Annotated in this window: 173 protein-coding genes, 1 tRNA gene and 3 pseudogenes; 84 read left to right on the top strand and 93 right to left on the bottom strand. The window is 72.4% G+C overall.

The window, feature by feature from the left end; all coding sequences use genetic code 11:
- Nucleotides 1–533 (top strand): sugar phosphate isomerase/epimerase family protein (locus FHS37_RS28510; protein ID WP_184826419.1); only part of this gene is annotated, 533 nt, incomplete at its 5' end.
- 317 nt (nt 534–850) lie between these two features.
- Nucleotides 851–935: transfer RNA gene (locus FHS37_RS28515), tRNA-Leu, on the top strand.
- Nucleotides 936–1,207: 272 nt separating this feature from the next.
- On the opposite strand, the gene FHS37_RS39950 is transcribed toward FHS37_RS28515, so the two are convergent.
- From FHS37_RS39950 to FHS37_RS28590, 16 genes are all read right to left on the bottom strand, one after another.
- Nucleotides 1,208–1,423, bottom strand: coding sequence for an integrase core domain-containing protein (locus tag FHS37_RS39950; protein ID WP_229890169.1), 216 nt, complete (start codon nt 1,421–1,423; stop codon nt 1,208–1,210).
- Nucleotides 1,424–1,525: 102 nt separating this feature from the next.
- Nucleotides 1,526–2,194 carry an IS3 family transposase gene (locus tag FHS37_RS28520; RefSeq protein ID WP_229890170.1) on the bottom strand — a complete coding sequence of 223 codons (669 nt, stop codon included), beginning with the start codon at nt 2,192–2,194 and terminating at the stop codon, nt 1,526–1,528.
- A 182-nt stretch (nt 2,195–2,376) separates the two neighbouring features.
- On the bottom strand, nt 2,377–2,961 hold the full coding sequence (locus FHS37_RS28525; protein ID WP_221500441.1) for a VUT family protein: 585 nt from the start codon (nt 2,959–2,961) through the stop codon (nt 2,377–2,379).
- A 125-nt stretch (nt 2,962–3,086) separates the two neighbouring features.
- Nucleotides 3,087–5,123: a protein DpdD gene (gene dpdD / locus FHS37_RS28530; protein ID WP_184826421.1), complete on the bottom strand. Its 2,037-nt coding sequence runs from the start codon at nt 5,121–5,123 to the stop codon at nt 3,087–3,089.
- Nucleotides 5,113–5,640 (bottom strand): phospholipase D-like domain-containing protein DpdK, encoded by a 528-nt coding sequence (dpdK, locus tag FHS37_RS40600; RefSeq protein ID WP_184826423.1) that lies wholly within the window; start codon nt 5,638–5,640, stop codon nt 5,113–5,115. The genes dpdD and dpdK overlap by 11 nt, the downstream gene beginning before the upstream one ends.
- Nucleotides 5,637–10,130: a protein DpdJ gene (gene dpdJ, locus FHS37_RS28540; RefSeq protein WP_268254608.1), complete on the bottom strand. Its 4,494-nt coding sequence runs from the start codon at nt 10,128–10,130 to the stop codon at nt 5,637–5,639. The genes dpdK and dpdJ overlap by 4 nt, the downstream gene beginning before the upstream one ends.
- A 6-nt stretch (nt 10,131–10,136) precedes the next feature.
- Nucleotides 10,137–10,820, bottom strand: coding sequence for a hypothetical protein (locus FHS37_RS28545; protein WP_184826425.1), 684 nt, complete (start codon nt 10,818–10,820; stop codon nt 10,137–10,139).
- Entirely contained in the window at nt 10,817–13,879 is a 3,063-nt protein-coding gene (dpdH, locus tag FHS37_RS28550) for a protein DpdH (protein WP_184826427.1), read from the bottom strand. The genes FHS37_RS28545 and dpdH overlap by 4 nt, the downstream gene beginning before the upstream one ends.
- Nucleotides 13,872–14,738 (bottom strand): protein DpdG, encoded by an 867-nt coding sequence (dpdG, locus tag FHS37_RS28555; RefSeq protein WP_184826429.1) that lies wholly within the window; start codon nt 14,736–14,738, stop codon nt 13,872–13,874. Before dpdG ends, dpdH begins: the two co-directional genes overlap by 8 nt.
- Nucleotides 14,738–17,329, bottom strand: coding sequence for a protein DpdF (dpdF, locus tag FHS37_RS28560; protein WP_184826431.1), 2,592 nt, complete (start codon nt 17,327–17,329; stop codon nt 14,738–14,740). Before dpdF ends, dpdG begins: the two co-directional genes overlap by 1 nt.
- Nucleotides 17,329–20,670 carry a protein DpdE gene (gene dpdE / locus FHS37_RS28565; RefSeq protein ID WP_268254609.1) on the bottom strand — a complete coding sequence of 1,114 codons (3,342 nt, stop codon included), beginning with the start codon at nt 20,668–20,670 and terminating at the stop codon, nt 17,329–17,331. Before dpdE ends, dpdF begins: the two co-directional genes overlap by 1 nt.
- Before the next feature lie 263 nt (nt 20,671–20,933).
- The gene (locus tag FHS37_RS28570; RefSeq protein ID WP_184826435.1) at nt 20,934–21,143 is read right to left on the bottom strand and encodes a hypothetical protein; all 210 of its coding nucleotides are present in this window, start codon (nt 21,141–21,143) and stop codon (nt 20,934–20,936) included.
- Nucleotides 21,144–21,782: 639 nt separating this feature from the next.
- Nucleotides 21,783–22,886 (bottom strand): DGQHR domain-containing protein DpdB, encoded by a 1,104-nt coding sequence (gene dbpB / locus FHS37_RS28575; RefSeq protein WP_184826436.1) that lies wholly within the window; start codon nt 22,884–22,886, stop codon nt 21,783–21,785.
- A gap of 42 nt (nt 22,887–22,928) precedes the next feature.
- A complete protein-coding gene (gene dpdA, locus FHS37_RS28580) occupies nt 22,929–24,155 on the bottom strand; it encodes a tRNA-guanine transglycosylase DpdA (RefSeq protein WP_184826437.1) in 1,227 nt (408 codons plus the stop codon).
- A complete protein-coding gene (dbpB, locus tag FHS37_RS28585; protein ID WP_184826438.1) occupies nt 24,152–25,285 on the bottom strand; it encodes a DGQHR domain-containing protein DpdB in 1,134 nt (377 codons plus the stop codon). Before dbpB (FHS37_RS28585) ends, dpdA begins: the two co-directional genes overlap by 4 nt.
- A complete protein-coding gene (locus tag FHS37_RS28590) occupies nt 25,282–26,169 on the bottom strand; it encodes a hypothetical protein (RefSeq protein WP_184826440.1) in 888 nt (295 codons plus the stop codon). The genes dbpB (FHS37_RS28585) and FHS37_RS28590 overlap by 4 nt, the downstream gene beginning before the upstream one ends.
- Before the next feature lie 114 nt (nt 26,170–26,283).
- On the opposite strand from FHS37_RS28590, the gene queC reads away from it, so the two are divergent.
- The 5 genes from queC to FHS37_RS28615 all read left to right on the top strand — a co-directional run bounded on the left by queC (nt 26,284) and on the right by FHS37_RS28615 (nt 30,275).
- The gene (queC, locus tag FHS37_RS28595) at nt 26,284–26,976 is read left to right on the top strand and encodes a 7-cyano-7-deazaguanine synthase QueC (RefSeq protein WP_184826442.1); all 693 of its coding nucleotides are present in this window, start codon (nt 26,284–26,286) and stop codon (nt 26,974–26,976) included.
- Between the two features lie 3 nt (nt 26,977–26,979).
- The gene (queE, locus tag FHS37_RS28600) at nt 26,980–27,615 is read left to right on the top strand and encodes a 7-carboxy-7-deazaguanine synthase (RefSeq protein WP_184826444.1); all 636 of its coding nucleotides are present in this window, start codon (nt 26,980–26,982) and stop codon (nt 27,613–27,615) included.
- Complete coding sequence (gene queD / locus FHS37_RS28605) at nt 27,615–27,971, top strand: 6-carboxytetrahydropterin synthase QueD (protein ID WP_184826446.1); 357 nt, start codon at nt 27,615–27,617, stop codon at nt 27,969–27,971. Before queE ends, queD begins: the two co-directional genes overlap by 1 nt.
- A 1-nt stretch (nt 27,972) precedes the next feature.
- Nucleotides 27,973–28,740 carry a GTP cyclohydrolase I FolE2 gene (locus FHS37_RS28610; RefSeq protein ID WP_184826448.1) on the top strand — a complete coding sequence of 256 codons (768 nt, stop codon included), beginning with the start codon at nt 27,973–27,975 and terminating at the stop codon, nt 28,738–28,740.
- Nucleotides 28,741–29,651: 911 nt separating this feature from the next.
- Nucleotides 29,652–30,275 (top strand): DUF6461 domain-containing protein, encoded by a 624-nt coding sequence (locus tag FHS37_RS28615; RefSeq protein ID WP_308439519.1) that lies wholly within the window; start codon nt 29,652–29,654, stop codon nt 30,273–30,275.
- A gap of 52 nt (nt 30,276–30,327) precedes the next feature.
- Here the strand turns inward: FHS37_RS28615 and FHS37_RS28620 are convergent, their stop codons facing one another.
- The 3 genes from FHS37_RS28620 to FHS37_RS28630 all read right to left on the bottom strand — a co-directional run bounded on the left by FHS37_RS28620 (nt 30,328) and on the right by FHS37_RS28630 (nt 34,946).
- Nucleotides 30,328–31,707: an SMI1/KNR4 family protein gene (locus tag FHS37_RS28620; RefSeq protein WP_184826450.1), complete on the bottom strand. Its 1,380-nt coding sequence runs from the start codon at nt 31,705–31,707 to the stop codon at nt 30,328–30,330.
- Nucleotides 31,708–32,064: 357 nt separating this feature from the next.
- Nucleotides 32,065–33,171 (bottom strand): vWA domain-containing protein, encoded by a 1,107-nt coding sequence (locus tag FHS37_RS28625; protein WP_184826717.1) that lies wholly within the window; start codon nt 33,169–33,171, stop codon nt 32,065–32,067.
- 362 nt (nt 33,172–33,533) lie between these two features.
- Nucleotides 33,534–34,946 (bottom strand): MFS transporter, encoded by a 1,413-nt coding sequence (locus FHS37_RS28630; RefSeq protein ID WP_184826452.1) that lies wholly within the window; start codon nt 34,944–34,946, stop codon nt 33,534–33,536.
- A 487-nt stretch (nt 34,947–35,433) separates the two neighbouring features.
- Between FHS37_RS28630 and fusA the strand changes: the two genes are divergently transcribed.
- Entirely contained in the window at nt 35,434–37,494 is a 2,061-nt protein-coding gene (fusA, locus tag FHS37_RS28635; protein ID WP_184826454.1) for an elongation factor G, read from the top strand.
- 121 nt (nt 37,495–37,615) lie between these two features.
- Here fusA and FHS37_RS28640 read toward each other — a convergent pair whose 3' ends face one another.
- The gene (locus FHS37_RS28640; protein ID WP_184826456.1) at nt 37,616–39,403 is read right to left on the bottom strand and encodes a pectate lyase-like domain-containing protein; all 1,788 of its coding nucleotides are present in this window, start codon (nt 39,401–39,403) and stop codon (nt 37,616–37,618) included.
- Between the two features lie 245 nt (nt 39,404–39,648).
- On the opposite strand from FHS37_RS28640, the gene FHS37_RS28645 reads away from it, so the two are divergent.
- From FHS37_RS28645 to FHS37_RS28660, 4 genes are read left to right on the top strand one after another with little or no spacing between them, the layout of a single operon-like run.
- Complete coding sequence (locus FHS37_RS28645; protein WP_184826458.1) at nt 39,649–40,965, top strand: ABC transporter substrate-binding protein; 1,317 nt, start codon at nt 39,649–39,651, stop codon at nt 40,963–40,965.
- Between the two features lie 14 nt (nt 40,966–40,979).
- A complete protein-coding gene (locus FHS37_RS28650; RefSeq protein WP_184826460.1) occupies nt 40,980–41,969 on the top strand; it encodes a carbohydrate ABC transporter permease in 990 nt (329 codons plus the stop codon).
- A gap of 17 nt (nt 41,970–41,986) precedes the next feature.
- Entirely contained in the window at nt 41,987–42,826 is an 840-nt protein-coding gene (locus tag FHS37_RS28655) for a carbohydrate ABC transporter permease (RefSeq protein WP_184826719.1), read from the top strand.
- Nucleotides 42,827–42,855: 29 nt separating this feature from the next.
- Nucleotides 42,856–44,214, top strand: coding sequence for a GH1 family beta-glucosidase (locus FHS37_RS28660; RefSeq protein ID WP_184826462.1), 1,359 nt, complete (start codon nt 42,856–42,858; stop codon nt 44,212–44,214).
- Between the two features lie 58 nt (nt 44,215–44,272).
- Here FHS37_RS28660 and FHS37_RS28665 read toward each other — a convergent pair whose 3' ends face one another.
- Both FHS37_RS28665 and FHS37_RS28670 read right to left on the bottom strand, forming a co-directional pair.
- On the bottom strand, nt 44,273–44,482 hold the full coding sequence (locus tag FHS37_RS28665) for a tautomerase family protein (protein WP_184826464.1): 210 nt from the start codon (nt 44,480–44,482) through the stop codon (nt 44,273–44,275).
- A gap of 99 nt (nt 44,483–44,581) precedes the next feature.
- On the bottom strand, nt 44,582–45,343 hold the full coding sequence (locus tag FHS37_RS28670) for an SDR family oxidoreductase (RefSeq protein ID WP_184826466.1): 762 nt from the start codon (nt 45,341–45,343) through the stop codon (nt 44,582–44,584).
- Nucleotides 45,344–45,430: 87 nt separating this feature from the next.
- Between FHS37_RS28670 and FHS37_RS28675 the strand changes: the two genes are divergently transcribed.
- Nucleotides 45,431–46,291, top strand: coding sequence for a helix-turn-helix transcriptional regulator (locus FHS37_RS28675; RefSeq protein ID WP_221500442.1), 861 nt, complete (start codon nt 45,431–45,433; stop codon nt 46,289–46,291).
- Nucleotides 46,292–46,415: 124 nt separating this feature from the next.
- Here the strand turns inward: FHS37_RS28675 and FHS37_RS28680 are convergent, their stop codons facing one another.
- Nucleotides 46,416–46,694 (bottom strand): GlsB/YeaQ/YmgE family stress response membrane protein, encoded by a 279-nt coding sequence (locus tag FHS37_RS28680; protein WP_184826470.1) that lies wholly within the window; start codon nt 46,692–46,694, stop codon nt 46,416–46,418.
- A gap of 697 nt (nt 46,695–47,391) precedes the next feature.
- Between FHS37_RS28680 and FHS37_RS28685 the strand changes: the two genes are divergently transcribed.
- Complete coding sequence (locus tag FHS37_RS28685) at nt 47,392–48,363, top strand: ABC transporter ATP-binding protein (protein WP_184826472.1); 972 nt, start codon at nt 47,392–47,394, stop codon at nt 48,361–48,363.
- Nucleotides 48,360–49,211, top strand: coding sequence for an ABC transporter permease (locus tag FHS37_RS28690; protein WP_184826474.1), 852 nt, complete (start codon nt 48,360–48,362; stop codon nt 49,209–49,211). The genes FHS37_RS28685 and FHS37_RS28690 overlap by 4 nt, the downstream gene beginning before the upstream one ends.
- A gap of 238 nt (nt 49,212–49,449) precedes the next feature.
- On the opposite strand, the gene FHS37_RS28695 is transcribed toward FHS37_RS28690, so the two are convergent.
- Entirely contained in the window at nt 49,450–49,845 is a 396-nt protein-coding gene (locus FHS37_RS28695; RefSeq protein ID WP_184826476.1) for a hypothetical protein, read from the bottom strand.
- A gap of 11 nt (nt 49,846–49,856) precedes the next feature.
- Between FHS37_RS28695 and FHS37_RS28700 the strand changes: the two genes are divergently transcribed.
- The 4 genes from FHS37_RS28700 to FHS37_RS28715 all read left to right on the top strand — a co-directional run bounded on the left by FHS37_RS28700 (nt 49,857) and on the right by FHS37_RS28715 (nt 54,630).
- Nucleotides 49,857–50,120: a hypothetical protein gene (locus FHS37_RS28700; protein WP_184826477.1), complete on the top strand. Its 264-nt coding sequence runs from the start codon at nt 49,857–49,859 to the stop codon at nt 50,118–50,120.
- A gap of 772 nt (nt 50,121–50,892) precedes the next feature.
- Nucleotides 50,893–53,688: a competence protein CoiA family protein gene (locus tag FHS37_RS28705; RefSeq protein WP_184826479.1), complete on the top strand. Its 2,796-nt coding sequence runs from the start codon at nt 50,893–50,895 to the stop codon at nt 53,686–53,688.
- Between the two features lie 45 nt (nt 53,689–53,733).
- On the top strand, nt 53,734–54,150 hold the full coding sequence (locus tag FHS37_RS39960; protein WP_229890172.1) for a hypothetical protein: 417 nt from the start codon (nt 53,734–53,736) through the stop codon (nt 54,148–54,150).
- A 315-nt stretch (nt 54,151–54,465) separates the two neighbouring features.
- Nucleotides 54,466–54,630: a hypothetical protein gene (locus FHS37_RS28715; protein ID WP_184826481.1), complete on the top strand. Its 165-nt coding sequence runs from the start codon at nt 54,466–54,468 to the stop codon at nt 54,628–54,630.
- Nucleotides 54,631–54,750: 120 nt separating this feature from the next.
- On the opposite strand, the gene FHS37_RS28720 is transcribed toward FHS37_RS28715, so the two are convergent.
- From FHS37_RS28720 to FHS37_RS28740, 5 genes are read right to left on the bottom strand one after another with little or no spacing between them, the layout of a single operon-like run.
- Nucleotides 54,751–57,678, bottom strand: a complete 2,928-nt coding sequence (locus tag FHS37_RS28720) for a DUF5682 family protein (RefSeq protein WP_375372324.1) — start codon at nt 57,676–57,678, stop codon at nt 54,751–54,753.
- Between the two features lie 14 nt (nt 57,679–57,692).
- The gene (locus FHS37_RS28725) at nt 57,693–58,817 is read right to left on the bottom strand and encodes an ATP-binding protein (protein ID WP_184826485.1); all 1,125 of its coding nucleotides are present in this window, start codon (nt 58,815–58,817) and stop codon (nt 57,693–57,695) included.
- 53 nt (nt 58,818–58,870) lie between these two features.
- Nucleotides 58,871–60,283 carry a vWA domain-containing protein gene (locus FHS37_RS28730; protein WP_184826487.1) on the bottom strand — a complete coding sequence of 471 codons (1,413 nt, stop codon included), beginning with the start codon at nt 60,281–60,283 and terminating at the stop codon, nt 58,871–58,873.
- Nucleotides 60,280–61,704 carry a hypothetical protein gene (locus FHS37_RS28735; RefSeq protein ID WP_229890173.1) on the bottom strand — a complete coding sequence of 475 codons (1,425 nt, stop codon included), beginning with the start codon at nt 61,702–61,704 and terminating at the stop codon, nt 60,280–60,282. Before FHS37_RS28735 ends, FHS37_RS28730 begins: the two co-directional genes overlap by 4 nt.
- On the bottom strand, nt 61,674–62,177 hold the full coding sequence (locus FHS37_RS28740; RefSeq protein WP_184826489.1) for a hypothetical protein: 504 nt from the start codon (nt 62,175–62,177) through the stop codon (nt 61,674–61,676). Before FHS37_RS28740 ends, FHS37_RS28735 begins: the two co-directional genes overlap by 31 nt.
- Nucleotides 62,178–62,694: 517 nt before the next feature.
- Here FHS37_RS28740 and FHS37_RS28745 point away from each other — a divergent pair.
- The 7 genes from FHS37_RS28745 to FHS37_RS28775 all read left to right on the top strand — a co-directional run bounded on the left by FHS37_RS28745 (nt 62,695) and on the right by FHS37_RS28775 (nt 70,817).
- On the top strand, nt 62,695–63,456 hold the full coding sequence (locus FHS37_RS28745; RefSeq protein ID WP_221500443.1) for a Rossmann-fold NAD(P)-binding domain-containing protein: 762 nt from the start codon (nt 62,695–62,697) through the stop codon (nt 63,454–63,456).
- Between the two features lie 139 nt (nt 63,457–63,595).
- On the top strand, nt 63,596–64,030 hold the full coding sequence (locus tag FHS37_RS28750) for a hypothetical protein (RefSeq protein ID WP_184826491.1): 435 nt from the start codon (nt 63,596–63,598) through the stop codon (nt 64,028–64,030).
- 234 nt (nt 64,031–64,264) lie between these two features.
- Nucleotides 64,265–65,911, top strand: coding sequence for a phosphodiester glycosidase family protein (locus FHS37_RS28755; protein ID WP_184826493.1), 1,647 nt, complete (start codon nt 64,265–64,267; stop codon nt 65,909–65,911).
- A gap of 24 nt (nt 65,912–65,935) precedes the next feature.
- Nucleotides 65,936–66,991, top strand: coding sequence for an alpha/beta hydrolase (locus FHS37_RS28760; RefSeq protein ID WP_184826494.1), 1,056 nt, complete (start codon nt 65,936–65,938; stop codon nt 66,989–66,991).
- Between the two features lie 313 nt (nt 66,992–67,304).
- The gene (locus FHS37_RS28765; RefSeq protein ID WP_229890174.1) at nt 67,305–68,963 is read left to right on the top strand and encodes an N-6 DNA methylase; all 1,659 of its coding nucleotides are present in this window, start codon (nt 67,305–67,307) and stop codon (nt 68,961–68,963) included.
- A gap of 161 nt (nt 68,964–69,124) precedes the next feature.
- Nucleotides 69,125–69,523, top strand: a complete 399-nt coding sequence (locus tag FHS37_RS28770) for an EVE domain-containing protein (protein WP_184826498.1) — start codon at nt 69,125–69,127, stop codon at nt 69,521–69,523.
- Between the two features lie 181 nt (nt 69,524–69,704).
- Nucleotides 69,705–70,817, top strand: a complete 1,113-nt coding sequence (locus FHS37_RS28775; protein ID WP_229890175.1) for an ADP-ribosylglycohydrolase family protein — start codon at nt 69,705–69,707, stop codon at nt 70,815–70,817.
- 96 nt (nt 70,818–70,913) lie between these two features.
- Here the strand turns inward: FHS37_RS28775 and FHS37_RS28780 are convergent, their stop codons facing one another.
- From FHS37_RS28780 to FHS37_RS28790, 3 genes are all read right to left on the bottom strand, one after another.
- A complete protein-coding gene (locus FHS37_RS28780) occupies nt 70,914–71,147 on the bottom strand; it encodes a hypothetical protein (protein WP_184826502.1) in 234 nt (77 codons plus the stop codon).
- Between the two features lie 216 nt (nt 71,148–71,363).
- Nucleotides 71,364–72,290: a hypothetical protein gene (locus tag FHS37_RS28785; RefSeq protein WP_184826504.1), complete on the bottom strand. Its 927-nt coding sequence runs from the start codon at nt 72,288–72,290 to the stop codon at nt 71,364–71,366.
- A 10-nt stretch (nt 72,291–72,300) separates the two neighbouring features.
- Nucleotides 72,301–72,696 (bottom strand): hypothetical protein, encoded by a 396-nt coding sequence (locus FHS37_RS28790; RefSeq protein WP_184826506.1) that lies wholly within the window; start codon nt 72,694–72,696, stop codon nt 72,301–72,303.
- A gap of 83 nt (nt 72,697–72,779) precedes the next feature.
- Between FHS37_RS28790 and FHS37_RS28795 the strand changes: the two genes are divergently transcribed.
- Nucleotides 72,780–76,550, top strand: a complete 3,771-nt coding sequence (locus FHS37_RS28795; RefSeq protein WP_184826508.1) for a CHAT domain-containing tetratricopeptide repeat protein — start codon at nt 72,780–72,782, stop codon at nt 76,548–76,550.
- Nucleotides 76,551–76,726: 176 nt separating this feature from the next.
- Here FHS37_RS28795 and FHS37_RS39965 read toward each other — a convergent pair whose 3' ends face one another.
- From FHS37_RS39965 to FHS37_RS28820, 5 genes are all read right to left on the bottom strand, one after another.
- The gene (locus FHS37_RS39965; RefSeq protein ID WP_373304302.1) at nt 76,727–76,978 is read right to left on the bottom strand and encodes an ATP-binding protein; all 252 of its coding nucleotides are present in this window, start codon (nt 76,976–76,978) and stop codon (nt 76,727–76,729) included.
- 212 nt (nt 76,979–77,190) lie between these two features.
- A complete protein-coding gene (locus tag FHS37_RS28805; protein WP_184826510.1) occupies nt 77,191–77,658 on the bottom strand; it encodes a hypothetical protein in 468 nt (155 codons plus the stop codon).
- A gap of 283 nt (nt 77,659–77,941) precedes the next feature.
- The gene (locus tag FHS37_RS28810) at nt 77,942–78,547 is read right to left on the bottom strand and encodes a LysE family translocator (RefSeq protein WP_184826725.1); all 606 of its coding nucleotides are present in this window, start codon (nt 78,545–78,547) and stop codon (nt 77,942–77,944) included.
- Between the two features lie 124 nt (nt 78,548–78,671).
- Nucleotides 78,672–79,139, bottom strand: coding sequence for a hypothetical protein (locus FHS37_RS28815; protein WP_184826512.1), 468 nt, complete (start codon nt 79,137–79,139; stop codon nt 78,672–78,674).
- A gap of 199 nt (nt 79,140–79,338) precedes the next feature.
- On the bottom strand, nt 79,339–79,947 hold the full coding sequence (locus FHS37_RS28820) for a helix-turn-helix domain-containing protein (RefSeq protein WP_184826515.1): 609 nt from the start codon (nt 79,945–79,947) through the stop codon (nt 79,339–79,341).
- Nucleotides 79,948–80,035: 88 nt separating this feature from the next.
- On the opposite strand from FHS37_RS28820, the gene FHS37_RS28825 reads away from it, so the two are divergent.
- Together FHS37_RS28825 and FHS37_RS28830 are read left to right on the top strand one after the other, a co-directional pair.
- Entirely contained in the window at nt 80,036–80,662 is a 627-nt protein-coding gene (locus FHS37_RS28825; protein ID WP_184826517.1) for a class I SAM-dependent methyltransferase, read from the top strand.
- A 134-nt stretch (nt 80,663–80,796) separates the two neighbouring features.
- A complete protein-coding gene (locus FHS37_RS28830) occupies nt 80,797–81,237 on the top strand; it encodes a hypothetical protein (protein ID WP_184826519.1) in 441 nt (146 codons plus the stop codon).
- Between the two features lie 393 nt (nt 81,238–81,630).
- On the opposite strand, the gene FHS37_RS28835 is transcribed toward FHS37_RS28830, so the two are convergent.
- The 3 genes from FHS37_RS28835 to FHS37_RS28845 form a co-directional block, all read right to left on the bottom strand.
- The gene (locus FHS37_RS28835) at nt 81,631–82,230 is read right to left on the bottom strand and encodes an HD domain-containing protein (RefSeq protein WP_184826521.1); all 600 of its coding nucleotides are present in this window, start codon (nt 82,228–82,230) and stop codon (nt 81,631–81,633) included.
- A gap of 74 nt (nt 82,231–82,304) precedes the next feature.
- The gene (locus tag FHS37_RS28840) at nt 82,305–83,597 is read right to left on the bottom strand and encodes a HEAT repeat domain-containing protein (protein ID WP_184826524.1); all 1,293 of its coding nucleotides are present in this window, start codon (nt 83,595–83,597) and stop codon (nt 82,305–82,307) included.
- A 37-nt stretch (nt 83,598–83,634) separates the two neighbouring features.
- On the bottom strand, nt 83,635–86,487 hold the full coding sequence (locus FHS37_RS28845; RefSeq protein WP_184826526.1) for an ABC transporter substrate-binding protein: 2,853 nt from the start codon (nt 86,485–86,487) through the stop codon (nt 83,635–83,637).
- A 325-nt stretch (nt 86,488–86,812) separates the two neighbouring features.
- Here FHS37_RS28845 and FHS37_RS28850 point away from each other — a divergent pair, with 325 nt between their 5' ends.
- Complete coding sequence (locus FHS37_RS28850; protein ID WP_184826528.1) at nt 86,813–87,355, top strand: hypothetical protein; 543 nt, start codon at nt 86,813–86,815, stop codon at nt 87,353–87,355.
- A 241-nt stretch (nt 87,356–87,596) separates the two neighbouring features.
- On the opposite strand, the gene FHS37_RS28855 is transcribed toward FHS37_RS28850, so the two are convergent.
- Nucleotides 87,597–88,361, bottom strand: coding sequence for a CDP-alcohol phosphatidyltransferase family protein (locus tag FHS37_RS28855; RefSeq protein WP_184826530.1), 765 nt, complete (start codon nt 88,359–88,361; stop codon nt 87,597–87,599).
- A 108-nt stretch (nt 88,362–88,469) separates the two neighbouring features.
- On the opposite strand from FHS37_RS28855, the gene FHS37_RS28860 reads away from it, so the two are divergent.
- The 5 genes and pseudogenes from FHS37_RS28860 to FHS37_RS39970 form a co-directional block, all read left to right on the top strand.
- Nucleotides 88,470–89,465 (top strand): zinc-dependent alcohol dehydrogenase, encoded by a 996-nt coding sequence (locus FHS37_RS28860; RefSeq protein ID WP_184826532.1) that lies wholly within the window; start codon nt 88,470–88,472, stop codon nt 89,463–89,465.
- Between the two features lie 115 nt (nt 89,466–89,580).
- Entirely contained in the window at nt 89,581–89,979 is a 399-nt protein-coding gene (locus tag FHS37_RS28865; RefSeq protein ID WP_184826534.1) for a 6-pyruvoyl trahydropterin synthase family protein, read from the top strand.
- On the top strand, nt 89,976–91,166 hold the full coding sequence (locus FHS37_RS28870; protein ID WP_184826535.1) for a glycosyltransferase family 4 protein: 1,191 nt from the start codon (nt 89,976–89,978) through the stop codon (nt 91,164–91,166). The genes FHS37_RS28865 and FHS37_RS28870 overlap by 4 nt, the downstream gene beginning before the upstream one ends.
- On the top strand, nt 91,163–92,134 hold the full coding sequence (locus tag FHS37_RS28875; protein ID WP_184826536.1) for a class I SAM-dependent methyltransferase: 972 nt from the start codon (nt 91,163–91,165) through the stop codon (nt 92,132–92,134). Before FHS37_RS28870 ends, FHS37_RS28875 begins: the two co-directional genes overlap by 4 nt.
- Nucleotides 92,131–93,036, top strand: a pseudogene (locus FHS37_RS39970) (lysylphosphatidylglycerol synthase transmembrane domain-containing protein); the annotation flags it as partial. The gene FHS37_RS28875 and the pseudogene FHS37_RS39970, both read left to right, overlap by 4 nt.
- 146 nt (nt 93,037–93,182) lie before the next feature.
- Here the strand turns inward: FHS37_RS39970 and FHS37_RS28880 are convergent.
- Nucleotides 93,183–94,013: a creatininase family protein gene (locus tag FHS37_RS28880; RefSeq protein ID WP_184826537.1), complete on the bottom strand. Its 831-nt coding sequence runs from the start codon at nt 94,011–94,013 to the stop codon at nt 93,183–93,185.
- A 48-nt stretch (nt 94,014–94,061) separates the two neighbouring features.
- On the opposite strand from FHS37_RS28880, the gene ribA reads away from it, so the two are divergent.
- Complete coding sequence (gene ribA / locus FHS37_RS28885) at nt 94,062–94,721, top strand: GTP cyclohydrolase II (RefSeq protein ID WP_184826538.1); 660 nt, start codon at nt 94,062–94,064, stop codon at nt 94,719–94,721.
- 25 nt (nt 94,722–94,746) lie between these two features.
- Here the strand turns inward: ribA and FHS37_RS28890 are convergent, their stop codons facing one another.
- Entirely contained in the window at nt 94,747–95,976 is a 1,230-nt protein-coding gene (locus FHS37_RS28890) for a serine hydrolase domain-containing protein (RefSeq protein ID WP_184826539.1), read from the bottom strand.
- Between the two features lie 94 nt (nt 95,977–96,070).
- Here FHS37_RS28890 and FHS37_RS28895 point away from each other — a divergent pair, with 94 nt between their 5' ends.
- Nucleotides 96,071–96,517: a PPOX class F420-dependent oxidoreductase gene (locus FHS37_RS28895; protein ID WP_184826540.1), complete on the top strand. Its 447-nt coding sequence runs from the start codon at nt 96,071–96,073 to the stop codon at nt 96,515–96,517.
- A 32-nt stretch (nt 96,518–96,549) separates the two neighbouring features.
- Here FHS37_RS28895 and FHS37_RS28900 read toward each other — a convergent pair whose 3' ends face one another.
- The 8 genes from FHS37_RS28900 to FHS37_RS28935 form a co-directional block, all read right to left on the bottom strand.
- Nucleotides 96,550–97,134: a histidine phosphatase family protein gene (locus FHS37_RS28900; protein ID WP_184826541.1), complete on the bottom strand. Its 585-nt coding sequence runs from the start codon at nt 97,132–97,134 to the stop codon at nt 96,550–96,552.
- A 5-nt stretch (nt 97,135–97,139) separates the two neighbouring features.
- Nucleotides 97,140–98,024: a phosphogluconate dehydrogenase (NAD(+)-dependent, decarboxylating) gene (gene gnd / locus FHS37_RS28905; RefSeq protein WP_184826543.1), complete on the bottom strand. Its 885-nt coding sequence runs from the start codon at nt 98,022–98,024 to the stop codon at nt 97,140–97,142.
- A gap of 6 nt (nt 98,025–98,030) precedes the next feature.
- Nucleotides 98,031–99,674: a glucose-6-phosphate isomerase gene (pgi, locus tag FHS37_RS28910; protein WP_184826545.1), complete on the bottom strand. Its 1,644-nt coding sequence runs from the start codon at nt 99,672–99,674 to the stop codon at nt 98,031–98,033.
- On the bottom strand, nt 99,667–100,602 hold the full coding sequence (opcA, locus tag FHS37_RS28915; RefSeq protein ID WP_184826547.1) for a glucose-6-phosphate dehydrogenase assembly protein OpcA: 936 nt from the start codon (nt 100,600–100,602) through the stop codon (nt 99,667–99,669). The genes pgi and opcA overlap by 8 nt, the downstream gene beginning before the upstream one ends.
- Complete coding sequence (gene zwf / locus FHS37_RS28920; RefSeq protein ID WP_184826549.1) at nt 100,599–102,215, bottom strand: glucose-6-phosphate dehydrogenase; 1,617 nt, start codon at nt 102,213–102,215, stop codon at nt 100,599–100,601. Before zwf ends, opcA begins: the two co-directional genes overlap by 4 nt.
- Nucleotides 102,212–102,487, bottom strand: a complete 276-nt coding sequence (locus FHS37_RS28925; protein ID WP_184826551.1) for a hypothetical protein — start codon at nt 102,485–102,487, stop codon at nt 102,212–102,214. The genes zwf and FHS37_RS28925 overlap by 4 nt, the downstream gene beginning before the upstream one ends.
- Before the next feature lie 474 nt (nt 102,488–102,961).
- Nucleotides 102,962–104,362 carry a glycoside hydrolase family 16 protein gene (locus FHS37_RS28930; protein WP_184826553.1) on the bottom strand — a complete coding sequence of 467 codons (1,401 nt, stop codon included), beginning with the start codon at nt 104,360–104,362 and terminating at the stop codon, nt 102,962–102,964.
- 431 nt (nt 104,363–104,793) lie between these two features.
- Nucleotides 104,794–105,582 carry an IclR family transcriptional regulator gene (locus FHS37_RS28935; RefSeq protein ID WP_184826555.1) on the bottom strand — a complete coding sequence of 263 codons (789 nt, stop codon included), beginning with the start codon at nt 105,580–105,582 and terminating at the stop codon, nt 104,794–104,796.
- Nucleotides 105,583–106,191: 609 nt separating this feature from the next.
- Here FHS37_RS28935 and FHS37_RS28940 point away from each other — a divergent pair.
- A complete protein-coding gene (locus tag FHS37_RS28940; protein WP_184826557.1) occupies nt 106,192–107,529 on the top strand; it encodes a 6-phospho-beta-glucosidase in 1,338 nt (445 codons plus the stop codon).
- Nucleotides 107,530–107,792: 263 nt separating this feature from the next.
- Here FHS37_RS28940 and FHS37_RS28945 read toward each other — a convergent pair whose 3' ends face one another.
- Complete coding sequence (locus FHS37_RS28945) at nt 107,793–108,956, bottom strand: ATP-grasp domain-containing protein (RefSeq protein WP_184826559.1); 1,164 nt, start codon at nt 108,954–108,956, stop codon at nt 107,793–107,795.
- A 303-nt stretch (nt 108,957–109,259) separates the two neighbouring features.
- Here FHS37_RS28945 and FHS37_RS28950 point away from each other — a divergent pair, with 303 nt between their 5' ends.
- Both FHS37_RS28950 and FHS37_RS28955 read left to right on the top strand, forming a co-directional pair.
- Nucleotides 109,260–110,120 carry a metallophosphoesterase family protein gene (locus FHS37_RS28950; RefSeq protein ID WP_184826561.1) on the top strand — a complete coding sequence of 287 codons (861 nt, stop codon included), beginning with the start codon at nt 109,260–109,262 and terminating at the stop codon, nt 110,118–110,120.
- Entirely contained in the window at nt 110,117–110,794 is a 678-nt protein-coding gene (locus FHS37_RS28955; protein ID WP_184826563.1) for a 4'-phosphopantetheinyl transferase family protein, read from the top strand. The genes FHS37_RS28950 and FHS37_RS28955 overlap by 4 nt, the downstream gene beginning before the upstream one ends.
- Nucleotides 110,795–110,971: 177 nt before the next feature.
- Here FHS37_RS28955 and FHS37_RS28960 read toward each other — a convergent pair whose 3' ends face one another.
- The 3 genes from FHS37_RS28960 to FHS37_RS28970 all read right to left on the bottom strand — a co-directional run bounded on the left by FHS37_RS28960 (nt 110,972) and on the right by FHS37_RS28970 (nt 112,658).
- Nucleotides 110,972–111,208 carry a hypothetical protein gene (locus tag FHS37_RS28960; RefSeq protein WP_184826565.1) on the bottom strand — a complete coding sequence of 79 codons (237 nt, stop codon included), beginning with the start codon at nt 111,206–111,208 and terminating at the stop codon, nt 110,972–110,974.
- A gap of 222 nt (nt 111,209–111,430) precedes the next feature.
- Nucleotides 111,431–111,970, bottom strand: coding sequence for a toxin-antitoxin system, toxin component (locus FHS37_RS28965; RefSeq protein ID WP_184826727.1), 540 nt, complete (start codon nt 111,968–111,970; stop codon nt 111,431–111,433).
- Between the two features lie 31 nt (nt 111,971–112,001).
- Nucleotides 112,002–112,658 (bottom strand): helix-turn-helix domain-containing protein, encoded by a 657-nt coding sequence (locus FHS37_RS28970; protein ID WP_184826567.1) that lies wholly within the window; start codon nt 112,656–112,658, stop codon nt 112,002–112,004.
- Between the two features lie 223 nt (nt 112,659–112,881).
- Here FHS37_RS28970 and FHS37_RS28975 point away from each other — a divergent pair, with 223 nt between their 5' ends.
- The 7 genes from FHS37_RS28975 (at nt 112,882) to FHS37_RS29005 (ending at nt 119,133) form a co-directional block, all read left to right on the top strand.
- Complete coding sequence (locus FHS37_RS28975; protein ID WP_184826569.1) at nt 112,882–113,541, top strand: MmyB family transcriptional regulator; 660 nt, start codon at nt 112,882–112,884, stop codon at nt 113,539–113,541.
- Nucleotides 113,542–113,635: 94 nt separating this feature from the next.
- On the top strand, nt 113,636–114,799 hold the full coding sequence (locus FHS37_RS28980) for an NAD(P)/FAD-dependent oxidoreductase (RefSeq protein ID WP_184826571.1): 1,164 nt from the start codon (nt 113,636–113,638) through the stop codon (nt 114,797–114,799).
- Entirely contained in the window at nt 114,796–115,095 is a 300-nt protein-coding gene (locus FHS37_RS28985) for a (2Fe-2S)-binding protein (protein ID WP_184826573.1), read from the top strand. The genes FHS37_RS28980 and FHS37_RS28985 overlap by 4 nt, the downstream gene beginning before the upstream one ends.
- Complete coding sequence (locus FHS37_RS28990) at nt 115,085–116,554, top strand: FAD-dependent oxidoreductase (RefSeq protein WP_184826575.1); 1,470 nt, start codon at nt 115,085–115,087, stop codon at nt 116,552–116,554. Before FHS37_RS28985 ends, FHS37_RS28990 begins: the two co-directional genes overlap by 11 nt.
- The gene (locus FHS37_RS28995) at nt 116,551–117,441 is read left to right on the top strand and encodes a dihydrodipicolinate synthase family protein (RefSeq protein ID WP_184826577.1); all 891 of its coding nucleotides are present in this window, start codon (nt 116,551–116,553) and stop codon (nt 117,439–117,441) included. Before FHS37_RS28990 ends, FHS37_RS28995 begins: the two co-directional genes overlap by 4 nt.
- Before the next feature lie 13 nt (nt 117,442–117,454).
- Nucleotides 117,455–118,456 (top strand): proline racemase family protein, encoded by a 1,002-nt coding sequence (locus tag FHS37_RS29000; RefSeq protein WP_184826579.1) that lies wholly within the window; start codon nt 117,455–117,457, stop codon nt 118,454–118,456.
- Nucleotides 118,453–119,133 (top strand): GntR family transcriptional regulator, encoded by a 681-nt coding sequence (locus FHS37_RS29005; protein WP_184826581.1) that lies wholly within the window; start codon nt 118,453–118,455, stop codon nt 119,131–119,133. Before FHS37_RS29000 ends, FHS37_RS29005 begins: the two co-directional genes overlap by 4 nt.
- 43 nt (nt 119,134–119,176) lie before the next feature.
- Here FHS37_RS29005 and FHS37_RS29010 read toward each other — a convergent pair whose 3' ends face one another.
- From FHS37_RS29010 to FHS37_RS29025, 4 genes are read right to left on the bottom strand one after another with little or no spacing between them, the layout of a single operon-like run.
- Nucleotides 119,177–119,986 carry an ABC transporter ATP-binding protein gene (locus FHS37_RS29010; protein ID WP_184826583.1) on the bottom strand — a complete coding sequence of 270 codons (810 nt, stop codon included), beginning with the start codon at nt 119,984–119,986 and terminating at the stop codon, nt 119,177–119,179.
- Nucleotides 119,987–120,014: 28 nt separating this feature from the next.
- Complete coding sequence (locus FHS37_RS29015; protein WP_229890162.1) at nt 120,015–120,827, bottom strand: ABC transporter permease; 813 nt, start codon at nt 120,825–120,827, stop codon at nt 120,015–120,017.
- Nucleotides 120,824–121,597, bottom strand: a complete 774-nt coding sequence (locus FHS37_RS29020; protein WP_184826585.1) for an ABC transporter permease — start codon at nt 121,595–121,597, stop codon at nt 120,824–120,826. Before FHS37_RS29020 ends, FHS37_RS29015 begins: the two co-directional genes overlap by 4 nt.
- Nucleotides 121,594–122,568, bottom strand: coding sequence for an ABC transporter substrate-binding protein (locus tag FHS37_RS29025; protein ID WP_184826587.1), 975 nt, complete (start codon nt 122,566–122,568; stop codon nt 121,594–121,596). Before FHS37_RS29025 ends, FHS37_RS29020 begins: the two co-directional genes overlap by 4 nt.
- A 236-nt stretch (nt 122,569–122,804) precedes the next feature.
- Here FHS37_RS29025 and FHS37_RS29030 point away from each other — a divergent pair, with 236 nt between their 5' ends.
- On the top strand, nt 122,805–123,620 hold the full coding sequence (locus FHS37_RS29030) for an IclR family transcriptional regulator domain-containing protein (RefSeq protein WP_184826589.1): 816 nt from the start codon (nt 122,805–122,807) through the stop codon (nt 123,618–123,620).
- On the opposite strand, the gene FHS37_RS29035 is transcribed toward FHS37_RS29030, so the two are convergent.
- Genes FHS37_RS29035 through FHS37_RS29045 form a run of 3 tightly spaced genes read right to left on the bottom strand, consistent with a single transcriptional unit; the run spans nt 123,571 to nt 125,740 of the window.
- The gene (locus FHS37_RS29035) at nt 123,571–124,506 is read right to left on the bottom strand and encodes a PDR/VanB family oxidoreductase (RefSeq protein WP_184826591.1); all 936 of its coding nucleotides are present in this window, start codon (nt 124,504–124,506) and stop codon (nt 123,571–123,573) included. The genes FHS37_RS29030 and FHS37_RS29035 overlap by 50 nt on opposite strands.
- Nucleotides 124,503–124,673, bottom strand: a complete 171-nt coding sequence (locus FHS37_RS29040) for a hypothetical protein (protein ID WP_184826593.1) — start codon at nt 124,671–124,673, stop codon at nt 124,503–124,505. The genes FHS37_RS29035 and FHS37_RS29040 overlap by 4 nt, the downstream gene beginning before the upstream one ends.
- Nucleotides 124,670–125,740, bottom strand: coding sequence for a Rieske 2Fe-2S domain-containing protein (locus FHS37_RS29045; protein WP_184826595.1), 1,071 nt, complete (start codon nt 125,738–125,740; stop codon nt 124,670–124,672). Before FHS37_RS29045 ends, FHS37_RS29040 begins: the two co-directional genes overlap by 4 nt.
- 1,149 nt (nt 125,741–126,889) lie before the next feature.
- Between FHS37_RS29045 and FHS37_RS29050 the strand changes: the two genes are divergently transcribed.
- Nucleotides 126,890–128,944 carry a phosphocholine-specific phospholipase C gene (locus FHS37_RS29050; protein WP_184826597.1) on the top strand — a complete coding sequence of 685 codons (2,055 nt, stop codon included), beginning with the start codon at nt 126,890–126,892 and terminating at the stop codon, nt 128,942–128,944.
- Nucleotides 128,945–129,070: 126 nt separating this feature from the next.
- Here the strand turns inward: FHS37_RS29050 and FHS37_RS29055 are convergent, their stop codons facing one another.
- Together FHS37_RS29055 and FHS37_RS29060 are read right to left on the bottom strand one after the other, a co-directional pair.
- The gene (locus FHS37_RS29055; protein ID WP_229890163.1) at nt 129,071–130,261 is read right to left on the bottom strand and encodes a DMT family protein; all 1,191 of its coding nucleotides are present in this window, start codon (nt 130,259–130,261) and stop codon (nt 129,071–129,073) included.
- The gene (locus FHS37_RS29060) at nt 130,258–131,067 is read right to left on the bottom strand and encodes a phosphatase PAP2 family protein (protein WP_184826599.1); all 810 of its coding nucleotides are present in this window, start codon (nt 131,065–131,067) and stop codon (nt 130,258–130,260) included. The genes FHS37_RS29055 and FHS37_RS29060 overlap by 4 nt, the downstream gene beginning before the upstream one ends.
- Nucleotides 131,068–131,310: 243 nt before the next feature.
- Here FHS37_RS29060 and FHS37_RS29065 point away from each other — a divergent pair, with 243 nt between their 5' ends.
- On the top strand, nt 131,311–131,925 hold the full coding sequence (locus tag FHS37_RS29065; RefSeq protein WP_184826601.1) for a TetR/AcrR family transcriptional regulator: 615 nt from the start codon (nt 131,311–131,313) through the stop codon (nt 131,923–131,925).
- Between the two features lie 141 nt (nt 131,926–132,066).
- Here FHS37_RS29065 and FHS37_RS29070 read toward each other — a convergent pair whose 3' ends face one another.
- Nucleotides 132,067–133,050, bottom strand: coding sequence for a DUF2510 domain-containing protein (locus FHS37_RS29070; protein WP_184826603.1), 984 nt, complete (start codon nt 133,048–133,050; stop codon nt 132,067–132,069).
- A gap of 509 nt (nt 133,051–133,559) precedes the next feature.
- Here FHS37_RS29070 and FHS37_RS29075 point away from each other — a divergent pair.
- On the top strand, nt 133,560–136,247 hold the full coding sequence (locus FHS37_RS29075) for an ATP-binding protein (protein ID WP_184826605.1): 2,688 nt from the start codon (nt 133,560–133,562) through the stop codon (nt 136,245–136,247).
- A 69-nt stretch (nt 136,248–136,316) separates the two neighbouring features.
- Here the strand turns inward: FHS37_RS29075 and pcaDC are convergent, their stop codons facing one another.
- From pcaDC to FHS37_RS29105, 6 genes are read right to left on the bottom strand one after another with little or no spacing between them, the layout of a single operon-like run.
- Nucleotides 136,317–137,456, bottom strand: coding sequence for a bifunctional 3-oxoadipate enol-lactonase/4-carboxymuconolactone decarboxylase PcaDC (pcaDC, locus tag FHS37_RS29080; protein ID WP_184826607.1), 1,140 nt, complete (start codon nt 137,454–137,456; stop codon nt 136,317–136,319).
- A complete protein-coding gene (gene pcaB / locus FHS37_RS29085; RefSeq protein WP_184826609.1) occupies nt 137,453–138,787 on the bottom strand; it encodes a 3-carboxy-cis,cis-muconate cycloisomerase in 1,335 nt (444 codons plus the stop codon). The genes pcaDC and pcaB overlap by 4 nt, the downstream gene beginning before the upstream one ends.
- Nucleotides 138,784–139,389, bottom strand: coding sequence for a protocatechuate 3,4-dioxygenase subunit alpha (pcaG, locus tag FHS37_RS29090; RefSeq protein WP_184826611.1), 606 nt, complete (start codon nt 139,387–139,389; stop codon nt 138,784–138,786). Before pcaG ends, pcaB begins: the two co-directional genes overlap by 4 nt.
- Before the next feature lie 5 nt (nt 139,390–139,394).
- On the bottom strand, nt 139,395–140,174 hold the full coding sequence (gene pcaH, locus FHS37_RS29095; RefSeq protein ID WP_184826613.1) for a protocatechuate 3,4-dioxygenase subunit beta: 780 nt from the start codon (nt 140,172–140,174) through the stop codon (nt 139,395–139,397).
- Entirely contained in the window at nt 140,171–140,815 is a 645-nt protein-coding gene (locus FHS37_RS29100) for a CoA transferase subunit B (RefSeq protein ID WP_184826615.1), read from the bottom strand. The genes pcaH and FHS37_RS29100 overlap by 4 nt, the downstream gene beginning before the upstream one ends.
- Nucleotides 140,815–141,570 (bottom strand): CoA transferase subunit A, encoded by a 756-nt coding sequence (locus FHS37_RS29105; RefSeq protein ID WP_184826617.1) that lies wholly within the window; start codon nt 141,568–141,570, stop codon nt 140,815–140,817. The genes FHS37_RS29100 and FHS37_RS29105 overlap by 1 nt, the downstream gene beginning before the upstream one ends.
- 222 nt (nt 141,571–141,792) lie before the next feature.
- Here FHS37_RS29105 and FHS37_RS29110 point away from each other — a divergent pair, with 222 nt between their 5' ends.
- Nucleotides 141,793–142,275 carry a MarR family winged helix-turn-helix transcriptional regulator gene (locus FHS37_RS29110; protein ID WP_184826731.1) on the top strand — a complete coding sequence of 161 codons (483 nt, stop codon included), beginning with the start codon at nt 141,793–141,795 and terminating at the stop codon, nt 142,273–142,275.
- A 7-nt stretch (nt 142,276–142,282) separates the two neighbouring features.
- Here the strand turns inward: FHS37_RS29110 and FHS37_RS29115 are convergent, their stop codons facing one another.
- Entirely contained in the window at nt 142,283–143,281 is a 999-nt protein-coding gene (locus FHS37_RS29115) for a DUF3048 domain-containing protein (protein WP_184826619.1), read from the bottom strand.
- A 196-nt stretch (nt 143,282–143,477) separates the two neighbouring features.
- On the opposite strand from FHS37_RS29115, the gene FHS37_RS29120 reads away from it, so the two are divergent.
- Nucleotides 143,478–144,668, top strand: a complete 1,191-nt coding sequence (locus FHS37_RS29120; RefSeq protein WP_184826621.1) for a zinc-dependent alcohol dehydrogenase — start codon at nt 143,478–143,480, stop codon at nt 144,666–144,668.
- Between the two features lie 78 nt (nt 144,669–144,746).
- Here the strand turns inward: FHS37_RS29120 and FHS37_RS29125 are convergent, their stop codons facing one another.
- Together FHS37_RS29125 and FHS37_RS29130 are read right to left on the bottom strand one after the other, a co-directional pair.
- Nucleotides 144,747–146,939 carry an OmpL47-type beta-barrel domain-containing protein gene (locus tag FHS37_RS29125; RefSeq protein WP_184826623.1) on the bottom strand — a complete coding sequence of 731 codons (2,193 nt, stop codon included), beginning with the start codon at nt 146,937–146,939 and terminating at the stop codon, nt 144,747–144,749.
- A 23-nt stretch (nt 146,940–146,962) separates the two neighbouring features.
- Nucleotides 146,963–149,473: a ThuA domain-containing protein gene (locus tag FHS37_RS29130; protein ID WP_184826624.1), complete on the bottom strand. Its 2,511-nt coding sequence runs from the start codon at nt 149,471–149,473 to the stop codon at nt 146,963–146,965.
- Between the two features lie 201 nt (nt 149,474–149,674).
- On the opposite strand from FHS37_RS29130, the gene FHS37_RS29135 reads away from it, so the two are divergent.
- The 4 genes from FHS37_RS29135 to FHS37_RS29150 all read left to right on the top strand — a co-directional run bounded on the left by FHS37_RS29135 (nt 149,675) and on the right by FHS37_RS29150 (nt 153,954).
- Nucleotides 149,675–150,673 carry a multicopper oxidase domain-containing protein gene (locus FHS37_RS29135; protein ID WP_184826626.1) on the top strand — a complete coding sequence of 333 codons (999 nt, stop codon included), beginning with the start codon at nt 149,675–149,677 and terminating at the stop codon, nt 150,671–150,673.
- An 893-nt stretch (nt 150,674–151,566) separates the two neighbouring features.
- Entirely contained in the window at nt 151,567–152,607 is a 1,041-nt protein-coding gene (locus tag FHS37_RS29140; RefSeq protein WP_184826628.1) for a LacI family DNA-binding transcriptional regulator, read from the top strand.
- 143 nt (nt 152,608–152,750) lie between these two features.
- A complete protein-coding gene (locus FHS37_RS29145) occupies nt 152,751–153,545 on the top strand; it encodes a VOC family protein (protein ID WP_184826630.1) in 795 nt (264 codons plus the stop codon).
- A gap of 163 nt (nt 153,546–153,708) precedes the next feature.
- Nucleotides 153,709–153,954, top strand: coding sequence for a WhiB family transcriptional regulator (locus FHS37_RS29150; protein ID WP_184826632.1), 246 nt, complete (start codon nt 153,709–153,711; stop codon nt 153,952–153,954).
- Nucleotides 153,955–154,021: 67 nt separating this feature from the next.
- On the opposite strand, the gene FHS37_RS29155 is transcribed toward FHS37_RS29150, so the two are convergent.
- From FHS37_RS29155 to FHS37_RS29170, 4 genes are all read right to left on the bottom strand, one after another.
- Nucleotides 154,022–154,996 (bottom strand): acyl-ACP desaturase, encoded by a 975-nt coding sequence (locus FHS37_RS29155; RefSeq protein ID WP_184826634.1) that lies wholly within the window; start codon nt 154,994–154,996, stop codon nt 154,022–154,024.
- Between the two features lie 212 nt (nt 154,997–155,208).
- Nucleotides 155,209–155,985 carry a dimethylargininase gene (gene ddaH, locus FHS37_RS29160; protein ID WP_184826635.1) on the bottom strand — a complete coding sequence of 259 codons (777 nt, stop codon included), beginning with the start codon at nt 155,983–155,985 and terminating at the stop codon, nt 155,209–155,211.
- 204 nt (nt 155,986–156,189) lie between these two features.
- A complete protein-coding gene (locus tag FHS37_RS29165; protein WP_184826637.1) occupies nt 156,190–158,478 on the bottom strand; it encodes an ATP-binding cassette domain-containing protein in 2,289 nt (762 codons plus the stop codon).
- Between the two features lie 10 nt (nt 158,479–158,488).
- Nucleotides 158,489–160,114 carry an ABC-F family ATP-binding cassette domain-containing protein gene (locus FHS37_RS29170; RefSeq protein ID WP_184826639.1) on the bottom strand — a complete coding sequence of 542 codons (1,626 nt, stop codon included), beginning with the start codon at nt 160,112–160,114 and terminating at the stop codon, nt 158,489–158,491.
- Nucleotides 160,115–160,437: 323 nt separating this feature from the next.
- Between FHS37_RS29170 and FHS37_RS29175 the strand changes: the two genes are divergently transcribed.
- Nucleotides 160,438–161,136 carry a GOLPH3/VPS74 family protein gene (locus FHS37_RS29175; RefSeq protein ID WP_229890164.1) on the top strand — a complete coding sequence of 233 codons (699 nt, stop codon included), beginning with the start codon at nt 160,438–160,440 and terminating at the stop codon, nt 161,134–161,136.
- A 468-nt stretch (nt 161,137–161,604) separates the two neighbouring features.
- On the opposite strand, the gene ssgD is transcribed toward FHS37_RS29175, so the two are convergent.
- Complete coding sequence (ssgD, locus tag FHS37_RS29180; protein WP_184826641.1) at nt 161,605–162,018, bottom strand: spore wall synthesis regulator SsgD; 414 nt, start codon at nt 162,016–162,018, stop codon at nt 161,605–161,607.
- 345 nt (nt 162,019–162,363) lie between these two features.
- On the opposite strand from ssgD, the gene FHS37_RS29185 reads away from it, so the two are divergent.
- Together FHS37_RS29185 and FHS37_RS29190 are read left to right on the top strand one after the other, a co-directional pair.
- Nucleotides 162,364–163,416: a WD40/YVTN/BNR-like repeat-containing protein gene (locus FHS37_RS29185; protein WP_184826643.1), complete on the top strand. Its 1,053-nt coding sequence runs from the start codon at nt 162,364–162,366 to the stop codon at nt 163,414–163,416.
- 71 nt (nt 163,417–163,487) lie between these two features.
- Nucleotides 163,488–163,814 (top strand): plasmid stabilization protein, encoded by a 327-nt coding sequence (locus tag FHS37_RS29190; protein WP_184826645.1) that lies wholly within the window; start codon nt 163,488–163,490, stop codon nt 163,812–163,814.
- Between the two features lie 18 nt (nt 163,815–163,832).
- On the opposite strand, the gene FHS37_RS29195 is transcribed toward FHS37_RS29190, so the two are convergent.
- Nucleotides 163,833–164,129 carry a YciI family protein gene (locus FHS37_RS29195; protein ID WP_184826735.1) on the bottom strand — a complete coding sequence of 99 codons (297 nt, stop codon included), beginning with the start codon at nt 164,127–164,129 and terminating at the stop codon, nt 163,833–163,835.
- A gap of 58 nt (nt 164,130–164,187) precedes the next feature.
- Between FHS37_RS29195 and FHS37_RS29200 the strand changes: the two genes are divergently transcribed.
- Nucleotides 164,188–164,940, top strand: a complete 753-nt coding sequence (locus tag FHS37_RS29200; protein ID WP_229890165.1) for an endonuclease V — start codon at nt 164,188–164,190, stop codon at nt 164,938–164,940.
- Between the two features lie 87 nt (nt 164,941–165,027).
- A complete protein-coding gene (locus FHS37_RS29205; protein WP_184826647.1) occupies nt 165,028–165,837 on the top strand; it encodes an alpha/beta hydrolase family protein in 810 nt (269 codons plus the stop codon).
- Between the two features lie 49 nt (nt 165,838–165,886).
- Here the strand turns inward: FHS37_RS29205 and FHS37_RS29210 are convergent, their stop codons facing one another.
- Nucleotides 165,887–166,096, bottom strand: a complete 210-nt coding sequence (locus FHS37_RS29210) for a hypothetical protein (protein WP_184826649.1) — start codon at nt 166,094–166,096, stop codon at nt 165,887–165,889.
- A gap of 264 nt (nt 166,097–166,360) precedes the next feature.
- Here FHS37_RS29210 and mmpA point away from each other — a divergent pair, with 264 nt between their 5' ends.
- Both mmpA and FHS37_RS29220 read left to right on the top strand, forming a co-directional pair.
- Nucleotides 166,361–166,510 (top strand): morphogenic membrane protein MmpA, encoded by a 150-nt coding sequence (gene mmpA, locus FHS37_RS29215; protein WP_184826651.1) that lies wholly within the window; start codon nt 166,361–166,363, stop codon nt 166,508–166,510.
- 381 nt (nt 166,511–166,891) lie between these two features.
- The gene (locus FHS37_RS29220; protein WP_184826653.1) at nt 166,892–167,998 is read left to right on the top strand and encodes a class I mannose-6-phosphate isomerase; all 1,107 of its coding nucleotides are present in this window, start codon (nt 166,892–166,894) and stop codon (nt 167,996–167,998) included.
- Between the two features lie 106 nt (nt 167,999–168,104).
- On the opposite strand, the gene FHS37_RS29225 is transcribed toward FHS37_RS29220, so the two are convergent.
- Complete coding sequence (locus FHS37_RS29225) at nt 168,105–169,283, bottom strand: saccharopine dehydrogenase family protein (protein ID WP_184826655.1); 1,179 nt, start codon at nt 169,281–169,283, stop codon at nt 168,105–168,107.
- Between the two features lie 277 nt (nt 169,284–169,560).
- Here FHS37_RS29225 and FHS37_RS29230 point away from each other — a divergent pair, with 277 nt between their 5' ends.
- The 3 genes from FHS37_RS29230 to FHS37_RS29240 are packed head-to-tail and all read left to right on the top strand — an operon-like array spanning nt 169,561 to nt 174,157.
- Complete coding sequence (locus tag FHS37_RS29230; RefSeq protein ID WP_184826657.1) at nt 169,561–170,721, top strand: CaiB/BaiF CoA transferase family protein; 1,161 nt, start codon at nt 169,561–169,563, stop codon at nt 170,719–170,721.
- Nucleotides 170,718–171,932 (top strand): acetyl-CoA C-acetyltransferase, encoded by a 1,215-nt coding sequence (locus tag FHS37_RS29235; RefSeq protein ID WP_184826659.1) that lies wholly within the window; start codon nt 170,718–170,720, stop codon nt 171,930–171,932. Before FHS37_RS29230 ends, FHS37_RS29235 begins: the two co-directional genes overlap by 4 nt.
- 47 nt (nt 171,933–171,979) lie before the next feature.
- A complete protein-coding gene (locus FHS37_RS29240) occupies nt 171,980–174,157 on the top strand; it encodes a 3-hydroxyacyl-CoA dehydrogenase NAD-binding domain-containing protein (protein ID WP_184826661.1) in 2,178 nt (725 codons plus the stop codon).
- Between the two features lie 80 nt (nt 174,158–174,237).
- Here FHS37_RS29240 and FHS37_RS29245 read toward each other — a convergent pair whose 3' ends face one another.
- A complete protein-coding gene (locus FHS37_RS29245; RefSeq protein WP_184826663.1) occupies nt 174,238–174,990 on the bottom strand; it encodes a MerR family transcriptional regulator in 753 nt (250 codons plus the stop codon).
- Nucleotides 174,991–175,205: 215 nt separating this feature from the next.
- On the opposite strand from FHS37_RS29245, the gene FHS37_RS29250 reads away from it, so the two are divergent.
- Both FHS37_RS29250 and FHS37_RS29255 read left to right on the top strand, forming a co-directional pair.
- A complete protein-coding gene (locus FHS37_RS29250; RefSeq protein WP_184826665.1) occupies nt 175,206–176,672 on the top strand; it encodes an amino acid permease in 1,467 nt (488 codons plus the stop codon).
- A 42-nt stretch (nt 176,673–176,714) separates the two neighbouring features.
- Entirely contained in the window at nt 176,715–177,194 is a 480-nt protein-coding gene (locus FHS37_RS29255) for a macro domain-containing protein (RefSeq protein ID WP_184826667.1), read from the top strand.
- A gap of 15 nt (nt 177,195–177,209) precedes the next feature.
- On the opposite strand, the gene FHS37_RS29260 is transcribed toward FHS37_RS29255, so the two are convergent.
- Nucleotides 177,210–178,091, bottom strand: coding sequence for an arginase family protein (locus FHS37_RS29260; RefSeq protein ID WP_184826669.1), 882 nt, complete (start codon nt 178,089–178,091; stop codon nt 177,210–177,212).
- A gap of 97 nt (nt 178,092–178,188) precedes the next feature.
- Nucleotides 178,189–179,709, bottom strand: coding sequence for a M1 family metallopeptidase (locus FHS37_RS29265; protein ID WP_184826671.1), 1,521 nt, complete (start codon nt 179,707–179,709; stop codon nt 178,189–178,191).
- A gap of 206 nt (nt 179,710–179,915) precedes the next feature.
- On the opposite strand from FHS37_RS29265, the gene FHS37_RS29270 reads away from it, so the two are divergent.
- The 3 genes from FHS37_RS29270 (at nt 179,916) to FHS37_RS29280 (ending at nt 184,942) form a co-directional block, all read left to right on the top strand.
- Entirely contained in the window at nt 179,916–181,871 is a 1,956-nt protein-coding gene (locus FHS37_RS29270) for a Xaa-Pro dipeptidyl-peptidase (RefSeq protein ID WP_184826672.1), read from the top strand.
- Nucleotides 181,868–183,136 (top strand): M14 family metallopeptidase, encoded by a 1,269-nt coding sequence (locus tag FHS37_RS29275; protein WP_184826674.1) that lies wholly within the window; start codon nt 181,868–181,870, stop codon nt 183,134–183,136. Before FHS37_RS29270 ends, FHS37_RS29275 begins: the two co-directional genes overlap by 4 nt.
- Nucleotides 183,137–183,220: 84 nt before the next feature.
- Nucleotides 183,221–184,942: a BCCT family transporter gene (locus tag FHS37_RS29280; protein ID WP_184826675.1), complete on the top strand. Its 1,722-nt coding sequence runs from the start codon at nt 183,221–183,223 to the stop codon at nt 184,940–184,942.
- Nucleotides 184,943–185,408: 466 nt separating this feature from the next.
- Here the strand turns inward: FHS37_RS29280 and FHS37_RS29285 are convergent, their stop codons facing one another.
- Nucleotides 185,409–186,362, bottom strand: a complete 954-nt coding sequence (locus FHS37_RS29285; protein WP_184826677.1) for an FAD-dependent oxidoreductase — start codon at nt 186,360–186,362, stop codon at nt 185,409–185,411.
- 67 nt (nt 186,363–186,429) lie between these two features.
- Here FHS37_RS29285 and FHS37_RS29290 point away from each other — a divergent pair, with 67 nt between their 5' ends.
- Both FHS37_RS29290 and FHS37_RS29295 read left to right on the top strand, forming a co-directional pair.
- A complete protein-coding gene (locus FHS37_RS29290; RefSeq protein WP_184826680.1) occupies nt 186,430–187,467 on the top strand; it encodes an oxidoreductase in 1,038 nt (345 codons plus the stop codon).
- Between the two features lie 49 nt (nt 187,468–187,516).
- Nucleotides 187,517–189,157 (top strand): ABC-F family ATP-binding cassette domain-containing protein, encoded by a 1,641-nt coding sequence (locus tag FHS37_RS29295; protein ID WP_184826682.1) that lies wholly within the window; start codon nt 187,517–187,519, stop codon nt 189,155–189,157.
- Here FHS37_RS29295 and FHS37_RS39975 read toward each other — a convergent pair.
- The 3 genes from FHS37_RS39975 to FHS37_RS40605 form a co-directional block, all read right to left on the bottom strand.
- Entirely contained in the window at nt 189,052–189,459 is a 408-nt protein-coding gene (locus FHS37_RS39975) for a putative glycolipid-binding domain-containing protein (protein WP_229890167.1), read from the bottom strand. The two genes, FHS37_RS29295 and FHS37_RS39975, sit on opposite strands and share 106 nt — an antisense overlap.
- Nucleotides 189,460–189,603: 144 nt before the next feature.
- Nucleotides 189,604–191,982 (bottom strand): Tex family protein, encoded by a 2,379-nt coding sequence (locus FHS37_RS29305; protein ID WP_184826684.1) that lies wholly within the window; start codon nt 191,980–191,982, stop codon nt 189,604–189,606.
- Between the two features lie 105 nt (nt 191,983–192,087).
- A complete protein-coding gene (locus FHS37_RS40605) occupies nt 192,088–192,219 on the bottom strand; it encodes an LPFR motif small protein (RefSeq protein WP_268254607.1) in 132 nt (43 codons plus the stop codon).
- 177 nt (nt 192,220–192,396) lie between these two features.
- Here FHS37_RS40605 and FHS37_RS29310 point away from each other — a divergent pair, with 177 nt between their 5' ends.
- Both FHS37_RS29310 and FHS37_RS29315 read left to right on the top strand, forming a co-directional pair.
- Nucleotides 192,397–193,377 carry a GlxA family transcriptional regulator gene (locus FHS37_RS29310; protein ID WP_184826686.1) on the top strand — a complete coding sequence of 327 codons (981 nt, stop codon included), beginning with the start codon at nt 192,397–192,399 and terminating at the stop codon, nt 193,375–193,377.
- Nucleotides 193,378–193,387: 10 nt separating this feature from the next.
- Nucleotides 193,388–194,023 (top strand): DJ-1/PfpI family protein, encoded by a 636-nt coding sequence (locus FHS37_RS29315; RefSeq protein WP_184826688.1) that lies wholly within the window; start codon nt 193,388–193,390, stop codon nt 194,021–194,023.
- Here the strand turns inward: FHS37_RS29315 and FHS37_RS29320 are convergent.
- Nucleotides 194,010–194,765, bottom strand: a complete 756-nt coding sequence (locus FHS37_RS29320) for an enoyl-CoA hydratase/isomerase family protein (RefSeq protein ID WP_184826690.1) — start codon at nt 194,763–194,765, stop codon at nt 194,010–194,012. The two genes, FHS37_RS29315 and FHS37_RS29320, sit on opposite strands and share 14 nt — an antisense overlap.
- Before the next feature lie 113 nt (nt 194,766–194,878).
- Here FHS37_RS29320 and FHS37_RS29325 point away from each other — a divergent pair, with 113 nt between their 5' ends.
- Nucleotides 194,879–195,538, top strand: coding sequence for an HdeD family acid-resistance protein (locus FHS37_RS29325; RefSeq protein ID WP_184826693.1), 660 nt, complete (start codon nt 194,879–194,881; stop codon nt 195,536–195,538).
- 174 nt (nt 195,539–195,712) lie between these two features.
- Nucleotides 195,713–196,210: pseudogene (locus FHS37_RS29330) on the top strand (ATP-binding protein); the annotation flags it as partial.
- Nucleotides 196,211–196,235: 25 nt separating this feature from the next.
- Here the strand turns inward: FHS37_RS29330 and idi are convergent.
- The 3 genes from idi to galE all read right to left on the bottom strand — a co-directional run bounded on the left by idi (nt 196,236) and on the right by galE (nt 199,096).
- Nucleotides 196,236–196,829 (bottom strand): isopentenyl-diphosphate Delta-isomerase, encoded by a 594-nt coding sequence (gene idi / locus FHS37_RS29335; protein ID WP_184826695.1) that lies wholly within the window; start codon nt 196,827–196,829, stop codon nt 196,236–196,238.
- Nucleotides 196,830–197,039: 210 nt separating this feature from the next.
- Nucleotides 197,040–197,978, bottom strand: a complete 939-nt coding sequence (locus FHS37_RS29340; protein ID WP_184826697.1) for a cation diffusion facilitator family transporter — start codon at nt 197,976–197,978, stop codon at nt 197,040–197,042.
- Between the two features lie 119 nt (nt 197,979–198,097).
- Entirely contained in the window at nt 198,098–199,096 is a 999-nt protein-coding gene (gene galE / locus FHS37_RS29345) for a UDP-glucose 4-epimerase GalE (RefSeq protein ID WP_184826699.1), read from the bottom strand.
- 285 nt (nt 199,097–199,381) lie between these two features.
- On the opposite strand from galE, the gene FHS37_RS29350 reads away from it, so the two are divergent.
- From FHS37_RS29350 to FHS37_RS29375, 6 genes and pseudogenes are all read left to right on the top strand, one after another.
- Complete coding sequence (locus FHS37_RS29350) at nt 199,382–201,196, top strand: DUF5941 domain-containing protein (protein WP_184826701.1); 1,815 nt, start codon at nt 199,382–199,384, stop codon at nt 201,194–201,196.
- Nucleotides 201,193–201,945, top strand: coding sequence for a phosphocholine cytidylyltransferase family protein (locus tag FHS37_RS29355; protein ID WP_184826702.1), 753 nt, complete (start codon nt 201,193–201,195; stop codon nt 201,943–201,945). The genes FHS37_RS29350 and FHS37_RS29355 overlap by 4 nt, the downstream gene beginning before the upstream one ends.
- Nucleotides 201,933–202,994, top strand: a complete 1,062-nt coding sequence (locus FHS37_RS29360) for an iron-containing alcohol dehydrogenase family protein (protein ID WP_184826704.1) — start codon at nt 201,933–201,935, stop codon at nt 202,992–202,994. The genes FHS37_RS29355 and FHS37_RS29360 overlap by 13 nt, the downstream gene beginning before the upstream one ends.
- Nucleotides 202,972–203,751 carry a CDP-alcohol phosphatidyltransferase family protein gene (locus FHS37_RS29365; protein WP_184826706.1) on the top strand — a complete coding sequence of 260 codons (780 nt, stop codon included), beginning with the start codon at nt 202,972–202,974 and terminating at the stop codon, nt 203,749–203,751. The genes FHS37_RS29360 and FHS37_RS29365 overlap by 23 nt, the downstream gene beginning before the upstream one ends.
- Complete coding sequence (locus FHS37_RS29370; RefSeq protein WP_184826708.1) at nt 203,748–204,632, top strand: glycosyltransferase family 2 protein; 885 nt, start codon at nt 203,748–203,750, stop codon at nt 204,630–204,632. Before FHS37_RS29365 ends, FHS37_RS29370 begins: the two co-directional genes overlap by 4 nt.
- A 98-nt stretch (nt 204,633–204,730) precedes the next feature.
- Nucleotides 204,731–204,924 (top strand): annotated as a pseudogene (locus FHS37_RS29375) (ABC transporter permease); the annotation flags it as partial.

Below are 204,924 nucleotides of genomic sequence, written 5' to 3' on the forward strand. Positions count from 1 at the left end.
CCCGCCGCGAGGGCATCAAGCTCTACACCCACAACCACGACAGCGCCTACGGCTTCCTGCTCGACGGCGGCCCGCTCGACGACCAGGGCCGCCCCACCCGCAGCTCCGGCATCCGGAAGCTGGAGTACTTCCTGAAGATCACCGATCCCCGGCTCGTCTGGCTGGAGATGGACATCTTCTGGGCGCACGTGGCCCAGTACAAGTTCCACACCTACACCGCCCACGACGGCTCCACCCGCAAGAGCGTCTTCGACCCGGCCGGCCTGGTCGCCCGCCACAACAAGCGCTACCCGCTGTTCCACGCCAAGGACGGCGTCGTCAGCACGACCAACGGCATGGGCTGGGACATGGTGCCGTTCGGCACCGGGGACATCGACTACACGACGTTCTTCTCCCGGGTCGGACAGCGGAACTACCACAACCCCATGGTCGAGGACGACAACTCCCCGAGCGCCACCGACCCCGCGCAGTCGCTGCGGGAGGCGAAGATCAGCTACGACAACATGGCGGCCCTGCGCAAGCGGCGCTGCTGACCGCCGGCGGAAGCTCCGGGCGGCCCCTCCCGCACCCCGTGGGAGGGGCCGCCCGGCCCGTGGACCCGGGGACCGGCGGGGGAGCGGCCGCCCGGTTCCCCGCAGTGCCGGCTCGCTCCGTGGGAAGCCGGACGGACCGCCACTCGCGCACCGGGGGTGACCGTTCGATCGCACACGGTGCGCCTCCGGGTGTCCTGGGAACCCGGGTGCCGGACCGTCGCCCGGGGGACGGAAACGCAGGTGAAAGGCACTGCGAAACCTTGGTATGGTTGTCCGTGTCGCCGCGGGGAACACCCCGGCAAGGCGGCAGACACCTGGTCCGGGTGGCGGAATGGCAGACGCGCTAGCTTGAGGTGCTAGTGCCCTTTATCGGGCGTGGGGGTTCAAGTCCCCCCTCGGACACGCACTCCAACGATACGCATGCGAGGGCTTCGACCTGACGGTCGCGGTCCTCGTTGTGTTTTCGTAGCGGACAGTGATGCCTAGGGCTTCGTATAGAGCTGCTTTGGCCTTGACCTCGGCGCTCTGTAGCCGTTGTGCGACGTCTCCGAGATTTTTCGCGATCTCGACGGTCTCTTTCTCCGTGAGCGGCTTCTCGACCCTCAGGTTCTTGTTGGCCCCCGTACCGATCCATTATTGCTTCACCCGGCTTGGCCAGCAGCTTCGCTGAGCGATCAGCCTGCCGGGCGATACTCGTTGACGAGGCCGCTGACGGCTTGTCTGCGCTGAATCTGGCGCGCGAGTAGAGGTATGACGTTCGGGTCGTCGAGTGGTGCGAGCTGGCCGCGGTCATAGAGCAGCAGCCGGTTGGTGCACTCCTCGCGTACTGAGCGCACGAACCGTTCGGCGTGTGGGTTGCAGTTCGGGCTGCGCGGCGGGATCTTGGTCACGGTGATGTCCTCGCTGGTGAAGACGGCGTCGAACGCGGCCGTGAACTTCGTGTCCCTGTCCCGGATCAGGTAGGTAAATCGGGCGGCCCGGTCGGTGAGTTGCTACATGCGTTGTCGGGCCTGCTGAGCGGTCCAGGCGGCGGTGGGATGGGCGGTGACGCCGAGGATGTGAACGGTGCGAGTGTGGACCTCCATGACGAACAGGGCGTACAGGCGCTGCAGTCCGATGGTGTCGATGTGGAAGATGTCCGTCGCGAGCAGGCCGCTGGCCTGGGCCTTGAGGAACTGGCTCCACTTGCGACGGACGGGATGACGGCGTGGTGCGGGGTCGAGACCGGCGTCACGCAGGACCCGGCGGACAGTTGTTGGGCTGACCGTGTGCCCGAGGCGACACACCTCGCCATGGACGTGGCGTGCGCCCCAGCGAGGGTTCTCGCTGCCGAGCCGGATGATGAGGTTTCGGAGCTCATCGGAGATGGGCGGGCGCCCTGGCATGACCGGCTGCGTCCACTTCTTCCTGACCAGGCGTTGGTACCAGGCGAGCAGGGTGCGCGGGGAGACGATGCGATGGCCGCGCAGTACCCGAGGCAGCAGTCGGGCGAGTGCGGAGAGGAGGGCCCGTTCCGGCCAGGTCGGCTTCGGGACCGTGACCTGTCGGCGCAGCAGCGCGACCTCGTGCCGAAGGATCAGGATCTCCGCGTTCTTCGCGGCCGAGGACCGGCACATGAGGGCCAGCCACGCGAGGACACGGGTGGCAAGCAGGTAGACCATGCGTACGAGCACAGGACCCGATCATGCCGGACGCTGGACGCGCTCATTGCTCGAGGTCAGCCCTGGTGAAGGAGTTTTGAAGCACTACGGGACGAGGTTCGTCGGCTTCGCGGCCACGACAGCATAAGGGGGGCCGACCTTTGGTCGGTCCCCCCTTGGATCCGGTAGCGTCGCCGGGAGGCTCAGGCTGTTGCCTGCTTCCGGCGTCGGAGTGCGGCCAGGACGACAAACGCCGCAACGGTCATCCATGCCTTGCCGAGGATCTGCCCGGGCAGGAAGGCGAACGAGTCGAAGGCCAGCTTGAGGAACAGGAAGCTGTCCGCCAAAAGGCCCACAGCGTTCGAAGCGAGCATCGCGACCAGGAGACCGCGCTTCCGGAGCGGCTCGTACACGACGAAGTCCATCGTCTCCGCGACGGCAAAGGCCGCGGCGGAAGCTAGGGCAAGCGCAGGATCCGCCAGGAAGTACGACAGGACGGTGCCGACGGCTATGGCCCCGAGCACGGCTCCTCGACCGGCCGTTTCACGCGCAAGGTCCCGAAGAACCAGCGCCAAACCGACGATGTAGACCCCGGCGGGGGCGACGTAGCCGAAGCCCACAGGCACCGCACCGAAGTGGGTGACGGCAAGGTTCGCGGCGGGGATGGTGAGGATGTAGGCAGCGAGGGTCACGATGCCGGCAGGAGCGGGGGCCTTCACGATCTTCTTTCTCTCTCGGTGCGGATCTTGCGCCCGATTCCAGGCCGTGATGGACAGCGAGGCGAGCATCCAGACAGTACAGCCCATCCCACTGACAACGGACGCTGCCCTCGTTCCGGGCGACTGGAAGTCGGACCGGGGTACGAGCGAAGGCGCCCTGTGCCGGAGCCGACCGGCTCCGGCACAGGGTGTTCTCACCGCTTCCCGGCGGAAGCGTCCTGTCGATCGACGGCGTGCTCATAGAGGGCTGTGATGGCGGCGTGCGTCACGGAGGCCGAGCCGGCGCCTCGGGGATACACGACCTCCTTGGCGTACTGAGCGATGCAGTTGGTTGCCGCGTGGGCGGCGCACTGCGTGATCATCACTGTGAAGTCGGAGTTTCGTGCCGCCTCCTTCAACTGCTTGGTGGCAACCTTCTCCGCCGAGAGCACCACCTTCACGCTGGGGTGCTGCTGGGTGAGGTGCTTCTGTACTCGCTGCAGAACACGCTCGTCCAAGCCGTAGACGAGGATCTGGGCGGGGCCGACAACGGAGGTTTCCCTGTCCTTCTGCGCCGGTGGTTTCTCCGGCCATTCCAGCCCGAGAGCGAGTTCCTTGGTGAGGGAGCGGGCCGTGGAGAGATAGGCCGAGTCCAGGCGCTGCGACTGGGAGAAGAGCGGTCCGAGAAGCAATTGAGCCGTCTGGACGCGGGCTTCCGGCACGGGCGACGCGAAGGCCGCCAGGCGGTCGACGAAGTCGAGAGCCTGACCCGCGGTCTCCGGAGCCACCCACTGGTCGACCCCGACGCTCATCTGCTCCAGGAACTCGCTGTACTCCTCCGCAGTGGGAGCAGTGCGGAGGAACAATTCCAGGAGGAGATCCAGAACGGCGAGGTTCGCCGGATCGCAGCGCTGGCTCACGATGCTGCGCATGACCGTGGTCAGCGTCTGCCGGTAGTACAGCTCCGAGCGTGTGAGCTCCTGGAGGAAGGGGCCGAGCGCGTACTGCCACACGGCTTCGTATTCGGCGTCGGAGAGGTCTTTGAAGATCCCGGCCAGCTCGGAGTCGGACGTCATCTCCAGCTGGACAGGGGCGTCGCCTCGACGGACGTCCAGCTTGCGGCAAAGATCGAAGGCAACCTTCTCGCCCTGGGCGACTGCCCTGATGACTTCTCCCCAAGTGGCCAGGGAAACCTTCGTTGGACCGCCTTCAGGATCAGCAGGCTCTTCCACGGCCGCCGACGCAGGGTCGACACCATCCGACGGCGCGGACTCGGTTTCCACCAGTTGGCGGTAGGAGGCCAACGCGTCGGGGACGGCCTCACCGCGACCCTCGGCATCGAGGCGGGCGATGCTCCGGGAGAGCTCTTCCGCCTCGCCACGGGCGTGCATTCCCACCAGTAGCACCGTGACGGCCTGATCGCTGTACGCCAGCAGATTTCCGTCGGACAGCAACGAGAAGTTGCTGTCCGACGCCGTCAGCGCTTCCACGGCGCCGGTCAGATTGCCAGTGGTGAGCGCCGGCTCGATACGCGCGGCGAAGAGAGCCGACAGCACCATGTCCTTGACGAGAAGCGGTGGATCTTGGAGCAGCACCTCTCGGAGTCCCGGCAGGGACAGGAGATCGTTCGCCCTTCCCTGAGCGGCGAGAAGCCTGATCTTCAAGTGCTTCACGTTGGCTGGTGACAAACCGCCCTGGAGATCGAGCTGCTGAAGGATCGCCGCCGAGACCTGCGGTGCGCCGCTGAGAAGTGCCGCCTCGAAGTCCGCCAGAAGACGCCCCAGGGGCTTGGGCGCCGTCCAAGCCCGTACAGGGCTTCGCTCGACGACATCAACCATACGCTCAAGGGCCGCCCGCAGACGCCGCCTTTCTGCCCTGTCGGAGGTCGCGGCAACCACGAAGACGTTTCCCGAGCCGTACCGCTGCCGGACTGGGGCCTCGTGAGGCTTGTCGAGCGTGGAGGGCACGTCGTAGCCGTACTTGGCAAGGGACGGCCCGACAAATGCCACCAGGAGATCACGCACCGACGTCAACTGGTCACGTCGCCGGGGGATCACGTAGTACGCCAGCTGATTGGACTGCTCGTTCAGCCAGGGCAGTACCAGCGGCGACTTGTGGTGGATCACGGCCGCGTCCCTGAGCCGCTTGACGCCGCCTGGGTACTTGCCGGCGTCGTTGCGCTCAGAGGCGAGGAAGTGGTCGACGAACTGCTGGAGGTCGGCGTCCTGCTTCGCCGGGTCTTCAGACGCCACTTGCCGTCCATTCATGCTGGTAGTCCATTACTGCCTGCGCCGCAGCCTGCTCGTCCAGGGTGTAGGTGATGGACTCCTTGTTGCGGGCGAGGCCGTTACGGGTGAAGTTCATGGAGCCGCTGAACATCCAACCCGGACCGACCAGGCTCTTCTCATGGATGTTCTCATCGAGGAACACCTGCAGATCCATCCCTGTGCTCTCTGCGAGAGCGAGGCGTTCGAGGAAGACCGCGTTCGCCGGGACCTTCTGTGTCACCACACGAACCGCCGTACCGTTTCTGGCCAACCGGATGAGCAAGTCGGACAAGCGGCATCGCGGGGGAGTGTCTTCCCCCAGGAGGAAGTCGAACGAGCCGTCCGAGTTGTCCACGAGGTCCACATCGCTGATCCACGCGGACACCAGCCAGACCTCACCGCCCGGGTCGGCCAGCTGGGCCAAGAGCGCTGTCCGGATCAGTGAGTCCGCGCGCAAAGCGCTGCGGGCATTCGTACGGAGGGTACGACGAAGCACGGTCACTGCTCAGCCTCCTTGATGTCGACCTTGACGACCACCTCGCGGCTGTCCCTGCGCACCTGAGTCACCTCGCCGTAGAGCTTGAGGGCGCCTCGGTCCACACGCAGGACCGGGACGGCAAGCATGACTTCGCGGAGCAACTCGGGGCGATCCAGAGGCACGACCACTTCGGCCGCGGGGTGCGAGGAGAGAAGCTCCGTGTAGGCGCTTCGCCAGTCCGGCGAGGTCGCGTCGAGACGCGGCCATGCTTCGGTGTGGACGGTAGCAGCCAGAAGCCGGTCGAGCACCTGTGGGTTGTCCACCGGACGGTACGGCTGGTAGGAGTCCAAGTGGTAGTTCCGCGCCTGCTCCCCTCGCGGCCACAGAATGCTGAAAGCCTGATCAGGACTGGTCGGGCGGGGCAGTCGGATCTTGCCGGCGCCGACCGCGTAGGCGATGACGCGGGAGTCAACCTCGATCCCCGTGGCCTCCTCCAACCGGTCCCAGGCGTTGACGAGTTCGAGGGCCGTAGCATCCGTGAGCGTGTCGGAGCCTCGGCGGAGCAGACGCGTGGCGAGGGACGCCACATCACTGTGCCGCGGCGCACCGTCCAGTTCGGTCCAGGCGGCCAAGAGGTGCTCCAGAGCCTCCTGGCTCTCCTCGGCCGACGACGCTATGCGCATCTCATGCATTGCCTGAGCCAGGTCACCGTCCGGCTCTGCTTCCACCACGTGACGGAGCAAGCGCGCGAGACGGGAGTCGGTCTGCTCGAAGCTGTTTGGCCGCAGGGCAGTGCCCACCAGGCTCCAAAAACGGGCAGGATCGCTGCCGTAGGTCTCCGCGAGGCTCTCCAGGACGCCGAGGCCACCTTCCGAGGTCTCGCTGATCCAGATCTGATCCGGAACGGAGTCCGTTCCCGGAATCACATCGAGCGTCAGGTCCTGATCCTGGGCATCCGGACAGGCTCGGGTAACCGCTTCCAGTACCGCCGAGGCCAAGGTGTCGAGGTAGGCACGCCTGGCCAGCCCAGCGGTGTGCTCGTGGAGATTCTCGGCGAACAGCAGCGAACCGGCGTCGTCCAGGACCGCGACGACATCCGGATTCTGGCTGAGCTCCTGCAGGTCGCTGATCACGCGGTCGGCAGGGGTGCCGCCACTGGTAGCGGAGGCAGAAGGGTCCTGTCTGTAGAGCAGAGGAATTACGTCGGTGATGCTGTTGCGCCAGGCGCCGTGAGAGAGGCTGGCGTGGATCGCCTCGGGCTCCTTCCCGTCCAGACCTTGGATGGCGAAAGAGGCGAGATATACCAGGGAGAGCCAGCCTCGCTGGAAGGAACTCGTCTCCTCGGCGAGCCGCTGGTCCTCCATGACGGTGTGAGTGAACGCCTTGGAACGCCACTGAGGGGAGTTGAGGTGAGCAACCACCCGCGGCAGGGAAAGGTCCAGGGGCTTCACCTGGATACGGACCGCGTCGACGGAGGAAGCGAAGCCCATGGCGGCGCGTTCACCCTGGTGGACATAGCTGACCGCCACCTTGTGGCGCTTCGCCGGCTTGCCCTTGAGGACCTCGGCCCGGGCGCCGTAGGTCATACGACGAATTTCGGTGGGGTTGCTCGCGGCGTGAGTCGCGAACCCGACCGAGAGGACCCGACCCCGCCACTCGGGAACCTTGGGCACATCGGCGGGAATCGGCGGTCCGGCCGGGTTGTCCACGAACTGGGTGGCCCACAGAGGGAATCCCTGTGAAGACGTCCCGATCTCCAGGTCCGGTTGGGCGAGCTTGATCCGGCGAGGACGCGTCACCGCTACCTTGGGCACGTCCTCGCGGCCGGTCTCCCAGCGTCCCTGAGGCTCCTCGAACTCAAGAACATGACTCAGGTCGATCACATGCTCACCGACATCCGTGGGCACCTCCAACCAGGTGCGATGACGGTCGTCCCGGTAGCCGAACCGTCGGCTGACCCGGCCGGGCACGGCCTCCCGGAGAGCACGGCCTACAGGCAGCCGATCCTCGTCGTTGTCGGACGTCTCGAAGGGCAGCGCGAAGCTCACCTCCGGCAGGTTCAGCGGTGCGAAGAGCGAGGTCGTCACAAACTCGGGCAGGAACGCCCGCGGCTCCGCGCCGGGGTCCTTGTGTATCGGCGAAGCGCCGGCGCAGAGACGTCGCAGGAGGGTGGGGGCGACTCCGAGCATGAGGGATCGAGGCTGCTCCCAGAGGAGGGCCTGAACCTCGTCGTCGTCGGTGCCAAGGCCGAGCGCGCCGCGCAAATGGGCGGTCAGGGAATGCTGGACGGTTTGGTCGCCGTCGAGGAGTTGCTCCAGGTCGTGGATGATCGCGCGCCGAGCATCCGGAGCCTGGGGACCGGCGAAGTCGGACTCGGTGTTTCCTGCGAGCAGCAGGCGGGTGTTGACCATCAGGCCGCGGTGACGAAGACGGACACTGAGCCAGTCGACGAACGCCTGCGCACCCTGAATCTTGATGATGTGGCGGTTGCCGACAGGCAACGTGCGAGGGGTCACTTCAGGAGCGAAGAGAGACTCGTAACCCTGGTATGCCAGCCGGTCCCGGCCGAAGTCCGACAGCGCGACGATCGTGAGTGGCCGAGTACCCCTCTCACGACCAGCACGTCCCCGACGCTGCAGGAACGAAGCAGGATCACGGGGCGCCTTGTGCTGCACTACCAAGCCGACATTGGGGTCGTTGAAGCCGACCTCGAGTGAAGCGGTCGCGATGATGAGATCGGCGTCCGCGTCGACACCCGCGTCCTGGGAGGAGGTACGACCGATCCGCAGAGGCCGCTCGCTGCAGTCGCCACTGAGGTTGTGCCCGATGTGTTCGGGGAGGACCCAGGACTGGCCTGCGAGAAAGCGAGCGTCTGAATCGCCGAGTTCGATCTCGCTGGACCGCAGGGCTGCCAGGACTGGAGCCCCACGCTTTCTGCGGTTTTTGCCGTACTGGCCCCCTTCCGCATCCCGTAGGTCGTCGTAGAGGCGGTTGGTGACGTCCAGGTCGTCCGTGAAGAGGAACCCCTTGGTCCCGTGGAGAGTGGTCCCGGGCTGCGGGTTTCTGTCGAGCAGTCGTCCGTGCAGCATGGCCGTCTGGATGGTCGTGGAAAGGAGGCTCGTACCAGACAATGGGTCCCCACGCAGTGCGAGGTGGTACTCGCGTCCTTCCGCTTCCATGTCTTCGTGGCGGGGCTCAATGAGGGTGACGTTCTCCGTAGGCAGTCCCGTCAGTTCAGCCATGAAGCGGTCAGCCTGACGCAGCGTGGCGCTGAGGCCCACGAAGGTGACCGCTCCGCGACGGGCGTGACGCCAGCGCCGGAGCAGCAGCGCGGTCTGTGCCCCCGTGGAGCCCGAATAAGTGTGGACTTCATCAAGCAGGACGACCCGTGGCCCGCTCGCTGCCCAGCCCAGGGTCCGGCTCAGCCGAGTGGATCCCCCGCTGTTGCGGTTGAGCATTTCCGTGGTCGTGAAGAGCAGTTTGGGCGGCTTCTCCTGTATCGACTCGCGGGTGAGGGCCAGAAGACCGTCAGGTATCTGGCGCGGGCACACAGAACACCGCAGTGTTTCGGAGCCCTTCGCCCGGTCAGCGTCGCTCCAGAGCATGAGGCCGCCGTCGCCGGTGGGACACGACAGGTACGGGCACACACGGGACTGCCCGTGAGCTGTCCACTCATAGATTCCTTGGACGACGGAGCCCGCCTTCGGAGGCGTGCGGCCGTAGAGTACGCCGATACGCGGGCTGGGCAGACTGCGTCGCCTGAGCTCGAGGGCATTCTTGATGGCATCGCGCAACTGATCGCGCAGAAGCTCGATCCGAGGGTAGAGAGCCAGCGTGTGAACGCCGTCATGCCTGTCGTTGGCCATCGCTGCGAAGGCCGGGAGGTAGAACGCGAGCGTCTTACCGCTACCGGTACCGGCGCCGACGACGACGCCGCGGGAATCGCCATGAGTAAGGGAACCGGTGACCGTCTTGGTGGCGTCGACCTGGAATCGGGAGAGTTCGTAGGAACCGATCAGCGCGTCCGCGACCTGGGAGTGCGTCTGCGACCAGCCAGGAGTTGCAGACATCTCGGCAATCGCCGCGGCGGCAGTGATGTCACGCTTCGGGTAGTGGCGTGGGGAGACGTGCAGCCGGTAGTCGGCCACCAGCGGCTTTCCCTGCTCCCACCAGTCCGCCGGCAGTTGCTTGCCAGGCCAAGGGGCAAAGATCTGGCGCAGGGAGGCAGTCAGCCGAACGCCCTCTGCGAACCTGGTCCGGTAAGGTCCGGATCCGCCAGCGCCCAAGGGGAAGAGGAGTTGTTGGCTCACCAACGCGTCCCTGAGCTGATCGGCCCCGGCGAACAGCGATGCCGCGTCTTCGCTCTTGCCGATCACTGACCAGAGGACATCGTCCACTTCCCCTTCGGAGAGGGTGCCATCCGTGATCCCCCAGGAGAGCAGAGGGAGCTCTCGGTCCTCCAGGGCGTTGAGAGCCGCGCCCAGGACAGTGCGGCGCAATGTTGTTGATGCCACGGTCCGTCAGTCCGCCTTTCGCGTGACGGTGAACCAGATGTCCTGGTCGTACTTTCGCAGGAGGGCGATGTCGGCGTCTGAGAGTTCGCGGAGGGTCACTCCGCCGGCCTCAAGTCGGTGGATGAGTTCCAGAAGGTCCTCAGGGGCGTCGTCCGGAGCACTCTCCAGGATCTTGAGTAGAGCGTCACGGCTGCTGCAGAACGTGACGATGCTCGCGCTGTCGACCTTGGGTCGGCTGGCGTTCGCCTTCATCGACTCGTAGAGCTGTGTTGCTTCCAGACGCTCGTCGGGGCCAAGCGCCACGAATTGAGCTGGAGCGACTTCCTGGATCCGTGCGCTGGCCCACTCCTTCCAACTTTGCTTGATCGAGGTGCTCAGCTCATTAGTAAAAGCCTCCAGGGCGCGCTTGGCGTCGAGGAAGGCCCGGTCACTGGGCAGGCCGCCCCTCGACTTTGACTCGAGCTTCGATCTCGCGGCATCGAATCCGGAGGTGTCCAAAGTCACGCCGGTCCGGTTGGCCAGAAGAATGGCAGTCTGCTGCTGGACCTTGGCGCCCTGCAAGGCGGTGCGTACCTCATCGATACGTCGCAGTACCCGTTCTTGATCAGCCCTCTCCTTCTGTCCCTCGGAGATGCTGCGAGCGATGTTCTGCAGTTCCTCTGCCTTTGCCAGAACGGTTGCGCTGCTCACTTGCCCTCCTCTTCGGTGCGGGCCTCAGTCGTGGCCTGCTTCCACTCTTTGAGTAGACCTGCCAGTTGGTCTGCGGCGTTACTGACTGTGTTCTGAGTCTGCATCCGGCCAGCAGTCAGAGCTGCGTCCAACAGCGAATCGGCGGTCATGAGGTACTCGTGCATCTCTCGAAGGTGTGGAGATCGAACGGGGGCAGTAACAGCCAGGATGCTGTCCAACGATTCGCCCGGGGTGTCGATGGCGACGCGCGACAGGTCCCGCTCCAATTGCGACAGGCTGCTCCAGTCCGCGCCTGCTACTGCCGCAGCACGAACCTGGAGTTCCGTTCCCTGCATTCCTGTGATGCCCTCAGCCTTGGCCATCTGCATCGCCGTGGATACCTGCTGCACGAGTCGTTCGCCGGCGACGTTCGACTTGGGGAAGCGCTGACGAATCTCAGTGACGAGAGCGGTCAACTCTTCCAACTGGCCCCGCACTACGACATCGAGACCTGTACGCCAGGGAAGCGCAGCCTCCCTGGCCCACCTCGGGAGCTCTACGGATGCCAGACCCCACTCTGTCGCAGCCCTCTTCACGAGGGGGATAGCACGGGCAGCGTCGACCACGTGCACCGCGCCTGTGGCGCCCTGCCCCAGTCCAAGGGAGTTCACCAACGTCTCCACCAGACTGCTCCGGTGCTGCATATGAGCCTCAAGCCGCTTCATCCACGACTCTGTACGCGACGAAGTGTCCGGTCGTGTCCAGGTCTGGCCCTTGTTGAAGGCTGCCGCATACATCGCATCGATCGGCATACCAGGAACGACCTGTCCAGCCATCGCAGCCCCCAGCAGTGACACGCGCAGCCCAGCAACCAGATCCTCGTCGGTGCGCTCGGCGTTCACTGCCACCCGGTCCCGCAACGCAGCCCGGTGTTTCTCGGCGGTCGAGGCGAGACGGACCACATCCTGGCCTCGTACTTCGTCGGTCTCCTGAGCGTTGAGTCTGACCAAGCTCTTGAAGAACTCGCCGTTCGACGGATTCCGCTTCAGGACAACCACCGCTGTCTTGCTCAGCGCTTCGGCGCTGGCGTCCTCGATCGACACGGTGTTGGCCTTGGTGGTCCACCCAGCCTTCTCGATGTCCGTGCCGCCGATGGGCCTGATAGGAGGCATCAACCAATCCTCCCGGTACTGAACGGATCGGGAGACCATGGTGCGGATGGTGGCAGCCACTTCCGTGGTGAGACGAGACCCGCTCGCCGCCCAGTCTTCGATCACTTCGAGTTTGCGCTGAAGCGCTGGAGATACGGCAGGAGTCACCGCTTGCTTGGCGACGACACTCGTGGAGGTCGGTGCAGCAGTTGGCGATGCGGTAGAACTGGCCAATTCGGCCTTGAGGGTCTCCACATCCAACGCGGGCAGAGAGAAGGCCTTGCCGATGCCCTCGGGGAGGTTCACCAATTGGGAGGGCGCATCTGCCCAGAACTCCAGGGCCTTGCGCCGACGAGTGCCGTTCAACGGGTCGCGCGCATCGACCTCCTCGCTGACACTGTTGGGCAGGGCCCGGTCGACCCCCTTGACGGCCTTGAAGTTCTCTCGGAAGGAAGCGCTGGGGAACTCGCCCTTTTCGATGGCTTCGCGTGCGTCGGTCAGGATGGGGATGATTCCGTTACCGAGCACGTTCCGCGGCACGAAGGCGTATGGGTTCTCCTTCGGGGCCAGGCTGTGAACGACGCGGTTCAGAGCCGGCCGGTTGAAGGGATACAGGCCGAATCCGTCCGCGGCGGTGCCGAACGACTCGTGACACACGGTTCTCACCGGACAGTCGTCACACTTGTTGGGTACCGATCCGCTGGGTGCATTCTCAAGCGCGGTACGCCCCACTCGGGCAGCGTTGAGGTACCTGGCGACGAACGATGCGATCTCTTCCGTTCCTGTCTCGCCTTCTCCGAGGACGATGTCCAGGTTGTAGACGAATCCCCCCGTCGAACTACTGATCCTCGTGGCTGCGGTCTCGGGAAGGTCGTGGAAATAACCACTGGTGATCGCCATGAGCGTCCGCATAGGCGCCAGAGCGACTCGACCCTCGCGCTGAGACGTCTCGGTAATGGCGTCCAGGAGGTCGCGCTGAACCCCCTGGATCAGGGCGAAGTCCTCCACCAGGAGGATGATCTCCTTGCCCTGGCGGGCGTAGATGGCTCGCACCTTCTGCATTGCTCCAAGGAGACGACCGCCTCCGAGCGCAGAAAGGTCCCGTACAGCCTTGTCCCAGTGCTCATTGAGCAACTCCACGGTCAGTCCCTGAAGTTCAGGCCTGGACATGAGGATGCCGAAGATCTGCCGTGTGGGAGCAGCCATGTCGCCGGTGATGGCGTCCGCGCTGAGCGGAAGGTCGTCGAGGGAAAAGCGAGGAGGACGCTCCTTGCCGGACTCCCGGTCGTTCAAAAAGTGTTGGGCGAACTGAGGAATGAACTTTCCGGGCTCCAGCATCTGCTCCTGCAGAAGCGGGTCCTGGAGAAGCAGCGAGATGCCTCGCGGCCCGACGAGTTGGCGCTTCTTGCCAGTCACCGAGTCTCTGCTGAGATCCGCCAAGGCGACGCTCAACTGGGTGATGAGCCGACGCGCCAGTGAAGTCACGTCGAAGGTGCCGGTGACCTGGCGGATGTCCTTGCGGATCTGATCGATCTCGTCGTCCTCAACGCCGTCGAGGAGCGATTCGATGACGTGCCGCAGGCTGGTCTTGGACTTCTCCAGGTAGATGATCTTGCGGCTGTCGGACGACTTGATGTTTTCCCTGATCCAGCGCACCAGGTGTGACTTGCCTGAGCCGGACTCGCCGACCACTGGGAGCAGCAACGTTCCGGTGTTCGTTCGCCGGTTCAGGAAGTCGTCCAGAACATCCTGCTCTGTGACACTCTCGCCCGTGTTGCTGAAAGACCGGCCGTCGATCCGGGATCGCTGGATACTCAGCGGAGTGTGAGTCGAGAGAAACACGGCGGGCGAGGCGACAACAGCCTCCGTCTGGATCGTGGAGATCACATTCTCCACGTCCCAGCACACGAATCGCTTGAATTCAGACATTGTCGGCCTCCCGCCGCGTGATGGAGGAGCAGAGACGCACGGCCAGTCGCTCGGGGTCCTGCAACTTGATCGGCTGCTTGGCGTCCGAGTCGCTGCTCATCACGAGCCACTTCTCGTGTTCGCCTCGCATCAGAGCGAAGGAGAGTGAGGTGCCGACGGTTCGCTCGTCCGGAAGTCCGTAGCCCAGATTTTCCGAGATCACACCGCCAGGAACGACGGGAAGGTGCTCGCGCAGGAGGCGTAGAACGTCGAGCGCGTCCGAAGGCGCTCCCGACGGCAGGTGCTCTTCCAACACCTGCTGAACGGCGCGAGTGCAATCCGGAACGAAGCGCTGGGCCGTGTGCGGAGCAGGGGCGCCCAGGCCGAGAGCCGTAGCCCAAGCCGTGAAGGGCGACCACCGGGTGTCGTTCACAAAAACGAGCTCTCCGTCCGGCGCGTCCTTCTGGTGCCGATTGTCCACAGTTGCCCAGTTGAAAGATTCGGAGAACGGATCCCTGGTCAGGCTCCAGGCGAGGGCGCGGCGCAAGTCGTCGGCGGTTTCGGCCGGCTCGTGCCCGCGAAGGCCCAGTACCGCTGACCGCATCGCACGCTGGAAGGCTGCGTAGTCGTCGGAGCGTGCCCCCGCCAGGTCACCTGTCAGCGTCCATGCCGACCCACCGCCGGTCTCCTCGGCAAGTCCCAGAGATCGAAGCGCGGAGAGGGCGTAGTGAGCGGTGGTGAGCTTCTTCGATTCGGGGATATGAGGTTCGAGAAAGATTCGTACTGTCTCATATGGGACCGGCTCGGATCGTGAGGCCAGGAAACGTACGACAACCCAGATTTCGCCCGGATACGGCACGGGTGTGTTGAGCAATGCCATTACCTGAACTCACTTCTTGCTTGCTGGATCTTCAACGATGGGTGGGTGGTCCTGAAGGGCACTCCAGGACGAGTGGGGTCCTCGACCTGCTGAGGAATCAGGAGGTACAGAGGCTCCCCGTCCTCAAGACGGTCCAAGAGGTCGTCTTCGAGTCGCGTCACTGTGTCGTCGGCGACCCACACGACCGTGGCCGTGGTACCGCTTCGGAGCAGGCTGCCGTCCTGGTCGACGATCACCGGACGACCCGACGCTTGTTCCTGTACCTGGCGGGCCAGCCCGTGTACTCCAGGGCCGGCGAAGTGGGTCGCCCCTGACCGGGCCAGCTTCACGAGGACAGGAAGCAACTGTTCCTTGCGCTCTGAAGCGTCATCCCAGTAGATGCTGAAGTGCGAGGTTTGCGGGTGCAGGTGAGCGAGAGGGCTCTGACTCTCCGGCCACTCGATGAGCGCGGGATCCGGCGCCAGCGGCCTGCGGTAATAAGACGTCGCCCCGCCAGGAGGCAAGCCTTGACGCCTGCAAGCAGGGCAACCCCGGCAGGCCGCCATTGTGTAGTGACGTCCCCCGCGTGAGCCCCGGACTGAGTAGTACTCAGCCAGCGTCTTCGCGATGCACTGCTTCGTCTGCAAGATGTCCAGCATCTTGAGCAAGGAACTCTTCTGAGCATCCTTGATGCTGGAACGAATCCCCTTGTAGGCGGCGCGGAACTGTTCTGGCTCGTTGGTCCGGTCGTCCACCAACTCGACCTCAATGCGATCCCGGGCTGTCTCGTAGAACGCCGTCAAGCGCGCCTGCCAGTCGGCAGAGTCTTCCTGAGGATCGCGGACGGGGTGGGTGGGCGGAAACGTCCTGACAAGGCCAAGGCGGTCCATCAAATTCAGCAGCCGTACGTTCCAGTCCCTGTGGGTGGCGTAGCCCACGGACATCCGCGGCGGCCGTACCGTCAAGTCGAGCAGATACCGGTCTCCGCGGAGGTGATGCCCATGACGGAACATCGCCTGCCAGCGCTCCCAGGCCTTCTCCGGCATGAGAATCTTCTGCTCGTTCAGCGACTGCGCAGTCTGTCGGTCACCGGGCCCCGAGGCGAGGTAGGCAAGCGAGGGACTTCCGTCGCGACCGCCGCGTCCCACCTCCTGGTAGTAGCGGTCCACGGTCTCGGGGACGCAAGCATGCACGACGCTTCGGACATCGTCGAGGTCAACCCCGAGGCCGAAGGCCGACGTGCCGATGACCACGTCGTACTCGGTCGACACGGCACCGTTGCTCGTCCGTCCGGACCAGCCCTCAAGGGCGTGACGACGTGCGGCCCCCTTGACGTTCCCGTGCACCACGGTGACCCGTCGCATGCCCGCCGAACGCAGTGTCTTGGCCCACTCGTCGGCGTGCTCCCTCTGCGAGGTGTACAGCACCATCGGTTTCGGCAGCCGTGCGACAGCCTGGAGGACAGCCATCGTCCGTTCCTTTTCGGAACCGAAGGTGTCCAGGAAGTAGGCAGGCTCGCTGCGCAACTCGGACGCCCAGACCATGCTGGTGGCATCGCCTGAGCCGAACAGGGCGCGCAGGGTCGTCACCTGCTGCTCCGTCAGTGTGGCGCTCATGGCCACCGTCCGGGGCGCCCGATCCGGAGGCGCGACCTCACGCCATGACCGAAGCGGGGCCGCCAGGCTCTGGAATTCGGACCGGAACTCGTTGCCCCACTGCTCGACGAGGTGCGCCTCGTCAAGGATGACGTAGTTCAGGTGCCCATCCTCGGCAGCGTCACGAAGCGCCTTGCTGAGCCCGGAGACGACAGCCTCCGGTGAAGCGATGACGAGCGCCTGCAGCCCCGCGGAGATGTTGGAACGCATCTGCTCTTTGTCTGCGTCGTCCAGTTCACCGACGTACGCGTACCGCCTGTGAAGAGCGTCGGGATCGCGTCGGCTCAGCAACTCGCGGACGCGTCGCTCCATGTCGATGGCCAGGACCACGGTGGGTACGACCATCAAAGACACGCCACCACGTCGCCCGGACAGCATGGCACCAGCCAGCGCCACCGGCGTCTTTCCATGGCCGGTGGGCAGGCACACCAAGAGCGTCTCGCCCGGCGGCATGAGAACCACCGAACGCGCTGCCTGCCGCTGTCCCTTCGACAGGTAGTGGTCGTATCCGAGGACTTCCGTCCAGAACGGGTCGGCCGGAGTTGAGTCCATGGCACGACGCAGTTCCGAGTCCTTGCCGAGGATCGCCTCCCGGACCTGTGCCAGCCCTGCCTCGTCCGCAGCCGGGTCCCCGTTGCCAGGGGCCCACTCGAGGCCTCGAAGCAGAACCCGTTTTCCGTCGACGACTACGTCGCAGCCCCCCTGGCGCCACTGATCTGCGCTGGGTAGACCTTCGCGCAGGGGCACCGACAGTCGGCCGCCGCGCCCCAACGCCTGGTGCTGCAGCATCAGTTGACGCGTCAGGGAAACAATGTCCAGGCAGCCGGCGGCACCGAAGCTCAACCCGACCAAGGCGTCGCCCAGACGGCGAAGTGTTCCCTTTGCCAGGAGGCTCGGCCTTACGTCGGGCCATTCACTCAGCAGCTGCTGCGCGCTCACCCATGCGTCTTCCGACATCAGTAGGCTCGTTCCAATCCGCGACGGACCAGGCAGACAGCGGCCACAACCTTGACGACCGGCTGCGACAGCCCGTTGGCAAGAGAGGACAGCACCTCCGCGTCGGTGACCAGGCTCTCTGTGTCTCCAAGAAGTCGGCCAGCCGCCTGGCGAGCCTTCGCCTGGGAGTGCAGAACTGCCGAGACCTCTAGTGCCTTCTGCTGGGCATCCTTACAGACTGCCGCCAGGTCGGTGTGCTTGCGCAGGAAGCTCAGCGCAGCCTGCTGTGCGTCCGCGGTGTACGTCGCAGCGTGCTCCTGCCCACCAAACACCCTGAACAGTTCCGTAGCGCGCTGGTTGTTGTAGTTGCGGTCTCCTTTGCTCTTGTCGTAGGGCCGGTTGAGGAAGGCCAACTGCGCTTCGTTGGTCACGGGCCGGTTGGTACCCGACTCGATCCAGACACGCTTGATCACGGGCGGGAAGATTCGGTCCGCCTGGCGCCGGAGTGCCCGTTCCGCGTCAGGGCTGTCCTTCACATGCCGCAGCGCGTCAGCGGTGTCCGCCTCGATGAGGAAGTCGAAGCCGAAGTACGGCTGCGGTTCCTGGCCGGGGCGCATGCCGCGGTCGATCCGCCAGAACGCAGCGCTCTGGCCGAGGCTGTCGGTGAGTACGGCTTCCGACAGCATGTCGATCAACGGGTTACCCACCCGGAAGAGCCGCGCGTCGCCGCTCCGGAGAGCACGGGAACGGTTGAACATTCCGTGAGCGAGTTCGTCGTCCGGGACGCGGTCCTTGACCCGCTTCCAGTGACGGGGAGCGAGGAGCGGGCGAGTCCCGCTGTCGTTGACGAGGAAACGACGAGCCGGCGATCCGTGGATGGACCGTTCAATGTGACGGAGTTTGATGCCGCCGTTGTTGGTGTCCGTGTACGTCAGGAGCGCTTCTTCCATCTCCCGCCAACCGAACTCGACGTCCGTCAGCGCGGCCGGAATGCTGCGCAGGCGTTGCGTGGACACGTGGATCGACTCCAGGAGATCCATCTTCCGGATCTCATCGCGCTCCTTGGCCAGCCGGGTCTTCACCGCTTCCTGCTGTCCGACGAGCCCTTCAGGTCCCTCTTCGGCGGCAAGCGCCCACACTCCGGGCAGCGACTCGGCGATAGCGTCCTGCAGAGTGGACTTTGAGCCGTCGAACAGTGTGTAGCCGTCGGCCAGGAGAGCAGCCCAAGCCTCGGTAAACGAGCCGTCGGAACCGTTCTCCTCGGCGAGCCGGTACTGGAGTGCCGGACCACTTTCCGCGGATTGAGCCGTTCCCGGGTAGCGGTCAACACGTCCGAGTCGTTGTTCCAACTGATTTGGCGACCAGGGAAGCCTCACGTGAACGACACAGTCGGTAGCCTGCAGATTCAGACCGTCCTCTGCCGTGTCGTCGACAAAGAGCACGGCCTGCCCCGGTGCGTGATCCGACCAGCGGGCAAGGTCGGCAGCCGCCTCAGCGGCATCCCGAGCCAGAGTGTGCTCGGCGATCATGGCCTTCGGGACGTCAGCGCGGAACTGACCCGCGAGCATGCTGGCCAGTCGGCCAGGACCGCAGAAGACGACAGTGCGCTTCGCTGCCTGAATGGCGGGGGAGAGCGCGCGGGTGACGTCCTTGAGGGGCTGGCTGGCCGATTCCTCATCGGCGGGCCAGCCGTTCTCGGCCTCGGCGAGTACATCGTGTTCGCAGGGAACCACCGGCACCGCCGACAGCACTCGCTTCTCCTGCTCGGAGAGACCAGCCCGCTCGGCGGCCCCGGAATCAGCGGTAACCCGCCAGCGGAGGACGTCGATGGCGTCGTACGGAAGCGCAGGAGCGCGAGAGGTGAGCACCGCTAGCGGCATGGCGTACGAAGCCATGTCGTGGCTGAGGCCCTCGTTCTCCAGGTGCTCGCGTACGGCGCTCCACCAGCACATCACGAAGGTTGCGCCGGCGTCCAAGACGGAGGAAGAGGAGCGGATGGCTCGAGGACGCTGCCGCCCGCGGACCTCGTAGGGGAGCATTTCGGCATCCGGGCCGCGGTGGTCCTGCAGCACCGTTTCCCGTCGGTTGCGAATCACTCGACGGTGGATCCGATAGGTCTCGCTGATGTGAGCGCGCAGCTCAGTGACCTTACGGGCGAATTCCTCCTGTTGATCCTGGTCCTTGAGTTCGTCCTCGTCGTCCAGCATGTCCAGGACCTGGTCGGCGAGCTCGCGCAGGCGGACGTCGCCGGCCGGGACCTGCGAACGGATCTCCTCGATGCTGTCGCGGATGACGTAGGTGTACTCCGGGTCGAGCGAGTAGACGGAGTTCGCCAACTCCTCGCGCATGCGATACCGGGCTTCGAACTCCTCCCGCTTCTCCCAGGAGTAGAGCTCCGGGTCGAGCAAATGGAGGAGACCCAGGTTCGTCAGGTACCCCGACGTCACAGGCGTGGCGGAGAGGAGAAGCAGACGCTCCGCCGAGTGCGCGAGCTCGCGCAGCTCCACGTACGGTGTGGCTGCCGGGTCGTCATGCACGAGAGCATGCGCCTCGTCGACCACGACGAGGTCGAAGTAGTGGTAGTCGGCCCACTTGCCCGGCGTCTCGTGCTTGGTGACCACGACGGTGGCCGCCGGGAAGTCCTCGATGTGGAACTTGCTCCTGAGCTCGGACAGCCACTGCCTCCGCAAGGGGGACGGTGACACGACGACCACGCGGGCGCGCGGGTTGTCGATGAGAGTCTGACGGACGACGTACCCCGCCTCGATCGTCTTGCCCAGGCCGACCTCATCGGCTAGCAGGTACCGCTGCACGGGGTCGGACAGGACCGTGAGCGCAGCGTTCACCTGGTGAGGAAAGATCTCCACCGTCGACGACAGGAACGTGCTCATGTCGGCGCATGCGCCGCGTTGCTGCACCAGGTTTCTGAGCATGGGAAGCCGGGCGTCCCGGTACGGGGTTGTGCTGCCACCACGCACGGTCAGGTCCGCCGCAGGGTCCTGCACCGGACGGTCCCACCGAACGAAGAGTTCCTCCTCGGGGATCGGCAGGTCGAACTCGACGTTCGGGATGCGCACGATGTACGAGCGCCGTGCCGGCTCGGCAAGTTTCACGCGCGCCGTGTTCCACAGTCCCTCGGAGTTGCGCCACCACACGCGCTCCTCCGGTTCGAGCACCTCGCGGCGCACCTTCGACGCCGGCACCCACTCCGACTCCGCGACAACGTGCGCGGGCGACTCGAAGTAGTCGACCCGGACCCTGCTCCCCTCTACCGCTCCGACGACCCCAATGCCGAAACCCCCACCAATCGAGACGAATGTCCCGACCTCATAACTTGCCAAAGTTGCTTCCCCCAACTTCATGCGATCTGCAACCACTCTAGACCCGGCCACCGACAACGCTCCCCCTCGGGGAATCCTCCGGGAGGTGCCGTCGGCGGTGGGACGAACTCGTCCCACCGCCGAACGATCACCCCCTGCCCCGGGGCACGTCTCTTCTTCTCTTCCTCAGGGCTCGCTTTTCCGTGCGCTCGACGCACGGATGTCTCCGGCCTAGTCGAAGCCTTCGGCGAATTTTCACCCAGCTATTCGCGGGTGATGGATTGCTCCCCTCGTGTATTAGAGTTTCAGTGCCGCCAGGGAATTCCGTGAGCCGTGAGGAGGTTCGCGAGGATGTTCACCAAGACACCGAAGGAAATGGCCGTGAAGAAGTTGGCGAAGCGGCGCAGGGGCTTGACGAAAGCATGGGAGACCGAGATGGAAACAGCGAAACGCCTCCCGCCGACGGAAGCCTGAAAGGTATCCGGGTTCGACTCCGGGTCGAGCGAGTGATTCATTAACTACCCCCTGAGTGCCTTAAAGAGTGGCCGCTTAGCCTGTTTGCTGAGCAAATTTCCACTTGGCCAGTTTGTCGTGATTTGCGCACGCCAGTTGAACAGATGACACCCCGACGCGGCCGTCGCGGGGCGCATCAAGGCGCATCTTGGCGCCACCGCAAACTCCCCGAATAGCGGTCACGCCGTTGATGTTAAGAGCATCTCATGTTGGCACCAGAATCAACAACATGTCCTGGAAATCTCATAGTTGAATAGCCGTCAGTGTGTGCTGACCTGGTGTTATGTCGACGGATCCCTTGCCGGCCTCGTGAGTTACATATGGGCGGTTTCGCGTCTATTTGAGCCTATTCTAACCCTAATGTTCAACGCCACCTCCCCTGTAGGACGACCCCGTGCCGGGGTGGCATGTTCGGGGGGAGGGATGGGTCCTCAGAGATGTTTGCATAAGGGAAGTTAGGGCGGGTCTTCGATCTTGGGTGATCTGATTGAGGGTGTGGCCGCCGCGTTGGGAAGTGGCGGGGATTTGCTCTGCTTAGGCCTTCGAAGGTTTGGAGGAGGGGGTAACTCTTCTCTTCAATGCAAAACGGGGCGGTTCTCGCTTGGAGAACCGCCCCGAAGGGGGAATTAAAATCCGTACGTTTATCCCCGAATGGTTCGCATGAGCAGGTCGGTAAGCAGGCGTACGTCATTGGGGGTGTTCTGGAGGCCATTCCACCGACGCTCCTCGCCGCTGGGGAATCGCCACATGCCGGAGGTCCAGGCCGTCACCGGCATCAAATTCAGGACGGCCGCGCGGATCTCGTCGGAGTCCACCTCCTCCGCCGGCATGCCCTCCGTGAGCGCGTCCATGACGAAGCCCATCGCCTGGATGCCGACGCCGTGGGTCAGGCGGGACTGGCGCGGGGGGAGCAGCCAGGCGTTGGAGAACGTCTCCCGGACGATGTTCCAGAACGAGCGAAGGTGGAGAACCATGCGGTCCACGTCGCCCGAGCCGTCCTCCGGGTTCCGGTACTGGTAGAGCGCGCCCTCGAAGAGGCTGTGCTCCAGCATCTTCAGGATGCTGTTGTCCTTGATGTTGCCCAGGGGAGAGGTCGGGCTGGACACCCGCCCGTAGAAGGCGCCCGCTCCATCGGTGTTCAGCCGCGTCATCAGCAGGGCAGGCAGGCGGCGCTTGGCGTACGCGGGAGGCAACTGGCCGACGGTGTCCGGGAGAAGCTCGTGGATCAGGCCCTTGGGGAGCGGCTTGGTGGAGTTCACCAGGATGAACTGGGACCGCTGGTCCTCCTGGCTGTCGGCGATGAAGCCGACCGCGGCGACGGGGAACTCCGCGAGATCGGCGTCACGGATCGCGGCGCTGCGCTGCTGACCGTCGACAAGCCACGCCGGCTTCTCGTGCTCGTCCATCGTCTCGGAGTAGCGGATCTCCAACTCGCCCGGAATGGAGGGAGCGTCGGGGGAGGAGCCGCGCTGGCTCGGAATGAACTTCACCGACTGGTCGAAGGCAAGCACGAGCGCGTTGGGCAGCATGGCGCCGTCCGACTCCAGGTAGCGCCGGATGGAGCGGATGTGGCTCAGAACCTCCGGGCGCTGGTAGCCCTGGAGGGTGGCGTCCTCGTCCCGGTGGACACGTGAGACCGCCGCGAAATGGTGAATCTTCTTACCGTCCACGGCAAAGCAGTAGATCCGGCGGTCCCCCTGCCGCAGTTCAAGGGCGGGAAGTCGCAGGGTGTGGTGGTCGGCCACCGATTCTCCTCGTGCAGGTTCGGACACTGTCCATGGGGTTGATCAAGCGAAGGTGAGCGAGCGCATCTTCGCTTCGAGTATCGAGAGGTTATGGAATCCGCGGCGCTTGTTGCGTTCGGTTCCACGAAAAATTGCAATTTCGATTCCATGCTTGCGGCAGAGTGCGCACGGGCACTCCCGCCAAGGCGCATTCTTGAGCGTGCGTTCGTACGCGGGGAGGTAGCTCTTCTTCTTGGGCCCGAGCACGAGAGCCTCGTATTCGCCGAGGATCTGCAGGACGTCCGCAACGGTGACGGCGTCCTGGTCCTCGTCGTGCTCGCGCAGGGCGCGGAGGCATGCGCGTTCACAGGCGATCGCGTCGGCCTGGGAGACTTGCCCGGAAAGGATCAGACGCTTCAGTGCGGGGTTGCCGTCGACCTGAGGAACGCGGATGGCGGTGAAGGAGTCCGTAGCCGTGTGGTAGTTGTTCCGGTCGTCCATGAAGGCCTGGCGGAATGCCGATGTGCTGTCGAAACTCTTGACCCCGAGTTGAGCGAAACGCTCCATGCTGTCCACGCGATTGATGCCGAGCAGATGGAGTTCCACGTCCGGCCTGCGGACCTCGTCGATGGCCTCCAAGCACGCCAGGATCTCGTGGGACTTGAGAGGCACCATGCCTCCGAGGGCGATGCGCTGGTAGCCCATCTCCTGCAACTTCGCGACACTGTGGGCGTAGCTCTCGGGCCCCCAGCCCTGCGCGGCACCCACCGGCTGAAACTTCTCCCCACGCCGTCGGGCCTCCTTCAGGAAGTCCTCGGCGAGCTTGAGCGAGATTTCCTGCCGCTCGATCCAGGCGGGGTCGGGCTCTTGCGAGGAGCCCGTGGGAATGTAGCCGAAAATGACGTGGTCGATGCTGACGCCGGCGTCGAATCCGCATGACTCGTAGAAGCTGACCACCTCATCGACGGTGTAAGGCGGAATATCCTCATTGATGTAGTTGAAGGCTCCGCAGTCGCCGAGGGTGTGCATGTCCTTGTCGAGCCGGAAAAAGGCGCGCACGCCGAGCCGATACAGGCGCTCCCGTTGGGGGGTCGAGTACTTCCCTGCGCCCTTGACCGAACCGTCGATGATGGCCTTGCTGACGAGTATCCCGTCATAGGGGACGGGGGTGACCACCTCGTGGGCGTACTTGTCGTCGCGCTGTCGCACCCGGTACGGCGAGTACTCGTCGTTGAGGAAGTCGTATGTCGGACTTACCAGGTCCTGACTGTCCGGGAAATAGAATTTCACGCGACCTTGACCTTTTCGTGCACGTAGGTACGGAGGAGGAAGTTGGAAAGAGTACTGATGTGGCGAGGGTTGTTCTGGAGTTCATTCCAAGGAATGTTGAGGTCAGGCCACCGGCCACTCGTCCACCGGCAGTACGGCTGAATGAGTTCCAACTCCGCCCTGGCTTCCTTGATCGCGATGGGAGAGGACGGGGGGATGTTCATCATCACCCGGTCCATCAGGCGTCCCATGGACCTGATGCCCACACCGTGCATCAGGCGACTCTTGGTGGCCGGCAAACCCCATGCGTCGGGGAACGTCTCACGAACCGCTGTCCAGTACGTCACCAGGATCGAGCGGATGGTGGCGGTGTCCACCGTTCCGTTCGAGAGGTTCTTGTAGGGGGAGAAGACCCCGGTCGGCAGGTTCAGCGATTCCTGGATCGCCAGCATCAGACTGTTGTCCGCGACGACGGTGCTGCTCTTCTCCTTGGCGGTCGTCGACGCCCGACGCACCAGGCCGCGGAAAGGTGAGTCCTTGTCCTGGTTGAGCGCCTCGACCAGTGCCGAAGGCAGTTTGCGCGCGGAGAGCTTCGTGGGCAGGGCGGTGCCCACCTCGGGGAGCAGTTCCGAGACCAGGTTCGTCGGGAGCGGGGAGACGGTGTTGACCCGCAGGAACTGGTCCCGCTGAGTTTCGAGGTCCTCCGACACGAAGCCGGCCACCGTCACCGCCAGCCCCGAGTTCCGTGTGCGGGCGAGGGCGAGACTCCGCTGCTGACCGTCGACGATCCACGCCGGCCGTGGGGCGTCCGGGGAATCCGGGAGGGGAATCTCCAATGTGCCACTGGTGCAGAGGCCGTCGAAACTGCTGGGCCCAGGACTCGAGCGGAAGCGGACGGTGGAGGGGAGAGCCAGAATCAGCCCGTTGGGGAAGAGGACCTCGCCTCCGTCCAGGTACTCCAGGATCTGCCGGACATGCTGCTTCTTCTCGGGCCGCTGGTAGCCGATGAGCCGACCGGCCTCGTCACGCGAGATGCGTGCCACATCGGCGACCTGGCTGACCTCGTCTGCGGCGAGGGCGAACATGTACAGAGGAATGGTCGGGTGCTGCTCGACGCGCAGAGCGCGGCGCTTGATCACATGGGGGGTCATCGGTTCTCCACCGTGGCGTAGAGCTCAGCGAAGCGCTTCTGCTCGCAGGCCAGCCCTTGGTCCCGCAGCATGCGGAGCAGGCGGGTACGTGAATAGGACGGGTTCTGGGCCAGGCTTTCCCGTATGAAGGCGATGACGTTCTCGTCCGTCATCGGTGTGCGCTGATAGCGCTCCTTCTTCGAGACCTCGGACACCCACTTGTTCAGCTTGTCCCATGTCTCAGGGGCGGTGAGTCGGGAGTCCGAGCAGTGCTCCAGCCACCAGGCGGCCATCCGTGCGTTCAGGCTGGTGAGAGTCCCCCCTAGAGAGTTGCGGAGGGATGCGTCGGCCGGTACCCGCGGCAGGTGAGGAAGATCACGGGCGCCGCCGATGAGGAGTGCCTCCGCCTTCATCGAGGAGAGAGCCTCGAGGTCGTCCTGCATCGCGGCGGCGTACACCTCGGAGAGGACGAGAAGTACGGGGCCCCTGTTGGCGAGTTCCGTCAAGGTGGCTGCCCCGCGTTCCCTCTGGAGTAGGCGCCACCAAGCGCTGCGGTCCTCGAAGGAGTGACCGACCGAATCCTCGTGCCGAGGCGTGAAAGTGGCTCCGTAGGCAGAAGCGAACGCCGATACTGGTTGCAGACCCAGTCCGGCTGAGGCAACCCACAGATCGGCAGTGAAGCCGGCCTGTGCCGCGACGGAGGGGAGTCGCTGAGCGCGAACCCAGTGATCCCCCTTGTAGAGCTGCTCCAGAGGGCGAGGATCCGAGGCGGAGCCGATCCTGCGGCACCATTCGGCGACACGCCCGTCCACCTGGCCCGCAGGCAGTTCCCGCACTCGCAGTTCAACCGCTGGGGCTGCGGCTTTGCGGTCGGTGCACGTCACCACGATGGAAAGCTGGCTCATCGTGGGGGGCTCCCGGGGCTCAGTAACTGGAACGAGGTCAGGGTTACTGTACCGTCTAGTTCCCGACCTTTTGATCAAGCGCGGATTGGCGCTAACCCAGCAGGGAGTGAGAGTATGGATCGTCCCGCGATTGTGCTGTTGAGCGGGGGGCTGGACTCCACCACCGTGCTCGCCATCGCCAAGGACCAGGGATTCACCCCGTACGCCTTGAGCTTTCGGTACGGCCAGCGGCACAGCATCGAGCTGGAAGCGGCCAAGCGCGTGGCCGAGGCTCAGGGTGTGGCGCGCCATGTGATCGCGGACATCGATCTTCGAGTGTTCGGCGGATCGGCCTTGACTTCCGACATCGAGGTTCCCAAGCACGAGAGCGTCGATCAGGTCGAGGAATCCATCCCGGTCACCTACGTGCCCGCTCGGAACACGATCTTTCTGTCGTTCGCGCTCGCCTACGCAGAGGTCGTGGGCGCCAGCGACATCTTCACCGGTGTGACGGCTGTCGATTACAGCGGGTACCCAGACTGTCGCCCTGAGTACATGGACGCCTACGCCAAGATGGCCAACCTTGCCACCCGGGCCGGCGTTGAGGGCACCCAGGAACTCAAGTTGCACTCGCCTCTTATCGCGATGTCGAAGGCGGACATCGTGCGGGAAGGGCTGCGACTGGGGGTCGACTACTCGCTCACGTCGAGTTGCTACGACCCCGACGAGCAGGGGCGTGCCTGTGGCAAGTGTGACACCTGCCTGCTCCGCCTCAAGGGCTTCGCCGAGGCCGGTGTGACCGACCCGGTCCAGTACCAGAAAGCGTAAGACATGACCTATCTGGTCAAAGAGATCTTCTATACGCTTCAGGGAGAGGGGGCGCACGCCGGACGAGCAGCAGTCTTTTGCCGTTTTTCGCGCTGCAACCTCTGGACCGGACGTGAGAAAGATCGGGCCAGGGCGATCTGCCGATTCTGCGACACGGACTTCGTAGGCACCGACGGTGAGGGAGGCGGCCGCTTCCCCACCGCAGAAGCGCTCGCCGATGCTGTGGAAGCGGCCTGGCCGTCCGACGCCATGGAGCACCGATTCGTGGTCTGCACCGGCGGTGAGCCCCTTCTCCAGTTGGACAGCGACGCCGTTGCTGCGCTTCACGACCGCGGGTTCGAGATCGCGGTGGAGACCAACGGCACCCGGCCGGCGCCGGAGGGGCTCGACTGGGTGTGTGTGAGTCCGAAGATCGGCTCCGACCTGGTACTCACGAGCGGTGACGAACTCAAGTTGGTCTATCCGCAGGCTGGTGGCGACCCTGCGCAGTTTGAACATCTCGGCTTCCGGCATTTTCGCTTGCAGCCCATGGACGGTCCGGACCGGGAAGAGAACACGCGCGCGGTGGTCGAGTACTGCATGAAGAACCCGCGCTGGACGCTCTCCCTCCAGACGCACAAGTATCTGGGAATTCAGTAATGGAAATCTTTCGCGAGTTCACGTTCGAGGCCGCGCACCGACTGCCCAACGTGCCCGAAGGGCACAAGTGCGCCCGACTCCACGGGCACTCGTACAAGGTCGTCGTCCATGTCGAAGGGGACGTGGAACCGCAGGCCGGCTGGGTCATGGACTTCGGGGACGTGAAGCGGGCCTTCAAGCCGATCGAGGCTGAACTCGACCACTACTACCTGAACGACATCGCTGGGTTGGAGAACCCCACGAGCGAGGTCCTGGCCAAGTGGATCTGGGAGAGGCTGATCGGTGACCTTCCGGCTCTGTCCGCTGTGACGGTCCGGGAGACCTGCACCTCTGGTTGCACCTACCGAGGCGAATGACGTGCACGACGTTCAGAACGAGTACGACTCCCGAGGCATCGAAATCGACGAGGTCGGCATTGCGGGCCTCCGCTTCCCTGTGGCCTTCGACGACGGGGTGACCAAGCAGAGCGGCATCGCTGATGCCGCGGTGACAGTTCGCCTTCAGGCCGACCGCCGCGGCACGCATATGAGCCGCATGGTGGCCTTGGCCCAGGACGAGTTGGCGACGCTGGACCCCCGGGACATGCCTCATGTCTTGAAGGAGGGCGCTGCCCTCCTCGACACGCCGACGGTAAAGATCACCGTTAGCATGCCGTTCGCCCAGCGGGTAGCAGCCCCGGCCACAGGCAAGGAATCGTGGCAGGTTCACAACCTCACCATCGAGGGGCTGCTCGAAGACGGCCAGGCCAGGGTGACCACCACGGTGATGACCGAGGTCACCAGCCTCTGCCCTTGCTCCAAGGCCATCTCCGATTATGGGGCGCACAACCAGCGCAGCGAGATCTCCCTCAGCGTGACTGGTTACGGAGACACCCCCTACCCGACGCCTGTGGACGAAGCGGTGGCCGTCCTGCGAGCCTCAGGCTCAGCTCCGGTCGTTCCTCTGGTCAAGCGGCCGGATGAGCGGGTGCTGACGATGCAGGCCTATGACCATCCGGTGTTCGTCGAAGACATGGCGCGCACTGTCAGCGCGGAGTGCCGTGGCAGAGGACTTCGGCACTCCGTGAAGGTGCGGAACCTAGAGAGTATCCACAGCCACGACGCCATTGCGTTCGTCGCTGGCTGATCAGTCGTTGTTGGCTCCAGTGCCGCCTGCAACAGCATCACTGGAGACGGCCTGGGATAAGAGCGAGGTCCTTGAAGATGGGACTGTTGCAGGATTGGGTGACACCTGGGCCAGCCACATGAGGAGAGGAGCGGACCCGACAGTTCGGGTGGCATCCCCGCCGCTGACGTCCCGCCGGGGATCTCCGCTCCTCGGCCTCGACCGCGCCATGACCGCCGCCGCAGACGCTGCCAACGACCTGGGACTACCCGGCTTCTCCGAGCGGGCATCCGCTTCGATCGTCATCCGAGATGTCGTCCTTCGGCTGGAAGTGGACTGAAGAAGAGCAGACGGGACACCGAACGACGCGGACGTCGTCCCACGAGTCCGGAACCGTCTTGTGTGCCTGTGGCGGCCCGGTAGGGGCGGTGCCGATTGCAGAACTCCGCGCAGTGCGCTGGTGTTCGTGGACCGACCGGGGCTGGGTCACCGCACTGCGAAACCGGCTATCCCTGGAATGAGGTCGAGACGCTCTTGTGTGACCACGAGCGTATCGTTGGCGGGCAACTCACCCCTCGGACACACAGCTGGACGACACGTTCTCGAGGACCCCGACCGTACGGTCGCGGTCCTCGCGGCGTTCCGGTGGCCGAGGGTGATCTCCAGGGCTGCGCGGGGCGACGTCCCGACGCCGGGTGCGGCGTTCCGCGGTCGCTGCGCGACGTTCCCGGGGTGCCTCATGACCGCGACGCTCCCCTTCCACTTCCCCGTGAGCGGTTCACCCGGCTTCCCGCCTTCTCCGGCCGGCTCCCGGCCGCCCGTCAGCAACCCCCCGCCCTTGTCGTACCGTTCGTTCGACAGGCCGGGGCCGGGAGGACACGATCCGGCAGGCGGAGCCGGTACCGGTACCGGTAGAGGGGACGGGGCAGAGCATGGCAATGGACGCGCTCGACTGGGCGGGCGACCAGATGTGCGTCACCTTCACCCGGGGCCTGGACCCCGCCGAGGTGTTCACCCGCTACGGCGCCGACCCGGCCCGTTCCCGCCTGCTCGACGCGGACGCCGCGTCCGACCTGCCCACAGGGCAGTTCGCCGCCGGAGCGGTCTCGCTCCTGCGGTCCGGAAGGCTCGGTGACTGGACGTTCTGCGTCGAGGAGGACGGCGTCATCGGCTCGTGGCCCGAAGTCCTCGCCGCGCTGTCCCGCGGTACCGAGACCTACGGCGTCCTGTCCACCGAGGGCCTTGCCGTCTTCCAGCACTGGCGCGACGGCCAGTGCCTGGAGAACTTCGAGCCCGACCTGGAACAACCCCCGTCCGAGCATCCCGGTCCTTGGTGGGACAGGGTTCAGGAAGCCCTGGCCGAGGGGGAGGGCTTCGGAATGGCCCCCGTGGTCGCCCTCGTCCTCGACCACCTCGGCCTCGCCCTGGACGACGCGACCCTGGCCGCCCCCTGGCCCACCCTGACCGTCGCGGAGGACGACGCCCCGTCCGCACCACGCGGCGACTCCTACGCGGGCGAGGGCCCGGTCCCGCCGGGCGCCATCGAGATCCTGTAGGCCCTGGGGCGTTCCCACCGCCCCGTGCCCGTCAGGACTCCGGGAACGGGCTTCAGCTTCCGGTACGGGCCGCTCCCTCCAGCACCGTGATGTCGGTGATCGGCGGCCGACCGTACAGGGCGAGGATCTCGTCGGCGAGGGCGATGGTCCGCAACGGGTTGTCCCGCTGCCGGTGGGCCTCGATGCCCGCGGCGAGAAGCCCGGTGGGCACGGCCCCCGCGTCGAGGAGGACGCGCCACTCCGCGGGCGGGAGTTCCAGGTACTCGAGGTGGGTGAGCCGGGAGATCCCACAGGGATCGGCGAGAGTACCGGGATGGGCGGAGAGGGTCCGCAGGCGCGGCAGGCCGAAGACGGGGGCGAGGCTGAGGGGCTCCTTCTCCCACACCCCGATGCTGAGGACCTCCAGGCCGGGGTGGGCGGCGGCCTCGATGCTGGGGAGGGAGGCGCGGTTGACGTGGGCGACGAGCGGCGGCCGCTCGGCCCTTCGGACCGGCCGGCCGTCGAAGTGACGGTGGACGACCATGTCGGTGAGGGAGTCGGCGACCAGCCCGGCACCGATGTTCCCCTCGTGACCGATGATGATCACCTGTCCGACGTGCCCCTCCGGACCCGGGGTGAGGTCGACGGCGATGCGGTCCCCGCCGCCGTTGTCACCGAAGACGATCCAGCCCGGCGAGCCGACGAGCCCCTGCACGGGGTCCTCCGGTCCCGTCTCGACCGCCGTCATGGCGGCGAACCGCCACGGCACCCGCCGGGAAGCCGCGTCGGCGACGTACACCTCGCCGAGGGGAAGGAGTTCGCAGCCGATGGTGTCGTACGGCTCCCGGTAGTCGTCCCAGTCCTCGTACCGGCCCCGGACGACCTGGTACAGGGCCCTCAGCTCGGCGGGCAGCGGCACGCCCAGGCGCGCCTCGGCCGCTGCGATCTCCTCCTCGGAGGCGCCCACCGCGTCCGGGAGCCGTTCGCGAAGGGTGCGCTGCAGCAGTTCCACGTCCGCGGACGGGGCCGGTACCGCGTCCGGCACCGGCTCGGGCAGGCGGCGCACCGGCTCGGGCAGGGCCCCGTCCGCGAGGAGGAGCGTGCCCGGGTGCGCGGTCGCGACACCCGGCTCCGCGGAGGAGGCCGGACCGATCAGGTGCAGCCGGACACCGCCGGGAGCGGAAGAGGCCTCCACCACGAAGGAGACACCGTCGCTCCCGTCCTCCTCGAGCGCTTCGACGATCCGGCCCACGGCGTCGAACTGCTCCTGGTTGTCGGAGACCAGTGAGGCGCGCCCCGGTCGCGGCGACCGGAACGGCAGCGGAACGCTCCACGCCCCGGGACTGATCTGCCCCGCCACGTGTCCGCCGGGCGCGGAGAGCGTCTCCGCGTGGGCGGCGCGCAGGAGGCGCAGCAGGGGCTGCCAGGTGGCGAAGTCACGGAGCGAGGGCACGGGAAGACCTCCTGAAGGTGTGCTCGCTGATTCTGGATCACGGGCGGGAGCCGACCGCACGAGGCGCCCCCCGGGGCGGAAACGGCCCGGGGGAAGGAGGCCTGCCTTCGGTCTGCGGTTCGGCGCCGCCGCCGACGGATCCCGACCCGGGCCCCGGACTCCGGGCCCTGGACCGCCCGTTCGTCGACGGGCGGACGGCCCGGCGGCTTCCTCAGCAGCGGCCACGCACGGTGCACGACTGTGCGACGAGGACCCGTGCGGGACTGTTCCTCCGCCGGAGCCGCCCGGCGCACGCGGCGGCCGGGGGAGCCGGCGCCGGCCGGAACGCCGGCTCGGCGGTCGGTCCGGCGCTTCCGGCTACAGCAGGACGAGCAGCTTGGTCCCCGGGACCAGCTTCCTGTTGACCGAGGTCGACTGGACGAACACGGTGTAGGCCTCGTTGCTCCCCGGCGTCACGGTGACCTCCGTCGCCGGCAGGCCCAGGAGCTGCCGGGCGGCGGGACCGGTGAACACCTTCCCGGTCATCCGGCCGGTGGCCGGGTCCTTCTCCGCCACGGCGATCTGCTTGTTGGCCTGGATCTTCTCGCGCTTGGACAGTTCGTAGAAGGCGCAGCCGGTCTTGTACGGGTGCCCGGCGCTGGTGACGAAGTCGCGGATGGACGTCCGCTGGTCCACCGGGATCAGGACGTACTTGCCGGCGTCCAGGGCCCGGAGGCTGGACTTCACGTCCGCCGCGCTGAGGTCCTGGCCCATCGCGAAAAGGTTCCTGGTGCCGCGCACGCCCTGCTCGCGGTCGCGCAGGAACTTCGTGGCGGCCGTCTTGACGGCGCCGATCGCCTCCTCGACGCCCTGGTCCGAGTCCGCGTCCCAGATCGAGATGTTGCCCGTCGGGAAGCCGTACTGCTGGGCGGTGCGCTTGGCCAGGGAGTTCGGCACCATGATGGCCGAGGTCCAGTGGTCCGGCAGGTTGTTCATCTTGTCCGCGATCCTGCTCCGCCACTCGTCCAGGACGGCGCGGCCGTTCGGAAGGTGGTCGTGGCGCGCGCCCGTCGTGTCGGCGCCGGAGGCGTTCTCCTCGCCGTCGGTGACGACGACCTGGAGGAAGCTGTGCTCGCCGTACTCCTCCCATATGTGGCCGAGGTCGTCGAGCGCCTTCACCGACGCCTGGATCAGCGCCGTCGCGCCGTTCTCGACGGTGTACAGGCCCCGCATGGACGGCAGGTGCTTGACGTCCATGTCCCACACCAGGTTCTCGACCAGGTGGTCGAAGGCGTAGAGGCTGATCCGGGTCTCATGACCGAGCCGGTCGGACTCCTCCTTCAGCCCCTTCACGAACTCGTCCACCACCCGGACGAGTTGCTCCGAGTGGCCTCGCATCGAGCCGGACTTGTCGATGACGAGAGCGACGTGGTTCACGAAGTGCTTCTTGAGCCGGTCCTTCACCGTAGCGCTCACCGTGCTGATCCCCTTCCGATCGTTCCCCCGGACCACGACAGCGCCTCGCGGAGACACGGCCTCCCGGCGCGGACCCGTCGGTCGCCGGTCAGCCCGTCCATGCCTTCGAGCGTCAGCGGAACCGGCGGTGAAGGGCCGTCAGGCGAGTCCCCGAACGTCCTTCTCCGCAGGCGGACGTCTCTTCCGGGACTGTGAACCCCGGCATGGACCCTGGTCCGTCCAGATGATGGCTCCACTTTATGGAGGGGCACTGACAATGCGCGCTGAGCTGCGGTTCCGCACCTGAGGCAGCGTCGTGTGCGGGCGGAGACACCGCGGCCCCCTGTGCCCGTGCACCGGGCGCAGGGGGCCGTGGCGGGGCGCCGGACGGCTCAGGAGGCCGTGGTGGCGGTGGGGGTCCCGTCCCGGTCGGGGACGGCGGGGGCCTCGCCCTCGTCGAGTGCGACGTCCTTCGTCTCCTTGCCGACCAGCAGTGCGACCAGGGTCAGCAGCGCCATCGCGGAGAGGTAGACCCCGACCAGCCACGGCGAGCCGTCGCCGGCCTCCCACAGGGCCACCGCGATGAACGGGGCGACGGCCGCGCCGAGGATCGAGCTGACGTTGTACGAGATGCCGGAGCCCGTGTAGCGCACGCTCGTCGGGAAGAGCTCCGGCAGCAGCGCGCCCATCGGACCGAAGGTCATGCCCATCAGCGTGAAGCCGAGCACCAGCCACAGCACCACGCCCAGCGTGCCCATGCCGATCAGCGGCACCCACACCAGCCCGAAGACCAGGATCCCGGCGGTGACCCAGGCGAGGGTGGTGCGGCGGCCGTACTTGTCGGCGAGCGGGCCGGAGACCAGGGTGAACGCGGCGAAGAACAGCACCCCGAAGATCATCATCAGCACGAAGGTGGTGTAGCTGTACCCCAGGCCGGGCACGGCGGCGTCCTCGGGCGTACGGCCGTAGCTCAGCGAGAACGTGGTCATCAGGTAGAAGAGCACGTACGTCGCCAGCATGAAGAAGGTGCCGAGGACCAGCTGCTTCCAGTGGTTGCGGAAGACGGTGGCCAGCGGCAGCTTGCGCACCAGCCCGGCCTCGCGGGTCCTGGAGAAGACCGTCGACTCGACGAGGCGCATCCGCACCCACAGGCCGATCGCGACCATCACGGCGGAGAACAGGAACGGGATGCGCCAGCCCCAGCTCAGGAAGGCGTCCGAGGGCTGCGACGGGTCGGCGCCCGCCGCGGACGGCAGCAGCGCGCCGATGAGCAGGAAGAGGCCGTTGCCGATGATGAAGCCGAACGGGGCGCCCAGCTGCGGGAAGGTGCCGTAGAGGGCGCGCTTGTCGCTGGGGGCGTTCTCGGTGGCGACCAGGGCGGCGCCGCTCCACTCGCCGCCGAGCGCGAAGCCCTGCGCGAGCCGCATCAGCACCAGCAGCGCGGTGGCGATCCAGCCGGCCTGCGCGTAGGTGGGCAGCACGCCGATGAGGAAGGTGGCGATGCCCATGGTGAGGAGCGAGGCGACCAGAGTCCCCTTGCGGCCGATCCGGTCGCCGAGGTGTCCGAAGACCACGGCGCCGATCGGGCGGGCGACCATCGCGGCGCCGAACACCGCGAAGGACGACAGCAGGGCCGTGGTCGGATCGCTGCTCGGGAAGAAGAGCTTGGGGAAGACCAGGACGGCGGCGGTCGCGTAGATGTAGAAGTCGTAGAACTCGATCGTCGTGCCGATGAGGCTCGCGATGAGGACACGGGACCGCGAGTTGACGGGGGCCTGGGCCGGGCTGCTGGTTGGTGCGGACATTTCACGGTCTTTCCAGGGGGGAACGGTCACCGGCGCCGTGCGCCGACGGCCCGCACGGCGGCGCGCGTCCTCCCGGGGAGGGCCGCGCGAACAATGTGGGCGCTACAACGATCTCAGATATCTCATCCATCAGGAACGGTGTACCAAAATGTGAGACACGAATATTGCGTGGCCCGGCCCTCCCCTCCCTCCCTACACTCACCGGGCAGGCACCGCCCGTCGTCGGACGGTGCGTCCATGACCGTGACCAGTGAGGGGAGGCCGGCCGTGCGTGACCACGCCGCCGCCGTCGTTCCCCGTTCCCGGTCCCGTCGGTCCGTGGTGATCCTGGTGTCCCCGGCCGTCCGGTGCCCGCTGCGCGGCCGGCACCGGATGCCCGCGACACACGTCTGATCCCCGCACCCCCGTCCATCGGGGGCGTGCGCCGTCGTCGTGCGTCGGGGAGATCGCGCTGCCCTCTTCCGGACCGTCCGAAAGGCCGTGTGCCATGCGCACCCCGATGAACGCCAACCCCCTCGCCGCCGTCCGCAACCTGGGCATCCTCGCCCACGTCGACGCCGGCAAGACCACCGTCACCGAGCGGATCCTGTACGCGACCGGCGCCACGCACCGGCGCGGGGAGGTGCACGACGGCACCACCGTCACCGACTTCGACCCGCAGGAACGCGACCGGGGCATCACCATCTTCGCCGCCGCCGTCAGCTGCGCCTGGGACGGTCACCGCGTCAACCTCATCGACACCCCGGGCCACGTCGACTTCGCCGACGAGGTGGAGCGCTCGCTGCGGGTCCTCGACGGCGCGGTCGCCGTGTTCGACGCGGTCGCCGGGGTCGAACCGCAGAGCGAGTCGGTGTGGCGGCAGGCGGACCGGCACGGCGTGCCGCGGATCGCGTTCGTCAACAAGATGGACCGGGCCGGTGCCGAGCTCGACGCCGCCGTCGCCTCGATCCGGGAGCGGCTGCACCCCGCACCCCTCGCGGTCCAGCTGCCGATCGGTGCGGAGGACGCCTTCACGGGCGTCGTCGACCTGGTCCGGATGCGGGCGCTGACCTGGGACAGCGACGGTGGGGCCGGCAGCGAGGCCCCGGTGCCGGAAGAGCTGCGTGCCGAGGCCCGCCGGCGGCGCCGGCTGCTGGAGGAGGCCGTCGCCGAGCTGCACCCGGGAGCGCTGGAGGAGTTCTGCGACACCGGTGCGCTCGGCGCCGGGACGCTGGTGTCCGCCCTGCGCGACCTGACCCACAGCGGTGACGCCGTGGTCGTGCTGTGCGGCTCCGCCTACCGCAACCGCGGCGTCGAACCGCTGCTGGACGCGGTCCTCGCCTACCTGCCCTCACCCCTCGACGTGCCGCCGGTGCGCGGGACGGACGGCGACGGCCGGGAGCGGGAACGGGCCGCCGATCCGGCGGCACCGCTGACCGCCCTCGCGTTCAAGGTGAACGCCACCGCCACCGGGCGGCTGACCTACCTGCGCCTGTACGCGGGAACGATCGAGAAGGGAGACACCGTGTGGGACGCGACCGCACGCCGCGCCGAGCGGATCGGGCGGATCCTGCGGGTGCGGGCCGACCGGCACGCCCAGGTGGACCGGGCGGTCGCCGGGGACATCGTCGCCGTGGTCGGGCTGAAGTCCGCCCGCGCCGGCTCCACCCTGTGCGCACCGGGCGCCCCGCTGGTCCTGGAACCCCCGGGTGTCGCCGAACCCGTCGTCTCCGTGGCGGTCGAGGCGCTCAGGGGCACGGACACCGGACGTCTGGCGTCGGCGCTCGGGCGGCTCGCCGAGGAGGACCCGTCGCTGGTCGTGCGCACCGATCCGGAGACCGGCCAGACGGTGCTGTCCGGCATGGGGGAGCTGCACCTGGAGGTCGCGGTGGAGAAGGTCCGGCGTGAGCACGGGCTCGGCGTCAACGTCGGCCGTCCCCGGGTGAGTCACCGGGAGACCGTCGGCCGCGGTGTGTCCGGGTTCGTCTTCCGGCACGTCAAGCAGGACGGCGGGGCCGGGCAGTTCGCCCACGTCGTGCTCGACGTCGAGCCGCTGGACACGCCGGAGGCCGGTTTCGAGTTCCGCTCGGTGGTCGTCGGCGGACGGGTGCCGCAGGAGTACGTCCGTGCCGTCGAGGCCGGCTGCCGGGACGCCCTGGCCGAGGGACCGCTGGGCGGGCACCCGGTGACGGGTCTGCGGGTCACGCTCACCGACGGTTCGACCCATGTGAAGGACTCCTCGGACACCGCCTTCCGCACCGCGGGCCGGTTCGGTCTGCGGGACGCGCTGCGGGCCTGCGCGATGGTCCTGCTGGAGCCGGTCGTCGAGGTCACGGTCACCGTGCCCGAGGACGCGGTGGGCGGGGTGCTCGGCGATCTGGCCGCACGCCGCGGCCGGGTGACCGGCTCGGTCACCCGGGCGGGCGCGACGGTCGTGACCGCCACCGTGCCGCTGGCCGAGCTGTTCGGCTACGCGACCCGGCTGCGCAGCCGCACCCAGGGCCGCGGCACCTTCACCACCCGGCCGACCGGCTACGCACCGGCACCGGCCACGGCGTCCGCGCGGTAGCGCGGCGGGCCGGCCGGCCCGGCGGCCCCTCCCCGACTCAGTGGGGAGGGGCCGCCACCGGTCCCGCACCGGGGCACGTCCGACCGTCGGCGTCGGTCGGACGCGCCCCGGCGGGCCGGGATCAGGGGTAGGACACCACCGTCGACGGCACGGTGTTCGTGCCCGAGGTCGGCGATCCGGTGTCGTTGATGACGCACTCGTACTGCCCGTGCCCGCTCAGCGAGACCACCAGCAGGTGGTGGAAGCGCACACCGGGGCGTTCCGGGGCGGCGAAGCCGTGGTGCTGGACGATCGTCGGGTCGACGTTGTAGTAGCAGTAGCTGCCCATGCCCCAGCCCTCGTGGGCGGTGACGTGGTCGCCGACCTTGTAGGCGGCGTAGCCCCTCAGCGGACCGTTCTGGATCGCGGCCTGGTTCGGGGCGTCGTAGGCCTTCTCGTTCTGGAAGAAGACCGTGCGCCCGCGCTCGCCGTTCCACTGCACGTCGTACTTGTTGAAGTGCTCGACGAACAGACCGGTGGCGAGGACGTCGTGGCCGTTGACGACGACGCCGTAGTCGCAGCGGTTGGTCTCCCAGCCGACGCCGTCGCCGTGGTCGGCGCGCCAGACCCAGGTGTGGTCGACGATGGTGTGCCGGGCGTTGACCACCATGCCGGTGGTCGCCCTGCCGGGGCCGGCCCCGCCGATCCGGATGAAGACGTCCTGGACGGTGACGGGGTTGGCGGAGTGGTTCCGGGAGGCGCCGCGCGGCCCGACCTCCAGCAGCACCGGGGAGTCGACCGGCCCGGCGTCGATCAGGAAGCCGGCCAGCCGTACGCCGTCGACGTCGGCGACCTTCAGGGCGGTGGCGCCGTTGCCGGGGATGAGGGTGGCGTAGCCGAGGCCCAGGACGACCGTGTTCGGCCGGTTCACCCGGACCGGCTGGTCGACGTGGTAGATGCCGGGCGTGAGCAGCAGGTTCAGGCCCTGCTCGAGCGCCCGGTTGAGGGTGGCCGCAGAGTCGCCCGGCTTCGCGACGTAGAAGCGCTCCAGCGGCAGCGAGGTGCCGCGCGGGGTGCCGTTGCCCCAGGTGACGCCGCGCGCGTTCGTCCGCAGCGCGGGCAGGAAGACGCGGTACCGGTCGCCGTCGAGGTACAGGAAGGGCTTCTCGCGGGAGAGGGGCGTCGTGTCGAGCGTGGTGTACGGCGGGTCGGGGAAGCTCTGTGCGGGGGCGCCCTCGACACCGGAGAACACCATGTTCCACACGGCGTTGGTCCAGCCGCCGACCGAGCTGTCCCGGGTGTACCACTGCTGCTGCGAGTACGGGCCGACGGTGCCGTCGATCCGGCTGTCGGCGATGTAACCGCCGCTCGCCCAGCCGTAGCCGGAGGGCGCGAGGTCGAGGCCGCCGCGGACGTGCATCCGGCGGAAGGGGGCCGCCTGGGCGACCGCCCAGCGGTTGGTGCCGCTGACCGGGACGAGGGCCAGGTTCTCCGCCGAACGCCAGAAGTTCTGCGTGGCGTTGCCGTCGAACCAGCCGGCGTCGACCGTCACGTCGCCGTGGATGGTGGTGTCGTCGGGGGAGAGGCCGAGGCCGGAGACGGAGGTGTAGAAGCCGATCCGGGCGTTGAGCCCGTGGTAGGCGCCGGGCTTGAAGAGGAACTGGTAGCGGCCGGGGCCGAACTGGTCCGACTCCTGCCGGGCGAACACCTCGTCCAGCCTGGCCTGGATGCCCGGAGTGGACGGGTCGAGGACGATCACGTTGGGGCCGAGGTCGCCACCGCCCTTCAGGCGCCGGGGTTTTCCGCGCGCGGCCGGCGCGGCGGACGCCGTACCGGACAGGCCGGCCAGCACGGGAACGGCCGCCGCGGCGCCGAGGACGGCCCGGCGGCCGACGGCGGAGGGCGGGGCGGAGGGGGAGTCGGACGTCATGGGGCGGCTCTCCTGGTTCAGGAAGTGAACGGCGTGGGGGAGTTGGGAGCGCTCTCTCGCCGCTGAATGGTTCATCCCTGGAACGCATGAGTCAAGAGGTGCGGCGAGAGTCGAGCGAGTCCGTCCGAACCCTTGACGTGGTCCCGTCCGGAGGTTTAACTCACGTCCTAAATTAAGCCATGAGGCACTGCCTGCGGGGCTACCCCGAGGGCATTCGGCATTCCCGGAAAGGGACACCAGGAGCCATGCGCAGCATCCGAGCCGCGGCCACAGGCGCCGTCATCCTGTCTCTCGCACTCGCCGCCTCGGCCTGCGGAGGCGGATCGAGCACGGGCGGCGGGTCGAACGACTCGCCCGAGGAGCTCACCTACTGGGCCTCCAACCAGGGCGCCGGCATCGAGGTCGACAAGAAGGTCCTCCAGCCCGAGCTCGACAAGTTCGAGAAGCAGACCGGCATCAAGGTCAAGCTGGAGGTCGTGCCCTGGTCCGACCTGCTCAACCGGATCCTCACCGCGACCACCTCCGGCCAGGGCCCGGACGTGCTGAACATCGGCAACACCTGGTCCGCCTCGCTGCAGGCGACCGGCGGCCTCCTGCCGTGGGACGACGAGCAGTTCGACAAGATCGGCGGCAAGGACCGCTTCGTCGACTCCGCGCTCGGCTCCACCGGCGCCGAGGGCCAGGACCCGGCCGCCGTCCCGCTGTACTCCATGGCGTACGCCCTCTACTACAACAAGAAGATGTTCGCCGACGCCGGCATCGACGGCCCGCCGGCCACCTGGGACGAGCTGGTCGCCGCCGGCAAGAAGCTGTCCGGGGACGGCACGTGGGGGATAGGCATGGAGGGTTCCAACCCCTCCGAGAACGTCCACCACGCCTTCGTCCTCGCGAAGCAGCACGGCGCCGACTTCTTCACCGCCGACGGCAAGCCCGACTTCACAGGCGACGGCGCCGTCGCCGCGGTCAAGCAGTACGTCGACCTCATGGCGAAGGACAGGATCATCGCCCCGGGCAACGCCGAGTACGCCCAGAACCAGTCGGTCAGCGACTTCGCCAAGGGCAGGACGGGCATGCTGCTGTGGCAGTCCGCCTCCGCCAACCTCACGTCCCAGGGCATGAGCGAGGACGCCTACGGCATCGCCCCGGTGCCCGTGCAGTCCGGCACGCCCGGACCCGGCAAGCAGGTCAACTCCATGGTCGCCGGCATCAACCTCGCCGTCTTCAAGAACACCGACAACCTCGACGGCGCCACCGAGTTCGTGAAGTTCATGACCAGCGACGCCGAGCAGAAGATCCTCAACACCGCCTACAGCTCCATCCCGCCGGTCAAGGCCGCCCAGGAGGACCCCGCCTTCGACTCCCCGGCCAACGCCGTGCTCAAGGACACCCTCGCCAAGAGCGCCGTCGCCCTGCCGCAGGTCCCCGACGAGTCCCAGTTCGAGACCGCCGTCGGCACCGCCGTCAAGGAACTGTTCGCCGATGCCGCCGCCGGACGCGAGGTGACCACCGACTCGGTGAAGGCCGCGCTCACCAAGGCGCAGCAGCAGATGCCCACGAAGTGAGCCCCGACACCGCCATGACCGCCACTGCCCCCGCAGCGGAGGCCGCCGTGCGCAAGAGCTCCCCCGGTGCGGCGCGCGGCCCCCGCCGCCGCCCCGGGCGGATCCGCCGCATCGGACTGCCCTACCTGCTCCTCCTGCCCGCCCTGCTCCTCGAACTCCTGGTCCACCTGGTGCCGATGGTGATCGGCATCGTGATGAGCTTCAAGGAGCTCACCCAGTTCTACATCCGCGACTGGGGCATCGCCCCCTGGGCCGGCTTCGACAACTACGAGGTGTCGGTGGACTTCGACGCCCCCGTCGGCGAGGCCCTGCTCCACTCCTTCCTCGTCACCGTCGCCTTCACCCTGCTGTCCGTCGGCCTGTGCTGGCTGATCGGCACGGCCGCCGCGATCTACATGCAGGACACCTTCCGCGGCCGCGGCCTGCTGCGCGCCCTGTTCCTGGTCCCGTACGCCCTGCCGGTCTACGCGGCCGTCATCACCTGGGTGTTCATGTTCCAGCACGACAACGGCCTGGTGAACCACGTCCTGCACGACCAGCTCGGCCTCACCGACAAGCCGTCGTTCTGGCTGATCGGCGACAACAGCTTCATCGCCCTGCTCACCGTGTCGGTGTGGAAGGGCTGGCCGTTCGCCTTCCTCATCGTGATGGCCGGCCTGCAGAACGTCCCGCGCGAGCTGTACGAGGCCGCCGCCCTCGACGGCGCCGGGATGCTCCAGCAGATCCGCCGCATCACCCTGCCGTCGCTGCGCCCCGTCAACCAGGTCCTGGTGCTCGTCCTGTTCCTGTGGACGTTCAACGACTTCAACACCCCGTACGTCCTCTTCGGCAAGACCGCCCCCGAGGCCGCGGACCTCATCTCGGTCCACATCTACCAGGCGTCCTTCGTCACCTGGAACTTCGGCACCGGCTCCGCGATGTCGGTCCTGCTGCTGCTCTTCCTGCTCGTCGTGACGGGCGTGTACCTCGCACTCACCTCGCGCGGACGGAGGACCGCCCCGTGAACCCGCCCCGGTCCCCGATGGCCCCGCCCCGCTCGTTCCTGTGGTCCCGGCGGATCTTCCTGACGCTGCTCACGGGATTCGTCCTGGTCCCGGTCTACGTCATGGTCTCCGGCTCGCTGAAGCCGCTCGCGGACGTCACCGGCGAGTTCCGCTGGCTGCCGACCGAGCTGACGATCCGCCCGTACATCGACATCTGGTCCACGGTCCCGCTGGGGCGCTACTTCGTGAACTCGCTGATCGTGGCGGGCGCGGCGACCGTCTGCTCGGTGGTGATCGCGGTCTTCTCGGCGTACGCCGTCAGCCGCCACTCCTTCCGCGGCAAGCGCGTCTTCACGGTGACCGTGCTGTCGACGCAGATGTTCCCCGGCATCCTCTTCCTCCTCCCCCTCTTCCTGATCTACGTCAACGTCGGCAACGCCACGGGCATCGCCCTGTTCGGTTCGCGCGGCGGCCTGATCCTGACGTACCTCACCTTCTCGCTCCCGTTCTCCGTCTGGATGCTGATCGGCTACTTCGACTCGGTCCCGCGCGACCTGGACGAGGCGGCGATGGTGGACGGCTGCGGCCCGCTCGGCGCGCTCTTCCGCGTCGTCGTCCCGGCGGCGATCCCCGGGATCGTCGCGGTCGCCGTCTACGCCTTCATGACCGCCTGGGGCGAAGTCCTCTTCGCGTCCGTGATGACGAACGACACCACCCGCACCCTGGCGGTCGGCCTCCAGGGCTACTCCACCCTCAACGACGTGTACTGGAACCAGATCATGGCCGCCTCGCTCGTGGTGAGCGTCCCCGTGGTCGCCGGGTTCCTGCTCCTGCAGCGCTACCTCGTCGCCGGCCTGACGGCAGGAGCCGTCAAGTGACCGGCTCCCCCGATCCCGAAAGGACTTCCGTGACCATCGACTACGCCGCCCTCCCCGACGACTTCCTGTGGGGCACGGCCACCTCGGCGTACCAGATCGAGGGCGCCGTGGCGGAGGACGGCCGTTCGCCGTCGATCTGGGACACCTTCTCGCACACCCCCGGCACGATCGCGGGCGGCGACCACGGCGACGTCGCCTGCGACCACTACCACCGCTGGCGCGAGGACATCGACCTGATGCGCCGCCTCGGCACCAACGCCTACCGCATGTCCATCGCCTGGCCGCGCGTCGTGCCGGGCGGCGACGGCCCGGTGAACGCGAAGGGCCTGGACTTCTACGACCGGCTGGTCGACGGGCTGCTCCAGGCCGGCATCACCCCGTCGGTCACCCTCTACCACTGGGACCTGCCGCAGGTCCTCCAGGACCGCGGCGGCTGGCCCGAGCGCGACACCGCCGAGCACTTCGCGGCGTACGCGTCGGTGGTCGCCGAGCGCCTGGGCGACCGCGTGCACCACTGGGCCACGCTGAACGAGCCGCTCTGCTCGGCGTGGATCGGCCACCTCGAGGGCACGATGGCCCCCGGCCTGACGGACCTGACGGCGGCCGTCCGGGCCTCCTACCACCTGCTGCTGGGCCACGGGCTCGCGGCGCGCGCCGTCCGCGCGGCGGCCCCGAACGCCCAGGTGGGCATCGTCAACAACCTCTCCACGATCCACGCCGCGAGCGACGGCCCCGAGGACCGGGCGGCCGCGGTCCGCATGGACGGCCACACCAACCGCTGGTGGCTCGACCCCGTCCACGGCCGGGGCTTCCCCGAGGACATGCGCGAGGTCTACGGCGTCGAACTCCCGGAGCGGGAAGGTGACATGGAGACCATCGCCGCCCCGCTCGACTGGCTCGGCCTGAACTACTACTTCCCGCAGGTGGTGGCCGCCGACCCGAGCGGCCCCGCCCCCCACGCCGCGTTCGTGCGCCGGGACGGCGTGCCGCGCACCGGCATGGACTGGGAGATCGACGCGAGCGGCATCGAGACCCTGCTGCTGCGCCTGACGCACGAGTACGGCGCGCGCAGGCTCTACGTCACCGAGAACGGCTCCGCCTTCCCGGACGTGGTCCGCCCCGACGGCACCATCGACGACCCCGAGCGCCAGGACTACCTGACCCGGCACCTGGCCGCCTGCGCCTCCGCCGCCCGCAAGGGCGCCCCGCTGGCCGGCTACTTCGCCTGGTCGTTGCTGGACAACTTCGAGTGGGCGTACGGCTACGACAAGCGCTTCGGCCTGGTCCACGTCGACTACGCCACCCAGACCCGCACGATCAAGGGATCCGGACACCGGTACGCGGACGTCATCCGCGGACACGGGGAGCGGATCCGCCGCGCGGCCTGACGTTCCGGCGCCGGTGGGACGCGGGCACCGCCCGCCCGCGCCCACCGGCGGCCGCGGGTCAGGCGTCGCCGTTGAGCACGGCGGCGGTGAGGACGTGGCCGCCCACGCCCCAGCCCCCGTCGGCGACCTCGTCGACGAGCACCACGGTGGTGGCACGGGCCCGCTCACCGTAGATCTCCGCGTACAGATCGGTGGTGCGCTCGACGATCTTCTTCTTGTCCCCGGGGGTGAGGGTGTCGGCGGGGACCTTAAAGTGGGCGAAAGGCATGACTGTTGCTCCTTCAGAAGTTCTGTCTCGTGGTGCGGACGTCGTGCGGGCGCCGTGCCGACGTCTCGGGGGTGACCGGCACGACGTACGGCCGGATGCTCACACCATGCCGCCGTTGGCCCGCAGGACCTGCCCGTTCACCCAGTGCCCCGCCGGGCTGGTGAGGAAGGCGGCGACCCGGGCGATGTCCTCCGGGGTGCCCAGCCGCTCCAGCGGCGGGGTCTTCGCGAGCCTGTCGATCTCCTCGGGCGTCTTGCCGTCGAGGAACAGGTCCGTGGCCGTGGGGCCGGGGGCGATGGTGTTCACCGTGACGTCCCGCCCGCGCAGCTCGCGGGCGAGGATCAGCGTGATCGACTCGACGGCCGCCTTGCTCGCGGCGTACGCGCCGTAAGCGGGGAACCGCGATCCGACCACGGAGGTCGACACGCCGAGGAAGGAGCCGCCCGCACGCAGGCGCCGCGCGGCCTGCCGGGCCACCACGAAGGCGCCGCGGATGTTGGTGCGGTGCATGTCGTCGAGCACCGCCAGGTCGAGGTCGGCGATGGGCGACAGGGCGAGCCGGCCGGCGGAGTTCACCACGACGTCCACGCCGCCGAACTCCTGCTCCGCCCGGTCGAACAGCGCGGCGACCGCGTGCTCGTCCGCCACGTCCGCCCGCACGGGCATCGCCTTGCCGCCGGCGGCGGTGATCGTCTTGACCGTCTCCTCGGCCGAGGCCGCGTCCCTGGTGTAGTTCACCACCACCGCCAGGCCGTCGCGGGCCAGCTGGAGCGACACCGCGCGGCCGATGCCGCGTGATCCGCCGGTGACGACGGCGACCCGCTCGGGCGCCGGTGCGGAAGGGAGGTCGTTGGTAGTCATGCCCTCCACGATGTGCGGTTCCGGCCGGCGCAACCAGGTGATGTCATCCCCTGGGTCGGCGCCCCGGCCGGGCACAGAATGGGACGCATGGGTTCTGCGAAGTACACCGAGCTGGGGGCGTTCCTGCGGTCGAGGCGGGGCCGCATCCGCCCGGCCGACGTGGGTCTCCCCGCCGGCCCGCGGCGCCGGGTGCCCGGGCTGCGCCGGGACGAGGTCGCGCAGCTCGCCGGGGCATCGGTGGACTACTACAACGAGCTGGAACGTGGGGCCGGGTCCCAGCCGTCGGAACAGATGATCGCCGCCCTGGCCCGGGCGCTGCGCCTGACCGCCGACGAGCGCGACTACCTCTACCACCTGGCGGGCCGTCCGGTGCCCGTACCGGGCGGTGCGGCCTCGCACGTCCACCCCGGCATGCTCGACCTGCTCCAGCGGATGCCCTCGACACCCGCGCAGGTCATCACCGACCTGCACGTCACGCTGGTGCAGAACCCGCTCGCGGTGGCGCTGCTCGGGGACCACTCCGGCTTCCGCGGGACCCGCGCCAGTTTCCTCCACCGGTGGTTCACCGAACCCGAGGCGCGGCAGCTCTACCCGGAGGCCGACCACGCGACCCAGTCCCGGGCGTTCGTCGCCGACCTGCGGGCGGCCGCCGCCCGCAGGGACGCCAAGGACACCGAGGCCGCGTCGATGATCCGTGCGCTGCTGCACGCCTCGCCCGAGTTCGCCGCACTGTGGGCCGACCACGACGTGGCGTTCCGGCGTGAGGACCGCAAGCGGATCCGGCACCCCGTTCTCGGCCTCCTGGAGGTCAACTGCCTCAACCTCTTCAGCGAGGACGGCCGGCAGCGCCTGCTGTGGTTCACCCCCGCGCTGGGCACCGACAGCGCCGACCTGCTCGACCTGCTCGCGGTCCTCGGCACCCAGGACGTCGTCGACCCCGCCCCCTGAGCGGGCCGACGGCTCCGTCGCCGCTCCGCCGGCCCGCGGTGACCGGCCGGGCTCCCGGACCGGAACGCGGAACGGCTCCTCGTCGCGTGGGGCGAGGAGCCGTTCCGTGCGGTGCGGTGCCGGATCAGGCGTGGCGGTGGGTGTGGCGGTTGCCGGTGATCAGGCGGTAGAGGAGAAGGAGGATGACGGAGCCGACGATGGCGGCGATCCAGGTCGACAGGTCGAAGAAGCCGTCGATGGAGTCGACGCCGAAGATCACCTTGCCGAGCCAGCCGCCGAGGAGGCCGCCCGCGATGCCGATGAGCATGGTGATGATGACGCCGCCGGGGTCCTTGCCCGGCATCAGGGCCTTGGCGATGAAGCCCGCGAGCAGGCCGATGAGGATCCAAGCGATGATTCCCATGGTGCTTCTCCCACCTCGTCGTATAAAGTTTCTGTCAGTGCACCGTCTTTACCGTCGCGCCACTTCCAAACACCGTGCACGCGATCATCTGCCGGGCCGGGTCCCGGCCTGCCCCTTCGTCTCCTTCGCCGTCCGGCGAGAGGGCCGCCGGTCCCCGGTCCCTGCGTGACTCCTGTCCCTGCGCGACTTCCGCCCTCCGCGACAACGCTGCCGCTCCTCGCCGACACCGTGCTGACGGTCGTGGCGGCCCCGGGGACCGGAAGCGGTGGAGCCCTTCCGGCCTCGTTCCTCCCTCGCCGCGTGGAGCACCGGCGGGCCGTCCGCCGGGGAGGGAGACCGGAGGAAGACCGCCGCACGCGTCCGGCGCGCACCGGGTACGGGACCGCGTCACGGATGTCCCCCGGGCCGTCCGCGCGCGCCGGCAGGACCCGAGCGCGCGTCATGGCGACGCGGGCCGCCGGCGAGCCGGAGCACCCCTCGGACCGGGGACGTGACCGGGAGCGTTCACCGGGCCGGCGGAACGACCAGGGGCATCCGAACCGTTCGGTAGTGTGTTCGCCCGGGGAGGGTCCGAACGACCACTGCCGCGCGGCGACCGTGACCGTGGACGCGTTCCACGGCCACGCTCACGGGCGTCGGCACGGCCTTCGGCCCCGGATCCCGGAGGACGGACCACGAGAGGGACGGGGGAACACCGATGGCGCCCGCGCACGCCGTGTCCGGGGCGGGGAACGGCCCGCCGCCGGAGAGCGGCACGGTCATCGACGTACGGGGCCTGCGGATGCGCTACCGCAGCCAAGAGGTGCTGAAGGGCGTGGACTTCACGGCCCGGCGGGGCGAGGTCCTCGTGCTGCTCGGCCCGAACGGCGCGGGCAAGACGACCACGATCGAGGTCCTGGAAGGCTTCCGGATGCGCTCGGACGGCGACGTGACCGTCCTCGGCGCCGATCCGGCACGCGGGGACGAGAGGTGGCGCGCGCGCCTGGGGGTCGTCCTGCAGTCCTGGCGCGACCACGGCAAGTGGCGGGTGCGGGAACTGCTGGCCCACCTCGGCTCGTACTACGTCCCGTACTCCACCGCCCTGGTCCGGAGGCCGTGGGACGTCGACGAGCTCATCGCCGCGGTGGGACTGAGCGAGCAGGCGGACAAACGGGTCGGAACCCTGTCGGGCGGGCAGCGCAGGCGCCTCGACGTGGCCGTCGGCATCGTGGGCAGGCCCGAACTGCTGTTCCTGGACGAGCCGACGGCCGGTCTGGACCCGGAGGCCAGGAACGAGTTCCACGGCCTGGTGCGCGGGCTCGCGGACGAGAACACCACCGTCCTGCTGACCACGCACGACCTCGCCGAGGCGGAGAAGCTCGCCGACCGGATCCTCATCCTGGCCGGCGGCCGGATCGTGGCCGACGGCCCGGCCGAGGAACTGTCCCGGCGGGCGTCGGCCGAGGCCACCGTGCGCTGGACCAGGGACGGGCGGTCCTTCGAGCAGGCGACGGCCGAGCCCACCCGGTTCGTCCGCCGGCTGTTCGAGGAGCACGGCGAGGCGATCGGCGGACTGGAGGTGCGCCGGGCGAGCCTGGAGGACACCTATCTGACGATGGTGCGGGAACTGGAGACGGGGAGTGTTCCCGGCGAGCGGGCGGCACACGTCTTCGGGGAGGGGGCGCGATGAGTCCGGTGTGGCACGCGGCGAGGACGGGGATGCGGCGCGGCCGGACGGAGCTCCGGCAGACCTTCACCTCCGGCCAGGACGTGTTCGGGTACGTGCTCTGGACGGTCCTGCTCATGGTGCCGCTGTTCCTGGCGGGGGACGAGCGGCTGGAGGGCGCGGGCATCTCGGCCGGCGCGTTCATGCTGCCGAGCATGCTGGGCATGACGCTCGCGTTCACCGGGGTGATGACCACGGCACAGCTCCTCGCGGCCGAGCGCGAGGACGGCACGCTGCTGCGGGCCAAGGCCGTGCCGCACGGCATGGTCGGCCACCTGGTCGGCAAGATCGTCATGGTGTCGGGCACGGCCCTCGTCTCCATGGCGCTCCCCTTCGTCGTCGGCGTGTTCCTGGTGGACGGGGTGGCCCGGCAGGGCGGCGGAGCGCTGCTGACCCTGGTGTGGGTGGTGCCGCTGGGTCTCCTGGCGACCCTGCCCCTGGGCGCCGTCATCGGCTCGCTCGTCGACAACCCGCGCACCATCGGGCTGCTGATGCTTCCGGTCATGGGGCTCGTCGTGATCTCCGGGATCTACTTCCCCCTGTCGGAGCTGCCCGGGTGGGTGCAGACCGTCGGCCAGGTCTTCCCCGTGTACTGGCTCGGCCTCGGACTGCGGGCCGCGCTGCTGCCCGCCGGGGCGGTCGCCGCCGAGGTCGACGCGTCCTGGCGGTACCTGGAGACGGTGGGCGTGCTGGGCGCCTGGGCGGTCGCCGGGCTGCTCCTCGCACCGTCCGTCCTGCGCAGGATGGCCCGCCGCGAGTCCGGTGCCACGATGGCGGAACGGCGCCGGAAGGCGATGCAGCGGGTCGGTTAGCGCCGCGCCGGGCGGAAGGCGCGGTCGTGCGCCGCGTACGGCTTCCCGGGCCCCCGTGTCTTGTGGAACCGGAGTCCGGGGCCGGAGCGCGACGGCACGGGGCTGCCCCGTGAGACGGGGCGAGGCCAGGATCCGGCGCTCCGGCGCAGTGCCGCACTCGTCGCCCCCCGCCGTCGGCCGTGGGTGCGATGTCCTCGCCCCCGACGGTGGACGTGATCGACTGTCGTCCGCCGAACCGTCACAGACCCATGACCACCACGCGGTCACCGCACAGCCTGCGCAGGGCGTCCTCGTCGGAGGCGAAGACGGTGACCGGCCCCGGCTGCCGCAGAGCGACGGCGGCCAGGGCCGCGTCGCCGGCGTACTCGTGGCCGTGGAGGCCGGCGTCCTTGAGGAGACCGACGGCCTCCTTGGCGACCTCCTCGGTCACCTGCTCGACGTGGACGCGGGAGGGCGCCCCGTGCCGGGCCGGGACGTACGTCCGCACGTCGTGCGCCTCGATCAGCGTCGTTGAAGTGGTCGTCACGCGGACGCCGGCCGGCTGAGCCGTCTTGAGGCGCCCCTTCATGGCGGATGCTCCACGCACCGTCTGGGACAGGCCCTCGCAGTCGAGCAGATGGACGGCCTCGCTCACGCGGCGTCCCGATGCTTCCGGGACTCCGGCTGTCCGGTTTCCTTCTGCTCGGTGACGCGCTCCGCACGTGCGCGCTCCGCACGTGCGCGCTCCGCACGTGCGCGCTCCGCACGTGCGCGCTCCGCGCGGGCGCGCTCGATCTCCCGGCGTTCGGCCTCGGCGGCGGCCAGTTCCTCGTCGGTGACGGGACCGTGCTCCGTCTCCGGCCAGCCGACGAGTTCCCCCAGCCGGTCCTGCTCCCGCTGGCGCTCCGGATGCGGCTGAAGCCCGGCTGAAGAGCCTCCAGACGGGCCGGGATTTCCTGCTGCATCTCGGACAACCGCGGGGCCGGGTGTGCAAGGACCGCAGCCCGCCGCGGCGCCTGGGGATCCGGTGCGCGGTGTACGGGTGGATCGAGCCGCTGACCACGGCTTCGAGGAACTGCTCCGGAGTGAAGTCCGCGAAGTCCTCCGTCGTCGTCACCGAACCGCCTCGTTCCTGCTGGTGAGGCGCAGTCGACGAGCCTCACCTTGAGTGTGGTCTTTCCACGCCCGGCAGGCGGGCGGTCCGCTGTGTCCCTCCGCCGCCCTGTGCAAGCACAGGGCCCGATCCCAGGCTCCCGGTGTGATCGGCACCGGGGCGCCCCGGACCGGAGGGCCCATCGCAAGGGATGGGTTCCTGAGACCCGCCGACTGCGTTGATCCGGATCGTTGCCTCCCCGCGAGTCGAACTCACAGGCAGACCACCTGATGACGCACTGAACCGGAGTGTCCCTCACACCGCCTGGCAGCACGACGACGGTCGCGGCCCGCCTGGCCGGCCTCGAGAGCGCCCGTGCGGTGCTCGGGGAACCCGTGCGTTTCCAGCACGGTGGCTGAACCGGACGATCCGGTAGGAACAGGTTCGCGACGCTGTGTCCGCCGTGTGCGCCGCCAGGTGCGGATGTGTTGCCCGTCACGGGCCGTCGACATGATCCACGGGCGGATGCGACACTTCGCCGCGAGTGGCCTCGAGGCGGTATCACCGCAGGTGGGAGGCTTCGCACGCGTAGCAAGGAGACGGTCTTCGATGACCCCGGCCACCTTGGGATTCGACGAAGAGGACACCCGCAAGGTCCAGACCGCCGTACGAGGCGGTCCTGACGGGGACATCCCCGTGTTCCTCCCCTACGAGAAACAAGCCGCGAACCGGCTCCGCGAGAACCACGGGTCCAACGCCTTCAGCTGCGGCGTCCTCCTCGGAGGGTGCGGCAAGCTGCTGACCCTGCGCGCCTGCGACGACAAGAAGTCACACTTCGCCCACCGCCCGCCCGTACGCTGCAACCGCACCGCGCGCGGCGAGAGCAGTGCCGACCACCTCTACATCGGCGAGGCCCTCAGCAGGTGGCTCCGCAAACAGGGGCAGCCGAACGTCAACGTGCAGTACGTCAAGCAGACGAACGCCCGCAGCGACGCGATCGAGATCCGCTTCGGATCGAAGAAGAAGCGCCGCCTGATCCACGTGCAGATGGCCCGGCGCTCGTTCAAGGAGTGGCAGGCGGACGGGGAACGGTTCGCCGCTTCGTCCGGCAAACCGCCCACCGTCCGCACGTACGGGCCGGACAGCCAGCTCGCCCCGTTCGAACTCGAGGCCACCGGACACGCCCTGCGCTTCCGGTGCGAGACCGACAACGGCACCCGCGTCGTGCACATCGGAACGCACCTCCCCGGCCACCGGGTCGAATGGACGACCCTCGACCAGTGCCGCCTCGTCCACGCCGGGATCGTCACTCCGTGGCTGAGGGAAACTCCGCACGGGGTGCAGCCCAAGGGAACGGCAACGCCGCGGATCCCCGCCCACTCCGCCACCAACGAACGGAAACCGGCCCAGGCCGGCACGGCATCCGCCCCGACCGGGGCCGCCGCGGGCCCGGCTCTTCCCCTCATGCCGGGGAAGGTCGCCTTCACCGGTGCCACGCCGTCGTCCGAGGAGCACGGCCGCCGCATCTACGACGCGGACGCGCAGCCCATCGGATCAGCCCTGTTCCGTGCCCGGATATCCCTGCCGGCCTCGGCCGTGGCACCGGAACCCCACCACGTGTACGCACTGACCGAAAGGGCGGCAGTGCTCAGCGGCCCGCAGGGCACCGGCTCCGCGTCGCGGTGGACCCTGCGGGCCGAGGGGTTCGTCCGCGTCCCCGCCAAGAAGGCGGCGGAGTGGGAACTGCTCAAGCCGCCCGGTGCCGTGGCCACACAGGGCGGTTCAACGGCCGGGGAGGCGAGTGCTGCCCCGCAGCGGAAACCCGCACCGGCACCGGAGCCGACCGTGGACGGACCACCGGCGGCATCCGATGCCGCACCCGCGGCCCCCGCCGCTTCCCCGGACGACCGTCTCATCGCCGAACTGGGCCGCGTCCTGCTGAAGACCGCCCGCGAAGGCACCACCATCACCTGGCACGAACTGCTCAAGCAGACCGGGACGCGTCCCCAGGACGTCAGCCCGGTGCGCCAGGTGCACCTCCTCACCGCCGTCGACGCGCCCCACGCCAAGGCACGCAAGCCGCTGCTCTCCAGCCTGATCACCTTCTCCAGGCAGGCACAACCGAACGACGTACCGCCCCCCTTCTTCCGCCAGGTGCTCCTGGCTCTCGGCTGGCCCCACTGGACCGACGCGGCGCGGGCGGCCGACATCTGGCGGGGGCACCGGCAGCGTCTTCACCGCGCACACCGGGCCCTCCCCGCACCGCATGCGGCACCGGAGGGCGGACCCGAGTCCTCAGGCCCGCCGGAGGCACGAGCAGGAGAGAGGCCACAAGCACGTCTCCTGGCCCTCCTCCGACACCTTGACGAGGAGGGTGACGACCTCTCGTTCCTGGACCTCTACCGGGTGCTGGACGAGGCGGACCGTCTGGTGTCACGGATCGGGGAGCCCTTCCTGCCGGGTACGGCCAAGGAGCGACTGCACCACTGGCGCACCGTCTTCCGCAGCCACAGGGGGGCCCCGCCCGTTCACGGGCGGGAGAACCAGGAGACCGGACCGACCGAGGCGTCCGACACCGCGGCGCGTGAGGTCTTCGACCGGATGGCCGACGAGTTCCGTGCCGCCCGCGGGGCCGGTGATCTCGCGCGGGCGAAGCAGGTCCGGAGCGACATGGGACCCGTCTACGCCCTGCGCCTCTCGCCCCGGGACCGCGAGGCGGTCACCGGCCTGATGCGGGACTTCAAACAGTGGGTGCGCGACCAGGAACCGAAGCCTTCGGTGGATCCCTCGCTGCGGGCCGTCCGGGCCATCCTCCACGACCTCGGAACGCGCAGAAGCATGGTGTCCACACCCGAACTCGCGTCAGCCCTCGCGGAGGCCGACCGACTGCGTCACCGCCTTTCCACTCCCTTGCCGGAAGCGGAAAGGAAGGCACTGGGACGCTGGCGTGGACACCTCCGACGCCGAGTGCAGGCGGAGGAGAGCGGTGCCGCCGACTTCCCGGTCGACAGCACGGTCGCTTCCACCGAGGGCCGGGACCGGGCGACTGCTCGACTGCCCACGGACGCCCTCCGTCCTCTCGCCGACCGGGTACGCGCCGTCCTCCAGGACGTGGCACGTGCCGGAACCACGGTCACCTGGGGGGACCTGCGCCGCCGACTGGGCGGGGAGCTGCCCTACCTCCATCCGGACGATCAGGGAGAGGTCCTCGTGATGGTCGACGGGGACACACCCGCGGACGAGCCGTTGCTGTCCGCGCTGGTCGCCGGTGCCGATCTGTCGCCGCACGGCCTCTACCGGCACATCCGCCACAGCCTGGGCAGGGAACGCGTACCGGACGCGTCCCTCGAGACGCACTGGCGCATGGACGTCTTCCGGCTCCACCAGCTCTGGCGTCACCGCTGATCACATACCCTCCGACAACTTCCGGCCCCCTGCGAGGAACTCACCGTGTCACCCCGTTTCCAGACCGCCCGCTTCCACGTCGAGTCAGGTCCCGACTCCCTCTTCACACGGGTCCGGCACGTCCTGGGCGAACCGGTGCGGCTGAGGGCCCACGGCACACACGTGACCGAGCGGCTGGAGCAGCGGGGCGCGCCCTCGGAGACGTTGACCCGCTTCGATCCGGGAAGCTGGGAGCTGGTCTCGGCCGAGGTGCGCACGGACACCGGGAAGTGGGTGAAGTCGACCTGGCGGGTACGGGCGGACGAGCGTTTCTGGTGGGTGGTGGTCGGACTGGGCAACGCGCTCGTCACCGTGATCGACGTGGATCCGCGGCGTCGGGGCACGGGGGAGGGCATCGTCACCGGAGGGCCCCTGTACGCACAGGTCGACGCCGTCAACGCGGAACTCATGCGCGGTACGTGAGAGTCGTGCAGCGGGCCACCGCTTCCCGTCCCGCTCCGTCAGCTCCGACGGGAGGCGGACGGGAGCGGTGGCCGACTGACCGTCAGTGGGTTCCGGCGGGTCCTTCCGGTGCCGGACCGCATCCGGTGCCGGAACAGGCCCTGAGGGCCGTCGGGGAACCGCTCCCCGGTGGCCGGACCGTCATCCGGCGGGGAGGGAAGAGCCGCACGGACGCGGGAGCGGACGGGGTGGCGTGGGCCGGAGCGGCGGCCGCCCCGTCGAGCGGAACGGAGGCGGCACGGCATGTTCCGCTGCGCGGGACGGAATAATCTGTACATGACAAAGAAGGCGAGTCGGACGCTCGTTGCCGTCTTCGCGTTCTGGAGCCTGTTCGCCTTCCCGTGGTTCGAGAAGGGCTGCGACATCGCGGAGGCGTACACGGCGGTCCTCAGGTACGGGCTGCCGGAGGGCCTGGAGCCCCTGCCGGCCTGTTACGGCTGAAAGGACCGTCCGGCGAACCGGAAGCGACCGTCCTGACCGACGAAGAGCCGACGAGGGGTCAGCGGGGAGCGGACGGGAAGGCGGGGCCGGGCCCGGGGATCCGGGGCCCGGCCGACGCCGTCAGGCGCGCGCCAGCAGTGCCTCCAAGGCCTCCGACGTGGCCGGATGGTGCGTCATGAGAGCGACGCCCGACGGGGACGGACCAGCCGTCACCACCCAGTCACCGTCACAGCCCAGCAGCTCCGCCACCGCGTCGCACGCCGCCGGGTGGGCGGACAGCAGCGCCGCGCCCGACGGGGCCGGGGCACCGGGTTCCGCCCACCCCTCCGCACAGCCCAGCAGCCCCGCCACCGCGTCGCAGGTCGCCGGATGGGCCGGAAGCAGCGCGGCGCCCCGGGGGCCCCGGCTCCCGGACTCCGCCCGCCGGCCGCCGAACGGGTCCGCCTGCGGGGCCCGCCACGGCGGCACCCACGCGTCCAGGGCCTCCAGCCGGCCCGGGAAGATCCGCCCGGCCTCGCGGACCATCAGCGGGGCGAGGTCCGCGGCGCCGGAGCGCAGGGTGGTGATCAGGAGCGGGAGCCACGGCAGCAGCACCGCGTCCGGCAGCCGGCCGAAGGCGTTCGACACCGCCTCCACGACCACGTCCGCCAGCCCCGGCACGGGCTCCAGCGCGTGCACGAAGCCGCTGAGGTAGCGCGGGTAGGCGGGCACCACCAGCGGGTTGTCCAGCAGCGCGGCGCACCGGGCCCGCAGCTCGGCCCGGGACAGCGTGCCGAGCTGCACCTGCGCCGCCCACAGCAGCGCCGTCCTCGACGGGTCGTCGGGGTGCGACTGGGCGACCGCGAGCTCCAGCTGGGTCCGGTCGCAGCCCAGCGACAGCGCGAGGCTCTCCATGGAGAACAGGAAGCCGAGCATCGCCGCGACCTGCCCCACCGTCGCGTCCTCGTCCCGGAACGCCGTCGGCAGCAGCGTGCAGTAGTGGGCGTAACCGGTCTTGGCGAAGGACTCGATCCACTGCGGCAGCACCGGCTCGCTGGTGCGGTAGTGGGCCAGCAGTCTCCGCACCCGGCGCAGCACCTCCGGCGCGCCGTCGACGCTGCGCTCGGCGGCGAGCACCTTCAGCGCGTGCGTGCCGAGCTCGTCGGCGAGGCGGCGGCTGCCCAGGTACAGGGTCGCGTCCTCGACCGCGGCGAGTACGGTCGCCGCGGTCGCCTGCGGTCCGTACGCCTCGCGCCGCAGCCGCTGCTCCAGCACCTGCTCGAGGCTGACGCCCTCGTAGCCCAGCTCGATCAGGGCCCGCTGGTGGGTGCCGAGCGCCAGGTCCCACGACTCCTGGATCGACCGCTCGCCGAGCCGCCGCTCGCCCATGATCGGCCGGGCCGCGCCGTGCGGCATCAGCCGCCGCAGCATCCACAGGACGTCGGAGCACGCCCGCAGCTCCGGCCGCGAGGCCATGTCCAGCAGGGCCCGCTGCACGCCGCGCTGCTGCAGCTTCAGCTCCAGCGGCGCGAGCCGGTCGTACACGTCGCGCGCGAGCGGCGGCAGCGCCTCGTAGCCCACCCGGCCGATCCGGTCGCCGCCCATCATGATCTCGACGAGCCGCCGCACGTCCCGCCGCCCGGGCACGCTGTCCTTCTCGATGCAGGTGACCGCCGCGTCCTGGAAGTCGTACGGCGTGGGCTTGGCCCGGTCCCGCATCCCGGCGAGCAGGATCGACGTCTCGAAGACCGCGATGGCGTCGGCGGTGGAGGCGAGGTAGCCGTTGCGCCGGGCCGCGCGCACGATCTCCACCGACCAGCCGAGCAGTTCGGCCTCGTCCAGGGCGTCGAGGACGGGCGGCCGGCGCAGGAACCCGGACAGCCGGTCCGAGGACGGGGGCTCCTGCGGGGGGACCGCCGCCCGCGCGCCCCGGACCCTCTTCGCCGCGGACTTCCTCGCTCCCGCCTGGCCCGCCAGCCGGTACGGCTGGACACGGGTGCGCTCGAGCGCCTTCTGCCACTCCGCCGAGGCGATCGACACCGAACCGGCGGCGAGGCCGAACTGCGCCTCGATCGCCGCGTGGCTGGACGGGATCAGCCCGTACTGCCAGGTGGTGGCGGTGCGCGGGGAGATGGTGAACGTGCCGGTGCCGCCGTGCACGCCGAACTCCTCCACCCGGCTGGCCGCGTGGAACGCGCCGCAGACGTACAGGCAGTCCTCCGGGTCCGTGCCGGTCGCCGCCAGGTGCTCGCGCATCCGGGTCCACATGTACCGCTCGCGGTCCTCGTCCACCCGGACCCGGGCGCCGTCGCCGGGGGCGAGCCGCCGGAACAGACTGCCGATGAGGAACATGACCTGGCGGTAGGTGTCGTGGTCGCTGTCGCCGAGCGGCACCTCGACGTACTGGTGCCACCACTCCGACCAGTGCCGCACCCTGCCGTGGCGCAGCAGGTGCTCCTCCAGTTCGGCGAAGCGCGGCCGCAGGTCGCCGATCTCGACGCCGACGGCCTCACCGTGCAGTGCGGCCTCCGCCTCGGGCGTCTCGCCCCCGCCGTCCTCCGCCGCGGGCTCCGCCGTCCGCTCGCCCCGGCTGTCCCACTGGAAGACGTGGTCCGACGACCGGTCGACCAGGACCAGTTCGACCCCCGGGGTGTCGAGCGCGTAGGCGATCGCCTGGTACTCGGCGGACGCCTCGGTGATCGGCGCGACGACCGACAGCGGCGCCCACTCGGCGGGGAAGCCGTCGACGTCCCCGGCGAACGCCTGCACCGCCACCGGCAGCCGGCAGTTGCGCAGCTCGGTCAGGAGCGGCGCCATGTCCTCGCACAGCTCCAGGTAGACGACCTTGGGCTGCTTCTCGCGCAGCCGGCGGGCCATGGCGAGCGCCGAGGCGGGGGAGTGGTGGCAGACGGGGAAGATCTCCAGCGGTTCGCGCACCGCGCGGTCGACGTCGTCGACCATGCCGAGGAGGATGCTCTCCAGGGCGTCGGGGCCGCCCGCGAACGTGGCCGCCGCCTCCTGCAGCTGCCCGCGCAGCGCGGTGAACGTGCTCTCGTGGGATCCGCTCACTTCGCTCGTCCCGCTCACGACAGGGTGGCGATCGCGTCGCGGCCGCCCTCGAGGAACTCGGGCCAGGAGCCGCCCTCCTCCTTGCTGCGGGGCTCGACGACGCCGTGCAGGTACTTGTTGAGGATGGCCAGGTCCTCGGGCTCGCGGCGGGTGAGGGAGCCGACGAGCGAGGAGGCGAGGGTGCGGGCGGTGAGGGTGCGCTCGCCGAAGAAGTTGCTGTGCAGGACGGCGTCCTCCAGCACGCCGATCTGCTCGGCCGTCGACAGCGCGGACTCCAGCTTCTCGTCGTCGCTGCCGGCCGCCGCGGCGGACGCGCGCAGGTCCGCGAAGCTCTGCAGCAGCACGTCCAGCAGCGTCGGCGGCACGTCCAGGTCGATCGAGTGCCGGCGCAGCAGCTCCTCGGTGCGGAAGCGGACGATCTCCGCCTCGCTCTTCTTGTTCGTCACGACCGGGATGCGGACGAAGTTGAAGCGGCGCTTGAGCGCGGAGGACAGGTCGTTGACGCCCCGGTCGCGGCTGTTGGCCGTGGCGATGATCGAGAAGCCGGGCTTGGCGAAGACGATGTTGGCGTCACCGCCGCCGCTCTCCAGCTCGGGGACGGAGATGTACTTCTCGGACAGGATCGAGATCAGCGCGTCCTGGACGTCGCTCGTGGAACGGGTCAGCTCCTCGAAGCGGCCGATGGCGCCGGCCTCCATCGCGGTCATGATCGGCGAGGGGATCATCGACTCCCGCGACTGGCCCTTGGCGATGACCATGGACACGTTCCAGGAGTACTTGACGTGGTCCTCGGTGGTGCCGGCCGTGCCCTGCACCACCAGCGTGGAGTTGCGGCAGATCGCCGCGGACAGCAGCTCGGCCAGCCAGCTCTTGCCCGTGCCGGGGTCACCGATGAGCAGCAGACCGCGGTCGGAGGCGAGGGTGACGATCGACCGCTCCACGAAGCTGCGGTCGCCGAACCACTTCTGCGACACCTCCCGGTCCAGGCCGTCGGCACGCTCGGAGCCGAGGACGAACAGGCGGACCATCTTCGGGGACAGCCGCCACGAGAACGGCTTGGGGCTGTCGTCGATCGACTCCAGCCAGTCGAGCTCCTCGGCGTACTTGATCTCGGCGGGGGCGCGCAGCAGGTCGGACATGAGGGGAAGGCCTTTCCGTACGGTGTTGATCACGGCGAGGACGCGCTCGGTGATCAGGTGAGGAACGTCTTGAGCTCGTGCACGAGCTTCTTGATGTGGCCGGAGATCACCGGCGTGCCGAGGTCCTTGAACCGCTCCCGGAACCACGGGTTGACGCTGCCGCGCCCGGAGCTGGTCACCGAACCCACCGGGATGAACTTCGCCCCCGAACGGTGGACGGCGGCCATGCTCTCGAACAGCTCGTCGGTGCGCCATTCGTAGAAGTCGGAGATCCACACCACGACGGTGTTGCGCGGCTCGGCGATCTTCGGCTGGGCGAGCGCCATGGCGACGGTGCCGTCGGTGCCGCCGCCGAGCTTGGTCCGCAGCAGCGTCTCGAACGGGTCGTGCGCCCAGGGCGTGAGGTCCAGCGCCTGCGTGTCGTAGGCGATCAGGTGGACGTCCACCTTCGGCAGGCCGGCGAAGACGGACGCCAGGATGGTGCAGTTGACCATCGAGTCGACCATCGAGCCCGACTGGTCCACGACCACGATCAGTCGCTGGGGCGTCGTCTTTCGGCTGGTGTGCCGGTAGTAGAGGCGGTCGACGTAGAGCCGCTCCTCCTCCGGGTCCCAGTTGGTGAGGTTCTTCCAGACGGTGCGGTCCAGGTCGAGGTTGCGGTAGACGCGCTTGGGCGGGACGGACCGGTCGAGCTCGCCGACCGTGGCCTTCTCCACCTGGGTGCGCAGCACCTCGGTGACCTCGTCGACGTAACGCCGGATCAGCGCCTTGGCGTTGGCGAGGGCGACGCCGGAGAGGTTGTCCTTGTCGCGCAGCAACTGCTCGATCAGCGACATGCTCGGCGTCAGCCGGGAGGCCAGCGCCGGATCGGCCAGCACCTCGCGCAGACGCATGCGCCGGACGAGACCGGCCTCGATGGAGCCCAGCTCCGGCCCGATCCCGGGGATCAGGCGGCCGAGGTCGGGCGCGGGCCCGCCGTGACCGGTGCCGGTCGGGCTGACGCCCCCTCCGGCTCCCCGGGGACGCCCGCCGCGCAGCTCGCCGGGGCGGCAGCCCAGCGCCCGCTCCAGCTGGCCCGCGTCGGACTGCCAGCGCGCCAGCTGCTCGGCGGTGACGGCACCGGAGCCGGACGCGAAGACGTTCAGCAGCACCTTCGACGCGAGCGCCGCGCGCCGCACCTCGGCGGCCCGGTCACGCACACCGTCCTCGTCCGGCTCGGGCGTCATCAGCCCGTCGAACTCGGCGGCCAGCTCCGGGTGCCGCTGCACCACGGAGTCGACGGACGCCTGCGGGTCGAGCAGCGCGGCCGGCAGACCGATGTCCTCGACCACGGCGAGGCTCGCCGACTCCAGGCCGGCCTGCTCCTCGGGGTCGAAGAGCCGGGCCAGCAGGCGCCAGTACAGCACCTGTCGCCGGTTCTCGTCCGGATCGGGCGCGGGGGTTCCCGCGATGGTCGGCCCGCTCATTTCCGCAGCAGCTTTCCGGCGCGTTCGCGCAGTACTCCCACGGCGTCGGTGGCGGCCTTCTCGGCGCGCACGCCGGCCTTGTCCGTCGTACCGCCGGCCCAGGCCCCGGCGTGCACGGCGACGGTCTTCCCGCGCACCGTCCGCTCCACGGCGAGCGGCTGGACCAGGAACTCCCCGGCGTCCCAGCGGAGCAGTCCGACACACGCACCGGACGAGGCGACGGCCTCGGGGGTGAGCGGACCGGCGACCGGAACGCGGTCGGTGTCGACGGCGAGGCGCTGCCCGGCGACCAGGAACGCCGGCCCGTCCTCGTCCTCCTCCACGCCGTACCCCTCCAGCAGGACGGGCACGGCGATCCGGGCCGGATGCCGGTCGAGCGGAGCGGTCGCGAAGGCGGAGGCGGCGGGCAGCGCCACCCGCGCGGTGGCGAAGACCTCGGCGGGCTCGCCCGTGCGGGCCCGTGCGTCGTCCCACACCAGATCGCCCTCAGCGGTGACGGGCATCGCGTCGAGGTCCACGGCGCGCCCCTCGCTCACGGCGCCCAGCAGGGACAGGTGCGGCCGGAGCAGCTGCCACAGCCCCGCCCCGACGACGGTGTCGGGCTTCGGCGCGGACACCGAGGCCCGCACCAGTCTCGGCGTGCCGCCGTCCGCGGGTTCGAGCACCGCGTGCACCTGCGCCTGTACGGCGGTGGCGTGCTCCTGGACGTCGACACCGAGGGGCAGCAGACGCCCGGTCGCCTCGCCGACCACCGGGGCGGAGGCCGCGCCGGGCAGGGTCAGCAGCACGGCGCGCGACCACAGGTCGGCCCACCGTCGCACGGGAACGTCCTTCAGGGTCGCGCCGGGGCAGCAGGCGGCGAGTTCGGCGGCGAAGCCGTCGAGCAGCGTGGCCGGGCGGCGCAGCCCCGGTTCCGGCAGCATCGCGGACACGACGGGTGCGGCCCCGGCGACCAGTTCGTGGTCGATGCCGTGCCACCCGGCCCGCGCCAGGTCGCACAGCCAGCTCCGGGCGGCGGCATGCAGATTGGCCGCGTGGTCCGTCCCGTCGGCCGCAGCGGTGCCGCTCTCCTCGGCATCCGGCCGTCCGACGGCCTCCTCGACCCGCGCGACGAGCGCGTCGTGCACGGAACCGAGCAGCGCGGTGCGCGCGGCGGCGAGCGCCGTGAAGTGGTCCTCGCCGGCCGCCCCCGCGGCCGCCTTCTCCGCGGCCTCGGCGACCCGTCCGGCCAGCGGCGACCCGGCGACGGCCTCGGCGAGCCCGGCCAGCCCGACGGCCTGCGCGGGCTGCGGACGGAGCAGGCCGTCCACGAGGACCCCGTCGAACCCGTCCACGGCCGCGAGGGCCTCGTCGAGTCCGTCGACGGGGTCGTTCAGCAGGTCGGCACGCATCACGCCACCGCCCTCGTCGTCGGGAACCACTGCATCTCGGGCAACGGAGCGGTCGTCGGCGCGAACTCGAGGTAGGCCAGGTGCCGCAGGAACCGGCTGAACACCTGGGCCGCCGCCGAACCGTCGCTGTTCACGGGCCGCGTGGCGGCCATCGCGTGGGAGACGTCGTCCCCGTCGGGTGCCTCCCCGCCGACCTCGACCTTCAGGTAGCGGGTCACCCGCTCGACGCCGTACTGCAGCACGGCCTCGGAGGCGAGCGCCCGTATGTGGTTGCAGAACCGTCCCCGCGCACCGCCGCAGGGCCGGTTGTTGTTGGTGCTGCACGCGAACGCGTACGACCCCGCCTCGACGGACGACACGTACACCCGCCCGATGTCCGACCCGCTGGACACGACACCCTGCAACCGCCCGTCGGTCAACTCGACGAACGGCACCTTGGCGAGCTTCCGCGGTCGCGCGGACGGCACCACCCGCGCCGTGCTCGACTTCTCCCTGACCGACAACACACCACTCCCATGCAGGCGAAGGGGGACGTCCACGCCACTCCGGCGGAACGTGATCGAACCTATCGGCGGCCACTGACAACGCCGCCGGCGCGGGAGGACGGTCGTGGGGGCGGGCTCCGGGACGGCGGGCCCCGGGGGAGGGCGGGACGCGTCGCCACCTGCCGCTGACGCGTGTCGGGCAGCGGGCGCCGGTCACCTTCGCCGTCGCCCGCGTCCCGGGGCCCCGCGCCCTCGTGACGTGGCGGTCCGACGGGCGAGGACGCTGCCCGGCGGGGGCTGCTGCGGCGGGGGAGGGGACGGGCTCGGCGGCGTGCGGAACGGCGGGCCCCCGAGCGGCAGGGGGGACACGGCCGGCACGGTCCTCGCGGCCCGGGCGGCGGCGACACCGGCCGACGTCGTCCGGCCGGAGGGGGCGAGCCGGTCGGGCGGACGATCCGGCGCGGGGCCGGAGGGGGCGAGCCGGACGGGGTCAGGAGGGCGCGGGAGCGGTGCGGCCGCCCGTGGCAACGCCGGCATGCAGTACACCGACGCGCTCACCGAGACGCCCGACGGGTTCGAGGCCACCTTCGCCGTCAACGTGCTCGCCCACCACCTGTTCGTCCGCCTGCTCCAGGACCGCTTCACCGCTCCCGCCCGGATCGTGATCACCGTCAGCGACACGCACTTCGGTGACTTCCGGCACAACATGGGCATGGTGCCCGGCCCCGTCTGGCGGTCCCCCGACGTCCTCGCCCGCACGGGCGCCTTCCCCGAGCCGCACACCGCGGCCGCCGGCCGCACCGCGTACTCGACGAGCAAGCTGGCCGCCGTCCACCTCGTCCACGAGTACGCGCGCCGGCTGCCGGCGGGGATCGACGCCGTCGCCTACAACCCGGGCTTCGTGCCCGGCACCGGCCTCGCCCGCAACGCGGGCCCCGTCGCCCGGTTCGCGATGCGGCGCGTCCTGCCGGTGCTGACCCTCACCCCGTTCGCCACCGGCCGCGAGGCCGCGGGCCGCCGGCTCGCCGACGTCGTCCTCGGCACCCTCCGGGCGCCGACCGGCTCCTACGTGGACCGCGACCGGGTGGACCGCTCGTCGGAGGAGTCCTACGACGAGCGGCGCGAAGGCGAGCTCTGGGAGGCCGCCGAACGGTTCACCGCCGCGTACACGGCCGGGACGGACGTGGTCCCGGACGGCGGAACGGTCCCGGACGGCGGAACGGTCCCGGACGCCGGGACGAGCCGGCTCGCCCCGGCGGATCGGGCGGCGACCGGACGGCCCGGCGGGCAGCGGTGAGACGCCTCCCCTGACGACCGCGACGACCCGCGCACCCCGCGGGAGCGCCGACGGCGCCGGGCACGGGCACCGTGGGCGCGCTCGGCACGGGCGCCCCCTCGCACCGGGCGGCGCCCGACGGTGCGAGTAACCTCCGATCATGGCCGACAGCTACGAACTCCAGCTCGCGCTCGACCTGCCGGGCTCCCTCACGCCCGACGAACTCGCCTTGCTGCGATGGCACTTGGCGGAGGAAGGCGGTCGGCAGGACGAGGGGTACGAATGTCCCCTGTGGGACGGCCGGGGGCCGGCCCGGCGCATCGGGGGCCTTCAGGTGGCGGAGTTGCGCCAGGCCCACGGGGAGTGGTCGCTGACCGTGCGGCAGGAAGCGCATCCCGACGGGTTCCACGATCTGCGCAGGATCGTGCAGTGGCTCGGTGAGCGGACGACGACCCCGGGCCCCATCGGGTACCTCCGCTTCTACGAGTCGCATGTGCCCGACATGTTCATCGCCCGGTCCGGGACGGTGAGTTGCGCCTTCCTGCAGGTGGAGGAGGTCGTCGAGGTGGCGTCCGAGGAGTTCCCCTACACCTGACCCGCACCTGGCCGTGACGGTGATCCTCCCCCACGCCTTGACGCGATCCGGAACCGGTCGGTAGTTGTGCATGGTGCGTCGGTCGGCTGCCCACAGCCGTGCCGGAACGAGGCGGGAAGGGGGAGGGAGGGCGCATGGCCGTACCCGGTCCTCGGCCCGTCCGCGACGCGCCCCCGGGACACGCACCGACGGACCACGGTCGCATCCCCCCACCCCTCCTTCCGGACGGTGCCGATGAAGAAGAGACTGTGCGGTGCGGGCGTCGCCCTCGGCGTCCTCGTCACCATGGGCGTGCCGTCGGCGCAGGCGGCGCCCCCGGACCCGCGGCCAGGCCGGTCCGCACTGCCCCTGGGCCCCTCCGACCTGACCGAGACCCGTACCACGACGACCCTGCAGCCGGGCGTCACCCTCACCCGCATCGTGCGCGGTGGCGAGGACCCGGCCCTCCGCTGGACGGTCGAGGTCGCCGTCCCCGGCGGCGACACCTCCCCCGACCCCGACGCGCCGCCGACCGCCCTGAAGGACGAGGCGAGCGCGGACGAACTGGCCGCCGCACTCGAGCGGGACGGTTTCCGGGCCCGGGTCGAGGAGGTGACGACACCGCAGACGGCCGACTACGCCGGAGGCACGCTCGGATGGCGGGTCCGCGTCGGAGCGTTCGGCTCGCAGTCCGCCGCGGCATCCGAACGAACCCGGCTGAGGGCGGCCGGGTACACGGGGACCGCCGTGTACACCGGCTGGGACGGCGATCCCACGGCCAGGGGCCCCTGGCGCGTCGACGTGCTCACCGTCGACCCGCGCCGGTTCCGCGGGAGCCTCCAGGCGTCGTACGGCCCGGACCTGGAGAACCGGGAGACCACCAGCGCCCTGTCGGACGCCGCGGGCGCGACCGCGGCGGTCAACGCCGGCTTCTTCGTCCTCGACCCCCGGGCGGGCGCCCCGGGGGACCCGGCCGGCGTGGGCGTGTACGACGGACGCCTGCTGAGCGAGCCGGTGAGCGGGCGCCCCGGCCTGGTGATCCACGACAACGGCCGGCGGACGGAGGTCACCCGGTTCACCTGGCGGGGACGGGTCATCGGCCGGGACACCTCGCTGAGCCTGAGCGGCGTCAACCGGGTACCGGGTCTGATCAGGAACTGCGGCGGCGGACCGGGCGACCTCCCGACCTCCTCGCCCCTGCACGACGTGACCTGCACCAACGCCGACGAACTCGTCGCCTTCACACCCGACTACGGCCGACGCACGCCGCAGGGCGAGGGACTCGAAGCCGTGCTGGACGCCCGTGACCGCGTCGTCGAGCTGCGCTCACCACGCGGCGGACCCCTCCCGCCCGGCGGCGGCTCGGTCCAGGCGACCGGCCGGCGCGTCGCCGAGCTGACCGGTCTCGCGCACGTCGGCGCCCCCCTGCGCGTCGGGACGACCCTGCGGGACCGGCAGGGACGCCGGGTCTCCCCCTCACCCGGGACCGACATCCTGAACGCCGGCCCCGAACTGGTCCGCGACGGACGGCTCCACGTCACTCCCGCCACCGACGGCATGGTGCACCCGGACGACCCGAGCTTCTACTACGGCTGGGTCCACAAGCGCAACCCGCGCACGCTGGCCGGGGTGGACGCGGCCGGCCGCACCGTGCTCGTCACCGCCGACGGACGCAGCACCGACGCACTCGGGCTCAGCATCGTCGAGAGCGCCGGGATCGCCCGGGCACTCGGACTGCGCGACGCGGTCAACCTCGACGGCGGCGGCTCGACCACCATGGTGGTCGACGGCGACGTCGTCAACGACCCGTCCGACGCCGCCGGTGAACGCCCCGTGGGGGACGCCTTGTTGGTCCTGCCCCGCACGAACCGACCCAGCCCGGCCGAACCGTCCACGCAGTGACGGACCGCACCGCAGGGAGCCGCCGTGTCCGCGACCGCCGTTCCGACCTTCCTCCGATCCCGTGTCCTCCTCGTCCTCGCCGCAGCACTCCTCGCCCTCGCCCCGACCGCGCCGGCACTCGCCGCCCCGCCCGGGGCACCTCCGGCGGCCACCGCCGCGGGGGAGACGGCCGACGCCTCCCGTTCGCCGAAGCCGCGCGGAGCCGAGGTCGTCGCGGTCACCCGGGTCGCGGACCGGCAGGTCGACCTGTCGGTGCGATCGACGGCCCTGGGCGGCCGGACGGTCAAGGTCCGCCTCCTCACCCCCGACGGCTGGAACCCCGACGACCGGCGCCGGCACTGGCCGACCCTCTGGCTCCTGCACGGTTGCTGCGGGGACTACACCTCGTGGACCGCCAGGACCGACGTCGCGGAGACCGACGGCCTGCGCGACGTCCTCGTCGTGATGCCCGAGGCCGGCTGGAACGGCTGGTACAGCGACTGGTGGAACCACGGCCGGGGCGGCGACCCCGCGTGGGAGACCTTCCACACCGTGGAACTGCGGCACCTCCTGGAGCGCGACTGGGGAGCCGGCCGCGACCGCGTCGTGGCCGGCCTGTCCATGGGGGGCCAGGGCGCCCTGCTCTACGCCGCCCGGCACCCCGGGATGTTCAAGGCGGCCGCCGCCTACTCCGGCTCGGCCCACCCGCTGCTGAACGACGAGTCGGTCGACCGCATCATGGGCTTCTTCGCCGGCCAGGGCGACGACCCCCTGCGCGTCTGGGGCGACCCGGTCGCCCAGCGCCGCATCTGGCGGGCGCACGACCCGTTCCACCTGGCCGGACGGCTCAAGTCGGTGCCCGTGTACCTGTCCTGCGGTGACGGCACCACCGGCCCCCTGGACCCGCCGGGCGGCACGAGCGCCCTCGAGGCCGACTTCAACCGGCAGAACCACGCCCTCGCCGCCGAGTTGAAGCGCGTGGGCGCGAAGCACCTGACCACCCACTTCTACGGCCCGGGAACCCACGGCTGGGCGTACTGGGAGCGTGAGCTGCACGCCTCCCTGCCGATGCTGCTCGGCGCCCTGCGGACCGACGGCTGAACCCCGCCCCTCCCGGGGGCGGGCCGGTGCCCGGTCCCGGCAGCGGGAACACGACACCTGCGCCGCCTACGCCCGGGTGTGCGTCAGCCCGGTGCCGGGCGGCTGGGCCCCCGTCCTCGGCCGGTCCTCCACCGCACCGGGGCGGTTTCCCCGACACCGCCCACGCCGTCGCCGCGCCCGCCGTCACCTGACGGCCCGGGGGCGTTCCACGGGCGCCGGGACCGCGGGCGACCCGAAGTCCTCACACATCGTTGACGTCGTCAACGTCCGTCCTTCGTTGATGCCGGACGCCGCGCTGTGTACGGTAGGCGGTATGCCACAGACCCCGGCCACTCCGACGAACCCGTTGGTAACCGGTTCCGAGATCGCCCGCATCGCGGGCGTCACCCGCGCCGCCGTGTCGAACTGGAGGCGGCGGTACGACGACTTCCCGGCGCCGGCCGGCGGCGGGGCCAACAGCCCCCTGTTCGACCTGGCCGAGGTCCAGGCGTGGCTGGACAAGCAGCACAAGGGGCAGGACGTCACCGAAGAGGTCCACCTGTGGCAGGTGCTGCGCGGGACCTACGGCGACGACATCCTCGGCGGGCTCGCGGACGTCGCGCAGACCCTCGCCGCGCCCGGGGACGAGAAGCCGTCGGCGCTGCCCGACCGAGCGGTCCAGCTGGCCCGCCGGATGGCGGAGGAACGTTCTGCCGCCGACGTGGTGAACGGCCTGGCCGAGCGGTTCACGGAGTCCGTGCGGCGCGCCGGATCCGAGCAGGTGACCTCGCCCCGCGTGGTCCGCGCCGTCCGCCACGGCGCCGGTGACGTGGCGGCCGACGCGGTGCTGTTCGATCCCGCCTGCGGCATCGGCACCCTCCTGCTCGCCGTCGGCGCCGCACGGGACGCCAGGCGGTACGGCCAGGAGGTGGACGCCCGCAGCGCACGGTTCGCGCAGCGGAGGGCCGAACTCGCGGAGCCGGCCCACATGGAGGTCAGGCAGGGCGACTCCCTGCGCGCCGACCGGTGGCCGGACCTCAAGGCCGACCTCGTCGTCTGCGACCCGCCGGTCAGCGACACCGACTGGGGGCGGGAGGACCTGCTCCTCGACCCGCGCTGGGAACTCGGCACCCCCTCCCGCGCCGAGGGCGAGCTCGCCTGGCTGCAGCACGCCTACGCGCACACCGCGCCCGGCGGCCGGGTCGTCATGGTGATGCCCGCCTCCGTCGCCTACCGCAAGGCCGGCCGCCGCATCCGCGCCGAACTCGTCCGCCGCGGCATCCTGACCCAGGTCACCGCGCTGGCCCCGGGCACGGCCGCCGCGCACGCCCTCCCCGTCCACCTGTGGCACCTGCGGCGACCGCGGACACCGGACGACGTCGCCACCACCGTGCGCATGGTGGACCTGACGGCCAACGACCCGGACGGCCCCCTGGAGCCGCGCCCCGAGCAGGTCACCGACGTCGCCCAGATCGACCTGCTGGACGATCTGGTGGACCTCACCCCGGGCCGCCACGTCACGGAGTCCCACCGCGACTACGTCGCCGAGTACGACGCACTGCACCGCGAACTGGCCGAGCAGGTGCGGCGCCTGGGCGAACTGCTGCCCGCCCTGGTCGCCGGCGAGGGACCCGGTGCCCTGGACGGGGCCAGTATCAGCGTCGCCGACCTGATCAGGGCCGGACTGGTCGAGCACGCGGACCCGGAACCGGTCTCGGTCAGCGACCAGCTCGACACGGACTTCCTCCAGGGCTTCCTGCACAGCGCCGCCAACAGCCGCCGCTCCACCACCGCCAGCGGCACCTTCCGCTTCGACGGCAAGGGCGCCCGCATCCCCCAGATGGACATCGCCGCACAGCGCCGCTACGGGGCCGCGTTCCACGCGCTGAGGGAGTTCGAGGAGCGGTCGCGGAGGGTGGCCGAGCTCAGCAGGCAGATCGCCGCACTGGCCCGGGACGGACTGAGCAACGGCGCCCTGAAGCCCGGCGACTGACGGGACAGGACGCTCGCGCGGCACATCGCGTGCCGCCGGCGTGCCTACCGAAGCGGCCAGTTCTCGAAAATGCGTGCGCACGATTCCCGGGGGCCTGGCATCATGGGGCGCCGCACGTCGTGCGGATGTACGGGTCGAGTGCCCTGACCGAGGGGGAAGCCGTGGCGGACTGGATCTACGTCCTCAATCCGCACAGGGACACGCTGGACGGGGAGCCGTCCGACAGGGAGACGATGTGCCGACTGGCGGAGGAGGAGCCGGAACTGGAGCTCTGGCTCAGCCGCCGCAACCGCATGCGGCCGGGCGACCGCCTCTGGTTCTTCTTCACCCAGCCGGAGCCGGCGGTCGCCGCGGTGGCCGAGGTCGACGAGGAGCCCCGGGAGGAGCCCGAGGACCCCGACGTCCCGTTCCTGGTGGCCGTGACCCTGCTGACCGAGGCGACGAAGGCCCTGCACCGCGACCCGGTGGGCCGTGAGGAACTGGGACCGGGGCAGGTGCGGTCGGTGCAGAAGGTGAAACCGGAGGCCCTGCCGGTGCTGCTGGAGCGGGCGGGTCTCTGACCCCCGCTGCCGCGCCCGTACGACGAGGTCGCCGGCGCCTCCCCCTGGGAACCGGCGCCCGCCCGAGCCGCGACGCGGCTCCACGACGCCCCCGGCCGGGACCGGTCGGAACCCCGAAGGCGCCCCGCCGGGTACTCTCCCCGGAAACCCGGTCATGCCCGAAGGAGAGAGGCACGTTCCCTTGCCCCACGAGAAGGACCACCAGAGAGATCTCTTCGCACGGCAGTCCCGGGTACGCGGAATGATGCTCGGCCTGGCGCTCGGGGACACCCTCGGAGGGGCCCGGGGCGCGCTGCCGGCCGACGGTCCGCTGCGGGCCGGCGTCAGCACACAACTGGCCTGCTTCACCGCCGAGGGCATCATCCGCGCGCAGGTGCGCGGCCACCACAAAGGCATCTGCTACGCACCGGGAGTGGTCCTGCACGCCTACTCCCGGTGGGCCTTCCTCCAGGGCATCGAGACGGAGAGGATGCGACGCCGCTGGAACTCCCACGGCGGCGCGGGATGGCCGGACGGCTGGCTGGCGGGCGTGCCCGCGCTGGCCGAGCGGCGCGGCAGCGCACCGGCGACGGTGGCGGCCCTGTCCCGGATCGAGGAGGGCGAGGAGCGGATGGCCACCCCGAGCCGGGGCTGCCACGCCCTGACCCGGAGCCTTCCGGTCGCGGTCACCGGAAGCGGAGGCATCGCCCAGGCCGGCGCGCTCGCCGCGCTCACCCACGGCGACCCGTCCGCACAGAGCGCCACCGTCCACGCGGCCGTGCTGGCCCACCACTGTCTGACCCACCCCGCCCCGGAGCGCGGACCGTCCTCCCCGTCCGGCGGGACGGTCCGGGAGGCGCTGAACGCGGGTGTCGCCGCCCTCCCGGCCGAGGACCGACGCCTCACCGAGCACGAGCACGGCCGTCTCACGGCGGCTCTCCGGCACGCGGCCGACGAACCGGCGGACGCGGAGAGCCTGGCACGGCTCGCCCCGGACGCCACCGCGCCCTCGGCCCTGCTCGGCGGCCTCTACGCGGCGGCCTCCTTTCCCGGGCGCGCCGACTTCCGGGCCGCGCTCGAGTTCGCGGCGCACGCCCCGGACGGCGACTCCGTCGCCTGTGTGACCGGCGCGCTGCTCGGCGCCGTGCACGGGGTCGAGGCCCTGCCCGTCGACCTGGTCGGCCGTCACGAACTGGCGTGGGTCCTGGACACCCTGGCCCGCGACCTGGTGCTGGAACTGGACGACTCGCCCAGCGGCGGCGAGTACGTCCCGGGGTGGGACCCGCACTGGTGGCCGCGCTACCCCGGCTGGTGAGCCCCGACGGCCCGGCCCCGACGGGACACCCGCCCGGCGTCCCGTCGGGTCCGGGCACCCCGCACACTTCCCGGGCGGCCGCGTCCCGGCCGGTCCTCAGCACCGGCTCGCGCCCCTGACCGCCCGGTCCCGCCGGAGGCAGTACACGGCGGCCGGTACGCCGCGCGCGGCGAGGGTCCCGGCGAGCGCGAGCAGGTCGGGTCCGTCCGGGTCGAGGTACTCGGTGATCCGGTCCCACGCCACGTCCCGGACGGGCGGGGCGACGGCCGCGGCGGACGGCTCCGCGACGGGCGGGACCTGCGGCGGGGACGCGGCGGTCCCGGCCGGCACGGGCGTGCCGGCGGCGGTCGCGGGGGTTGCGCCGACGCCGGTCGAATCCCCGGCCGATCCGGTCGCGCGGTACGACGGGACGCGGGCGCCGGCGATGCCCGCGTATCCGAAGTTCCGTACGAATGAGCCGTGGTGAGTGATGCGTGGTGGTTTGCGGCCCGGTGGTGACGGTGTCTGCGCCGCACGGCGCCCGGGCCGCCCGTGCGTCCCCGGCCGTCACTCGGCCTTCCTGAACACGGCCGACATCCCGTCGCCCGTGTCACGGGCCAGCCGTCCCGGCGCCTCCGGTGAGATCAGGCCGACCCGGGTGGCCAGCTCGCGGCCGTGAACGTCGACGGCGGCCTCGATGAGGCCCGCGAGTGCGTCCAGGGCGGTGCGGGCGCGCGACCGGGCGACGACCGCGCAGCCGACGGCGGCCGGCGCGACCGGCCACCACCAGCAGGCGAGCAGGGCGTAGCCGACGGCCCAGGCGGCGAGGCGGGCGGCGGCACTGAAGGAGTCGTGGGCCGACTGGAGCTGGCGCACGGCGGGTTCGGGGAGGATCAGCCACAGCCGCGGCCAGAGGACGGCGAGGTCCACCCCGTAGGCGGCCTCGACGCGGTCGGCCGTCGCCTGCATGCGGTCGCCGTACCAGGTGGGGCGGACCGGTTCGCGCAGCGCGATACGGTCGCGGGCCTCGGTGAGGGCCTGGATCCGTGCCAGAGTGCTGCTCGGGATCATCACCGCGCCGTCGGGCCCCACGCCCGCGTGGTGGGCGAGGCCGATGGCTTCGCCGAGCTTCGCGTCCCGCTGCCGCCACCGGCGGGCCCGGCGTGCGGTCCTGGCGCGCGAGAACGGGTCCCGGCCGAAGCGCAGCCAGCACCGCTCGATCGCGCCGCCGAGGAACTGCGCGGCGAGTGAGGCCGCGGTCGCGGTGAGCAGGACGAGGGCGACCAGGAGCGCGGCGGTGCCGGTGCGGTCCAGGGCGGGGCGGGCGGCGAGGTCGTCCAGGGTGGTGCGCAGCCGGTCGACGTCGTGCCAGTGGCGGTGGCCCAGGACGCCGCCGACGGCAGTGGCGGCGAGGAACAGGGCGCCGGGGAGGACCAGCAGGTTCAGCCAGCGTTCGGTGAGCTTGCCGCCCAGGGTGGCGAGGAGGGGGTTCACGGGGACGGGGTCACCGCGCGGAGCCCAGCCGGCCCTTGCGCATGCGGGTGCCGTTGACGGCGCAGTACGGGGCGGGGAGCAGGTCGCGGGCCCGTTCGATGCGGGGGCAGGGGGTCGGTCCGGGGCATACCGCCACCTTGATGTGGGCCGTGATGCCGGGAGCCGTTCCGCCCCGGGATTCGCTGACCAGTCCGCGTGCGTCCCCGTTCCGGCGCAACGCCGTGTCCAGGGCGCGGTAGCAGGACGCGAGCTCGTCGGCGTCCGCACCCGACCGCAGCAGGTCGCGCGCACGCTCGGCCGCCTCCCGGACCCCGGGCTGCCGCAGGTCCTCCGGCGAGCCGAGCAGGGCGCACAGCGCCGCTGCCGCCCTGTGGTCGGGCCGGGGTGGGTGGGGGGAGGCGGTCATGGTCCAAGTATGCAGCAGTGGGGCAGAGTTGAGCATGGGTTCACGCACCGCCGGAGACGGCGGCGGGGGAGGGGAGCACCGGGGTGAGGTATGACCGGGACTGGTTCCTGCAGGCGATGCGCGCACGCCTCGACCGGGCCGGGACGGCGGACGGAGGTGTGGCCGCGGACGTGGTGTTCGGCCCCGACGCGGACACCGAACTCGGGGGACTGCTGAGGACCGCCGACGCGAGGACCGACATGGAGGCCCGGCACGCGGCCGGCTGGCTCTGCGCCGCCCGTGCGGCGGCCGACCAGGGGGACCGCGGCGCCGTCCACGGGGCCATGGCCGGGACGCTGTTCTTCCCGGTGTGGGTCGCCGATCCGCAGTCGGTGCCGGCGGAGTTGGCGGCGGGCTACGCATCGGCCGATCCCGCCGCACGCCCCGATCCGGCGGGCGCGGACGGCCCCGCCGAGTGGTCGGCCCTGTGCGCCGCGGCGGTGATCGCGGCGGAGGGACGGCAGCACAACCCGCCGCCGGACGCCTCCGAGGACGTCCTCCGGCTCCACGGGACGGCCGCGATGGTCGCCGCGACGACCCCCTCCCGTGAGGCCCGGCTCGCCAGCGCGATCGGATGCGGCAGCCTCGCCCTCCTCGCGACCTGGGAATACGAACCCTGGTTCGCGGACCGGCTCGAGGAAGTGTCCCGTGCCGTGACCCTCGCCGGGACGACCTGGCCGTTCGGGGACCTGGCGGACGGGGATCCGGTCCGGTTCGTCCACGGTGCCGTCAAGCGCGCCCCGGCCGGCTCCCCCGCACGGCTCCTCGCCCTGGACGGTCTGGGCCGCCGGCTCCTGGATCGCCACCTGAAGTCGCTCGATGCCGAGGACCTGCACGAGGCGGTCGGCATCGCCCGTGACGTGGTGGCCCAGCTGCCGTCCGGACACCCGCACCTGACCCGTGCCCTCGGCGCGTTGGGGCGGTCCCTGCTCCTCCTGCGGCAGGCGGAGGGGGCGACGGCGCGGGAGTGCGACGAAGTGGTGGACCTGTGCCGGCGGGGCTTCGCCGACCACCTGGAGGGGCCTGCACCGGCGGGCCACGACCTGGGCATGGCGCTCCTCCTGAGGGCGCAGCACACCGGCCGGGTGGAGGACCTGGACGAGGCGGTCCGGGTGCTGGCCGAGGCGCTCGGGGCAGCACGGGCACCGGGGGAGGAGGCAGCCCTGCGGAACGCCCTGGGCAACGCCCTGCGCTTCCGCTCCGTCGTGACAGGGGCCTCGGCCGACCTGGACGCGGCGCTCGACCTCACCCACCCCGCCGCCGCGTCCGCGGCGGCGACGGGCGTCCCGCAGTCCCCGTTCCTCGCGCCCGCGTTGGCCCTGTACAACCGCTACTCACGGGATCCGGGGGCGAACGGAGGGGACCTGGACGAGGCGCTGCGCCGCCTCCGGGAGGCCGAGGAGCTCCTGCCGCCGGGCCACCCGGACCGTCCCGCGGCGCTCAACTACCTGGGCCTGGTACTGGTCGCCCGCCACCAGCGCTCGGGAGGCACGGAAGAGCTGAACGACGCCGTGGCGGCCCACCGGGAGGCGGTGGCGCTCACCCCCGAAGGGCACGGGTTGCTCGGAGTGCGGCTGCTCAACCTCGGTGCGGCGCTGGGCCTGCGCCACCTGCTGACCGGGGACGGCGAGGACCTGCGGGAGGCCCGGGAGTGCCGGCACCGGGCCGCCGCGCTGCCCGGCCTCGGCCGCGCCCACCACGCCGCGCTGCTGAGCTCGACGGGGATCAGCCTGATGACGGGCCTGGAGCGCGCCGCCGATCCGGACGCCCAGCTCGACCAGGTCGTGGAGCTCTTCAGGGAGGCCCTGGCCCTGACCCCGGAGGGCGACCCCCAGCTGCCCCGCCGGCGGCACCGCCTCGCCGTCGCCCTGCTGACCCGCGGCCGGCGGACGCCGCGGGCCGGCCTGGCCCGTGAGGCGCGCGAGCTGGCCGACGCGGTGGTCGCGGCGCTGCCCGCGAACTCGCCCGACCTGCCGGGCGCCCTCGTGGTGGCCGCGGCCGCGAGGATGGCGAACCCGCGCACCCTGCTGTCACCGGCCGCCCGGCGCGAGGTGGTCGCGCTGCACCGCCGGGCGGCCGAGGCCACTCCGCCCGGCCATCCCAAGCGCACGTTCCGCCTGGCCGCCCTCGGCGGCGTCCTGTACGACCTGGCCCTGGACCGGCGTCGCCGTCGGGCCGGTCTGGCCGAGGCCGCCGAGGTCTTCCGGGAAGCGGCCCTGGAACGGCAGTGCGCGCCCTCCGAGCGGCTGGACGCGGCACGGGCCTGGGGCGACGTCCGGGCGGAACTGGGCGACTGGGACCGCGCACTGGAGGGATACGTGGTGGCGGTCGACCTGCTGCACTCCGTGGCACCCCGCCAGCTCGTCCGCGACGACCAGGAGTTCCTGCTGAGCCGCACCGTCGGCCTGGGCGCCGCCGCCGCTGCCTGCGCGGTGCGCTGCGGCCGTCCCGGACTCGCGGTCGGTCTGCTGGAACAGGCCAGGGGCGTGATCCTCTCCCACGCCTTCGACGCCGACAGCGACCTGACCCGGCTCCGGGAGTCCGCCCCCGACCTCGCCGCCCGCTTCGAGGAGCTCCGGGACGCCCTCGACACGGCGACCGGCGGCGGGGAGCTGCCGGAAGAGGGACCGGCCGGCCCCGAAGCCCGCGCCGATCTGCGGCAGCGACTGGCCGCCGAGTGGCGGGACCTCACCGCCCGGATCCGCGCCGAGCATCCCGAACTGGGCCTGCTGCGTCCGGTGCGGGACTGGGACGAACGCGAGCTGCGCGCGACGGCCGCGGCGGGCCCGGTGGTCCTGGTCAACGTCTCCCCGCACGGCAGCGACGCCCTGGTCGTCACCGAGCACTCCGTCGACGCCGTGCCGCTCCCGGGCCTCGACCCGCGGACGACGGCGACGCGCCGGCAGGCCTTCGAGGACGCGCTGGTCCGCATCGAGACGCCCGGAACCTCCCGCAAGCAGGCGCAGCGCGCCCAGCAGGAGGTACGGGAGACCCTCGCCTGGCTGTGGCAGGCGGTCACCGGCCCGGTCCTCGACCGCCTCCCCGCGGCGACCCGCGTGTGGTGGTCGCCCGGCGGCCTGCTGGGCACGCTGCCCCTGCACGCGGCGGCCCCCGCCGACGGCGCCCCCGGCGCCCTGGACCGGGTGGTCTCCTCGTACACGCCGACACTGCGGGCCCTGCACCACGCCCGTCGGCGCGCCGCCCGCCCGGCGGGCACCGGAACCCTCGTCGTCAGCGTCGCGCAGGCCGCCGGACAGGCCCCGCTCCCGGGCGCACGCCGCGAGGCCGAGCACCTGGCCCGCCTGCTCCCCGGTGCCGCACTGCTGGCGGACACCTCCGCCACCCGCTCCGCGGTCGTCTCCGCCCTGCACCGCCACGCCCACGCGCATTTCGCCTGTCACGCCCTGGGCGACCTGGAGCACCCCTCCGGCAGCCGGCTCGTCCTGCACGACCACGCCGAACGCCCGCTGACCGTCCGCGACCTGGCCCGGCTCCGGCTGCCGTCGGTCCGGCTCGCCTACCTCTCCGCCTGCGCCACCCTGCGCACCAGCCCCGAGCTCGCCGACGAGGCCGTCCACATCGTCAGCGCCTTCCAGATGGCGGGCTTCCCCCACGTGGTCGGCTCGCTGTGGCACGTCGACGACGTGATCGGGGCCGAGGTCGCGCTCAGCGTGTACGAGGACCTGAACACGGGCGACGGCACGCTCGACGTCGCCCGCACGGCAGAGGCCCTGCACCGGGCCGTGCGCACCCTGCGCGACACGTATCCGCGGACCCCGAGCCTGTGGGCCTGCCAGGTGCACGCGGGTCCCTGAGGGCTTGGCCGGGGCATCCATCCGTGAGGTGTCCGGCCGCGGTGAACGGGAACACCCGCAGGAGCCGGGGCCCGAGCCTCCGTCCGGCGGAGGGATCGGTTCCTGACCATCGGCGGGAGAGCACGGGCGGCACCCGCGCACCCGATCGCCCGTGGCCGTCGATCGGGTCCGCCCCGTCAGGCACGGGACGCACCCCGCCGGGCCGGTGACCGCGGTCCGGAGGGCTCCTGGCGGAGGACGCCGGGCCGGCTGCCCCGCGCGGTGCCCACCACCGCCCACACGGTCTTGCCGGGGCCGGGGCGGCGGTCGGTGACGCCCCAGTCGGCGGCGAGGGCGGTGACGAGGAGGAGGCCGCGGCCGGACTCGGAGTCGGTGTCGGGGGCGCGGAGGCGGCCGACGGGCCCGCGGACCCGTGCTCTGCCCGGCACGGGACGGACTGCGGGCTGCCCGCGGCCCGGCCCGTGGCCGGCACGGACGCCGGTGGGCGGTACCTGCGGTCGGCGGCCAGTTCACCGATCGGCGGATACGGATCGGTGAACTCCCATTCGTCATCGGCCAGTTGCGCTCGTGTCACGGGAGAGTGCCTGCCGGTCCGGGCCCCGCCGAGGGGGCGGATCCGCGGATTGACCGGATACGCGCCCTAGTACAGGCCGCGGGAGCGCAGCCAGTCTCGCCGGAGCGACTCCAGTGTGGTGCCGCTCACCGTGCTCCAGTGTTCGCCGCGTGCCAGCGCGGCGTCGACGCCGCGCAGGACCGCCGCGGTTTCCGGGGAGTCGTCGAAGGGGTCGCTCACCGGCCTCGTGCGGAAGGCCGCCCCCGGCGGGAGTGCACCGGGCATCAGCTCCTGCTCCACCTGGAGCAGTTCCTCCCGGCTCTGGTAGGCCGGCAGGACGACCTCCAGCGTCACCAGGTCGGAGCCCTCCTTCTGGCTGAGCCAGTACGTGCGGTCGTCGTGGCGCCCGATCCGCTTGTAGACGCGGGGGCCGTCCAGCAGGCGACGGAACTCCTCCCGCAACGGCTCCGGCACGATCGACGTCAGCGTGTCGAGGTGTGCGCGGTCGCGTCGGCCCTCGATCTTCAGGCCGGTGAACGGCCGGGTGTCCGTCACGCACCCTCCCCCTGTGCGTCGGCCGGCGTCTCGCCCCGTCATGACCGATCGTAGCCGGAAGGCCGCTCCGGGGCACGGGCAGCGGCGGAACTGCCTTATGTGCCAAGAGCGTTGCCTTCGTTGTGGAGCGTTGTGGAGCGTTGTGGTGCGACGGGTGCCGGTCACGGACGGGGCCGGACCGCGAAGGCGTTAAGGGGCTCGGCGCCTGCGATCCGGACGCCCGGCGTGAGCAGTTCGCTCAGGCGGTGGTCGGGTGCGAAGCGGTCCGCGGGATGGGTCTTCCCTAGTCCGCGCGGCCGGTGGCGGCGACCGTGACGCCGAGTCCGATCATGGCCATGCCGCCGGCGCCGCCCACGAGTGACATCCGGCGCGGGGAACGGCCGAACCAGGCCCGCGCGGCGGAGGCCGCCAGTCCCCAGACGCTGTCGGACGCCAGCTGGAGCAGCGCCCCGGCCAGCCCCAGGAGCAGGATCTGCCCGACGACGTGACCCGCGTCCCGGTCGACGAACTGCGGGAGCACGGCGGTCAGGAAGACGATGCTCTTGGGGTTCGTCACCCCGACGGTGAACCCCTCCCACGTCTGCCGGAGCGTTCCGCGGGCGGCGGTCCGCGCGGCGCCGGGCTCCGGGGGAGGCGTGCGGCTGCCCCGGATCGCCTGGACACCGAGGAAGACCAGGTACGCGGCCCCGGCGATCTTGATCAGGCTGAAGGCGAGGGCCGACCTCGCCACCACGTTCCCCACCCCGAACGCCACGGCGACGACGAGGGCGTACCCGCCGAGCGCGTTGCCGAGCACCGACGCCAGCGCCGCCCGGCGCCCGTGCGCCAGGGCCCGGCCGACGACGAACAGCACGCTCGGCCCCGGGATCGCGGACAGCAGCAGGGACATCGTGCAGAAGGCAGCCAACTGGTGAAGATCGATCACCGTTGCATCATCGCCCGAGACTCCCCGGGAAGGCGAGGGGGACCATCGGCCTACTCCTCGAGTCGCAGCCCGCGCGGGTCGCCGGCCTTCAGTCGTCCAGATCGGCGCAGAGGGCGGTCACCTTCTCGTGGGCCGCCTCCGCTTCGGCACCCTCCACCTTGAAGGTCCGCAGGCGCATGTGGACGTCCTGGAAGGCCTCGTTCAGGGACTTGTAGCGGTCGTCCAGTTCGGCAGCCGCGTGGGCCAGAGAGGCGGCACCGACGGCGCGGTCGAAGTGGGCCGAGGCGTCCTTGTCACCGTTGGCCAGCGCACTGAACGCCGGAACCCGCTGCCACGCCTGGCAGGCGCCCGCCGCGTCGGCCGCCGCGTTGTCGACGCCGGTCCCGGAGGCCGCGCTGTCCGGGCCGGCCCACAGGAGCCAGCCGACGCCCATGCCCGCACCGGCGGCGACGACGGCGGCCACCACCGGCGCGACCCACCGGGAGGAAGCGCGGCCACCGGTGACGGGAGCCGGTGGGGTGGAAGGAGGGGGCGGTGGGGGAGCGGATGCGGTCATCGAAACGGCTTCCTTCGGTCTACGGGGTACACGGAGAGGCGATCCCGGCACGGGAACCGGCAGCAAGTGAACCACTTCCGTCACCGGCCACGCTGCCGGGACCGTATGTCGAACCCGACGGGACGTCAGGGCCGATCGTGCGCCCGCTCGTGCCCCGCTCCAAGGCCGAGGAGGCGTCCGAGTGCGCCACCTCGCCGGCTCACCGGTGGTTCCCCGCCTGCGGCGACCGGTGGGGGTCGGTGCGCACGTGCGCGCGTACCCCTTGCAGGCCGAAGAGGATGAGGAGCTCGACCGCACCGCCGTCGGCGCTGCCCAGCCAGTGCGGCAGGGAGGTGTCGAACTCGGCTGCCTCACCGGGCGGCAGCGTCAGGTCGCGCTCGCCGAGCACGAGCCGCAGGCGGCCGTCGAGCACGTAGAGCCACTCGAAACCCTCATGGGTCTGCAGGGCCGGTTCCAGTGGCTCCGACCGGGCCGGAATGATCATTTTGAACGCGTGCACCCCGCCCGGCCGCCGGGACAGGGGCACGAAGGTCATGCCGAACCGCCTGATCGGCCTGAGGTGGATCCGGGGGTCGCCGGTGCGCGGGGCGCCGACGAGGTCGTCCAGCGGAACGCCGTGGACACGGGCCAGCGGCAGCAGCAGTTCCAGGGTCGGCCTGCGCTGCCCGTTCTCCAGCCGGGACAGGGTGCTCTCCGAGACACCGGTCCGTGCCGCGAGGTCGGCGAGGGTGATGCCGCGGTCGCGGCGCAGCGCGCGAAGCCGCGGCCCGACCGCGTCGAGCACTTCGTCGTCCGCAGGGTGGTCCATCGGGCCACCTTGCCACAACCGCAAGATTCCGTGCCAAACGGCGGGACGCCTCACGAGACTGAGCGGCACACCGACACAAGGAGCCTTGATGAGCACCACCGATGCGGTCACGTTCTGGGACGGCGTCCACGCGGCCCGGCCGGAGGCCGGCGACCCCCGGCCGAACGTCCGCCTCACCGAGACGGCGGCGGGCCTGCCGCCCGGTGACGCGCTGGACCTCGGATGCGGCAACGGCGGCGACGCGCTGTGGCTGGCCCGCCGGGAGTGGCGGGTCACCGCCGTCGACATCTCGGCCGTGGCCGTCGAGCGGCTCGCCGCCCTCGCCCGCTCACACGGCCTGGGCGAGCGCGTCACCACGGTGCGGCACGACCTGCGCGAGCCCTTCCCGTTCAGCGGATTCGACCTGGTCTGCGCCCACTACCTGCACACCCCCTTCGACCTGGACCGCGCGGCCGTCCTGCGCGCGGCCGCGCACGCACTGCGCGCGGGCGGGCGGCTGCTGGTCGTCGACCACGGCTCGACCGCGCCGTGGTCGTGGGACCAGGACCCCGACATCCACTATCCGAGTCCCCGGGAAGTCGCCGCGGACATCGGCCTGGACCCGGCCACGTGGACGGTCGAGCGGGCCGACACACCCCGCCGGACCGCCACCGGCCCGGACGGGCGCACCGCCGAGGTCACCGACCACGTCCTCCTCGTCCGCCGCACCGGCTGACCCCGCGGCCGGCCCGCCCCGCTCCCGGCGTCCGCCGGGCACTCACCCAGCGGTCTCCCCGGCCTTCGGACCGGGAGGCGCTCCCGGTCGACCGGCGGAGAACGAGCAGGTCCGGGACCCGTAGCCTTTCGATCATGGCCGACGTCTACGAACTCCAGCTCACGCTCGACCTGCCGGGCTCGCTCCCGCCGCGGGACCTCGCCCTGCTCCGCTGGCACCTGGGGGAGGAGGGCGGCCGGCAGGACGACGGGTACGAGTACCCCCTCTGGGCGGACCGGGGGCCGGCGCTGCGGATCGGGGGCGCGCTGGTGGGGGAGCTGTGCTCGGACGGCCCGCAGTGGGCGCTGGCCGTGCGGCAGGAGGCGCACCCCGACGAGTTCGACGACCTGCGCAGGATGGTGCTGTGGCTCGGCGCGCGCACGACCACGGTGGGCACCGTCGGGTACCTCCGCTTCCACGAGTCCCACGTCCCCGACGTGCTGGTCGCGGAGTCGGGGGCCGTCCGCAGCGCGGTCCTGCGGGTGGAGAAGGTCCTCGAGTCGGCGACCGAGGTGATCCCCGACCCCTGGGCGTGAACCGCGGGCGTCCGGGAGCCTTCCTCCCGTCCACGCCGTCGAGGCACCGTTCGCCTCCGGCCGTCCCGTCCGGTCCCGTCCCGGCCGGTCGTCAGCCCGCCCAGGGCACCCGGCCACCCGGTCGCGACGGTGGCCGTGCGCCCCGCGGCCGCCGACCGCACGATGGGCCGTGCCGCCGGCCGGCAGGCCGATCGGTACCGGCCGGAGGCGAGGGAGGACCCGCGACGGGCGAGCTGTGCACCGACGGCGAGTGGACGGAGGCGGCGGCCGGCGCGAGGTGGTCAATCCGTACACGGAGGAGCGTGGACGGCCCGTGTGCCTCCGCCGCCCCGGCCGGCCGGCGACCGGGTGGGCCGCACGCGCGCGGACCGCCGCCCGGCCGCCGCCGTCGTCTCACACCCGGGCGGACACGCCGCCGTCCGGCACCGGCCCGGTGAGGTCGGGCTCGCCGAACTCCGTGCGCAGGGCCCGGAAGGCGGCGACCTTGTCCTCGCCGAAGCGGCGTACGTGGGCGGCGTACGCGTCGGGGGAGAGGAACGCCGACGGCCGGGACTTGCTGTGGAACTTGTCCGCGTACATCACCAGCCTCTCCTCCGCCGTCTCCGCCAGGTAGTCGGCGGGGGGCAGCGGGAGACCCTGGCGCAGGACGTCGTCCGTGGTGACCCCCACTCCGGTGTGGTGGGAGCAGAACCGGCACAGGGCCTCGGGGAAGCCCTCCTCCTCGAGGATCTCCTGGCCGAGCAGTCCGTGCCGGATGTAGTTCCCGTGGTCCAGCCGCCCGTCGTCCCCGTAGAGGCGGTAGACGCCGATGTCGTGGAGGAGGCAGCCGGCACGGACCAGTTCGGCGTCGACGTCGGGGCGCGAGACCGAGATGAGCTGTTCGGCGATGCTCCAGACGATCTCGCAGTGCGTGTGGACGAGGGCGAACGCCTCGGCGGTGGGCGCGTGCTTCTCGTGCAGTGCGCGGATCTCGTCGGGTCCCGGAATCCTCATTCCGGGAGCGTAACAACCGCCCTGCCGGTGGTCCTGGGCCGGGGACGCCGGCCGGAGGCCCCGGACGTCCTCGTTCACACCCACGGGTCGTCGCCGGACCGGACCGGCGTGCCGGCCGTGACCCCGGCGTAGGCGCAGAGCGCGGCCTGGGTGTCGGGCAGCCCGAGTTCGCGGAGGGTCCGCTCGAAGCGCCGCCCGTAGTCACCCCACGGACCGGTACGGGCGAGGAAGCGCAGGACGCGCCGCTGTCCGCCGCCGAGCCCGGGGAACGGCGGCAGCGGGCCGGCAGCGGCGTCGTGGAAGGCCGCACGCACCACGTCCTCCGCCAGGTCGGCGATCTTCCGGTCGGGCATCCCGCCGAAGGCCTCGACGACGGCGCCGAGCACGGTGTCCGGGGCGTGCGGGACCAGGGGCAGCAGCGAACGGGCGACGTAGCTGTGCGGGTTACCCTCGTCGAAGTCCGTGAGGGGACGGGGGACGACGTCCGCCGCGGCGGCGGCCAGCTCGCCGATCACCAGGTCGCACAGGCCGGCTCCGAGCACGTCGGCGCCGTCGGGGCCGCCGGCCAGCCGGGCGAGGGCCGTGGCCGCCGCCCAGCGCAGCAGCCGGTCCTCGGCCTCCAGGTAGGGCCGCAGGCGCGGTACGAGGGTGACGTCGCCCACCAGACCGGCGGCCACCAGCGCGGTGGCCGTCACGCCCGGGTCGTCCTCCGCGGCGAGGCGCGCGAGCAGCCGTGGCAGCGACCGGGAGGCCTCCTCGGGGAACCAGGCGAGCAGGTAGGCGATCCGGGTGCGCACCTGCGGGTCGGGGTCGTCCAGGAGGCGGTGGAGGCCGGGCAGTTCGGCCCGGACCGCGTCGTAGGAGCGCAGGGCGCCGTCCCGCGCGTCGACGGGCTTCCCGGCCGCGCAGTACTCCCGCATCTCCTCCAGCCGGCGGCGCCGCTCCCCGTCCTGCTCGACGGCCAGTTGCCCGTCGTACCAGGGCAGGAGGTTCTCCGGCGCGTGCCCGGCGGCGGCCGCGCGCCAGGCCGCGGTGTCGATCCCGCGGGGCAGGTCGTACTCGTCGTGCCAGTCCACCGCCAGGCGGGTCAGCAGCCACAGCACGTCCACCCGGACCGGCCGCGGGCCCGCCACGGCGATGCGGGCCAGGAACGGCACGGCGTGGGGCGAGGCCTCGTAGCGGCTGCCCTGGTGGAAGATGCTCGTGAACAACCCGCTCAGGGCCTTGCCGCGGGCGGTCTCGTCGTCGCCGCACAGGTCCCTCAGCCGCCCGGGGACGTCCGCGGCGCTGCCGTAGGCGTGCTCCAGTCCGGCCCAGTCCACCTCGTCCAGACCGGCCAGGAGGCCGCCGTGCTTCTCTTCGGTCATGCGGACAACCCTCGCACGCCCCCGCTCCGGTTCCCGCTCACCCGATCGAGCACTCCCGCACGTCGAGCGGCTTGCCGCTGCCGGCCGGTCTGCTGCACAGGACCTCCGCCTCCGAGACGCCTCCCGGGGTCCTCCGGACCCGCTTGAGGACGATGCTGTGGCCGTGCCGTTCGCCGTACAGGGGCGCGTCGGTGAAGTCGATCGTCCCGGTGGCCATCCCGTCGAGCTTGACGCTCCTGAGGTTGACCCAGGTCGCCGCGCGGCTCTGGCGCACGTCCCCGAGGCTGGCCGCCCAGTACAGCGCACGCGTGGCGTCGTGGGAGAGGGCCGTCTGCCCGCTGGCGAAGTCGGCTGCGTCGTACGTGGCCCTCCCGTCCTCCAGCCAGGGGAGGTACTTGGCGGCCTCCTCGTAGAAGGCGGTCCCGGACGCGGCCTCCTCCAGCTCCGCCAGGGCCGCGTGGTACAGCGTGATCCGCGGGGCCACGCCGTCGCGGCCGCCCGTGCCGGAGAACCTGGCCTTGCTCAGGTCGTCGCCCGTGAGGATCGACATCTCCCTGTTCGCGCAGCCCGGTTCGGTGCTCAGCTGGGTCATCAGCGGTCCGATGTCCTCGACCCGCCCGGCGAAGTAGATCACCGAGGGGACGCTCTCCCCCCGGCAGATGCTCTCCGCGTGCAGCCGCAGTTCGGGCTTGCCGTTCGCCACCCGGTAGTTCTGCGCGGGCAGCAGCCGGAAGCCCTCCCGCTCCAGCATCTCCCCGCCGTAGAGGGCCTGCTCGCTGGTGTAACGGTCCTGCGACTCCTCGGTGTCGCGGGCCAGCACCAGGGCGCGCGGGGATCCGCCCCGGGTGCGCAGCTGCCGGGCGACGAGACCGAGCGCGTTCGCCTGGTGCTCGTCGGGGGCCGCGAGGCTGAACCAGTTGGAGAACTCCTTCGGCAGGTAGGTCGCCGAGTTGGTGCCGGAGACGACGGGCAGCCCCACCGCGTGGAGCCGGCGCGTGACGTCGGGGCTGCTCTGCAGGTCGCGGCCGAAGCCGACGACACCGACGACGGTCGGGTCGCGGTCGGCGTACTCGGCGATCGCGTCGGCCGTGACGCGCTGGTGCCCCATGTCCGCGCCGCCGTTGGCGAGCAGCACGCGCAGCTTCACCGTGTAGTTCTCGTTGACGACGCGCTGGGCGAGGTACACGCCCGCCAGTTCCTCGGCGCCCTTGACCAGGGAGGGGTCCACCGGGGAGGAGCTCAGCGGACCCGCGTACACCACCGTGACGTAGGCGTCGGGGTGGTCGCGCAGCACCTCGGCGTTCTCGGCGTGCACCAGGTCCTCCAGCTCGCGCACCCTCCGGCTCTCCCCGTCGGCTCCGTCCCGGAGGTGCGCGCCGAACCGGACGTCTCCGACGGCTATCCCGACGCACTCCGTGCCCCCGCCGGGCGCGGGGCGCCGTTCGGTGTCGCGGTCGGCGGTGAGCAGGCCCGCCGAGCAGTACGTCCGGTGCAGTTCGCGGGAGTGGACGACGCCCGCGGTGACGGCGAGGGCGAGGACGAGGAGCAGGCTGTGCGCCGACCACACCACACGGGCCAGGGGCGGTCGGTGCCGGGCCCTGACGCACCGCCAGTCCGTCTGCCGCAGCTGCACCAGCTCCGCACGGGGCAGCGGGATCCTGAGCACCCAGGGCAGGGCGTTCGTCCTGCTCGGCGACTGGTCGGCCCGGAGGTTCCCGGCCCATTCGTCGTACCAGTGCCGCAACCGCTGCTGGAGGCGCGGGGACCGGGCCGGGGCCTGCGGCCGGCCGGCCGGCGGACTTCCGTCCGCGCTCCGGTCGAGCAGCGCCGCGTCGTCCGCCGCCACGCCCGCCACGATCAGCAGCGGGTCGAGCTCGCTGCGCCGGCTGCGGACGTCGCTGACCGCCCTGATCAGTTCGATGCCGCCGTTCTCCCGGTCTATCCGGCGCAGGAACAGCACCGGCGGGCGCGTCCGCTTGAACCCCCGCAGGTCCCAGCTGCCGCGCCGGTGGTTGTCCCGCAGGTCCTCGAAGAGCGCCAGCACGTACAACTGGAGGGGGAACGGGCCGCCCTCCCGCATGGCCTCGGCCACGTCGTAGGCGCGGGCCGCTATGGCCCGCCAGGAGCCGACGGGCCGCAGCAGCCGCACGCTGGTCGACTGGCGGCGGGCGGCGGACTGGAGGAACGTCGTGGTCAGGAACCACCGGCTCTCCCTGCGCAGCCACAGGAAGAGGGGCGCGCGCCCGGGGACGTGGTTCAGGACGGCGAGCAGGATCATCAGCCCGATGCCCGCCAGGACGGCGATGTACCACTCGGGGCGGGTGAGCAGCGCGGTGAAGGCGCCCAGGACGCCCATGGGGAGGAACTGCTGCACGTCGGTGAGCAGCATCTGCCGGTGCCGGCGCGAGGGTCTGCGGGGACGCCAGCGCTGCCGGGCCAGGATGCGCAGCAGGTGTGTCTGGGCCTGCTCCCGCTGGACGTTCCCGTCCGGGGTGCCGGCGGGGGCGGTCGGCCAGTGCTCGCGCATCTCCGGATCCTCGGTGGCCTCCTGGAGGGCGCGGACGAGGCCCAGGCGGGGGAAGGCGTAGGGCCGGTAGGCGGCGGACCGGTCGCCCCACTTCCTGGAGTCGCCGAGGTCGCACAGGAGCCGCGCGGCCCGGGCCGTGGGGTCCGAGTCCCCCGGTTGCGGCTCGGTCGGGGCGACGGCCAGGCGCGTACCGTGACGCTGCTGCCCTTCGCGCAGTTCGTCGACGAGTTCGGTGACGCGGTCGTCGTCGGCGGAGTCCTCGGCGTGCAGCACGATGACCGGCATCGGGGGGTCGCTGGTCCGGAAGTCCTGGATCAGGGACTCCAGTTGTCGCTGGACGTCGATCCCCGCCTCGGTCGACATGCCCGGGTGACCGCCCGGACAGTTCCGAGGGAAGCTCTGGTCAGGGTCGTGCATGGACACCCCCGTGGCCGTAAGACACATGTGTCACAAGCGCTTTGCGAGGATAACGCTCACTTCTGACAACCGCTCCTGACGGAACGGCGGTTCGTCGCGGTGGTGGTGCCGGGGCCGGCGGACGGCGCCGTCGGCGCGCGAGGTCACGCGATCGGGTGATGCCGTGCGATGCGGGCACGTGCGGGGCCGACGGTCCGTTCGATCCGGTGACGGGGGCGTCCCGTTCACCCTCGACACGGTTCACCTTCGACACGGACGATCGGAGCGCGCCATGAGCCTGCTTCTCCACCGCAACCCCGACGGCACGACGACCGGGCGCAACGACGCCACCGGGTTCACGGTGACGAACGCCGACGAAGAGGAGGTGAAGAGGCTGCTGTACGAGGACGCGGGGTGGGAGTACACACCTCCACCGCCTCCGGTGCCGCCCGGCTTCCACCGGTTCTCGCTGGTGCACGACGAGTTCCGGGCCGCCGGATTCGGGGACGAGCGGTATGCGGGGCTGCGGGCGCGTCCGCCGGAGGGGTGCGTACCGGTCGACCGGGGGTGCTTCGCCCTGGAGTGCGAGCGTCCGGGGAGGACGCTGTTGGACGCGGTCGCCGGTACGGTCGCGGAGATCCGTCGCGAGCACGGGCTGGTGATGAACAGCCTGGGCGTCGAGAAGCCCCAGGAACGGTCCGACGCCGACCACGAGAACGGGTACGCGGCGAAGACCGTCGCCCACCTGGTGCTGATGGCCGCTCACCGGGCCCGCGTGCTCGGTTACGGACGCAGGGACGTGGTCCGGCTGCTCGACGCGGCGGGTGTCGAGTAGCCGGTGAGGCGGCAGTCCTGGAGGGCGGGGTCGCACGGAGACGATGTCCCGGACTGCCGCCCTCGCCGCCGCCGACGGCGGTCACCGGTCCGTGTACCTGCACGCGGGTCCGTCGCGGCGGCGGGGCCGCTGCCGAGGCGGAGGCGCCCGTGACCGCCCCGCACCCCGCGTCGTGCCCGGCCCGGTGCCCCGTCCCGCATCCCGTCCGTCACGCCTCGTACCCCGTCCGTCCCGCCCCGTGTCACCCGGCGACCAGTTCCCGTACCTCGGCAGCGGCGGGAGCCACCACCCGCACCCGAGACGTCCGCCACAGCCACAGCACATCGCGCCCGAACGACCACACCAGCAGCCCCAGCGCCAGCACCACCACACCGACGTCGGCCGCGTGCGGCAGCAGACCCGAGCCCGCCAGCAGCAACAGCACCCCCTGGAGCGCGGCCACCGTCTTGCGGGCCGTGCTCGGCGGCAGCGGGGCGGTCAGCCAGGACCAGACGCGCGCCGCCGCGACGAAGACGTACCGCATCGCGCCGATGAGCAGCACCCACGGCCCCATCGCCATCGACACGTACACGCTCAGCACCAGGATCAGGAACGCGTCCACCTCCATGTCGAAGCGGGCGCCCAGCGGGGTCGACGTACCGGTCCTGCGCGCCACCTTCCCGTCCACGCCGTCGAGGATCAGCGCCACGGCGGTCAGACCGACGAGGAGGGAGACGGGCGGCGAGTCCTGGAACGAGTCGGCCACCAGCGCCGTCACGCCGCCGACCAGGGCGGCCCGGCCGAGGGTGACCCGGTTGGCCGCGCCGAAGGAGCGCAGCCGGGCCCGGTGCAGGGCCCGGGAGAGCGCCGCCCAGGTGGCGGTCGCGAACGCCAGGCCGGTCAGCCAGCCCGCCGGGCCCATCCCGATCGCCGTGCCGATCAGGGCCAGCAACAGGACCTGCACGCCCGCCCCCACGGCGGTCTCCTGCTGTACGAGCCTCGCGTCGTAACTGTGGTTCAGGGCCACCGAACATCCTCCGGCCGTGTGACAGAGTCGATCAACGCCGCTACCTTGTGCGCGGCCTGTGCACCACTCGGTACGCGTGCAGCTTCCCGACCGTTCAGGAGGATTTCGATGAACCGCACCGCTCGTGCGTTCTGGCTCGACTCGCCTGGACGAGGGGAGATCCGCGAGGTCGCCCTGCCGGCTCCCGGTGCGGACGAGGTGCTGGTGCGCTCGCTGTACTCCGGGGTGAGCCGCGGCACGGAGACGCTCGTCTTCCGCGGCGGGGTGCCGGAGAGCCAGCACGCGGCCATGCGGGCGCCGTTCCAGGAGGGCGACTTCCCGGGGCCGGTGAAGTACGGCTACCTCAACGTGGGGGTGGTGGAGGAGGGGCCCGGGGAACTCGCCGGCCGGACGGTGTTCTGCCTCTACCCGCACCAGACCCGGTACGTCGTCCCGGCGCGTGCCGTCACGCCCGTGCCGGAGGGCGTGCCCGCCGGACGGGCGGTGCTGGCCGGCACCGTGGAGACCGCCGTCAACGCCCTGTGGGACGCCGCGCCGCTGGTCGGCGACCGGATCGCCGTCGTCGGCGGCGGCATGGTCGGCTGCTCGGTGGCCGCGTTGCTGGCGCGCTTCCCCGGCGTGCGCGTCCAGCTCGTCGACGCCGACCCCGCGCGGGCGAAGACCGCCGAGGCGCTCGGCGTCGGCTTCGCGCTCCCGGGGGACGCGCTCGGCGAGTGCGACCTGGTCGTGCACGCCAGCGCCACCGAGCAGGGGCTGAGCCGGGCGCTCGAGCTGCTCACCGCCGAGGGCACGGTCGTCGAGCTGAGCTGGTACGGCGACCGGAAGGTGAGCCTCCCGCTGGGTGAGGCCTTCCACTCGCGGCGGCTGGTCATCCGCAGCAGCCAGGTCGGCACGGTCTCCCCGGCCCGCGCGAACCGCAGCTACGCCGACCGGCTCGCCCTCGCCCTCGACCTGCTCGCCGACCCCGCGCTCGACGCCCTCGTCACCGGCGAGTCCGCCTTCGAGGAACTGCCCGACGTCATGCCCCGGCTCGCCTCCGGGGAGATCCCGGCGCTGTGCCACCGCGTCCGCTACGGCGCCCCGGACGGGAACGAGCGCGCCTGACCTGAGAAAAGACGTAGCGGACGCTGAACACGGGAATGCAGTCAGCCGTACTACACGGCATCCCCGGCGTCAGACCGACCGGGGAGCAGACGCGCCGCACCTGGAGGGTCGTCCGTTGTTCAGCATCACCGTCCGCGATCACATCATGATCGCCCACAGCTTCCGCGGCGAGGTCTTCGGACCGGCCCAGCGCCTGCACGGGGCCACGTTCCTCGTGGACGCCACGTTCCGGCGCGAACAGTTGGACGAGGACAACATCGTGGTCGACATCGGACTGGCCACGCGGGAACTCGGGGCCGTCGTCGGCGAGCTGAACTACCGCAACCTCGACAACGAACCCGACTTCTCGGGGATCAACACCTCCACCGAGTACCTGGCCAAGGTCATCGCCGACCGCCTCGCCGAACGCATCCACAAGGGGGCCCTGGGCGAGGGCGCCCAGGGCATCGCCCAGATCGCCGTCACGCTGCACGAGTCGCACATCGCCTGGGCGAGTTACGAGCGTGCCCTGTGACCGACACGACCATCGACCGGGCCGGGACCGCCCGCCTGGACTACGTTCCCCCGCAGGCGTCCTTCCCGAGGAACGACGGGATCATCCCCATGTCCCTGCGCACGGTGCACTTCGTGATGCCGGGCGGTGTCGACGACCCGGCCACGCCGAGCGGCGGCAACGCCTACGACCGGCGGGTGTGCCTGGACCTGCCCGGCTTCGGCTGGCGGGTCGACCGGCACGTCGTGGCCGGTGACTGGCCCCGGCCGGACGCCGCCGCCCGCACGGCGCTCGCCCGCACCCTGCGCGGACTGCCGGACGGCGCCGTCGTCCTGCTCGACGGGCTGGTCGCCTGCGGGGTCCCCGAGCTCGTCGTCCCCCAGGCGCGGCGGCTGAGGACGGCCGTCCTCGTCCACCTCCCGCTCGGCGACGAGACCGGCCTCGACCCGGCCGTCGCCGCAGACCTGGACGCCCGCGAGCGTGCGGTGCTGCGCGCGGTGCCCGCCGTGATCGCCACCAGCGACTGGGCCGTGCGCCGTCTCGTCTCCCACCACGGCCTCGCCCCCGACCGCGTCCACGTCGCCGCGCCCGGCGCCGACATCGCGCCCCTGGCCCCCGGCACCGACGGCGTCTCACGCCTCCTGTGCGTGGCCGCCGTGACGCCGCGCAAGGGGCAGCACCGGCTCGTGGAGGCGCTGGCGGCGGTGGCCGACCTGCCGTGGAGCTGCGCCCTCGTCGGCGGGCTCACCCAGGACCCCGGCTACGTCGCCCACCTGCGCTCCCGGATCCGCGGGCACGGCCTCGAGGACCGGCTCGAGCTGACCGGGCCGCGGTCCGGTGCCGCACTCGACGCCAGCTACGCCGCCGCCGACCTGATGGTCCTCACGTCGTACGCGGAGACGTACGGCATGGCGGTCACCGAGGCGCTGGCGCGCGGCATCCCGGTGCTGGCCACCGACGTCGGCGGGCTGCCCGAGGCGGTCGGCCGGGCGCCCGACGGCTCGGTGCCCGGCATCCTCGTCCCGCCGGAGGACCCCGCGGCCATCGCCGCCGAGCTGCGCGGCTGGTTCGGCGAGGCCGACGTGCGGCGCCGGCTGAAGGCCGCCGCCCGCGGTCGGCGTGCCGCGCTCGGCGGCTGGGCGAGCACCGCACAGGGCCTGGCGGCGGTACTGCGCCGGCTCCCGGCCGAACCCCGGAGGGCGGCATGACCGAACCGGCGACCACCACGCGCCACGGCGACGCGATCCCGGCCCGGCCCTCCGTCGTCCCCGGCGCCGGCCCCGCGCGCCGCCCCGGGGAACGGACCACCCTGCGCCTGCGCGAGACCGGGGAGGGGCCCGGGGAACCGCCCCGGTACGCGCCCGAGTGGCTGGCGCTGCGCGAGCCCGCCGACGCCGCCGCCCGCTCGCACGACCTGCTCGACCCGTTGCGCATCCGGCTCGCCGACCTGCCGCGACGGGCCGGCGGACTCGTCGTCCACGACATCGGCTGCGGCACCGGCTCGATGGGCCGCTGGCTCGCGCCCCACCTGGACGGCGCCCAGCACTGGGTCCTGCACGACCGCGACCCCTACCTGCTGCACTTCGCCGCCGTCGGCTCCCCGCGCTCCGCCGCCGACGGCAGCCGCGTCACCGTCGAGACCCGGCGCGGCGACGTCGCCCGGCTCACCCCGGAGGCGCTGGCCGGTGCCTCCCTGGTGACGGCGTCCGCGCTGCTCGACGTCCTCACCCGCGAGGAGGTCGGGGCCCTCGCCGCCGCCTGCGCCGGAGCCGGTTGCCCGGCCCTGCTCACGCTGTCCGTCGCCGGACGCGTCGAGCTGACCGCGCCGCACCCGATGGACCGGGAGATCACCGAGGCGTTCAACGCCCACCAGCGCCGGGAGGGCCTGCTCGGCCCGGACGCGGTCGCGGTGGCGGCGGAGGCGTTCGGCGAGCACGGTGCGACGGTACGGCTGAACCCCAGCCCCTGGCGGCTCGGCCCCGGGCAGGCCGCGCTGACCGAGCAGTGGCTGCGGGGCTGGGTCGGCGCGGCGGTCGAGGAGCGGCCCGCACTGGCGGAGCGCGCCGACCGCTACCTGGCCGAGCGCCTGGCGGCCTGCGCGGCGGGGGAGCTGCGGGTCGTCGTCCACCACAGCGACCTGCTCGCCCTGTGCCGGCCGGTGGGCGGAGCCGCATGAGCGCGCGGACGGTCCGGGCGCCCGCGGCGGGGGAGTCCGTGCCGACCGCACGGGCCGGGGCGGCGTCCCGCGGACTCCCCGCCCGCCTCACCACCCGTGCCGTACGCACCCGCCTCGGCGCCCTCGCCGGCGGCGCCCTGCTCGCGGTCCTGCTGTGGCGGCTCGGCACCGGCGCCCTCCTGGACGGGCTGCGCCGCGTCGACGGACCGACACTGCTCGCGGCGCTCGGGATCGGGCTGGTGACCACCGTCTTCAGCGCCTGGCGCTGGGCGCTGGTGGCCCGGGGCCTGCGGATCCGGCTGCCGTTCGGCCCGGCGGTCGCCGACTACTACCGGGCCCTGTTCCTCAACGCGGCGCTGCCCGGAGGCGTCCTCGGCGACGTCCACCGGGCGGTGCGGCACGGGCAGAGCGCCGGTGACCTGGGGCGCGGGGTGCGGGCGGTGGTCCTGGAGCGGACCGCCGGGCAGCTCGCGCTGTTCGCGGCCGGGGCCGTGGTGCTGCTGACCGCGCCGTCCCCGGTACGGGACGAGGTCCGGCACGCCGCCCCGCTCGCCGTCCCGGCCGTGCTGGGGGCCTGCGCCGTCGTCCTCGCCCTGCGCATGAACCGGGCTCCGTCGCGCCGGGGCCGGGCACTGCGCGGGATGCTCGCCGAGGCGCGCGAGGGACTGCTCTCCCGGCGCAACGCACCCGGGGTGCTCGTCTCCTCCGCCGTCGTGCTGGCCGGGTACGTCGCGATGTTCGTGCTCGCCGCCGACGTCGTCGGAGCCGGTGCCTCCGTGACCGAGCTGCTGCCGCTCGCCGTGCTGGCGCTGCTCGCCATGGGGCTGCCGCTGAACGTCGGCGGCTGGGGACCCCGGGAGGGCGTCACCGCCTGGGCGTTCGGTGCGGCCGGGCTCGGTGCCGGCCGGGGGCTGGCCGTCGCGGTGGTCTACGGGGTGCTCAGCCTCGTGGCGAGCCTGCCCGGGGTCGTCGTGCTCGTCGCCCGCTGGTACGCGGGGCTGCGCGCCGGGTCCCGGACCACCACGTCCCCCGGCGCGCGGAAGGACGCCTATCCGCGCCCGTCGCCGTCCGCCGCGCCCGCCGTGCCGGTCGCGTCCGCCGCGTCCGCCGTACCGCCCCCGGAGGTCAGCAGGGAGAAATACGCGCCGAAGGAATCCGCCAGGCTCGCCAGCAGTTCCTTCCCCTTTTCCGCCGAACCCCGTGAAGGTCGGCCGATGACACCGGAATCGGTATAGGCGGACATGCCGAGGGTGAGCAGATGACGCCGGTCGTCCGCGACGGAATCGGAAGTCTCATAACCGGGCCGGAGAAATTCGGGACGAGTGTGCAGAAGGACGGAGGTCTCGATCTCCCCCGCGTGCATGTCGGTGAGCAGCGAGGTGACCACACCGGCCCGCCGCCGCGCCGCCTCCCAGTCCTCCGGGGCCGGGAACAGCGCCATCCGCTCACCGCGCGCGGAGGACTCCTGGACGACGTTGCCGAGCACGTAGTTCCCGCCGTGTCCGTTGACCAGCACCAGGGCGTCCACGCCCGACCGGCGGAGCGAGTCGGCGATGTCCCGTATCACCGCGTGAAGGGTCACGGAGGAGAGGGAGACGGTCCCCGGCCAGGCCGCGTGCTCGTGCGAGCAGGAGATCGTCACCGGAGGAAGGAGGTGCACCGGGTACGCGTCGGCGATCTCCCGCGCGATCGCGCAGGCGACCAGCGTGTCGGTCGCCAGCGGCAGGAACGGACCGTGCTGCTCGAAACTCCCGACGGGAAGAACCGCGACCTGCCGTGAGACTCCGGCGCCCCGCGTCCGTACATCCTCCGTGGTGTCCGCCGGCAACAGACCGTACCCCGGGCCGTATGCCGCCGACCGCTTTTGTGAACCATCCATATCGTCACGGCCTTTCGTCTCTGCTCAGGACTGAGGAACTCGAGAATCATGACAGAAAAAGTAGGCGTACTCGGCAAGAAGTCTCCGCAGCGGACCGGTGTGGAACGCGTCGTGAATGCGCCGCTGCCCACCGTGTACGGGAAATTCCAGGCGATCGGCTACCTGGACCACGACCGCGGTGACGAGCAAGTGGCCCTGGTGTACGGCGACATCGGCACGGACGGTGTCCTCACCCGGCTGCACTCGGAGTGCCTGACGGGCGACGCCTTCGGTTCCCGGCACTGCGAGTGCGGCGACCAGCTGGCGTCGGCGCTGCGCGCGGTCGTCGCCGAAGGGGCGGGCGTGGTCGTCTACTTGAGGGGGCACGAGGGCCGCGGCATCGGCCTGCTCGCCAAGCTGCGCGCGATGGCCCTGCAGGCGGAGGGACTGGACACCGTCGAGGCGAACCTCGCCCTCGGCCTGCCGGTGGACGCCCGCGACTACGCCGTCGCCGCCGGGATGCTCCAGGACCTGGGCGTGCGGTCGGTCCGGCTGATGTCCAACAACCCGCGCAAGCGGGAGGCGCTGGTCCGGCACGGCGTCCAGGTCGCCGAGCAGGTGCCGCTGCTGATCCCGCCCTGCGAGAACAACATCACCTACCTGCGCACCAAGCGGGAACGCCTCGACCACCACCTGCCCCACCTCGACGCGGTGGCGCACTGGTCGTGACCGGCGCCGCGGGCCGCGTCCGCGGTCAGCCGGCCACGGCGTCGTGCACCAGCCGCCTCAGTTCCCGGAACACCGGGTTGGAGGACCGGGGCCGCACCTGCGTGTAGAACTGCACGGTCAGGTCGCGGCCCGGGTCGACCCAGAAGGTGGTGGTGGCCACCCCGCTCCAGCCGTACGTGCCGAGGCCGGCCGGGGCCTGCGTACGGGACGGGTCGACGACGACGGAGACGCCGAGCCCGAAGCCGACGCCGTCGTTGCCGGGGTCGTCGTGTGCGGGGCGGCTGCCGAAGGCGCGCAGGTCGGCGCCGCCGGGGAGGTGGTTGCGGGTCATCAGCTCCACGGTCTCGGGGGCGAGCAGCCGCACGCCGTCGAGCTCGCCGCGCCGGCGCAGCAGTTCCATGAACCGGTGCACGTCGTGCGCGGAGGCCACCATCCCCCCGCTGCCGGACAGGAACCGCGGCCGCCCCCGCAACGGCAGCCCGGCGATGGTCTCGAGGCCTCCGCCCTCCGTCTCCCCGTACAGCTCCGCGAGCCGCCCCGCCTGCTCGTCGGTGACGTGGAACCCGGCGTCCGCCATCCCCAGCGGCCGGAAGACCCGCTCGGCGAGGAAGACGTCCAGCGGCCGCCCGGACACCACCTCGACGATCCGCCCCAGCACGTTGGAGGCCACCGAGTAGTTCCACTGCGTCTCCGGATCGAACTGCAGCGGAAGACGCGCGTACAGGTCGACGGTCTCGGCGAGGCCGGCCCCCGGCACCACCGACGACTCCAGCCCGGCCGCCCGGTACAGCGCGTCGACGGGGTGGGCGTGGTAGAAGCCGAACGTCAGTCCGGCGGTGTGGGTCATCAGGTGCCGGACGAGCAGCGGTCCGGCGGCCGGCCGGGTCCGTACGTCGTCGCCGGACCCGCCCTCGTACACCCGGGGCTCGGCGAAGGCCGGCAGATGGCGTCCGACCGGATCGTCCAGTGCCAGCCGCCCCTCCTCCACCAGCATCAGCGCGCCCACGGACGTCACCGGCTTGGTCATGGAGTAGATCCGCCACAGCGTGTCGCTCTCCACCGGCAGCCCGGCCGCGACGTCCCGCGCCCCGTACGCCGTGAGGTGCGCGACGCGTCCGCCGCGCGCGACGGCCACGAGGAATCCGGGCATCCGCCCCTCGTCGACCCGACGCGCGAAGTGCCGGTCCAGGCGCTCCAGCGCACCGGCGTCCAGCCCGGCCTCCTCCGGACCGACCTCTTGCCGCAGCAGTGCCATCGCTCTCCTCCGCTCCCGCTCGTCGAGGTGAATGCGGACCACCCCACCGGGCGCCGACGGGAACGCCGGCCCCGTGCGGTCCGTTGACCGGGGTATGACCCAGGACGCCACGCAGGACGCACTGCTCGGGCTGCTCGCCGAGGGGAACAGCGGAGTGCTCGTCACGCTGAAGCGTGACGGACGGCCCCAGCTGTCCAACGTCAACCACGCCTACTACCCGGACGAGCGGACCGTGCGCGTCTCGGTGACGGACGACCGTGCCAAGACGCGCAACGTGCGGCGGGACCCGCGGGTCTCGTACCACGTGACCACCGCCGACCGGTGGGCCTACACGGTCGCCGAGGGCACCGCCGAGCTCTCGGCCGTCGCGGCCGACCCGCACGACGAGGCGGTGGAGGAACTCGTCCGGCTGTACCGGGACGTCAACGGCGAGCACCCCGACTGGGACGACTACCGCGCCGCGATGGTCCGCGACCGGCGGCTGGTGCTGCGGCTGCGGGTGGAGCGGGTGTACGGGATCCCGCGGGGCGACGGGGGGTAGGCCCCCCGTCGGACGGCCGGCGCCCGCGCCCTTCACGGCCGGGTGTTCCACTCCGCGATCACCGGCCTGCCGTGCTCCAGCGACAGCCGGTTCAGCGTGCCCGTCTCCAGGCGGAACAGGCGCCCTTCGGCAGGGGACAGCCCCAGCCTGCGGGCCGTCAGCACGCGGAGCAGGTGGCCGTGCGCCACCAGCATCACGTCGCCCTCGTCGAGCGCCCCGGCCACCCGGGCCAGCACCCGGTCGGCGCGCTCGCCCACCTGCTCGGGAGACTCGCCGGGGAGGCCCGGGCCGGGCGGCACGCCGTCGGTCCACAGGTCCCAGCCGGGCCGGGTGCGGTGGATGTCCGCGGTGGTGACCCCCTCGTAGCCGCCGTAGTCCCATTCCCGCAGGTCCGCATCCGGTACGGCCCCGGTCAGGCCGGCGAGCCCGGCGGTGCGCCGGGCTCGGACCAGCGGGCTGGTGAGGACCAGTGCGAAGGTCCGGCCCGCCAGGAGCGGGACCAGGGACCTGGCCTGTTCCTCGCCGTGCCGGGTGAGCGGCAGATCGGTCCGGCCGGTGTGCCGGCCCGCTCTGCTCCACTCGGTCTCGCCGTGCCGGGCCAGCAGCAGGTCCCCCACCGCCGTTACGCCTTCTTCGCCGACTCGACGGCGTGGCCGCCGAACTGGTTGCGCAGCGCCGCGATCATCTTCATCTGCGGCGAGTCCTCCTGGCGGGAGGCGAACCGCGCGAAGAGGGACGCGGTGATCGCAGGCAGCGGCACGGCGTGGTCGATGGCGGCCTCCACGGTCCAGCGCCCCTCGCCCGAGTCCTCGGCGTAGCCGCGCAGCCGGTCCAGGTGCTCGTCCTCGTCGAGGGCGTTCACCGCGAGGTCGAGCAGCCAGGAGCGGATGACGGTGCCCTCCTGCCAGGAGCGGAACACCTCCCGGACGTTGTCCACCGAGTCGACCTTCTCCAGCAGCTCCCAGCCCTCGGCGTAGGCCTGCATCATGGCGTACTCGATGCCGTTGTGGACCATCTTCGCGAAGTGCCCGGCGCCGACCCTGCCCGCGTGGACGAAACCGTACGGGCCCTCCGGTTTGAGCGCGTCGAAGACCGGCTGCAGCCGGTCCACGTGCTCCTTGTCCCCGCCGACCATGAGGGCGTAGCCGTTCTGCAGACCCCACACGCCGCCCGAGACGCCCGCGTCGACGAAGCCGATGCCCCGGGCGCCCAGCTCCTTGGCGTGCTTCTCGTCGTCCGTCCAGCGGGAGTTGCCGCCGTCGACGACGGTGTCGCCGGGCCTGAGCAGACTCGCCAGCTGGTCGATGACCTGCTGGGTGGGGTCCCCGGCCGGGACCATCACCCAGACCGCGCGCGGCCTGTCGAGCCGTTCGACGAGGTCGGACAGGTGGCCGACGTCGGAGAGTTCGGGGTTGGTGTCGTACCCGACGACGGTGTGACCGGCGTTGCGCAGACGCTCGCGCATGTTGCCGCCCATCCTGCCGAGACCCACAAGACCGATCTGCATGTCAGCTCACTTCCTGAATTCGCGGTAGGCGGCCACCAGTGCGGCCGTGGACGGGTCGAGGCCGGGTACCCGGGCGCCCTCGGCGAGGGCGGGCTCGACGCGCTTGGCGAGCACCTTGCCCAGCTCCACGCCCCACTGGTCGAAGGAGTCGATGTTCCAGATCGCGCCCTGGACGAACACCTTGTGCTCGTAGAGGGCGACGAGCTGGCCGAGCACGGACGGCGTCAGCTCGCGCGCGAGGATCGTGGTCGTGGGGTGGTTCCCCCGGAAGGTGCGGTGCGGCACCTGTTCCTCGGGCACGCCCTCCGCCCGTACCTCCTCGGCGGTCTTGCCGAAGGCGAGGGCCTGTCCCTGCGCGAGCAGGTTGGCCATCAGCAGGTCGTGCTGGGCCTTCAGTTCGTCGCTCAGCTCGTCGACCGGGCGGGCGAAGCCGATCAGGTCGGCCGGGATCAGCTTGGTGCCCTGGTGGATCAACTGGTAGTAGGCGTGCTGCCCGTTGGTGCCGGGAGTGCCCCACACCACGGGCCCCGTCTGCCACCCGACCGGGCGTCCCTCGCGGTCCACCGACTTGCCGTTGGACTCCATGTCGAGCTGCTGGAGGTAGGCGGTGAACTTCGACAGGTAGTGCGAGTACGGCAGCACCGCGTGCGACTGCGCGCCGAGGAAGTTGTTGTACCAGACGCCCAGCAGGCCCAGGATCAGTGGTGCGTTGGCCTCGGCGGGGGCGTTGACGAAGTGCTCGTCGACGATCCGGAACCCGTCGAGCATCTCCCGGAATCGGTCCGGGCCGATGGCGATCATCAACGACAGGCCGATCGCCGAGTCGTAGGAGTAACGCCCGCCGACCCAGTCCCAGAACTCGAACATGTTCGCCGTGTCGATGCCGAACCCGGCGACCTCCTCGGCGTTCGTCGACAGCGCGACGAAGTGCTTCGCGACCGCCTTCTCGTCCCCGAGGGCGTTCAGCAGCCAGGTACGGGCCGAGGTGGCGTTGGTGACCGTCTCGACGGTGGTGAACGTCTTGGACGCGACGATGAACAGAGTCTCGGCCGGGTCCAGGTCACGGGTGGCCTCGTGCAGGTCGGCGCCGTCCACGTTGGACACGAAGCGGAAGGTCAGCGAGCGGTCGGTGTAGGCGCGCAGCGCCTCGTACGCCATCGCCGGGCCCAGGTCGGAGCCGCCGATGCCGATGTTGACGACGTTGCGGATCCGCTTGCCGGTGTGGCCGGTCCACTCGCCGGAGCGGACCCGGTCGGCGAAGTCGGCCATCCTGTCGAGCACGGCGTGCACGCCCGGGACGACGTTCTCGCCGTCGACCTCGATCACCGCGTCCCGGGGCGCGCGCAGCGCGGTGTGCAGGACGGCCCGGTCCTCGGTGGTGTTGATCCTCTCGCCGCGGAACATGGCGTCGCGCAGCCCGAACACGTCGGTGGCCCCGGCCAGTTCGCGCAGCAGTCGGAGCGTCTCGTCGGTGACCAGGTGCTTGGAGTAGTCGATGCGCAGATCACCCACGCGCACCACGTACCGCTCCGCGCGGGAGGGGTCGGCGGCGAACAGCTCGCGCAGGTCGGTCCGCGGCAGCGTGTCCGCGCGGTGGTTCTCCAGGGCGGCCCACTGGGGGCGCCGGGGCGGCTCGGGGACGTCAGGCATGGGCGGGGACCTCCTCGGTGGCCTCTCCTCGCAGGGCGACGGCGTACATCTCGTCCGCGTCGAGGCGCCTGAGCTCCTCGGCGATGAGTTCGGAGGTGGCGCGGACCTTCAGCGCCATCCGGCGCGGCGGCTGGCCCGGCAGGGACAGCGTGGCCAGCGGGCCCTCGGGGCGGTCGATGACGAGCTCGCCGTCCGCGGTGACGAGACGGACCGCCGTGACGAGCGGCCCGTCGGTCACCACCCGGTCGACGGTGACCCGCAGCCGCGCCTCGAGCCAGCGCGCCAGCAGCTCCGCGGCCGGATTGCCGGCCTCTGCCTCCACGGCCGCCGAGGTCACCGTCACCGGGGCCTGGTCCAGGGCCGCCGCCAGCAGGGAGCGCCACGGCGTCAGCCGGGTCCAGGCGAGGTCGGTGTCGCCCGGCGCGTAGGAGCGCATCCGTGCCTCGAGGACCTCCGAGGGGTTCTCGACCGCGTACAGGTCGGTGATCCGGCGCTGGGCCAGCGCGCCCAGCGGGTCCTTCGCCGGGTTCTCGGGCGCGTCCGTCGGCCACCACACCACCACCGGCGCGTCCGGCAGCAGCAGGGGCAGCACCACCGAGTCGGCGTGCTCGGAGACCTCGCCGTAGGTCCGCAGCACCACCGTCTCGCCGGTGCCCGCCTCCGAGCCGACGCGGACCTCCGCGTCCAGCCGGGGGTGGGTGCGCTCGCGCGGGGTGCGGGCGTGCCGCTTGATGACGACCAGGGTGCGCGCGGGGTGCTCGTGCGAGGCCTCCTCGGCCGCCTTGATCGAGTCGTAGGCGTTCTCCTCGTCCGTGACGATCACCATCGTCAGGACCATGCCCACGGCCGGGGTGCCGATGGCGCGGCGGCCCTGCACCAGCGCCTTGTTGATCTTGCTTGCCGTGGTGTCGGTCAGATCGATCTTCATGGCCTGCGCCAGCTCCGTCCGTCTCGTGCGAGCATCTCGTCGGCTTCCGCGGGGCCCCAGCTGCCCGAGGCGTACCGTGCCGGCCTGCCGTGCGACGCCCAGTACTCCTCGATCGGATCGAGGATCCTCCAGGACTCTTCCACCTCCTGGTGGCGGGGGAACAGGTTGGCGTCCCCCAGGAGGACGTCGAGGATCAGCCGTTCGTACGCCTCCGGGCTGGACTCGGTGAACGACTCGCCGTAGGCGAAGTCCATCGTCACGTCCCGGATCTCCATCGACGTGCCCGGCACCTTGGAGCCGAACCGCACCGTCATCCCCTCGTCCGGCTGGACGCGGATCACGATGGCGTTGGAACCCAGTTCCTCGGTGGCGGTGGAGTCGAAGGGGGAGTGCGGCGCCCGCTGGAAGACCACCGCGATCTCGGTGACCCGCCGGCCCAGCCGCTTGCCGGTGCGCAGGTAGAAGGGGACGCCCGCCCAGCGGCGGTTGTCGATGCCCAGCTTGATCGCCGCGTAGGTGTCGGTCCTCGACGAGGGGTCGATGCCTTCCTCCTCCAGGTAGCCGCGCACCTTCGCGCCGCCCTGCCAGGCGCCCGCGTACTGCCCGCGCACGGTGTGCCGGCCCAGGTCCTTCGGCAGCCGCACCGCCCGGAGCACCTTCAGCTTCTCCGTGAGCAGCGCGTCCGCGTCGAAGGAGGCGGGCTCCTCCATCGCGGTCAGCGCGAGCAGCTGCAGGAGGTGGTTCTGGATGACGTCGCGGGCGGCGCCGATGCCGTCGTAGTAGCCGGCCCGGCCGCCGATGCCGATGTCCTCGGCCATGGTGATCTGCACGTGGTCGACGAAGGACCGGTTCCAGACCGGTTCGAACATCTGGTTGGCGAAGCGCAGCGCCAGGATGTTCTGGACGGTCTCCTTGCCCAGGTAGTGGTCGATCCGGAAGACCTGGTCCGGGTCGAACACCTCGTGGACGATCGCGTTCAGCTCCTCGGCCGACCTCAGGTCGTGCCCGAACGGCTTCTCGATCACCGCACGGCGCCATGCTCCCTCGGGGGCGTCGGCCAGCCCGTGCCTCTTCAGCTGCTGCACGACCTTCGGGAAGAACCTCGGCGGCACGGAGAGGTAGAAGGCGTAGTTGCCGCTGGTGCCCCGGGAAGCGTCCAACTCGTCGATGGAGGCCCGGAGTTGCTTGAAGGCGGAGTCGTCGTCGAAGTCGCCCGGGATGAACCGCATCCCCTCGGCGAGCTGCTGCCAGACCTCCTCACGGAAGGGGGTGCGGGCGTGCTCCTCGACCGCGTCGTGGACCACCTGGGCGAAGTCCTGGTTCTCCCACTCGCGGCGGGCGAAGCCGACCAGCGAGAAGCCCGGCGGCAGCAGCCCCCGGTTGGCGAGGTCGTACACGGCCGGCATCAGCTTCCTGCGGGACAGGTCACCGGTCACCCCGAAGATGACGAGCCCGGAAGGGCCCGCGATCCGGGGCAGACGGCGGTCGCGGGGGTCGCGCAGGGGGTTGGCCCAGCCGGCCGCGGGGGCGCGGAGGGCCCTGTCGCTCCGGGGCGCTTCCCGTTCCTCGGTCACCGCGGCGCCCGCCCGCGGTCCGGTCGTCTCGTCGGTCATTCCGCGTCAACTCCCATGCTGGTGGTCACGGCGCCGGGCGCGGCCGGCGCCTCCACGTACCGGGTGTCCCTGTGTGCCGGGTTCAGCCGTTCGCCGATCTCGCTGCCGGCGGGGGAGACGAGGGAGGAGCGGCGGCGGACCGCTGCCGGACCGGGCCCGGCCTTCGGCACCGGGGGCCTGATCATCGCGCCGGGGCAACCCGCCGACCGGGCCGACACACCCTCGCCGGACGGTCGCTCCGGTGCTCCCGCGCTCGTGATCGCTTCGGTCACTGTGATCATCTTCTCTCTCGCGGTCACCTCAACCGCGCGCGGAGGCGGGGAATTCCTCCGCGCGGTGCGCGACGGAGACGATGCGTCCCCGCGTCACCTGTGAACCGGTACCACGTCGCTCCCCCTCCGGCTTCGACCGCAACGCGGACCTGCCCGGCCGGCGACGGCACCCCGCACGCCGGTACACCCCGACGGGTGAGCGCCGGGCCGCGCGGGCCGGACGGACGATCACGGCGGGCCCGCCGGGCGGGCCCGTGTCCTCGGCGCCGGCGCGCACGACACCCCGGCGGGCCCGGTCGTCTCCGCCTCCCGCGCGGCGACGAGTACCGCGGAACCGCGCCGGCCATGCCGTCCGCCCCCGTCGGTCTCTCCCCCCGGACACGCGGAGGGGCGCCGCCCCCGGACGCACGAAAGGGGCCCCACGCGCGCGTGGGGCCCCTTTCGTGCGTCCGGGGAGGGCCGGTGGGGGGGGGCTCAGTGGCCGAAGGTGAACCAGTTGACGTTCACGAAGTCCGACGGCTGACCGCTGGTGAAGGTCAGGTAGACGTCGTGCGTGCCCGTGACGGAGCCGATGTTCGCCGGGACCGTCCGCCACGACTGCCAGCCGCCCGTGTTGCCCACCGCGAAACTGCCGACGGGCGCGTTGCTCCGGCTGTCCAGGCGCACCTCGACCAGGCCGCTGACACCGGACGCCGCGCCGCTCGCCACCCGCGCGGAGAACTGCCGGGCCGGGGTGGAGCCGAAGTCGACGCCCCTGAAGTGCAGCCAGTCGCCGTTGGCCAGCGCGCCCACGTTCCGGCCGCCGCCCGTGTCCGAGGTCGTCTCCGTCATCACGCCGGACTGGCCGTCGTAGGACTCGGCCTGGATGGTGCCGTAGGCGTCGCGGTCGCCGGTCGGCGGCTCGGTGGTGCCGCCACCGGAGGTCAGCACCTGGACGTAGTCGACCAGCATCGAGTGGCCGGGCCGGGTGCCGGCGTCCGGCCCGCCGCCGAAGGCGTCGGGGAAACCACCGCCCATCGCCACGTTGAGGATGACGAAGAAGCCGTGGTCCGTGGCGTTCGACCAGGTCGTCGCGTCGACCTGGTTCTCCCGGACGGTGTGGAAGTTGTTGCCGTCCAGGTAGAAGCGGATCTCCTCCACGCTCGTGGAGCGGTCCCACTCCATCCGGTACGTGTGGAAGCCGGCCTGGCACGTCGTGCCCTGGCAGGTGGTCGAACCGCCGATGCCGCTGGTCTCGTTGCAGGGGCCGCCCGGTGAGGTGCCGCAGTGCATGGTGGCGAACACGGTGTTCATGCCCTGCGTGTTCTCCATGATGTCCAGCTCGCCGACCGCGGGCCAGTTCCAGTAGTTGCCCCGGTAGGGCGCGCCCAGCATCCAGAACGCAGGCCAGTAGCCCTTGGCGGCGGCGCCGGTGACGTTCGGCACCTGGATGCGGCCCTCGACGCGCAGCTTGCCGCCCGCCGGGGGCTGGAAGTCGGTGCGGTTGGTCTCGATGCGGCCGGAGGTCCAGTTGCCGGAGGCGTCGCGCCGCGGGGTGATGCGGAGGTTGCCGCTGCCGTCGAGGGAGACGTTGTCCGTGCTGGACGTCATCGTCTCGATCTCGCCGGTACCCCAGTTGGCGGGGCCGCCCGGGTAGCCCTTGCCGGTCGCGTACCGCCAGTGGGAGGTGTTGACGCCGCTGCCCGCGGGGCCCTCGAAGTCGTCGAGGAAGACCTGGTTCCAGCCCGACGGGGGAGGCGGCGCGGAAGCGCTCGCGGACGGGGCGGCGGTCGCGGCGGTCACCGCGAGACCGAGCGTGCTCACGACGGCGAGGAGCGCCCGCCTCAGGGGCCGGGGTCTGCGGGGGGTGCGGGGCATGCCGGAGGTGTCACTCATGTGGGGGTGCCTCTCGGGTGCGGGGGTCGGTGCGGGGAGTGCGCCGAAAGCGCCGGTCCGACTTTCTGAGAGCGCTCTCAGAGTGTCGCCAATGTGCTCCGCGGCCCTTGCGCCGTCAAGAGGTGTGACCGAGGAACTCCTCGCGGGCAGAGGGAGTTCACCTCATGGATGACGCGAATGGGTGCAAGCGCGCCGCCGGACGCCGTGCGCGGGGTCGGAGGAGGACCCGGTCGCGGCGCACGGTGCTCCGTCCGGCCGCGGAAGGGGACAGCGCCCGGGTCCCGCTCGGCGCCCCCGGAACCCCGGCGGCCGGCCTCGCCGGATCGGGGGCGCCGCCCCTGTCCGGGAAGACCCGCTGCTCGGAAGGACCCGCTGCGGGGAGACCGCGGACGGCACCAGGGCGGCGAGCGCCGCGTCGAGGGCGTACGGGGTCACCGAGGTGAGGGGGCCGCTCGGTCCGAGTCCCGGACCGGCTCGTCCGGTCGCCGGCCCAGTGCCCTCGAGATGCCGCGGGCCGCGAGCCGCAGGGCCGGCGTCAGGGCCGGGACCCGGTCGTCGTCCCGGGGGACGACGACCGACACGGCGGCGGTCACCGTGCCGTCCGGTCCGCGCACCGGGGCCGCCACCGACAGCGCGTCCGGCGTGATCTGCCGGTCGCTCACCGCGACCCCCGAGCGCCGCACCTCGGCCAGCATCCGCCGCAGCAGGGCCGGCTCGGTGACCGTGTACGGGGTGAAGGAGGCGAGCGGACCCGCGCAGTACTCCTCCTGGAACCCGGGGCGGCAGTGCGCGAGCAGGGCGAGACCGACCCCGGTGGCGTGCAGCGGCCAGCGGGCGCCGACCCGGATGTGCACGCCGACCGCCGAGCGTCCCGACAGCCACTCGGTGTAGACGACCTCGTTCCCGTCGCGCACCGCCAGCTGCACGTTCTCGTGCGTCGCCTCGTAGAGGTCCTCCAGGTACGGCAGCGCGACCTGCCGCAGCCCGAGCGCCCGCGGGGCCAGCGCGGCGAGTTCCCACAGCCTCAGCCCGACGTGGTACAGCCCCGCCTCGTCCCGCTCCAGCGCGCCCCAGCGGGCGAGGGCGCCCACGAGCCGGTGCGCGGTCGTCAGACTGAGCCCGGCCCGGCGGCTGATGTCCGTCAGGGTCAGCGCCGGGTGCCCGTGGTCGAAGGCGGCGAGCACGGACAGCAGACGGTCGGGCGCGGAACGGGCGGTCATGGCCGGCTGTCTCCCGGTGCGTCGGGTCGGCAGGGGGCGGTCGCGCGGCCACCGTAGCGCCCGGCCGGCCGGCCCGCGCCCCATCGGTCCGCGCGGACGGTCGCCGTCGGCACGCACGCGCCTGGCGGGGGCACGACGTGCGCACCGCTCCGCGGCCGGCGAGCGGGGTGCCGGGCGGGGCGGCGGTGCCGCGCGTGCGGAGGCGGCCGGGCTGCGGCGGTGCGTCGCTGCCGCGTGCGCCGAAGCCCCCGGCGCCGTCGCCACCGGGTGACCGCGCGCCGCCGGGCCGCCGGGCTGCCGGGCTGCCGGGCCGCTGGATCGCCGGGCCGCCGGATGGCCGGATCGCCGGGCTGCCGGATCGCCGGGCCGTCGGATCGCCGGGCCGCCGGATGGCCGGGCGGCCGGATGGCCGGCCCGTCGCCGCCGCACCGCCCGGCCTGGCCCGCCCGCCGGCGCCGGGCGCGAACCGGGTCCGGCCGGCCCGCGCCGGGTGACCGTGCGCCGGGGCGAGCCGGTGCGGCGGTCGCCGCGAGTAAGGTCGTCGGGGTGCCGGTCGACAGCACCCCGGTCCGGGCCGGTGACCGGGCGGTGCCGCGGAAGGGTGCAGAGGTGAGGCTGACGATTCTGGGCGGCGGGGGATTCCGCGTGCCGCTGGTGTACGGAGCGCTGCTCGGGGACCGTGCCGAGGGGCGGGTGACCCGGGTCGTGCTGCACGACACGGACGACGGCCGACTGCGTGCGATCGTCCGCGTCCTGGCCGAGCAGGCCGCCGGAGTGCCCGACGCCCCCGAGGTCATCTCCACCACGGACCTCGACGAGGCGCTGCGCGGCGCCGACTTCGTCTTCTCCGCCATCCGCGTCGGCGGTCTGGAGGGCCGGGCGCACGACGAACGGGTCGCGCTCGCCGAGGGGGTCCTCGGCCAGGAGACGGTCGGCGCGGGCGGCATCGCCTACGGTCTGCGCACCGTGCCCGTCGCCGTCGACATCGCCCGGCGGGTGGTCCGCCTCGCCCCCGACGCATGGGTCATCAACTTCACCAACCCCGCCGGCCTGGTCACCGAGGCCATGTCCCGCCACCTCGGCGACCGCGTCATCGGCATCTGCGACTCACCGGTGGGCCTCGGCCGCCGCATCGCCCGGGTGCTCGGCGCGGACCCCGGCGAGGCGTGGATCGACTACGTCGGCCTCAACCACCTCGGCTGGGTGCGCGGGGTGCACGTCGCCGGCCGCGACGAACTCCCGCGCCTGCTCGCCGATCCCGCGCTGCTCGGTTCCTTCGAGGAGGGCAGGCTCTTCGGCGCCGACTGGCTGCGGTCCCTCGGCGCGATCCCCAACGAGTACCTGCACTACTACTACTTCAACCGCGAGGCCGTGCGCTCCTCGCGGCGGGCCGAGCGGACCCGGGGCGCCTTCCTGCTCGACCAGCAGGCCCGGTTCTACGCCGGGACGCGCGATCCCGGCGCCTCCGCCCTGGAGCTCTGGAACCGCACCCGCGCCGAACGCGAAGCCACCTACATGGCCGAGAACCGGGAAACCGCCGGCGCCGGGGACCGCGAGGAGGACGACCTGTCCGGCGGCTACGAGAAGGTGGCCCTCGCCCTGATGCGGGCCGTCGCCCGCGACGAACGCACCACCCTGATCCTCAACGTCCGCAACCGCGGCGCCCTTTCACCGCTGGACGCGGAGGCCGTCGTCGAGGTCCCCTGCCTCGTGGACGCCAGTGGCGCGCACCCCGTCTCCGCCGGTCCGCTGCCCGGGCACGCCACCGGCCTGGTGTGCGCCGTCAAGGCGGTCGAACGCGAGGTGCTCGCCGCCGCCGAGTCCGGTTCCCGCGCGACGGCGCTCAAGGCGTTCGCGCTGCATCCGCTCGTCGACTCCGTGAACGTGGCCCGCCGGCTCGTCGACGGCTACACCGCCGTCCATCCCGGCCTCGCGTACCTCGTCTGACCCGGCACCCGGCCCGGACGGAAGACCCCTGCGGGGAGGAGCACCCGCTTCGGGTCGGCCGGTCGCCCCCCGTGACAGCGGCCGACCGACCCGAGCCCCCCGGTTCCCCCGTGCTTCCCCCCGCCCCCCCCCGGGCGGATTCCCCCGTCGCCCTACACCGTTAAGAGCACGCGACCCGGCGCCTGATACACCCCGCGCGGAGAATTCCCCGGAAAAAAATTCCGGCTCGCCCGGGACCGGTCCCGCCGGCGGACGGCAGGGCCTCAGGCGGGCGCCCCGGCCGCCGCGTCCGCGGAGGAGGCGCTCGAGCGGCCCGGAGCCGCCGCCGTCCTCGGCTCCACGGGGACCGCCGGAGCCGGTACGGCACCCAGTGCGGCCGCGTCGGCGCGCTGCTGCGGCAACGACACGGGGCGCAGCGGACACGGCCCGGACACCACCGTGTAGTCCTGGCCCAGGAACGGCGGCGTCATCTCGCCCGGGTCCTCCCCGAGCGCCAGCCGCACGGCGGCCCACGGTACGTTCACCCCGCACAGCGACAACTGGTGCAGACCGCCCGCCGGCCGGGTGTTGACGTCCATGAGCACGGGCCGCTCGCCGAGCATCCGGAACTGGATGTTGGACAGGTGGTGCAGACCGAAGCCCTCCGCGATCCGCCGGGCCGGCTCCAGCCACCGCTCGTGCAGCGTGAAGCCCCGGCGGCGGCCGTTCTTGGTGCGGCCGACCGCCAGCCGGATCCGGTTGTCGGGCCCGGTGAGGCAGTCCACCGACACCTCGGGCTGCTCCAGACGCGGCATCACCAGCCAGTCCACCGGCTCGTCCGCCCGCCGGACCGCGTCCAGCACCAGGTCGAGCGGCACGTACGGGCTCGGGAAGCCGCTCAGCTGGGTGAGCGAGAAGGGCGCCCGCGTGATCACACGGAAGCCCACCCCTCCCGCGCCGGACGCCGGCTTGAGGCAGGCCTGGTGTCCCCGGCCCTCCAACTCCTCGACGGCCGCGACGAGTTCGTCGGCGGACCGGACCCGCCACCACGGCGGCACGGGCACTCCGACGGCCTGGACGGCCTCGTAGGCGACCGCCTTGTCCCGGAAGACGGCCACCGCCTCGGGCGGCGGTGCCAGCAGCGCCGTGCCGACCGCCTCGAACTCGGCACGGTGCTCGACGATCGCCGACTGGTGCAGCCGGGGCACGAACACGTCGATGCCGCGCCGCCCGCACTGGGCGAGCGCGTACTCGACGTACGCCGCCGGGGACAGCCCCTCGGGTTCCGGTCCGGCGGTGTCGGCGGCGGCCAGCACGGGGGAGTCGGGGTCGCCGTGGGTGGCGTGGATCTCGACGGCCCGGTCGTCGGGATTCCGCCTCAGCTGATCCATGAAGAACACGTTCTCCGCGTACGTGCGGTTGAGCCAGACGCGTACGCGAGAGACCATGCAGGCCGCCTTTCACGGTTCGCGGGCAGGGCGCGGCGGCCCGTTGCCCGGGCAGGACGTATGGAGGGTCACCGAACCGCCCTGCGCGAAGGGCATGTCGTGGCGGTGGTGTCGGGCAGATCATACGGCTTCGGCGGAGCGTCCCGCGCACCGCGCGTGCCACGGCCCGCGCGGGCGTCCCCGCCGCGGCGCGCACCCGCGGAGGCCCCCCGGCCGGCGGCGCGCGCGACGGCGGTTCGCCCTTGTTCCGGCGGCCAGGATGTGATCTCGTGGTGTCGATCGTGACCGCTGAGGGGGCGACGGATGACGGCTGGGACCGGTGGTGAGGGCCACCTGTGGGCCATCAGCGATCTGCACATCGGCTACGACGAGAACCGCGCCCTGGTCGAACGGATGCGGCCCGAGTCGGACGGGGACTGGCTGCTCGTGGCCGGTGACGTGGCGGAGACCGTGGAGGACGTCCGCTGGGCCCTCAAGACCCTCTCCGGCCGGTTCGCCAAGGTCGTCTGGGCGCCCGGCAACCACGAGCTGTGGACCCACCCGAGCGACACCGTCACCCTGCGCGGCGTCGCCCGGTACGAGCACCTGGTCGAGCAGTGCCGCGAACTCGGCGTGATCACGCCCGAGGACCCCTACCCCGTCTGGGAGGGACCCGGCGGCCCGGTGGCCGTCGTACCGCTCTTCCTGCTGTACGACTACTCGTTCCTGCCGGCCGGGTGCGCCACCAAGGAGGAGGGGCTGGCGTACGCGCACGGCACCGGTGTCGTCTGCACCGACGAACACCTGCTGCACCCCGACCCGTACCCGAGCCGGGAGGCCTGGTGCCGGGCCCGGGTCGCCGGGACCGAACGCCGGCTCGCCGGACTGCCGGACGACCTTCCCCTCGTCCTCGTCAACCACTATCCGCTGCACCGGCACCCGACGGACGTACTGTGGTACCCCGAGTTCGCCATGTGGTGCGGCACCACGCTGACCGACGACTGGCACCGCAGGTTCAACGTCCACACCATGGTCTACGGCCATCTCCACATCCCGCGGACCACCTGGCGGGACGACGTCCGCTTCGAGGAGGTGTCGGTGGGGTATCCCCGCGAGTGGCGCAAGCGGCAGCAGCCGCCGGGCAGACCGCGCCGGATCGTGCCCCGGGAGGACGGCGACCGATGATCGAGGAACTGCTGCCGCGGACGGTGGTCGCCGTGGAGGCCTACGGCGACGACGGCACCGACGCCCCGCTGTACCCCGAGGAGGCGGCGCTGCTGACGCGGGCGGTGCCCAAGCGCCGCCGGGAGTTCACCGCCGTGCGCTCCTGCGCCCGCCGTGCCATGGAGAAGCTCGGCGTGCCCGCGCGGCCCGTGCTCCCCGGTGAGCGGGGGGCGCCGGTCTGGCCGGACGGCCTGACCGGCAGCATGACCCACTGCGAGGGCTACTGCGCCGCCGCTCTCGTCCGCGCCGCCGACCTGGCCTCCCTCGGCATCGACGCCGAGGTGCACGGGCCGCTGCCCGAGGGCGTCCTGGCCTCCGTGTCCCTGCCGGGGGAGGCGGCGCGGATCGGACGGCTGTCCGCGGAGCGGCCCGCGGTGCACTGGGACCGGCTGCTGTTCAGCGCCAAGGAGTCCGTCTACAAGGCGTGGTTCCCGCTCACCGGGAAGTGGCTGGACTTCCTGGAGGCCGACATCGAGTTCTCCGGCGACCCCGGCGAGCGGTCCCGCGGCACCTTCCGGGCCGCGCTCCTCGTCCCCGGCCCCCGGGTGGGCGACCGCCGCCTCGAGGGCTTCGACGGCCGCTGGACCGTCGAGGGAGGACTGGTCGCGACGGCGGTCGCGGTACCGCACGGCTGACCGCACCGCGCCCCGGGGCGCGACGCGGTCGCCGCACCCGGCACGGTGGCCGGGTGCGGCGGGTGACCACGCGCGGTACGGCGGCGCGGGGCGCGTCGGCGGCGATCGGACCGCGGTCGTGCCGCGCGGCACCGGACCGGCCGGCCGGGTGCGACGGTTCCGCCGCGGCCCGGCCGGTCACGGCTCGGGGCACCAGTCCCGCACCATGCGGAAGAACTCCTCCTCGGTGCCGGTCAGTCCCGCCCGGGCCAGGGCGTCCTCCGCCTCGGCGAGGACGGAGGGCGGCACGACCGGGGGCCTCGGGGCGTCCGCCGGACCGGACTGCGTGTCGAAGGCGGCGCGCACCGTGTGCAGCAGCCGCAGATAGGCCTGGACGGCAGTGCGCTCGCGGTCGGTCAGGACGGCGGTGGACATCGCTCGGCTCTCCCCGTGTCGTGGGTCGTGGGTCGTGGGTCCCGCGCCCCGCACCGAGGGGGCGCCCCTCCAGCTTGCCGCCCACCACTGACAATCGGGTTCCGCCGCACGCCGGTTCGCCCACCCGGCGGAGACGGACGGCGAAGGGAGGCGGAGGAGAGGGGGCTCGCACGCCGGAGCACGGGATCACCGTGCCCGCCCGCCGCGACCGCGGGCGCCGTCTCAGCCCTGTGGGCCCAGGTAGCCCAGCGACGCCTCGATCCGGCCCGCCAGGTGGTCCCGCTGCACCGGTCCCCGCAGCGACGAACCGGCGAGCCGCGTCCGGCACTTGCTGGCGAGCAGCAGACCGAAGGCCTCGGCCTCCTTCTCGTCGGCGAGGTCGAAGCGGGTGCGCGCGGCGACCCTCAGGACGGTCGCCCGCAGGGCCTCCTCGTCGGTGTCCTCGCAGAGTAAGCGCGTCGCGACCTCGGCGCCCTGGACGTGATGGCCGCAGTGCCCGGCCTTCATGTGCCACAGTTCGTGGCCCAGGATCACCAACTGGTGGTCGGGGGCCGTGCGTTCCTCGACCACGACGAGGTCCCGGTCCGCCATGTCGAGCCACAGCCCGCTCGCGGTCCCCGGCGGGAACGCGGCCGTGCGGAACTGCACGGGCCGGCCGCGGCGCCTGCTCATCGCGTCGCACAGGGCGGCGTACAGATCGGCGGGTTGGGCCGGGACGGGAAGCGTCAGCTCCGCCACCAGCTCGCCGCACAGACGGCGCATTTCCCTACCGATGCCCACGGTCCTCCCCCGGTCACGACTCGGGCCGCTGGACGCTCTCCAGGAGCATGTCCAGCCACTCCGCGACCTTGTCGCGGTGCTGGTCGGTGGGCAGCTGAGCGGCCCGCCACGCGATCCCGCGCACCCCGTGGTCCTGCAGCAGCCGCTCCAGCGGGTCGTCGGCCGCCGCGGCCGCCTTCCGCTCACGGTCCGCGAGCTTCTGCAGCAGCTCCTGCTCGGTGTGCTGGAGCGCGCTCGCGAGTGCTTCGGGGTCCTCGGCGGTCAGGAAACCGGCGTGCACCCGGAAGAACCGCTGGATGGCGTCGCAGTGCTCCATGGTGGGACGCCGGTCGCCGTTGATCAGGGCGCCGGCCTGCTGCCGGGACATGCCCGCGCCGTCGGCGATCTCCTGCTGCGTGTACTTGCGGCCGTTCGGCTTCAGGCGGGTGCGGCGCAGCAGGTCCAGCCGCTGCACGAACCGGGCCTGCACGTCGGGCTCGCCCGCGGGCCGGCCGCTCAGCAGCGCCTTGACCACGGGTTCCGGGACACCGGAGGCGACGGACAGCCGGCCGACGTCGAAGACCTCGGCGTGCGGTACGCCGAGCCGGTCGGCGAGTGCGGTGACGCGGGCGACGACGGCCGGCAGCGCGGTCGTCGGCGCGGTGCCCGGACCCTCGAAGCCACCCGTCACCGACAGATCTCCTACGTCTCTCACAGGCTTCTCACAAGCGGTTGCCGTGAACTTCACGGAGACTAGCCGGTGGTTCGAACTCACATCCAGGTCTCGCCACAACTGTGGCCAATTTCAGCCGTCAACCGGCATGGAATGCCACGATAGTTGACACGCCTCACGTCGGGGCAGCAGGATCGGGGCGCCGCGTCAGGGCCGCACAGGCAAGAGGGGTGACCTCCCGATGGCATATCAGGCAGGAGGGCAGCGGCCGGCACCGCGGCCCGTCCCCGAGACTCCCGAGGCCCAGGCCTACCTGGCGGACTACGCCGCCTTCCTCGAAGCCGTCCCCTTCCCCTCCCTGGTGGTCGACCACCGCTGGGACGTGCTGCTGACCAACAGTGCTTTCCGGACACTTTTTCGAGATGTCGGACCGCATCCGACGGCCCTGCCCACCGACAACTTCCTCCGGTTCGTCCTCTTCCACCCGGACGCCGCCACGGTCCTCGGCGACCACGAGTCCAGCTGGTGCCTGCCGATGCTGGCCCACTTCGCCAAGTCCGTCGAGCGGTACGGGCACGACCACGGGCTGCAGGCCGTCCGCCGTGACATCGCCCAGGACCCGATCATGGAGGCCGCCTACCGGCACGGCCTGCCGCACTGGCTGAGGGCCGTCGGCGAGCAGGCCGCCGAACACGACGGCGCCGTACGGCCGCTGCTGCACCCCGACCCGCGCTGGGGCGCCACCGACTGCCGCATCGTCGCGGAGACCACCAGGACCCTCCAGGGCATGAACTGCACCCGGCTGACGCTGGTCCTGCGCGAAGCGCGCCGCACCCCCACGAGGAACCGCGGGATCCGCCGCACCGCCTCCCACCTCAGGGTGGTCCCGGCCGCAGACTGAACGGCGCACGCCACGCCGACGCGCCGCGGCCGCGCGGCCCGGCACGGACGTCCGCCCTCTTCCCCGTAGGTGTGCCATGTGACATGGTACTGGCGTGAGCGAGTCGCTGACCTGCGATGTCGTGGTGGTGGGCGCCGGGATGACGGGCGCCGCATGCGCTCTGTACGCGGCCCGGGCGGGCCTCGGCGTGACCGTGGTGGACCGGGGTCCGGTGGCCGGCGGGACGACCGGCGCGGGGGAGGGGAACCTCCTCGTCTCCGACAAGGCGCCCGGGCCCGAGCTCGACCTGGCCCTGCTCTCCCACCGGCTGTGGGCCGAGGTCGCCCAGGAGCTCGGCGGGGCCGTCGAGTACGAACCCAAGGGCGGGCTCGTCGTCGCCGAGACACCCGGAGCGCTCGACGCGCTGCGCCGGTTCGCCGCCGGGCAGCGCGCGAACGGGGTGACGGCCGCCCCGGTGCCCGCCGACCGGCTCCGCGACCTGGAGCCCCGCCTGAGGGACGGCCTCGCGGGAGGCGTGCACTACCCGCAGGACGCCCAGGTGATGCCCGCCCTCGCCGCGGCCCACCTCCTGCGCGCCTCGGGGGCCCGGCTGCTCACCGGCCGGGAGGTGACCGGGGTGCTGCGCGGGACCGACGGCGCGGTGCGCGGGGTGCGCACGGACCGGGGCGATCTCCACGCCCCCGCGGTCGTCAACGCGGCCGGCCCCTGGGGCGGCGAACTGGCCGCCCGCGCCGGGGTGTCCCTGCCCGTCCTGCCCAGGCGCGGTTTCGTCCTGGTCACCGAGCCGCTGCCGCCCCGCATCCGGCACAAGGTGTACGCCGCCGACTACGTGACCGACGTCGCCAGCGACTCGGCGGCGCTGCGGACCTCCCCGGTGGTGGAGGGCACCGCCGCCGGACCGGTCCTGATCGGCGCCAGCCGGGAACGGGTCGGCTTCGACCGGTCCGTGTCGCTCCCGGCGGTGCGGGCCCTGGCGGCGGGGGCGATCCGGATGTTCCCCTTCCTGTCCGGCGTACGGGCGGTGCGGACGTACGCCGGCTTCCGGCCGTACCTGCCCGACCACCTGCCCGCGATCGGCCCCGACCCCCGGGCGCCCGGCCTCCTCCACGCCTGCGGCCACGAGGGAGCGGGCATCGGGCTGGCCACCGGCACCGGCCGGCTGATCGCACGCGTGCTGACCGGACAGGCGCCGGAGCTGGACCTCACGCCCTTCCGGCCCGACCGCTTCCCCCCGACGTCAGGGGAGGCCGAGCGGTGAACCCACGGGAGCCGTCCGGGGCACGGCCCGGACCCGCCTTCACGGTCACGTTCGACGGACGGCCGCTCGAGGCGCTGCCCGGCCAGACGGTCGCCGCGGTGCTGTGGGCGGCGGACGTCGTCTCCTGGCGCTCCACGCGGGTCGCGGCGCGCCCGCGCGGGGTCTTCTGCGGGATCGGGGTGTGCTTCGACTGCCTGGTCACCGTGAACGACCGGCCCAACCAACGGGCCTGTCTCGTCCCGGCGCGGCCGGGCGACGTGATCCGCACCCAGGAGGGGACGGGACATGCGCACTGACCTCGCGGTGATCGGCGCGGGACCGGCGGGACTCGCCGCGTCCCTCGCGGCGTCCGCACGCGGCGTACGGGTCGCCCTCCTCGACGCGGAGCCGGAGCCGGGCGGGCAGTACTACCGCCGGCCCGCCGCCGGACTCCGCGCCCGGCGGCCCCGGGCGCCGCACGGCCGGTGGCGCACCTGGACCCGGCTGCGGGACGGGCTCGCCGCGAGCTCCGTGCGCCGGCTGGCGGACCACCACGTGTGGTGCGTGGAGCGCCGGCCGGACGGCCTGACCGTGCACGCGCTGCTCGGGCCGGAGCAGGAGCAGCCGGCCGAGGTGCACGCCCGCGCCGTGCTCCTGGCCACCGGCGGGCACGAGGTCGTGCTGCCCTTCCCCGGCTGGACCCTCCCCGGTGTCGTCACCGCGGGGGGTGCCCAGGCCATGCTCAAGGGCGGGCTCGTGGTGCCGGGCCGGACCGCCGTCGTCGCCGGGACCGGGCCGCTGCTGCTGCCGGTCGCGGCCGGGCTCGCGGCGGCGGGCGTGTCGGTCGCCGCGCTGGTGGAGTCCGCGGACCCCCGGCGCCTGGTGCGGTACGCCGGACCGCTCGTCGGCAAGCTTCCCGAGGGCGCCGGGTACGCGGCCGGGCTGCTGCGGCACCGCGTGCCGTTCCTGGCCCGTCACACGGTCGTCCGCGCCCACGGCGACGAGCGGCTGACCGGCGTCACCGTCGCCGCGCTCGACGCGCACGGCCGGCTCCGGCCCGGCACCGAGCGGCACCTGCCCTGCGACGCGCTCGCCGTCGGGCACGGCATGCTCCCGCACACCGACCTCGCCGAGGGCCTCGGCTGCCGGCTCGACGGACCCGCCGTGGCCGTCGACGGGGAACAGCGCACCGACGTGCCCGGCGTGTGGGCCGCGGGCGAGGCCACCGGCATCGGCGGCGCGGCGCTCGCCCTCGCCGAGGGGCACATCGCCGGCCGGTCCGCCGCCGCACGGCTGCGCGGCACCGCGCCCGACCCCGGCGCCTGGGCACCGGCCGCCAGGGCCCGCGCCCGCCTGCGCGCGTCCGCGTCCGCGCTCGACGCCGTGTACGCCCCTCCCGGGCGCTGGACCGACCGGGTCACCGACGACACCGTGGTCTGCCGCTGCGAGGAGGTCGACGCCGGTGCCGTCCGCGCGGCGGTCGCCGGACTCGGCGCGGGCGATCCGCGCACGGTGAAACTGCTGACCCGGGCCGGGATGGGCTGGTGCCAGGGCCGGATGTGCGGGCCGGCGGTCGCGGCCCTCGCCGGCTGCGCCCCCACCCCGTCCCGGCGGCCGTTCGCCCGGCCCGTACCGCTCGGCGTGCTCGCCCGCCCGCACGCGGACACCGCCGGTCCGCACCCCACCGATCACCCCGCCGGGACCGGGCCCTCCACCGATCACCCCGCCGGGACCGGCCGCCCCGCCGACCGTCCGACCGAGAGAGGACCCTCATGACCGACCACCGTCCCTGGCGCGGCGTCCTCGTCGCCACCGCGCTGCCGCTGACCGACGACCTCTGCGTGGACCACGACCGCTACGCCGAGCACTGCGCCTGGCTGGTGGCGAACGGCTGCGACGGCGTCGTACCGAACGGCTCCCTCGGCGAGTACCAGGTGCTCACCCCCGACGAGCGCGCCGGGGTCGTCGAAACGGCCGTCGCCGCGATCGGCGGGGAGCGCGTGGTGCCCGGTGTCGCCGCCTACGGGTCCGCCGAGGCCCGCCGCTGGACCGAGCACGCGGCCGAGGCGGGCTGCCGCGCCGTGATGCTGCTGCCGCCCAACGCCTACCGCGCCGACGAACGTTCCGTCCTCGCCCACTACGCCGAGGTCGCCGGCGCCGGACTCCCGGTCGTCGCCTACAACAACCCCGTCGACACCAAGGTCGACCTGGTGCCGGAACTGCTCGCCCGGTTGCACGGCGAAGGGTACGTCCACGCGGTCAAGGAGTTCTCCGGGGACGTGCGGCGCGCCTACCGCATCGCCGAACTCGCCCCGGAACTCGACCTGCTGGCCGGCGCGGACGACGTCCTGCTGGAACTCGCCGTCGCGGGGGCCAAGGGCTGGGTGGCGGGTTACCCGAACGCGCTGCCCCGGTCCTGCGCGGAGCTCTACCGCGCCGCCGCCGTCGGCGACCTCGCCACCGCGCTGCCGCTGTACCGGCAGCTGCACCCCCTGCTGCGCTGGGACTCGCGGGTGGAGTTCGTCCAGGCGATCAAGCGGTCCATGGACCTGGCCGGCCGGTACGGCGGCCCCTGCCGCCCGCCGCGCGTGCTGCTGCTGCCCGAGCAGGAGGCGGCCGTCCGCGCGGCCACCGAGAAGGCCCTCGCGGCCGGACTGGCGTAGGAGGGGCGGGGCCGTGCGCAGCAAGCTCGTCCTGCACGCCGTCGACTCGCACACCGAGGGCATGCCCACCCGTGTCGTCACCGGCGGCATCGGCACCGTCCCCGGCGCGACCATGAACGAGCGGCGGCTGTACTTCCGCGAACACCGCGACGACGTCAAGCAGTTGCTGATGAACGAACCGCGCGGCCACTCCGCGATGAGCGGTGCGATCCTCCAGCCGCCCACCCGGCCCGACTGCGACTGGGGCGTCGTCTACATCGAGGTCTCCGGCTACCTCCCGATGTGCGGGCACGGCACGATCGGCGTGGCGACGGTCCTCGTCGAGACCGGCATGGTGGAGGTGGTCGAGCCCGTCACCACCATCCGCCTCGACACCCCGGCCGGGCCCGTCGTCGCCGAAGTGGCGGTGGCGGACGGTGCCGCGAGGGCGGTGACGCTGCGGAACGTGCCCTCCTTCGCCGTCGCCCTCGACCGCAGGGCGACCCTGCCCGACGGGCGGACGGTGACGTACGACCTCGCCTACGGCGGGAACTTCTACGCCATCCTGCCGCTGACGGAGTTCGGCCTGCCCTTCGACCGGTCGCGCAAGGACGACATCCTCGCCGCGGGCCTCGCGCTGATGGAGGCGGTCGACGCCGAGGAGGAGCCGGTCCATCCGGAGGACCCGTCCATCCGCGGCTGCCACCACGTCCACCTCCTCGCCCCCGGAGCCACCGCCCGTCACTCCCGGCACGCCATGGTGATCCGGCCGGGCTGGTTCGACCGCTCCCCGTGCGGCACCGGCACCAGCGCCCGCATGGCCCAGCTGCACGCCCGCGGTGAGCTCCCGCTGGACACCGAGTTCGTCAACGAGTCCTTCATCGGGACCCGGTTCACCGGCCGGCTGCACGGCACGACCGAGGTGGCGGGCCGCCCGGCCGTGCTGCCCAGCTTCACCGGCCGCGCCTGGATCACCGGCACCGCCCAGTACCTGCTGGATCCGACGGACCCCTTCCCGGCGGGGTTCGTCCTGTGAACGGCACCGGAACCGGCGCCGGCCCCGCCCTGCCCCTGCTGGGCGGCCGGAAGCCCAGCCACCGGGAGCGGGTCGCGGACGCGCTGCGGGCCGCGCTCATCGCCGGCGAACTGCGGCCCGGCGAGGTGTACTCCGCCCCCGGTCTCGCCGCCCGCTTCGGCGTCTCCGCCACCCCGGTGCGCGAGGCGATGCTGGACCTCGTCAAGGAGGGCCTGGTCGACACGGTGCCCAACAAGGGGTTCCGGGTCACCGCCGTCTCCGACGAGCAGCTCGACGAGTACACCCACGTCCGGTCGCTCATCGAGGTCCCGACCACCGCCGGTCTCGCCGCCACCGCCGACCCGGCGGCCCTGGAGGCGCTGCGGCCGGTCGCCCGGGAGATCGTCGACGCCGCCGCGGCCGGCGACCTCGTCGCGTACGTCGAGGCGGACCTCCGCTTCCACCTGGGGCTGCTGGCGCTCGCCGGCAACGGCCACCTCGTCCAGGTGGTGCGGGACCTGCGCCGCCGCTCCCGGCTGTACGGGCTGACGGCGCTGGCGGAGCAGGGCCGGCTGGGGGCCTCCGCCGAGGAGCACCTGGAGCTCCTCGGCGCGCTGCTGGCCCGCGACGAGAGCGCCGTACGGGCCGTGATGACCCGGCACCTGGGACACGTCCGCGGACTGTGGGCCGCCCCCTGACCGGAACCGGCCCGACCCCGACCGGGTCCACCGGCGGCCCGGTTCAGCGGGGCGGAGGCGCGTCCGTCCCGGCCGGCCGAGTCGCCGCCCCGCGCTTCGCCGCCTGGATCCGCTCGTACACATGGGTCCGCAGTTCGGCGAAGCGCGGGGCCACCCGCGTGCTCAGCTGGTCGCGCTCCAGCGGCAGGTCGACCTCCAGCTGCTCCTGCACGACGGTGGGGGAGGAGGACAGCACGATCACCCGCTCACCGAGGTAGACCGCCTCGTCGATGTCGTGGGTGACGAACAGGACCGTGATGCCGCGCTCCCGCCACAACCCGCGCACCAGGTCCTCCAGATCGGCCCGGGTCTGCGCGTCCACGGCCGCGAACGGCTCGTCCATCAGCAGCACGTCGGGCTCGTACGCCAGCGCCCGGGCGATCGCCACCCGCTGCTGCATCCCGCCGGACAGCTGCCAGGGATACGCGCCCGCGGCGTCCGCGAGCCCCACCGACTCCAGCGCGTCCGCCACCAGCTCCCGACGCCGGGACGTGCCCAGCCCCTTCTGCTTCAACGGGAGTTCGACGTTCGCGCCGACCCGCATCCACGGGAACAGGCTGCGCCCGTACTCCTGGAAGACGAACGCCGTCCCGGGCGGCGGCCCGTCGACCTTGCGTCCCGCGAGCGTCACCTCGCCCGCCGTCGGAGCGAGCAGTCCGCCCACGCACTTCAGCAGCGTCGTCTTGCCGCAGCCCGACGGGCCGACGAGGCAGACCAGTTCCCCCGCCCCGACGGTGAAGGTGAGGTCGCGCACCGCCTCCGTCCGGCGCCCGGATCCCTCGTAGACCTTCCGCAGGCCGCGTACGTCGAGCATGGACCGCCCTTTCCCGAGCTCCACTCCGTCACCGCCGGGTGGCGGCGCGCAGACCGTGGTACCAGCCGAGCACCCGCCGTTCGACCAGCCGGAAGAGCACCGACAGGGCGAAGCCGAGCAGACCGAGCAGCAGGATGCCGGTCCACATGCCGGGGATCGCGAAACCGCGCTGGAACTGCACGATCGTGAAGCCGAGCCCGTTGCTGGCGGCGAACATCTCGCTGATCACCATCAGGATGATGCCGATCGACAGGGCCTGGCGCAGTCCCGCGAAGATCTGCGGACCCGCCGAGGGGAGCACCACGTCCTTCAGCCGTGCGACGCCGGTGACGCCGTACGAGCGGGCCGTCTCGGCCGCCACCGGATCGAGGGCGCGGACGCCCTCCACCGTGTTCAGCAGCACCGGCCACACACAGCCGCTCGCGATCACCACGATCTTCATCGTGTCGCCGATGCCCGCGAACAGCATGATGACCGGCACCAGCACCGGCGGCGGCACCGCCCGCAGGAACTCCAGCACCGGTTCGCACACCGCGCGCACCCGCCGGTGGGAGCCGACGAGCAGGCCGAGCGCGACCCCGGCGACGGCCGCGAGGCCGTAGCCCGCCGCGAGCCTCAGCACGCTGGGCAGGACGTCACCGCGCCACCGCTCGCCGGTCCACACGTCCGGGAAGGCGGACACGATCGTCCGCAGCGGCGGCCAGTACACGTCCTCGCTGCCGTCGGAGGCCACCCACCAGACGGTCACCAGGACCACGGGCAGCGCGAGCACGAACACCAGCCGGAGCACCACGTGCCGCCACGCGCTCGACTTCGGCCGGCCGGGGGGAGCACCCGTCACGCGGCCACCTCCCCGCGCACCGACTGGTGCCAGGCCAGCGCCCGCCGCTCCACCGACCGGGCCCCGACGTTGATCAGCAGCCCGAGCAGACCGGCGACCACGATCAGCGCGTACATCTCCGGCACGGCCTGCGAGGTCTGTGCGACGGCGATGCGCGCGCCCAGCCCCGGGACGCCGATGACGAGTTCGGCGGTGACGGCGAGGATCAGCGCGACGGCCGCCGCCAGCCGCACCCCGGTCATGACGTAGGGCAGCGCGGTGGGCCACAGCACGTGCCGGATCCGCGCCCAGGGGCCCAGGCCGTACGAGCGCGCCGTCTCCTCGGCGACCGGGTCGACGTCCTGGACGCCGTACAGCACCTGGATCAGCACTTGCCAGAAGGAGGCGTAGACGACCAGCAGCAGCACCGACCGCAGTCCGGTGCCGTACAGCAGCACCGCCAGCGGGATCAGCGCCACCGACGGGATCGGGCGCAGGAACTCGATCGTGGACGCCGTCGCCTCGCGCAGGTACGGCACCACGGAGATGACCACCCCGACGACGATCCCGGCGCCGACCGCGATGGCCAGGCCCAGCGCCCAGCCGGTGAGGGTGTCGCCGAGCGCGGCCCAGAAGGCGCCGTCCGCGAGCTCCGTGCCGAGCGCGTCGGCGATGCGGCTGGTCGGCGGGAAGTGGTCCTCCTCCACCAGACCGAGCCGCGGCACCGCCTCGCCCAGGGCGAGGAAGGCCGCGAGCCCGGCCGCGCCGAGCGCGGCGTTCACGCCCCTCACGGGAGCAGCTCGTCCAGATCCGGCGCCTGTTCGAACAGGCCGCCCTCCACCCCGAGCCGCGCCAGTTCCTCGAGGGCGGCGCGGTTGGGCTCGGCCGGCCACTTCGGCAGGGTCACCTTCGCCAGCACGTCCGCCGGGATCTTGGTGTACGTGGTGACGATCTCGCGGACCTCGTCGGGGTGGGAGTCGGCGTAGGCCAGGGACTCGGCGGTGGCCTCCTGGAACTTCTCGACGATCTCCGGGTTCTCCCGCGCGTACTTCGTGGAGGTGAAGTACATGGCGACGGTGAGCTCCGGGGCGATGTCGACCATGGGGGAGGAGATCTCCCGGCCGCCCTGGTTCTTGATCGTCGCCAGTGCCGGTTCGACCACCATGGCGGCGTCGATCCGTCCGCCGTCGAGCGCGGCGGGCATCTGGTCGAAGGCCATCTCGACGAACTCCACCTCGTCGGGGTCGCCGCCCGCCTTGCGCACCGAGGCGCGCACCGCGGTCTCGTTGATGTTCTTCAGGGTGTTGATGGCGACCTTCCTGCCCTCCAGCTCCTTCGCCGACGTGATCGGGCTGTCGCCCTTGACGGTGAGCGCCTCGAAGTCCTTGCCCACCACACCGGTCGAGGCGATGCCGTTGGCCACCGCCTTCACCGGCACGTCGTTGGACCGGGCGATCATGAGGGAGGTCATGTTGCTGAAGCCGAACTGGAACTGACCGCTGGTCACGCCGGGCACGATCGCCGCGCCGCCCTGCGCGCTGGAGAAGGACAGCTTCAGGCCGCGCTCGCCGAAGAAGCCCTTCTCCTGGCCCAGGTACAGGGGTGCCACGTCGACGATGGGGATGAGGCCCACCTTCACCGTGGTGGTGCCGCCGGACGAGGCGTTCCCGTCCGCGGCGCCACCGCCGTCGGACGAGCCGCACGCCGTCGTGGCGGCCAGGACGGACACGGCGGTGAGGCCGATGAGCAGACGACGACGCATGGCTGTGACTCCCCTGGGACGGGACCAGGTGCTCGGACAGGCTGTGCGCAGACGGAACGGACGTGCTCTGCGGGAACGTAGAGCCCGTCCCGAGACAGGGTCAATCCCCGTACGCGGTCCAATCGTCGGCCCCCGCCACAGGGCAGGCGCGTCATCGGAGGACGCGTCGTTGACAGGCGCGAGGCGCACCCCTAGCGTGCGCAGCGCGTACGCTCGTACGGCTTCCCGGAGGCCCGATGACCGCTGACGTCCGCGGACCGCACTTCGTCCGGTCCTTCGAGCGCGGCCTCGCCGTCCTCCGCGCCTTCGACGCCGACCACCCCGCGCGCACGCTGAGCGAGGTCGCCCGCGTCTGCGGGATGACCCGCGCGGCGGCCCGCCGCTTCCTGCTCACGCTCGCCGACCTCGGCTACGTCCACACCGACGGCCGGCTCTTCCGGCTCACCCCGCGCGTGCTGGAACTCGGCTACTCCTATCTCGCGGGTTTCACCCTGCCGGAGATCGCCGGACCCCACCTGGAACAACTCGTCGACCGGGTGCGGGAGTCGTCGTCGCTGTGCGTCCTGGACGGCGACGACATCGTGTACGTGGCGCGCGTCCCGACCCGCCGCATCATGTCCGAGGCCATCACGGTGGGCACCCGCTTCCCGGCCCACCTCACCTCCGTCGGGCGGGTGGTCCTCGCGAGCCTGCCGGACGAGGAGATCGACGCCCGGCTGTCCCGCACCGACCTGCGCCCGCACACCTCGCACACCGTCGTCTCGGCCCGTGCCCTGCGCACCGAACTGCTCCGGGTCCGCCGGCAGGGGTACGCGCTGGTCGACCAGGAGCTGGAGGAGGGCCTGCGGTCGGTCGCCGCCCCGGTGCGGGACCGGGACGGCACGGTGGTGGCCGGCGTGAACCTCGCCGTGCACGCCGGCCGCACCTCCCTGGACTCCGTCCGCCGCGACCTGCTGCCGCACCTGCTGGCGACCGTGGCGCGGATCGAGGCGGACCTGAACGTCACAGGTCCAGCACGAGCCGCCTCCCACGACACCGGGACACACAGATGAGCATGGTCTCCCCGGCGGCCCGCTCCGCCTCGGTGAGCACCGAGTCCCGGTGGTCGGGGACGCCCTCGAGCACCTCCGTCTCGCAGGTGCCGCAGGTGCCCTCGGTGCAGGAGTGGAGCACCTCGACACCGGCGGCGCGCACGGCGTCGAGCACCGTCACGTCCGGCGCGACGGCGAGCGTCCGCCCGCTGCGGGCCAGGACGACCTCGAACTCCGCCGCCGCGCCCGCGGGTCGCTCCTTCGGCCGGAACCGTTCCGTCCGCAGTGCTCCGGCGGGACACCGCTCCTCCACCGCGTCGAGCAGCGGTCCGGGCCCGCAGCAGTAGACGAGCGTGCCGTCCGGCAGGCCGTCCAGCACGGAGGGCAGGTCGAGCAGTCCGGTCTCGTCCTCGGGTGCGATCGTCACCCGGCTCCCGTAGCGGGCCAGTTCCCCGGTGAACGCCATGGACCGGAGGGTGCGTCCGCCGTAGAGCAGCGACCAGTCGGCACCCGCCGCCTCGGCGGCGGCCAGCATCGGCAGGATCGGGGTGATGCCGATGCCGCCCGCGACGAAGCGGTAACGGCCGGCGGGCTCCAGCGGGAAGTGGTTGCGCGGTCCCCGCGCCCGTACCCCGTCGCCCGGCCGCAGGCGCCGGTGCACGTGCGCGGAGCCTCCCCGCCCGTCCGGTTCGCGCAGGACGGCGATCCGCCAGCTCCCCCGGTCGGCGGGATCCCCGCACAGCGAGTACTGCCGCTCCAGTCCGGGCGCGAGCACGAGGTCGACGTGGGCGCCCGGCTCCCAGGCGGGAAGCTCCGCGCCGAGCGGGTGCCGCAGGGTGAGGGCGAGGACCCCCTCGGCCGCCGGTTCCCGCCGCTCGACGACGAGTTCGGTGTCGTACGGGGTCATGCACCGGCCCCCCGCGGCTCGTGCCCCCGCGGATGGGCGAGCATCCACTCCCACATCTCGACCGGATCCTGTGCGGTGTGCTCGCGGCCGCAGTGACAGGTGCCGTGCAGCAGGTCGGTGCCCGGCAGCCAGTCGACGCGGTAGACCTCGCCGGTGCGCTCGCTCACCGGACCCCCTCCACGGGCTTGTCGCCCTCCTCCACCAGCCGGGCGAGGATACGGCGCGCGGCCAGGCCGCCGGTGTCGATGTTGATGCTCAGCTCCCGGTAGCCGGCGCGCTCGGTGCCGAGGCTCCGCTGGAGCAGGTTGAGCGCGGTGACGTCCTGCATCACCACCGTGTGGTTGCTGTCCCGCAGGAACGCGCTGACCTCCGCGTCGTCCGTCGCCCAGTCGCGGGAGACCGCCCAGAAGTCGTACACCCTGCCGCCGGCGGACGGGGTGATGGCGTAGGTGATCTCGGTGTGGAAGCCGTTCGGGTCGCTGCCGTCCGGTCCGGGCTCCACCCCGACCGGTGCGATCCTGCTGTGCAGCAGGTACAGGCACGGCGCGTGGTACTCGATGTCCTGCCAGCGGGTGATCCGGCCCCGGACGCCGGTCGACCGGGCGTAGAACGGCGGGCACTCGGCGTCGTCCATGCGCCGGCTCACCCGGACGATGCCGGCGCCCTCGTCGACCTCGGTGGTGATCGGCGTCTCGGCGACCTCTGGGGTGCCGATGTAGCCGCCGTGCAGATAGGTCTCGTGGGACAGGTCGAGGAGGTTGTCGACGAGCAGCCCGTAGTCGCAGTCGACGGGCTCCATGCCCCGTACGGTCACCCAGCCGGGGGAGTCCAGGTGCCGGGCCCGCGGAATCGTCCCCGCGTCGGCGAGCTCCGGGTCACCGATCCACACCCAGACCAGGGAGTCCCGCTCGACGACGGGGTAGGAGGCGACGCGCGCGGTGCGCGGCACGCGCTTCTGCCCCGGCACGTACACGCACGCACCGGTCGTGTCGTACGTGAACCCGTGGTACCCGCACACGATCCGGTCCCCGTCGAGCCGGGTCGGGGCCTCGGACAGCGGGTAGCGGCGGTGCACGCACCGGTCGTGCAGGACGACGGGGGCCCCGTCCTCCTCGGTGCGGTAGAGGACGAGCGGTTCACCGAGGACGGTCCGTCCCAGCAACTCGCGCCCGACCTCGTGGCTGTAGGCGGCGACGTACCACTGGTTCCTGGCGAAGGCGGTCATGTGCGGCATCGTTGCGGCTCCCGTCCGTCGTGGGTGGTGGCATCGTCCGGGAGGGCGTCGCGGGATGGCAATGCCCTTTCCGCCCCGCGGAAGGGGGCACGGGGAACGCCCGGGCGCGGTGACCGGCCCGGAGGCCGGGCGCCGGGGACCGCCGGCGGGTGCCCCTGAACGACGTCGCGCGACGGATCCGATCGACGCCGCGCGGAGCTGACCATGCCGGGGGTCCCGGGCCGTCGACGCGTCGCGGGCCCCGGTCCGGAAGGCGACCGATCCGCTCGGCGAGGGCACCGACGTGCTCCGGCCGGGCCAGGACGGACAACGCCGCTTCCTGTGCGCGATGGAGCGCGGCGACGTCCCGACGCAACGCGCGGAGGCGCACGCCCGTCCGCAACCGGGCCTGCCACGGGTGCCACAGTGCCAGGAGCAGGTGCTGGACCGTCGCCTGCCGGTACTCCTCACACCGCGTCATGAGTTCTTCGAGCGAATCACCCAGGACACCGCCCAGACGGAGGTCGATCACTTGGATGACCTCGCACTGCAGGGCGCGTTCCTCGCTGCCTCCGGCGAAGTCCAGGACCCTGCGGGGCACGCCGGCCGAGAGCGCGGCCACCACGAGGTCCGAGACCGCTTCCCGCTGGGCGTGCTCGGCGTCACGGCCGTCCTCCAGGACCGCCGTGACGCCGCAACGCGCCGTGGCGAGCAGCCGCGCCCCGGCCGGGTGCCGCGACGGGCTCCCCCTCCGGCCCGGCACGATGTCGCACACCCCCTCGCGCACCGCCGCGACGCGGAGGAGCTGTTGCATGACCGACGCCCGCAGCTGCCGGCGTTCCTGGTTCATGGAGAGGTAGGTGGTCACCGCGGCGCCGACGACACCACCGGCCGTGGTGTACACCAGGTCCATCCATCCGGGCACGGAAGCCGCCTCACTGTGCCGGGAGCCGGCAGATCACTTCGCACCGAAGCGGTCCGAGCGTAAGCGGCCTGCCGGGTCCGGGGGAAGACCGGGACCACGTGGAGCACGCGGCGCGGCACACCTCACGTACCGGCGGTCTTCACGCCGGAGCCACCGCACCCTTCTCCGACGTTCGCCGTTCCTGGAACACTCCTCTCGCGCGCACCTCGTCATCGTCCGGCACCCTCCGAGAGGCTCCTCATCCCATGCCCGAAGTCAACCGGCGCCGGTTCCTCCGACTCGCGGGCGCCACCACGGCGTTCAGCGCGCTGTCCGCGAGCATCGAGCGGGCCGCCGCGCTTCCGGCCGACCACCGCTCGGGGTCGATCGAGGACGTCGAGCACATCGTCGTCCTGATGCAGGAGAACCGCTCCTTCGACCACTACTTCGGCATGCTGCGCGGCGTCCGCGGCTTCGGCGACCCGCACCCGGTGACCCTGGACAGCGGCAGGTCGGTGTGGCACCAGGCCAAGGACGACGGCACGGAGGTCCTGCCCTTCCGTCCGGAGGCCGACGACCTCGGCATGCAGTTCCTGGAGGGACTGCCGCACGGCTGGTCCGACGGCCAGGAGGCCTACCACGACGGCAAGTACGACCGCTGGCTGCCCGCCAAGGGCACCACGACCATGGCGTACCTGAGCCGCGAGGACATCCCCTTCCACTACGCGCTCGCCGACGCCTTCACCGTCTGCGACGCCTACCACTGCTCCTTCATCGGTTCCACCGACCCCAACCGCTACTACCTGTGGTCGGGTCACACGGGCAACGACGGCACGGGCGGCGGTCCGGTCCTCGGCAACGACGAACTCGGCTACGGCTGGACGACGTACCCCGAGCGGCTGGAGGAGGCCGGGATCTCCTGGAAGGTCTACCAGGACATCGGCGACGGCCTGGACGCGGCCGGTCACTGGGGCTGGATCGACGACGCCTACCGCGGCAACTACGGCGACAACTCCCTGCTGTACTTCGACAAGTACCGCAACGCCCGGCCGGGCGACCCGCTGTACGACAAGGCCCGCACCGGCACCGACGTGAAGAACGGCGACGGCTACTTCGACCGGCTGCGCGCCGACGTGAAGGCCGGCCGGCTGCCGCAGGTCTCCTGGATCGCCGCCCCCGAGGCCTTCTCCGAGCACTCCAACTGGCCGTCCAACTACGGCGCCTGGTACATCTCCCAGGTCCTGGACGCGCTCACGTCCAACCCGGCGGTCTGGGGGAGGACCGCCCTGTTCATCACGTACGACGAGAACGACGGCTTCTTCGACCACGTGGTGCCGCCGCTGCCGCCGAAGTCCGCCGCGCAGGGCAGGTCCACCGTCGACGTGTCGCCGGACGTCTTCGCGGGCAGCGGGACCCACCGCGAGGGCTTCTACGGGCTCGGCCCGCGCGTGCCGATGCTGGTCGTCTCGCCCTGGAGCAAGGGCGGGTTCGTCTGCTCGGAGACGTTCGACCACACCTCGGTCATCCGGTTCGTGGAACGCCGCTTCGGTGTGCGCGAGCCCAACATCTCGCCCTGGCGGCGCGCGATCTGCGGCGACCTGACCAGCGCCTTCGACTTCTCCCGCAAGGACAGCCGGCCGGCCCGCCTGCCGGACACCGACGCCTACGAGCCGCCGGACCGCGGACGGCACCCCGACTACCGGCCCACGCCCCCGGCCGACCCCAGTCTGCCCCGGCAGGAACGGGGACTGCGCCCGGCCCGCCCGCTGAAGTACGCCCCGGCGGTGGACGGTTCCGCCGACCCGGCGACCGGGAGGTTCACCCTGACCTTCGCCTCCGGCGCCGAGGCGGGCGCCGCCTTCCTGGTCACGTCCGGCAACCGCACCGACGGCCCCTGGACCTATACGACCGAGGCCGGCAAGGAGATCTCGGACACCTGGGACCCGGGGTACTCCGGCGGTTCGTACGACCTGACCGTGCACGGCCCGAACGGATTCCTCCGCGTCTTCCGGGGGCGGGACACGTCCGCCGGCTGCGAGGTCACCGCCCGCCACACCGGCGACGACATCCGGCTGACGTTCGTCAACGAGGGGTCCGGTGCGGTCCGCCTGCGGCTGGCCGACGGCTACGCCGGCCGCCCCACGACCGTCACCGTCCGCCCCGGCGCCACCGTGCACCGCACCGTCGACCTGCGCACGAGCCGCCGCTGGTACGACCTGACGGTCACCTCCCCGACCGACCCGGCCTTCCTGCGCCGTTTCGTGGGCCACGTCGAGAACGGCCGCCCGGGCGTCAGCGACCCGGCGATCAGGACCGACTGACCGGCGCGGGCCCGGCCCCCGGGGCGCGTCAGGACGCGGCCGGCCGTCCCGGCCCTGCCGGTCCGGGCAGGTGACTGCGCCGGGAGGCGTCCCGGCCCCGGACTGCGGTTCCCGAGCCCGCCCCGGTCAGGGTGCCGTGGCGGGCTGCGGGGACCGCGACCGACGTTCCGGTGCCACCGGTTGCGGCTCCCGGGCCAGGACGGCGGCGGCCGGGTGGTCGCCCACGGGGCCCGGACGCTCGATCGGGCCCATCGGGTTCATCGGGCCCACGGGGTCCATGGGGCCGGCCGGGACCGTCGGATGGTCCGGGTCCACCGGGACCACCGGACTCATCCGGGCCACCGGGATCCCCGGGGCGGTCGGCTCTGTCCAGGGCACCGGTTTCGCGGGAACCGTCGGGTCGGCCGGGGGCGTCGGGGTGGCCAGGTCCGCCGGGGACGGGTTCGTCCGGGCGGCCGAGTGCGCCGGGGGCACCCGGGGCACGGGTGCTTCGGCGTGTCGGGGGGCCGCGCGGGTCAGGAGCGTCACGCCCCGGGAGGCGAGGCCCGCCCCGGCCAGTGCCGACAGCACGCCCACCGGTCCGCCCTGGAGCCGTTCGCCGAGCAGGCAGAGCCCGATCACCCCGGCCGCCACCGGGTTCGCCAGCGTCACCACCGCGAGCGGGGCGCCCAGCCCGCTCCGGTAGGCGGTCTGCGACAGCAGCAGCCCACCGGCCGCGAAGGCGGCCACGAGCAGCGCCACCCCGGCCACCTGGACGCTGAGCAGCGGACCGGACCGGTCCGTCGCCGCGACCGTCACGGTCTGGGTGAGCGCCGAGGCCACCCCGGAGGCGATGCCCGACGCGGTCGCGTGCCGCAGACCGGGCCGGGAACCCGGCCACGACAGCATGCCGATCAGGGCCGCCGTACCGCCCGCGACGAGCAGCGCCTCGGGAACGCCCAGCACGTCGTCGGGCGCCGGGCCGGACGCGGTGGCCAGCACCGCCGCCAGGCCGGCGAGGGTGAACGCCGTGCCCCGCCACTCCACCGCGCTCACCGGCCGCCCCGCGATCCGTGCCCCCATGGGCACCGCCGCGACCAGGGTGAGCGCACCGAGCGGCTGGACCACGGTGAGCGGGCCGTACCTGAGCGCCACCACGTGCAGCAGGGCGGCCGAGGCGTTCAGCGTGACCGACCACCACCAGGCGCCGCTGCCCAGCAGCCGCAGCGTGCCGGTGCCGGAGGTGCGGGAGGCGAGCCGTTCCTGGGCCACCGCGGCGGCGGCGTAGGCGACGGCGGAGACGAGGGACAGCAGGACGGCCACGAGGACGGCGCTCATCGGTCCGCCCCCACGAGCGTCCGGCCCTCCGCCGGTACGTGCCGGGCCCGGACCCGTCCCGCCCCCGTCGCCGTGCGGCGCGGTCGGCGCAGTACCGCGAGCGCGAGACCCAGCAGTGCCGCCGCCACGAGCGCGTCCAGCCAGAAGTGGTTCGCCGTGCCCACGATCACCAGCAGCGTGAGCAGCGGATGCAGCGACCACAGCCGCCGCCATCGTGAACGGGTGGCGACGATCAGGCCGATCGCCACCATCAGCGCCCAGCCGAAGTGCAGCGAGGGCATCGCCGCGAACTGGTTCGACAACTGGTCGGTCTGCGGCGGACCGTAGACCGACGGCCCGTACACCCGCGCGGTGTCCACCAGGCCCGTGGCGGCGAGCATCCGCGGCGGGGTGAGCGGGAACACCAGATGCAGCACCAGTGCGGCGGCGGTGACCGCGGCCAGCGCCCGGCGGGCCCACGGGTAGTGCGCCGGGCGGCGCAGGTAGAGCCAGACCAGGAAGGCCGCGGTGGCCGGGAAGTGGACGACCGCGTAGTAGGTGTTCGCGAGCTGCACGAGGCCGTCCCCGCGCAGCAGCAGGGACTGCACCGCGCCCTCGCCGGGCAGGTGCAGCAGGCGCTCCAGGCGCCACACGTCGTGCCCGTTGCGGCGGGCCTCGCCGGTGTGGCCGGCCGCCAGCTGCCGGCCGGCCTTGTAGACGAGGAAGAGTCCCGCGACGAGCAGGAGCTCACGGACGAGCGGCGGGCGCGCCGGCCCGCCCGGCCCCGCGGGGTCGGGCTCGTCGCGGGCGTTCGTCCCCCGGCTCATCCCCGGTCCTTTCGCTGACGGTGGTCCTGACGGAGCTGCCGACTCGTGGACCGGGCCCAGCTCACCGGTGCGCGCGGGTACCGACTTCCATCGATACGAGCCCGTACCGATACGCCAGTGTACCGATACGCGTGCGTATCGGTACACTGGCGTATCGATTGACATGGGCCACACTGGAGTGCGCACCCCGGGGGAGGGCGCACCCGCCGCTCAGGAGAGACGAAGGGCAAGGGAGCCGAGCCGATGACGCCGCAGGCCGCGGACCGATCCGAACAGGTCGGCACCTCGCGCCGCTCCAAGCTCACGCCCGAGCGTGAACAGGAGTTCTTCGACGCCGTACTGCACCAGATCCGCGAGTGCGGCTACGACGCCGTCACCATGGACGGGATCGCCGCCAGCACGCGGTGCAGCAAGTCCACGCTCTACCGGCAGTGGCGGACCAAACCGCAGTTCGTCGCCGCCGCCCTCCGCGCCAACCGGCGGGCCAGGTTCGCCGGCATCGACACCGGCACGCTCGCCGGGGACCTGCGCGAGGCCGCGCGGTGCGCGGGCCAGTGGTCGGCGGAGGACACCACGCTGCTGCAGGCGCTCGGGCACGCGGTCCTCCAGGACCGGGAACTGGCGCAGGCGCTGCGCGAGGCGCTGGTCGAGCCGGAGGTCGCCGCGCTGCAGGAGATCATCCGGCGCGGCGTCGAGCGCGGGGAGGTCGCGGCCGGGAATCCGGCGCTGGAGTACGTCCCGGCCCAGATCTTCGGCGTACTGCGGGTCCGGCCCATCCTGGAGGGGGACACCGCCGACCCGGACTACCTGCTCCGGTTCGTGGAGGCCGCCGTGCTGCCGGCCCTCGGCCTGAGATGAGACCCGGGCCGCCGTCCACGGGATGACCGGACGGTGCCCGACCGCGCCGCACCGTGGGGACGGGGGCGGCGCACACCCCCCGGCCGGGTGGGGTCCCCCTCGAGCGGAGGGGCGCCCCACCCGGCCGCCGCGGGTTCCGGGTCAGACGTCCTGCCCGCTGCCGCCGCCCGACGACACCTCGATGCCCTCGGTGATCTCGTCGAGGACGGACTGGCTCTGATCGGTGTCCACGCCGAAGCGGACCACGACGATCTGCTGCGGCTGCGCGGGGGAGGGGAAGGCCAGCGACTGGACGTACCCGTCGGCGCCCTTGCTGGTGACCGCCTTCCAGCGCACCAGGTAGCCCTTCTGCCCGGCCACGGTCACCGCCTCGGACGCGAGCACCTCGTGCGAGGTGATCCTTCCGTAGGAGTCGCCGCCGTAGGACTCCTCGGCGTTCGAGGAGATGTCCGCCTTGGCGACCTCCTCGGCGGTGGAGCCGCGCGTGCCGAGCGCTCGGGCCGGCGCCGAGTACGCCCCGCCCTTGGTGCAGGTCTTGGAGGTGTTGCCGGGGCACTCGTACGAGTCCTCCGACGTCACCTGGGCGCCCACCGGGAGCTCCTGGCCGTACCAGCCGTCCGGGACGGGCAGGCTGATCCCGCTCAGCGCGTCGGTCACCGACCCGCTCTCGACCCGCGGCGGCCCGGACGTGTCCGGCCCCGGGCTCTCACCACCGCCGCCCGGGCCGCCGTCCCGACCGCCCGGTTCCTGCGCGGTCGCGGTGCCGCCGCCCCCGCCGTCGCCGTCGGCCAGCGCGTACACGCCGACCCCGATGCTCGCCAGCACGGCGACGGCCGCGGCGACGGCTATCCCGATCCGCACCCCGCGCCCCCGGCCGGACGGCGCCTGCGCGGGATGCCCCGGATACGCCGGATACCCCGGATACCCCGGATGCCCCGGGTACGCCGGGTGGGCCGGGTACGCCGGCCCTGCCGCGCCGCCCGCGGGGGGACCCCAGCCGGCGGCCGACCCCGCCGGACGGACCTGGTCGGTCCAGGCCCTGCCGTCCCACCAGCGCTCGGTGGGCGGTCCGTCATTCTGCTGCCCGGGGTCGGGGTACCACCCGGGAGGAGTCACCTGCGTCATGCCCCCACCGTATGAGGCGTCGGTGAAAGCCGGATGAGAGAGGTCCGTCACGCGCCGGGCGGCCCCGAGCCCCGCACTCCTCCGGCAGCCCCGCGCGTGCACCCGACGGGCCCGCGCCGCACACCCGGTCCCACTCGGCCGGCACCCCCGACGGGCCCGTGCGGCGCCTCCGCCCGGCGCCCCCGTCCGGTCCATCCGGATGCCCGGTCCACCCGGAGCCCCGGCAGGTCCGCGCGGCGCGTCCGGCGGTCCCGCACGGCGCGCTCGGTCCGGGCCGCTCGGCCGTTCGCTCCGGCCGTACCTCCCGATCCGCCCTGCGGCCCCCTCCATCTCCCTTCTCCTTGACGGGTGTTGACCCTCGGACCCCTGGTGAGGGGCGACACGCGTCGACTCCCCGCACCCGGTGTCACCCGTCACGGCAGCAGCTGCCCCGACCGGCCACCGTCGGGGCGGCCGGAGGACTACGCTCGATGTCTGTACGTCGTTCGGGCGACTGGGGAGGTAGCGGGATGACGGAGGTACGGCCCACAGCCGCCGCCTCGGCTTCCCTGTGGGAGCGCGACGAGGAAGTCGCCGCCATCGCACAGGCGATCGACACCCTGTGCGCGGACCGCTCCTCGCCCGGCAGCCTGCTGGTGCTCCGCGGCGAGGCGGGCCTCGGCAAGACCGCGCTGCTGGCCGAGACCCGGCGCATCGCCGAACGGCGCGGCTGCACCGTGTGGTCCGCCCGCGGCGGCGAGACCCTGCGTTCCGTCCCCTTCAACGTCGTACGCCAACTCCTCCAGCCCGCCCTCGTGTCGATGCTCCCGGAAGAGGCGCGCGAGTACCTCGGCGACTGGTACGACATCGCCGGCCCCGCCCTCGGCATAACGGAGCCCGGCGCCCGGCACGCCGACCCGCAGGGCGTGTGCGAGGGACTGATCGCCGCCGTGCGCCGGCTGGCCCGCCGGGACTGGCCGCTGGTGCTGCTGATCGACGACGCCCACTGGGCCGACCAGGAGACCCTGCACTGGCTCGCCGGGTTCGTCGAACGCCTGGCGGACCTGTCCGTCCTCGTCGTGGTCGCCCGTCGGCCCGGTGAGATCTCCGGAACGAGCGCCCGCCACCTGGACGCCGTCACCGCCGCGGCCGACCGCCCCTGCACCACCCTGGCCGCCCTCACCCCGGCCGCCACGGCCGGACTCACCCGCGCCACGCTGGGCGAGAACGCCGACGCCGCGTTCTGCCGCGAGGTGTGGGCCGTCACCGGCGGCAACCCCTACGAGACCGTCGAACTCCTCGCCAAGGTCCAGGACAGCGAACTCGAACCGGTCGAGGCCCACGCCGGTGAACTGCGCGCCCTGAACCGCTCCGCCCGCGGCGGCGGCCTCGTCGCCCGCCTGGAACAACTCGGCATAGACGCCACCCGGTTCGCCTGGGCCGCCGCCATCCTCGGCTCCGACATCACCGTCGACCTGGTGGCCCGGCTCGCCACCCTCGACCACGACGACGCCGTCCGCTGCGCCGAACTCCTGCGCGCCGCCCGCATACTCACCGCCCCCGACCCGTCCACGGGCCGCACCGGGCCCGCCGACCTCGAGTTCGTCCACCCGCTGATCGCCACCGCCGTCTACAACTCCATCCCCGACGCCCTGCGCCGCGCCATGCACGGCATCGCCGCCCGGATCGTCACCGACTCCGGGCGCGGCGCCGCGGCGGCCGCCCGCCACCTCCTCGAGGTCCACCCGGACGACGACGAGGAACTCGTCGGGCAACTGCGCGACGCCGCCCGCGAACACCTCGCCGTCGGCGCCCCGGACGCCGCCCGCCGCTGCCTCGAACGCGCCCTGGAGGAACCGCCGCGCCCGGAGGTCCACGCGCACGTGCTCCACGAACTGGGCCGCGCCACCTTCCTCACCGCACCCGCCCGGACCATCGGCCACCTGCGGGCCGCGCTCGGCATGCCCGGCCTCGACGGCGAGGAGCGGGTGGACGCCGTGGTCCGGCTGTCCCAGGCGCTCCTCCACAACGACCAGATGGAGGAGGCCGTCCGCACCGTCGAGACGGAGGCCGCCCGGCTCGGAACCGGTCCCGCCCACCTGCGGCTGCGGGCCGTGCAGTTCATGTGGGAGGGAATCCACGCCGGCGAGGCCACCTCCCCCGACCGCTCCGAGCGGCTGGCCGAACTCGCCGCCACCTGCACCGGCCGGGACAACTCCGAACGCGCGCTCCTCATCCTGCGCGGCTTCGACGCCATGATGCGCGGCGAGAACGCCGAGGAGGTCGCCGAACTCTGCGACCGCGCCCTCGTCAACGGCCGCCTCGCCCCCGGACTCGGCTGGACCGACGCCGAGTGGGGCGTCGAGCTGATGCTGGCCAGTGCCTACGCCTACACCGACCGGCTCGACCGCGCCGAGAGCCTCTACAACGAGGCCCTGCGCGCCTACGAGACGGCGGGCTGGAGCGGCGGACACCTGGTCCTGGCGCACGCCTACGTGGGACTCGCGCACCGCAGGCGGGGCCGGCTGACGGCGGCGGAGGCGTCACTGCGCGAGTCCCTGGACCTCGCCGAACGCGTCGGCCGCGGACTGCCCCTGTACTGGACGGCGACCTGCAACCTCGTCGACACGCTCCTCGCCCGCGGCCACGTCGACGAGGCCTGGGCGGTGGCCGAACGGCACGGCTTCGCGCCGCCCTACCCGTCCACCATCGTGCTGCCCGACCCGCGCTCCGTGCGCGGCCGGCTGCTGCTCGCCGTCGGCCGCACCGAGGAGGGCGTCAACGAGCTGGAGGCGGCGGAGAAGGCGGCGGCCGCCCGCGGCCACCACAACCCGGTGCACGTCTTCTGGGCCTCCGACCTCGCCCGCGCCCTCGCCGCCGAGGACCCCGCCCGTGCCGCCCGGCTCGCCGTCGACGTCCGCCGACAGGCCGAGCGCTTCGGCACGGACACCGCCATAGGAGAGGCCCTGCGCGTCGCCGCCGCCCTGGAGACCGGCCAGCGCGCGGTCCGCCTCGCCGCCCAGGCCGTCGGGTACCTGGAGTCGTCGCCCTGCCAGTACGAACACGCCGCGGCCCGCGTCGAGTACGGCATCCTCGCCCGCTCCCGGGACGACCTCGAGCGGGGCCTCGCGCTGGCGCGTTCCTGCGGCGCGGACGGCCTGGTGGAGCGGGCACGGGCGGAACTGGGGACGGGCGCGGGACCCGTGCCGTCCCGGTAGGACCCCGGGCGCCGCCCGTCACCACCGGACACCGCGGAGCCGTCTCCTCCTCGGGCCCGCCCGCGGGGCTCACCCCGGGTCGGGACGACCCGGCACGCCTTCCTCCTCCAGCACCCGCTGGGCCGTCGCGAACGCCGAGTTGGCCGCCGGCACCCCGCAGTACACCGCCGTCTGGAGCAGCACCGCCCCGATCTCCTCGGGCGTGAGCCCGTTGCGGCGCGCCGCGCGGACGTGCATGGCCAACTCGTCGTGGTGGCCGTGCGCGACCAGCGCGGTGAGGGTGATCATGCTGCGCTCGCGGCGGCTGAGCGTCGGGTCGGTCCAGATCTCGCCCCAGGCGTAGCGCGAGATGAAGTCCTGGAAGCGCGCTGTGAAAGGGGTCTGCCGGGCCTGTGCCCGGTCCACGTGCGCGTCGCCCAGCACCGCGCGCCGCACCTCCGTGCCGCGCCGGGCGTCCCCGTCGAAGTGCGCCCGCAGCGCCGTCAGCACCGCCTCCGGACACTGCGCCGGCGCCAGGTGCGAGGCCCCCGGGATCTCCACGAGCGCGGCACCGGGCACCGCGTCCGCGATCTGCCGCAGATGCCCGGGCGGGGTCGCCGGGTCCTCCCGGCCGGCGACCAGCAGGGTCGGCGCTTCGATCTCCGCGAGCCGTTCCCGCAGGTCGAACGCGGCCAGCGCGTCGCAGCACGCGGCGTACGCCTCCGGATCGGCGTCCCGGTGGTCCCGCACCAGCCGCGGCACGGTGAACCCGGGGGTGAACCACCGGGCGTCGGCGCCCTTCGCCAGCCCGGCCAGCCCCTCGCGCCGCACCAGCGCCGCCCGCTCCTCCCACGGCCGCGCGCCGTTGAAGTGCGCCGAGGAGCAGATCACGGCCAGTGACGACACCCGCTCCGGGTGGTGCACGGCCAGGTGCAGTCCCACCGCACCGCCGAGCGAGACCCCGGCGTACCCGAACCGCTCGATGCCGAGCGCGTCGGCGAGCGCCAGCACCAGCTCCGCCAGATCGCCCACGGTCGCACCGGGACCGATCAGCCCGGGCGCCGAACCGCCGTGCCCCGGCAGGTCCCAGCGGACCACCCGGTGCGCGGCCGACAGCTCGGGCGCCACCTTGTCCCACAGGGCGTACGACGTGCCGAGCGAGGGACCCAGGAGCAGTGGGGGAGCGGAAACGGGGCCTTCGGCGCGGTGGTTGAGGAGAATGCCGGTCAACGTCGCTCCAGGGCACGGTCGGTGAGGACACCGGCGGAGCCGGTGTAACGGGCGGGGTCGGTGAGCTCGTCGAGCGCGACGTCCCTCAACGCGGGCTCACCGGCCAGGAGTCCGGCGAGCGGCTGTCCCTCGGCGTACGTCCGCCGGGCCAGCTCGGTGAGCAGTTCCTTCGCCCGGGTCCGGCCCAGCAGGGGCGCCAGCTCGGCGGACAGCCGCTCGGAGACGATCAGTCCGTGGGTGAGGCCGAGGTGTTCGCGCATGGTGTCGGGGTGCACCCGCAGCCCCTCGGTCAGTTCGGCGGCGTCCCGGGCGGCGCCGCCGGTCAGCCGGAGCAGGTCCCTGAGCGGTTCCCACTCGGCGTGCCAGGCCCCCGCCGGCCGCTCGTCCTCGGCCGCCAGGGATCCGTACAGGGTGGCCGCGAGCTGCGGCGCCCGCCGGGCGGCGGCCGCGATCAGCGTCGAGCGCACCGGGTTGGCCTTGTGCGGCATGGCGGACGAGCCGCCCCCGCTGCCCTCCGCGACCTCCGCGATCTCGGTGCGGGAGAGGGTGAGGACGTCCGCCGCGAGCTTGCCCAGCGCGCCGACGGTGAAGGCCAGGCACCCGGCGAGGTCGGCGATCGGCGTGCGCAGGGTGTGCCAGGGCAACAGCGGTTCCCGCAGCCCGAGCTCACGGGCGTAGGCCGCCGGGAGTCCGGTCGCGTCCTCGGCCCCGTACGCCGTGAACGCCGCCAGCGTCCCGGCCGCACCGCCGAGCTGGGCGGGAAGACCGTCCCGTACGGCCGTCACCCGGTCCCGCGCGTCGAGCACCAGCGACCGCCACCCGGCCGCCTTCAGCCCGAACGTCGTCGGTACGGCGTGCTGGGTGAGGGTGCGGCCCGGCATCGGGGTGTCGCGGTGCTCGGCGGCCAGGCGGGCCAACGCCCGCTCGGTGCGGCCGAGGTCGGCGAGGACGATGTCCAGGGTGCGGGCGGCGACCAGCATCGTCGCGGTGTCCATGATGTCCTGGCTGGTCGCGCCCCGGTGGACGTAGGGGCCGTACTCCGCGCCGACCGCCTCCGTCAGGTCCTCGACCAGGGGGATGACCGGATTCCCGCCCTCACGGGTGCGCTCCGCCAGGGAGCGGAGGTCGAAGCCGGCCGGGGCGGCCGCCTCGTCCACCGCCGCCGCGGCCTGCGCAGGGGCGAGCCCCAGCGCGGCCTGCGCCCGGGTCAGGGCGGCCTCCGCGTCGAGCAGCGCCCGCAGGTACGCGTGGTCGCCGGTGGCGGCCGCGGCGGCGGCCCCCGCCCACCCGGGGGCGAGCGGACCGGTGTCGGCACAGGAGGGATTTTTCACCGGAACTCCAGGAAGACCGTCTCGCCCTCACCCTGAAGGCGGATGTCGAAACGGTACGTGCCGCGGCCCTCCTCCGCGGCGATCAGCGTGTCGCGGCGGTCGGCGTCGAGCCGGGACAGCAGCGGGTCCGCCGCCAGCGCCGCCCCGTCGCCCGGCAGGTAGATCCGGGTGAACAGGTGCACCAGCAGACCGCGCGCGAAGACGCACACGCTGAGGTACGGCGCGCTGTGGCCGCGCGCTCCGGGACGCAGCGTGCGCGCGTACCAGTGGCCGCTCGCGTCGGTCTGGATCCGCCCGAAGCCGGTGAACTCCACGCCGTTGCGGCCCAGGAAGCCGCCGTTCGCCGGGTCGCGGCGCATCGAGCCGTCGACCCGGGGCAGGTTGCCGTCCGGGTCCGGTCCCCACAGCTCCAGCAGGGCGTCCGGCAGCGGGTCGCCGTTGCCGTCGTGCACGTACCCGTGCACGGTGACGGTGTCCGGGTGTCCCAGGGGGGCGATGTCCTCGCCACCGGGGAAGGGCAGGGCGTGGCCGTAGAAGGGGCCGACCGTGTGCGACGGGGTGGGCAGCACGGTCTCCGGACGGTTGGTGTCGATCTTCGTCATGCCGGTCAGCGTCCTTCTTCCGTCCAGGTGGCCCGCGGGCCGTCGAGCACGATGTCCCAGTGGTAGCCCATGGAGAACTCCGGCACGGACAGGCTGTGGTCGTACGTCGCGACCAGCCGCTGCCGGGCGGCGTCGTCCGTCACCGACTGGATGATCGGGTCGTAGGGGAGGAGCGGATCGCCGGGGAAGTACATCTGCGTCACCAGCCGCTGGGTGAACGCCGTGCCGAAGACGGAGAAGTGGATGTGCGCCGGCCGCCAGGCGTTGAGGTGCTGGCGCCACGGGTACGGGCCCGGCTGGACGGTGGTGAAGCGGTAGCGGCCCTCGGCGTCGGTGAGGGCGCGGCCCACGCCGGTGAAGTTGGGGTCCAGCGGGGCGTCGTGCTGCTCGCGCTGGTGGGCGTAGCGGCCGGCCGAGTTGGCCTGCCAGATCTCCACCAGCTGGCCGCGCACCGGACGGCCGTCGCGGTCCAGCAGCCGGCCGGAGACGGTGATGCGCTCCCCGACCGGCTCCCCGGTGTGCTGCCGGGTGAGGTCGTTGTCGACCCCGGTGATGTCCCGCTCCCCGAACGCGGGGGAGGACAGCTCCACCAGCTCCGGGTCCCTGGACACGTCGATGGCGACCAGCGGCTGCTTGGGGTGGCGCAGCACCGAGGAGCGGTACGGCGCGTAGTCGCGGCGCGGGTGGTGCTCGACGGGGGCGCCGTCGGCGACCCGCTTCTGGTACGCGGCGTGCTCGGCCGCGACCTCCCGGTCGATGTCGGCTTGCGTCAGAGCGTCGGTCACGACAGGCCCTCCCCGAGGGTGAGTTCGGCTCCGGTCTTGGTGATGATCTCCTCGGCGGTCACGCCGGGAGCGGTCTCGACGAGGACGAGCCCGTCGCCGGTGACGTCGAGGACGCCGAGGTCGGTGATGATCCGGTCGACGCACGCCCTGCCGGTCAGCGGCAGTGCGCACTCGGTGAGGATCTTCGGGGAGCCGTCCTTGGCGGTGTGGGTCATCACGACGATGACCGTGCGGGCGCCGTGCACGAGGTCCATGGCCCCGCCGATCCCGGTGACGAGCTTGCCCGGGACGGCCCAGTTGGCCAGGTCCCCGCGCGCGGACACCTGCATCGCGCCGAGGACGGCGACGTCGACGTGCCCGCCCCGGATCATCGAGAAGGACAGCGCCGAGTCGAAGAAGGAGGCGCCCGGCAGGACGGTCACGGTCTCCTTGCCGGCGTTGATCAGGTCCGGGTCGACGGCGTCCTCGGCGGGGTAGGGACCGGTGCCCAGGATGCCGTTCTCGGACTCCAGCACCACCTCGACACCGGGCGGGAGGTGGTTGGGGATGAGGGTGGGCAGGCCGATGCCGAGGTTGACGTACTGGCCGTCCCCCAGCTCGCGGGCCGCACGGGCGGCCATCTGCTCCCGTGTCCAGGCCATCAGCCGCTCACCGTCCGCCGCTCGATCCGCTTGTCGGCCGCCTGTTCGGGCGTGAGCGCGACCACCCGCTGCACGAAGATCCCCGGCAGGTGCACCGCGTCGGGGTCGATCTCGCCGGGCTCGACCAGTTCCTCCACCTCGGCCACCGTCACCCGGCCCGCCATCGCCGCCAGCGGGTTGAAGTTGCGGGCGGACTTGTTGAACACCAGGTTCCCGTGCCGGTCGCCCCTCGCCGCCCGCACCAGGGCGAAGTCGGTGCGGATACCGCGCTCCAGCACGTACTCCGTGCCGTCGAACTCGCGGACCTCCTTCGGCGGCGAGGCCAGGGCGACGCCGCCGGAGCCGTCGTAGCGCCAGGGCAGCCCGCCCTCGGCGACCTGCGTGCCCACCCCGGCCGGGGTGTAGAAGGCCGGGATGCCGGCCCCGCCCGCGCGCAGCCGCTCCGCCAGCGTGCCCTGCGGGATCAGCTCCACCTCCAGCTCCCCGGCCAGGTACTGCCGGGCGAACTCCTTGTTCGCGCCGATGTAGGAACCGGTCACCCGCGCGATCCGCCCCGCCGCCAGCAGCACCGCCAGGCCGGACTCCATCGCCCCGCAGTTGTTGGAGACGATCGACAGGCCGCCGGTCCCGCGCTCGTGCAGCGCCCGGATCAGCACGCTCGGCACACCGCTCAGCCCGAAACCGCCCACCGCCAGCGACGCACCGTCCGGTACGTCGGCCACCGCCTCCGCGGCCGTGGCGACCACCTTGTCCATCCGAGGAACCCCATCCCTTCCAGAGGACCCGACCGCATTTAGTCAGGGCACTGAGTATTTCAGCGAGGTCGTCCTCACGCTGCCATCGTGATGCCGGAAGCGTCAATACATCGGAGGATCCGACGGAAAGGAAGGTGTGAGGGTGGCGGACCGCCGCCCCGTGTGCGGGTATCGTTCAGTACACCGACGAAATCGACCATGAAATCGACCACGGGGGCGCACATGGCCGCGGTGGACCTCAGCACCCATCCCGGGCACCTTGCCCGGCGGCTCCAGCAGGCGCACCACCTGCTGTGGAACACGATGGTCTCCGAGGAGATCACCTCGCCGCAGTTCGCCGTCCTCAACGTGCTCGTCGCCGAACCGGGCCTGGACCAGCGGACCGTGGGGGAGCGGGTGGGGCTGGACCGGTCCACCATCGCCGAGGTGATCAGCCGGCTCATCCGGCGCGGACTGCTCGACAAGGTCCGCGACCCGCAGGACGGCCGGCGCTTCCTGCTGCGCCTCACCGGCGACGGCCTGCGCACCCACCGCAAGCTGGCGGTGCGCACCGCGCGGATGAACCAGGTCTTCCTGGCGCCGCTCGACGCCGACGAGCAGACGGTGTTCCTCGACCTGATCCGGCGGGTCGCGGACGCGGCCGAGGGACTGCGCCACCCCGCCGGGTCCCCGACCGGCCCGCGCCGACCGCGCCGACCGCGCTGACCGGGGGTCAGGCGGCCTGTGCGTACACCACCCACACCTGACCGCGCGCGAAGGTCATCCGCTCGCCGTCCCCGGTGGTGAACGAGGTGCCGTCCTCGGCGCTCAGCCGGCTCCAGCGCGCCTCGTACGCGCGGCCCCCGCGCAGCACGGTGGCCTCCCCGGAGCCCACCGTCTCGGTGTACGGGGTGTTGTTCCCGAGGAAGTCCCGGTAGCCGGAGCGGCGCACGGTCACGTACTGCACGACCACGGTCGCGGGCGCCAGCCGTTCGCCCTCCGTGGTGGTCGCGGGGACGCCGTCCAGCGACACCAGCCAGCGGTCGTCGGCGTCCGACCAGGTGAAGGTGGTGCGGGCCGCCGGATAGCGCACCGTGAGCGCGTCCTTCGGCTCGCCGCCCGCCGGGGGCCGGCCGAAGCGGAAGCCGGTGGTTAGGGCGGCCCCGCCGGGCGGGTCGGCCATGAGCCGCTCCGGTCGCAGGTACAGGTTGTGCGGAGCGGAGCGGTCCGTGCCCCGGACGTAGGCACCGGACGACGACTCGGGCGTCACCCCCTCCAGCGGCGCCCGGTCGATCAGCGGCAGGAGCTTGCCCTGCGCCCCGGAGAAGGCCAGGACCGGCCGGTCGAACTGGCGCAGCAGCTCCAGATCGGACTCACGGGCGCTGCGCACCGGCCCGACGGACTCGGGGAGCCGGGTGGCGTACACCGCCACCAGCCGGCTCAGCCCGCCCTCGACCTGCTCGACGTACACCACGTCCGCGGCGTCCACGCCGGTGTGGGGCCGGGCGGCGGGAGTGTTGTCGATCTTCACCGCGAGCACGGGGCGGACGTCCGCCCCGTCCGGCAGCCGCTCCCGCGCGGACGGTGCCGCCGGTCCGCGCCCGTCGTCGATCGGGCCGCCGGAGGCCGTGCAGCCGGCCGCCAGAGCGGCCGTCATCAGGGTGGTCAGCAGCGCCCTCGCCGCCGCGCCGCGCCGTGTGCGCGCCCCTCGTCCCGTGCCCACCGTCGCCACTGTGTCCGCCTCGCATCATGAGATGTCTTGATTGTGCGCTTTTCTGATCGTCGATGGCCATACCCGATCGGTGGCGGTGCCGCGCGGTGATTCCGCCGATCGGCGCAACGGCGCGCGGTTGGGGCCGGGGCCGCTCGGGTACCCGGGCCCCACCGCATCAGCGACACACCGGCCACGACGGAGGGAGCGGGCGGCGATGAGGGCAGTGACCTGGCAGGGCAAGCGGGACGTGCGGGTGGAGAACGTGCCCGACCCGCGGATCGAGGAGCCGACGGACGTGGTCATCCGCGTCACCTCCACCGGACTGTGCGGATCCGACCTGCACCTGTACGAGGTGCTCACCCCGTTCATGACCCCCGGCGACATCCTCGGCCACGAGCCGATGGGCATCGTCGAGGAGGTCGGCGCCGCGGTGCCGGACCTCCAGGTCGGCGACCGGATCGTGGTGCCGTTCCAGATCGCCTGCGGCAACTGCTGGATGTGCCTGACCGGGTTGCCCACCCAGTGCGAGACCACCCAGGTCAGCTCCGAGGGCATGGGCGCCGCCCTGTTCGGCTACACCCGCCTGTACGGGGCGGTCCCGGGCGGACAGGCGGAGTACCTGCGGGTCCCGCAGGCGCAGTACGGCCCCATCAAGGTTCCCCAGGGCCCGCCCGACGACCGGTTCCTCTACCTCTCCGACGTGCTGCCCACCGCCTGGCAGGCGGTGGCCTACGCCGGGATCCCGAAGGGCGGCAGCGTCGCCGTGCTCGGCCTCGGCCCCATCGGCGACATGGCCTGCCGGGTCGCCCGGGTCCAGGGCGCCGGACGGGTCTTCGGCGTGGACCTGGTCCCGGAACGGCTGAACCGGGCGAAGGAGCGGGGGGTGGAGACCTTCGACCTGAGGTCCTTCGACGACGAGAAGGAACTCGTCGAGGCGATCCGCGACCAGACCGACGGCCGCGGGCCCGACGCCGTGATCGACGCCGTCGGCACCGAGGCCCACGGCAGCGCGGCGGCCCGCATGGTGCAGAACGCCTCGTCGCTGCTGCCCCGCAAGCTGAGCGGGCCCATGGCGGAGCGCTTCAGCGTCGACCGGCTCGCCGCCCTGTACACCGCCATCGAACTGGTGCGGCGCGGCGGCACCATCTCGCTGTCCGGCGTCTACGGCGGCATGGCCGACCCGATGCCGATGCTCACCCTGTTCGACAAGCAGATCCAGATGCGCATGGGGCAGGCGAACGTCCGCCGCTGGAGCGACGAGATCATCCCGTACCTCACCGACGAGGACCCCCTCGGCGTGGACGACTTCGCCACGCACCACGTGCCCCTGTCCGACGCGCCGCAGGCCTACGACATGTTCCAGCGCAAGAAGGACGGCGCGGTCAAGGTGATCATGAAGCCGTGACCTGCGCCCGGGCGGGTGCGGGAGGGGGCCGGGAAGCCGCCGCCGCGGCTCCCCGGCCCCCTCCGGGTCAGGCCGGCGTCAGGGCAGTTCCTTGATCCGGACGTCCCGGTACGAGACCACGTCCGTCGTGCCGTGCACCTGCAGTCCGATGTAGCCGGAGGCGAACCGCCGCCCGTCCGTGCCCGGATCGTCCGAGCGCGGCGGGGTGAAGTCCTGGCCGCCGGTGTTGTCGAACTCGTTGATCAGCACGCCGTTGCGGTAGACCGAGTAGTGCTGGTCCACCACGCGGATCTCGTAGTCGTTCCAGGTGCCCTTCTGCGTCACGCCCGCGCTGGCCAGGCCGACCCGGTCGAAGCCGTAGACCGAGCCCGTCTTGTACATGTCGCCGGTGGGCGAGTCGAACACCTGGATCTCGTGCCCGAACTTGATGGCGGCCCACTCCGGCCGGGGCTCCTCCGGGTGGTCGTGGATCTGCGGGAACCGCACGAACACACCGGAGTTGGCGTTGCCGGCGCCCGGGGCGTCGTCCCGCCACTGGAGCTTCAGCGAGAAGTCGCCGTACTTGCGCTCGGGGAACCACAGCATGCCCAGGCCGGGCCTGCTGGTGCCGGAGGTGATCGACCCGTCCGGGTTCAGCGCGAACGAACCGCCGCCCACCTGCTCCCACCTGGCGAACGACTCCTCGGAGCCGTCGAGGATCTTGCGGTAGCCGTCGGTCTGGCCGGGCTTGCCGATGCCGGACTGGCGGGCCGCCCTGTTGACGGCCCGGTACTCCCGCTGGTCGACGACCCCTTCCTCCCGCAGCTCGTCCAGGACGCTCTTCACGTGCTTCAGGAACAGCGCCTGGGAGGTCCACTCCTTCTCGTCCTCGATCAGCTCGCCGATCCGGCACCGGTTGTTGGTGACCCGGTTGGGCACGCCCGAGTCGACCGTGCCGACGAACACCGTCAGCCGCTCGTCGTACTCCGGGCAGTCGGGCGCCGGCACCCCGCCGTCCGCCACGACCGTGAAGCTCACCGTGAGCGGCTCGGAGGTGTTGCCCGCCTCGTCGCTCGCCCGGTACGCCACCGTGTGCCGGCCCGCCCGGTCGACGACCACCGGCTCCGTGTACGCCAGGTAGGGCCCGCCGTCGAGCGAGTACTCGATGCCGGCCACGCCGGAACCGCCCTCGTCGGTGGCGCTGACGGTCACCGTGGCGTCGCCGACGTACGCGCCGTCCGAGTTCTTCGTGCCCTCCACGGTCACGCCCGTCACCGGCGGGGTGGTGTCCTGCGGGGGAGCGGCGACGACCGTGAACTCCACGCTCTTCCCGGCGGCGGCGTTGCCCGCCTTGTCGGTGGCCCGGTAACGCACGGTGTGCGTGCCGACCTCGTGCACCATCACCGGTGCGGTGTACGGCTGCCAGGCGCCGTCGGCGCCGATCGCGTACTCGATGGTGTTGACGCCGGAGCCGGTGTCCGACGCGGTGACGGTGACCGTCGCCATGTCGACGTAGGCACCGTCGTCGTTCCGCTCACCGTCCACCGTCGCCGAGGTCTCGGGCGGGGTGGTGTCGTCGGACGGCGGGGCGACGACGGTGAACCCGACGCTCTTCTCCGCCGAGACGTTGCCCGCCTTGTCCAGGGCGCGGTAGCGCACCGTGTGCGTGCCGACCCGATCGACCACGATGGGCGCGGTGTACGGCTGCCAGGCGCCGTCGGCGCCGATCGCGTACTCGATCCGGTCGACGCCCGAGCCCGCGTCGGTGGCCTCGATGCCGACGCTCGCCGCACCCACGTACGCGCCCTCGGCGTTCCGGGTGCCGGTCACCTCCGCCGTCGCCTCGGGCGCGGTGGTGTCCTCGCCGCCGCCCTCGGTCACCGTCAGGACGCCCTGCATCTGACCGTGTCCGGGGATCGTGCAGTGGTAGAGGTAGCGGCCCGGGGTGAGCGTGACCTCGGCGGTGTGCCTGCCGCCCTGGGCGTCGTTCGGGTTGGCCAGGATGTTCAGCTGGACGTCGCTGTTGAACTCCGGGTCGGAGGTCACGAACGTCAGCGTGTGCGGCATGCCGGTGGTGTTGCCGGTGGCCGCGCTGTTCTCGAAGACGATCGTCGCCGGGCCCGCCACCGCCGTCGCCGGCGCCGACAGGTACTTGTCGATGTCGTTCCCGGCGGTCCAGGTCAGCACCTGCTGTGCCGACCCGGCGTCCGCCGCCTCGGGCTCGCCGGCCGCGGAGGGCGCCGCCTGCAGGCCGAGCATCACCAGCAGGGCGGCCACCAGGGCTGCCCACACTCTTCGTTGCCGTATCACTGGTCTCACCCGGCCTTCCGTGCCAGCTGACCGGCGGCCGGGGTCGGCCCGCCGCCCGTGTAGGTGATCCGCCACAGCGCGGACCTGGAGTCGGAGGTGAAGAAGCCGCGGCCGTAGTCGAGGACGTACAGCGCGCCGTCCGGACCGAACTTCCAGTCCATCAGGTTCTTGATGCCGTCGTTGCCGATCGGCACGATCTTCTTCAGCGACTCGGAGTGCACCGGCAGGCCGCCGTCTCCTTGCGTCCCCGGATCCATGAGCACCGCGTTGCGCGGCTGGTCGGCGTCGTAGAAGTCGCCGACGAACCACTTGCCGTCCCAGTAGGCCGGCCACTTGGTCTCACTGGCGCTCGTCCCGTCGTGGCGGTAGACCGGTCCGTTCATCGCGGCCTGGCCGCCGCCCTTGAGCCAGGGCAGCCCGTAGGTGGCCTCCTCCGCCTTGTAGGAGGGGACGCCGTTCTCGTCCCGCGGGTAGTCCGGGGCGCCGCCCTGCGGCGAGTACCAGATGTTGTTGCCGGTCACCGGCGGCAGGTTGACCAGGCCGTCGTTGTTCGGCGACTCGTTCTTCGGGTGGTCGCAGTCGTACCAGCCGAGCGGCTTGGACGGGTCGGGCAGGTTCCGGTCCCGGTAGGGCTGCTTGTTGCCCATGCAGTACGGCCAGCCCCGGTTGGACGCCTCGGTGATCACGGCGAACGTGTCGTACTTCGCCGGGCCCCAGGTGGGCGACGGCTGGCCCGCGTCCGGGCCGACCCAGCCCGCGTAGAGGACGTCGGTCGTCTTGTCGACGAAGATGCGCGCCGGGTTGCGCACCCCCATCACGTAGATCTCGCCGCGCGTCTTGCCGCCGCCCTCGGCGGTCTCCTTCCCGGTGAACAGGTTGCCCTCGGGGATCGTGTACGTCCCGTCCGGCTCCGGGTGGATGCGCAGGATCTTGCCGTTGAGGTTGTTGGTGTTGCCGGCCGTGCGGCGCGCGTCCGCGAAGGAGACGCCCTTGAAGTTCGGCTCGGGGTTGTTGCCCGAGTAACCGCCGCTGAAGCCGCTGGAGTTGTTGTCACCGGTGGCGATGTACAGGTTGCCCTCGGAGTCCCAGGCCATCCCGCCGCCCGCGTGGCAGCAGCTGTGGATCTGCACCGGCCACTTCAGCAGCACCTTCTCGCTGCCGAGGTCCAGCTTGTTCGTGGCCCGGTCGAGCGTGAAGCGGGAGACCCGCCGCTCGGCCATGTGCGTGTCCCGGTCGATCTCCGAGTGCGGGGTGTAGTGCAGGTACACCCAGCCGTTCTCCTCGAACCCCGGGTCCAGCTCGATGCCGAGCAGGCCCTCCTCGACCTTGGTGAGCTCGTCGCCGCCGCCCTTGTTGCCGAAGACGGTGAGCGCCCCGGCGAGGGTGACCTTCCCGGTCCTCGGGTCGTAGACGTGGATCTCGCCCTCGCCCTTGCCGATGTCCGGGTCGTTCCAGTCCGTGACGACGGGCTGCGAGGCGTCGGCGCCGCCCCGGCCGATGTAGAGGACACGGCCGTCGGGGGCGGTGACCAGGCCGTGCGGTTCGCCGATCTGGTCGTTCCGGCCCGGCTGGTTGGGCCGGGTGAGCCGCTCCGCCTTGTAGTTGCCGGTGATGGTCGCCCTGCAGTCGGCCCGGACGAGCCGGGTGGTCCACAGCAGGGCGCCGCGCAGGTGGTCGCGGAAGTCGGTCTCGTCGTACGACGACACCGTGCCGCCCATGCCGGTGTAGAAGGACCGGCCGCCGTCGTAGTCGCGGCACCAGCTGACCGGGTGGTCCCAGCCGTTGGCGCTCGCACCGGGCTCGTACGTCGACTCGCGCACCCTGGCGACCGTGTGCACGTCGCCGGACGGGTTCTTCACCCAGTTCAGCCACTTGTCGGGCCGCTTCCACTGCACCGGCAGGCCCTTGGTCGCCGGGTGGAGCCGGTCGCCCACCTCGACGGTGGCCCGCTGCACCCTCGCGGGGCTCGACGCGGCCGGGCGGGCGCCGATGAGACCGGTGAACCAGTCCGAGTACGGCTCCGCGCGGGCCGCGTCGTGGAGGCCGACGAAGCCGCCGCCCGCCTCCATGTACGCCTCCAGGCCCGCCTCCTGGTCCGGGTCGAGGACGTCCCCGCCGCCGGTCAGGAAGACGACCGTGTTGAAGCGCCCCAGCTTCCTGCCGTCGGTGAAGACCGAGGCGTCGTCGGTGGCGGTGACCTTGAACCGCTGGTCCGCCGGACCGGACAGGCCGATCTTCTCGATCGCCTCGATCCCCGCGTTCACGAGCGGCGACTCGTCACCGCCCGCCGCCGAGCCGTGGAACAGCAGCACGCGTACGTTCGCGCCGCCCGGAGGCGACTTGATGGACATCGTTGTCAGGGACGGATCCGGCGCCGGGCGCGCGCTGGCGGCGGGCCCCGACAGCAGCCCGGCGGCGACGATCCCGGCGGTGACGCCGACCGCCCAGGTGCGCCGTCCCGTTCCGGCCGCTCTCGTGCCTCTCGTGCCTCTCGTGCTCAACCTCCGTAAGCGCATGGGTCCTTGATGCGATGTGAACCGCATGTGGTCACCCACCCCTCCTCGGTCGCGGCAACAGCGTCAAGGACGCTAGACCTCTTTGCGCCACACGCCAATACCTATGGCCGCAAGGGAACGAACTTTGTCCTGAGTGTGGATAAACCATCGGAGGGCCGCTACGGTTTCACAGGTTCATGACAGCTACATGGGGAGTTCGGCATGGACAGACGCGGTTTCAACCGGCGGGTACTGCTGGGCGGCGCGGCCGTCGCGACATCGTTGTCCCTCGCACCCGAGGCCGCGCGTGCCGCCGGACCGGCGAGGACCGCGCCCGCCGGGGGCGAGGTGAGGCGCATCAAGCTCTACGCCGAGCGGCTGGACGGCGGGCGGATGGGATACGGCCTGGAGAAGGGCAAGGCCTCGATCCCCGGCCCCCTCATCGAGCTCAACGAGGGCGACACGCTGCACATCGAGTTCGAGAACACCATGGACGTACCCGTGAGCCTGCACGTCCACGGCCTGGACTACGAGATCTCCAGCGACGGCACCAAGCAGAACAAGAGCGACGTCGAGCCGGGCGGCACCCGCACCTACACCTGGCGCACCCACGCCCCGGGCCGGCGCAAGGACGGCACCTGGCGGGCGGGCAGCGCCGGCTACTGGCACTACCACGACCACGTGGTCGGCACGGAACACGGCACGGGCGGCATCCGCAACGGCCTGTACGGCCCGGTGATCGTGCGCCGCAAGGGCGACGTCCTGCCCGACGCGACCCACACGATCGTCTTCAACGACATGACGATCAACAACAGGCCGGCGCACACCGGCCCGGACTTCGAGGCGACCGTGGGCGATCGCGTCGAGTTCGTCGTGATCACGCACGGCGAGTTCTACCACACCTTCCACATGCACGGTCACCGCTGGGCCGACAACCGCACCGGCATGCTCACCGGCCCCGACGACCCGAGCCAGGTCGTCGACAACAAGATCTGCGGCCCGGCGGACTCCTTCGGCTTCCAGGTGATCGCGGGAGAGGGCGTCGGCGCGGGCGCCTGGATGTACCACTGCCACGTCCAGAGCCACTCCGACATGGGCATGGTCGGCCTGTTCCTGGTCAAGAAGCCGGACGGCACGATCCCGGGCTACGACCCGCACGAACACCACCACGGCGCGGACTCCGGGGGACCGTCCGGGGCGGCGGAGGAACACGAGCACTGACGACGCGGGGACGGGCCGCGGACCGACGGGGGTTCACCCGATGTCGCGGACGGCCCACTCCGTCCGCGGCCCCTCCCGGACGTGGAGGAGAGGTCCCCGGCGGACGACGCGCCGCGGCCCGCCCGACCTGCCGCCGTCGCCCGCAGCAGGCGGGCCTCCGCCGGCGGTTCGACGGCGCCGTCACCGAGGTCGCCGAGGACCAGCCGGTCGTGCTCGTCGTCGCAACCGCCGTACAGCGCGACCCCGCCGCCGTGGACGGCCACGCCCCGCGCGCCTCGGACCGGCGTCGTCCGCGTCCGCACCGGGCGGTTCTCGCCCGTCTCGAGCAGCGGGAAGTCCGTGTGCGGGTACGCCCGGACGACACGCCGGTCCACGTTGAGCGCGTGGCACTCCGGGAACCAGCCGGCCTCCGGCCGGTGTCCGTACTGCCACAGGGGCGTTCCCGCCCGGCTCCACCGCCGCGGCCGGGCTCGCTGGGCGGGTCCTGGCAGACACCCTCGTCGAAGTGCCCCGCCCACGGGTCCCCGGACGCGTCGGTCAGCAGGTGCTCGACGGCGTCGCCCACGGCGAAGGCCGCGGAGGGCGGACCCGGTGCGTCGAACACCTGCACCCGGCCGGCGCCTTCGCGGCCGAAGGCGTCGACGGTGCCGTCCCGGACGGTGCGGCCGTGGTACGCGTCGGGAAGGCGTGCGCACGACGTGAGGCGGCGGTCAGCGGTCACGGGCACTCCTCGTGGTCATCCGGCGGTCCTCGGAGAAGCCCGCGGCCGGCGCGAGCGGATTCCAGGGCTCGGCAAACGGTCCGCAGGGGCCGGCCGCGGGGAGCGAGAGCGCTCTCGTCCCCCGCGCGCCCGGGGCTATCCTGTCCCGTAGCCGCAGGTGAGGAGCCCCGACGTGACCGAGACAGTGCCGCGCCCCACGCTGGAGGCCGTGGCCGCGCGGGCCGGGGTCTCGCGGGCCACCGTCTCCCGCGTGGTCAACGGTGCCGACGGGGTCAGGGAACCCCTGGCCGAGCGGGTCAGACGGGCCGTGGAGGAACTCGGGTACGTGCCCAACCAGGCCGCCCGCAGCCTGGTGACCAAGCGGCACGACGCCATCGCCGTGGTCGTCGCCGAGCCGGAGACCCGCGTCTTCGCCGACCCCTTCTTCGCCCGTCAGCTGCGCGGCATCAGCAAGGAGCTGACGGCCCACGACAACCAGCTCGTGCTGCTGCTCACCGAGGGCCGCGACGACCACGCCCGCGTCGCCCGCTACCTGGCCGGCGGCCATGTCGACGGAGCGCTGGTGTTCTCGCTGCACCTCGACGACCCGCTGCCCGAGCTCATCCAGCGCGCGGGCGTGCCGACGGTGTTCGGCGGCCGGCCCGACTGGAGCGGCGGCAAGAACGGCGTCGTCTACGTCGACAGCGACAACCGGGGCGGCGCCCGGGACGCCGTGCGGCACCTGCTCGGCCTCGGCCGCAGCCGCGTCGCGCACATCACCGGCGCCCTCGACCAGACCTCCGCGGTGGACCGGCTCGACGGGTTCCGGGACGTCATGGTCGACGCCGACCCGCGCCTGGTCGTCGAGGGCGACTTCACCCCGGCCGCGGGCGAGCGGGCGATGCGGGAACTCCTCGACCGCTGCCCCGGCCTGGACGCGGTGTTCGCCGCCAACGACCTCACGGCGGCGGGTGCCCTGCGGGTGCTGCGCGAGCACGGACGGAGGGTGCCGGACGACGTGGCGGTCGTCGGCTTCGACGACATGCTGCCGATCGCCGAGCAGACCGACCCGCCGCTCACCACGGTCCGCCAGGACATCGAGGAGATGGGCCGCCTGATGGCCCGCCTCCTCCTGCGCGGCCTCGACCGCACCGCGGACGCGCCGGAGAACGTGGGCGGCACCCCCTCCAGCGTGATCCTGCCGACGACCCTGGTGCGGCGCGCCTCCGCCTGAGCTCCGGTGCGGCGCGCCCGCACGGCCGGGTCCGTGCCGCCCCGGCCGGACACGCCCGTCCGCGTGCTCCGACGGCGGATCGCCGACGGACGGTGCAAGACTCGGCGGAGCAGTCGACGGGACCCTTCGCAGGAGGAGGCACCATGCTCACCACCCGCTTCGTCGACGGCGCCCCGAACTGGATCGACGTCGGCACTCCCGACGTCGGGGCTGCCACGTCCTTCTACGGCGGCCTCTTCGGCTGGGAGTACCGGTCGGCGGGGCCCGACGCCGGCGGCTACGGCTTCTTCCGGCTGGCCGGCCGGATCGTCGCGGGTGCGACGCGGACCACGCCGGAGCAGGGGCCGCCCGCGTGGACCGTCTACTTCCGGAGCCCCGACGCGCAGGCCACGGCGCAGGCCGTCCGGCGGGCCCGGGGCAGTGTGCCCACGCCGCCCGTGGAGGTGGGGGACCAGGGCAGGACGGCGATCCTCGCCGACCAGACGGGCGTCCCCTTCGGCATCTGGGAACCCGCCCTGCGCGAGGGCGTCGAGGCCGCCGGCGAGGTCGGCTCGCTGTGCTGGGTCGAGCTGTACACCCCGGACATCGCCCGGGCCGCCGCCTTCTACCACTCGGTCCTCGGCTGGGAGTCCTCGGCGGTGACCTTCCCCGGCGGCGTCTACACCTCCGTCAACCCCGCCGGGAGCGGGGAGGAAGGCTTCTTCGGCGGCCTGGTGCCCCTGGCCGACGATCCCACGGAGGCGGAGTCCGGACAGCCGTACTGGCTGCCCTACATCGGGGTGGACGACCCGGACGCCGCCGTCGCCCGGGCCGTCGAACTGGGCGGCCGGGTCCGGATGCCCGCCACCTCCCTCGCCGGGGTCGGCCGTCTGGCCCGCCTCGAGGACCCGTACGGCGCGCGTTTCGCCGTCCTCAAGGGCGACCCGCGGCAGACCTGACGCCCGACCGGAGTCCGGCGGTCCCTCCGCGCGCCGCCGTGTGTCTCCCGCCCGGGCGACGCCATCATCGTGCGGACACGGACACGGACACGGACGAACGGCGGCGGGCCGCGTTGATGCCGCGTTGATCGAACGTTTTCCGCCGCCCGGCACGCTCTCGGCCATGCACATCGAAACGTTTCCGTCGCCCGACCTCACCTGGCAGGAGCAGGCGCTGTGCGCGCAGACCGGGGGAGACTTCTTCTTCCCCGAGCCGGGCAGTTCGGTCCGTGAGGCCAAACGGATCTGCGGTCTGTGCCCCATCCGCGCCGCCTGCCTCGACTACGCCATGGCCCACGACATGCGCTTCGGCGTCTGGGGCGGCCTGTCGGAGAAGGAGCGGCTGGAGCTGCGGAGAGCGGGCCGCTGAGGGCCGGCCACCGGGAGGAGGTCCCCCGGTGGCCGGCCCGACGGCGCCGGTGGCCTGCGGGCCGGTCTCAGCCGGCCGCGCGTGCCGCCATGCGGGCCTTGCGGGCCGCCAGCTTCTCGTCGAACTTCCGCGCCTCCGAGTCCAGGCCGCCCATGAACACGCCGAGTTCCTCCTGGGCCTTGCGGCCCTCGGGGCCGAGGCCGTCGATCTCCATGATCTTCAGGAAGCGGAGCACCGGCTGGAGCACGTCGTCGTGGTGGATGCGCAGGTTGTAGACCTCGCCGATGGCCATCTGGGCGGCGGCCCGTTCGAAGCCGGGGATGCCGTGGCCGGGCATCCGGAAGTTCACGACGACGTCGCGCACCGCCTGCATCGTCAGGTCGGGGGCGAGTTCGAAGGCCGCCCTCAGGAGGTTGCGGTAGAAGACCATGTGCAGGTTCTCGTCGGTCGCGATGCGGGCCAGCATGCGGTCGCAGACCGGGTCGCCGGACTGGTGGCCGGTGTTGCGGTGCGAGATGCGGGTGGCCAGCTCCTGGAAGGCGACGTAGGCGACCGAGTGCAGCATCGAGTGCCGGTTGTCCGACTCGAAGCCCTCGCTCATGTGCGCCATGCGGAACTGCTCCAGCTTGTCCGGGTCCACCGCCCGCGAGGCGAGCAGGTAGTCCCGCATCACGATGCCGTGCCGGCCCTCCTCGGCGGTCCAGCGGTGCACCCAGGTGCCCCAGGCGCCGTCCCGGCCGAACAGCGTGGCGATCTCGTGGTGGTAGCTCGGGAGGTTGTCCTCGGTCAGCAGGTTCACCACCAGCGCGATCCGGCCGACCTCGGTGACCTTCGACTGCTCCTTGTCCCAGGCCTCGCCGTCCTCGAAGAAGCCGGGGAAGTTGCGGCCGTCGCTCCACGGCACGTACTCGTGCGGCATCCAGTCCTTGGCGACCTTCAGGTGCCGGTCGAGTTCCTTCTCGACCACTTCCTCCAGCGCGTACAACAGCCGTGCGTCGGTCCAGACGGACGGGCTGCCGAGGTGAGGGGAAGTGAGCGTCACGGGAACTCCAGGGGACGGTGCGGGGTACGACTGGACCGGCGAGCGGTGCCGGAACCTACGGAATCGTAGGCTACGAAGCCGTAGGTTACGTAGCCGTAGGTTAAGAACGCCGTAAAGATCGCTGATCAGGCCGTATGGTCACGGAGGTTTCCCCCGCGCGGACGGGTCCGGAACCGCAGGTCCATGAGGCGTGCGGTCGACGGGGACGCGGGTCAGGTGTACAGATCCCGCAGCCGCACCGAGAGGCAGGTCACACAGCCCTCGAGCTTCTCGAACTCGCCGATGTCCGCCAGGACCGGCTCGTAGCCGAGGTCCGCGAACAGCTCCGCGGTCCTCGGCGCGCTCGCCGCCATCAGCAGCTTGTCCCCGCCGAGCAGCACCACGTGCGCCCCGGACCCCTCCGGCACCGGCAGGAAGCGGGGGAACAGCGACGGCGCGTCCGTGTTCGGGACGCGCCCGACGACCGTCCCGTCCGGCAGCGCCGTGACCGCCGACTTCAGGTGCAGCACCTCGGTGACCGGCACGGCGACCACCCGTGCGCCCAGCGGCTCGAACGCGGCCCGCACCTGCTGGACCCCGGCCGCGTTGGTGCGCCCGCCGCGGCCCACGTACACGGTGTCGCCGATCTTGAGCACGTCTCCGCCGTCCAGCGTGCCCGGCTCCCAGACCCAGTTCACCGAGCAGCCCAGGGACGCCACGGCCTCCTCGACGCCGGCGGTCTCGTCGCGCCGGGACTCGGCCCCGGACCGGGCGATCAGCGCCACGTTCCGGTACATCACCACCGTGTCCTCGACGAACACCGAGGCCGGGCAGTCGTCGGCCGGGGCCACCTCGATCGTCTCCCAGCCGTGGGTGCGCAGCGCCTCCACGTACGCCTCCCACTGCTCCACCGCCCGGCCGACGTCCACCCCCTCCCGCTCGACGGGCGTCACCAGCCCTTCGGCCAGACGGGGGCTGGGGCGGCGGACCAGGGCCTTCTTGCTGGGCACGAGAGTGACTCCGTATCGGACGGGACGTGTCGGTACCGCGCCGGGGGCCTCCCGAGGGAGGGCCGGGACTCCCTCGGCCGTCGGCGGACCATCATGCAGGGCGAACCGGGACGGGACCACCCCTGGCGGCGATGGGGTGTGTCCATGGGTGACGGACCCCGGCGGCCCGCGGCCGCCGACCCGCGCCCGCGGCGGGCCCCCGTGTCACCGTCCCCGCACCGCCCGCCGCAGGTGCTCCCCGGTGAACGACTCCCGGGCGGCCAGCAGCCGCTCCGGAGTCCCCTCGAAGACCACCCGTCCGCCGTTCCGTCCGCCGTCCGGGCCGAGGTCGATCACCCAGTCGGCGCGGGCGATCACGTCCAGGTTGTGCTCGACCACGACGACCGTGTTGCCCGCGTCCACGAGCCGGTCCAGGAGGGCGACGAGGCCGTCCACGTCCGCCATGTGCAGCCCGGTGGTCGGTTCGTCCAGCACGTACACCACGCCCTTGCGGTGCAGCCGGGTGGCCAGCTTGATGCGCTGTCGTTCGCCGCCGGACAGCGTGGACAGCGGCTGCCCGAGGGTGAGGTACGTCAGGCCGACGTCCCGCAGGGCGCGCAGCCGACGGCGTACGCCCGCGTCGCCGAAGAAGTCCAGCGCCTCGTCGGCCGTCATCCCCAGGACGTCGGCGATCGAGCGGCCGCCGACGGTCAGCCGCAGCACCTCGTCCTTGAAGCGCCGACCCGCGCAGTCGGGACAGGTCGTCGTCACCGGGTCCATGAAGGCCAGGTCGGTGTACATGATCCCGCGGCCCTCGCAGGTCGCGCAGGCGCCGGCGGAGTTGAAGCTGAACAGCCCCGCGTCCCGCCCCGTCTCCCGCGCGAAGATCTTCCGCACCGTGTCCATGATCCCGAGATACGTCGCCGGGGTGGACCGCGCGGAGATCCCGATGGACGACTGGTCGACGACCACCGCGTCGGCGTGGGCGGCGGTGAACTCGGCGACCAGCGTGCTCTTGCCGGACCCGGCGACCCCGGTCACCGCGGTCAGCACCCCGGTCGGGAACCGCACGGTGACGTCGCGCAGGTTGTGCCGGTCGGCGCCCTTCACCCACAGCTCGCCGGTCGCCTCCCGCACCCGGTCCTTGACCGCCGTGCGCCGGCCCAGGCACCGTCCGGTCAGGGTGCCCGAGGCGGCCAGTTCGGCCGGCGTCCCCTCGAACACCACCCGGCCGCCCCCGGCTCCCGCACCGGGGCCCATGTCGACGACGTGGTCGGCCAGCGCGATGACGTCGGGGTCGTGCTCGACGACCAGCACGGTGTTCCCCTTGTCCCGCAGCCGCAGCAGCAGTTCGCCGAGGCGGTGCACGTCGCGCGGGTGCAGTCCGACGCTGGGCTCGTCGAAGACGTACGTCATCCCGGTCAGGCTGGACCCCAGGTGCCGCACCGTCTTCAGCCGCTGGCCCTCGCCGCCGGAGAGGGTGGACGTCTCCCGGTCGAGGCTGAGGTAGCCGAGGCCGATCGTCTCGATCCGCTCCAGCGCGGCGACGGCGGCCCCAGCGATCGGCCGGGCGACCGGGTCGTCGATCTCCCGCAGCACGGCGATGAGGTCGGTGACCTGCATCCGGGTGCAGTCGGCGATGGACAGCCCGTTGACGCGCGTCGCCAGCGCCGCCTCGTTCAGCCGGGCGCCCCGGCAGGCCGGGCAGACGCCCTCGGCCAGGAACTCCCGCACCATGTCGCGGGTCTTCTGGCTCATCGCCGCCAGGTCCCGCTTCAGGTACAGCCGTTCGAACCGGTCGGCGAGCCCCTCGTACTCGGTGGTCCAGGTGCCGCCCGTGCCGTTCACGGTGACCTTGCTGCCGGGACGCCCGCGCATCAGGAACTCCCGCTCGGCCGCGGTGAACTCGCGCACCGGCTTGTGCGGGTCGAGCTCGTCGCTGTTCGTGTACGCCTGCCCCTGCCACGTCCCCGCGGCGAACGGCGGGAAGCGGACCGCCCCCTCGGCGAGGGAGCGGTCCGCGTCGAGGATGCGGTCCCAGTCCGGTCGCACGGTCCGGCCCAGCCCGTCGCACGCGGGGCACATGCCCGACGGGTCGTTGAACGAGTACGCCGTCGCCGGCCCGGCGCTCGGCGTGCCGTGCCGGGAGAACAGCACCCGGATCACCGCGTACACGTCCGTCATCGTGCCGACCGTCGACCGGGAGTGGCCGCCGACGGGCCGCTGGTCGACGACGATCGCGGGGGTGAGGTCCTCCAGGGCGTCCGCGTGCGGCCGTTCGTACTTGGGCAGCCGGTTGCGGACGAACCAGGTGTACGTCTCGTTCAGCTGCCGCTGCGACTCGACCGCGATCGTGTCGAAGACGACCGACGACTTCCCCGATCCCGAAACGCCGGTGAACACGGTCAGCCGGCCCTTCGGGATGCGGAGCGTGACGTCCTTGAGGTTGTTCTCCCGGGCCCCGGTGAGGGTGATGAACGCGCTGGGTTCGCTCGTCTGGCTCGTCTGGCTCATGCCGCCGACGCTAGGCGGGATACCCGACAGCTTCTGTCGTGATTTCCTTCAGCTCCCCCTCCTCCATCAGCAGCCACCGCGTGATCCCGATCGACTCCAGGAACGGCAGGTCGTGACTGGCCACGATCAGCGCCCCCTCGTACGACTCCAGTGCCGTGGTGAGCTGCCGGACGCTCGCCATGTCGAGGTTGTTGGTCGGCTCGTCCAGCATGAGCAGCTGCGGTGCGGGCTCCGCCAGCATCAGCGCGGCCAGGGTGGCACGGAAGCGCTCGCCGCCGGACAGGGTCGCCGCCTTCTGGTCGGCCCGGGTGCCCCGGAACAGGAAGCGGGCGAGCCGCGCCCGGATCCGGTTGTTGGTGGCGTCCGGGGCGAACCGGGCCACGTTCTCCGCGACCGTCAGCTCACCGTCGAGGACGTCGAGCCGCTGCGGCAGGAACCGCAGCGGGACGTGCGCCGTCGTCTCGCCCGACACCGGCTCGAGCTCCCCGGCGATGGTGCGCAGCAGCGTCGTCTTGCCCGCGCCGTTGCGTCCGATCAGCGCGACCCGCTCCGGTCCCCGCAGATCGAGGCCGCCGTGCACCCGGGCGCCGTACGCGAGCCCGAGGTCCTGGAGGGTGAGCACGGTGCGCCCGGGCGGCACGGCCGTGTGCGGCAGGTCGACGCGGATCTCGTCGTCGTCCCGCACGGCCTCCACCGCCTCGTCGAGCCGTTCCCTGGCCTCGGCCAGCTTCTCCTCGTGCATGATGCGGTGCTTGCCCGCGGACTCCTGCGCCGCGCGCTTGCGCGCCCCCATGACGATCTTCGGTTCGCGCTTGCTGTCCCACATCTTCTGCCCGTACCGCTTGCGCCGGGCCAGTTTGACCTGGGCGTCGGCCAGTTCGCGCTTCTGCTTGCGGAAGTCCGCCTCGGCGACCCGCACCATGCGCTCGGCCGCCTCCTGCTCGACGGCCAGCGCCTCCTCGTAGGCCGAGAAGTTGCCGCCGTACCAGGTGACCTCCCCGGAGCGCAGGTCCGCGATCTGGTCGACCAGCTCCAGCAGCTCGCGGTCGTGGCTGACCACGACCATCACGCCCGGCCAGCCGGCGACGGCCTCGTACAGCCGCCTGCGGGCGTACAGGTCGAGGTTGTTGGTGGGTTCGTCGAGCAGCAGCACGTCCGGCCGGCGCAGCAGCAGCGCGGCCAGCCGCAGCAGCACCGACTCGCCGCCCGACACCTCGCCGACCGTACGGTCCAGCCCGATGTGCCCGAGGCCGAGTTCGCCGAGCGTGGCCAGGGCGCGCTCCTCCACGTCCCAGTCGTCGCCGACGGTCTCGAAGTGCTCCTCGGCCACGTCACCCGCCTCGATGGCGTGCAGCGCGGCCCGCCGTGCGGCGATGCCGAGCGCCTCGTCGACCCGGAGCGCGGTGTCCAGGGTCACGTTCTGCGGCAGGTACCCCACCTCGCCGGCCACGCGGACGGTGCCGTCGGCCGGTGCGAGTTCACCGGAGATCAGCTTCAACAGGGTTGACTTGCCTGACCCGTTGACGCCGACCAGGCCGGTCCGGCCGGGGCCGAAGGAGACGTCGAGGCCCTCGAAGACGGGGGTGCCGTCGGGCCAGGTGAAGGCGAGGGAGGTACAGGTGATGGATGTTGACATGCGGGCCTCCGCGGTTGCTCGGGGCGGTCAGGGGCAAACGCGTATGGAGACACCGCGCGACGACGACCGGCAGCCGGAGGGAGGTCCTGGACATGTCCCGGGCATGAGAAAAGCCCTGTTCCGAAGGAACCACGAGGACGGCTCGAACGCCGAGGTCGCACGCGACGCACACACCTCACCGGTGTGACGCGGTGTCTCAGAACCTCAGACGAGCAACGTCCTTCTCCATTCGACGGCAACAGGACCGCTGTACACCGTACGGCCGGCCGTACGGACTGTCAACGCGCTTTCCGCGACCACGACCCGAACCCCGAGGAGGCCCCGTGCGCCCCACGAGCCCTGTGCGCCCCGTGCCCGACGGCCCGCTCTCGCTGCCGGCCCGGCTCTACCTGCTGGCCTGGGACACCGCACGGCGGGAGGTCGCCGACCCGGCCCACCTGCCCCCTCCGGTGCGGGCCGGCGCCCTCGCCGACCTGGCCCGGCGCGGTCTGCTGATCGACGACGACGGCATCGCCACGCCGCTCGACCTGGACTCCCGCACCGGGGACGCGGTCCTCGACGGGCTCCTGGAACTCGTCAGCGAGTCCTGCCCGCACCCCTGGCGCACCTGGGTGACGCTGCGGTCCCGTCACACCCTCGACGCGGTCCGCGAGCAACTGGTGGCCGAGGGGGTGCTGCGGGCCGAGAGGCGACGGGTCCTCGGCGTGTTCCCCTCCGTGGAGCACGTCCTGGAGGGCACGGCCCGGGTGCGGCACCTGCAGCGGGAGATGCGGCGGATCCTCGACGGCCCGGTGCCGGCCGGGGACGTGTCCGAGGCGGACGCGACGGTGGTCGCTCTGGGGGCCGCGGCGGGTCTGAGCACCCTGCTGCCGGGCGGGGACCGGGCCGATTGGGAACGGCGTGTCGAGGACCTGACCGAACGCGGCGGGGCCGCGACACCCGCACTGGGCCGGATCGTCCGCGAACTGCGCACCGCGCTGTCCGCCGCCGGCCCGGCGCCCTCGCTCACCGCCGGCGGGTGAAGCCCCGGCGCACGGCCCGCCCACAGGCGCCGGGGACCGGCCCCGCCGGGCCGCCGACGCGGCGGGCGCACCCCGGTTCGTCCACGTCCGCACCGACGCCTTCCTGCGCGGCGCCGGGGGAGTGGAGCGGACCCTGGAGCGCGCCGCCCGCCGCGCCGCGGGCGCCGACGGGCCTTCGTCCCCGGGGCCGTCGACCCGGGGACCGTCAAGGAGCTCGCCGCCGGGATCGACGGACCGCTGAACGTGACGGCCGGTCCCGGCGCACCGCCGGTCGCCGACCCGGCCGTCCCGGGGGCGCCGGGTGAGCGTCGGTTCCGGCGCCGCCGGGCCGCGCACGCCCCGGTCCGCCGCGCGGGAACCGCTCGACGCGGGGACGTACGGCACGCCGACCGGAGACTGGGCCACGGCACGCTCGACGCGCCGACGAACAGCGGGAGTTGACCGGCCGGGGCGACCGCCCCCGCCCCGTCAGGCGTCGCGCATCAGCTCCGCGAGGTCACGGTCCAGGTCGAGCTGGAGGTGCTCCAGCCCGGTCGGCACCAGCTCGCTCGTGGCCTGGAGGAACCGGCGCACCTCGCCCGAGCGGACGTGCACGACGGCGGTGCCCTCCGGGGCGTGGAACTCCAGCACGGTGCGGTCGTAGCCGTACGGCCGCACCCGCACGTCGCCGTAGCCCTCGGGCCCCAGCAACCCCGCGGTGAGCAGCTCGCGGGAGAAGGTCCAGCAGACCTCCACGCCCTCCAGGGTGGCGGGTGCGGGAAAGGTCATGCGGACGGCGAACGGGTCGCTCCGGTCGTAGTGCAGGGTGGCGGGAATGCTCGGCATCCGCGGCGCGGCGGCGACGAGACGGGCCTCGACGGGCTGCTCGATGACGGTGGACAACGCCTTGCTCCCTCGTGACGACTGGACGGGCTTCCGGGCGGATCGGGTCGGCTACGGGAAGAGACGACGGAATCAGCCAATCCGTGCACACGGAGACCGAGTGACCTCTGTCACCGCCTTCATGCACCCGAGTGACGCGGCTCTCCACGCGCGTCCCGCAAGGCACTTGCGCCGCTCGCCGCACCTCCCGTCCACCGGGTGCGGCCGTCTGGACGGCACCGGGACGGTGGACTAGCTTCGCCCGCCATGAGGCGCTTGGGGAGCACGCGAACGACGGGACCGACGAACCGGACGAGACCGAGCGGACCGACGGGACCGGCGCACCGCCGGGCGACCGCCGCGGCCGTGTGCGCGGCGGCACTGGCCGTCCTGACGGCCGCACCGGCACAGGCGGGCGCCGGGGGAACCGCGCCGGGGCACCGGACACCGCACTGGGCGCTGAAGGACAGCGGCGCCCCGGACGTGCGGTTCCGCGGTCTGTCCGCGGTCGGCCGCGACACCGCCTGGCTCGCGGGGACGCGAGGCACCGTCCTGCGCACCACCGACGGCGGGAAGAGCTGGCGGAACGTCTCGCCGCCGGGCGCGGGGGAGTTGCAGTTCAGGGACGTCGAGGCGTTCGACGCGCGGCGGGCCGTGGTGCTGGCCGTCGGCGAGGGCGAGGCGTCCCGGGTGTACCGCACCGACGACGGCGGAGCGACCTGGACGGAGTCCTTCCGCAACACCGACGCCCGCGCGTTCTACGACTGCCTCACCTTCTTCGACCGCCGCCACGGCCTCGCGATGAGCGACCCGGTGGACGGGAAGTTCCGCATCCTGTCGACCCGGGACGGAGGCCGTTCCTGGACGGTGCTGCCCGACACCGGGATGCCGCCCGCGCTGGAGGGCGAGGCCGGCTTCGCGGCGAGCGGCCAGTGCCTGGTCTCCTCGGGGCCGAAGGACGTCTGGCTGGCCACCGGCGGAGCGGCACGCGCGCGCGTGCTGCACTCCGCCGACCGGGGCCGCACCTGGACGGTCACCGACACCTCGGTCCCCGGGGGCGATCCGGCGCGCGGGGTCTTCGCCCTCGCCTTCCGCGACCGCGCCCACGGCCTCGCCGTCGGCGGCGACTTCCGCCCCGACCAGGCATCGCCGGACGCCGCCGCGCGCACCTCCGACGGCGGACGCGGCTGGCGCCCGGCCGCCGCCTCCCCGCCCGCCTACCGCTCCGGCGTCGCCTGGCTCCCGCACAGCCGCACCGCCGCCCTCGCGGTCGGCCCCACCGGCACCGACCTGACGACCGACGCCGGCCGCACCTGGCGGACGGTCGACACCGGCTCGTACGACACCGTGGACTGCGCACCCGACCGCGGCTGCTGGGCGGCGGGGGAGAAGGGGAGGGTCGCCCGCCTGGAGCACTGACGCACATGGTGGGCCGTGTCCGCCGCCGGCGTGGGTACCCGTTCGCCGAACGCGAGAGGAAGTGAGCGGACATGCCACGCGGTTCCGGCTCCAAGCGGGAGCGTCAGTACGAGCACATCAAGGAGAGCGCGCAGGACCGGGGCGAGAGCACGGGGCGCGCCAAGGAGATCGCCGCGCGGACGGTGAACAAGGAGCGCGCCCGGTCCGGCGAGTCCAGGACGGCGAGCCGCACCTCGACACAGGACATGTCGTCCGGCAAGCGGGGCGGCCAGAGGTCCGGCAAGGGCTCCCAGGGACCCACGCGCGACCAGTTGTACGAGGAGGCCAAGAAGCGCGGCGTCGAGGGCCGTTCGAACATGAACAAGAGCGAACTCCGGCGCGCTCTGGGCAAGGACTGACCGCCGGACGGGCGCGGGTCAGCCCGGCGTCTGCCGGTGGCGGGCCAGCTCCGGAGCCGTCTTCGTCGCGACGAACTCCGTGATGCGGTACGCGCACACGCCGGCGACGACGAAGGGGTCGCCCGCGGCGATCTCCTCGATGCGCGCCCGGTCCTCCGCGACGGCGAGGATCACCCCGCCGTCGCGGGGGTTCTTGCGCCCCGAGGCCAGGAAGACGCCCCGGTCGTACTGCTCGTCCAGCCACGCCACATGTGCGTCCAGGACGGCATCGACGGCGTCGAGCGGGGCGGTGTAGGTCAGTTCCAGTACGAACACGACCGCGAGCCTGCCTGCGGTCCCGCACGCGCGGGTGACCCCGTAGGCTCGTCGCACCATGACGACCCTACCGATTCCCGGCGACTGGCCCACGACCGAGGAGCAGGCCCGCGCCGTCCAGGACGAGCTGCGGGCCCGGGTGGTCCTCGACGAGCCGGGCCCGCCGCCCGGCACGGGGCACGTGACGGGCGTGGACGTCGCCTACGACGACGAGCGGGACGTGGTGGCCGCCGCGGCCGTCGTCCTGGACGCGGCGAGCCTCGACGTCGTCGCCGAGGCCACGGCCGTCGGGCGGATCTCCTTCCCGTACGTGCCCGGGCTGCTCGCCTTCCGCGAACTCCCCACCGTCCTCGCCGTCCTCGAGGCCCTGCCCTGCCCGCCCGGCCTGGTCGTCTGCGACGGCTACGGCCTCGCGCACCCCCGCCGCTTCGGCCTCGCCAGCCACCTCGGCGTCCTCACCGGCCTGCCGACGATCGGTGTCGCCAAGAACCCCTTCACCTTCACCCACGACGACCCGGACACCCCGCGCGGCAGCACGGCACCGCTGCTCGCCGGCCGCGAGGAGGTCGGCCGCGCCCTGCGCACGAGGGACGCCGTCAAGCCGGTCTTCGTCTCGGTCGGCCACCGCGTGAGCCTCGCCAACGCCTGCGCCCACACCCTCGCGCTGACCCCCGTCTACCGCCTCCCGGAGACCACCCGCAGGGCGGACGCCCTGTGCCGCAGGGCGCTCCGCGAGGCGGCCGAAGACCAGGGCCCGTCCTCCGAGGGGCACCGCCCGGAGGGACGGGCCGCACCGGAGCGCCGCGGGTGACGGCCGCCCGGCGGGACCCGGCGGCGGGCGTTTCGCCGGTGGCGATACCCGGCTCCCGGTGTGCGGCCGCGGACCTACCGTGTCCGCATGGACTCACCGATCAGGGGCACGGCCGCCGGCGTGCCGTTCACCGCTCTCCCACCGGCCGGCGACGGTGCCGCGCCGTTGATCGTCACCTGGCACATGCTGGACGCGCCACGGTCGGACGCCGCGTTCGCCGCCGCGTTGCCCCTGCACGGCGTGCCCGCGTGGCGGGTGCACCTCGGCATGCCGATGTGCGGGGCGCGCATGGTCGACGGCGGCATGGACGCCGTCATGGAGCTGGCGCGCCAGGACGCCCTGATGTCCTACCTGTATCCGTTCGTCCGGCAGGCGGCCGAGGAGTTTCCGGCCGCGCTGGCGTCGGTCCGTGCGCAGTTGCCGGTCGACGACGGCCCGATCGGTGTGCTCGGCGGCTCGCTGGGCGGGGCCGTCGCGCTGCGGGTCCTGGCCGAGAGCGAGATCCCGGTCTTCGCCGGCGCCGTCGTGAACGCCGCCGTCCGGATGCGGTCCGCCGTCGACCTGTTCCCGGGCGCCTACCCGTACGACGCGGAATCCGAGAAGGCCGTCGACAGCATGGACTTCGTCGCGAGGGCGGGCGACATCGCCGACCGCGCGCCGCTGCTGGTCGTCAGCGGCGAGTCGGACTACCCGGGGCTGCGTGCCGACGCGCTGGCTCTCGTCGACGCGCTGGGGGAGCGGTCCGAGCTGCTGTCGATCCCCGGGCTGGCGCATCCGCTCGCCGAAGAGCCCGGCATCGAGCCCGCGCCGCAGCTGCCCCTGGCCCGCGAAGTGGACGCCGGACTCACCCGGTGGTTCCGACGCCACCTCGCGGACACGGGCCGGCCGCTGCCGTAGCGGCCGGGACGGCCTTCGGCCGACGGGTCTGCGAGCGGCGCGACGGAACCTAGGGCAGCTTCTCCCCCTCGGTCTCCGTCTCGATCGCCCACCGTCCCGCCTCGCGGTACTCCGAGTCGTAGACCACCGACCCGTCGCCGGGTTCGAGCGGGTAGTGGCGCAGGTTCCCGGCCCAGTACCGCAGGATCCGCCCCAGCTCCCCGGCGGGGTCCTTCGTCAACGCTTCGCCGTCCATGGTGACTTCGAGGAGAAATCGCATGCCTTCAAGGATTTCATTGAACTCCTTGTTGGCACTTCGAGGACCGGCCTCGCCGTCCGACGCCGTGCTCTCCGGCCGAACCGGCCCGCAGGTCTCAAACCGGGAGGATGCCGAGCGGGCCGCGGGGCCCGGTCCTCCGGTTTCGGCGGTGCCGGCCGCGAAGGACCGCCCCGCCGTCACCGCGCACGGGTGCGGGGCACTCGGGTGCGAACTGAGTACGTGCACGGATGCCCGGCCACCGCCCCCGTCGGCAGGCTGGGACGCATGACGACGCACCGCGCGCCCAAACCCGCCGCCCCTTCCGCCCACCCCGTCGAGCGGGCCGTGACGATCGGGCTGGTCCTCGCCGTACTGGCCGGACTCGGCTGGATCGCCGGGATGATCTACACCCTCCTCGAGTGGCCGCTCCGGTAGCGCTTCGCCGGGTGTTCCGGTCCTGCCTGTCCACCGGCGTGGAGCCGGGGTACCCGTCCACGGCACCTTCCCGGTGCGCCGGGGCGCGGGCCGGCACCGCCGTGCCCGTCCGGCTCGACCGAACTCCGGAGGCATCGTGTCCCAGCCCCGTCAGCAGCACTCCCTGCCCGGTGGGGCAGCGGTGATCACGGGTGGGGGCGGCGGCAGCGGGCGCGCGACGGCGATCGCGTGCGCCGATGCGGCCGGTCCCCGGCCCGGGCGACGGCCTCGAAGCGCATCCGGACGGGCCGAGCCGGCGGCGGTCCACCCGCTGCTCGCCCCGGACGGGGCCCGCTGTGTTTCCGGGCCCCGCGCCACGGTCACCGGCGGACGGCCGGTCCCATGAGCGCCCACGGGACGGACCTGTACCCGCTGAGGCTGTCCGTCACGGCGAGGCCGCTGGTGTTCGGCGGACACGCGATCGCCCGCCGCCTGGGGAAGAAGGGCATCCCGGACTGGAGCATCGCGGAGACCTGGGAGTGCAGCGACGTCACGGGCGCCGTCAGCGTGGTGACCGGCGGTCCCCTGGCCGGCCGGTCCCTGCGCCAGGTGGTCGCCGACCACCCCGAGGCCCTGATGGGCGCCGGGTGGTCCGGCCGGTGCTTCCCGGTGCTGACGAAGTTCATCGACGCCGCCGGCGCCCTGCCCGTGCACCTGCACGCCGACGACGAGACCGCCCGGCGCCTGGAGGGGCAGCCCAACGGCAAGACCGAGGCCTGGCACATCCTGGACGCCGCCCCCGGCGCGACCGCCCTGTGCGGCGTCAAGGACGGCGTGACGGCCGACCGGCTGCGCGCCGCGCTGGAGGCCCAGGACTTCGACGCGGTCCTGCGCCGCCTGCCGGTGCGCGCGGGAGACACCGTCTACGTGCCCGGCGGCACCCTGCACAGTTTCGGACCGGACACCCTCGTCTACGAGATCGAGCAGACGTCCGACATCCAGCAGCACGCGATGCGCTGGAACATGGAGGACGGCTCCCCGGTGGGCGACGCCGAATTCGGCTCCCACCTCGACCTGCTGATGCAGCAGGTCGACCTGGGGGCCGGACCCGACGCCACGCCCGGGCTGAGGATCGCCGTCGGCGACGGGGCGGAGCGGGTCTTCCTGTGCGCGGGCCCGTACTTCGCCCTCGAACGCCTGCGTGCCGGGACGCCGGAGCCGTTGCGGCACACCTTCGCCACCGCGCAGGTCCTGTCCAACGTCGGCGCCCCGGTGCGGGTGCGGACGGGCGCCTGGAGCGAGGAGCTCGGCCGGGCCGAGACGCTGCTGCTGCCCGCGGCCTGCGGTGAGGTCGAGATCACCGGACCGGCCGATGTCCTGTTCGGCTACCTGCCCGACCTCGACCGCGACGTGCGCGGCCCGCTGCTCGGGGCCGGCTGCCCCCTCCCGCTCATCGACTCCCTCGGCGCGAGCGCGGACGCCCGCGCCGCCGGCACGCGGGAGGACTGAAACCGGGCGATCGTCCCAGCGGTCCTCGGGAGCGTCGGCGCGGTCGGAACCGCCCCGCCGCGGGCCGCACGGGGCACGGACCGGCCGCCGCGGCCGGTCCCGCCCGTCAGCGGGTCGCGGCGACGCGGAAGCGGATCCCGGCGGCCCGCAGCCGCTCGACCAGCGCGTCGCCCATCGCCACCGCCGTCGTGACCTGCCCGGACGTCCGCGGGAGGTCGTCGAGGGCCAGGCACAGCGCCCCCTCGGCGAGCATCTTCGCCGTCTCGTCGTAGCCGGGGTCGCCGCCCGAGACCTCCGTGTACACCCGCCGTCCGCCGCCCTCGCCCACGAAGCGGACCGAGAACCAGCTCCGGGCGCGCTTCTCGGGGCCCGGCCCGTCGCCGGGCCTGAGCCGCCCGGAGAGCAGGCGCCGCGCGGGAGGCAGTTGGGCCGCCGCCACCAGGGCGCCCACGGCCGCGACCCCGCCGACCGCCACGGGGAGGCGGCGGACGGCCGCGTAGTGCCGGTAGCGGAAGTCGGGACCGTACCGGTCGAGCACCCGCGCCGACCGGCGCACGATCTGCGCGTCGACGGTCGGCAGCGGCAGGGCCCAGGCGCCCACCTCCGGGGCGTAGCGCGGCGCGCCCGAGGGCGCCGAGACCCGGCGGCCCACCAGCCGGGGCTCGTGCCGCCGGCGCTCCCGGGCCGCCGCGCGGAGCTGCCGGGGCCGGGCGAACTGGCCCAGCGCCGAGGCGAACGTCCCGCCCGAGAAGGCCGCGTCGGCGGTCACGAAGCCGTCCACGGTCAGCGGCACCCCCTCGGGGAGCTGCCGCACGGTGAAGTAGGCACCCAGGTCGTGCGGCACCGAGTCGAAGCCGCAGGCGTGCACCAGCCGTGCGCCGGTCTCCCGCGCGCGTGCGTCATGGCGGACGTACACCAGGTCCACGAACTCGGGCTCGCCCGTGAGGTCGACGTAGTCCGTGCCGGCGTCCGCGCAGGCGGCGACGAGTTCCTCGCCGTGCTCCACGTAGGGACCCACCGTCGTGGCCACCACGCGCGCGTGCTCGGCGAGCTCGCGCAGCGAGGCCGGGTCGGACGCGTCCGCCCGCAGCTGACCGACCTCCGCGCCCCCGGGCAGCCGCTCGCGCAGCCGCTCCAGCTTCCCCGCGCTGCGGCCCGCGACCGCCCAGCGCAGCCCGGCGGGCGCGTGGGCGGCGAGATACTCCGCGGTGAGCGTCCCGACGAAGCCGGTGGCTCCGAAGAGCACGATGTCGTACGGACGGTCCGTCCTGTTCAGCCTGCTCATGACACCCCTTGGTCGTGCAGCCGCGCCGCTGTCGGTGGCCGAGGCTAGCGTGAGGGGTGCGGAGCGCGACGGCGAGCCCGGAGGAAGCCGGCGGCCGTGCCCGGGAACGCCCCGAAGAAGTGGGAAAAAGCGTGCGGGTGCGCCCTTCGGGCGCCCGCCCCCGCCCGCGCGTACAGTTGCTAAGCGCTTGCTCGCCCGGTCTTGTGCCGGGTGGAACACGTTCTTAGCATCACTGGTGTGACATCGGTTGTGTCACGCTCGGGACGGGGAGCTGCGGATGACGGAAGCGAAGACACCGGGGCACGGCCCGCTCACCGGCGTGCGCGTGGTCGAGCTGGCCGGTATCGGGCCCGGCCCGTTCGCCGCCATGCTCCTCGCCGACCTGGGCGCCGACGTCGTCCGCGTGGACCGCCCCGGCGGCCCGGGACTCGGCATCGACCCGGCGTACGACGTCACCAACCGCAACAAGCGCTCCGTGATCGTCGACCTGAAGGCGCCCGACGGCGCCGCACGCGTCCTCGACCTGGCCGAACGCGCCGACGTCCTGATCGAGGGCTACCGCCCCGGCGTCGCCGAGCGCCTCGGCGTCGGTCCCGGGGACTGCCACGCCCGCAACCCGCGCCTGGTCTACGGCCGGATGACCGGCTGGGGCCAGCAGGGCCCGCTCGCCGACCGCGCGGGGCACGACGTCGCGTACCTCGCCCTCACCGGCACCCTCGGCATGATCGGGGACCCGGACCGGCCCCCGGCCGTCCCGGCCAACCTCCTCGGCGACTACGCGGGCGGCTCCCTCTACCTCGTCGTCGGCGTCCTCGCCGCCCTGCACCACGCGCGCGCCGGCGGCACCGGGCAGGTCGTCGACGCCGCCATCGTGGACGGCGCCGCCCACCTCTCCGCGATGATCCACGGCATGCTCGCCGCCGGCGCCTGGCAGGACCGGCGCGGCGCCAACCTCCTCGACGGCGGCTGTCCGTACTACGGCACGTACGAGACGGCCGACGGCCGGCACATGGCGGTGGGCGCGCTGGAGCCGCGGTTCTACGCCGAGTTCCTGCGCCTGCTCGGCCTCGAGGACCAGGCCGCCGCCCACCTGGACGTCACCCGGTGGCCGGAACTGCGCGAGCGGGTCGCCGCCCGCTTCAAGTCCCGCACCCGCGACGAGTGGACGGCCGTCTTCGAGGGCTCCGACGCGTGCGTGGCGCCCGTGCTGTCCCTGCGCGAGGCCCCGCACCACCCGCACCTGGCCGCCCGCTCCACCTTCACCGACCACGGCGGCACCACCCAGCCCGCACCGGCCCCGCGGTTCTCCGCGACCCCCACCACCGTCCGCACCGGGCCCGCCCGGCCGGGCGCCGACACCGTCGGCGTGGCCCGCGACTGGGACGTCCCCCGACTGCTGTCCTCGTCCTCGAACCCTCAGCGAAAGGCCTCCCCGTGAGCACCGAAGCGTACGTGTACGACGCGATCCGCACCCCGCGCGGGCGCGGCAAGGCGACCGGCGCCCTGCACGGCACCAAGCCCATCGACCTGGTCGTCGGCCTCATCCACGAGATCCGGAGCCGCTTCCCGGACCTCGACCCGGCCGCCGTCGACGACATCGTCCTCGGCGTCGTGGGCCCCGTCGGCGACCAGGGCTCCGACATCGCCCGCATCGCCGCCATCGCCGCCGGACTGCCCGACACGGTGGCCGGCGTGCAGGAGAACCGCTTCTGCGCCTCCGGCCTGGAGGCCGTCAACCTGGCCGCCGCCAAGGTGCGTTCGGGCTGGGAGGACCTGGTCCTGGCGGGCGGCGTGGAGTCGATGTCCCGGGTGCCGATGGCCTCCGACGGCGGCGCCTGGTTCAACGACCCGATGACCAACCTCCAGGTCAACTTCGTGCCGCAGGGCATCGGCGCCGACCTGATCGCCACCATCGAGGGCTTCTCCCGGCGCGACGTCGACGAGTACGCCGCCCTGTCGCAGGAGCGCGCGGCCACCGCCTGGAAGGAGAACCGCTTCGAGCGGTCCGTCGTCCCGGTGAAGGACCGCAGCGGCCTCGTCGTCCTCGACCGCGACGAGCACATGCGCCCCGGCACCACCGCCGACTCCCTCGCGGGCCTCAAGCCGTCCTTCGCGGACATCGGCGAACTGGGCGGCTTCGACGCGGTGGCGCTCCAGCAGTACCACTGGGTCGAGAAGATCGACCACGTCCACCACGCGGGCAACTCCTCCGGCATCGTCGACGGCGCCGCCCTCGTCGCCATCGGCTCCGAGCAGGTCGGCGAGCGCTACGGGCTCACCCCGCGCGCGCGGATCGTCTCCGCCGCCGTGTCCGGCTCCGAGCCCACCATCATGCTCACCGGCCCCGCCCCCGCCACCCGCAAGGCACTCGCCAAGGCCGGCCTGACCATCGACGACATCGACCTCGTCGAGATCAACGAGGCGTTCGCGGCGGTCGTGCTGCGCTTCGTGAAGGACATGGGCCTGTCGCTGGACAAGGTCAACGTCAACGGCGGCGCCATCGCGCTGGGCCACCCCCTCGGCGCCACCGGCGCGATGATCCTCGGCACCCTCGTCGACGAACTGGAGCGCCAGGACAAGCGCTACGGGCTCGCCACGCTGTGCGTGGGCGGCGGCATGGGCATCGCCACCATCGTCGAACGCCTCTGAAACCCGGCGCCCGCACGCGACTTCCACGAAGACCCGGAGACTCCCTCATGACCGAGAGCACCACCATCCGCTGGGAACAGGACGACACCGGCGTCGTCACCCTCGTCCTGGACGACCCGAACCAGTCCGCGAACACCATGAACCAGGCGTTCCGCGACTCCCTCGCCGTGATCACCGACCGCCTGGAGGCCGAGAAGGACTCCATCCGCGGCGTCATCCTCACCTCCGCCAAGAAGACCTTCTTCGCCGGCGGCGACCTGCGCGACCTGATCCGGGTCACCCCCGAGACGGCGCAGGACCTGTTCGACGGCGGCATGGCGGTCAAGCGCCAGATGCGCCGCATCGAGACCCTCGGCAAGCCGGTCGTCGCCGCGATCAACGGCGCGGCCCTCGGCGGCGGCTACGAGCTCGCCCTGGCCTGCCACCACCGCATCGCCCTCGACGCCCCCGGCTCCAAGATCGGCTGCCCCGAGGTCACCCTCGGCCTGCTCCCCGGAGGCGGCGGCGTCGTCCGCACCGTCCGCCTGCTCGGCATCGCCGACGCCCTCCTCAAGGTGCTCCTCCAGGGCACCCAGTACAGCCCCCGGCGCGCCCTGGAGAACGGCCTCGTCGACGAGGTGGCCGCGACGCCGGAGGAACTGCTCGCCAAGGCCCGCGCCTTCATCGACGCCCACCCGGAGTCCGCCCAGCCCTGGGACAGGCCCGGTTACCGCATCCCGGGCGGCACCCCGGCCCACCCGAAGTTCGCGGCCAACCTGCCCGCCTTCCCGGCCACCCTGCGCAAGCAGACGGGCGGTGCCCCCTACCCGGCCCCGCGCAACATCCTCGCGGCCGCCGTGGAGGGAGCCCAGGTCGACTTCGAGACCGCCCAGGTCATCGAGGCCCGCTACTTCGTCGAGCTGGCCGCCGGACAGACGTCGAAGAACATGATCCAGGCGTTCTTCTTCGACCTCCAGGCCGTCAACTCCGGCGCCAACCGCCCCCGGGGCATCGAGCCCCGCCAGGTCCGCAGGGTCGCCGTCCTCGGCGCCGGGATGATGGGCGCCGGCATCGCCTACGCGTGCGCCCGCGCGGGCATCGACGTCGTCCTCAAGGACGTCTCCCTGGAGGCGGCCGTCAAGGGCAAGGGCTACTCCGAGAAGCTGTGCGCCAAGGCCGTCGCCAAGGGCCGCACCACCCAGGAGAAGGCCGACGCGCTGCTGGCCCGCATCACGCCCACGGCCGAGGTCGCCGACCTGGCCGGTTGCGACGCGGTCATCGAGGCCGTCTTCGAGGACACCGCGCTCAAGCACAAGGTGTTCCAGGAGATCCAGGACGTCGTCGCCCCCGACGCGCTGCTGTGCTCCAACACCTCCACCCTGCCCATCACGGCCCTCGCCGAGGGCGTCGAGCGCCAGGGCGACTTCATCGGCCTGCACTTCTTCTCGCCCGTCGACAAGATGCCGCTGGTCGAGATCATCAGGGGCGAGCGGACGGGCGACGAGGCGCTGGCCCGCGCCTTCGACCTGGTCCGGCAGATCAGGAAGACGCCGATCGTCGTCAACGACTCGCGCGGCTTCTTCACCTCCCGGGTCATCGGCCACTTCATCAACGAGGGCGTCGCCATGGTCGGCGAGGGCATCGAACCCGCCTCCGTCGAGCAGGCAGCCGCCCAGGCGGGCTACCCGGCGAAGGTGCTGTCCCTGATGGACGAGCTGACGCTCACCCTGCCGCGCAAGATCCGGGCCGAGACGAAGCGGGCCGTGGAGGAGGCGGGCGGCACCTGGACCGCGCACCCGGCCGAGGCCGTCATCGACCGGATGGTCGACGAGTTCGGCCGCCCCGGCCGCAGCGGCGGCGCCGGCTTCTACGAGTACGACGAGGACGGCAGGCGCGGCGCCCTGTGGCCGGGGCTGCGCGAGCACTTCACCGAGCCGGGGTACGGGATCCCGTTCCGGGACATGCAGGAGCGCATGCTGTTCGCCGAGGCGCTGGACACCGTCCGGCTGCTGGAGGAGGGCGTGCTGACCTCCGTCGCCGACGCCAACATCGGCTCCATCCTCGGCATCGGTTTCCCGGGCTGGACCGGCGGCGTCCTGCAGTACATCAACGGCTACGACGGCGGACTGCCGGGCTTCGTGGCCCGCGCGCGTGAGCTCGCCGACCGCTACGGCGAGCGCTTCACCCCGCCGGCGCTGCTGGTGGAGAAGGCGGAGAAGGGCGAGGTCTTCACGGACGCGCGCTGACGGCGCACCCCCTGCCGGGTGGCGCGGCACTCCGCCGCGCCACCCGAGGCCTCCCCGCCGTCACCTGCGGCCTTCCCGCGTCACCCGCGGGCGTCGTCGCGCGAGCCCCGGGCGTCGTCGTCCATCCACTCCCGCAGCTCCTCCCTCAGCGACCGCTGGAACGTCGTGAGCAGCGCCTGCACCACGAGCGGCTGCATATGGGCGGACAGCGACCTCACGTCCCGCGCGTCCCGTTCGGCGACCGCGTCGCGCAGCAGCCGCGACAGTTCGTGGGCCGCCGCGCGGGAGTGCTCGGTCAGCGTGGTGCGGGCGGCGAGGACCGTCTCGTGCGACAGCGGTACGTCCAGCAGCTCGACGCCGAGCCGCAGCAGACCGGTGTCGACGCCGTAGCGGTCACCGTCGCGCCGGACGACGCCCATCGCCGCCAGCCGCTCGACCTCCTCCGCGCCGAGCGCCCGGCCCGCCCTGCGCTCCAGCTCCTCGTGCGTCACCGTCTCCGCCGTCTCCGGCGCCCAGGAGGCCACCACCGCACGCTGGATCGCCAGCTCCCGCGCGGTCAGGTCCGGCGGCAGCTGCCCCAGGTACCGCTCGATGGCCGCCAGCGTCATGCCCTGGCGCTGCAACTCCTCGATGAGCGCCAGCCGGGCCAGGTGCTCCCGCCCGTAACGGCCGACCCGCCGCGGACCGAGCACCGGGGGCGGCAGCAGCCCCTTGGTGCCGTAGAAGCGGATCGTGCGCACCGTGACGCCGGCCCGGGCCGCCAGTTCGTCGATCGTGAGGGTGGGCTCCTCGTCTCCGTGCCGCGTCCGGAGCGCCTCGGTCTCGGTCGTCATGTGCAGCAGTATCGCTGTACCACCGGTGCTGTGACACATGGACCGCCCCCGGAGGGTCCTGTGAGATGTTCCGCGGTGTGACGTCCGCCATCACGCACGGAACCGCGCATGAGGAAAAGTGCCCTCTTGGTCTGTGCCTTGACCCGAGCGCGCCGGCCGAGGCAATCCGGACACCCGGGCGTGACCCGCCCGGGCGCACCAAAGAGTGGAGCACCGTGAGCAAGGACGCCGTGACGACGGCAATGGCCGCACCCCCCACCACGACGGCCCCGGCCCCCGCGGACGCGGGCGACGCCGGTTACAGCAAGGACCTCAAAGCCCGCCACGTCAACATGATCGCCATCGGCGGCGCGATCGGCACCGGGCTCTTCCTGGGCGCCGGCGGCCGTCTGCACGACGCCGGCCCGGCGCTCGCGCTGGCCTATCTGGTCTGCGGCGTCTTCGCCTTCTTCGTCGTGCGGGCCCTGGGCGAGCTGGTCCTGTACCGCCCGTCCTCGGGTTCCTTCGTGTCGTACGCGCGGGAGTTCCTCGGCGAGAAGGGCGCGTACGTCGCCGGCTGGATGTACTTCCTGAACTGGTCGACGACCGGTATCGCCGACATCACCGCGATCGCGCTCTACACGCACTACTGGAGCCTGTTCACCGACATCCCGCAATGGGTGCTCGCGCTGGTCGCGCTCGCGGTGGTGCTGGCCGTGAACCTGATCTCGGTGAAGATCTTCGGCGAGCTGGAGTTCTGGTTCGCGATCATCAAGGTGGCCACGCTCGTCGCCTTCATGCTCGTCGGCGTCTTCCTGCTCGCCACCCAGCACGAGGTGGGCGGCGGCACCCCCGGTCTGAACATGATCACGGACAACGGCGGCGTCCTCCCGCACGGCGTGCTGCCCGTCGTCATCGTCATGCAGGGCGTGATCTTCGCGTACGCGGCGCTGGAGCTGGTCGGTGTCGCGGCGGGCGAGACCGCCGAACCGGAGAAGGTCGTCCCCCGCGCGGTGAACTCCATCATGTGGCGCGTCGGCCTCTTCTACGTCGGCTCCGTCGTCCTGCTCGCCCTCCTGCTGCCCGGCTCGATGTACTCGGCCGGCGAGAGCCCCTTCGTCACCGTCCTGTCGAAGATCGGCGTCCCGGCGGCCGGCGACGTGATGAACCTGGTCGTCCTCACGGCCGCGATGTCGTCCCTGAACTCCGGCCTGTACTCCACCGGCCGCATCCTGCGCTCCATGGCCGTGGCGGGCTCCGCCCCGAAGTTCACCGCCCGCATGAACCGCAGCCAGGTGCCCTACGGCGGCATCCTGCTGACCTGTGGCGTGTGCGTGCTCGGAGTCGGCCTGAACTTCCTCATGCCGGCCCAGGCCTTCGAGATCGTGCTGAACGTCGCCTCGCTCGGCATCATCAGCACCTGGGTGATCATCATGATCTGCCACCTGATCTTCGTCCGCCGGGCCCGCGCCGGACTGGCCACCCGCCCGTCCTTCCGCCTCCCCGGCAGCCCGGTCACCGAGATCGCCACCATCGCCTTCCTGGTGGCCGTCCTCGGCCTGATGTGGAACGACCCCGAGATCGGCCGGAAGACGCTGCTGCTCGTCCCCGTGATCGCGGTGATGCTGGTCGCGGGCTGGTACGGCGTCCGCCGCCGGGTCGGACGGACCGCCGACCGCGAGCCGGGCGGGCTCACGAAGTAACAGGGCGGAGCCACTGTCAGTGGCTCCGCCTACGGTGGCGTCATGTCGGGGATCACATACGTCCGGGGTGACGCCACCGCTCCGTCGGTGAAGGGCGTCAAGGTCATCGCCCATGTCTGCAACGACATCGGGGGCTGGGGGAAGGGCTTCGTCCTGGCCGTGTCGCGCCGCTGGCCCGAGCCGGAGGCCGCCTACCGCGCCTGGCACCGCGACCGCGCGTCCAACGACTTCGCCCTGGGCGCGGTGCAGCTGGTCCAGGTCGAGCGGTACGTCTGGGTGGCCAACATGATCGGCCAGCGTGGCGTGCGGACCGGCAGCAAGGGCGTTCCCGTCCGCTACGAGGCGATCGACACCGCCCTCGCCCGCCTCGCCGACCACGCGGCCGGCCTCGGCGCCTCCGTCCACATGCCCCGCATCGGCTGCGGGCTGGCCGGCGGGAAGTGGTCCCGGGTCGAGCCGATGGTCACCGGGCGGCTGGTCCGGCGGGGGATACCGGTGACGGTGTACGACCACGGGGACTGAGCGTGCCGCCGCGCGTCAGCCCTCCGGCGCGAACGCCCGCAGCAGGCACCGGGTGAGGCGTGCCGTGACGGTCCCCTCCGGATCCAGACGGGGATTGAAGATCGTCACGTCGAAGCCGACGGCACCGGGCCCGGTCAGCGCGGTGCGCAGAACCGTCTCCAGTTCCTCCCAGGCCAGTCCGCCGGGGAGCCGGTAGTCGACCGCGGGCATGACCGCGTCGTCCAGGACGTCGGCGTCGAGGTGCACCCAGTACCCGGCGCCCGCGCCGGTCAGCAGGCCGATCGCACGGCGCGCCGCCTGTGCCGCTCCCAGGACGCGCACCGCGTCGAGGTCCATCGCGTGCAGCGCGGGCGGCAGCGGCTGCATCCCGGCCGCCGCGGACTCCTCGGTGTCCCGGAAGCCGAGGGCGACCACGTCCTCGTCCCGCACCAGGGGGCCCCGGCCCTCCAGGTCGCCGAGGACGCCGGGCCCCCGCCCGGTGGCCAGCGCGAGCTCCATCGACGCCACCTCGCCGACCGGCTCCGCCGCCGGCTGGTAGAAGTCGGTGTGGCCGTCGAGGAACAGCAGCCCGTGCCGGCCCCGGCGGCGCAGCGCGAGCAGATGGCCGAGCAGGATGCTGCAGTCCCCGCCCAGCACCACGGGGAACCGTCCGGCGTCGAGGACGTCGCCCACCGTGTCGGCCAGCGCGACCGCGTACGCGGCGATGCCCGCCGGGTTCAGCACCCCGGTGACCGGATCGCGCACCGGGTCGTACCCGGGCGGCTCGACCCGGCCCGCCCGCACCGCCCCGAGCCCCTCGGCCAGCCCGGCGCCGAGGAGGGCGCCGGCGAGGTCCTCGACCCCGGTCGGCCGCAGCCCCAGGACGGACGGTGCCTCGATGATCGCCACGTCCCGCACGTCCGGCTCCCTCGTCCGCCCGGCGGCGCCGGCCGGCCCACGCGCGTGACCGGCGCATGAGCCCACCGTAGACCGCCGGGCGGGACACGGCGCGTCCTCAGTGACGGTGCCCGTCGTCGTGCACACCGTTCGTCGCGGCGATCTCCTTCCACGACTTCGGCGGCACCGGCGCCTCCGCGGACCCCGCGGGAGCCTTCGCCGCTCCCGACACCGCCCGAGCCGCCGGCCCCTCCGGCTTGGACGCCTGGTACAGCCAGGTGTCGAACAGCGCCGCCAGCGGCTCGCCCGACACCTCCTCGGCGTACCGCCGGAAGTCCGCGACCGTCGCGTTGCCGTGGGCGTACTTCCGCGGCCAGCCCTTCAGGACGGTGAAGAACGCCTCGTCGCCGACCTCGTTCCGCAGCGCCTGCAGGGCCAGCGCGCCCCGGTCGTAGACGGCGCCGTGGAACTGGTTCTCCGGGCCCGGGTCACCCGGTCTCACCGTCCAGAACGGGTCGTCGGCCGGGCGCGAGGCGTACACGTGGTCGGCGAGTTCCTGAGCCGTGCCCTCGCCCTCGTGCTCGGACCACAGCCACTGGGCGTACCGCGCGAAGCCCTCGTTGATCCAGATGTCCTTCCAGCCCGCCACGGAGACCAGGTTCCCGTACCACTGGTGGGCCAGCTCGTGGACGACGACGGACACGTTGGAGCCGTTCGCGAACTGGCGCGGGCTGTAGAACGGCCGGGTCTGGGTCTCCAGCGCGTACCCGGTGTCGGTGTTCGGCACGTAGCCGCCGAGCGCGTCGTAGGGGTACGGCCCGAAGTACTCGGTGAGCCAGTCGGCGACCTCCCCGGTCCGCTCGACGCTCGCCCGTGCCGCGCCCGCGTCGGCGCCCAGGTCCTCGCTGTAGGCGTTGAGGACCGGGACGCCGCTCTCGGTCGTGCCGGTGGTGATGTCGAACCGGCCGATCGCGAGCGTGGCCAGGTAGGTCGCCTGCGGTTTGTCGGAGCGCCAGTTCCAGCGGGTCCAGCCGGCCCGTGAATCCGTCGACCGCAGCGTCCCGTTGGAGACGGCCTGGGTGCCGTCCGGAACCTGCACCGAGACGTCGTAGGTGGCCTTGTCCAGCGGATGGTCGTTGCTCGGGAACCACCACCAGGCCGCCTCCGGCTCGCCCGCCGCGACACCGCCGTCCGGGGTGCGGTGCCAGCCGGTGAAGCCGTACGCCTCCTTCGACGACGGCACACCCCGGTAGCGGACCACGACCGTGACGTCCGCGCCCTCGGGCAGGGCCCTCTTCGGGGTGATCTCCAGCTCGTGCTCGCCGGAGGCGGTGAACGACGCCTTCGCGCCGTCGACCCGCACCTCGCTCACGTCCAGCAGGAAGTCCAGGTTGAAGCGGGACAGGTCCTGGGTGGTGCGGGCCAGAAGGGTGGCGGTGCCCTCCAGTTCGTCGGTGGCCGGCCGGTACCTCAGCCGGAGGTCGTAGTGGGAGACGTCGTATCCGCCGTTGCCGTAGGCCGGGTAGTAGGGGTCGCCGATGCCCGGCGCGCCGGGGGAGGGGCTCGCGGCCGATGCCGGGATCGCCAGCAACAGGGTGGCCGAGGCCAGGACTCCCGGCACGATGATTCTGCGGTGCACGAAGGGCTCCAAGTCGTAGGGGCACGAGGCCTTTCGGAGCCTATTGACCCCCCCTGCCCCGGACATGTCCACGGCCCCCGCCGTCACACGATCGCCATTCGGCCGCCACGAACCTCCGGCCCCGGACGCGGTTTCGGCCACCGACACGCTCACGGGGCGTCAGCCGCCCTCTTCTTTACTCCAGTTGCCCGATGTACCGTCCGCGCATGCCGAAACGCACGCGCTTCACGACCTGGAGACCGCTCGCGACGGCGGCCACGGCCGCCCTGACGGCCACGCTGCTCACCCCGGCCGCGGCGGACGCCGCGCCGCGCGAGAGCCTGCCCGTCCACTCCTACGAGAACGCCGTCCGCGAGGCCGTCTGGGTGGACACCGGACTCGACGAGGACCGCGACGGACGCGCCGACCGCGTCGCCGTCGACATCGTCCGCCCCCGCGAACCCGCGCAGCGGGGCCGCAAGGTCCCCGTCATCATGGACGCCAGCCCGTACTACTCCTGCTGCGGACGCGGCAACGAGAGCCAGAAGAAGACGTACGACGCGAACGGCGACATCGTGGGCATGCCGCTGTTCTACGACAACTACTTCGTGCCGCGCGGCTACGCCGTCGTCGGCGTCGACCTGGCCGGAACCAACCGGTCCGACGGCTGCGTGGACGTGGGGGGCCGCTCCGACGTCCAGTCCGCCAAGGCCGTCGTCGACTGGCTCAACGGCCGCGGCGAGGCCTACACCACCCGCACCGGCACCGAACGGGCCGAGGCGACCTGGACCAACGGCCGCACCGGCATGATCGGAAAGAGCTGGGACGGCACCATCGCCAACGGGGTCGCCGCCACCGGTGTCGAGGGCCTGGAGACGATCGTCCCGATCGCCGCCATCTCCTCCTGGTACGACTACTACTTCACCCGGGGCGCCCCGCTCTACGACTCCGGTCCCGACTGGCTGTCGAACTACGTCGAGAGCCCACAGGCCCGCGCGCGGTGCGCCGGCGTCCAGCGTGAACTCGTCGAGGGCGCCCCGCGCACCGGCGACCGGACGCCGCTGTGGACCGAACGCGACTACGTGCGCGCCGCGGAGAAGGTGAGGGCCAGCGTCTTCCTCGTGCACGGCATGCAGGACCTCAACGTGCGGATGCAGCACGTCGGCCCCTGGTGGGACGCCCTCGCGAAGAACGGGGTCGAGCGCAAGATCTGGCTCTCCCAGACCGGTCACGTCGACCCCTTCGACTTCCGCCGCGCCGAGTGGGTCGACACCCTGCACCGCTGGTTCGACCACGAACTCCTCGGCTACGACAACGGCGTCGACCGGGAACCGGTGGCCGACATCGAGCGCCGCCCCGACCAGTGGGTCACCTCCGCGACCTGGCCGCCGCGCGGCACGCACACCGCGACCCTGCGCCCCGCCAAGGGCACGGAGGCCGGCGTCGGCACCCTGGGCCTGCGCAGGGGCAGGGGCACCGAGACCGTCACCGACGACCCGCGGCTGAGCGAGACCGACTGGGCCGCGCGCGTCGACACGCCGACACCGGACAAGGCGGGCTTCGTCACCGGGCCGCTCACCCGCGACCTGCGGCTGTCCGGCTCCTCCCGGGTCACCGTCACCGCCACCCCCAGCACCCCGACGGCCCACCTGTCCGCCGTCCTGGTGGACCTCGGCCCCGACACCATCCGCGACTACGCCGACGCCGACGAGGGCATCACCACCCTCGCCGAGCGCACCTGCTGGGGCGCGAGCACCGCGGGCGACAGCTCCTGCTTCAAGGAGACCCGCGCCAAGACCACCGACGTCGGCTTCACCGTCGTCAGCCGCGGCTGGGCCGACCTCGGCGACCACGCGAACAGCGGCAGGGGCGAGTCCCTCACCCCCGGCGAGCGGTACACCATCACCCTCGACCTCGCGGCCACCGACCACGTCGTGCCCGAGGGCCACCGCCTGGCGCTGATCGTCGCGGGCACCGACCGGGGCCTGATCGACCCCCCGGCCGACACCCCGACGCTTACCCTCGACCTGGCCCGCACCTCCGCGCGCGTCCCGTTCGTCGGCGGAACGGCCGCGTTCGCCCGCGCCACCGCGGGCTCGCACGCCGAGGCCCGGGACGCGGTCCTGGACGGCGTGGACCGGCCGAGCGCCACCGCCCACCGCGTCCCCGGGGAGGCCCGGTGAAGCGGGCCCTCGTCCTCACCGCCACCGTCCTCGCCGCGTCCCTCGTCACCGCACCGGGCCGGGCCGCCGAACACTCCGCGCCCCGGACCGGGTTCGAGGCGAGCGACGGCGCCCGCTGGACCACCCTGGACGAGGAGCAGCGGTTCCTCGCGGCCGTCGACCGGGCGAGCAGCCGGGTCTCCGTCACCCGGATCGGGACGACGCGGCAGGACCGGCCGCTCCGGCTCGTCCGCATCGGCACCCGCCCCACCTCCCACACGGTGCTACTCGTGTGCAGTCAGCACGGCGACGAACCCTCCGGCCGCGAGGCCTGCCTCACCACCGTCCGCGACCTGGCCTTCGCCGAGGACCGGCCCACCCGCCGCCTCCTGGAGCGCACCACGGTGCTCGTCGTCCCCACCGCCAACCCCGACGGCCGCGCCGCCGACACCCGGGGCAACGGCGACGGCGTCGACGTCAACCGCGACCACCTCGCCCTGCGGACCGCCGAGGGACGCGCCCTGGCCGCCGTCGTCCGCGACCGCCGCCCGGACGTGATCTACGACCTGCACGAGTACGGCGCCACACCCCCCTACTACGACAAGGACCTGTTCGACCTCTGGCCGCGCAACCTCAACACCCACCCGGCCGTCCACGACACCGCGCGGAGCCTGTCCCGCGACTACGTGCGCCCCGCCGCCGAAGCCGCCGGCCACTCGACCGGCACCTACGGCGTCTGGACCGACCCCGTCACCGGCGAACCGATCCGCCAGACCGCCGGCGACGGACAGGAACGCATCCTGCGCAACATGTCCGGGATCAAGCACGGCGTCGGCCTGCTCATCGAGAGCCGCGTCGACCCGCTCACCGACGCGGAGCGGGCCGACGCGGCCCTCAACAACCGGCGCAGGGTGAACTCCCAGCTGGCGGCGCTCGAGGGCCTGCTGCGCTTCACCGGCGAGCGCCGCGGACAGGTCGAGGCGGCCACCGCCGCGGCGCGCACCGCCGGCCACGCCGACACCGGCCCCGTGCACCTGGGCGGAGCCGACAACGATCCGCCCGAGCCCTCCGAGGTGATCGCCGACCCGCCCTGCGGCTACCGCCTGACCGCAGCCCGGTACGCGGACGTCCGGGACGAACTCGCCCTGCACGGCGTGCGCGTCCGACCGGACGGCGACGGCGTCCTCGTCCCCCTGCGGCAGTCGTTGCGGGCCCTCGTCCCGCTGCTCCTCGACGGGCGCGCCGCGTACCACCTCACGGAGGGGGAGCCCGACACCTCCTGTTGAGCAGGTGAGTTTTGCGCCACGCGTGGTAGGGGCGTATCGGGAGGAGCGTTCTCCGCCCAACGGCTCTGAGGAAAGGTGCCGCCAGTGACGCAGAACCACCACAGCGACAAGGACCACACGGCAGGCCCGCTACCGGGGTCGGAAGCGGGCCTGCCCGGCCGGGAACGCCCCCGGACCGACCGGGTGGTGTTCGGCGTCACGGCCGTGCTCACCCTCGCCTTCGTGACCTGGGGCGCCGCCGCGACGGACTCGCTCGAGGACGTCTCCAGCAGCATGCTCGACGGGCTGATCCACAACGCCGGCTGGGCGTTCGTGCTGGCCGCCTCCGGCTTCGTCGTCTTCGCCCTCTGGCTCGCGGCCAGCCGCTACGGCCGGATCCACCTCGGCGCCGAGGGCGAGGAACCGGAGTTCCGCACCGTGTCCTGGGTCGCGATGATGTTCAGCGCGGGCATGGGCATCGGCCTGATGTTCTACGGCGTGAGCGAGCCGCTGGCGCACTACACCACGCCGCCGCCCGGCACCGGTCCGGCCGACTCCGGCGACCGCATGGAGGCGGCCATGGCGACCACGCTGTTCCACTGGACGCTCCACCCCTGGGCCATCTACGCCGTGGTCGGCCTCGCCATCGCCTACAGCACCTTCCGCAGGCGCCGCCGGCAGACCATCAGCGCCGTCTTCACCCCCCTCATCGGGGAGGAGAACGCGACCGGCGTCGGCGGGCGGGTCATCGACATCCTGGCGATCGTCGCGACCGTCTTCGGCTCCGCGGCCTCGCTGGGCCTCGGCGCGCTGCAGATCGGCTCCGGCGTGCAGGAGCTCGGCTGGATGGACAAGGTGAGCACCGGACTGCTCGTCGGCATCATCGCGGTGCTGACGGTGGCGTTCGTCGCCTCCGCGGTCTCGGGGGTGGAGAAGGGCATCCAGTGGCTCTCCAACACCAACATGGTGCTGGCGCTGGTCCTCGCCCTGTTCGTGTTCGTGGCCGGTCCGACGGTCATCGTCCTCGACCTGCTGCCCACCTCCGTCTTCTCCTACCTGGGAGACCTGCCCGAGCTGGCGGCCCGCACCGAGGCCAGCGGCGGCGAGGGGGTCGCCGCCTGGCTGGGCAGCTGGACCGTCTTCTACTGGGCGTGGTGGATCTCCTGGACGCCCTTCGTCGGCATGTTCATCGCCCGCATCAGCCGGGGCCGTACGATCCGTCAGTTCATCGGCGGGGTCATCCTCGTGCCCAGCACGGTCAGCCTCGTCTGGTTCGCGGTCTTCGGCGGCTCCGCGATGAAGCTCCAGGAGCAGGGCAAGCTCGGTGAGGAGGCCACGCCGGAGGGCCGCCTCTTCGCCGTGCTCCAGGAGTTCCCCATCGCCACGACCACGAGTCTGCTGGTGATGATCCTCGTCGGCATCTTCTTCGTCTCGGGCGCGGACGCGGCCTCGGTCGTCATGGGCACCCTCTCGCAGAAGGGCGCACTGGAGCCGGGCCGCCTGGTGGTGGTGTTCTGGGGCGTCGTCACCGGCGCGGTGGCCGCGATCATGCTGCTCGTCGGCAGCGGCCAGGGCGACGCGCTGACCGGTCTGCAGAACCTCACGATCCTCGCGGCGGCCCCGTTCGTCGTCGTGATGATCCTCATGTGCGTGGCCCTCATGCGCGATCTGCGCCGGGACCCGGTCATCGTGCGCGGCGAGATGGGCTCCGAGGCGGTGGAGATCGCCGTCATCCAGGGCCACGAGAAGTACGACGGCGAGTTCGAACTGCGCATCGGCCCCGGCCGCGGCCCGGACGTGGAGGGGGACCCGATCGGCGAACACTGACCCCCGCGGTCCGCAACCGTCCCGTCCCGGTCCGGACCGGGACGGGACGCCGCTCCCGGTCCCGGTCGGCGCCGCCGACCGGGACCGGTGCGCGGCACCGGCCCCTTCACGCATCCCGCCGGGCCGCCCTGCCGGCCGGTGACGGACCGGCCCGGCCGGAGGGCACCACCCGGGCCGCGGTCGGCAGCGGGTGCGGCAGCGGTTCCCCGTGCCCCGGAGGGACCGGTCCGGTCGCCGGCGTCACCGGGCGGGGGCCGCCGGTCCGGCTCCGGCAGCGGACCCGTCGCCCGCACGGTGCGGTGGTCGGCCGCCGTCTGCCGGGCGCGGTCTGCGGCGTCCCCCGGCCGGACGGCCGGGCCACGGGCCGGGAGCGGGCGCCAGGCCGGTCGCGCACGGGAGGCCGGCCCGGACCGGGCGCACCGGTGCCCGTTCGCCGCCGCAGGCTCTCGCGCCCGTCGCCCCCTGCTCAGCGGGCGGCCAGCCCCGCCGCTTCCTCCGCACAGCCCCAGGCCACCGTGACGCCCGCGCCGCCGTGGCCGTAGTCGTGCACCAGCAGCCGCCCGTCCGCGAGCGGTTCGCGTTCCAGACGCACCGTGTCCCGGGCGGGGCGCAGACCCACCCGGTGCTCCAGGACCCGCGCGCCGGCGATCTCCGGCCGCAGTGCCGCGCACCGCCGCACGATCGCCTCGGCCACCGCCGGGTCCGGCTCCAGGGACCACACGCCCTCCTCCGCCGTGCCGCCCAGCACCAGCCGCCCGGGCTGAGGGAAGAAGTACGCCATCTCGCCGTCGGCCCCCGTGGAGACCGTCCAGGTGTCGATCCCCGGGTTCTCCACGACCACCAGCTGTCCCCGCACCGGCCGCACCGACGGGTCCGGCACGAGCTCCCGCGCCCCCAGCCCCGCGCAGTTGACCACGACCGGCGCGTCGGCCTGCGCGAAGTCCGCCACCGTGCGCGTCTCGACCGCCCCGCCCGCCGCCAGCAACCGGTCCCGCAGCCACGGCAGGTGGGTCGACATGTCGATGAGCGGCAGACGGGCCCACACGCCCGACCCGGCGGGATACTCCCCGGCCGTCGCCTCGCGCAGCCCCGGCAGGCGCGCGGCGGCCCACGCGTCGACCTCGTCCAGCGCGGTCTCGCCCAGTACCCCTTCGACCATGCGTACGCCGGTGGTCCCCGGCCGTTCCGCCAGCTCCTCGTACACCTCCAGCGACCGCAGCGCCCACGCGCGCGCCGCCGCCACCGGCTCGATCCGGTACGGCCACCACAGCGCGCCCGCAACCGCCGAGGTGGTCCGCTCGACCGGGTCCCGCGTCCACAGCCGTACCCGCACACCACGTTCGGCGAGGACCACGGCCGTCGTCAGCCCGACGACCCCACCGCCGATCACGAGAACGTCGCTGCCCGCTTCCGTCTCCATCGGGGGGACGTTAGCGGAATGCGTCATGCCGTGCTCAGGACCGTGGCACGGCGGGAATACTCACAGCATGTCTGCCGAGTACGCGACCTTCGGCCTGGCACCGGCGATACGGGCCGGTGGACTCCTCGCAGGCGGTGACTACCAAGTCCACCGCGACTTCGTCGACTTCATCGTCGACGGGCACCCGCTGCTGTTCAGCCTCTCCGACCTGGACGCCGTCTCCCCGCTCGCCTCCGACGTCCCGCCCGCCATCTTCACCGACCGGGTCCGCAGCCTGCTGCTGGAGACCGAGGCGCCGCTGCCCGCCGGCCGGTACATCGTCTACGGCTGCCCCGAGTGCGCGGACCTCGCCTGCGGCGCGGTGACCGCGGTCATCGAACGCGACGGCGAGGACTTCGTCTGGCGGGACTTCGCCTGGCAGACCGACGAGCACGCCGACCTGGAGCTCAACGGCTACCACGGCATAGGCCCGTTCCGCTTCCGCGGCGCCGAGTACCGCACGGCCCTCACCGCCCTGCTCGACGGCGACGGCGACGGCGCCCGGGGCACCCGGCGCCGGGTCCTGCTGATCGGCGCCCGCGTCTCCCTGCTCGCCAAGCTCGCCGCCGCCCTGCGCACCATCGGTGTCGGCGCCGACATCGCCCAGGACGCCGACGGCGTCCCCGCCGACGAGCTGCGGACCTACGACGCCGTGGTCTTCGGCCGGTCGGCCGGCGCCGGGGAACGCGACGCCGTCCGCCGTGCCTTCGCCGCGGCCGGGGCGGACGTGCCCTGCGTCGACGGCCTCGCCCCGGCCGTTCCGCTCCTCGTCGCCCAGACCGAGCACGCCCTCGACCGCAGTCCGCCGGAGCGGCGCCGCCTGACGGACCTCCGCCCCGTCGGCGACGGGGCGGAGGTGGAGGTGGAGGTGACCTCGTCCTGCCGGGTGCGGCTCACCGCCTACCGCGTCGACCGCTTCTCCCGCACCCACACCCGGGACCTCTTCGACGCCGTCCTGGAGCCGGGCCGCCACCGCGTCCCCCTGGCCCCGAAGGCGGTCAGGGGCGAGGCGTTCGTCGTGGCCCGCGCCGCCGGGACGGTGCTGGTGGCGGCCGTGGGACGGTGAGAAACCGGGGCGCGTCCCGTAGCGCGCGGCGGCTAGGATCGGCGGTCTGATGACTGCCACCCTCGTCGCCAAGAACCTCGCCGCCGGTCACGGCGACCGCTCCCTGTTCACCGGCCTCGACCTCGTCGTCGCCCCCGGCGACGTGGTCGGGCTGGTCGGCGCCAACGGCGCGGGCAAGTCCACGCTGCTGCGCCTGCTCGCCGGACTCACCGCCCCCGAGCAGGGCGAACTGCGCCTCTCCCCGCCCACCGCGACCGTCGGGCACCTCCCGCAGGAGCCGGAGCGCCGGCCCGGTGAGACCGTGCGGGCGTTCCTGGCCCGCCGCACCGGCGTCGCCGAGGCCCAGCGGGCCATGGACGAGGCGACCCAGGCCCTGGTCGACGGAGCACCGGGCGCGGACGACGCGTACGCCACCGGCCTGGAGCGGTGGCTGTCCCTGGGCGGTGCCGACCTCGACGAGCGCGCGGAGGAGGTCGCCGACTCCCTCGGCCTGGCCGTCGACCTGGAGCGGCCGATGACCGCGCTCTCCGGCGGCCAGGCGGCCCGCGCCGGACTGGCCTCCCTCCTCCTGTCCCGCTACGACGTCTTCCTCCTCGACGAGCCGACCAACGACCTCGACCTGGACGGCCTGGAGCGCCTCGAACGCTTCGTGAGCGGACTGCGCGCCGGGACCGTCGTCGTCAGCCACGACCGCGAGTTCCTCACCCGCACCGTCACCAAGGTCCTCGAACTCGACCTCGCCCAGCGGCGGATCAACCTCTACGGCGGTGGCTACGCGGCCTACCTGGAGGAGCGGGAGGTGGCCCGTCGGCACGCCCGCGACGCGTACGAGGAGTACGCCGACAAGAGGGCCGCCCTCCAGGACCGCGCCCGGATGCAGCGCGCCTGGATGGACAAGGGCGTGAGGAACGCGCGCCGCAAGGCCGGCGACGACAACGACAAGATCGGCCGCAAGTTCCGCAGCGAGGCCAGCGAGAAGCAGGCCGCGAAGGCCCGCCAGACCCAGCGCATGATCGAACGCCTCGAGGTGGTCGAGGAGCCGCGCAAGGAGTGGGAACTGCGCATGGAGATCGCGTCGGCCCCGCGCTCCGGAGCGGTGGTGGCGACCCTGCGGGACGCCGAGGTGCGGCGCGGCGACTTCGTGCTCGGCCCGGTGTCCCTGCAGATCGACTGGGCCGACCGGGTGGCCGTGACGGGCGCGAACGGCGCCGGCAAGTCCACGCTGCTGGGCGCCCTGCTGGGCCGCGTCCCGCTCGACGCCGGGCACGCCGCCCTCGGCCCGGGCGTGCTGCTCGGCGAGGTCGACCAGGCCCGTGCGCTGTTCCACGGTCCCGAGGCGCTGCTCGACGCGTTCCGCCCGGCGGTCCCCGACCTGGAACCGGCCGACATCCGCACCCTGCTGGCCAAGTTCGGCCTCAAGGCGGACCACGTCATGCGTCCCGCGGCCACCCTCTCCCCGGGGGAACGCACCCGCGCCGCCCTCGCCCTCCTGCAGGGCCGGGGTGTCAACCTCCTGGTCCTCGACGAGCCGACCAACCACCTCGACCTGCCCGCCATCGAGCAACTGGAGTCGGCCCTCGACGCCTACGAGGGCACCCTGCTGCTGGTCACCCACGACCGCCGCATGCTCGACGCGGTCCGGGTGACCCGCCGCCTGGAGGTCGCCGACGGCAAGGTGACCGAGCGCTGACGGGGCGTCAGCCGCCGGGCCGGCCGCGGGTGGTCGACCGCCATCGGGAACTCCCGCTCGCCCGGCGTCCGGTGCAGCCCGTGCCGGAGCACCGGCATGGTGTGGGTCGGCGGGCGCAGCCCCGGGTCGCAGTCGAGGGGGCCGTCCAGGTCCGGCAGCCGCTCACCGTTCGCGGTCCAGCCGCCCCGCCCGTCGTGCCGCAGAGCGAGCGCGCGGGTCCCGGACGCGTCCTCTCGGCCGTCACCGTCCGCCGCCGGGTCACGAAACCGTCCGCAGTCTCGAGCCCGTACGCGATCCGGCACGGTCCGGAACGGTTCCCACCGCCCGCCCGCGCGCCCGCAGGGCTCCGTCGTCGAACTCGACCCAGGCGGTCTCGTACCCCCTGTTCGCGAGCGGGCCCGGGTCCGCGCGCCGCGGCGAGCGGACCCGGGCCCGGGGAAACCGGCTCAGCGGCCGCTGCTCCTCGGGTCGACCAGGCCGGCGCGGCGCAGGGCGTCGGCCATCGCGCTGTTCGCGGGCGCGGGTGCCTGCCGCGAGCCGTCGCCGCCACCGCTGCCGCCGCGGCGGCCCTGGCGCTGCTGCGGCGGACGCCCGCCGCGCCGGCGGCGCTCACCGCCGCCCGCCTGGCCCGCCCGGTCCTGCCCGGCCGCCTCGTCGTCCAGCCGCAGCGTCAGCGAGATCCGCTTGCGCGGGATGTCCACGTCCAGGACCTTCACCTTGACGATGTCGCCCGGCTTCACCACGTCCCGCGGGTCCTTGACGAACGTCTTCGACATCGCGGAGACGTGCACCAGACCGTCCTGGTGGACACCGACGTCGACGAAGGCGCCGAAGGCGGCCACGTTCGTCACCACGCCCTCCAGGACCATCCCGGAGGACAGGTCGGAGATCTTCTCCACACCCTCCTTGAAGGCAGCGGTCCTGAAGGCCGGCCGCGGGTCGCGCCCCGGCTTCTCCAGCTCCTTGAGGATGTCGCTCACGGTCGGCAGACCGAACGTCTCGTCCACGAAGTCCTGCGGCCGCAGCGAGCGCAGCACCGCCGTGTTGCCGATCAGGGAGGCGACCTCCTGGCCCGAGGTCTTCACCATGCGCCGCACGACCGGGTAGGCCTCCGGGTGCACGCTGGAGGCGTCCAGCGGGTCGCCGCCGCGGATCCGCAGGAAGCCCGCGCACTGCTCGAACGCCTTCGGGCCGAGCCGCGCCACCTTCTTCAGCTCGCTGCGCGACCTGAAGGGACCGTTGGCGTCCCGGTGGGCCACGATGTTCTCGGCGAGCCCGGAGGTGATGCCGGAGACCCGGGCGAGCAGCGGGGCCGAGGCGGTGTTGACGTCCACGCCCACGCCGTTCACGCAGTCCTCCACCACCGCGTCCAGCGAACGCGACAGCTTCACCTCGGACAGGTCGTGCTGGTACTGGCCGACCCCGATCGACTTGGGGTCGATCTTCACCAGCTCCGCCAGCGGGTCCTGGAGCCTGCGGGCGATGGACACCGCGCCGCGCAGCGACACGTCCATGTCCGGCAGCTCCTGGGAGGCGAAGGCGGAGGCCGAGTACACGGAGGCGCCCGCCTCGGACACCATCACCTTCGTCAGCTTCAGCTCGGGGTGCTTGGCGATGAGCTCGCCGGCGAGCTTGTCGGTCTCGCGGGACGCGGTGCCGTTGCCGATCGCGATCAGCTCGACCGCGTGCTCCTTCGCCAGCCGGGCCAGCTTGGCGATCGCCTCGTCCCACCGGTTCGCCGGGACGTGCGGATGGATCACGTCCGTGGCCACCACCTTGCCGGTCGCGTCCACCACGGCGACCTTCACGCCCGTGCGGAAGCCCGGGTCGAGGCCGAGCGTCGCCCGGGTGCCCGCCGGGGCGGCCAGCAGCAGGTCGCGCAGATTGGCCGCGAAGACCCGCACCGCCTCGTCCTCGGCGGCGGTCCGCAGCCGCAGCCGCAGATCGATGCCGAGGTGCACCAGGATGCGGGTGCGCCAGGCCCAGCGGACCGTGTCCAGCAGCCACTTGTCGCCCGGGCGCCCCCGGTCCGCGATCCCGAACCGGTGGGCGACGATCCCCTCGTACGACGAGGGACCGTCCACCGGCTCCTCCGGCTCCAGGACGAGGTCGAGGACCTCCTCCTTCTCGCCGCGCAGCATCGCCAGGACCCGGTGCGAGGGCAGCTCGGTGAACGGCTCGGCGAAGTCGAAGTAGTCCGCGAACTTCGCGCCCGCCTCCTCCTTGCCCTCGCGCACCCTGGCGGCCAGTCGTCCGCGCACCCACATGCGCTCGCGCAGTTCGCCGATCAGGTCGGCGTCCTCCGAGAACCGCTCGGTGAGGATCGCCCGCGCGCCGTCCAGGGCGGCCTGCGGATCGGCGACGCCCTTGTCGGCGTCCACGAACGCGGCGGCCGCGGCGAGGGGCTCGACGCCCGGATCACCGAGCAGCCCCTCCGCCAGCGGCTCCAGCCCCGCCTCCCGCGCGATCTGCGCCTTGGTGCGCCGCTTCGGCTTGAACGGCAGGTAGACGTCCTCCAGGCGCGCCTTGGTCTCCGCGCCGCGGATCCGGGCCTCCAGCTCGTCGGTCAGTTTGCCCTGCTCGCGCACCGACTCCAGGATCGCCGTACGCCGCTCCTCCAGCTCCCGCAGGTAGCGCAGCCGCTCCTCGATCGTGCGCAGCTGCGCGTCGTCGAGCATCTCGGTCGCTTCCTTGCGGTAGCGGGCGATGAAGGGCACCGTCGAACCGCCGTCGAGCAGTTCCACGGCGGCCCTGACCTGCCGCTCCCGTACGCCGAGCTCCTCGGCGATCCTGCCTTCGATGGACCCTGCGAGGGGTGTCGTCACGTTCCCGTACCGCCTTCTCCACTGAGGTTGCGCGGCAATTGTGGCAGGTGGCGCCGACAACCCGGGATGAGGGCCGCGACGTGCCCGAACACCACTCGGACGGCGTCAGGCGCGGTGACCGCGGGCGGAGGACGAGGCTCCGCCGAAGAGCCGGGCCAGTGCCCGGAACGGCAGGGTCACGACGGTCGCGATGGCGCCGCCGATCTGGCGCAGGACGTCTGCGATGGCACGGAACACGTGTGTCTCCTTCCCTCTCCCGGCCACGGCGGCCGGGACGGACTCCATGTCGGGGCGTGTACCTCGTCAACGCTTCAACATGCATGCCGCCGTCCCGCTCCCCGCCGACCGGGCGTGGCAGGAAAGGTGGGAAGCCCGTCATTGCGGCCATGACGGGCCACGCCGAGAATCGACCGCATGGCGCAGCGAACCGTGCTCGTCGTCCTCTTCGACGGCGTGCAGAGCCTCGATGTCACCGGTCCCGTGGAGGTCTTCGCGGGCGCCGAGAAGCACACGCCGGGCACGTACCGGCTGTGCACCGCCTCCCTGGACGGCGCCCCCGTGCGCACCAGCAGCGGTCTGACCGTCGTACCGGACCGGGCCCTGGCCGGCGCGCCCGACCCGCACACGCTCCTGGTGCCCGGGGGCCGGGGCACCCGGCGTCCCGATCCGCGGCTGACCGACTGGCTGCGCCGGCACGGACCGCGCGCCGAGCGCCTGGTCTCCGTCTGCACGGGAGCGGCCCTGCTCGCCGGAGCCGGGCTGCTGGACGGCCGCCGCGCCACCACGCACTGGGCCCACTGCGACCGGATCGCCCGGGACCACCCGGCCGTCTCGTTCGACCCGGACCCCGTCTACGTCCGCGACGGCCACGTCGCCACGTCCGCCGGCGTGACCTCGGGCATCGACCTGGCGCTCGCCCTGGTCGAGGACGACCTGGGCCGGGAGGTCGCCCTCACCGTCGCCCGGCACCTGGTGGTGTTCCTGCGCCGGCCCGGGAACCAGGCGCAGTTCAGCGCCCAGCTCGCCGCCCAGACCGCGCGGCGCGAGCCGCTGCGCGAGGTGCAGCGCTGGATCACCGAGCACCCCGACGCCGATCTCACCGTCGAGGCGCTCGCGGCCCGCGCCGCCCTCTCCCCGCGCCACTTCGCCCGCGCCTTCCACGCCGAGACCGGCACGACGCCGGGCCGCTACGTCGACCGGGTACGGCTCGAACACGCCCGGCGCCTGCTGGAGGACACCGGCGACGGCGTCGAGGAGATCTCCCGCGCCAGCGGCTACGGCACCCCCGAGGCGATGCGCCGCGCCTTCGTCCGGACCCTCGGCGCGTCACCGGCGGAGTACCGCCGCCGCTTCCGGCCCGCCCCCTCACCCGCCCCCTCGCCCGCCCCCACCTGAAAGGCCGCCGATGCAGATCGCCGTCGTCCTCTTCGACCGTTTCACCGCCCTCGACGCCGTGGGTCCGTACGAGACCCTCGGCCGCCTCCCGGACGCGCAGACCGTCTTCGTCGCCGAGCGGACCGGTCCCGTGCGCACCGACACCGGCGCGCTCGCGCTCACCGCGGACCGGACCCTGGCCGAGGTGCCGGCCCCGGACGTCGTCGTCGTCCCGGGCGGCCCCGGACAGACGCCCCAGATGGAGAACGAGACCCTGCTGGACTGGCTGCGCACCGCCGACGCGAGCAGCACCTGGACGACGTCCGTGTGCACGGGTTCCCTGCTGCTGGCCGCCGCCGGGCTCCTCGAAGGACGTCGGGCCACCTCGCACTGGCTGGCCCTGGACCACCTGAGGCGGTTCGGCGCCGAGCCCACCGGGGAGCGGGTGGTGACCGACGGCAAGTACGTCACCGCGGCCGGCGTCTCCTCCGGCATCGACATGGGTCTCACCCTGCTCGGCCGGATCGCCGGCGACGAACACGCCCAGGCGGTCCAGCTGCTCACCGAGTACGACCCGCAGCCGCCCTACGACGCGGGGTCACCGCAGAAGGCGCCCGCGCACCTCGTCGAGGAGTTCCGGGCGAAGAGCCGTTTCATCCTGACGTAGCCGTGGTCCACGTGAAGCGCGGCGGCCGGCGCTCCAGGAACGCGGCGACCCCTTCGGCGGGGTCGCCGCTCGTGCGCGCCTGCTCGTCCCAGTGGGCGTCGCGGTCGGTGCGGCCGTTCGCGAACTCCTTCGCCGCCGCCTGCGTCAGCTGTGAACGGGACGCCAGGATCCGGGTGAACTCCGCGACCCGCTTCCCCAGTTCGCCCTCGGGCAGCACCTCGTCCACCAGGCCGGTGCGCAGGGCCCGCTCGGCGTCGATCAACTCGCCCGAGAACAGCAGGTACTTGGCCGTGGCCGGACCCACCAGCGACACCAGCCGCCGGGTGGCGGACGCCGGGTAGACGATCCCGAGCCGCGCCGGCGTCACACCGAACAGCGCCCCCTGCTCCGCGAACCGCAGATCGCAGGCCGCCGCCAACTGCGCCCCGCCGCCCACGCAGTGTCCCCGGACCGCAGCCAGCGTCGGCCTGGGGAAGGCGGCGAGCGCCTCCTCCGCCGCCACGGCCAGCCGCTGCGCCTCGACCGGTGACCCCTGGAGGGTGGAGATGTCGGCCCCGGCGCAGAACGTCCCGCCCTCGCCGGCGAGCACCAGCGCCCGCACCCCGGGGTCGCCCGCCAGCGCGTCGAGCAACGGGGGCAGGGCGGCCCACATCGCCGCCGTCATGGCGTTGCGCTTCGCCGGGTTCCGGACGACGACCGTGGCGACCGAGTCGGTGACGCCGTGCAGCAGCTGGGGCTCCATGCGCCGGATGCTATCCGCCCCGGTCACCGCCCTGACCGGCAGGAGCCCGCGCGGTGTGACGACGGGCGGACGAAAGGGGAACATGAGGAGGTAGTGCGATCAAGGAGGCACCCATGGTCAAGTCCACCAACCCCCACGGCGAGGCGGCGAAACTGAGCCGTGGCTTCGGCTGGCTCGCCGTGCTCGGGGTGATCCTGGTCGTCGCCGGCCTCGTCGGCCTGATCTACACCGGCGTCGCCACCCTGACCTCGATGCTGCTGTTCGGCTGGCTGCTGCTGATCGGCGGCGTGGTCGGGCTGCTGCACGCCGTCCAGGCCCGGCACACCAACTTCTTCTGGCTCGGCGTGGTCGTCGCGGCCCTGAACATCGCGGCCGGGGCGGTGATCCTGAAGTCCCCGGAGGCCGCGGCCGAGGCGCTGACCATGTTCGCCGCCCTGCTGTTCCTCACCGGAGGGGTGTTCCGGCTCGTGGGCAGCCTGGTGGTGCGCGGACCGCAGTTCGGCTGGACGCTCGTGCAGGGCGCCTTCGGCCTGCTCCTCGGCATCCTGGTGCTGGCCTCCTGGCCGAGCAGCAGCCAGTACGTCATCGGCACGTTCTTCTCCCTCGCCCTGCTCTTCGACGGGCTCGGCCTGATCGCCACCGGCTACGGCGGACGCCGGATCGTCGGCATGGTCTCCGACCGGCTGGCCGGTGAGGAGGCCGCACGGAAGGCGGAGGGGGAGGACCCGTACGGAACGGACCCGTCGGCCACCAAACCCGTACAACCCGAATAGTTCGTCGACACGGCACAAGGAGGGCCGGAACGGTCCCGCAATCGACGGTGTCATACGCCAACGGTCAGAAACGCTCGATATGCGCTGACTTGTGTTCAGGACTCCGGTGCGGAGCGGCTCGTTACCAACACTCGACGCGTGGCGACAATCGAGCGCGAGGGCGGCGACCGGGCGATGGACGACCAGGGGCGCGGGTCCGGCCCACGCCCACAGGGCGCGGAAGGCCCCGCCGAGGCGGGGACCGCGGAGCCGCTGCCGTACGAAGGCGTCTGGCGGTTCACCGCCCCGGCCGTCGACGCCTCGGTCCCGCAGGCCCGCCACGCCGTGCGGGACCTGCTGCGGCGCCAGGGGGTGCCGGTCCCGGACGACGTGGCGCAGGGACTGCTGCTGATCGTCTCGGAGCTGGTCACCAACGCCGTGCGGCACGCGGCGCTGCTGTCCCCGATGCTCGCCGTCGAGGTCGCCGTCGGCGCCGAGTGGATCCGGGTGTCCGTGGAGGACAACCACCCCTACCGTCCGACCGCCCTGGAGGCCGACCACGGCCGCACCGGCGGCCGCGGACTGCTGCTGGTGCGCGAGATCACCCGCGAGGCGGGCGGGGCGTGCGACGTCGAGCACACCGCGAGCGGCGGCAAGGTGGTCTGGGTCGCCCTGCCGCTCAGACCCGCGCGGTTCCAGCCGGCGGCCGGTCCTCCGGTCACCAGCCCGCCGACGGCCCCGTCAGCTCCCGGACCGCCGGACGGGCCGCGTCCAGGACGGTCATGAACCAGGACGAGAACGTGTCCTGCGCGTGCCGCCGCGCCAGCTCGGCCGGGGTCACGAACACCGTCGACGCCACCTCCGCCGGGTCCGGTCGCAGCGGGGACTGCACCATGCCGACGAAGAGGTGGTTGTACTCCTGCTCCACCAGTCCCGAGGCCGGGTCCGGGTGGTTGTAGCGGACCGTGCCGGCCTCGGCGAGCAGGGAGGGCGAGATCCCCAGCTCCTCGAACGTCCGCCGGGCCGCCGCCGCGAACGGCGCCTCGCCGGGGTAGGGGTGGCCGCAGCAGGTGTTCGACCACACACCGGGGGAGTGGTACTTGCCCAGCGCCCGCTGCTGGAGCAGCAGCCGCCCGCGCTCGTCGAACAGGAACACCGAGAACGCCCGGTGCAGCTGCCCCGGCGGCTGGTGGGCGGCCAGCTTCTCCGCGGTGCCGATCGTCACACCGTCCTCGTCGACCAGTTCCAGCAAAATCGCCTCTGCGGTGCCGTCCGACGCGCCGTGCGTCGCGGTGGCAGGTGTGATCGGCATACCCATCCTTCACTCGGTCTTCGCGCCCCAAGTCTGCCGCACGAATCCGGCACTCCCGGCACTCCACCGCACGCCCGCATGTCCCGGGGACGGCGCGGGAGGCGGTCGGTGCCGGCCGGACGCCGGAAGCGGGGCCCGGAAGGCGATCGTGCCCGGAGCGGCCGACGGGGAACCGTCCGGAACCGGCGCCGTGGGCGCGCGGGGGGCGCCTCAGTGGCAGAGCCGCGCCTCGTGCTCCGCGTGCCCGCCGGGCTCCAGCTGGAAGGTGCAGTGCTCCACGTCGAAGTGGTCGCCCAGACAGCCCTGCAGCTCGTGCAGCATCTTCTCGTGCCCGATGGCGTTCAGCACCTCGGAGCTGACGACCACGTGCGCGGAGAGCACCGGCATCCCCGAGGTGATCGTCCAGGCGTGCAGGTCGTGGACGTCCTCCACGCCGTCCGTGGCCAGGATGTGCGCCCGTACCTGGGCCATGTCCACCCCCTTGGGCGCCGCCTCCAGCAGCACGTCCAGGGTCTCGCGCAGCAGCTTCCAGGTGCGGGGCACGATCATCAGCGCGATCAGCAGGGAGGCGATCGGGTCGGCGGCCGTCCAGCCGGTGGTCAGGATCACCAGCGCGGACAGGATCACGGCGACCGAGCCGAGCGCGTCCGCCGCCACCTCCAGGAAGGCGCCGCGCACGTTCAGGCTCTCCTTCCGGCCGCGCATCAGCAGGGCCAGCGACACCAGGTTGGCGACCAGACCGATCGCGCCGAACACCATCGCCAGGCCGCCCTTGGTGTCGGCCGGGGTGACGAACCGCTCGATCGCCTCGTACAGCACGTAGCCGCCGACGCCGAGCAGCAGCAGGCAGTTGGCCAGGGCGGCCAGGATCTCCGCGCGGGCGAGGCCGAAGGTGCGGTGCCCGCTCGGCGGGCGGTTCGCGAAGTGGATCGCGAGCAGCGCCATGCCCAGGCCCAGGGCGTCCGTCGCCATGTGGGCCGCGTCCGCGACCAGGGCGAGCGAGTCGGCCAGCACGCCGCCGACGATCTGGACCACCGTGACACCGAGCGTGATCGCCAGCGCCACCCGCAGCCTGCCGCGGTACGCCGCGCTCGCGGTGCCGCCGGCCGGCGCGCCGTGCGCGTGCCCGTGGCCGTGCCCAGCCCCCATGGGAACCACCCTTCCGTGACCTTCTTCCGGAGCACAGTGAACTACGGGAGGGGGGTATCCGGCAACGCGGCACTGAACACCGTTGTCATGTGCCCTGACCTGCGAAAACGCCACGCAGGTCAGGGGCGTGCGGATCCGGGTGCGGGGCGGTCACCGCGGTGCAGCCGCCAGCCCCGCCAGGCCGAGTCGACCATCTCGTGCACCGAGCGCCGGGCGGTCCAGCCCAGGTGCTCGGCCGCCCGGGCGGCCGACGCCACCGCGCGGGGGGCGTCACCGGGGCGGCGCCCCTCCACGACCGGGGCGCGGGTGTCGCCGGTGACCTCGCCGACGACCGCGATCAGCTCGCGCACCGAGACGCCCTCGCCGCGGCCGATGTTCACCGTCAGGTCGCCGGTGAGGTCACCGGCGGCCAGCCGGCGGGCCGCCGCCAGATGGGCGTCCGCCAGGTCGGCCACGTGGATGTAGTCGCGGACGCAGGTGCCGTCCGGGGTCGGGTAGTCGTCACCGAAGATCCGCGGGGCCTCGTCGCGGGTGAGCCGGTCGAAGACCATCGGCACGATGTTGAACACCCCGGTGTCGGCCAGCTCCGGCGCCGCCGCCCCCGCCACGTTGAAGTAGCGCAGGCACACCGTGGCGATGCCGTGCGCCCGGCCCGCCGCCCGCACCAGCCACTCGCCGGCCAGCTTGGTCTCGCCGTACGGGTTCACCGGGGCGCAGGGCGTGTCCTCCGTGATGAGGTCCACGCCGGGGTCGCCGTACACGGCCGCGGAGGAGGAGAACACGAAGCGTTCGATCCCGGCCCCCACGACGGCGTCCAGGAGCGTCGCGAGACCGCCGACGTTCTCCCGGTAGTACCGGGTCGGCTGCGCCACGGACTCGGCGACCTGCTTGCGCGCGGCGAGGTGCACCACTCCGGTCACCCCGTGCTCCGCGCACACCCGCTCCAGCAGCCCGCCGTCCAGTGACGAGCCCCTGACCAGCGGGACGTCGGCGGGAAGCCGCGCGGGCACCCCGGCCGAGAGGTCGTCCAGCGCGACGACACGCTCCCCGGCATCGGTCATGGCCCGCGCCACGTGTGCCCCGATGTAACCGGCTCCGCCGGTGATCAGCCATGTCATGGTCGCCCACCCTATGCCGAGCGGGCCGGGCGGTCCGCAAGGTCCCGTATGCGCCCCTGCGTCCTTTCTGGGAGTGCGGTTTGTGGGGCGGGCCCCGCATCCCTGATGATGATCGCGGCAGCGGCAGGGGCGAACCGCGTCGATCCAACCTTCGAACGGGCGGTGAACACGCGCTTCCGGGCATCCGATAACCTCTGCCGACATGCCGCCCGGAGGCCCCCGCACGGGCGCCCCACCATGTACATGACCGGCGTGGACGCGTCGGCACCCAGGGAGTGAGTTCGGTTGTCGACCGCCATCCTCACCGGTCAGCCGGTCCCCGGTTCGTCACTCGAGGGCGACCTGCGCTCCCTCGGCTTCGACGTGCGGATCGCGTCCGGCACCGCCGAGGCCGAGACCCTGCTCGCCGGGGTGCCGGCGGGGGAGCGGGTCGCGGTGGTCGACGCCCGGTTCGTGGGCCATGTGCACGCGCTGCGCCTCGGCCTCACCGACCCCCGCTTCGAGCTCGCAGCGATCCCGGGCGCCGTCACCGCCCGGCCGGCCGGGCGCCGGGCCCTGACCCGCGCCCTGGCCCGCGAGAACTCCGCGGCCGACGGCACCACCCTCGTCGACAGCCTCGCCGACCGCGTCGCCACCGCCCTCGACGCCGACGGCGCCGACGTGCACCGGCCCGAGCTCGGCAGCCTCGTCGCCACCGTCCCCGGCGACCCGCAGGCCCGCAACGAGGCCCGGCAGGCCGTCGCCGCCGTCGACGACGAGGCCGTCCGCCTGAAGTCGGCGGTCAAGGCCCGCGACGGCTTCTTCACCACCTACTTCATCAGCCCGTACTCCCGCTACATCGCCCGCTGGTGCGCCCGCCGGGGCCTCACCCCCAACCAGGTCACCACCGCCTCGCTGCTCACCGCGCTCATAGCGGCCGGCTGCGCCGCCACCGGCACCCGCGGCGGCTTCGTCGCCGCCGGCGTGCTGCTCATCGCCTCCTTCGTGCTGGACTGCACCGACGGCCAGCTCGCCCGCTACTCCCTGCAGTACTCCACCCTCGGCGCCTGGCTCGACGCCACCTTCGACCGCGCCAAGGAGTACGCCTACTACGCCGGTCTCGCCCTCGGCGCGGCCCGCGGCGGTGACGACGTCTGGGCCCTCGCCCTCGGCGCGATGGTCCTGCAGACCTGTCGGCACGTGGTCGACTTCTCCTTCAACGAGGCCAACCACGACGCCACCGCCAACACCAGCCCCACCGCCGCCCTCTCCGACAAGCTCGACAGCGTCGGCTGGACGGTCTGGGTGCGCCGCATGATCGTCCTGCCGATCGGCGAACGCTGGGCGATGATCGCCGTCCTCACGGCCCTCACCACCCCCCGGATCACCTTCTACGCCCTGCTCGTCGGCTGCGCCTTCGCCGCCGCGTACACCACGGCGGGCCGCGTCCTGCGCTCGCTGACCCGCAAGGCCAGGAGGACCGACCGGGCGGCCCGCGCGCTCGCGGACCTCGCCGACTCCGGCCCGCTCGCCGAGGGCCTCGCGGGGGCGCTGAAGAACCCCGCCCGCCGGCTGCCCGGCGTCGCCGCCCCCGCCGTCGCCCTGCTCGGCGGCCTCGCCGTCGTCGCCACGGCCGTGCTCACCGGCTTCGGCGGCCCGTGGACGGTCGTCGCCGCCTGCGGCTACGTCCTGACCTCCGCCCTCGCCGTCGCCCGCCCCCTCAAGGGCGCCCTCGACTGGCTCGTCCCCCCCTTCCTCCGCGCCGCCGAGTACGGCACCGTCCTGGCACTGGCGGCCGACGCGGACGTGAACGGGGCGCTTCCCGCGGCCTACGGCCTGGTGGCCGCGGTCGCCTACCATCACTACGACACGGTGTACCGCATCCGCGGCAACGCGGGCGCGCCCCCGCACTGGCTGGTGCGGGCGATCGGGGGACACGAGGGCCGCGTCCTGGTGGTCGCCGTGCTGGCGGCCCTGCTCACCGCCCCGCAGTTCACGGTCGCGCTCACGGTGCTCGCCGTGGCCGTGGCCCTGCTGGTGCTCGCCGAGAGCATCCGCTTCTGGGTGGCCGCCCACCGGGGTGGCGCGCCCGCCGTACACGATGAAGGAGAACCCGCATGATCGGCCTCGTGCTGGCGGCCGGCGCCGGACGGCGTCTGCGTCCCTACACCGACAGCCTGCCCAAGGCGCTGGTGCCGGTGGGACCCGCGGGCATAGAGGGCGAACCGACGGTTCTCGACCTCACGCTCGGCAACTTCGCCGAGATCGGCCTGACCGAGGTCGCGGTCATCGTCGGCTACCGCAAGGAGGCCGTGTACGAGCGCAGGGCGGCCCTGGAGGAGAAGTACGGCCTCAAGCTCACCCTCATCGACAACGACAAGGCCGAGGAGTGGAACAACGCCTACTCCCTGTGGTGCGGCCGTGACGCCCTCAAGGACGGCGTGATCCTCGCCAACGGCGACACCGTCCACCCGGTGTCCGTCGAGAAGACGCTGCTCGCCGCCCGCGGCGACGGCAAGAGGATCATCCTCGCCCTCGACACCGTGAAGTCGCTGGCCGACGAGGAGATGAAGGTCGTCGTCGACCCGGAGAAGGGGATGACGAGGATCACCAAGCTGATGGACCCGGCCGAGGCGACCGGCGAGTACATCGGCGTCACCCTCATCGAGGGCGCCGCCGCCGCCGAGCTCGCCGACGCGCTGAAGACGGTCTGGGAGACCGACCCGCAGCAGTTCTACGAGCACGGCTACCAGGAACTCGTGAACCGCGGCTTCCGGATCGACGTGGCGCCGATCGGCGACGTCAAGTGGGTGGAGATCGACAACCACGACGATCTCGCCCGCGGACGGGAGATCGCGTGCCAGTACTGACCCGGCTCATCCCCTCCCCGCTCGTCGTCGACATCCGCCCCGGAGCCCTCGACGACCTGGGCTGCGTCCTCGCCGACGAGCGCATCTCGCACTCCGGCCGGCTGGCCATCGCGGTCAGCGGCGGCTCGGGCGCCCGCCTGCGCGAGCGGATCGCCCCGAGCCTGCCCGGCGCCACCTGGTACGAGGTCGGCGGCGGCACCATCGACGACGCGGTCCGGCTGGCCGGCGACATAAAGGCCGGCCGCTACGACGCGGTCGTGGGCCTCGGCGGCGGGAAGATCATCGACTGCGCCAAGTTCGCGGCGGCCCGCGTGGGCCTCCCGCTGGTCGCCGTCGCCACCAACCTCGCGCACGACGGTCTGTGCTCGCCGGTCGCCACCCTCGACAACGACGCGGGCCGCGGCTCGTACGGCGTGCCGAACCCGATCGCGGTCGTCATCGACCTGAACGTGATCCGTGAGGCGCCCGTCCGCTTCGTGCGCTCCGGCATCGGCGACGTCATCTCCAACATCTCCGCGGTCGCCGACTGGGAGCTCGCCCACCGGGTCAAGGGCGAGAAGGTGGACGGCCTGGCCGCGGCGATGGCCCGCCAGGCCGGCGAGGCGGTGCTCCGGCACCCGGGCGGCGTCGGTGACGACGCCTTCCTGCAGGTCCTGGCCGAGGCGCTGGTCCTCACCGGCATCGCCATGTCGGTCTCCGGCGACTCGCGGCCGTCCTCCGGGGCCTGCCACGAGATCAACCACGCCTTCGACCTGCTCTTCCCCAAGCGCGCCGCCGCCCACGGCGAGCAGTGCGGACTGGGCGCGGCCTTCGCGATGTACCTGCGGGGGGCGCACGAGGAGTCGGCGTACATGGCCGAGGTACTGCGCCGGCACGGGCTGCCGGTGCTGCCCCGGGAGATCGGATTCACACCGGACGAGTTCGTCCGGGCCGTCGAGTTCGCCCCGGAGACCCGGCCCGGCCGTTACACGATTCTCGAGCATCTCGACCTGAAGACCGAACAGATCAAGGACGTCTACGCCGACTATGTCAAGGCCATCGGTAGCTGAACTCCGTCCGGTCGTGCACCCCCCGGGGGTCAAGGACCGGCGCAGCGGTGAGCACTGGATGGGACGCCTCTACATGCGAGAGGTGTCCCTGCGGGTGGACCGCTACCTGGTGAACACCCGGGTCACGCCCAACCAGCTCACGTACCTGATGACCGTCTTCGGCGTCCTCGCGGCCCCGGCACTGCTGGTGCCGGGGATCGCGGGGGCCGTCCTCGGCGTGGTCATGGTCCAGCTGTACCTGCTGCTGGACTGCGTCGACGGCGAGGTCGCGCGCTGGAAGAAGCAGTACTCGCTCGGCGGCGTCTACCTCGACCGGGTCGGCGCCTACCTGTGCGACGCCGCCGTCCTGGTCGGGCTCGGGCTGCGCGCCGCCGACCTGTGGGGTCCCGGGCGCATCGACTGGCTGTGGGCCTTCCTCGGCACCCTGGCCGCGCTCGGCGCGATCCTGGTCAAGGCCGAGACCGACCTCGTCGGCGTCGCCCGCCACCAGGGCGGTCTGCCGCCGGTGAAGGAGGCCGCGTCCGAGCCGCGGTCCTCCGGCATGGCCCTGGCCCGCCGGGCCGCCGCCGCGCTCAAGTTCCACCGGCTGATCCTCGGCATCGAGGCGTCCCTGCTGATCCTGGTCCTCGCGGTCGCGGACGCGGCCCGGGGCGACCTGTTCTTCACCCGGCTCGGCACCGCCGTCCTGGCCGGCATCGCCCTGCTGCAGACCCTGCTGCACCTGGTGTCCATCCTCGCCTCCAGCAGGCTGAAGTGAGCGCCGGCATGAAGGTCGGCGCGGTGATCATCACCATGGGCAACCGCCCCGACGAGCTGCGCGCCCTGCTCGACTCGGTGGCCAAGCAGGACGGCGACCCGGTCCAGGTCGTCGTGGTCGGCAACGGCTCGCCCGTCCCGGACGTCCCCGAGGGCGTACGGACGATCGAGCTGCCCGAGAACCTCGGCATCCCCGGCGGCCGCAACGTCGGCATCGAGGCCTTCGGACCGGGCGGCCGGGACGTCGACGTCCTGCTGTTCCTCGACGACGACGGCCTGCTGGCCGGCCACGACACCGCCGAGCTGTGCCGCGAGGCCTTCGCCGCCGACCCGCGGCTCGGCATCATCAGCTTCCGCATCGCCGACCCGGAGACCGGGGTCACCCAGCGCCGCCACGTGCCCCGGCTGCGCGCCTCCGACCCGATGCGCTCCTCCCGCGTGACCACCTTCCTCGGCGGTGCCAACGCCGTGCGCACCCAGGTCTTCGCCGAGGTCGGCGGGCTGCCGGACGAGTTCTTCTACGCCCACGAGGAGACCGACCTGGCCTGGCGGGCGCTCGACGCGGGCTGGATGATCGACTACCGGTCGGACATGGTGCTGTACCACCCGACCACCGCCCCCTCACGGCACGCGGTCTACCACCGCATGGTCGCCCGCAACCGCGTCTGGCTGGCCCGCCGCAACCTCCCCGCGCTCCTGGTCCCGGTCTACCTGGGCGTCTGGATGCTCCTCACTCTCGTGCGCCGCCCCTCGCGTCCCGCACTGAAGGCGTGGTTCGGTGGGTTCCGGGAGGGCTGGACCACCCCCTGCGGACCCCGCAGGCCCATGAAGTGGCGTACGGTGTGGCGGCTGACCCGACTGGGCCGGCCCCCCGTCATCTGACAAGCTCGTAACCGGGAACAACGGGGCCGTACCCAGGCTCCCCGGCTCATGCCAGGCCCGCACAGGCCGCGCATCTCGAAGACGAAAGCTTTCCACCAGTGAGTGAGACAACGCACCACGGCACGGTCGCGACGAGCGCGTCCGTGCCGCCCGACGGGGGACTCACGGCGGCCCAGCTCGCCGCCAAGTACGGGCTGTCGGTCAGCGGTGCCCGGCCGTCCCTCGTCGAGTACGTCCGTCAGCTCTGGGGGCGGCGGCAGTTCATCCTGGCCTTCTCCCGGGCGAAGCTGAC

Origin of the sequence: Streptomyces griseomycini (genome assembly GCF_014203535.1) — a bacterium.
Classification (GTDB): Bacteria; Actinomycetota; Actinomycetes; order Streptomycetales; family Streptomycetaceae; genus Streptomyces; species Streptomyces griseomycini.

Coding starts and splice junctions, on each gene's coding strand:
- FHS37_RS29205 (WP_184826647.1), top strand. CDS start 165,028: ATGGACTCACCGATCAGGGGCACGGCCGCCGGCGTGCCGTTCACCGCT.
- FHS37_RS28990 (WP_184826575.1), top strand. CDS start 115,085: ATGCGCACTGACCTCGCGGTGATCGGCGCGGGACCGGCGGGACTCGCC.
- FHS37_RS28955 (WP_184826563.1), top strand. CDS start 110,117: ATGATCGAGGAACTGCTGCCGCGGACGGTGGTCGCCGTGGAGGCCTAC.
- FHS37_RS29315 (WP_184826688.1), top strand. CDS start 193,388: ATGCAGATCGCCGTCGTCCTCTTCGACCGTTTCACCGCCCTCGACGCC.
- FHS37_RS29355 (WP_184826702.1), top strand. CDS start 201,193: ATGATCGGCCTCGTGCTGGCGGCCGGCGCCGGACGGCGTCTGCGTCCC.
- dpdF (WP_184826431.1), bottom strand. CDS start 17,329: ATGTCGGAAGACGCATGGGTGAGCGCGCAGCAGCTGCTGAGTGAATGG.
- FHS37_RS29060 (WP_184826599.1), bottom strand. CDS start 131,067: ATGAGCCGGGGGACGAACGCCCGCGACGAGCCCGACCCCGCGGGGCCG.
- FHS37_RS29025 (WP_184826587.1), bottom strand. CDS start 122,568: ATGCGTCGTCGTCTGCTCATCGGCCTCACCGCCGTGTCCGTCCTGGCC.
- FHS37_RS29320 (WP_184826690.1), bottom strand. CDS start 194,765: ATGGAGCCCCAGCTGCTGCACGGCGTCACCGACTCGGTCGCCACGGTC.
- FHS37_RS28755 (WP_184826493.1), top strand. CDS start 64,265: ATGAAGAAGAGACTGTGCGGTGCGGGCGTCGCCCTCGGCGTCCTCGTC.
- FHS37_RS29010 (WP_184826583.1), bottom strand. CDS start 119,986: ATGCTCGACGTACGCGGCCTGCGGAAGGTCTACGAGGGATCCGGGCGC.
- FHS37_RS29070 (WP_184826603.1), bottom strand. CDS start 133,050: ATGACGCAGGTGACTCCTCCCGGGTGGTACCCCGACCCCGGGCAGCAG.
- FHS37_RS29165 (WP_184826637.1), bottom strand. CDS start 158,478: ATGAGCCAGACGAGCCAGACGAGCGAACCCAGCGCGTTCATCACCCTC.
- FHS37_RS28825 (WP_184826517.1), top strand. CDS start 80,036: ATGAGCACCACCGATGCGGTCACGTTCTGGGACGGCGTCCACGCGGCC.
- queD (WP_184826446.1), top strand. CDS start 27,615: ATGGAAATCTTTCGCGAGTTCACGTTCGAGGCCGCGCACCGACTGCCC.
- FHS37_RS29130 (WP_184826624.1), bottom strand. CDS start 149,473: ATGCGCTTACGGAGGTTGAGCACGAGAGGCACGAGAGGCACGAGAGCG.
- ribA (WP_184826538.1), top strand. CDS start 94,062: ATGACAGAAAAAGTAGGCGTACTCGGCAAGAAGTCTCCGCAGCGGACC.
- FHS37_RS28715 (WP_184826481.1), top strand. CDS start 54,466: ATGACAAAGAAGGCGAGTCGGACGCTCGTTGCCGTCTTCGCGTTCTGG.
- FHS37_RS29365 (WP_184826706.1), top strand. CDS start 202,972: ATGTCAAGGCCATCGGTAGCTGAACTCCGTCCGGTCGTGCACCCCCCG.
- FHS37_RS29225 (WP_184826655.1), bottom strand. CDS start 169,283: ATGAGCAGGCTGAACAGGACGGACCGTCCGTACGACATCGTGCTCTTC.
- fusA (WP_184826454.1), top strand. CDS start 35,434: ATGCGCACCCCGATGAACGCCAACCCCCTCGCCGCCGTCCGCAACCTG.
- FHS37_RS29190 (WP_184826645.1), top strand. CDS start 163,488: ATGCCACGCGGTTCCGGCTCCAAGCGGGAGCGTCAGTACGAGCACATC.
- FHS37_RS29105 (WP_184826617.1), bottom strand. CDS start 141,570: ATGGACAAGGTGGTCGCCACGGCCGCGGAGGCGGTGGCCGACGTACCG.
- queC (WP_184826442.1), top strand. CDS start 26,284: ATGGATCGTCCCGCGATTGTGCTGTTGAGCGGGGGGCTGGACTCCACC.
- dpdE (WP_268254609.1), bottom strand. CDS start 20,670: ATGAAGTTGGGGGAAGCAACTTTGGCAAGTTATGAGGTCGGGACATTC.
- FHS37_RS29035 (WP_184826591.1), bottom strand. CDS start 124,506: ATGACCCCGTACGACACCGAACTCGTCGTCGAGCGGCGGGAACCGGCG.
- FHS37_RS28960 (WP_184826565.1), bottom strand. CDS start 111,208: ATGTCCACCGCCGTCCTGACCGACCGCGAGCGCACTGCCGTCCAGGCC.
- FHS37_RS28570 (WP_184826435.1), bottom strand. CDS start 21,143: ATGAATCACTCGCTCGACCCGGAGTCGAACCCGGATACCTTTCAGGCT.
- FHS37_RS28655 (WP_184826719.1), top strand. CDS start 41,987: ATGGCCCCGCCCCGCTCGTTCCTGTGGTCCCGGCGGATCTTCCTGACG.
- FHS37_RS28810 (WP_184826725.1), bottom strand. CDS start 78,547: ATGTCCCTGCTGCTGTCCGCGATCCCGGGGCCGAGCGTGCTGTTCGTC.
- FHS37_RS28745 (WP_221500443.1), top strand. CDS start 62,695: ATGCAGTACACCGACGCGCTCACCGAGACGCCCGACGGGTTCGAGGCC.
- FHS37_RS29055 (WP_229890163.1), bottom strand. CDS start 130,261: ATGAGCGCCGTCCTCGTGGCCGTCCTGCTGTCCCTCGTCTCCGCCGTC.
- FHS37_RS29290 (WP_184826680.1), top strand. CDS start 186,430: ATGTCTGCCGAGTACGCGACCTTCGGCCTGGCACCGGCGATACGGGCC.
- FHS37_RS28860 (WP_184826532.1), top strand. CDS start 88,470: ATGAACCGCACCGCTCGTGCGTTCTGGCTCGACTCGCCTGGACGAGGG.
- FHS37_RS28895 (WP_184826540.1), top strand. CDS start 96,071: ATGACCCAGGACGCCACGCAGGACGCACTGCTCGGGCTGCTCGCCGAG.
- galE (WP_184826699.1), bottom strand. CDS start 199,096: ATGACATGGCTGATCACCGGCGGAGCCGGTTACATCGGGGCACACGTG.
- idi (WP_184826695.1), bottom strand. CDS start 196,829: ATGCCGATCACACCTGCCACCGCGACGCACGGCGCGTCGGACGGCACC.
- FHS37_RS28725 (WP_184826485.1), bottom strand. CDS start 58,817: ATGTCCGACCTGCTGCGCGCCCCCGCCGAGATCAAGTACGCCGAGGAG.
- FHS37_RS28705 (WP_184826479.1), top strand. CDS start 50,893: ATGACCCCGGCCACCTTGGGATTCGACGAAGAGGACACCCGCAAGGTC.
- FHS37_RS28680 (WP_184826470.1), bottom strand. CDS start 46,694: ATGGGAATCATCGCTTGGATCCTCATCGGCCTGCTCGCGGGCTTCATC.
- FHS37_RS28880 (WP_184826537.1), bottom strand. CDS start 94,013: ATGGATGGTTCACAAAAGCGGTCGGCGGCATACGGCCCGGGGTACGGT.
- FHS37_RS29075 (WP_184826605.1), top strand. CDS start 133,560: ATGACGGAGGTACGGCCCACAGCCGCCGCCTCGGCTTCCCTGTGGGAG.
- FHS37_RS29325 (WP_184826693.1), top strand. CDS start 194,879: ATGGTCAAGTCCACCAACCCCCACGGCGAGGCGGCGAAACTGAGCCGT.
- dpdG (WP_184826429.1), bottom strand. CDS start 14,738: ATGGCATTGCTCAACACACCCGTGCCGTATCCGGGCGAAATCTGGGTT.
- dbpB (WP_184826438.1), bottom strand. CDS start 25,285: ATGACCCCCCATGTGATCAAGCGCCGCGCTCTGCGCGTCGAGCAGCAC.
- FHS37_RS28830 (WP_184826519.1), top strand. CDS start 80,797: ATGGCCGACGTCTACGAACTCCAGCTCACGCTCGACCTGCCGGGCTCG.
- FHS37_RS28520 (WP_229890170.1), bottom strand. CDS start 2,194: ATGGTCTACCTGCTTGCCACCCGTGTCCTCGCGTGGCTGGCCCTCATG.
- FHS37_RS29065 (WP_184826601.1), top strand. CDS start 131,311: ATGACGCCGCAGGCCGCGGACCGATCCGAACAGGTCGGCACCTCGCGC.
- FHS37_RS28930 (WP_184826553.1), bottom strand. CDS start 104,362: ATGAGTGACACCTCCGGCATGCCCCGCACCCCCCGCAGACCCCGGCCC.
- FHS37_RS28750 (WP_184826491.1), top strand. CDS start 63,596: ATGGCCGACAGCTACGAACTCCAGCTCGCGCTCGACCTGCCGGGCTCC.
- FHS37_RS28975 (WP_184826569.1), top strand. CDS start 112,882: ATGGCATATCAGGCAGGAGGGCAGCGGCCGGCACCGCGGCCCGTCCCC.
- FHS37_RS28995 (WP_184826577.1), top strand. CDS start 116,551: ATGACCGACCACCGTCCCTGGCGCGGCGTCCTCGTCGCCACCGCGCTG.
- FHS37_RS29145 (WP_184826630.1), top strand. CDS start 152,751: ATGCTCACCACCCGCTTCGTCGACGGCGCCCCGAACTGGATCGACGTC.
- FHS37_RS29230 (WP_184826657.1), top strand. CDS start 169,561: ATGACGGAAGCGAAGACACCGGGGCACGGCCCGCTCACCGGCGTGCGC.
- FHS37_RS28650 (WP_184826460.1), top strand. CDS start 40,980: ATGACCGCCACTGCCCCCGCAGCGGAGGCCGCCGTGCGCAAGAGCTCC.
- FHS37_RS29220 (WP_184826653.1), top strand. CDS start 166,892: ATGAGCGCCCACGGGACGGACCTGTACCCGCTGAGGCTGTCCGTCACG.
- FHS37_RS29340 (WP_184826697.1), bottom strand. CDS start 197,978: ATGGGGGCTGGGCACGGCCACGGGCACGCGCACGGCGCGCCGGCCGGC.
- FHS37_RS29100 (WP_184826615.1), bottom strand. CDS start 140,815: ATGGCCTGGACACGGGAGCAGATGGCCGCCCGTGCGGCCCGCGAGCTG.
- FHS37_RS29240 (WP_184826661.1), top strand. CDS start 171,980: ATGACCGAGAGCACCACCATCCGCTGGGAACAGGACGACACCGGCGTC.
- FHS37_RS29245 (WP_184826663.1), bottom strand. CDS start 174,990: ATGACGACCGAGACCGAGGCGCTCCGGACGCGGCACGGAGACGAGGAG.
- FHS37_RS29295 (WP_184826682.1), top strand. CDS start 187,517: ATGACTGCCACCCTCGTCGCCAAGAACCTCGCCGCCGGTCACGGCGAC.
- FHS37_RS28685 (WP_184826472.1), top strand. CDS start 47,392: ATGGCGCCCGCGCACGCCGTGTCCGGGGCGGGGAACGGCCCGCCGCCG.
- FHS37_RS28850 (WP_184826528.1), top strand. CDS start 86,813: ATGAGCCTGCTTCTCCACCGCAACCCCGACGGCACGACGACCGGGCGC.
- FHS37_RS28875 (WP_184826536.1), top strand. CDS start 91,163: ATGACCGAACCGGCGACCACCACGCGCCACGGCGACGCGATCCCGGCC.
- FHS37_RS29110 (WP_184826731.1), top strand. CDS start 141,793: ATGGCCGCGGTGGACCTCAGCACCCATCCCGGGCACCTTGCCCGGCGG.
- FHS37_RS28690 (WP_184826474.1), top strand. CDS start 48,360: ATGAGTCCGGTGTGGCACGCGGCGAGGACGGGGATGCGGCGCGGCCGG.
- FHS37_RS28675 (WP_221500442.1), top strand. CDS start 45,431: ATGGGTTCTGCGAAGTACACCGAGCTGGGGGCGTTCCTGCGGTCGAGG.
- FHS37_RS29285 (WP_184826677.1), bottom strand. CDS start 186,362: ATGGAGACGGAAGCGGGCAGCGACGTTCTCGTGATCGGCGGTGGGGTC.
- pcaG (WP_184826611.1), bottom strand. CDS start 139,389: ATGACGAAGATCGACACCAACCGTCCGGAGACCGTGCTGCCCACCCCG.
- FHS37_RS28950 (WP_184826561.1), top strand. CDS start 109,260: ATGACGGCTGGGACCGGTGGTGAGGGCCACCTGTGGGCCATCAGCGAT.
- FHS37_RS29255 (WP_184826667.1), top strand. CDS start 176,715: ATGTCGGGGATCACATACGTCCGGGGTGACGCCACCGCTCCGTCGGTG.
- FHS37_RS28665 (WP_184826464.1), bottom strand. CDS start 44,482: ATGCCTTTCGCCCACTTTAAGGTCCCCGCCGACACCCTCACCCCCGGG.
- FHS37_RS28645 (WP_184826458.1), top strand. CDS start 39,649: ATGCGCAGCATCCGAGCCGCGGCCACAGGCGCCGTCATCCTGTCTCTC.
- FHS37_RS29210 (WP_184826649.1), bottom strand. CDS start 166,096: ATGCGATTTCTCCTCGAAGTCACCATGGACGGCGAAGCGTTGACGAAG.
- FHS37_RS28615 (WP_308439519.1), top strand. CDS start 29,652: ATGGCAATGGACGCGCTCGACTGGGCGGGCGACCAGATGTGCGTCACC.
- FHS37_RS28790 (WP_184826506.1), bottom strand. CDS start 72,696: ATGACCGCCTCCCCCCACCCACCCCGGCCCGACCACAGGGCGGCAGCG.
- FHS37_RS28815 (WP_184826512.1), bottom strand. CDS start 79,139: ATGACCGCATCCGCTCCCCCACCGCCCCCTCCTTCCACCCCACCGGCT.
- FHS37_RS28935 (WP_184826555.1), bottom strand. CDS start 105,582: ATGACCGCCCGTTCCGCGCCCGACCGTCTGCTGTCCGTGCTCGCCGCC.
- FHS37_RS29120 (WP_184826621.1), top strand. CDS start 143,478: ATGAGGGCAGTGACCTGGCAGGGCAAGCGGGACGTGCGGGTGGAGAAC.
- FHS37_RS28765 (WP_229890174.1), top strand. CDS start 67,305: ATGCCACAGACCCCGGCCACTCCGACGAACCCGTTGGTAACCGGTTCC.
- FHS37_RS29045 (WP_184826595.1), bottom strand. CDS start 125,740: ATGCCGCACATGACCGCCTTCGCCAGGAACCAGTGGTACGTCGCCGCC.
- FHS37_RS28845 (WP_184826526.1), bottom strand. CDS start 86,487: ATGTCGACCGAGGCGGGGATCGACGTCCAGCGACAACTGGAGTCCCTG.
- FHS37_RS29150 (WP_184826632.1), top strand. CDS start 153,709: ATGCACATCGAAACGTTTCCGTCGCCCGACCTCACCTGGCAGGAGCAG.
- opcA (WP_184826547.1), bottom strand. CDS start 100,602: ATGAAGATCGATCTGACCGACACCACGGCAAGCAAGATCAACAAGGCG.
- FHS37_RS28525 (WP_221500441.1), bottom strand. CDS start 2,961: ATGCTCGCCTCGCTGTCCATCACGGCCTGGAATCGGGCGCAAGATCCG.
- FHS37_RS28890 (WP_184826539.1), bottom strand. CDS start 95,976: ATGGCACTGCTGCGGCAAGAGGTCGGTCCGGAGGAGGCCGGGCTGGAC.
- FHS37_RS29050 (WP_184826597.1), top strand. CDS start 126,890: ATGCCCGAAGTCAACCGGCGCCGGTTCCTCCGACTCGCGGGCGCCACC.
- FHS37_RS28840 (WP_184826524.1), bottom strand. CDS start 83,597: ATGACCGAAGAGAAGCACGGCGGCCTCCTGGCCGGTCTGGACGAGGTG.
- FHS37_RS29200 (WP_229890165.1), top strand. CDS start 164,188: ATGACGACCCTACCGATTCCCGGCGACTGGCCCACGACCGAGGAGCAG.
- FHS37_RS29270 (WP_184826672.1), top strand. CDS start 179,916: ATGCCGAAACGCACGCGCTTCACGACCTGGAGACCGCTCGCGACGGCG.
- FHS37_RS28965 (WP_184826727.1), bottom strand. CDS start 111,970: ATGCGCCGTCTGTGCGGCGAGCTGGTGGCGGAGCTGACGCTTCCCGTC.
- FHS37_RS28945 (WP_184826559.1), bottom strand. CDS start 108,956: ATGGTCTCTCGCGTACGCGTCTGGCTCAACCGCACGTACGCGGAGAAC.
- FHS37_RS28730 (WP_184826487.1), bottom strand. CDS start 60,283: ATGAGCGGGCCGACCATCGCGGGAACCCCCGCGCCCGATCCGGACGAG.
- FHS37_RS29030 (WP_184826589.1), top strand. CDS start 122,805: ATGACCGCTGACGTCCGCGGACCGCACTTCGTCCGGTCCTTCGAGCGC.
- pgi (WP_184826545.1), bottom strand. CDS start 99,674: ATGCCTGACGTCCCCGAGCCGCCCCGGCGCCCCCAGTGGGCCGCCCTG.
- FHS37_RS28835 (WP_184826521.1), bottom strand. CDS start 82,230: ATGAGGATTCCGGGACCCGACGAGATCCGCGCACTGCACGAGAAGCAC.
- FHS37_RS28640 (WP_184826456.1), bottom strand. CDS start 39,403: ATGACGTCCGACTCCCCCTCCGCCCCGCCCTCCGCCGTCGGCCGCCGG.
- FHS37_RS28820 (WP_184826515.1), bottom strand. CDS start 79,947: ATGGACCACCCTGCGGACGACGAAGTGCTCGACGCGGTCGGGCCGCGG.
- dpdH (WP_184826427.1), bottom strand. CDS start 13,879: ATGTCTGAATTCAAGCGATTCGTGTGCTGGGACGTGGAGAATGTGATC.
- zwf (WP_184826549.1), bottom strand. CDS start 102,215: ATGACCGACGAGACGACCGGACCGCGGGCGGGCGCCGCGGTGACCGAG.
- FHS37_RS28670 (WP_184826466.1), bottom strand. CDS start 45,343: ATGACTACCAACGACCTCCCTTCCGCACCGGCGCCCGAGCGGGTCGCC.
- FHS37_RS28590 (WP_184826440.1), bottom strand. CDS start 26,169: ATGAGCCAGCTTTCCATCGTGGTGACGTGCACCGACCGCAAAGCCGCA.
- FHS37_RS29135 (WP_184826626.1), top strand. CDS start 149,675: ATGGACAGACGCGGTTTCAACCGGCGGGTACTGCTGGGCGGCGCGGCC.
- gnd (WP_184826543.1), bottom strand. CDS start 98,024: ATGCAGATCGGTCTTGTGGGTCTCGGCAGGATGGGCGGCAACATGCGC.
- FHS37_RS29170 (WP_184826639.1), bottom strand. CDS start 160,114: ATGTCAACATCCATCACCTGTACCTCCCTCGCCTTCACCTGGCCCGAC.
- FHS37_RS28630 (WP_184826452.1), bottom strand. CDS start 34,946: ATGTCCGCACCAACCAGCAGCCCGGCCCAGGCCCCCGTCAACTCGCGG.
- mmpA (WP_184826651.1), top strand. CDS start 166,361: ATGACGACGCACCGCGCGCCCAAACCCGCCGCCCCTTCCGCCCACCCC.
- queE (WP_184826444.1), top strand. CDS start 26,980: ATGACCTATCTGGTCAAAGAGATCTTCTATACGCTTCAGGGAGAGGGG.
- FHS37_RS29310 (WP_184826686.1), top strand. CDS start 192,397: ATGGCGCAGCGAACCGTGCTCGTCGTCCTCTTCGACGGCGTGCAGAGC.
- FHS37_RS28700 (WP_184826477.1), top strand. CDS start 49,857: ATGCTTCCGGGACTCCGGCTGTCCGGTTTCCTTCTGCTCGGTGACGCG.